At 67.0% G+C, this 230686-nt stretch carries 211 protein-coding genes, 13 tRNA genes, 1 other RNA gene and 1 pseudogene (2 of these 226 cut by a window edge); 132 read left to right on the forward strand and 94 right to left on the reverse strand.

Features of this window, described 5'->3' with window-relative positions; genetic code table 11:
- Positions 1–205, reverse strand: partial view of an aspartate-semialdehyde dehydrogenase gene (locus tag ACOQPE_RS04385; RefSeq protein WP_420610680.1) — the 5' end (the start) only. 815 nt of this gene lie to the left of the window's left edge; only the first 205 of its 1020 coding nucleotides appear in the window; the start codon lies at positions 203–205; the stop codon falls past the left edge of the window.
- A gap of 280 nt (positions 206–485) precedes the next feature.
- Here ACOQPE_RS04385 and ACOQPE_RS04390 point away from each other — a divergent pair, with 280 nt between their 5' ends.
- The 4 genes from ACOQPE_RS04390 to ACOQPE_RS04405 all read left to right on the forward strand — a co-directional run bounded on the left by ACOQPE_RS04390 (position 486) and on the right by ACOQPE_RS04405 (position 1967).
- Positions 486–797: a DUF3467 domain-containing protein gene (locus ACOQPE_RS04390; RefSeq protein ID WP_420610681.1), complete on the forward strand. Its 312-nt coding sequence runs from the start codon at positions 486–488 to the stop codon at positions 795–797.
- Entirely contained in the window at positions 794–1030 is a 237-nt protein-coding gene (locus ACOQPE_RS04395) for a hypothetical protein (protein ID WP_420610682.1), read from the forward strand. The genes ACOQPE_RS04390 and ACOQPE_RS04395 overlap by 4 nt, the downstream gene beginning before the upstream one ends.
- A gap of 77 nt (positions 1031–1107) precedes the next feature.
- Positions 1108–1314 (forward strand): hypothetical protein, encoded by a 207-nt coding sequence (locus ACOQPE_RS04400; RefSeq protein ID WP_420610683.1) that lies wholly within the window; start codon positions 1108–1110, stop codon positions 1312–1314.
- Positions 1315–1430: 116 nt separating this feature from the next.
- On the forward strand, positions 1431–1967 hold the full coding sequence (locus ACOQPE_RS04405) for a hypothetical protein (RefSeq protein WP_420610684.1): 537 nt from the start codon (positions 1431–1433) through the stop codon (positions 1965–1967).
- A 236-nt stretch (positions 1968–2203) separates the two neighbouring features.
- Here ACOQPE_RS04405 and ACOQPE_RS04410 read toward each other — a convergent pair whose 3' ends face one another.
- Both ACOQPE_RS04410 and ACOQPE_RS04415 read right to left on the reverse strand, forming a co-directional pair.
- Positions 2204–3430 (reverse strand): hypothetical protein, encoded by a 1227-nt coding sequence (locus tag ACOQPE_RS04410; RefSeq protein WP_420610685.1) that lies wholly within the window; start codon positions 3428–3430, stop codon positions 2204–2206.
- A 576-nt stretch (positions 3431–4006) separates the two neighbouring features.
- Entirely contained in the window at positions 4007–5233 is a 1227-nt protein-coding gene (locus tag ACOQPE_RS04415; RefSeq protein WP_420610686.1) for an aspartate kinase, read from the reverse strand.
- 302 nt (positions 5234–5535) lie between these two features.
- Here ACOQPE_RS04415 and ACOQPE_RS04420 point away from each other — a divergent pair, with 302 nt between their 5' ends.
- The 5 genes from ACOQPE_RS04420 (at position 5536) to ACOQPE_RS04440 (ending at position 11410) form a co-directional block, all read left to right on the forward strand.
- The gene (locus ACOQPE_RS04420) at positions 5536–6465 is read left to right on the forward strand and encodes a peptidylprolyl isomerase (RefSeq protein ID WP_420610687.1); all 930 of its coding nucleotides are present in this window, start codon (positions 5536–5538) and stop codon (positions 6463–6465) included.
- Positions 6466–6633: 168 nt separating this feature from the next.
- Positions 6634–7341: a leucyl/phenylalanyl-tRNA--protein transferase gene (gene aat, locus ACOQPE_RS04425; RefSeq protein ID WP_420610688.1), complete on the forward strand. Its 708-nt coding sequence runs from the start codon at positions 6634–6636 to the stop codon at positions 7339–7341.
- A gap of 104 nt (positions 7342–7445) precedes the next feature.
- Entirely contained in the window at positions 7446–9422 is a 1977-nt protein-coding gene (locus tag ACOQPE_RS04430; protein WP_420610689.1) for a methylmalonyl-CoA mutase family protein, read from the forward strand.
- A gap of 68 nt (positions 9423–9490) precedes the next feature.
- Entirely contained in the window at positions 9491–10036 is a 546-nt protein-coding gene (locus ACOQPE_RS04435) for a hypothetical protein (RefSeq protein WP_420610690.1), read from the forward strand.
- A 3-nt stretch (positions 10037–10039) separates the two neighbouring features.
- Positions 10040–11410: a DCC1-like thiol-disulfide oxidoreductase family protein gene (locus ACOQPE_RS04440; protein ID WP_420610691.1), complete on the forward strand. Its 1371-nt coding sequence runs from the start codon at positions 10040–10042 to the stop codon at positions 11408–11410.
- Here the strand turns inward: ACOQPE_RS04440 and ACOQPE_RS04445 are convergent, their stop codons facing one another.
- Genes ACOQPE_RS04445 through ACOQPE_RS04455 form a run of 3 tightly spaced genes read right to left on the reverse strand, consistent with a single transcriptional unit; the run spans position 11411 to position 14354 of the window.
- Positions 11411–12544 carry a CaiB/BaiF CoA transferase family protein gene (locus ACOQPE_RS04445; RefSeq protein WP_420610692.1) on the reverse strand — a complete coding sequence of 378 codons (1134 nt, stop codon included), beginning with the start codon at positions 12542–12544 and terminating at the stop codon, positions 11411–11413. It lies immediately after the preceding gene.
- Between the two features lie 32 nt (positions 12545–12576).
- Positions 12577–12783, reverse strand: a complete 207-nt coding sequence (locus ACOQPE_RS04450) for a hypothetical protein (RefSeq protein WP_420610693.1) — start codon at positions 12781–12783, stop codon at positions 12577–12579.
- Positions 12784–12797: 14 nt separating this feature from the next.
- A complete protein-coding gene (locus ACOQPE_RS04455; RefSeq protein WP_420610694.1) occupies positions 12798–14354 on the reverse strand; it encodes an acyl-CoA carboxylase subunit beta in 1557 nt (518 codons plus the stop codon).
- Positions 14355–14504: 150 nt separating this feature from the next.
- On the opposite strand from ACOQPE_RS04455, the gene ACOQPE_RS04460 reads away from it, so the two are divergent.
- On the forward strand, positions 14505–14864 hold the full coding sequence (locus tag ACOQPE_RS04460; protein WP_419916908.1) for a VOC family protein: 360 nt from the start codon (positions 14505–14507) through the stop codon (positions 14862–14864).
- Positions 14865–14897: 33 nt separating this feature from the next.
- On the opposite strand, the gene ACOQPE_RS04465 is transcribed toward ACOQPE_RS04460, so the two are convergent.
- Positions 14898–15818, reverse strand: coding sequence for a 5'-3' exonuclease (locus ACOQPE_RS04465; protein ID WP_420610695.1), 921 nt, complete (start codon positions 15816–15818; stop codon positions 14898–14900).
- A 32-nt stretch (positions 15819–15850) separates the two neighbouring features.
- The gene (locus ACOQPE_RS04470) at positions 15851–16759 is read right to left on the reverse strand and encodes an IS982 family transposase (RefSeq protein WP_420611352.1); all 909 of its coding nucleotides are present in this window, start codon (positions 16757–16759) and stop codon (positions 15851–15853) included.
- Between the two features lie 244 nt (positions 16760–17003).
- Between ACOQPE_RS04470 and ACOQPE_RS04475 the strand changes: the two genes are divergently transcribed.
- Positions 17004–18542 (forward strand): AMP-binding protein, encoded by a 1539-nt coding sequence (locus ACOQPE_RS04475; protein WP_420610696.1) that lies wholly within the window; start codon positions 17004–17006, stop codon positions 18540–18542.
- 16 nt (positions 18543–18558) lie between these two features.
- Here ACOQPE_RS04475 and ACOQPE_RS04480 read toward each other — a convergent pair whose 3' ends face one another.
- Positions 18559–20076: a trimethylamine methyltransferase family protein gene (locus ACOQPE_RS04480; protein ID WP_420610697.1), complete on the reverse strand. Its 1518-nt coding sequence runs from the start codon at positions 20074–20076 to the stop codon at positions 18559–18561.
- Positions 20077–20194: 118 nt separating this feature from the next.
- Complete coding sequence (locus tag ACOQPE_RS04485; protein ID WP_420610698.1) at positions 20195–20797, reverse strand: TetR/AcrR family transcriptional regulator; 603 nt, start codon at positions 20795–20797, stop codon at positions 20195–20197.
- Positions 20798–20914: 117 nt separating this feature from the next.
- On the opposite strand from ACOQPE_RS04485, the gene ACOQPE_RS04490 reads away from it, so the two are divergent.
- The 4 genes from ACOQPE_RS04490 to menH are packed head-to-tail and all read left to right on the forward strand — an operon-like array spanning position 20915 to position 25720.
- A complete protein-coding gene (locus ACOQPE_RS04490; protein ID WP_420610699.1) occupies positions 20915–23203 on the forward strand; it encodes an isochorismate synthase in 2289 nt (762 codons plus the stop codon).
- An 8-nt stretch (positions 23204–23211) separates the two neighbouring features.
- Complete coding sequence (gene menD, locus ACOQPE_RS04495; protein WP_420610700.1) at positions 23212–23775, forward strand: 2-succinyl-5-enolpyruvyl-6-hydroxy-3-cyclohexene-1-carboxylic-acid synthase; 564 nt, start codon at positions 23212–23214, stop codon at positions 23773–23775.
- Positions 23769–24914, forward strand: coding sequence for a hypothetical protein (locus ACOQPE_RS04500; protein WP_420610701.1), 1146 nt, complete (start codon positions 23769–23771; stop codon positions 24912–24914). Before menD ends, ACOQPE_RS04500 begins: the two co-directional genes overlap by 7 nt.
- A complete protein-coding gene (gene menH / locus ACOQPE_RS04505; protein WP_420610702.1) occupies positions 24914–25720 on the forward strand; it encodes a 2-succinyl-6-hydroxy-2,4-cyclohexadiene-1-carboxylate synthase in 807 nt (268 codons plus the stop codon). The genes ACOQPE_RS04500 and menH overlap by 1 nt, the downstream gene beginning before the upstream one ends.
- 6 nt (positions 25721–25726) lie before the next feature.
- Here menH and ACOQPE_RS04510 read toward each other — a convergent pair whose 3' ends face one another.
- A complete protein-coding gene (locus tag ACOQPE_RS04510; protein WP_420610703.1) occupies positions 25727–26134 on the reverse strand; it encodes a cytidine deaminase in 408 nt (135 codons plus the stop codon).
- A gap of 136 nt (positions 26135–26270) precedes the next feature.
- Between ACOQPE_RS04510 and menC the strand changes: the two genes are divergently transcribed.
- Positions 26271–27296 carry an o-succinylbenzoate synthase gene (menC, locus tag ACOQPE_RS04515; RefSeq protein WP_420610704.1) on the forward strand — a complete coding sequence of 342 codons (1026 nt, stop codon included), beginning with the start codon at positions 26271–26273 and terminating at the stop codon, positions 27294–27296.
- Positions 27297–27307: 11 nt separating this feature from the next.
- On the opposite strand, the gene ACOQPE_RS04520 is transcribed toward menC, so the two are convergent.
- Positions 27308–28189, reverse strand: coding sequence for an AMP-binding protein (locus ACOQPE_RS04520; protein ID WP_420611353.1), 882 nt, complete (start codon positions 28187–28189; stop codon positions 27308–27310).
- Here ACOQPE_RS04520 and ACOQPE_RS04525 point away from each other — a divergent pair.
- Positions 28139–28438, forward strand: coding sequence for a hypothetical protein (locus ACOQPE_RS04525; RefSeq protein ID WP_420611419.1), 300 nt, complete (start codon positions 28139–28141; stop codon positions 28436–28438). The two genes, ACOQPE_RS04520 and ACOQPE_RS04525, sit on opposite strands and share 51 nt — an antisense overlap.
- On the opposite strand, the gene ACOQPE_RS04530 is transcribed toward ACOQPE_RS04525, so the two are convergent.
- Complete coding sequence (locus ACOQPE_RS04530; protein WP_420610705.1) at positions 28419–28625, reverse strand: hypothetical protein; 207 nt, start codon at positions 28623–28625, stop codon at positions 28419–28421. The two genes, ACOQPE_RS04525 and ACOQPE_RS04530, sit on opposite strands and share 20 nt — an antisense overlap.
- 153 nt (positions 28626–28778) lie before the next feature.
- Between ACOQPE_RS04530 and mtnA the strand changes: the two genes are divergently transcribed.
- Both mtnA and ACOQPE_RS04540 read left to right on the forward strand, forming a co-directional pair.
- Positions 28779–29909: an S-methyl-5-thioribose-1-phosphate isomerase gene (gene mtnA / locus ACOQPE_RS04535; protein ID WP_420610706.1), complete on the forward strand. Its 1131-nt coding sequence runs from the start codon at positions 28779–28781 to the stop codon at positions 29907–29909.
- Positions 29903–31954, forward strand: a complete 2052-nt coding sequence (locus ACOQPE_RS04540) for a bifunctional aldolase/short-chain dehydrogenase (RefSeq protein WP_420610707.1) — start codon at positions 29903–29905, stop codon at positions 31952–31954. The genes mtnA and ACOQPE_RS04540 overlap by 7 nt, the downstream gene beginning before the upstream one ends.
- On the opposite strand, the gene ACOQPE_RS04545 is transcribed toward ACOQPE_RS04540, so the two are convergent.
- The 6 genes from ACOQPE_RS04545 to ccrA form a co-directional block, all read right to left on the reverse strand.
- Positions 31951–33588 carry an ABC transporter ATP-binding protein gene (locus tag ACOQPE_RS04545; RefSeq protein ID WP_420610708.1) on the reverse strand — a complete coding sequence of 546 codons (1638 nt, stop codon included), beginning with the start codon at positions 33586–33588 and terminating at the stop codon, positions 31951–31953. The genes ACOQPE_RS04540 and ACOQPE_RS04545 overlap by 4 nt on opposite strands.
- Positions 33588–34649, reverse strand: coding sequence for an ABC transporter permease (locus ACOQPE_RS04550; protein ID WP_420610709.1), 1062 nt, complete (start codon positions 34647–34649; stop codon positions 33588–33590). The genes ACOQPE_RS04545 and ACOQPE_RS04550 overlap by 1 nt, the downstream gene beginning before the upstream one ends.
- Entirely contained in the window at positions 34646–35722 is a 1077-nt protein-coding gene (locus ACOQPE_RS04555) for an ABC transporter permease (protein WP_420610710.1), read from the reverse strand. The genes ACOQPE_RS04550 and ACOQPE_RS04555 overlap by 4 nt, the downstream gene beginning before the upstream one ends.
- Before the next feature lie 140 nt (positions 35723–35862).
- Positions 35863–36870 (reverse strand): BMP family ABC transporter substrate-binding protein, encoded by a 1008-nt coding sequence (locus ACOQPE_RS04560; RefSeq protein ID WP_420610711.1) that lies wholly within the window; start codon positions 36868–36870, stop codon positions 35863–35865.
- 76 nt (positions 36871–36946) lie between these two features.
- Complete coding sequence (gene mce / locus ACOQPE_RS04565) at positions 36947–37348, reverse strand: methylmalonyl-CoA epimerase (RefSeq protein ID WP_420610712.1); 402 nt, start codon at positions 37346–37348, stop codon at positions 36947–36949.
- Positions 37345–38658 (reverse strand): crotonyl-CoA carboxylase/reductase, encoded by a 1314-nt coding sequence (ccrA, locus tag ACOQPE_RS04570; RefSeq protein WP_420611354.1) that lies wholly within the window; start codon positions 38656–38658, stop codon positions 37345–37347. Before ccrA ends, mce begins: the two co-directional genes overlap by 4 nt.
- Before the next feature lie 217 nt (positions 38659–38875).
- On the opposite strand from ccrA, the gene ACOQPE_RS04575 reads away from it, so the two are divergent.
- A complete protein-coding gene (locus tag ACOQPE_RS04575) occupies positions 38876–40072 on the forward strand; it encodes an acetyl-CoA C-acetyltransferase (RefSeq protein ID WP_420610713.1) in 1197 nt (398 codons plus the stop codon).
- A 61-nt stretch (positions 40073–40133) separates the two neighbouring features.
- Here the strand turns inward: ACOQPE_RS04575 and ACOQPE_RS04580 are convergent, their stop codons facing one another.
- The 3 genes from ACOQPE_RS04580 to dnaX form a co-directional block, all read right to left on the reverse strand.
- A complete protein-coding gene (locus ACOQPE_RS04580; RefSeq protein WP_420610714.1) occupies positions 40134–40523 on the reverse strand; it encodes a hypothetical protein in 390 nt (129 codons plus the stop codon).
- A 77-nt stretch (positions 40524–40600) separates the two neighbouring features.
- Complete coding sequence (gene recR, locus ACOQPE_RS04585; RefSeq protein ID WP_420610715.1) at positions 40601–41197, reverse strand: recombination mediator RecR; 597 nt, start codon at positions 41195–41197, stop codon at positions 40601–40603.
- Positions 41198–41291: 94 nt separating this feature from the next.
- Positions 41292–43142 (reverse strand): DNA polymerase III subunit gamma/tau, encoded by a 1851-nt coding sequence (dnaX, locus tag ACOQPE_RS04590; RefSeq protein WP_420610716.1) that lies wholly within the window; start codon positions 43140–43142, stop codon positions 41292–41294.
- A gap of 166 nt (positions 43143–43308) precedes the next feature.
- Between dnaX and ffs the strand changes: the two genes are divergently transcribed.
- The 4 genes from ffs (at position 43309) to tadA (ending at position 45075) form a co-directional block, all read left to right on the forward strand.
- Positions 43309–43407, forward strand: an RNA gene (gene ffs / locus ACOQPE_RS04595) — signal recognition particle sRNA small type.
- 59 nt (positions 43408–43466) lie between these two features.
- Positions 43467–43555 (forward strand) — tRNA-Ser (locus ACOQPE_RS04600).
- A 19-nt stretch (positions 43556–43574) separates the two neighbouring features.
- Positions 43575–44573 (forward strand): sterol desaturase family protein, encoded by a 999-nt coding sequence (locus ACOQPE_RS04605; RefSeq protein ID WP_420610717.1) that lies wholly within the window; start codon positions 43575–43577, stop codon positions 44571–44573.
- 55 nt (positions 44574–44628) lie between these two features.
- Positions 44629–45075 carry a tRNA adenosine(34) deaminase TadA gene (gene tadA / locus ACOQPE_RS04610; RefSeq protein ID WP_420610718.1) on the forward strand — a complete coding sequence of 149 codons (447 nt, stop codon included), beginning with the start codon at positions 44629–44631 and terminating at the stop codon, positions 45073–45075.
- 45 nt (positions 45076–45120) lie between these two features.
- Here the strand turns inward: tadA and ACOQPE_RS04615 are convergent.
- Positions 45121–45210, reverse strand: a tRNA-Ser gene (locus ACOQPE_RS04615).
- A gap of 107 nt (positions 45211–45317) precedes the next feature.
- Between ACOQPE_RS04615 and xseA the strand changes: the two genes are divergently transcribed.
- From xseA to ACOQPE_RS04635, 4 genes are all read left to right on the forward strand, one after another.
- Positions 45318–46793: an exodeoxyribonuclease VII large subunit gene (xseA, locus tag ACOQPE_RS04620; RefSeq protein ID WP_420610719.1), complete on the forward strand. Its 1476-nt coding sequence runs from the start codon at positions 45318–45320 to the stop codon at positions 46791–46793.
- The gene (gene xseB, locus ACOQPE_RS04625) at positions 46786–47043 is read left to right on the forward strand and encodes an exodeoxyribonuclease VII small subunit (RefSeq protein WP_420610720.1); all 258 of its coding nucleotides are present in this window, start codon (positions 46786–46788) and stop codon (positions 47041–47043) included. The genes xseA and xseB overlap by 8 nt, the downstream gene beginning before the upstream one ends.
- A 327-nt stretch (positions 47044–47370) precedes the next feature.
- Complete coding sequence (locus ACOQPE_RS04630) at positions 47371–49299, forward strand: prolyl oligopeptidase family serine peptidase (RefSeq protein ID WP_420610721.1); 1929 nt, start codon at positions 47371–47373, stop codon at positions 49297–49299.
- A 9-nt stretch (positions 49300–49308) separates the two neighbouring features.
- Positions 49309–50145, forward strand: a complete 837-nt coding sequence (locus ACOQPE_RS04635) for an SURF1 family protein (RefSeq protein ID WP_420610722.1) — start codon at positions 49309–49311, stop codon at positions 50143–50145.
- A gap of 4 nt (positions 50146–50149) precedes the next feature.
- On the opposite strand, the gene ACOQPE_RS04640 is transcribed toward ACOQPE_RS04635, so the two are convergent.
- From ACOQPE_RS04640 to ACOQPE_RS04655, 4 genes are all read right to left on the reverse strand, one after another.
- A complete protein-coding gene (locus tag ACOQPE_RS04640; RefSeq protein WP_420610723.1) occupies positions 50150–51304 on the reverse strand; it encodes a MalY/PatB family protein in 1155 nt (384 codons plus the stop codon).
- Between the two features lie 92 nt (positions 51305–51396).
- A complete protein-coding gene (locus tag ACOQPE_RS04645; protein WP_420610724.1) occupies positions 51397–52137 on the reverse strand; it encodes a sulfite exporter TauE/SafE family protein in 741 nt (246 codons plus the stop codon).
- Between the two features lie 10 nt (positions 52138–52147).
- Positions 52148–53263, reverse strand: a complete 1116-nt coding sequence (aroC, locus tag ACOQPE_RS04650) for a chorismate synthase (protein ID WP_420610725.1) — start codon at positions 53261–53263, stop codon at positions 52148–52150.
- 9 nt (positions 53264–53272) lie between these two features.
- On the reverse strand, positions 53273–54256 hold the full coding sequence (locus ACOQPE_RS04655; RefSeq protein ID WP_420610726.1) for a PAC2 family protein: 984 nt from the start codon (positions 54254–54256) through the stop codon (positions 53273–53275).
- 370 nt (positions 54257–54626) lie between these two features.
- On the opposite strand from ACOQPE_RS04655, the gene ACOQPE_RS04660 reads away from it, so the two are divergent.
- Both ACOQPE_RS04660 and ACOQPE_RS04665 read left to right on the forward strand, forming a co-directional pair.
- Positions 54627–55889: a hypothetical protein gene (locus ACOQPE_RS04660; protein WP_420610727.1), complete on the forward strand. Its 1263-nt coding sequence runs from the start codon at positions 54627–54629 to the stop codon at positions 55887–55889.
- 33 nt (positions 55890–55922) lie between these two features.
- Positions 55923–57194, forward strand: coding sequence for a hypothetical protein (locus tag ACOQPE_RS04665; RefSeq protein ID WP_420610728.1), 1272 nt, complete (start codon positions 55923–55925; stop codon positions 57192–57194).
- A 30-nt stretch (positions 57195–57224) separates the two neighbouring features.
- On the opposite strand, the gene ACOQPE_RS04670 is transcribed toward ACOQPE_RS04665, so the two are convergent.
- From ACOQPE_RS04670 to ACOQPE_RS04680, 3 genes are all read right to left on the reverse strand, one after another.
- Entirely contained in the window at positions 57225–59603 is a 2379-nt protein-coding gene (locus ACOQPE_RS04670; protein WP_420610729.1) for a beta-propeller domain-containing protein, read from the reverse strand.
- Positions 59604–59870: 267 nt separating this feature from the next.
- On the reverse strand, positions 59871–61085 hold the full coding sequence (locus ACOQPE_RS04675) for an acyl-CoA dehydrogenase family protein (RefSeq protein ID WP_420610730.1): 1215 nt from the start codon (positions 61083–61085) through the stop codon (positions 59871–59873).
- Positions 61078–64890, reverse strand: coding sequence for a hydantoinase B/oxoprolinase family protein (locus tag ACOQPE_RS04680; protein WP_420610731.1), 3813 nt, complete (start codon positions 64888–64890; stop codon positions 61078–61080). The genes ACOQPE_RS04675 and ACOQPE_RS04680 overlap by 8 nt, the downstream gene beginning before the upstream one ends.
- A 226-nt stretch (positions 64891–65116) precedes the next feature.
- Between ACOQPE_RS04680 and ACOQPE_RS04685 the strand changes: the two genes are divergently transcribed.
- From ACOQPE_RS04685 to ACOQPE_RS04695, 3 genes are all read left to right on the forward strand, one after another.
- Positions 65117–65959: a DNA-methyltransferase gene (locus tag ACOQPE_RS04685; RefSeq protein WP_420611355.1), complete on the forward strand. Its 843-nt coding sequence runs from the start codon at positions 65117–65119 to the stop codon at positions 65957–65959.
- A gap of 2 nt (positions 65960–65961) precedes the next feature.
- A complete protein-coding gene (locus ACOQPE_RS04690) occupies positions 65962–67074 on the forward strand; it encodes a hypothetical protein (protein ID WP_420610732.1) in 1113 nt (370 codons plus the stop codon).
- A gap of 227 nt (positions 67075–67301) precedes the next feature.
- Positions 67302–68054 (forward strand): ABC transporter substrate-binding protein, encoded by a 753-nt coding sequence (locus ACOQPE_RS04695; protein WP_420610733.1) that lies wholly within the window; start codon positions 67302–67304, stop codon positions 68052–68054.
- A gap of 2118 nt (positions 68055–70172) precedes the next feature.
- On the opposite strand, the gene ACOQPE_RS04700 is transcribed toward ACOQPE_RS04695, so the two are convergent.
- The 4 genes from ACOQPE_RS04700 to ACOQPE_RS04715 form a co-directional block, all read right to left on the reverse strand.
- The gene (locus tag ACOQPE_RS04700; protein WP_420609076.1) at positions 70173–71366 is read right to left on the reverse strand and encodes an ISL3 family transposase; all 1194 of its coding nucleotides are present in this window, start codon (positions 71364–71366) and stop codon (positions 70173–70175) included.
- A gap of 129 nt (positions 71367–71495) precedes the next feature.
- Positions 71496–72788, reverse strand: a complete 1293-nt coding sequence (locus tag ACOQPE_RS04705) for an ISL3 family transposase (RefSeq protein WP_420608456.1) — start codon at positions 72786–72788, stop codon at positions 71496–71498.
- Between the two features lie 482 nt (positions 72789–73270).
- On the reverse strand, positions 73271–73939 hold the full coding sequence (locus ACOQPE_RS04710; RefSeq protein ID WP_420610734.1) for a DNA methylase: 669 nt from the start codon (positions 73937–73939) through the stop codon (positions 73271–73273).
- Positions 73940–74138: 199 nt separating this feature from the next.
- Complete coding sequence (locus ACOQPE_RS04715; RefSeq protein WP_420610735.1) at positions 74139–75407, reverse strand: DNA methyltransferase; 1269 nt, start codon at positions 75405–75407, stop codon at positions 74139–74141.
- Positions 75408–75709: 302 nt separating this feature from the next.
- Here ACOQPE_RS04715 and ACOQPE_RS04720 point away from each other — a divergent pair, with 302 nt between their 5' ends.
- Entirely contained in the window at positions 75710–76618 is a 909-nt protein-coding gene (locus ACOQPE_RS04720) for an IS982 family transposase (protein ID WP_420611352.1), read from the forward strand.
- A 498-nt stretch (positions 76619–77116) separates the two neighbouring features.
- Here the strand turns inward: ACOQPE_RS04720 and hutH are convergent, their stop codons facing one another.
- The gene (hutH, locus tag ACOQPE_RS04725) at positions 77117–78646 is read right to left on the reverse strand and encodes a histidine ammonia-lyase (protein WP_420610736.1); all 1530 of its coding nucleotides are present in this window, start codon (positions 78644–78646) and stop codon (positions 77117–77119) included.
- A complete protein-coding gene (locus ACOQPE_RS04730) occupies positions 78643–79371 on the reverse strand; it encodes an IclR family transcriptional regulator (protein ID WP_420610737.1) in 729 nt (242 codons plus the stop codon). Before ACOQPE_RS04730 ends, hutH begins: the two co-directional genes overlap by 4 nt.
- A gap of 65 nt (positions 79372–79436) precedes the next feature.
- Between ACOQPE_RS04730 and hutU the strand changes: the two genes are divergently transcribed.
- From hutU to ACOQPE_RS04755, 5 genes are read left to right on the forward strand one after another with little or no spacing between them, the layout of a single operon-like run.
- On the forward strand, positions 79437–81128 hold the full coding sequence (gene hutU / locus ACOQPE_RS04735; RefSeq protein ID WP_420610738.1) for a urocanate hydratase: 1692 nt from the start codon (positions 79437–79439) through the stop codon (positions 81126–81128).
- Between the two features lie 25 nt (positions 81129–81153).
- Positions 81154–81723: a peptide deformylase gene (gene def / locus ACOQPE_RS04740; RefSeq protein WP_420610739.1), complete on the forward strand. Its 570-nt coding sequence runs from the start codon at positions 81154–81156 to the stop codon at positions 81721–81723.
- The gene (locus tag ACOQPE_RS04745; protein WP_420610740.1) at positions 81720–83087 is read left to right on the forward strand and encodes a formimidoylglutamate deiminase; all 1368 of its coding nucleotides are present in this window, start codon (positions 81720–81722) and stop codon (positions 83085–83087) included. The genes def and ACOQPE_RS04745 overlap by 4 nt, the downstream gene beginning before the upstream one ends.
- A complete protein-coding gene (gene hutI / locus ACOQPE_RS04750; protein ID WP_420610741.1) occupies positions 83084–84262 on the forward strand; it encodes an imidazolonepropionase in 1179 nt (392 codons plus the stop codon). Before ACOQPE_RS04745 ends, hutI begins: the two co-directional genes overlap by 4 nt.
- Before the next feature lie 24 nt (positions 84263–84286).
- Entirely contained in the window at positions 84287–85750 is a 1464-nt protein-coding gene (locus ACOQPE_RS04755) for an NAD(P)/FAD-dependent oxidoreductase (RefSeq protein WP_420610742.1), read from the forward strand.
- Positions 85751–85765: 15 nt separating this feature from the next.
- Here the strand turns inward: ACOQPE_RS04755 and pheA are convergent, their stop codons facing one another.
- Complete coding sequence (pheA, locus tag ACOQPE_RS04760) at positions 85766–86743, reverse strand: prephenate dehydratase (protein WP_420610743.1); 978 nt, start codon at positions 86741–86743, stop codon at positions 85766–85768.
- Between the two features lie 66 nt (positions 86744–86809).
- Here pheA and larB point away from each other — a divergent pair, with 66 nt between their 5' ends.
- The 7 genes from larB (at position 86810) to ACOQPE_RS04795 (ending at position 92566) form a co-directional block, all read left to right on the forward strand.
- Complete coding sequence (gene larB, locus ACOQPE_RS04765) at positions 86810–87631, forward strand: nickel pincer cofactor biosynthesis protein LarB (protein ID WP_420610744.1); 822 nt, start codon at positions 86810–86812, stop codon at positions 87629–87631.
- Positions 87628–88938 (forward strand): nickel pincer cofactor biosynthesis protein LarC, encoded by a 1311-nt coding sequence (gene larC, locus ACOQPE_RS04770; protein ID WP_420610745.1) that lies wholly within the window; start codon positions 87628–87630, stop codon positions 88936–88938. Before larB ends, larC begins: the two co-directional genes overlap by 4 nt.
- A 136-nt stretch (positions 88939–89074) precedes the next feature.
- Positions 89075–89148, forward strand: a tRNA-Arg gene (locus tag ACOQPE_RS04775).
- A gap of 15 nt (positions 89149–89163) precedes the next feature.
- Entirely contained in the window at positions 89164–90531 is a 1368-nt protein-coding gene (locus ACOQPE_RS04780; RefSeq protein ID WP_420610746.1) for an FAD-dependent oxidoreductase, read from the forward strand.
- A gap of 337 nt (positions 90532–90868) precedes the next feature.
- The gene (locus ACOQPE_RS04785) at positions 90869–92062 is read left to right on the forward strand and encodes an ISL3 family transposase (RefSeq protein ID WP_420609076.1); all 1194 of its coding nucleotides are present in this window, start codon (positions 90869–90871) and stop codon (positions 92060–92062) included.
- A 51-nt stretch (positions 92063–92113) separates the two neighbouring features.
- Positions 92114–92287: a hypothetical protein gene (locus ACOQPE_RS04790; protein ID WP_420611356.1), complete on the forward strand. Its 174-nt coding sequence runs from the start codon at positions 92114–92116 to the stop codon at positions 92285–92287.
- Positions 92288–92299: 12 nt separating this feature from the next.
- On the forward strand, positions 92300–92566 hold the full coding sequence (locus tag ACOQPE_RS04795; protein ID WP_420610747.1) for a type II toxin-antitoxin system RelE family toxin: 267 nt from the start codon (positions 92300–92302) through the stop codon (positions 92564–92566).
- 69 nt (positions 92567–92635) lie between these two features.
- On the opposite strand, the gene ACOQPE_RS04800 is transcribed toward ACOQPE_RS04795, so the two are convergent.
- Both ACOQPE_RS04800 and ACOQPE_RS04805 read right to left on the reverse strand, forming a co-directional pair.
- A complete protein-coding gene (locus ACOQPE_RS04800) occupies positions 92636–92854 on the reverse strand; it encodes a helix-turn-helix domain-containing protein (RefSeq protein WP_420610748.1) in 219 nt (72 codons plus the stop codon).
- Positions 92855–93118: 264 nt separating this feature from the next.
- A complete protein-coding gene (locus tag ACOQPE_RS04805; RefSeq protein ID WP_420610749.1) occupies positions 93119–94348 on the reverse strand; it encodes a hypothetical protein in 1230 nt (409 codons plus the stop codon).
- Between the two features lie 364 nt (positions 94349–94712).
- On the opposite strand from ACOQPE_RS04805, the gene ACOQPE_RS04810 reads away from it, so the two are divergent.
- The 3 genes from ACOQPE_RS04810 to ACOQPE_RS04820 all read left to right on the forward strand — a co-directional run bounded on the left by ACOQPE_RS04810 (position 94713) and on the right by ACOQPE_RS04820 (position 97030).
- Positions 94713–94943 (forward strand): hypothetical protein, encoded by a 231-nt coding sequence (locus ACOQPE_RS04810; RefSeq protein ID WP_420610750.1) that lies wholly within the window; start codon positions 94713–94715, stop codon positions 94941–94943.
- A gap of 359 nt (positions 94944–95302) precedes the next feature.
- A tRNA-OTHER gene (locus ACOQPE_RS04815) sits at positions 95303–95372 on the forward strand.
- Between the two features lie 1232 nt (positions 95373–96604).
- Positions 96605–97030, forward strand: coding sequence for an aromatic amino acid lyase (locus tag ACOQPE_RS04820; RefSeq protein WP_420610751.1), 426 nt, complete (start codon positions 96605–96607; stop codon positions 97028–97030).
- A 26-nt stretch (positions 97031–97056) separates the two neighbouring features.
- Here the strand turns inward: ACOQPE_RS04820 and ACOQPE_RS04825 are convergent, their stop codons facing one another.
- Both ACOQPE_RS04825 and ACOQPE_RS04830 read right to left on the reverse strand, forming a co-directional pair.
- On the reverse strand, positions 97057–97452 hold the full coding sequence (locus tag ACOQPE_RS04825; protein WP_420610752.1) for a RidA family protein: 396 nt from the start codon (positions 97450–97452) through the stop codon (positions 97057–97059).
- A gap of 28 nt (positions 97453–97480) precedes the next feature.
- A tRNA-Ser gene (locus ACOQPE_RS04830) sits at positions 97481–97568 on the reverse strand.
- 117 nt (positions 97569–97685) lie between these two features.
- Between ACOQPE_RS04830 and ACOQPE_RS04835 the strand changes: the two genes are divergently transcribed.
- Positions 97686–97776: transfer RNA gene (locus ACOQPE_RS04835), tRNA-Ser, on the forward strand.
- 52 nt (positions 97777–97828) lie between these two features.
- Here ACOQPE_RS04835 and ACOQPE_RS04840 read toward each other — a convergent pair.
- On the reverse strand, positions 97829–98932 hold the full coding sequence (locus tag ACOQPE_RS04840; protein WP_420610753.1) for an LLM class flavin-dependent oxidoreductase: 1104 nt from the start codon (positions 98930–98932) through the stop codon (positions 97829–97831).
- 144 nt (positions 98933–99076) lie between these two features.
- Between ACOQPE_RS04840 and ACOQPE_RS04845 the strand changes: the two genes are divergently transcribed.
- Together ACOQPE_RS04845 and ACOQPE_RS04850 are read left to right on the forward strand one after the other, a co-directional pair.
- On the forward strand, positions 99077–100750 hold the full coding sequence (locus ACOQPE_RS04845) for a chloride channel protein (protein WP_420610754.1): 1674 nt from the start codon (positions 99077–99079) through the stop codon (positions 100748–100750).
- Between the two features lie 48 nt (positions 100751–100798).
- Positions 100799–101515, forward strand: coding sequence for a nitroreductase family protein (locus ACOQPE_RS04850; RefSeq protein ID WP_420610755.1), 717 nt, complete (start codon positions 100799–100801; stop codon positions 101513–101515).
- A gap of 23 nt (positions 101516–101538) precedes the next feature.
- On the opposite strand, the gene ACOQPE_RS04855 is transcribed toward ACOQPE_RS04850, so the two are convergent.
- Entirely contained in the window at positions 101539–102396 is an 858-nt protein-coding gene (locus ACOQPE_RS04855; protein WP_420610756.1) for a sulfurtransferase, read from the reverse strand.
- Positions 102369–103127: an MBL fold metallo-hydrolase gene (locus ACOQPE_RS04860; protein WP_420610757.1), complete on the reverse strand. Its 759-nt coding sequence runs from the start codon at positions 103125–103127 to the stop codon at positions 102369–102371. The genes ACOQPE_RS04855 and ACOQPE_RS04860 overlap by 28 nt, the downstream gene beginning before the upstream one ends.
- 92 nt (positions 103128–103219) lie before the next feature.
- On the opposite strand from ACOQPE_RS04860, the gene ACOQPE_RS04865 reads away from it, so the two are divergent.
- The 5 genes from ACOQPE_RS04865 (at position 103220) to ACOQPE_RS04885 (ending at position 108911) form a co-directional block, all read left to right on the forward strand.
- Entirely contained in the window at positions 103220–104392 is a 1173-nt protein-coding gene (locus tag ACOQPE_RS04865) for an acyl-CoA dehydrogenase family protein (RefSeq protein ID WP_420610758.1), read from the forward strand.
- Between the two features lie 90 nt (positions 104393–104482).
- Positions 104483–105988, forward strand: coding sequence for a DUF4349 domain-containing protein (locus ACOQPE_RS04870; RefSeq protein WP_420610759.1), 1506 nt, complete (start codon positions 104483–104485; stop codon positions 105986–105988).
- 101 nt (positions 105989–106089) lie between these two features.
- Positions 106090–107667, forward strand: a complete 1578-nt coding sequence (locus ACOQPE_RS04875) for an AlkA N-terminal domain-containing protein (RefSeq protein ID WP_420610760.1) — start codon at positions 106090–106092, stop codon at positions 107665–107667.
- Positions 107664–108155, forward strand: coding sequence for a methylated-DNA--[protein]-cysteine S-methyltransferase (locus tag ACOQPE_RS04880; RefSeq protein ID WP_420610761.1), 492 nt, complete (start codon positions 107664–107666; stop codon positions 108153–108155). Before ACOQPE_RS04875 ends, ACOQPE_RS04880 begins: the two co-directional genes overlap by 4 nt.
- Before the next feature lie 48 nt (positions 108156–108203).
- Positions 108204–108911, forward strand: coding sequence for a DNA alkylation repair protein (locus ACOQPE_RS04885; protein WP_420610762.1), 708 nt, complete (start codon positions 108204–108206; stop codon positions 108909–108911).
- Between the two features lie 31 nt (positions 108912–108942).
- On the opposite strand, the gene ACOQPE_RS04890 is transcribed toward ACOQPE_RS04885, so the two are convergent.
- Positions 108943–109026, reverse strand: a tRNA-Leu gene (locus ACOQPE_RS04890).
- Between the two features lie 50 nt (positions 109027–109076).
- Between ACOQPE_RS04890 and ACOQPE_RS04895 the strand changes: the two genes are divergently transcribed.
- The 7 genes from ACOQPE_RS04895 to ACOQPE_RS04925 all read left to right on the forward strand — a co-directional run bounded on the left by ACOQPE_RS04895 (position 109077) and on the right by ACOQPE_RS04925 (position 116008).
- Complete coding sequence (locus ACOQPE_RS04895; protein WP_420610763.1) at positions 109077–109355, forward strand: FHA domain-containing protein; 279 nt, start codon at positions 109077–109079, stop codon at positions 109353–109355.
- Positions 109355–109822, forward strand: a complete 468-nt coding sequence (locus tag ACOQPE_RS04900) for an FHA domain-containing protein (RefSeq protein ID WP_420610764.1) — start codon at positions 109355–109357, stop codon at positions 109820–109822. Before ACOQPE_RS04895 ends, ACOQPE_RS04900 begins: the two co-directional genes overlap by 1 nt.
- 49 nt (positions 109823–109871) lie before the next feature.
- Positions 109872–110711 carry a protein phosphatase 2C domain-containing protein gene (locus tag ACOQPE_RS04905; protein ID WP_420610765.1) on the forward strand — a complete coding sequence of 280 codons (840 nt, stop codon included), beginning with the start codon at positions 109872–109874 and terminating at the stop codon, positions 110709–110711.
- A gap of 47 nt (positions 110712–110758) precedes the next feature.
- Positions 110759–112087: an FtsW/RodA/SpoVE family cell cycle protein gene (locus tag ACOQPE_RS04910; protein ID WP_420610766.1), complete on the forward strand. Its 1329-nt coding sequence runs from the start codon at positions 110759–110761 to the stop codon at positions 112085–112087.
- On the forward strand, positions 112084–113358 hold the full coding sequence (locus ACOQPE_RS04915) for a penicillin-binding transpeptidase domain-containing protein (protein ID WP_420610767.1): 1275 nt from the start codon (positions 112084–112086) through the stop codon (positions 113356–113358). Before ACOQPE_RS04910 ends, ACOQPE_RS04915 begins: the two co-directional genes overlap by 4 nt.
- A 65-nt stretch (positions 113359–113423) precedes the next feature.
- Positions 113424–115730, forward strand: coding sequence for a Stk1 family PASTA domain-containing Ser/Thr kinase (gene pknB / locus ACOQPE_RS04920; RefSeq protein WP_420610768.1), 2307 nt, complete (start codon positions 113424–113426; stop codon positions 115728–115730).
- Positions 115731–115741: 11 nt separating this feature from the next.
- A complete protein-coding gene (locus ACOQPE_RS04925; protein ID WP_420610769.1) occupies positions 115742–116008 on the forward strand; it encodes a cell division protein CrgA in 267 nt (88 codons plus the stop codon).
- 91 nt (positions 116009–116099) lie between these two features.
- Here the strand turns inward: ACOQPE_RS04925 and ACOQPE_RS04930 are convergent, their stop codons facing one another.
- On the reverse strand, positions 116100–116357 hold the full coding sequence (locus ACOQPE_RS04930; protein ID WP_419854985.1) for a hypothetical protein: 258 nt from the start codon (positions 116355–116357) through the stop codon (positions 116100–116102).
- Positions 116358–116425: 68 nt separating this feature from the next.
- Here ACOQPE_RS04930 and ACOQPE_RS04935 point away from each other — a divergent pair, with 68 nt between their 5' ends.
- Entirely contained in the window at positions 116426–116686 is a 261-nt protein-coding gene (locus ACOQPE_RS04935; RefSeq protein WP_420610770.1) for a hypothetical protein, read from the forward strand.
- Here the strand turns inward: ACOQPE_RS04935 and ACOQPE_RS04940 are convergent.
- Positions 116683–117075 carry a DUF3499 family protein gene (locus ACOQPE_RS04940; protein WP_420610771.1) on the reverse strand — a complete coding sequence of 131 codons (393 nt, stop codon included), beginning with the start codon at positions 117073–117075 and terminating at the stop codon, positions 116683–116685. The two genes, ACOQPE_RS04935 and ACOQPE_RS04940, sit on opposite strands and share 4 nt — an antisense overlap.
- Positions 117076–117254: 179 nt before the next feature.
- Between ACOQPE_RS04940 and ACOQPE_RS04945 the strand changes: the two genes are divergently transcribed.
- Positions 117255–118559 carry an acyl-CoA dehydrogenase family protein gene (locus ACOQPE_RS04945; protein ID WP_420610772.1) on the forward strand — a complete coding sequence of 435 codons (1305 nt, stop codon included), beginning with the start codon at positions 117255–117257 and terminating at the stop codon, positions 118557–118559.
- Between the two features lie 10 nt (positions 118560–118569).
- Here the strand turns inward: ACOQPE_RS04945 and ACOQPE_RS04950 are convergent, their stop codons facing one another.
- The gene (locus tag ACOQPE_RS04950) at positions 118570–120237 is read right to left on the reverse strand and encodes a class I adenylate-forming enzyme family protein (protein WP_420610773.1); all 1668 of its coding nucleotides are present in this window, start codon (positions 120235–120237) and stop codon (positions 118570–118572) included.
- Between the two features lie 173 nt (positions 120238–120410).
- On the opposite strand from ACOQPE_RS04950, the gene ACOQPE_RS04955 reads away from it, so the two are divergent.
- Both ACOQPE_RS04955 and ACOQPE_RS04960 read left to right on the forward strand, forming a co-directional pair.
- On the forward strand, positions 120411–121439 hold the full coding sequence (locus ACOQPE_RS04955; RefSeq protein ID WP_420610774.1) for a TIGR03617 family F420-dependent LLM class oxidoreductase: 1029 nt from the start codon (positions 120411–120413) through the stop codon (positions 121437–121439).
- A 39-nt stretch (positions 121440–121478) separates the two neighbouring features.
- Positions 121479–122249, forward strand: coding sequence for an SDR family NAD(P)-dependent oxidoreductase (locus tag ACOQPE_RS04960; protein WP_420610775.1), 771 nt, complete (start codon positions 121479–121481; stop codon positions 122247–122249).
- A gap of 120 nt (positions 122250–122369) precedes the next feature.
- On the opposite strand, the gene ACOQPE_RS04965 is transcribed toward ACOQPE_RS04960, so the two are convergent.
- The gene (locus ACOQPE_RS04965) at positions 122370–124814 is read right to left on the reverse strand and encodes a CaiB/BaiF CoA transferase family protein (protein ID WP_420610776.1); all 2445 of its coding nucleotides are present in this window, start codon (positions 124812–124814) and stop codon (positions 122370–122372) included.
- Positions 124815–124912: 98 nt separating this feature from the next.
- The gene (locus tag ACOQPE_RS04970; RefSeq protein ID WP_420610777.1) at positions 124913–125665 is read right to left on the reverse strand and encodes an enoyl-CoA hydratase/isomerase family protein; all 753 of its coding nucleotides are present in this window, start codon (positions 125663–125665) and stop codon (positions 124913–124915) included.
- A gap of 185 nt (positions 125666–125850) precedes the next feature.
- On the opposite strand from ACOQPE_RS04970, the gene ACOQPE_RS04975 reads away from it, so the two are divergent.
- The 5 genes from ACOQPE_RS04975 to ACOQPE_RS04995 all read left to right on the forward strand — a co-directional run bounded on the left by ACOQPE_RS04975 (position 125851) and on the right by ACOQPE_RS04995 (position 131214).
- A complete protein-coding gene (locus ACOQPE_RS04975; protein ID WP_420610778.1) occupies positions 125851–126846 on the forward strand; it encodes a homocysteine S-methyltransferase family protein in 996 nt (331 codons plus the stop codon).
- 67 nt (positions 126847–126913) lie between these two features.
- Positions 126914–127993, forward strand: a complete 1080-nt coding sequence (locus ACOQPE_RS04980; protein WP_420610779.1) for a hypothetical protein — start codon at positions 126914–126916, stop codon at positions 127991–127993.
- Positions 127990–128820 (forward strand): UGSC family (seleno)protein, encoded by an 831-nt coding sequence (locus ACOQPE_RS04985; RefSeq protein ID WP_420610780.1) that lies wholly within the window; start codon positions 127990–127992, stop codon positions 128818–128820. The genes ACOQPE_RS04980 and ACOQPE_RS04985 overlap by 4 nt, the downstream gene beginning before the upstream one ends.
- 44 nt (positions 128821–128864) lie before the next feature.
- A complete protein-coding gene (locus ACOQPE_RS04990) occupies positions 128865–129863 on the forward strand; it encodes a WD40/YVTN/BNR-like repeat-containing protein (RefSeq protein ID WP_420610781.1) in 999 nt (332 codons plus the stop codon).
- A 55-nt stretch (positions 129864–129918) separates the two neighbouring features.
- Positions 129919–131214, forward strand: coding sequence for a tetratricopeptide repeat protein (locus ACOQPE_RS04995; RefSeq protein WP_420610782.1), 1296 nt, complete (start codon positions 129919–129921; stop codon positions 131212–131214).
- A 31-nt stretch (positions 131215–131245) separates the two neighbouring features.
- Here ACOQPE_RS04995 and ACOQPE_RS05000 read toward each other — a convergent pair whose 3' ends face one another.
- Both ACOQPE_RS05000 and ACOQPE_RS05005 read right to left on the reverse strand, forming a co-directional pair.
- A complete protein-coding gene (locus ACOQPE_RS05000) occupies positions 131246–131776 on the reverse strand; it encodes a DUF1801 domain-containing protein (protein WP_420610783.1) in 531 nt (176 codons plus the stop codon).
- Positions 131776–131852 (reverse strand) — tRNA-Ala (locus ACOQPE_RS05005). Before ACOQPE_RS05005 ends, ACOQPE_RS05000 begins: the two co-directional genes overlap by 1 nt.
- 104 nt (positions 131853–131956) lie before the next feature.
- On the opposite strand from ACOQPE_RS05005, the gene ACOQPE_RS05010 reads away from it, so the two are divergent.
- The 4 genes from ACOQPE_RS05010 (at position 131957) to ACOQPE_RS05025 (ending at position 136295) form a co-directional block, all read left to right on the forward strand.
- Entirely contained in the window at positions 131957–133165 is a 1209-nt protein-coding gene (locus ACOQPE_RS05010) for an MFS transporter (protein WP_420610784.1), read from the forward strand.
- A 90-nt stretch (positions 133166–133255) separates the two neighbouring features.
- Positions 133256–134365, forward strand: a complete 1110-nt coding sequence (locus ACOQPE_RS05015; protein WP_420610785.1) for a methyltransferase domain-containing protein — start codon at positions 133256–133258, stop codon at positions 134363–134365.
- A gap of 56 nt (positions 134366–134421) precedes the next feature.
- Positions 134422–135324 carry an LLM class flavin-dependent oxidoreductase gene (locus tag ACOQPE_RS05020; protein ID WP_420610786.1) on the forward strand — a complete coding sequence of 301 codons (903 nt, stop codon included), beginning with the start codon at positions 134422–134424 and terminating at the stop codon, positions 135322–135324.
- Positions 135325–135398: 74 nt separating this feature from the next.
- Positions 135399–136295: a TIGR03564 family F420-dependent LLM class oxidoreductase gene (locus ACOQPE_RS05025; protein WP_420610787.1), complete on the forward strand. Its 897-nt coding sequence runs from the start codon at positions 135399–135401 to the stop codon at positions 136293–136295.
- Here the strand turns inward: ACOQPE_RS05025 and lgt are convergent.
- Positions 136218–137123, reverse strand: coding sequence for a prolipoprotein diacylglyceryl transferase (gene lgt, locus ACOQPE_RS05030; protein ID WP_420610788.1), 906 nt, complete (start codon positions 137121–137123; stop codon positions 136218–136220). The genes ACOQPE_RS05025 and lgt overlap by 78 nt on opposite strands.
- A 51-nt stretch (positions 137124–137174) precedes the next feature.
- On the opposite strand from lgt, the gene ACOQPE_RS05035 reads away from it, so the two are divergent.
- The gene (locus ACOQPE_RS05035) at positions 137175–137912 is read left to right on the forward strand and encodes a maleylpyruvate isomerase family mycothiol-dependent enzyme (protein WP_420610789.1); all 738 of its coding nucleotides are present in this window, start codon (positions 137175–137177) and stop codon (positions 137910–137912) included.
- A gap of 44 nt (positions 137913–137956) precedes the next feature.
- Here the strand turns inward: ACOQPE_RS05035 and ACOQPE_RS05040 are convergent, their stop codons facing one another.
- The 11 genes from ACOQPE_RS05040 to dnaA form a co-directional block, all read right to left on the reverse strand.
- Complete coding sequence (locus ACOQPE_RS05040) at positions 137957–138943, reverse strand: NAD(P)-binding domain-containing protein (protein ID WP_420610790.1); 987 nt, start codon at positions 138941–138943, stop codon at positions 137957–137959.
- A 25-nt stretch (positions 138944–138968) separates the two neighbouring features.
- Positions 138969–139106 carry a hypothetical protein gene (locus tag ACOQPE_RS05045; protein WP_420610791.1) on the reverse strand — a complete coding sequence of 46 codons (138 nt, stop codon included), beginning with the start codon at positions 139104–139106 and terminating at the stop codon, positions 138969–138971.
- Positions 139107–139186: 80 nt separating this feature from the next.
- Positions 139187–139260: transfer RNA gene (locus ACOQPE_RS05050), tRNA-Ile, on the reverse strand.
- Positions 139261–139319: 59 nt separating this feature from the next.
- On the reverse strand, positions 139320–140039 hold the full coding sequence (locus ACOQPE_RS05055; protein WP_420610792.1) for a DUF3566 domain-containing protein: 720 nt from the start codon (positions 140037–140039) through the stop codon (positions 139320–139322).
- Between the two features lie 17 nt (positions 140040–140056).
- Positions 140057–140461, reverse strand: a complete 405-nt coding sequence (locus ACOQPE_RS05060) for a pilus assembly protein TadG-related protein (RefSeq protein ID WP_420610793.1) — start codon at positions 140459–140461, stop codon at positions 140057–140059.
- A 9-nt stretch (positions 140462–140470) separates the two neighbouring features.
- Complete coding sequence (gene gyrA, locus ACOQPE_RS05065; protein ID WP_420610794.1) at positions 140471–143041, reverse strand: DNA gyrase subunit A; 2571 nt, start codon at positions 143039–143041, stop codon at positions 140471–140473.
- 34 nt (positions 143042–143075) lie between these two features.
- Positions 143076–145031, reverse strand: a complete 1956-nt coding sequence (locus ACOQPE_RS05070) for a DNA topoisomerase subunit B (protein WP_420611357.1) — start codon at positions 145029–145031, stop codon at positions 143076–143078.
- A 126-nt stretch (positions 145032–145157) separates the two neighbouring features.
- On the reverse strand, positions 145158–145496 hold the full coding sequence (locus ACOQPE_RS05075) for a DciA family protein (RefSeq protein WP_420610795.1): 339 nt from the start codon (positions 145494–145496) through the stop codon (positions 145158–145160).
- Positions 145493–146575 (reverse strand): DNA replication/repair protein RecF, encoded by a 1083-nt coding sequence (recF, locus tag ACOQPE_RS05080; protein ID WP_420610796.1) that lies wholly within the window; start codon positions 146573–146575, stop codon positions 145493–145495. The genes ACOQPE_RS05075 and recF overlap by 4 nt, the downstream gene beginning before the upstream one ends.
- On the reverse strand, positions 146572–147681 hold the full coding sequence (dnaN, locus tag ACOQPE_RS05085; protein WP_420610797.1) for a DNA polymerase III subunit beta: 1110 nt from the start codon (positions 147679–147681) through the stop codon (positions 146572–146574). Before dnaN ends, recF begins: the two co-directional genes overlap by 4 nt.
- Positions 147682–148004: 323 nt before the next feature.
- Positions 148005–149615 (reverse strand): chromosomal replication initiator protein DnaA, encoded by a 1611-nt coding sequence (gene dnaA, locus ACOQPE_RS05090; protein WP_420610798.1) that lies wholly within the window; start codon positions 149613–149615, stop codon positions 148005–148007.
- Between the two features lie 466 nt (positions 149616–150081).
- Between dnaA and rpmH the strand changes: the two genes are divergently transcribed.
- From rpmH to ACOQPE_RS05115, 5 genes are all read left to right on the forward strand, one after another.
- Positions 150082–150216, forward strand: coding sequence for a 50S ribosomal protein L34 (rpmH, locus tag ACOQPE_RS05095; RefSeq protein ID WP_323673719.1), 135 nt, complete (start codon positions 150082–150084; stop codon positions 150214–150216).
- Complete coding sequence (rnpA, locus tag ACOQPE_RS05100; protein WP_420611358.1) at positions 150216–150560, forward strand: ribonuclease P protein component; 345 nt, start codon at positions 150216–150218, stop codon at positions 150558–150560. The genes rpmH and rnpA overlap by 1 nt, the downstream gene beginning before the upstream one ends.
- Positions 150557–150787: a membrane protein insertion efficiency factor YidD gene (yidD, locus tag ACOQPE_RS05105; protein ID WP_419854957.1), complete on the forward strand. Its 231-nt coding sequence runs from the start codon at positions 150557–150559 to the stop codon at positions 150785–150787. The genes rnpA and yidD overlap by 4 nt, the downstream gene beginning before the upstream one ends.
- Positions 150787–151992: a YidC/Oxa1 family membrane protein insertase gene (locus tag ACOQPE_RS05110; protein ID WP_420610799.1), complete on the forward strand. Its 1206-nt coding sequence runs from the start codon at positions 150787–150789 to the stop codon at positions 151990–151992. Before yidD ends, ACOQPE_RS05110 begins: the two co-directional genes overlap by 1 nt.
- Positions 151993–152175: 183 nt before the next feature.
- Positions 152176–152496, forward strand: a complete 321-nt coding sequence (locus ACOQPE_RS05115; RefSeq protein WP_420611359.1) for a Jag N-terminal domain-containing protein — start codon at positions 152176–152178, stop codon at positions 152494–152496.
- An 11-nt stretch (positions 152497–152507) separates the two neighbouring features.
- Here the strand turns inward: ACOQPE_RS05115 and ACOQPE_RS05120 are convergent, their stop codons facing one another.
- Positions 152508–154550, reverse strand: coding sequence for a cytochrome P450 (locus ACOQPE_RS05120; RefSeq protein ID WP_420610800.1), 2043 nt, complete (start codon positions 154548–154550; stop codon positions 152508–152510).
- A gap of 166 nt (positions 154551–154716) precedes the next feature.
- Here ACOQPE_RS05120 and ACOQPE_RS05125 point away from each other — a divergent pair, with 166 nt between their 5' ends.
- Both ACOQPE_RS05125 and ACOQPE_RS05130 read left to right on the forward strand, forming a co-directional pair.
- Complete coding sequence (locus ACOQPE_RS05125) at positions 154717–155766, forward strand: Rieske 2Fe-2S domain-containing protein (protein ID WP_420610801.1); 1050 nt, start codon at positions 154717–154719, stop codon at positions 155764–155766.
- 174 nt (positions 155767–155940) lie between these two features.
- Positions 155941–156468 (forward strand): protein jag, encoded by a 528-nt coding sequence (locus ACOQPE_RS05130; protein WP_420610802.1) that lies wholly within the window; start codon positions 155941–155943, stop codon positions 156466–156468.
- Positions 156469–156472: 4 nt separating this feature from the next.
- Here ACOQPE_RS05130 and ACOQPE_RS05135 read toward each other — a convergent pair whose 3' ends face one another.
- Entirely contained in the window at positions 156473–157093 is a 621-nt protein-coding gene (locus ACOQPE_RS05135) for a 16S rRNA (guanine(527)-N(7))-methyltransferase RsmG (protein ID WP_420610803.1), read from the reverse strand.
- 253 nt (positions 157094–157346) lie between these two features.
- Between ACOQPE_RS05135 and ACOQPE_RS05140 the strand changes: the two are divergent.
- Together ACOQPE_RS05140 and ACOQPE_RS05145 are read left to right on the forward strand one after the other, a co-directional pair.
- A pseudogene (locus ACOQPE_RS05140) lies at positions 157347–158105 on the forward strand (ParA family protein); the annotation flags it as partial.
- Positions 158106–158224: 119 nt separating this feature from the next.
- Positions 158225–159127 carry a ParB/RepB/Spo0J family partition protein gene (locus ACOQPE_RS05145; RefSeq protein ID WP_420610804.1) on the forward strand — a complete coding sequence of 301 codons (903 nt, stop codon included), beginning with the start codon at positions 158225–158227 and terminating at the stop codon, positions 159125–159127.
- A gap of 122 nt (positions 159128–159249) precedes the next feature.
- Here ACOQPE_RS05145 and ACOQPE_RS05150 read toward each other — a convergent pair whose 3' ends face one another.
- The 10 genes from ACOQPE_RS05150 to ACOQPE_RS05195 all read right to left on the reverse strand — a co-directional run bounded on the left by ACOQPE_RS05150 (position 159250) and on the right by ACOQPE_RS05195 (position 168578).
- Positions 159250–160215 carry a peptidoglycan-binding protein gene (locus tag ACOQPE_RS05150; protein ID WP_420611360.1) on the reverse strand — a complete coding sequence of 322 codons (966 nt, stop codon included), beginning with the start codon at positions 160213–160215 and terminating at the stop codon, positions 159250–159252.
- Positions 160212–160535, reverse strand: coding sequence for a thioredoxin (gene trxA / locus ACOQPE_RS05155; protein ID WP_323671499.1), 324 nt, complete (start codon positions 160533–160535; stop codon positions 160212–160214). The genes ACOQPE_RS05150 and trxA overlap by 4 nt, the downstream gene beginning before the upstream one ends.
- 74 nt (positions 160536–160609) lie before the next feature.
- Positions 160610–161581, reverse strand: coding sequence for a thioredoxin-disulfide reductase (gene trxB / locus ACOQPE_RS05160; RefSeq protein ID WP_420610805.1), 972 nt, complete (start codon positions 161579–161581; stop codon positions 160610–160612).
- The gene (locus tag ACOQPE_RS05165; protein WP_420610806.1) at positions 161578–161907 is read right to left on the reverse strand and encodes a hypothetical protein; all 330 of its coding nucleotides are present in this window, start codon (positions 161905–161907) and stop codon (positions 161578–161580) included. Before ACOQPE_RS05165 ends, trxB begins: the two co-directional genes overlap by 4 nt.
- Before the next feature lie 159 nt (positions 161908–162066).
- On the reverse strand, positions 162067–163572 hold the full coding sequence (locus ACOQPE_RS05170) for a hypothetical protein (RefSeq protein ID WP_420610807.1): 1506 nt from the start codon (positions 163570–163572) through the stop codon (positions 162067–162069).
- The gene (locus ACOQPE_RS05175) at positions 163569–164420 is read right to left on the reverse strand and encodes a DegV family protein (protein WP_420610808.1); all 852 of its coding nucleotides are present in this window, start codon (positions 164418–164420) and stop codon (positions 163569–163571) included. The genes ACOQPE_RS05170 and ACOQPE_RS05175 overlap by 4 nt, the downstream gene beginning before the upstream one ends.
- 6 nt (positions 164421–164426) lie before the next feature.
- The gene (gene murJ, locus ACOQPE_RS05180; protein ID WP_420610809.1) at positions 164427–166205 is read right to left on the reverse strand and encodes a murein biosynthesis integral membrane protein MurJ; all 1779 of its coding nucleotides are present in this window, start codon (positions 166203–166205) and stop codon (positions 164427–164429) included.
- A gap of 23 nt (positions 166206–166228) precedes the next feature.
- Positions 166229–166711, reverse strand: a complete 483-nt coding sequence (locus ACOQPE_RS05185; RefSeq protein WP_323671493.1) for a CarD family transcriptional regulator — start codon at positions 166709–166711, stop codon at positions 166229–166231.
- Between the two features lie 96 nt (positions 166712–166807).
- Positions 166808–167203, reverse strand: a complete 396-nt coding sequence (locus ACOQPE_RS05190; RefSeq protein WP_420610810.1) for a DUF5318 family protein — start codon at positions 167201–167203, stop codon at positions 166808–166810.
- A gap of 40 nt (positions 167204–167243) precedes the next feature.
- Entirely contained in the window at positions 167244–168578 is a 1335-nt protein-coding gene (locus tag ACOQPE_RS05195; RefSeq protein WP_420610811.1) for a CCA tRNA nucleotidyltransferase, read from the reverse strand.
- Positions 168579–168657: 79 nt separating this feature from the next.
- Here ACOQPE_RS05195 and ACOQPE_RS05200 point away from each other — a divergent pair, with 79 nt between their 5' ends.
- The 9 genes from ACOQPE_RS05200 (at position 168658) to ACOQPE_RS05240 (ending at position 175768) form a co-directional block, all read left to right on the forward strand.
- Positions 168658–170319 carry a transglycosylase domain-containing protein gene (locus ACOQPE_RS05200; RefSeq protein WP_420610812.1) on the forward strand — a complete coding sequence of 554 codons (1662 nt, stop codon included), beginning with the start codon at positions 168658–168660 and terminating at the stop codon, positions 170317–170319.
- 332 nt (positions 170320–170651) lie between these two features.
- Positions 170652–170987: a 30S ribosomal protein S6 gene (gene rpsF, locus ACOQPE_RS05205; RefSeq protein ID WP_323671489.1), complete on the forward strand. Its 336-nt coding sequence runs from the start codon at positions 170652–170654 to the stop codon at positions 170985–170987.
- A gap of 11 nt (positions 170988–170998) precedes the next feature.
- Complete coding sequence (gene ssb / locus ACOQPE_RS05210; RefSeq protein WP_420610813.1) at positions 170999–171463, forward strand: single-stranded DNA-binding protein; 465 nt, start codon at positions 170999–171001, stop codon at positions 171461–171463.
- The gene (gene rpsR, locus ACOQPE_RS05215) at positions 171463–171909 is read left to right on the forward strand and encodes a 30S ribosomal protein S18 (RefSeq protein WP_420610814.1); all 447 of its coding nucleotides are present in this window, start codon (positions 171463–171465) and stop codon (positions 171907–171909) included. Before ssb ends, rpsR begins: the two co-directional genes overlap by 1 nt.
- Positions 171906–172355, forward strand: a complete 450-nt coding sequence (rplI, locus tag ACOQPE_RS05220; protein ID WP_420610815.1) for a 50S ribosomal protein L9 — start codon at positions 171906–171908, stop codon at positions 172353–172355. Before rpsR ends, rplI begins: the two co-directional genes overlap by 4 nt.
- A gap of 204 nt (positions 172356–172559) precedes the next feature.
- Positions 172560–173921: a replicative DNA helicase gene (gene dnaB, locus ACOQPE_RS05225; protein WP_420610816.1), complete on the forward strand. Its 1362-nt coding sequence runs from the start codon at positions 172560–172562 to the stop codon at positions 173919–173921.
- Positions 173922–173924: 3 nt separating this feature from the next.
- Positions 173925–174191: a hypothetical protein gene (locus ACOQPE_RS05230; RefSeq protein WP_420610817.1), complete on the forward strand. Its 267-nt coding sequence runs from the start codon at positions 173925–173927 to the stop codon at positions 174189–174191.
- Positions 174192–174299: 108 nt separating this feature from the next.
- Entirely contained in the window at positions 174300–174893 is a 594-nt protein-coding gene (locus tag ACOQPE_RS05235; RefSeq protein ID WP_420610818.1) for a type IV toxin-antitoxin system AbiEi family antitoxin domain-containing protein, read from the forward strand.
- Entirely contained in the window at positions 174890–175768 is an 879-nt protein-coding gene (locus ACOQPE_RS05240; RefSeq protein WP_420610819.1) for a nucleotidyl transferase AbiEii/AbiGii toxin family protein, read from the forward strand. The genes ACOQPE_RS05235 and ACOQPE_RS05240 overlap by 4 nt, the downstream gene beginning before the upstream one ends.
- A gap of 75 nt (positions 175769–175843) precedes the next feature.
- Here the strand turns inward: ACOQPE_RS05240 and ACOQPE_RS05245 are convergent.
- Positions 175844–175914: transfer RNA gene (locus ACOQPE_RS05245), tRNA-Gly, on the reverse strand.
- A gap of 125 nt (positions 175915–176039) precedes the next feature.
- Here ACOQPE_RS05245 and dcd point away from each other — a divergent pair.
- The 4 genes from dcd (at position 176040) to ACOQPE_RS05265 (ending at position 179259) form a co-directional block, all read left to right on the forward strand.
- Entirely contained in the window at positions 176040–176618 is a 579-nt protein-coding gene (dcd, locus tag ACOQPE_RS05250; protein WP_420610820.1) for a dCTP deaminase, read from the forward strand.
- 70 nt (positions 176619–176688) lie between these two features.
- A complete protein-coding gene (gene dcm, locus ACOQPE_RS05255) occupies positions 176689–177729 on the forward strand; it encodes a DNA (cytosine-5-)-methyltransferase (RefSeq protein WP_420610821.1) in 1041 nt (346 codons plus the stop codon).
- Positions 177730–177868: 139 nt separating this feature from the next.
- Complete coding sequence (locus ACOQPE_RS05260) at positions 177869–178519, forward strand: HNH endonuclease (RefSeq protein WP_420610822.1); 651 nt, start codon at positions 177869–177871, stop codon at positions 178517–178519.
- 14 nt (positions 178520–178533) lie between these two features.
- Entirely contained in the window at positions 178534–179259 is a 726-nt protein-coding gene (locus tag ACOQPE_RS05265; protein ID WP_420610823.1) for a S1 family peptidase, read from the forward strand.
- A 132-nt stretch (positions 179260–179391) separates the two neighbouring features.
- Here ACOQPE_RS05265 and ACOQPE_RS05270 read toward each other — a convergent pair whose 3' ends face one another.
- From ACOQPE_RS05270 to ACOQPE_RS05280, 3 genes are all read right to left on the reverse strand, one after another.
- Positions 179392–179709 carry a helix-turn-helix domain-containing protein gene (locus ACOQPE_RS05270; RefSeq protein ID WP_420610824.1) on the reverse strand — a complete coding sequence of 106 codons (318 nt, stop codon included), beginning with the start codon at positions 179707–179709 and terminating at the stop codon, positions 179392–179394.
- A gap of 130 nt (positions 179710–179839) precedes the next feature.
- Positions 179840–182017 carry a heterodisulfide reductase-related iron-sulfur binding cluster gene (locus ACOQPE_RS05275; RefSeq protein WP_420610825.1) on the reverse strand — a complete coding sequence of 726 codons (2178 nt, stop codon included), beginning with the start codon at positions 182015–182017 and terminating at the stop codon, positions 179840–179842.
- Between the two features lie 85 nt (positions 182018–182102).
- Positions 182103–182534, reverse strand: a complete 432-nt coding sequence (locus tag ACOQPE_RS05280; protein ID WP_420610826.1) for a Crp/Fnr family transcriptional regulator — start codon at positions 182532–182534, stop codon at positions 182103–182105.
- A 185-nt stretch (positions 182535–182719) separates the two neighbouring features.
- On the opposite strand from ACOQPE_RS05280, the gene ACOQPE_RS05285 reads away from it, so the two are divergent.
- On the forward strand, positions 182720–183073 hold the full coding sequence (locus ACOQPE_RS05285) for a P-II family nitrogen regulator (protein ID WP_323671478.1): 354 nt from the start codon (positions 182720–182722) through the stop codon (positions 183071–183073).
- Positions 183074–183208: 135 nt separating this feature from the next.
- Here ACOQPE_RS05285 and gpmA read toward each other — a convergent pair whose 3' ends face one another.
- Positions 183209–183931: a 2,3-diphosphoglycerate-dependent phosphoglycerate mutase gene (gene gpmA, locus ACOQPE_RS05290; protein ID WP_420610827.1), complete on the reverse strand. Its 723-nt coding sequence runs from the start codon at positions 183929–183931 to the stop codon at positions 183209–183211.
- Positions 183932–184196: 265 nt separating this feature from the next.
- Here gpmA and dnaK point away from each other — a divergent pair, with 265 nt between their 5' ends.
- The 12 genes from dnaK to purQ all read left to right on the forward strand — a co-directional run bounded on the left by dnaK (position 184197) and on the right by purQ (position 197141).
- Positions 184197–186014 (forward strand): molecular chaperone DnaK, encoded by a 1818-nt coding sequence (gene dnaK / locus ACOQPE_RS05295; protein ID WP_420610828.1) that lies wholly within the window; start codon positions 184197–184199, stop codon positions 186012–186014.
- On the forward strand, positions 186011–186637 hold the full coding sequence (locus ACOQPE_RS05300; RefSeq protein ID WP_420610829.1) for a nucleotide exchange factor GrpE: 627 nt from the start codon (positions 186011–186013) through the stop codon (positions 186635–186637). The genes dnaK and ACOQPE_RS05300 overlap by 4 nt, the downstream gene beginning before the upstream one ends.
- A 9-nt stretch (positions 186638–186646) precedes the next feature.
- A complete protein-coding gene (locus ACOQPE_RS05305) occupies positions 186647–187630 on the forward strand; it encodes a DnaJ C-terminal domain-containing protein (RefSeq protein WP_420610830.1) in 984 nt (327 codons plus the stop codon).
- Between the two features lie 30 nt (positions 187631–187660).
- Positions 187661–188092 carry a heat shock protein transcriptional repressor HspR gene (locus ACOQPE_RS05310; RefSeq protein ID WP_420610831.1) on the forward strand — a complete coding sequence of 144 codons (432 nt, stop codon included), beginning with the start codon at positions 187661–187663 and terminating at the stop codon, positions 188090–188092.
- Positions 188093–188166: 74 nt separating this feature from the next.
- Positions 188167–190374 (forward strand): ATP-dependent Clp protease ATP-binding subunit, encoded by a 2208-nt coding sequence (locus ACOQPE_RS05315; RefSeq protein WP_420610832.1) that lies wholly within the window; start codon positions 188167–188169, stop codon positions 190372–190374.
- A 160-nt stretch (positions 190375–190534) separates the two neighbouring features.
- On the forward strand, positions 190535–191815 hold the full coding sequence (locus tag ACOQPE_RS05320; RefSeq protein WP_420610833.1) for an adenylosuccinate synthase: 1281 nt from the start codon (positions 190535–190537) through the stop codon (positions 191813–191815).
- A 73-nt stretch (positions 191816–191888) separates the two neighbouring features.
- The gene (purD, locus tag ACOQPE_RS05325) at positions 191889–193160 is read left to right on the forward strand and encodes a phosphoribosylamine--glycine ligase (protein ID WP_420610834.1); all 1272 of its coding nucleotides are present in this window, start codon (positions 191889–191891) and stop codon (positions 193158–193160) included.
- Between the two features lie 118 nt (positions 193161–193278).
- Positions 193279–193725 carry a 5-(carboxyamino)imidazole ribonucleotide mutase gene (gene purE, locus ACOQPE_RS05330; protein ID WP_420610835.1) on the forward strand — a complete coding sequence of 149 codons (447 nt, stop codon included), beginning with the start codon at positions 193279–193281 and terminating at the stop codon, positions 193723–193725.
- Positions 193673–195178, forward strand: coding sequence for an adenylosuccinate lyase (purB, locus tag ACOQPE_RS05335; protein ID WP_420610836.1), 1506 nt, complete (start codon positions 193673–193675; stop codon positions 195176–195178). Before purE ends, purB begins: the two co-directional genes overlap by 53 nt.
- A 57-nt stretch (positions 195179–195235) precedes the next feature.
- Positions 195236–196141: a phosphoribosylaminoimidazolesuccinocarboxamide synthase gene (locus tag ACOQPE_RS05340; RefSeq protein WP_420610837.1), complete on the forward strand. Its 906-nt coding sequence runs from the start codon at positions 195236–195238 to the stop codon at positions 196139–196141.
- Positions 196138–196410: a phosphoribosylformylglycinamidine synthase subunit PurS gene (gene purS / locus ACOQPE_RS05345; RefSeq protein WP_420610838.1), complete on the forward strand. Its 273-nt coding sequence runs from the start codon at positions 196138–196140 to the stop codon at positions 196408–196410. Before ACOQPE_RS05340 ends, purS begins: the two co-directional genes overlap by 4 nt.
- A gap of 38 nt (positions 196411–196448) precedes the next feature.
- A complete protein-coding gene (gene purQ, locus ACOQPE_RS05350; protein ID WP_420611361.1) occupies positions 196449–197141 on the forward strand; it encodes a phosphoribosylformylglycinamidine synthase subunit PurQ in 693 nt (230 codons plus the stop codon).
- Positions 197142–197201: 60 nt separating this feature from the next.
- Here the strand turns inward: purQ and ACOQPE_RS05355 are convergent, their stop codons facing one another.
- Positions 197202–197588 carry a hypothetical protein gene (locus tag ACOQPE_RS05355; protein ID WP_420610839.1) on the reverse strand — a complete coding sequence of 129 codons (387 nt, stop codon included), beginning with the start codon at positions 197586–197588 and terminating at the stop codon, positions 197202–197204.
- Between the two features lie 74 nt (positions 197589–197662).
- On the opposite strand from ACOQPE_RS05355, the gene purL reads away from it, so the two are divergent.
- From purL to ACOQPE_RS05385, 6 genes are all read left to right on the forward strand, one after another.
- Entirely contained in the window at positions 197663–200032 is a 2370-nt protein-coding gene (gene purL, locus ACOQPE_RS05360) for a phosphoribosylformylglycinamidine synthase subunit PurL (RefSeq protein ID WP_420610840.1), read from the forward strand.
- A complete protein-coding gene (locus tag ACOQPE_RS05365; protein ID WP_420610841.1) occupies positions 200029–201732 on the forward strand; it encodes an amidophosphoribosyltransferase in 1704 nt (567 codons plus the stop codon). The genes purL and ACOQPE_RS05365 overlap by 4 nt, the downstream gene beginning before the upstream one ends.
- Positions 201729–202784 (forward strand): phosphoribosylformylglycinamidine cyclo-ligase, encoded by a 1056-nt coding sequence (gene purM, locus ACOQPE_RS05370; RefSeq protein ID WP_420610842.1) that lies wholly within the window; start codon positions 201729–201731, stop codon positions 202782–202784. Before ACOQPE_RS05365 ends, purM begins: the two co-directional genes overlap by 4 nt.
- A gap of 690 nt (positions 202785–203474) precedes the next feature.
- Entirely contained in the window at positions 203475–204047 is a 573-nt protein-coding gene (locus tag ACOQPE_RS05375; RefSeq protein ID WP_420610843.1) for a hypothetical protein, read from the forward strand.
- Between the two features lie 6 nt (positions 204048–204053).
- Positions 204054–206255, forward strand: coding sequence for a cysteine peptidase family C39 domain-containing protein (locus tag ACOQPE_RS05380; RefSeq protein WP_420610844.1), 2202 nt, complete (start codon positions 204054–204056; stop codon positions 206253–206255).
- A complete protein-coding gene (locus tag ACOQPE_RS05385; protein ID WP_420610845.1) occupies positions 206252–209242 on the forward strand; it encodes an ATP-binding cassette domain-containing protein in 2991 nt (996 codons plus the stop codon). The genes ACOQPE_RS05380 and ACOQPE_RS05385 overlap by 4 nt, the downstream gene beginning before the upstream one ends.
- Before the next feature lie 105 nt (positions 209243–209347).
- Here ACOQPE_RS05385 and ACOQPE_RS05390 read toward each other — a convergent pair whose 3' ends face one another.
- Positions 209348–209527, reverse strand: coding sequence for a hypothetical protein (locus ACOQPE_RS05390; protein ID WP_420610846.1), 180 nt, complete (start codon positions 209525–209527; stop codon positions 209348–209350).
- Positions 209528–209775: 248 nt separating this feature from the next.
- Between ACOQPE_RS05390 and ACOQPE_RS05395 the strand changes: the two genes are divergently transcribed.
- A complete protein-coding gene (locus ACOQPE_RS05395; protein ID WP_420610847.1) occupies positions 209776–211194 on the forward strand; it encodes an NAD-dependent malic enzyme in 1419 nt (472 codons plus the stop codon).
- On the opposite strand, the gene ACOQPE_RS05400 is transcribed toward ACOQPE_RS05395, so the two are convergent.
- The 6 genes from ACOQPE_RS05400 to ACOQPE_RS05425 form a co-directional block, all read right to left on the reverse strand.
- Positions 211195–211267: transfer RNA gene (locus ACOQPE_RS05400), tRNA-Phe, on the reverse strand.
- A gap of 1 nt (position 211268) precedes the next feature.
- Positions 211269–211343 (reverse strand) — tRNA-Asp (locus tag ACOQPE_RS05405).
- Between the two features lie 80 nt (positions 211344–211423).
- Complete coding sequence (locus tag ACOQPE_RS05410) at positions 211424–212692, reverse strand: winged helix-turn-helix domain-containing protein (protein ID WP_420610848.1); 1269 nt, start codon at positions 212690–212692, stop codon at positions 211424–211426.
- Positions 212693–212728: 36 nt separating this feature from the next.
- Positions 212729–212893 carry a 50S ribosomal protein L33 gene (gene rpmG, locus ACOQPE_RS05415; protein WP_323671457.1) on the reverse strand — a complete coding sequence of 55 codons (165 nt, stop codon included), beginning with the start codon at positions 212891–212893 and terminating at the stop codon, positions 212729–212731.
- Positions 212893–213129 (reverse strand): 50S ribosomal protein L28, encoded by a 237-nt coding sequence (rpmB, locus tag ACOQPE_RS05420; protein ID WP_323671456.1) that lies wholly within the window; start codon positions 213127–213129, stop codon positions 212893–212895. Before rpmB ends, rpmG begins: the two co-directional genes overlap by 1 nt.
- A gap of 70 nt (positions 213130–213199) precedes the next feature.
- The gene (locus tag ACOQPE_RS05425) at positions 213200–214285 is read right to left on the reverse strand and encodes an LLM class flavin-dependent oxidoreductase (RefSeq protein WP_420610849.1); all 1086 of its coding nucleotides are present in this window, start codon (positions 214283–214285) and stop codon (positions 213200–213202) included.
- 76 nt (positions 214286–214361) lie between these two features.
- Here ACOQPE_RS05425 and ACOQPE_RS05430 point away from each other — a divergent pair, with 76 nt between their 5' ends.
- The 3 genes from ACOQPE_RS05430 to ACOQPE_RS05440 all read left to right on the forward strand — a co-directional run bounded on the left by ACOQPE_RS05430 (position 214362) and on the right by ACOQPE_RS05440 (position 217078).
- Positions 214362–214901, forward strand: a complete 540-nt coding sequence (locus tag ACOQPE_RS05430; RefSeq protein WP_420610850.1) for an NUDIX hydrolase — start codon at positions 214362–214364, stop codon at positions 214899–214901.
- Positions 214902–214964: 63 nt separating this feature from the next.
- Entirely contained in the window at positions 214965–215681 is a 717-nt protein-coding gene (locus ACOQPE_RS05435; RefSeq protein ID WP_420610851.1) for a response regulator transcription factor, read from the forward strand.
- Positions 215678–217078, forward strand: coding sequence for an ATP-binding protein (locus ACOQPE_RS05440; protein WP_420610852.1), 1401 nt, complete (start codon positions 215678–215680; stop codon positions 217076–217078). The genes ACOQPE_RS05435 and ACOQPE_RS05440 overlap by 4 nt, the downstream gene beginning before the upstream one ends.
- A 19-nt stretch (positions 217079–217097) precedes the next feature.
- Here the strand turns inward: ACOQPE_RS05440 and ACOQPE_RS05445 are convergent.
- The 4 genes from ACOQPE_RS05445 to ACOQPE_RS05460 all read right to left on the reverse strand — a co-directional run bounded on the left by ACOQPE_RS05445 (position 217098) and on the right by ACOQPE_RS05460 (position 219040).
- Positions 217098–217170, reverse strand: a tRNA-Glu gene (locus ACOQPE_RS05445).
- A 13-nt stretch (positions 217171–217183) separates the two neighbouring features.
- Positions 217184–217672 (reverse strand): DUF2017 family protein, encoded by a 489-nt coding sequence (locus tag ACOQPE_RS05450; RefSeq protein WP_420610853.1) that lies wholly within the window; start codon positions 217670–217672, stop codon positions 217184–217186.
- Between the two features lie 59 nt (positions 217673–217731).
- The gene (gene clpS / locus ACOQPE_RS05455; protein WP_420610854.1) at positions 217732–218040 is read right to left on the reverse strand and encodes an ATP-dependent Clp protease adapter ClpS; all 309 of its coding nucleotides are present in this window, start codon (positions 218038–218040) and stop codon (positions 217732–217734) included.
- A 4-nt stretch (positions 218041–218044) separates the two neighbouring features.
- Entirely contained in the window at positions 218045–219040 is a 996-nt protein-coding gene (locus ACOQPE_RS05460; RefSeq protein WP_420610855.1) for a COX15/CtaA family protein, read from the reverse strand.
- 36 nt (positions 219041–219076) lie between these two features.
- Between ACOQPE_RS05460 and ACOQPE_RS05465 the strand changes: the two genes are divergently transcribed.
- The 9 genes from ACOQPE_RS05465 (at position 219077) to ACOQPE_RS05505 (ending at position 229716) form a co-directional block, all read left to right on the forward strand.
- Positions 219077–219976 carry a heme o synthase gene (locus ACOQPE_RS05465; RefSeq protein WP_420610856.1) on the forward strand — a complete coding sequence of 300 codons (900 nt, stop codon included), beginning with the start codon at positions 219077–219079 and terminating at the stop codon, positions 219974–219976.
- 111 nt (positions 219977–220087) lie between these two features.
- Positions 220088–221854, forward strand: a complete 1767-nt coding sequence (locus ACOQPE_RS05470) for a cbb3-type cytochrome c oxidase subunit I (RefSeq protein WP_420610857.1) — start codon at positions 220088–220090, stop codon at positions 221852–221854.
- Positions 221854–222474, forward strand: a complete 621-nt coding sequence (locus tag ACOQPE_RS05475) for a cytochrome c oxidase subunit 3 (RefSeq protein ID WP_420610858.1) — start codon at positions 221854–221856, stop codon at positions 222472–222474. Before ACOQPE_RS05470 ends, ACOQPE_RS05475 begins: the two co-directional genes overlap by 1 nt.
- A gap of 7 nt (positions 222475–222481) precedes the next feature.
- Entirely contained in the window at positions 222482–223270 is a 789-nt protein-coding gene (locus ACOQPE_RS05480; protein WP_420610859.1) for a hypothetical protein, read from the forward strand.
- Positions 223270–224460, forward strand: coding sequence for a cytochrome c oxidase subunit II (gene coxB, locus ACOQPE_RS05485; protein WP_420610860.1), 1191 nt, complete (start codon positions 223270–223272; stop codon positions 224458–224460). Before ACOQPE_RS05480 ends, coxB begins: the two co-directional genes overlap by 1 nt.
- A gap of 26 nt (positions 224461–224486) precedes the next feature.
- Positions 224487–226550: a cytochrome c oxidase subunit 4 gene (locus tag ACOQPE_RS05490; protein ID WP_420610861.1), complete on the forward strand. Its 2064-nt coding sequence runs from the start codon at positions 224487–224489 to the stop codon at positions 226548–226550.
- Positions 226543–227226 (forward strand): cytochrome c oxidase subunit 3, encoded by a 684-nt coding sequence (locus tag ACOQPE_RS05495; RefSeq protein ID WP_420610862.1) that lies wholly within the window; start codon positions 226543–226545, stop codon positions 227224–227226. Before ACOQPE_RS05490 ends, ACOQPE_RS05495 begins: the two co-directional genes overlap by 8 nt.
- Positions 227227–227237: 11 nt before the next feature.
- Entirely contained in the window at positions 227238–227615 is a 378-nt protein-coding gene (locus ACOQPE_RS05500) for a cytochrome C oxidase subunit IV family protein (RefSeq protein ID WP_420610863.1), read from the forward strand.
- Between the two features lie 133 nt (positions 227616–227748).
- Complete coding sequence (locus ACOQPE_RS05505) at positions 227749–229716, forward strand: cell wall-binding repeat-containing protein (protein ID WP_420610864.1); 1968 nt, start codon at positions 227749–227751, stop codon at positions 229714–229716.
- Here ACOQPE_RS05505 and ACOQPE_RS05510 read toward each other — a convergent pair.
- On the reverse strand, positions 229694–230686 hold the 3' portion of the coding sequence (locus ACOQPE_RS05510; RefSeq protein ID WP_420610865.1) for an ATP-binding protein. The gene runs 390 nt beyond the window's last position; 993 of the gene's 1383 nt are visible here — the last part of the coding sequence; its start codon lies beyond the right edge, outside the window; its stop codon occupies positions 229694–229696. The two genes, ACOQPE_RS05505 and ACOQPE_RS05510, sit on opposite strands and share 23 nt — an antisense overlap.

Here is a 230686-nt window from a genome sequence, read left to right on the forward strand (position 1 = left end):
AGAACAGCGCAATGTCGAGACCGCCGAAGTCGGCCCCGGCGGCATCCTCGACGGCAATCTCAGACCCGTTCCAGCCCAGCGTACGGCCAGCCGAACGGGCCGACGCGAAGAGCCGCAGCTCGTCGATCGGGAATGCTCGCTCGGCCAAAATAGCCCGCATCACACCGCCCACCTGGCCGGTGGCCCCAACGATTCCTACACGCATGGAACCGAGGCTACCGAGGCACTCTCAGCGGTCTGTTGTGAATTACTGGGGTGGGCGGGGGCAGGCGCACCCGTGCTTCAAACAAGCGCAGCGCCGCCCACTGCAGGGTGGACGGGCTGTGGCGCTGCGAACTGCGCGCGGGCACACCTGCCCCCGCCCACCCCTCCTCTTGTGTGTTCTTCCATCCAGTCCGAGTCCGATCCGCAAACTTGACGATGCAGTCGGCGCTTCGAGTGCTCCCGCGGCTGCACACCACGATGGGGCGGCCTAGTGTGCGCGCATGGCAGACCAGCCGACATCGCAGGAGCTCACCTTTCGGCTCGACGACGATGTCTCACCTGGCGGCGTATATGCGAACTTTGCAGGGGTCTGGCACACTGAACATGAGTTCACAATCGACTTTGCCGCGCTGCCGCACTCACCGACCGGCCCCAACTCCGAATCTGTTGAGGGCCTGGTCGTCGCCAGAGTGAAGATTCCGCCCTCTGTGATCTTTGCCATCGCCCGAGCCATCTCCGAGAATGTTGCGAAATTTGAGACCCAGTACGGTGCGCTGACGCCACCGCCGCCTGAACCGCAGGATCGACCATGAACACAGTCACCAGCTCCGAACAACGTCGAGACCACTTCACCTACAAGCAGCGGATGCCAGCACCCGCGGGCCGCGACGACCTCGAAGCGCTCGAAGCGCTCGCCATCCGTGATGCATGCAGTCGCGCATGGGCAGATCACCAAGAACGTGTCGCTCAAGGTCTCACCTACGGCGACCCGGTCTCTGCGGCCGAACTCCAGGAACGCATCGCCGAGCTCCGCACGACGGGGTGAACGCCCCCAGCGGGTGGCGTTGGTTCGAAATCGACGCTCCACTCAATGAATGGAGCACCGGCCGCAGCCTCGCAGAAGTGATCGCAGCACACGAGGCGCTTCTGCACATCACCGCGATGCCGTTGGAGGTACGACCTGGGCAACCGCTCCCCGAGGCCGCACCCAACAACCTCGTCCGCTACGTCGACCACGGTGACATCCGCGTCATTTTCTTGGTCACCCACCCGATCATCGCCGACGGGCTGCGTCTCATACGGATCACGCCCCGCCCCGGTACGCACTGAGCCCGGATCCACCGGTGGGGGTTGGGGTTGGTTCGTGTCCGCCGGAAAGGCCTCCTGACGTGGCGTTTTGCCGTTGAGGATTGTTCGGCGTGATGCCAGGTCGGGAGAAACTCTCCGTGAGCACGATAACGCAGGGTCTGGATCGGGTGGAGGCAGTGTTCGACGACGGGTCTTTGGTCGCGGACGCGGGTCTGTTGCTGGCGGGCACGCTGATGGATCGGCTGGGCCTGGAGGGGCTGATCGATGAGGCCGTGACGCCGCCGGGGGCGGGCCGCGGGGCGGGCGCGAAGGTGCTGCCGACGGTGTGCTCGATGCTGGTGGGCGGATCCTTCTTCTCCGATGTTGATCGGCTGCGGGCCGGCTCGACGGGGGCGGTGCTGGCGTTCGCGCCGGTGGCGCCTTCGACTTTGGGGTCGTTCATGCGGTCCTTCACGTGGGGTCATGTGCGCCAGCTCGACCGCGTTACCGCCTCAGCCACGCGACGCGCCCGCCTCACGAAACCCGTACACCACACGACGCGGATCGGCTGGCGGCTCGGGCCGCGCTCTGCCGAGCGCGGCCCGCTCGACGCTCAGAACGCGCCGCTGCTGCCAGCGGGCCAGCAGCGGCAGAACCGCCAGCCAGTAGATCGCCAGCGTTCCCGTCGCCGCTAGGAACACAGGGAGCACGGGGAGTTGAAGCGGGGTCCAGCCGATCGCTAGGCCCCCCAGCACTGCGGATGCTGCTCCTGCAGGTGCTCCGGTAGCGAGGAAGACCAGCCGTTCGCAGCGGTCGCGAGCGCGTAGCCCTTTCAGCCCTTTCACGACTAACAATCGCCAGGATGGCTTAGGCGATGTGCTCGTACGCATGGTGTCAGGGTAGTTCGCGGCGGTCATCGTCGTTTCCCGCCTCACTTGCCGCAGTAGTAGCTGTCGCCACGGTCGCACCAGGACTTGTAGATGATCCGGTAATACTCCGCGTCGGTGAGTTCCCCGGCCTCGTATCTGAGGGCTGCCTCGTGCGCTTCCTCGGCTGTGGTCTCGCCGTCGCCGTCGTAGTCGCCGTCGGGATCGTCCGGGTCCGGCGTCGGCTGCTGGCTGGAGCCGCCCGAGCCGCTGTCATCGCTCGGCGGGGTCCACCCTTCCGGGATCAGCTGCGGCAGCGGCGCTTGGGTGGACCCGTACGCCAACACGCCACATCCCGTAGCAAACGCAGCGCCGCCGGGAGTCAAGGCTCCGGCACTCCCGGCGCTGATAGCTCCGCCGGCCCCGTAACACACAGCGGCGCCGACGGCGGCCTGCGCTGCGGGGTTGAGGTTCTGCCATGCACGCAACACGGGAGTGACCTGCTGGATGTTGGCGTTGATGCGCTGCCGCTCGGACTCGCTGAGATCCTTCACGAACGCTTCCAACCCGTCGGCCACTCCCTTGGCGGCGGACGCAGCGGCGTTCTTGGTGGCTTCCGATTGCGCCTCCCAGGCCTTCGCCTCGGCATCGGTTACCTCGGCGTTGTTGTCGGCTACCCATTTCACAGCGCCGCTCAGCCAAGACCAGCCCTTCGCCAGCGCGTCCCTCACCACGCGTTGCGTGGGCCGCTGGCCCGAACCGCTGCCCGAGCCTGAGCCGCCGCCCTTTCCGTTCTTGTTCGGCTCGGTGCAGTTCGGCGGCGTGCCGGTCTGCCCGTCAGGGCACACGTCATCGGAGCCGCCCTCGCCGGAGCTGGAGTCGTCGCTGCCTCCGTCGTCGGCGTTCTTGGGGTCGGGCTTGTTGTCGTCGCTGCCCGTGTCGTCATCACCGCCGTCGCCGCTGTCGTTGTCGGTGCTGGTGCCTTCGCCTCCATCGCCGCCGTCGTTGCCGTCGTCGTCGTTGTTGGGGTCGTGGTTCTCGTTGGTGGACGGGGCCGGGTAGCAGTTCGGGTAGGTGCCGAGCATCCCCTCACCGCATGTCAGGTTTCGCTGGACCGGCGTGTGAGGGTGGTTGTAGCTCGTCTCGTTCCAGCACTGATTTCCCGCGAACGGGTCATACGCGCAGCGGCGCACGGTGACGCCGTGAGCGCCGGCGGGCGCCGCGGCTACGGCGGTGAGCGTGGACGCTGCGACGAGCAGCGCGCACAGCGCTGCGAGGGTGCGTTTGGTCATGGGTGGGTGCCTCCGGGCGTGCTGGGCGGATGTGGGCGATCCGTGTCCGCGCCGGCTGCAACGGGGAACCCATGCAACTGATGCCGTCCGTGCAGCCGGCGCGGTCACGAATCGTTCGTTTTGCGCACGCCCGAATCGGACAGCAACCGACATCTGGGGCCCGTCGACGAATGGACGCGCCCAGAGGGGCACGAGAGGCGGAAGCCCAGCAGTCATGGGGGTTTGGGGCTCTCGGCCGTGGCCGCGCCCGCTCAGCGCCCGGCAGGTGCGCGGCCGGGTTGCGGGGCCTGTCCGGGTCAGGTACTATACGAACATATATCGCGCATCAGAAACGCGTGCCCTGCCAGTGGACACCGACGCCGAACCGGCACCGCGCAGCCTCGCGCAAGCGGCCCGCCGCCTACAACGGCGTCAGCACCTCGGCCAGCTCCACGCCCGGCGCATCGGCCAGCAACTCGACAACCCGCCCAAGCAGCACCGACCGCATCACATCGCCTACCTGGCCGTTGGCCCCAACGATTCCTACTCTCGGGGAGTCAGAGCTGCCGGGCAGCCCTTGGCGTTCTTCTGTGAATTTCAGTCGAGGCCGAAGGCTGTGTGCAGGGCGACGGTGGCTCGGTCTACGTCTGCTTCGGCTACTACGCAGGAGATGCGGATTGGCGAGGTGGAGATCATCTCGATGTTGATGTGCTGGGATGCCAGCGTCTCGAACATGGTGGCGGCCACGCCGGGGTGGCTGGCCATGCCGGCGCCGACGAGCGACACCCGGGCGATGCCGACATCGGTGTTCGTCGACGAGAAGCCCACCGTGTCCACCATTCCCTCGCAGATTCCGCGTACCTCATCGGCGCTCTCCGCGGGAACCGTGAACGAGATGTCGGTGCGATCGTGGCCGCCCACGTTCTGCACGATCATGTCAACCACGACCGCAGCGTCAGCGAGCGTGCGGAACACCTTGGCGGCGATGCCGGGCTCGTCGCGGACGCCGACCAGCGTCACCTTGGCCTGCGATGTGTCCGGCACGATGCCGGTCACGATCGGCTTTTCCATTTCCCTCGCGTCCATGCCTGACTCCCCCTCGACGACCCATGTTCCCGGTTCCCACGTGAATGCCGAGCGCACGTGCAGGGGAACGCCATACGTGCGGGCAACCTCGACCGAGCGGGCGGCCGGCTTGGGGCAGCCCATCGCAGTCATCTCGAGCAGCTCATCGAACCCGATACGCGCAATCTTGCGAGCAGTGGGGCACACCCGTGGATCGGTGGTGAACACTCCCGACACATCGGTGTAGAGCTCGCAGGCGTCGGCGCCGAGGCCGTGCGCCAGGGCGACGGCCGTGGTGTCTGACCCGCCGCGTCCCAGGAACGTCACGTCGTTGTCGGTCGACACGCCCTGCGCGCCGGCGACGACAGCGACGCGACCGGCTTCGAGCGACTCGGTCACCCGCTTGGGCGTGACCGACAGGATCTTGGCGTTGCGGTGGTTCGTGTCGGTGAGAAAGCCCGCCTGGCTGCCGGTGAACGAGTCGGCCGGCACGCCCACGTCATGCAGCGCCATGCACATCAGCGCGATGGCCTTGCGCTCGCCCGCGGTGATGAGCATGTCGAGTTCGCGGCCCGACGGCTCGTCGGTGATCTGGGTGGCCAGCGCGATGAGCTCGTCGGTTTCGGAGCCCATGGCGCTGACGACGAGCACAATCTCGTCGCCGCGGGTGCGGCAGTGCTTTACGTGGTCGGCTACCTCGCGCATGCGCGCCGCGCTGGCGATTGACGTTCCGCCGAACTTCTGCACGACTAGGGGCACGTTGGGCGAGGGTATCGGGGGGGCTTGCGGGCGCTTTCTGATCAGGTGGGTTCGGGGTGGAGGATGCTTCCGGGGTGGACGGGGGCAGACGCGGCCTGTGCGTGCGTCCGGGGTGGGCGGGGGCAGGCGCACCCGTGCTTCAGACAAGCGCAGCGCCGCCCGCTGCAGGGTGGATGGGCTTTGGCGCTGCGAACTGCGCGCGGGCACACCTGCCCCCGCCCACCCCTCGTTGCTCTGTGTGTTTGCCCGGGGTGCTATCTAGGCGTCGGTAGTGTGACCGCCGGCACATCTCAGGGGCACTTATGAGCAGCGAGAAGCGACAGCGGCAGCGCGAGAACCGGATGCGGGCGGTTGCCGAAGCGGAACGCGCGAAGAAGCGTTCGAGCACTACTCGCAAGGTGTTGCGCGTGGTGATCATCGCGGCGGCCGTGCTGCTTGCGATCTTCCTTTGGAGCTACTTCAGCGGGGACGACAGTGACGATGGCGGCGATGCTGCGGTCGCTGCTGAGGCTGAGGCGACTGAGGTCACTTCGTTTGAGACTGATGAGCCGGGCGACGAAGCGGCGCCGGTTACTGAGGCTGCGGCCGAGTCTGAGGCCGACAGCGGTCCCGATGAGGCGGCTGCGCCGGACCCGACGTCGTGTCCTGCGGAGGACGGCAGCGATGGGCCGCTCAACCAGTTCGACGCCCCGCCGCCGCTTTGCATCGATCCCGACACCATGTACGCCGCGGCCTTCGACACGAACATGGGCAGCTTCACGATGCTGCTCAACCCGGCACTCGACATCGACAGCGTCAACAATTTCGTGGTGCTGGGCCGCTGGGGCGCATTCGACGGCACGCTGTTCCACCGGATCATCTCCGACTTCGTGATCCAGGGCGGCGATGTGCAGCTCGACTTCGGCCGCGGCGGGCCCGGCTACCAGTTCACCGGTGCCTTCCCGCCTGCGGACGACTGGTACCGGATCGGATCGGTGGCCATGGCCAACCGGGGCAATCCGGCCACTAACGGCTCGCAGTTCTTCGTGATCACCGGCCCCAACGGCGCCGGCTTGCCGCCGCTGTACTCGCCGCTCGGCCATGTTGTCGAGGGCATGGATGTCGTGATGGAGATCGAAGGCGTCGCTACCGGCGCAGGCGACGTGCCGGTCCAGGATGTCGTGGTCAAGAGCGTGACCGTCAGCGAAGCCAGCCAAGCTCAGATCGACGCATACACCGATGCGCGTAGCTGAGGCTGAGCCGATAGGCGAAGCCGGGGCCCGAGCGGCCCGTGAGCGCAGCGAACAAGAGCGGGAAGCAATAGGTGCGACAACGAGAAGGTTCAACTAGCCGCGCAGCCTCTAACCCGCGCGGGGCGGCGGGCCCAACGCGTCGAACCGATCAGGCGTAGGCTCGCTCCGATGCAGCGCCAGTCAGAAGACGGCCCCACGGAGCCGCCCGAGTCGGGATGGTCATTCCCTCCCGCGTCGACCGCAGACGAGAACGGTCTCGTCGGTGCGGGCGCCGACCTCGAGGCGGGCACGCTGCTCGGTGCCTACCGGGCAGGGCTGTTTCCCATGCCGCTGGGCGACACCGTCGGCTGGTGGTCGCCCGACCCGCGAGGCATCCTGCCGCTCAGCTACCTGCGGGTGAGCCGCTCGCTGCGGCGAGCCTGCCGACGGTTCGACATCCGCATCGACACCGCCTTCGAGCAGGTGCTGGAGTCGTGCGCCGATCCCGCCCGCCCGCACGGCTGGATCAGCGACGACATGCACAACGCCTACCTGCAGCTCCACGAGCTCGGGTGGGCCCACAGCGTGGAGACCTGGCTCGACGACGAGCTGGTGGGCGGCCTGTACGGCGTGGCCGTGGGCGCCTTCTTTGCCGGCGAGTCGATGTTCCACACCGAGACCGATGCCTCCAAGGTCGCCCTCGTGGCGCTGGTGGATGCGCTCAAGGTGACCGGCGGCGCGCTGCTGGACGTGCAATGGAACACACCGCACCTGGCCGGGCTCGGTGCCGTGGAGGTCGAGCGTGCGGCCTACCTGGAGCTGCTGGCCGAAGCCATCACGCGGCCGCTGCCTGAGATCTGGCTGCGCCCGATGGTCTTCCGCATGCTCGACGGCTGAGCCCGGGCCCCGGGCCCGAGCGGCCCGTGAGCCCGATCACATGAAGACTGGGAACAAGAGCGGGCAACACGGGAAGGCTCTGAGGGGCCGTAGCGTTCACGACCGTGACGGCTTCCGACTCTCCAGGACGCTCGCGGCCGTGGCTGATGCGCACGTACTCGGGGCACTCCACCGCCCAGGCCTCCAACGAGCTCTACCGGTCGATGCTGGCCAAGGGCCAAACGGGGCTGTCAGTGGCGTTCGACCTGCCGACGCAGACCGGCTACGACCCCGACCACTCGATGGCGCGCGGCGAGGTGGGCAAGGTGGGCGTGCCGGTCACCCACTTGGGCCACATGGCCCAGCTCATGGACGGCATCCCGCCCGATGCCATGAACACCTCCATGACCATCAACGCCACGGCGCCCTGGCTGCTGAGCCTCTACATCGCCAACGCACAGAACGCCGGGGTGGCGGCCGAGGCGCTGCGGGGCACCACCCAGAACGACATCGTGAAGGAGTACCTGAGCCGGGGCACGTTCATCTTCCCGCCCGAGGCCAGCCGCCGGCTCACCGTCGACGTAGTGGCGTACTGCTCGCAGCACGTGCCGCAGTGGAACCCGATCAACGTGTGCAGCTATCACCTGCAGGAAGCCGGCGCAACGCCCACCCAGGAGATCGCCTACGCGCTGGCCACCGCGATCGACGTACTCGACGCGGTGCGCGACAGCGGCAAGGTGCCCCCCGAGCGATTCGACGCTGCGGTGGGCAGCATCTCGTTCTTCGTGAACGGGGGCATCCGGTTCATCGAAGAGGTCTGCAAGGTGCGGGCCTTCACCCAGATGTGGGACCAGATCTGCGCTGAGCGCTACGGCGTGGCCGACCCCAAGCTGCGGCGCTTCCGCTACGGCGTGCAGGTGAACTCGCTCGGGCTCACCGAGGCGCAGCCCGAGAACAACGTGGCCCGGATCACGCTCGAAGCCCTGGGCGTGACGCTGTCGCAGCGGGCAAGGACCCGCTCGCTGCAGCTGCCTGCCTGGAACGAGGCGCTGGGGCTGCCGCGGCCCTGGGACCAGCAGTGGTCGCTGCGGATCCAGCAGGTGCTGGCGCACGAGACCGACCTGCTGGAGTACGGCGACATCTTCGACGGCTCGGTGGTGGTCGAGGGACGTACGGCCGAGCTGGCGGAGTCGGCGCAGGCTGAGCTGGACGAGGTGCTGGCGATGGGGGGCGCGTTCGCCGCGATCACCGAGCTGAAGCGGCGCCTGGTGGCGAGCCACACCGAGCGGGTGCGCCAGATCGAGGCCAGCGAGCTGACCGTGGTGGGGGTGAACGAGTTCACCGAGACGGCGCCGTCGCCGCTCGAGGGCGATGAGTCGATCCTGCGGGTGGATCCCGAGGTCGAAGCCGAGCTGGTTGCCGATCTCGAACGCTGGCGGAGCGCACGCGACTCGAACCGGGTCGTCGCAGCCCTGGACGACCTGCGGGTGGCCGCATCGGGCGATGTGAACATCATGGGGCCGAGCATCGAGGCCGCCCATGCCGGGGTGACGACCGGCGAGTGGGCCCAAGCGCTGCGCGAGGTGTTCGGCGAGTTCCGTGCACCGACTGGCTTGGGCGGCGGCGCTGCAGGGCGGGCGTCGAAGGGAACAGCACTGGCAACCGTGGCCCAGCGGTGCGCGGCGATGGAGGGCGGGCCGCCCAGGGTGCTGGTTGCCAAGCCGGGCCTCGACGGACATTCCAATGGCGCCGAGCAGGTGGCGGTCGCGGCGCGCGACGCCGGCATGGAAGTGGTGTACGAGGGCATCCGGCTGACCCCGAGCCACATTGCCGCAACGGCACGTGACGAGGACGTGGACGTGGTGGGCCTGTCGATCCTGTCGGGGTCGCACCTGGAGCTGGTGCCCGAGGTGCTGGCGTGCCTCAACGCTGAAGGCGTGAGCGCTCCGGTGGTGGTCGGCGGCATCATCCCGCCCGCGGACCATCAGGCGCTGCGAGACGCCGGGGTGGCTGCGGTCTACACCCCGAAGGACTTCGAGCTGGCCGCGATCATGGCCGACATCGCCGGACTGGCCGAGCAGTCACGCGCCGGCACCGGCTGAAGCACGCACCACGCTCATGTCGTGCACGCATCGCCGACGACAGCCCCTTTCGGAGACGTGAGGATCCTGTGACGGGCACCGCCGCACGCACCAAGCGCCGCCGTCTGTGGAAGCTGCTTGTACCGGGCTTCATCGTGCTGTACATCGCCATGATCCCGCTGAATTCCGTGCTCGAGTCCGAGCACGTCGAGGTCTTCCCCTTCTTCAAGTGGAAGCTCTTCACCCACATTCCCGATTGGGAATCGTTCGAGTACGGCCTCGTCATCGACGCGATCGACGGCGAGCCGCCCGCAGAGACCTATTACCTGATCCCGAGCGACGACGTCCGCGACTGGAAGGCGCTGCGACGCGTCGCGATCGCGTGTGCAAAGGACCGTGGCTGCGAAGAGGATGTCACCGACGTGCTGTACCCGATCATCGAGCGGGCACTCGGCGAGCGCAGCATCGATTTCAGCATCGTCAAGGCCGACGTCGACCTGCATGAGCTGCAGGACAACATCGACGATTTCGCCGACGGACGGTTGACCAGGACGGATTTCTTCCGACCCAGCGAAGTCATCGCCCAGTGGAATACCCGCACGGGCCGTCTCGACGCCACGCTGGACGGCGGCTGAGCCATGTCGCTGCGAATCCGGCAGGGCTTGCGACAAGTCCGCAGGGGGATGCTCAGCGTCGACACCGCCGAGCATCGAACTCCCGCCGAACTGACGCGCAGTGCGAACAACGTGGTGCTGCTGAGCCGCTTCTACTACGTGTTCCTTGCCTACCTCGTCGGCACGGGTCACTACCCGTTCGGCGATGCGTACTCCGGCGGTCCTCCGACCGCGCCGCTGTGGCCTATCAGGCTGGCGGAGCAGCTCGTGGGAACGGATTGGCTCGGCTACGAGATCGCGCTCACGGCAGCCGGTCTGCTGTTCGCCCTCGGGGCAGCGGCGGCCCCGGGCACCTTCGTCTTGCGGTTCGGTGCGTTCCTGCACCTGTTCGTGCACGTTGCGATACGGAATTCGTACGGCTCCATCAACCACGGCGTCCCTGTGCTGCTGCTGGTCGGCTTCGCGCTGCTGTTCCTGCCGGGCCGTCGGCATCGCCAGCTCCACGAGCGGAACAGCGTGCGGCGGTGCCTCACGTCCTTGTGGCTGGCGCAAAGCGTCATCTTGCTGTCGTACACCTTGTCGGGCATCTGGAAGATCTGGTACGGCCGGCTCGAGCTGTTCTCGTCAGATGCCCTGACGCGCATCCTGCTGGACCGGTTGCTCGCCGAGGCCGACGAGATTCCGCTGCTGCTGCCGTTCGTGGCGCAGCACAACTGGCTGGCGCAGTCGATGTGGTGGCTGACGCTCTACATCGAGATCTTTGCGCTGCTGGTGGTGTTCCGGCCTCATCTGCACCGGCCGATCGGCGCTGTCCTGATGCTGTTCCACATCACGAGCGATCTGCTCATGAACATCTCGTTTTCCCTCAACATCGTGATGGTGGGCTTGTTTCTGCTGCTGTCGCCGCTTGCCCCTGACCGGTTCTCGCTGTCGGGGACCGTTCGGTCGCTGCCGATCGTGGGCCTACCGTTCCGCATCATGAAGCGCCGGCAGCGGTCGCAACGGCCGCAGCAGACCGAGCGGGTCTGGCTCGTGTACGACGGCGAGTGCCCGATGTGCAACAACTACGCCCAGTACCTGCGGCTGCGGCAATCTGTCGGCGAGTTCGTGCTGGTGGACGCACGCCAGGGCGGCCCGATCGTCGACGAGGTCCGGCGGCTGCCGCACGATCTGAATGACGGGATGGTGGTGAAGATCGGCGACCGGCACTACGTCGGTCATGAAGCGCTGCACGTGCTCGCGCTGCTGTCGACGGATCATGGTGCTTTCAACAAGTTCAACCGGCTGGCGTTCAGCTCGCCGCTGATCTCGCGCTTCACGTACCCGCTGATGAAGGCCGGGCGCTGGGTGCTGTTGAAGCTGAAGGGTGTGGCGCCTATTTCGCCCGACGGCTGATCAGGGGTCGGGCCAGGGGTCGGCGGTGTCTGGGATGTCGGGGATGTCGGCCAGGGAGTCGTTGTCGGCGCCTTCTTTGCGGCCGGTCCAGCGGACGTGACCGGGTGTAGCGCTGAGGCGGGCGATCACGTTCTGCTGCATGAGCCCGTCCACTTCCACGAACACCTCGCGGGCTTTGGCGTGGGGGTCGTCTGCTAGCTGGCTCATGTCGAGGACCGGTGCCGCGGCGGCCTGAGCGTTCTCGAATGCCTCGACTGCTTCGGCGAGCGTGCGCTGCGACACCCAGTCGGCCATGGCCTCGTCGAGCTCGGCGCGGTGGGCCATGCGGCCCTCGAAGGTGGTGAATCGCGCGTCGTCGCCGATGCCGATCATCTCCATGACCCGAGCCGCCACCGAGTCGGTGGAGCTGCTGACGGCCAGCCATCCGCCGTCGGACGCCTGGTAGGTGCCGCGGGGAACGCTGTAGGGGATGCCCGATCCGAGGCGGGGCTGCAGGTAGCCCTCGGTGTGCCATGCGGTCATGAGCGGGCCCATCGCCTGCGACATCGACTCGAGCAGGTTGACGTCGACCACCTGGCCGACGCCGCTGCGCAGGGCAACCATCGCCGCGAACGCTCCGGCCAGGCCGGCGATCTCGTCGGTGAGCGCCACCGGCGGCAGCAGCGGCGCACCGTCGGCCTCGCCGTTCATCGAGGCGAAGCCGCTCATGGCCTCGGCGAGCGTGGCGAACCCGGGGCGGTCCCGGTACGGGCCGTCCTGGCCGAAGCCAGTCAGCCGCACCACCACCAGCTTGGGGTTGGCTGCGATCAGCTCGTCGGGCACCAGCCCGAGCGCTTCGAGCTTGCCGGGCCGGAAGTTCTCCACCAGCACATCAGCGACGGCCAGCAGCCGCCGCAGCACGGCCAGGTCGGCGGCGGCCTTGAGGTCGAGCGTGACGCAGCGCTTGTTGCGATTGACGAGCCGCCACCACAGGGTCTCGCCCTGTGCGTCCTTCCATCCCATATTGCGGACGGTGTCGCCGCCCGGCCGCTCCACCTTGATGACATCGGCACCGAAATCGGCCAGGTAGCGGGCGCAGTGCGGCCCGGCGAACACCGATGACAGATCCAGTACTCGTAGGCCGTCGAGCGGCATAACCGCAGCGTGGTTCGGGCCTGCTGGCACGGCTAGCGGTAGCGGACAGCGGGCCAGGACGTGGGGGCTTGCCAGGGGCGGCCGCTGAATCGCCACTTGCTGGACGGCACCGCGTGCGGGTCGGCCGGGACAGGACGGGGCCACAGCAGCTCGAGCGCCGTGACGATCGCGGCGGCCTCTTCCGCGGTCGCTGCGGGGGTGATGGCCACGTGCGAAGCGTCGATCACGGGTCCAGTCACCGGTCGCTCGCCCGTTACAGCGGCACGTTGCCGTGCTTGCGGCGAGGCAGCTCCTCGCGCTTGGCGCCGATCATGTCGAACGCGGCGATGACCTTCTGGCGGGTCTCGGCAGGGTCGATAACCGCATCCACGATGCCCCGCTCGGCTGCGATGTAGGGGTTGGCGTACTTGCGGCTGTACTCGTCGACTAGCGCCGCCTTGCGAGCCTCGGGATCGGCGGCCTGCTGCAGCTCACGCCGGTTCAGGATCTCGACCGCTCCCTGCGGGCCCATCACGGCCAGCTCGGCCGTGGGCCATGCGAAGCTGACGTCACAGCCGACCGACTTGGAGTCCATCACGACGTAGGCGCCGCCGTAGGCCTTGCGGGTGATGACCTGCACCCGGGGCACGGTGGCCTCGCAGTAGGCGTACAGCAGCTTGGCCCCGTGACGGATGATGCCGCCGTGCTCCTGGTCGACGCCGGGCAGGAAGCCGGGCACGTCCACGAAGGTCAGCAGCGGGATGTTGAAGGCGTCGCAAAAGCGCACGAACCGGGCCGCCTTCTCTGACGACTCGATGTCGAGCACACCGGCCATCACCATCGGCTGGTTGCCCACAACGCCCACCGAGCGGCCGTTGAGCCGGGCGAAGCCGCACACGATCGAGCCGGCCCAGGCGGCGTGGTACTCGAAGAACTCGCCGTCGTCGACGACCTCGCCGATCACCTGCTTCATGTCGTAGGGCACGTTGGGGCTCTGCGGCATGAGGTCGCGCAGCGTCGGGCACCAGCGATCGGACTCGTCGGCGGCTTCGACGACCGGGGGCGCGTCGAGGTTGTTCGACGGCAGGAACGACAGCAGGTAGCGCACATCGTCGAGCACAGCCTTCTCGTCGGCAGCGACGAACGTGGCCACACCCGACTTGGTGCTGTGCGAGCCGGCGCCGCCGAGCTCTTCGAGCGTGACATCCTCGCCGGTGACGGTCTTCACCACGTCGGGGCCGGTGATGAACATGTGGCTGGAGTCGCGCACCATGAAGATGAAGTCGGTCATGGCGGGCGAATAGACGGCACCGCCGGCGCACGGCCCCATGATCACGCTGATCTGCGGGATGACGCCCGAGGCCAGCACGTTGCGGCGGAAGATGCCGCCGTAGCCCGCCAGCGAGACCACACCCTCCTGGATGCGGGCGCCTGCGCCGTCGTTGAGGCCGATGATCGGCGCGCCGACCGACTCTGCGAGATCCATGACCTTGTGGGTCTTCTCGGCGAACACCTCGCCGAGGGCGCCGCCGAACACGGTGAAGTCCTGGCTGGCCACGAAGACCTTGCGGCCGTCGATGTTGCCCCAGCCGGTGATGATGCCGTCGGTGTAGGGGCGCTCGTCGAGGCCGACATCGTGCGCCCGGTGGCGGGCGAGCATGTCGAGTTCGTGGAACGTGCCCTCGTCGAAGAGGTAGTCGATGCGCTCGCGGGCGAGCATCTTGCCCTTGTCGTGCTGCCGCTGGACCGCGCGCTCGGTGCCGGCGTTCAGCGCCTCGTCGCGGCGGCGGGCCAGCTCACCCAGCCGCTCGTCCATGGTCGGCTCAGACATTCAGGAAAGCCTACGAGAGCGAGCCGTCCGGTACCGAGGCCCTGGGAATCGCCTTGGGCTCAGCCTCCCATTTCTCCCGCTCTTGTTCGCTGCGCTCACGGGCCGCTCGGGCCACGGCTTCGCCTTCGGCTCAGCCTCTAGGCTGCGGGCATGGAACTGGGGCCTGTGCATCACGTTTCGATCAACTGCGCCGATGTGGATGCAGCGGCGCCGTTCTACACCGACATCCTGGGCATGAAGCAGCTCGACCGGCCCGACTTCGGCTTCAACGGGCGGTGGCTGCAGACGCCTGGCGGCGGTGAGGTGCACCTCATCGAAGTGGCCGACTGGGTGGCCCCCAAAGGCCAGCACTGGGCCTTCAAGGTGGACGACATCGATGCCACCGTGGCCGAGCTGCGCGATGCCGGCGTGAGGGTCAAGGACCCGGTGGCGCTGCCGGGCACCACTGCCCGCCAGACGTTCTTCTTCGATCCGGCCGGCAACATGATCGAGCTGAACCAGCCCGCCTGAGGCCAGCCTCGCTTCAACTCAGGTGAGCCTCGACTAGGTGTCCGTCCGGTAGGCCGCGAGGTTCATCACCCGGTCGAGCAAGTTCTCGGCGCCGATGCGTTCGCAGAGTTCTTCGAAACCCCGATGCGGGCCGCGCCAGGCCAGCTCGTCGACGCTGTCGGACACCGGCGCATCGGTGCGCACCGTGGCGATGCGGCGGAACAGCAGGGCGAGATCACGCTCGTCGGCGAGCGTTGCGGCGAGACCGGCCGCGCCCCGGACCTTCGGCGCCCAGTCGTCGTGCGAATCCGGGATGTTCTCGATATGGCCGTAGTGCGACAGCATCACCGACGTCGACTTGGCGCCCCAGCCCTTCAGGCCCGGAAAGCCATCGGCACTGTCGCCCACCAAGCCCAGGTAGTCGGGTATCGACTCAGGGCTGACGCCGAACTTCGCTTCGACGCCAGTCACGTCAATGATCTCGTCGGCCCGGCGGTCCCATTGGACAACCTTGCCGCCGACGCACTGGCCCAGATCCTTGTCGGGCGTGCAGATCAGCACCTGCCCGACACGATCGTCGTCGGCAGCCATCGCCGCGCCTGCTGCCATGGCGTCATCGGCTTCGAACTCGATCATCGGCCACACGGCTACGCCCAGCAGCCGCAGCGCGTCCTCGGTGGGATGGAACTGCGACAGCAGGTCGGGCTCGATCCCCGAGCCGTCCTTGTACCCGGGCCACAGATCGTTGCGGAACGACTCCACGACATGGTCGGTGGCCACAGCCACGTGGGTGGCACCGCCTTCGAGCAGCATCACGATGTTGCCGAGCACCCCTCGCAACGCTCCGACCTCGCTGCCGTCGGGCGCCTTGCGGCTCGGGACGGCAAAGAAGTGGCGGAACAGCTCGTAGGTGCCGTCGATCAGGTGGACATCGACCTGACCGCCTGCGGGCGGCGCTCCCGCTGATCCCTCCATGGCCGCGACCCTAGATGATTGGTTCCAAGGGGTCAGTGGTCGTAGTGGGTGAGGGTGCGTGCTGGCAGGTGGGGGTGGTGGGTTCTGTTGTGCCAGATGGCGGCGGTGAGAGCGAGGATGCGTGCCAGGACGCGCACGGCGACGCCGGCGCGGGTGCGGCCGTTGTGGCGTTCGAGGCTGAGCTGGCCTTTGAGGGTGTCGCAGACCGATTCGATGATCTGGCGGAACGGGCGCAGGAACCGCTGGTGGGGGCGGGCGGGCTCGTTGCGGGCGGCGGGCCGGATGAGGGTGATCCCGGCGTCGTTGAGCCGGTTCTCGAAGTCTTTGCTGCGGTAGCCCTTGTCGGCGATGAGCGTCTGGCCGGGGCGGGCCAGGTCTGCGTGGTCGATCATGGCGGCGCAGGTGTCGCGTTCGTCGGCCTTGGCGCCTGCCAGGGCGAAGCTGATCGGCAGCCCCGCCGGGGTGGTGATCAGGTGCAGTCGCAGCCCCCAGAACCAGCGCGAATGCGACGCGCACCAGCCGTATTGGGCCCATCCGGCGAGCTCGGAGCGCACCGCGGTGGGTCGGCTCGTGCCGCACGGCACCGGCGTGGAGTCGGCCAGCCACACGTCGTCGTGCCAGTCCGGGCAGTCGCGGGCCAGCGCTGCTGTGACGTGGCCGATCATCTCGCCGGCGCGGCGCAGCCGCTTGTTGAAGCCCTCTCTGTTGGGCAGGTACGGGAACCACGGCCGCAGGTGCTGATGAGCGAAGCGCACGAACCCGCGCTCGGAGTCGTACCCCAATAACGCCGAGATCACCGCCAAAGTGACCAGCTCCGCGTCCGACAGCTTCGGTGCGAACCCCACACGGGGCCGCCGCGGCGCCCAGCCGGGATTGTCGGCCAACAGATCGTCAATCCTCACATACAGTGCCGTCGCGAGGGTGTCCAAGTCCGGGTTCATGCCCAGGTCCTCCAGGATCGAGGTGCAGGTACACACCCCGAGCTTGGACACCCTCACCCCACCAACAGCGGACCCCCCACCCCTTGGAACCAATCATCTAGGAGGCGGCTCAGCCTCTCAGGGCACTGCCGCGGCAGCCCGCTCTAGAGTTGGCGCGGCCGATCTGCCGGGAGACACCTCCGGTGGGGCACCGCACACCGAGGCGACCGCCGCGTATGACAACCCATGACCCTGAGGGGACGACATGAAGGTTCCGTTTACTGTTTCCGACTTCCTGTACCGGGCCGAGAACGTGTACCCGGACCGGGTGGCGCTGGCCGACGAACCCGAAGCGCCCGGCGGCGGGCTCGGGGAGATCACCTACGCCCAGTTCGGCGACCTCGTACGGGCCCAGGCAGCCAAGCTGGATCAGCTCGGCATCGGGCATGGCGAGCGGGTGGCGATGGTGTCGCAGAACGCCGGCCGGCTGATGACGTCGTTCTACGGCGTGTCGGGCTACGGCCGCATCTTCGTGCCGATCAACTTCCGGCTCAGCCACGACGAGATCAGCTACATCATCGATCACTGCGGCGCCACGATGCTGCTGGTGGATCCCTCCATGGAGGACACCTGCAAGGACATCGACGTGGAGCACTTCGTGGTGATGGGCACCGACGCCGATGACCAGATGTACGCGCCGGGCGCGGAGCCGGCCCCGTGGACGCCCGACGAGGACGTCACCGCCACCATCAACTACACCTCGGGCACCACCGCACGCCCCAAGGGCGTGCAGCAGACCCACCGGGCGCTGTGGGTGAACGCCACCACGTTCGGCTGGCACTCGGGCGTCAGCGACCGTGACGTGTACCTGCACACGCTGCCGATGTTCCACTGCAACGGCTGGGGAATGCCCTATGCCGTGACCGGCATGGGCGGCAAGCACGTGGTGCAGCGCGAAGTGCGCGGCCCCGAGATCCTGAAGCGCACCGAAGACCACGGCGTGACGCTGATGTGCGGCGCTCCTGCCGTGGTGGCGGCGGTGCTGGATGCGGCGGCCGACTGGGACGGTCCCATTCCCGGCAGCGGACGGGTTCGGATGGTGGTGGCGGGCGCGCCGCCGCCCACGCGCACGATCGCCCGCATGGAAACCGAGCTGGGCTGGGAGTTCATCCAGATCTACGGCCTCACCGAGACGGCGCCGCTGCTCACCATGAACCGCTGCCGGCCCGAATGGGACGACTTCGAGCCCGACGAGAAGGCCCGCAAGCTCAGCCGGGCCGGTGCACCGGCCATCGGCGTGAAGATCGACGTGGACAACCAGGGCGAGATCCTGGCCCGGGCGAACGTCGTGCTCGAGGGCTACTGGGAGCAGCCCGAGGCGACTGCGGAGGCCATCGTGGACGGCTGGTTCCACACCGGCGACGGTGGCTCGATGGACGACGAGCACCACGTCACGATCTCGGACCGCAAGAAGGACGTGATCATCTCCGGCGGTGAGAACGTGTCGTCCATCGAGGTGGAGGACGTGCTGTTCAGCCATCCCGCGGTGACCGAGGTGGCCGTGATCGGCGTGCCCGACGAGAAGTGGGGCGAGACCATCAAGGCCCTCGTGGTCGTCGACGCCGCAGCCGATGCCGTCACCGATCGTGATCTCATCGACTTCTGCCGGGACCGGATGGCGCACTTCAAGTGCCCCACCAGCGTCGAGTTCCGCGAGGAGCTGGCCCGCACGGCTACCGGCAAGCTGCAGAAGTTCAAGCTCCGTGCGCCCTACTGGGAGGGCATGGAGAAGCAGATCAACTAGGTCGCCACCGCTGCGGCTAGAGGGGTTCGACGCCGCCTTCTGCGCGGCGGCGCTCTACGAAGTCGGCGAGCTCGGCGCGGATGGCGTCGTCCATCGGCGGCTCTTCGTAGTCGGCGAGCAACTGCTTCCAGATGCCGTTCGCCCGCTGGGTGGCGTCGAGCGCGCCGTCTTCCTGCCACGTCTCGAAGTTGCGCCAGTCCGACAGCGTCGGCTCGTAGAAGGCGGTGTTGTAGCGCTCGAGCGTGTGAGCAGCGCCGAAGAAGTGGTTCGCCGGGCCCACCTCGGCGATGGCATCAACCGCCAAGGAGGCATCATCGATGGCGGTGGGCTGCAGCATCGCCCGGATCATCTGGATCATCTCGGCGTCGATGATGACCTTCTCATAGGAGGCGCACAGCCCGCCCTCGATCCAGCCGAGTCCGTGCAGCACGTAATTGATGCCGCCCACGATGCACGCCCACAGCGACATCTGCGACTCGTAGGTGGCCTGGGCGTCGGGAGCGTTGGAGGCGTTCGCGTTCGAGGCCCGCAGCGGCAAGCCGTAACGGCGCGCCAGCTGGCCGCTGATGATCGTGGCCTTCACGTACTCGGGCGTGCCGAATGCCGGAGCACCCGACCGCATGTCGACGTTCGAGGTGAAGCTGCCGTAGACAACCGGCACGCCGGGGTTCACGAGCTGCGCCAGCGTGATGCCGGCGAGCGCTTCGGCGTTCTGCAGGGTGAGCGCGCCGGCGATCGTGACCGGCGCCATCGCCCCCGCCAGGGTGAACGGCGTGTACACGACCGGCTGACCGTGGCGGGCCAGCTCGATGGCGCCCTCCAGCATCGGTTTGTCGTACACGAGCGGCGAGTTCGCATTGACGACCGTGTGGATGGACGGCTCGCGCAGCAGCGTCTCATGGTCGATGCCGCGGGCGATGCGGGCGATCTCGATGGCGTCGCTGACACGGGTGCGGCCCAGCGAGTAGCAGAACCCGGGCTTGGTGGACAGGGTGTACATCGCCGACACCGCGTCGAGGTGACGGGTGCGCACCTTGAGATCGATCGGCTCGACGGAGTGGCCGGTGCACGTGTCCGCGGCGTCGAGCGATTGCTGCAGGCGCAGCATGTTGCAGAAGTCGACGTAGTTGCCGCTGACCCGACCCCGATCGAGGTCGGACACGTTCGGCGGGCTGCCGACCATGCCGAAGACAACCCAGTCATCGCCGAAGACCACGCTGTTGGCCGGATCGCGGGCGTGCAGGGTGAAGGTCGATGGGGCGAGCGCCACCTGCTCGACGACCATCTCGGGATCGAACCGCACCCGCACGCCGTCGTCGGAGCTGGCGCCCGCCTCGAGCAGGATCTGCACTGCTTCGGGCAGCAGGAAGTTCATGCCGATCTCGGACAGCACGCGCAGCGACGCCTCGTGGATGCGTTCGACTTCGTCGGCGCTGATGAGCTCGACGGGCCGGAAGGTGTTGCGTGCCTGCTGCCGTGGCGCCGCTGCGGCGACTGCGGTCGCGTCCCGGCGTCTACGGCCTCGACGCGTCATCGTCGCTTTGCCGCTGAGGGGCTCTGACTCTCAAGCCTGGGCTCACTGGGCCGCACCGTACGGTCCTGTCTGGATCAGGTCAATATGAACAAGATGCACGTTGCGCAATAACTGAATGTCAGAGGCGCAACCCGGCCAAGATGGCCGCTCGCTCGTCATCGGTCGGCGGGCGCCCCACGTAGATCTCGAAGTAGTACGTGAGCGCTTCGATGCGGGCATCCATCGGCTCATTGACCTCGAGTTCGTACCAGCCCATCTGCAGGAAGTAAATCGTGCGCGCACGGTGAAGTCTCATGACCGGGTCGCTCACCTCGGCCGCGAGCATCTCCACGCACGCATTCACCCGCCGCTCGTCGGTGGCTCTCAGCTTCTGCCACAGCTCAGGATTGCTACGGCCCCAATTACGCACGGCCACCTCGAGGCGCGGGTCGAAGCGTTCCATCCCCAGCCAGCAGCGCATCAATGCGACGTACCTGTCGACGATGCTGCCCTCGAGCGTCGCGGCCCGGATGATCGAACCTGAGTTGGTCTCCTCCCACACCTCGAGCAGACGGTTGAGCAGGGCTTCGTGGTTCTCGAAGTGCCAGTAGAAGCTGCCCCGGGTGACGCCGAGCCGCTTGGCGAGCGGCAGGATCTTGACAGCACCGATGCCGTCGGAAACGAGCACCTCCAGTGCGGCCGCCACCCAGTCATCGGCGCTCAGGCGTGCCCGTTGAGCCATCGGACCACCCTATCCAGCGACCTGCCGGTCGGTAATTGGGGGAGCGAGAGCCGCTGCGGATGGACAGAGCGGGCACTCTGGGAGTTATCACTCCCATAATGCGCCTACGCTGAAGGCGTGCGAGTGGAGGAGCTGGCGTCGACGCATGAGGTGAGCGTCGACACCGTGCGCTATTACCAGAAGATCGGGCTGCTGCACCCGCCTGCACGCCAAGGGCGCATGGCGCGCTACGACGACAGTCATGCGCGGCGGCTCGGCGAGATCCGGCGCCTGTCCGCGGCGGGCTTCTCTCTGGCGCAGATCCGCCAGCTCGGCGACGGCGGCGACGACCCGATGCTGGTCGCGCTCGGCGCACGCCACGGCGACACCCTGACCTTCGAGGAGCTGGTGCGCCAGTCCGGGCTCGACGAAGAACTGGTGCGGCTCGCGACCGACACCGGCCTCGTGCGGCCGTTGCGCACCTCCGCCGACGGTGCCGATGGCGCGCCCGAGGCTGCCAGCGGTGCCGCCGGTGCCAGCGAGGCGGCGGACGGCGAGGGTGCCATAGCCGGCACGCTCTACAGCACCGGCGCACTGACGATGCTGCGCGCGGCGACGGAGCTGCTCGCCGCCGAGATGCCGCTCGACGATCTCATCGGCCTCGCGCTGCGGCACGCATCGAACATGGAAGCTGTCGCCGCGGATGCGGTCGGGCTGTTCGCCGACCGCTTCGCCGACGTGCCTACTGCACAGCGCGCCGACCTGGCTGCTCGCCTGATTCCGCTGGTCACCGATCTGGTGGCGCAGCACTTCCGCGAGTCACTCGTCGAGCACGCCACCGAGCGCATCCTGGCCGGCGACATCGACGATGAGCCGGCTCGTTCCGATGCGATGGCAACCGGTTCGCCGAACGCCCGGTCCGCAGGGGATTCGGGACGCCGCACCTCAGCGGGGTTGCGTACCCGGACTGCTGTGACGCTGGAATGCCGGGAGCTGTCCGGCGAGCTGGATCCGCTGGCAGTGTTTGCGGCATCCGACGCGCACCAGCGCGTGTACTGGGCGTGTCCCGACGGCGACTTGGAATTCTGTGCGCTCGGCAGCGCCTTCGACGCCACCGCCGAGGCCGACGCCGACCGTTTCGCCTCTGTCGCCGACACGCTGAGCCTGCTGGACGTCACCATGAGCGGTGACAGCGGTCACCCGATCGGGCCGCTGGCCGTGGGCGGCTTCTCGTTCCGTCCCGAGGCACCCGCGGCAGGTTCGGTGTGGGCGCCATTCGGCACCGGCTGCCTGACCGTGCCCGAAGTGCTCGTCGTGCGCCGGGGCGGCCAGTCGTGGCTGACCTCGGTGCCCGGTGCCCCCGTCTGGCCGGTGATGGTTGCATCACGGTCGGGAGTCGGGGGGGCATGTGCCACCTGCGGCGCGGCTGACGGCAGCGGAGTCTGCGGCCTCGCCGCTGCCGCCGGTGCGCCCGGCGCGGACTGCGCCCGGGATGACATGACCGTGCGAGGCGACGCCGGCGGCGATCTCACCGGCGCAGCCGCTCGCAGCCTGGCCGATCCTGAACTCGAAGCGGGGCCCGCGAGCGATCTGAATGCGGCAGCGCTGGCCGTGCTCGGCGAGAGCTATCGAGCCGACGACAGCTACACCGACCTGGTGCGGCGTGCTCTCGGCAGGATCGCCGAAGGCGGGCTGGACAAGGTCGTGACGGCGCGGGAGCTGCGCATCGCGTCGGGGCTCGAGCCCATCGCGGTGCTCAACCGCCTGCGGTCGCGTTACCCGTCCTGCGTCACGTTCGCGTTCGGACGCGGGGCGCAGACGTTCTTCGGCGCCACGCCCGAACAGCTGGTGCACTTCGACGGTCTGCGGCTGCAGACCGACGCGCTGGCCGGTTCAGGCGCCCGTGTCGGCGATCCAGCGCGGGACGCCGATCTCGCGGCCGAACTGCAACGCGATCCCAAGGAGCTGACCGAGCACGCGATCGTGGTCACCGATGTGCGCGACACGCTGCGTGCGTGCGGCGCGGCACTCGACGCCCCCTCGCCGACCCGCGTCATGGAACTGCGGCGCATCATGCATCTGCACACGCCGATCAGCGGGCGCGTCCCCGCGGGCACAACGGTGCTGGAGCTCGCGAGTGCACTGCACCCGACGGCAGCGGTTGCCGGTCTCCCGCGGCGCGTCGCCCGCGACTGGATCTCAGAGCACGAGGGTTTCGAGCGCGGTTGGTACGCAGCTCCGGTCGGCTGGACGACGCTGGACGGACGCGGCGAGTTCCGCGTCGCGCTGCGCTGCGCGCTGACCGGTCCCGCCGAGACCCGGCTGTTCGCCGGCGGCGGCATCGTGGAGGGCGCAGAGCCCGATGCCGAGCTGACCGAGACCAACATCAAGCTCGAAGCCCTCCTGTACGCACTCGAGGGCGACTGAGCGGCGGCATGCAGATCTCCGACGACGATGCTGCCTATTCGGCGTGCCGCTCGCTGTGCGAGGGTCTCGTGGGCGCGGGCATCACCGATGCGGTGGTATCGCCGGGCTCACGATCGATGCCGCTGGCACTCACCGTCGATGCCACCACCGGGCTGCGCACGTGGGTCCGGATCGACGAGCGATCGGCCGGGTACTTCGCGCTCGGGCTGGCCAAGGGCTCGGGAAGGCCCGTGCTGCTGGTGTGCACGTCAGGCACTGCGGCGGCCAACTACCTGCCGGCGGTGGTCGAGGCGCACTATTCCTGCGTGCCGCTGGTGGTGCTGACCGCGGACCGGCCGCCAGAGCTGCGGGGCTGGGGAGCGGGGCAGACCATCGATCAGCACGGGCTGTATGGCAGCCACGTGCGCTGGTTCTGCGAGACGCCGGTGCCCTCGGAGTTGCCGGTTGATCAGGCGGTGCGGTGGTTCGGCGTCGCCGCTGCCCGGGCGGTGGAGCAGGCGACCGGCTCGAACCCTGGTCCCGTGCACCTCAATATGCCGTTTCGGGAGCCCCTGGAGCCGCTGCCGTGCTGAGCGAGTGGGCGGCGGCGCACGAGCGAGGGGTGGTGGTGGCCGGACCCATGTGGGATGGGGACCGGTGGGCGGACGCAGTGGCGGAGTTCTGCCGGGCCTCTGGGTGGCCGCTGCTGGCCGAGCCGTGCTCGCAGCTGCGGCGTCAGCTGGACGGGGTGGTGGTGAACGACCATCACGACCTGCTGCTGCGCACGCCGTGGGCCGACGCCGAGCCGCCCGATGCGGTTCTGCGCATCGGCGGCGCGCCGACATGCAAGCCGCTGCGGCTGTGGATCGAGCGGCACCGCCCGGCGTTCGCATTCGTCGATCCGGCCAGCACCTGGACCGATGGGAGCTTCAGCGTCTCGCTGCACTTGACGATCGGGCCGGAGGCCGTGACCGATACGGCCCGCACGCTGTTGTCGCCGGAGTCCGGATGGGCGCAGCGGTGGGCCGATGCGGATGCACGTGCCGCCGCGGCAATCGACGGCCTGCTCGACGCTGAACCGTTGCTGGAAGCCGGCGTGGCTCGCCAGTTGGGGCGCAGCCTTCCGGCGGGTCACGCGCTGTATGTGTCGAACTCGATGCCGGTGCGCGACATCGATTCGTACTTGCGAGCCCGCGCCGAGCCGCTGGCAGTGCACGCCAACCGAGGTGCGAGCGGCATCGACGGCGTGATCTCCGCTGCGACCGGCGTGGCAGCGTCGGGAACCCCGACCGCGGTGCTGGTCGGCGACCTGGCATTCCGTCACGATCTCGGCGGGCTCGTGGGAGCGTTCGACACTGTGCCAGCCACCCATGGCGGGTCTGGCGGGCTGGATCTCACCGTGGTGGTCGTGGACAACGGCGGCGGCACGATCTTCTCGTTCCTGCCTGCCTACGGGGTCATCGACCCCGGAGCGTTCGACCGTCTGCTGACGACGCCACCTGAACGCAGCAGCGCGGAGCTGGCGAGCGGACTCTCCGCGGCCATGGGCTTCGAGCACCACCACATCGGCTCGTGTGACGAGCTGCATGCGCTGCTGGCCGCTCCCGGGTCGAATCGAGGCGTGCGCGTCATCACGATCGATGTCGACGCGGACGCAAACCGGGATCAGCACCGGCGCCTGGCCGACGCAGTCGCGGCGGCAGTCCGGGGCGCAGAGCCCCGCTCGCAGTAATGCCGCTGTCGGAACCGTTGCAGCTCGCCGCTGAGGTCACCGGCAGCGGCGAGCCGGTCATCGTCGTCCACGGATTCACCGGCAGTGCCGAGGCGATGGCACCGCTGGTGGAACGGCTGGACGACTGGCGGTGCATCGCCGTGGACCTGGGCGGCCACGGCCGCAGCCCTTCCCCCGCCGACCTCGCGCCCTACAGCGTCGAGGCCATGGCAGCGTCAGTGGCCGTACTCGCGACTGGCCTAGATGGCGGGCCGTGCCACGTTGTCGGTTACTCCATGGGCGGCCGCGTGGCACTTGCGCTGGCCGCCACGTACCCGGAGATCTGCAGGTCGCTGACGCTCATCAGCGCCACCGCCGGGATCGCGGATGCCTCGGAACGGGCACAGCGCCGCCGGGCCGATGAGGCACTCGCCGGTCGGATCGACGAATACGGCCTGGCCCGCTTCGTGGACGAGTGGATGGGCCTGCCGATGTGGGATCCGCTCCGGGCGAGTCTCGGCCCCGAGGCGTGGCAGGCGTCCATCGATCAGCGCCTGCGCTCCGATCCCACCGGGCTGGCGAACTCGCTGCGTGCCGCCGGAACGGGCTCGATGATGCCGCTCTGGGATCGCTTGGGCGCCCTCGACGTACCGACGCTGCTCATGTGCGGCGAGCTGGACACCAAGTTCGTCGCCATCGGCCACGAGATGAACGGCCTGCTGCCCGCCAGCGAGCTGATCGTGTTGGCCGGCGCGGGCCACGCCGCGCACCTCGAAGTGCCCGACGATTGCGCCACGGCGATCCGTCGGCACCTCGACGCGTACTGAGAGCTGTCAGTCCTGCGGAAGCGGGAACTCGAATGCGCCGGGCAACAGCTCGGCAACGGTGGTGTTCTCGTTCACCGCGCAGTCGGGACCGCCTGCTTCGAGCAGCAGTTGGCGGCAGCGACCGCACGGAGCAAGCAGTTCGCCATCTGCATCGGTGACGGTCACCGCAACCAGGCGGCCTCCCCCACCGCCGTGCAGATCGCAGACCAAGGCGCACTCGGCGCAGAGCGTCAGCCCGTACGAGGCGTTTTCGACGTTGCAGCCGGTGACGATCCGACCGTCGTCGACGAGGCCTGCCGCGCCCACATGAAAGTTCGAGTACGGCGCATACGCCGTGCGCGACGCCTCGTGCGCCCGAGCGCGCAGCTCGGCCCAATCGATGGCCGTGTTGCTTGGCGCTGCGTCGTCTGGCACTGGGGCGTGCCTCCCGGCTTAGATGGTCGATGAGCGTATGGCGTTGCCGTCGGTCGACTGAACAGTGCCATTGCGTCCACCGTGCGCGGGCACCGCACATGCTGACTTGGGGCGGCAGAGCAATAGCGTTCGGCCAGTGCAGGCGACGTTGGCCGAATTCGAGTTGCCGCTGGTCCGGCCGCTGCTGACCGCCCACGGTTCCATCACCGTGCGGCGCGGCATCGAGGTGCGGGTGGGCGACGACGCGTGCGTGGGCCGGGGCGAGGCGGCGCCCTTGCCGGGGTTCGGCGTGGAGACCTATGACGAGGCGCTTGCCGCTCTGGAGCGCTGGGCCGACGATCCCGAGGGGGAACCGCCCGCCGAGCCGTGTGCCGCTGCCGCTGTCGAGTCTGCATTGACGCAGCTTGACGCCGAGATCGAAGGGGTCACGCTGGCCACGTTGCTCGCAGGAGAGGCGCCCACCCAGCGACGCATCGCGGTGCATGCGCTCGTGTCGGATCTCGATCCTGAAGCTGCGGCGCAGCGTGCCGCACGTGCCGCTGCGGCGGGCCATCTGGCGGTGAAGCTCAAGGTGGCAGCCCGCGAGCCGAACGGCGGTGCCGACGCATCCGTTGACGGACAGGCGGCGCGCATCGCCGCGGTGCGACGGGCGCTCCCTGCGGGCGTGGCCCTGCGGCTGGATGCCAATGGGGGATGGGACCGCTCCACGGCGGTGAAGGTGCTGCGACGTGTCGGTCATCTCGACATCGAGTTCGTGGAGGAACCGACGCCACAGGCGGCGGACTGGGCGCAGATCAGCCGGACTGTCGGGCTGCCGGTTGCTGCCGATGAGCATCTGCGCGACCCGGCGTCGCTCGACCGGCTGGTCGAGGTGGGCGCCATCGAGGTGGCGGTGCTCAAGCCTGCCGTGCTGGGCGGCCCGCATGCCACCTACGACTTGGCCCGCCGGGCGGCGATGCGTGGTGTTCGCTCGGTGGTGTCGTCGTTTATCTGCGGGCCTGCGGGGTTGCGGATTGCTCGCGAGACCGCTGTTGCGGTTGATCCGCATGGAGTGCACGGCATCGGCACTGCGACTTTGTTTGCTGAGGCTTTGCCGGAGGATGTGGTGCCTGCTGGCGGTTATCTGGCCGTGCCTACTGAGGCTTCTTCTGTGGCTGGTTGAGCTTTTGGCTTTCAGACTTTCCAGCGTTGTGTCTTGCCGAGGGGCGTCTGCGGCAACTCGTTGACGAGTTCGAGATTGCGGGGGGCGCAGTAGGCGGGGAGATGTTCTTTCACCGCGTCACGCACGGCTTCGAGTGCGGGCGGTTGGGTGGGGTCGGTGGGGACTACTACTGCTGTTACTGCTTGGCCCCATTCGGGGTCTGGTCGGCCGACAATTGCCACGTCAGCGATAACCGGCATCTCCGTCAGAATCCGCTCTATTGCTACTGGCCAGACCTTTTCGGCTCCGGTGGTGATCATGTCGTCGACTCTTCCGAAGACTGAGAGCTGGCCTTCGTCTGAGAGGGCGCCGGCGTCGCCTGTGGGGAACCAGCCGTCGTTTGTTCGGGGGTCGCTGTTGTCGCGGTAGCAGCGCAGGAGCATTGGGCAGCGGAGCTGTACTTCGTCGTCGTGGATGCGCAGCTCTACTCCTTCTAGCGGCCAGCCTTCGTAGATCACGCCGCTGAAGGTCTCGGTCATGCCGTAGGTGGCGACGGTGTTGGGGGGCCGTTGGGGTGGCATGGCGGAGCCGCCGAGCAGGATTGCCCGGAACGCTGCTGCGTCCATGCGCGCAAGCGCGGTGGGCACTACTGAGGTGAGGGTTGCGCCGTGGCGGGCTGCTGCTTCGACTGCGGCTGCGTCGAAGCCGTCGTGGACTTCCAGCGGTGTGTCGGTCAGCAGTGCGCGGACTACCACTGCCAGGCCGCCGACGTGTGCGAGGGGGAGGCATGCCAGCCAGCGGTCGGTGCTGGGGTCGACGGCGAGCGCGGAGCTGGTTGCCATGGCGTTGGCCTCTATGGCTGCGTGGGTGAGGACCGCGCCTTTCGGATCTCCGGTGCTGCCGCTGGTGGCCATGACGAGCGCGTCGCCGGCCTCGATGTCCCAGCCACCTCGGCGGCGGTGGCGGCCCGTGGCGTCCACCACCACGCTGGCGCCCATGCGCTCGATGAGCGACTCCTGCGCAGCGGCCGGGAGTCGCTGATCGACGGGCAGGACTGCATCGCCGGCATCCCAAGCTCGCTGCAGCTCCGCGACGAAGCGATCACTGCCGCCGATCGCCAGCGCTACCAGTCGTGGCAGGTGTTCAGCCCAGCCGCTTGTTGATGTCGGCGACGGCGTCGATCAGCGAGTTATTGACGGCTGCCAGTTCCGCGAATCGCTGATCAACCTTTTGCTCGACCTGGTTCATGCGCGCATCCACCGTGTCGAATCGCTCATCGACGCGGTCGAACCGCTCGCCGATCTGGCCGAACATTTCGGTCAAGAAGTCTCGTGTCTCGTCTGGAGTCACCGTCGCTCTCCCTGTGCCGCGTCACGGTACCCGCTACTCCGGCAAACGATTGGTCAATTTTCGGCGAGACGCTGTACTCGACAGCGCTGCGAAGCATGCGGAGATCTTCGCGACGCCGGAAACGTCGCACGTGGGCGCGAGACTGTCGGCTGCATGGACGCTGCAGCCATTACGCCGACGCTGCGCTGGACGGGCGACAGCATCGAGATCATCGATCAGACGCGGCTGCCGGCCGAGTTGGTGCTGCTCGATGTGCGTGATGTGGCCAGTGCCGTGGATGCCATCGAGCGGCTTGCCATCCGGGGGGCGCCAGCGCTCGGTGCGTTCGGGGCGCTTGCGCTGGTTGTCGGCCTCGACGAGGCGCAACCCGACTCGCTGGACGCGGCACGCGAGTTGCTGGAGCGGTTGCGGCACGAGATCGGCGACGCCCGCCCGACCGCGGTGAACCTGCGATGGGCGGTGGATCGCACGATCGACGCTGCGCTCGCCGCCCCAGAGCTCTTCGGCGCGAGCACGAACGTCGACAGCAACAGCGGCAGTGCAGGCAGCGTTGACGAACTGCGGCGGCGGCTGCTGGAGGAAGCCTTGGCCATTGGCGCCGAAGACGCTCGGGCATGCGCCGAGATCGGTCGGCTCGGGCGAGAGGTGCTTGCGGAGGCCACGGTGATCGCCACGCACTGCAACGCAGGGCGCCTGGCAACCGCGGGCATCGGAACAGCGCTGGCCGCGTTCTATGCAAAGGCTGCTGCCGGTGAGCCGGTGCGCGTGCTGGCGGCAGAGTCGCGCCCGCTCCTGCAGGGTGCCCGTCTCACCGCATGGGAGTTGGCGGACGCGGGCATCGACGTGTCGGTCGTGCCCGACGGTGCCATGGCGTCGCTGATCGCGGGAGGCGAGGTGGACGCCGTGATCGTGGGCGCGGACCGCATCGCTGCCAACGGCGACACTGCCAACAAGGTGGGCACGCTGGCCCACGCTCTGGCCGCCGCCGATGCGGGCATCGGCTTCTACGTCGCGGCGCCGACCACAACCATCGACGCAGCCGTGCCATCGGGCGACGGGATCGTCATCGAGCAGCGGAGCCCCGATGAGGTTCATCACGCCGGCGGGCAGCGTCTGACGCCGGAAGATGCGAAAGCCGTCAATCCGGCATTCGACGTGACTCCTGCGCGTCTGATCACGGCGATCATCACCGACGCAGGCGTGCTGCGACCGCCGTATGGCGAGTCCATTGCCCAAGCGTTGGCCGAGGCTGAACCAGCCGGATCGGAGGCGGGCCGGTGCTGAATCGCTGGGATGCCAGCGAGGCGGCGCGCTGGGCCGAGTTGGGCGACCTCGGCGAGATCACCTACGGCTCGCGCCTGGTGGGGGCCGACCCGGCGCTGGTGCTGCACGGCGGCGGCAACACCTCCATCAAGGGCCACAGCACCGACGCCTGGGGCGAACCGGTCCCGACGCTGTGGGTGAAGGGCAGCGGCTGGGATCTCGCGACCATCGAACCGCCCGGCTTCGCGCCGCTGCGCATGGAGCCCGTCCGGCGTCTGGCAGAGCTGGCGGCGCTGAGCGACACCGAGATGGTGAACCAGCTGCGGATCCACCTGCTCGATGCCAGCGCCCCGAACCCGTCAGTGGAAGCGATCCTGCATGCGCTGCTGCCTCATCGCGCAGTGCTGCACAGCCACGCCGATGCCGTGCTGGCACTCACCAACACCGCCGACGGCGACGCCAGGGTGCGAGACCTGTGGGGCGACCGGGCCGTCGTGGTGCCCTACGTGATGCCCGGCTTCGATCTGGCCCGTCGCTGTGCGAACGAATGGCAGGCGCAAGCCCACGATGGCACCGAAGCGATGGTCCTGCTGAACCACGGCATCTTCACCTTCGGCGAGACCACGCGCCTGGCCTACGACTCGATGATCGACCGGATCAGCGAAGCCGAGCAGTGCCTTGCCGATGCGGGCGTCACCTCATTCGGCGAGAGCAATGCGGGTGCGACCGAGGGCCGCAGCGGGCGTCGTGTCAGCCCCGACGACGTCGAGTCGGTGGCGGACCTGCGCGCGGCAATCTCTGCCGCGGCCGGAACGCCGATGCTGCTGCGCGCCGTGCATGACGAGCGGGCTGAGGCGTTCTGCGGCCGTGATGACCTGGCTTCGGTGGCGCAGCGGGGACCGGCGACGCCCGATCACATCATCCGCACCAAGCAGTTCCCGATGGTGGGCCGTGACGTGGACGCCTTCATCGAGGACTATCGCTCCTACTTCGAGCGCAATGCGGCCCGTTACGCCAGCGGCAGCCAGCTCACGATGCTGGACCCTGCGCCGCGTGTGGTGCTCGACCCCGAACTCGGGCTGTGGACTGCGGGACGCCGAGCCGTCGACTGCGACATCGCCGCGGACATCTACCTGCACACCATCGACGTCATCAACGCAGCGGAGACCCTCGGGGGATACGTCGCGCTCGGCGAGTCCGACCTGTTCGAAGTGGAGTATTGGGAGCTGGAGCAGGCGAAGCTGGCGCGCGCCGGCGCGCCGGCTGCCCTGGCCGGACAGGTGGCGCTGGTGACCGGTGCCGCGTCGGGCATCGGCCGGGCTGCAGCCGCGGCGCTGGCGGCAGCAGGCGCGGCCGTGGTCGGCATCGATGTCGACCCCGCAATCACGTACGACGATGACAGCGGCGGCCGGCCGCCGGCACTGCACGGTTCGGCATGGCTCGGCATCGGGGCCGATGTGACCGACCCCGATGCGATGACCGCAGCGGTTGCCGGCGCGGTCGAGCGCTTCGGGGGCATCGACATCGTCGTGGCAGCGGCCGGCATCTTCGGCCCCTCGGCACCGCTGGGAGACCTGGCGACCGAGGACGGGTTGGTCACGGCCTGGCAGCAGACGTTCGACATCAACGTGAGCGGCGCAGCGAACACCCTCGCTGCGGCTCATCGGGTGCTGCGGCACTCTCCAACCGGGGGGCGGGTCGTCGTCGTCGGTTCGAAGAACGTGCCCGCGCCCGGTAGGGGCGCTGCTGCTTACTCGGCGTCGAAGGCGGCGCTGACGCAGCTCGCCCGTGTCGCGGCGCTCGAATGGGCGCCCGACGGCATCACCGTCAACGTCGTGCATCCTGACGGCGTGTTCGACACGGGGCTGTGGTCCGACGAGCTCATCGCCCAGCGTGCCGCCAGCTACGGGCTCACCTCCGAGCAGTACCGGCGGCGCAACCTGCTCGGCCGCGAACTGGCATCAGCCGATGTGGGCGCCCTGATCGGCCAGATGTGCGGCCCCGCGTTCGCCCACACCACCGGTGCTCAGATCCCCCAGGACGGCGGCAGCGATCGGGTTGTCTAGCTGCCGATTGCTGCGCCGGGGGCCGCTCCGGCCATGAGCAGGCCGATCTCCTCGCGGGTGGCGCTGCGGGGATCGACCGTGGCCACGATGCGGCCCTCGTACATCACGGCGACACGGTCGCTGAGCGCCAGCACCTCGTCGAGCTCGGCCGACACCAGCAGCACTGCCGTGCCCTCATCGCGGCGCTCGCGGATGCGGCGCCAGATGAACTCGATGGCACCGATGTCGATGCCGCGGGTGGGCTGGGCCGCGATGAGCAGGTCGATCTCGTCGGAGAACTCGCGGCCCACGATGAGCTTCTGCTTGTTGCCGCCCGACAGGCTGTCGGCCGGGGACTCCACGTCGGGCGTCCGCACGTCGAAGGTTGCCACGACATCGCGGGCGTGGGAGTCGATGCGGTCGCGCCGCAGCATGCCGCCCGCCGCGAAGGGCCGCTTGAAGTAGCGGTTGAGGACAGAGTTGTCGGCCACGGAGTAGGAGCCGATGAGGCCGTGCTTGGCCCGGTCCTCGGGGATATGCCCCACGCCGATCACCGTGACCTGGCGCGGCCGTGCACCCGACGCATCCCGGTCGCTGATCGACACGGTGCCGGCCGTGGCGTGGCGCAGGCCGGTGATGGCTTCCACCAGCTCCCGCTGGCCGTTGCCCTCCACGCCGGCGACACCGACGATCTCGCCGGCACGGACCGTGAGCGACAGCTCGTCGACGGCTCGCTGGCCGCGGTCGTCATCGGTGCAGAGGCCAGCTATGTCGAGCACCACCGGCCGCTCGCCAGCCTCGGCGATCGGGGCTTCGTCGCTGGGGGCAGCAGTCGTCGAGACTGCCGATCCGACGCCGGTGGCACCCGACTCGAACCGGTCGCCGTGCAGATCCACTGCGCGGCCCACCATCAGCTCCGCCAGTGCCGCCTCGCTGGTCTGCGCAGGCGTGGTGGTGCCCACCACCCGGCCCTCGCGCAGCACGACGATGTCGTCGGCCGCGGCCATGACCTCGCGCAGCTTGTGGGTGATGAACACGATGCCGACGCCCTGGTCGGTCAAGCCACGCAGCACGCCGAGCAGGTGGTCGGTCTCCTGCGGGGTGAGCACCGCGGTCGGCTCGTCGGCGATCAGCACCCGCGCATCGCGGTACAGCGCCTTGAGGATCTCCACCCGCTGCTGGGCCCCGACCGGCAGGTCCTCCACCGCCGCGTCAGGGTCGACTCCGAGTCCGAACCGGTCTGCCAGGTCCATCACCCGGCGGCGCGCCTGGGCCACATCGATCATGCCGAGCTTGCGCGGCTCGGCACCGAGCACGATGTTGCGCACCACGCTCATCGGCGGCACGAGCTGGAAGTGCTGGTGCACCATGCCGACGCCGCGGGCGATGGCGTCGTGCGGGCTCGACAGCTCCACGTTCTCGTCGGCAATCACGACCTGACCCGCATCGGGCCGGTGCAGGCCGAAGAGCACGTTGACGAGGGTGCTCTTGCCCGCACCGTTCTCTCCCAGCAGCGCCAGGATCCGCCCAGGCCGCAGCTCGACCGAGACATCGTCGTTGGCCACCACCGGGCCGAAGCGTTTGGTGATCCCGTGGCCGGCCAACAGCACCTCGGGTTCCGCCTGCGAAACAACAGTCTCGGTAGCGGTCGCCATCAGCGGACCTCGTAGGGCTGGCCCAGCGCGGCCGGGTCGCGCATGCGGCCGAACAGGCCTGCCGCCGCCACCACGATGATCGTGACCACGAACGGCAGCATCCCCACGAACTGCGCCGGGATGTCGAACGTGTCGTTGAGCTGGAACTGGCCTTGCAGTGCCGTGGTGAAGCCGAAGAACAGCGCCGCCGCGTAGGCGCCCAGCGGGGTGCGGCGACCGAAGATCATCACGGCCAATGCCAAGAAGCCCCGCCCGCCCGACATCGCCCGGGTGAATGTGCCCACCGACTCCAGCGCCAAGTACGCGCCGCCGAGGCCGGCCAAGCCGCCCGCCAGTGTCACATTCCAGTAGCGCAGCCGGATCACATCGATGCCCACGGTGGCCGCGGCGCCAGGGTGCTCGCCGATCGCGGTCGTGCGCATCCCCCACACCGAGCGCAGCAGCAGCACATGGAGCACTACCACCAGCACGAGCGCCAAGTACGTCAGCGGCGGGCGGTTGAACAGCGCCGTGCCCACGACGGGCAGATCGGCGAGCGGGCCGAGCTCGATCGACTGATACTTCGGCTGGCCCAGCGAGCGCCCCCGGTCGTAGAAGAACGAGGTCAGGCCCAGCGCCGCGATATTCAGGACCGTGCCGGCGATGATCTGATCGGTTCGCAGCCCGACCGACATCGCAGCCAGCATCCAGCCCATCGCGAGACCGGTGCTGACGCCCGCGACCACACCCAAGAACAGCGAGCCGGACATCGACGCCACGGTGAAGGCCGTAAACGCCGACATCAGGAACTGGCCTTCGATGCCGATGTTCACGATGCCCGAACGCTCGCCGATCATCCCGCACATGGCGCCCAGCACCAGCAGGGTGGCGGCGCGCACGGTGCCGCCGAGCACGGCGGTGGTCTGCGCCCCGTCCCAGACGTAGAAGCCCCACACCAGTGCCACCAGCACGACGGCCCCCGCCACCGACCACATGCGCTGCGGCGACCAGCCAGGCAGGCCGGCATCTCTTGACGCCAACGCCAAATCCGGTCTGGTGGCAGCACCGCCCGGGGCGGTCATCGGCCCCACCCCGCACCGAGCGTCAGGCGTCGATCCGGCGCATCTGGCCGATCACGCAGCCGCAGCAGCCACCGCACGATCAACGGTGCCGCCACGAACAGCAGGATCAGCGCCTGGATCACGTCGATGATCTCGGGCGCGACCCCCGACTCGAACTGCATCTTGGCGGCGCCCGCTTCCATCAAGCCCACCAGCAGGCCGGCAGGGATGACGGCAATGGGATTGGTGCGGGCCAGCAGCGCAATCGTGATGCCTTCGAAGCCGAGGCCCACGTTCACCCCAGCCTCGAAACGACCGTCGACGCCGAGCGACTCGATCGCCCCGCCGAGGCCGGCCAGCAGCCCCGCCACCGCCATGGTCGACGCCATGATCCAGCCCACTGAGATGCCCGCGTAGCGAGCGGCGTGACGGTTCGCGCCCACGCTGCGCACCTCGAAGCCGTAGGTGGTGCGCTCGAGGATGAACCAGCAGGCGAATGCGGCCATCACCGCCAGCACGAAGCCCGCCGGCAGCCATTCCCACGTGGGGATCTCCGCCGACGGCTCCACCAGCGGGGTCCGGGCGATGATGTTGGAGCCCGATCGGTCCTGCCAGGGGTTCGCGGCCAGCCAATCGGTGAGATTGCCGGCCACGAAATTGAGCATGATCGTGACGATCACCTCATGGGCGCCCGACGTGGCCTTCAGCACGCCCGCGATGGCGCCCCAGGCGGCGCCTGCAGCACCACCGACCAGCAGCGCCAGCGGGAGATGCACCACCAGCGGCACGCCCTCGAGCCCGAAGCCCACGCCCGCAGCGAACGCTGCGCCGACCAGCAGCTGGCCCTGCCCGCCGATGTTGAACAGGCCCGCTTTGAAAGCGAAAGCAACAGCCAACCCGCCGAAGACGAGCGGCGTCGCCTTCTGCAGGGTGCGCAGCAGCGCATCGGCGTCGCCGGCCCCGCCGAGCACCAGCGCGCCATAGGCGCTCAGCACCGAGTGGCCCTGCACGGTGATGAGCACTGCACCTAGAAGGAGCCCCAGCACCACCGATGCCAGCGGCACCGCCGCGGCGCGCAGCACCGTTCTGGTCATCACGCGGCGGCTGTCGTCGGTCGTGCCAGGACTGCCTGTCGGATCTGTCTCAGCGGGCGCCTGCGGAGCAGCGGGAACGCTCACGGTGAGGTGAGATTCCCGCGGCCCGCAGCAACCAGCTCAGCTCGTGCCTCGCTGGATCAGCCCGGCGGCCACCCGGTGTCGATCTCACCGGCCTCAAGGCCGGCCAAGACGTCGTCAAGCGTCGCCCGCATGTCGTCGGTGACGATGCTGTCGAAGTCGTGGAATGGTGCCAGACCGACCTCGCCGAGGTAGTTGCCCCCGGCAAACTCGCCGCTTTCGGCTTGAGCAACCAGGTCAGCCACCCCCGGGGTGATGAGCTTCATGGCGCTCGTGACCAGGCACGGCTGCGCCTCGGGCACCGTGTTCCATTGGTCGGTGTCGACGCCGACGCAGTAGGCGCCTTCCTGCGAGGCAATCTCGATGAGCGCCCCGTTGCCGGTGGCACCGCCGGCGCCGAAGATGATGTCGGCGCCCTGGTCGAGCGCCTGCCGTGCGGTGGCAGCACCCCAGTCGGGATCGCCGAACGCTACGTCCAGACCGCCGGGGTGGTACGTGGAGATCGTCTCCACCGCCGAGTTGGTGTAGCGGGCTCCGTGCTCCCAGCCTTCCTTGAATGCCACCACGGGCGGTACCAGATCGGTGCCGAGCACGGCGCCCACGATGTTGGTCTCGGTGAGCATGCCCGCGAGAGCGCCGGCCAGGAAGCCCGACTGGTCCTCGGGGAAGATCAGCCCCGCCAGATTGGGAAGCGCCTCGGCCTGGAACTGGTCGACGCCGATGAAGAAGATGTCGGGGTTCTCCTTCGCCGCAGCGATGGTGGCGTCGCCGAGACCGAAGCCGACGGTGATGATGACGTTCACACCGTCTTCGACGAACAGGTTGATGTTGTTCTCGTAGTCCTTGGCCTCTTCGGTCTCGATGTAATCGGCCTCGGCTCCCAGCGCGGCGGCGGCCTCCTGCGCGCCTTCCCACGCCGACTGGTTGAAGCTCTTGTCGTCGACCTTGCCGGTGTCGGTGACCAAGCCGATCTTGAATGCATCGCTGTCGTCGCTGCCCGTGCAGGCTGCAGCCAGCAGCGCAACGATCGCGAGCACTAGTGCCAGCCGCTTTGTCAGTCTCGTCATGGAGGCCCTCCCGTTCGCACCCGTGACGTGGCCGGACCTCCGCGGCCCCGCCGTTTGCAGGGGAGCCTACGCGCGCTCATTCCTCGACGAGTTCGACCAGCGTGCCGAGATTGCCTTTCGGATGGACGAACGCGACGGTGGTGCCGCGCGAGCCCGGCCGGGGTGCGGTGTCGATGGGCACGGCACCCGCGTCGATCATGGCCTCGAGCGCGGCGGCGCAGTTGTCCACCCGGTAGCCGACGTGGTGCAGGCCCTCGCCCCTGCGCTCGAGGAACTTGGCGATCGGCGAATCAGGTCTCGTCGCGGCGGTGAGCTGGATGTAGCTGTCCGCCACCTTGATCAGCGCCTCTTCCACACCGTCAGAGTCGACGACTTCCCGGTGGGCCACCTCGGCTCCGAACGCCTCGCTGTAGTACGCGACGGCGGCGTCCAGGTCGTTCACGGCAATGGCGACGTGGTCGATCTCGGTCAGGATCATCGGGCTGCCCCTTCCGCGGCTTCCAGCGAGGCTGCATGACGGGCGAACAGCGTGATGCGGTCTTCGCCGATCCGCTCGCGCTTCTCGGGATCGGTGATGCCCTGCCCCGGCTCCGAGGCCAAGCACAGCACGCCGAGCTTGCCCTCGTGCAGGTTGTGGTGGACCTGCCAGGCGGCCAAGCCCGTCTCGTCGAGCGTGAATGTCTTCGACAGGATCGGCTGGATGCGGCCCTGATCGATCAGGCGATTCATCGCCCACGCCTCGGCGTAGTTGGCGAAGTGGCTCGACACGATCCGCTTCAGCTTCATCCACAGGTGCCGGTTGTCGTATTCGATCATGTACCCGCTGGTGGCGGCGCACGTCACGACGGTGCCGCCGCGCTTGGCGGCGAACACCGATGCACCCATGGTGGACCGGCCTGGGTGCTCGAACACGATGTCGGGGTCGTCGCCGATGAGGCCGCGGACCTTCTTGCCGAAGCGTCGCCATTCACCTTCGTCCTGGGTGTGATCGTCGCTCCAGAAGCGGTAGCCCTCGGCGCTCCGGTCGATGGTGTGCTCCACGCCGAGCTGGCCGAGCAGCTCCGCCTTGTCGGGCGAGCTGACCACGCCGATGGGCACGCCGCCGCCGTTGAGCACGAGCTGGCAGGCGTAGCCGCCCAGCCCGCCTGTCGCACCCCAGACGAGCACCGAGTCGCCCTGCTTCATGCGAGCGGCGTTGTCGCCCACCAGCATCCGGTACGAGGTGGCAGCGCACAGCGCATTCACCGCCGCTTCCTCCCAGGAGAGGTGCGCCGGCTTGGGCATGAGCTGGTTGGCCTTGACGATGGTGAGATCCGCGAGGCCGCCGAAGTTGCTCTCGAAGCCCCAGATCCGCTGGTTGGAGGCCTTCATCGAGTCCTCGTGGGCGGCGGGATCCTGATCGTCGACGTAGTTGCAGTGAACGACCACCCGGTCGCCGGGACGCCAATTGCGCACTGCCGATCCGCACTGGAGCACGACGCCGGAGGCATCGGAGCCGAGCACGTGGTAGTCGAGCGCGTGGCGGGCACCCCAGGCGCTCTCACGGCCCAGCCGGTCCAGGAAGCCGAACGTGGGCAGGGGCTCGAAGATCGAGGTCCACACGGTGTTGAAGTTGATGGCGCTGGCCATCACCGCCATGTACACCTCGTCGGGCGCGAGCTCGGGCGTGGCGACCTCGCCGATGTGGGTGGCCTCGCGCGGATCCTTGTCGGCCGAGGCACGGCCTTCGAACATCGTCTGCTCGTCGCGTACTACGTAGGCAGCCCTGAAGCTCTCCGGGATCGGCATGGCCTCAAGTTCGGGACCGGACGCGCCGGCATCGATGGCATCAGCGAACTGCTTCACGGGCCCGAACGCTAACGGTGCGAGAGAGCTGCAAGTTCCACCGTCTTGCACGCCGCAGCCGGTGCTCGGGCAGCCTCGCAGGCCGTTTCGTACACTCGCCGTGCACAGATCGGTCGCCCAGCCCACGGGCTGGCGCGTCGGTGCAGGCGAGGGGGTTGCAATGGCTCGTGATGCGGGTTCTGGTTCGGTAATCGTCGGGGGCGCACGCACGCCGATCGGCAAGTTCAACGGCGGACTGGCCGGCCTGACCGGTGCACAGCTCGGCGGCATTGCGATCGAGGGTGCACTGGAGCGATCCGGCGTTGCGGCGGGCGATGTCGACTACGTGGTGATGGGACAGGTGCTGCAGGCCGGCCAAGGCCAGATCACCGCCCGGCAGGCTGCGACCCACGCCGGCATCTCCATGGAAGTGCCGGCCATCACCATCAACAAGGTCTGCCTGTCGGGTCTCAACGCGATCTACATGGCCGACCAGATGATCGCAGCGGGCGACGCGGACGTGGTCGTGGCGGGCGGCATGGAATCGATGACCAACGCGCCGTACCTGCTGCCCGATGGGCGCAACGGCATGCGCATGGGCTCGGGCACAGTGCTCGACGCGATGATCCACGACGGCCTGTGGTGCGCCTTCGACGACGGTCACATGGGCGACGGCACCGAGCGGGACGCGGCGAGTGCAGGGATCTCGCGCAGCGCGATGGATGAGTACTCGGCCCAGTCGCACGAACGCGCTGCGGCCGCGCAGAAGGACGGCCGCTTCGATGACGAGATCGTGGCCGTCAGCATCCCTCAGCGCCGCGGCGATCCGCTGACGGTGCTCGACGACGAAGGCATCCGGCCCGGGACAACCCCCGAGAGCCTGTCGGGCCTGCGGCCGGCGTTCGCATCCGACGGTGCGGTGACGGCCGGCAATGCATCGCAGATCTCCGACGGCGGCTGCGCGCTGGTGGTGATGTCGCCCGAGGCCGCCGAGCGCTACGGCGTCGAACCGCTCGCGGAGGTTGTCTCGTACGGCATGGTGGCTGGGCCCGACACCTGCCTGCTGCACCAGCCGGCGAATGCGATCCGCCGTGCGCTCGAGCGCACCGACCTCGACGTGAGCGACTTGTCGCTGTTCGAGATCAACGAGGCCTTCGCCGCGGTGGCCGTGGCGTCGACGGAGGATCTGGGCGTGTCACCGGACATCGTGAACCCCAACGGCGGTGCGGTGGCGCTCGGCCATCCCATCGGCATGTCGGGAGCTCGTCTGGCACTCACCCTCGCCAGCGAGCTGCGCCGCCGTGACGGCGGCTTAGGTGCAGCGGCGCTGTGCGGAGGCGGCGGCCAAGGCGACGCCATCGTCCTGCGAGTTGCATAGCCGCCCAATCCGGTCGATCCCTCCTCACCGACGCCTCGCAACGGCAGGGGCGCGAGCCGGCTCAGGCGGCCTCGGGTCGGGCGAGCACTTCGGTGGCAACACAGAGCGGCCAGAGGGCAGCTTGCACGGCATCGCTGATCGCGGCAGCGTCGGCGGCGGGAACCTCCAGGTAGATGCGGCTCGCTGCGAGCAGCTCGGTCAACCGGGCGAAGGGTGCCGGGTCGACCAGCATCGCCCCGACGACGGCCGCCGGTGCGGTGGCGATCGCCAGCAGCGCGCCGCACGGATCCACGAACACTGCAGCGACGCCTCGCGGCGAGGCACCGGCACTCAGGCACAGTGCCCGGGCGTGGCACGGCCCGGCCACCATCAAACGCTCGTTGGGCGACGGACGGAACACCGCAACCGGCAAGTCGTGTGATGTTCGGTTGTCGGGATCGAAGGCAGCCATGGCACTCCTTGGGAGTGCAGGCCGCCGGGGAAGTGTCAGCCGGACCGTAAGCAGGTACAGCTCATCCGTCCAGCGATTTACGGCGTGAGGGTGCGGCGGTTGCGGAGGGCTCGTTCGAGGGTGAGCTCGTCGGCGTATTCGAGGTCGCCGCCGACCGGCAGGCCGCTGGCGAGGCGGGTCACTTGCACGCCGAGCGGTTCGAGCTGGCGAGCGAGGTACATGGCAGTCGTGTCGCCCTCGATGTTCGGGTTGGTGCACACGATCAGCTCGGTGACCGACTCGCTGTCGAGGCGGGCGAGCAGCTCGCGGATGCGCAGCTGCTCGGGCCCGACGCCTTCGAGCGGGTTCAGGGCCCCACCGAGCACGTGGTAGCGGCCCCGGAAGCCCGCCTTCTCCATCGCAACCACATCCCGCGGCTCCTCCACCACGCAGATCATCCCGATGGCACGGGCCGGGTCGGCACAGGTAGGGCACGGGTCGGTCTCGCTGAGGTTCCAGCACTGGCTGCAGAAACCGACCCGGTCTTTGGCGGCGGTGATGGCTGCGGCGAGGCGATGAGCGTCTGCAGCCGGGCGCTTCAGCAGCCAGAACGTGATGCGCTGGGCGCCTTTGGGGCCGATGCCGGGCAGGCGGCTGAGTTCGTCGATCAGGTCTTCGACGGCGTCGTCGTACACGTCTGTCCCTGTTGCTGGTGGTGAGTCAAGGCGCCCGCGCGGGATAGTGCGCCCGCTGTGGCATGTGTGCCTTCCGGCTCACGCGCCAAGGCTGTCAGGTTGTGGCCTCATCGTCGCGGACCACGACCGAGCCGGGGAAGCGATCCACGATCCGCTGCACCTTCGCTTCTTGCGAGGATGCAGGCGCGACTGCCTCCTGCGAAGGCGCTGATGGGGTCGGGCTGGAAATCTCGGCCGGTTGCGCAACGTCCTCGGGCGGAGGACCAGGTGCACTGCTTGGATCCGTCACCTCGAGGCGGACTGTTTGATCGAGCAATTCCGACAGGACCGGCTCTACCTCGTTGCTGCGGCGCCGGGCCTGCGCGAGGGGCACGCCCTCGTTCAGCCGGACGGTCACCACATTGCGCTCGTGGGCGAGAACGGTTGCGTCACGGAATAGACCTGCGGCGACCGGACGCAGCTTCCCAACAATCAGGGACTCCCACATGCGTTGGAGCTCGGGAGCCGTCATCGCCGAGCCGGAGGCCGGTGCAGGCTCGGCCGTCGTGGGCGGCTGCGCGTCCGCGCCGGGCGACGTAGCGGGAGGCGAGGGCGCGGCAGCGGCCTCGATCGTCGGATCCGGCCGAGGTTCGGGAGGCACCTGCGCAGCAACGGACTCAGCCGGGGCGGGCGGCGCAGCCTGAGCGGAGAGCGCATCGGATGCACCGGGCGCAGCGTCGGCAGGGGGCGCTGGCGGGGGCGGCGGGGCTGCGGGCGGGGCATCTAATGAGGGGGGCGCGGTGGTTGCGGCCATTGCTGCCCGGGCTGCAGCGGGGCCGGCGGCGGGGGGCGCGGGAGCGCCGGCTTCACCACGGGCCGGCGCTGAGGCGGGCGGCGCAGCGTCGGTCGTGCCTGCGCCCAGTGCTTCATCGGCGAGCAGGCCTACCAGGGCGCCTTCCAGCGTCAGGCGGCGGTCGGCCGATTGGGGCATCTGCGCCAAGGCACTGCCGAGCGCCTCGAGTGCCCGCACGTTTCTGCGGCGACCCATAACATCGCTCAGCTCCCGCGCCGAGACGATGTCGGCCGGTGGCAGCTCAGCGGGCTCCACGCCGGCACCCACCAGGAACATGTCACGCAGGCGGCGTGCAGTGCGCTCGGCCAGATCACGGGCATCGACACCCGCAGCAGTGGCCTCGGCGACGGCGATGAGCGTCGCGGCCAGATCGGCGCGTGCCAACGCCTGCACCAGCGCATTCACATCAGTGCGATCGTCAGGGATGCCGCCGGCCGCCAGCACCGTGTCGAGCGCAGACAGCGCGTCGCGGACCGACCCGGCACCCCGTTCGGTCACGTAGTCGACGACGGCATCATCGACCGGCGCACCGGCGGCTTCGGCGATGGCTCGCACATGCGGTGCCATCTCGTCGGCGCCCACCAGCGACAGCTCGTACTGCTGGGTGCGGCTGCGGATGGTGGGCAGCACCTTGTTCGGATCGGTGGTGGCCAAAATGAACACCACGTGGGACGGCGGTTCCTCCAAGGTTTTGAGCAGCGCATTGGACGCCGCCGCAGAGAGCATGTGCACCTCGTCGAGCAAGTACACCTTGCGTCGCCCGGAGCTGACCAGGGCCGCCTTCTCGGTCATGTCGCGGATGTGATTCACCGAGTTGTTGGACGCCGCGTCGAGCTCGATGAGGTCCATCGAGGTGCCCGCAGCAACGGCGATGCAGCTGTCGCAGATGCCGCATGGCTCACCCTCGTCGGTGAGCGCCTCGCAGTTGAGCGCCTTGGCCAGGATGCGGGCGGTGGAGGTCTTGCCGGTGCCGCGAGGACCGCTCAGCAGGTACGCATGACCGACGCGGTCCTCGCGTACGGCGTTGCGCAAGGCCCGAACCAAGTGCGGCTGTCCGACCACCTCCGCAAACCGCTGAGGCCGGAACCTCCGGTAAAGCGACTGGTGCTGCATCTCGCGGCGATCCTAAGAGGCGGGGCAGAGATTCGCCGACCGCTTTCTGACCGCCAGTTGCTTGCCGCTCCTGTTCGCTGTCGCTCACGGGGCCGCTAGGCCCCGACGGTGACTTATTGGGCGGTGCTGCGGTTATCGTTCGGGGCGTGTCGCCGTCTGACGTGGCGGCCGGGTCCTGTGCGACGGCGACCCGTGAACCGAGTCAGGGCCGGGAGGCAGCAGCTCTCAGCGGACCTCGTTGTGTGCCGCAGATCGCCTGGCCGCCTCGCCAGACGGCGACACGCCTGCTTCGCAGGGATCGTCGTGCGATCCCTGCAACGGTACGGAGAGTTGCCAGAGTGGACGAATGGGCTCGCTTGGAAAGCGTGTGAGGCTTTCATCGGCCTCCGTGGGTTCGAATCCCACACTCTCCGCATGTCAGACTGAGCAGTGATGACCAGCTCCGGGCTGCCCACTCGGGACGCCAAGGGTTACGAGCCGGACCTGCCCATCTCGGTGTCCACGATCCTGGACTGGCCGCCGCGGCCGCTGGCGACCCTGCGGCACATCTCACTCATGATGCTCCCCCAGGGAATGCTCTGGGTGGCGATGTCGGCGGTGGTGTGGAACTTCTTCACGCCGTCCATGGAGCGCATGGCCAGCCTGCACCCCAGGTGGATCTTGGAGATCTACGTCCGCAACGTGGTGCTGTTCACGCTGGTTGCGGGGACGCTGCACGTGGCGCTGTACGTGAGGCGGGTGCAGCAGCAGCGCTACAAGTACAACCGCCAGTGGCTCAGCACCACCAACCGGGCGTTCCTGTGGAACAACCAGACCCGCGACAACATCTTCTGGTGCCTGGTCAGCGGCTGCGCCGTCTGGTCGGCCTATGAGGCGCTGACCATGTGGTTCTACGCCAACGACTGGATCCCGTCGGTGGAGTGGGGAACCTGGTGGCCGTACATCTGCGCGCTCACGGTGATTGCGTCGCTGTGGTCGGTGGTGCACTTCTATTGCATCCACCGGGTGCTGCACATGCGCTGGGTCTACGACCACGTGCACTACCTGCATCATCGCAACGTGAACACCGGACCGTGGAGCGGGCTGTCGATGCACCCGGTCGAGCACATGATGTACCTCAGCATGATCGTGCTGTGGTGGGTGGTGCCCGCCCACCCGTTCATCCTGATCCTCACCCTGCTGTCCAACGCCGTGGCCACCTCGTTCTCCCACTCGGGATTCGAGCGCTTCGAGATCGGCAAGCGCGAGGGGCCGACGATGGCCGGCGCCGACTACTTCCACCACCTGCATCATCGCTACTTCGAGTGCAACTACGGCAACCGGCCCGTGCCGCTCGACAAGCTGTTCGGCACCTTCCACGACGGCACTCCCGAGGCCCACGCCCGGATGCGTGAGCGAGCCAAACGGAGGCGCGGCATCACTGCCGCTTGAGACCGTTGCCTGACACTGCCGCTTGACATTGGGCAGCAGCGGCCACACTGCGGGTGTGACAGACGAAGCAGCCATCGAGTTGGCGTTGGAACAAGCCCGGCTGGCTGCGGCGGCCGGCGAGGTGCCGGTCGGCGCTGTGGTGATCGTCGACGGCCAGGTGCTGGCCTCACGGCACAACGAGCGCGAGACCACCAACGACCCCACTGCGCACGCCGAGGTGCTGGCCCTGCGCGATGCCGCCGCGGCGATCGGCGACTGGCGGCTGAGCGGCGCCACGCTGGCAGTGACGCTCGAGCCGTGCCCGATGTGCGCGGGGGCTGCGCTGTCAGCCCGGGTGGCGCGGGTGGTGTTCGGGGCCTACGACCCCAAGGCGGGTGCTGCGGGAACGCACTACAACCTGCTGGTGGACCCCCGCTTCAACCACAACGCCGAGGTAGTAGGTGGCGTGCTCGAAAACGAGTGCGGCGCCCTGCTCAGCGAGTTCTTCAGCGCCCACCGCTGATTCGCTCACGGCGCAGCCGCACGACGCTCGGGAGCGGCCGGTGTGTGGCGGAAGGTGTGGGATTCGAACCCACGGTGACCCGAAGGCCACAACGGTTTTCGAGACCGCCCCATTCGTCCGCTCTGGCAACCTTCCGCAGCGCACCCTATCGACGCCTGCACGGCTGACCGCTTGGCTCGCAGCCCGGCTGGCGTGGCGTAATTCGGTCGCGACGCGGACGAATTCGTGACAGCCTCAGAGCCGTGAGCAGCGCTGTCGAAGGCATCAGGGCCGCAGCCGGGGACCCGGCAGGCCAGCCCGACGGCACGTGGTCGGTCTCGGACCTGACGGCCGCAGTCGGCGACACGATCAAGCAGGCCTTCCCCAGTGAGGTCTGGGTGCGCGGCGAGATCATCGGCTACTCGGTGGCGGCGAGCGGCCACATCTACTTCAACCTCATCGAGCCGGGTTCGGGCAACGATCGCCGCGGCGCCCGCATGCGGGTGGCGCTGTTCAAGGGGCGCCAGCGCCTGGTGAACCGCGATCTCGCCACAGCCGGCGGTCTGACGCTCGACGACGGCATCGAGGTGCGGATCCGCGCCGAAGTGGAGTACTACGCCGGCAGCGGGCAGGTGCAGCTCATCATGAGCGGCGTCGACCCGCACTTCACGCTCGGCGTGCTGGCCGCCGACCGCGAGCGGATCCTCGCCGAGCTGGCCGAATCGGGTCTGCTGCGGCGCAACGCCGCTGTGCCGCTGCCGCTGGTGCCGCTGCGGGTCGGGCTCGTGACGGCCGACGGCAGCGCAGCCCACGCCGACTTCACCCATGAGCTGGCGGCAAGCGGTTACGCGTTCGAAGTGCTGTTGTGCGACGCCCGAGTGCAGGGCGTCACGGCCGAGACCGATCTGGTAGCTGCGCTGCACACGCTCGGGCAGACCGACGTCGACGTGATCGCCGTGGTGCGCGGCGGTGGCGATCGCACCGACCTGCTGGCGTTCGACCTCGCGAGCGTGGCAAAGGCCATTGCGCTGTGCCCGCTGCCAGTGTTCTGCGGGATCGGTCACGAGATCGACACCTCGGTGGCCGACCAGGTGGCACACACGGCTGCCAAAACTCCGACGGCTTGCGCCGCCGCGCTCGTCGCCCACGTCGCCGCGTTCGACGAACGCCTGGCTCGAACCCATCGCGAGGTGGACCGGCTTGCCCGCTCCCGGGCCGCTGCCGCAGCGGCACGCCTCGCCACTGCTCGGAGCGCGCTGGGACTGCAGGCCGAGCGTCGCCTTGCCCGCCCGCGCGCGTGGCTCGGCGAGGCTCGGCTACGGCTGGGCCATCACACGCAACGTCACTGCCGCGCTGCGGCCGCCACACTCGCCGGCGCCCGCCAAGCGCTGCAGCGCAGCCGTAGCCATGTGCAGCGCGGCGCGGTGTCGCTCGCTTCCCAAGGACCCCGGTTAGAACGAGCCTCGGCGCGACGCCTCGGCGCCGCGAAGGCCCGGCTGCGCTCTGCATCGGCACTGGTGTCGGCGGTTGGGCCCAAGCGAACCCTGGCCCGCGGATTCTCGATCACACGCGCGGCTGACGGCAGCATCGTGCGCCAGATGCCTGCCGCTGGCGACACGATCTCCACCGAAACCCAGCACGCCGTGTTTGCCAGCGTTGTGCGAGACGACGACGCGACCGGCGATGAGCCCAACAGGCTGGCTGACGGTCCGACAACGGGAAGGACAACTGATGGCTGAAGAAGCCGACAACAGCGCGGACCCGGGTGATGCCGAGTTCGGTGGCTACGCCGAGTCGATGGCCGAGCTCGAGGGCATCTTGGCGAGCCTCGAGAGCGACGACGTCGACATCGACACGCTGGCGTCGCAGGTCGAGCGAGCCTCCCTGCTGATTGCACACTGCGAAGGGCGCCTACGCGCCACTGAGCTGTCGCTGACCAGCATCCTCGCTCAGCATGATCCGGCGGCGACTGCGGAGGAAGACTCCTGAGCCGTGGCCGTAGGGGCGTGTGTGGACCGAGGGAGTTGGTGGGCGCTCCCCCGGTCCACTGGCGCGTCACGGGCCGGTGGAAAACCCGGAGCGCACGCTCACGCCGCCGCGGAATCTGCCCACTGTGAGTGACCGCGGCGGCTCGTCTGAACCAACGAGGAACCTATGAGTTCGCCATCGAATTGTCAAGATGATGCGGCCCGATACCCCAGTAGTTCCGGGGAGTTTCCGCATGGTGCGTGGCCGTCGCCGCTGCAGGCGGCCGACGTCGCCGCGGGTGCTGTGCGCCGGTCCGAGCCGCGCATCGCCGACGATTGGGCTTATTGGGTGGAAGAGCGGCCTCTCGACCGTGGGCGAGGCGTCGTCGTGCGGGTGCGCCTCGGCGAGCCCGGTGCAGAGCCCGCCGACGTGCCCCGCACCGCGGAGGCAGACATCCGCACTGCCGTCCACGAATACGGCGGTGGCGCCTGGCTGCCGTTTGCAGCAGCCGACGGCAGCCATTTCGTGCTGGCCAGCTGCATGAGCGATCACCGGGTGCGGCTGTTCGACGCGACGGGAGAGGCCGCGCCGCGTGCGGTGACGCCGGAGCCGGACACTCCGCGGGGGCTGCGATACGCCGACCCAGCGCTGGTGCCACCAGCCGACCACTCGCAGCACCCAGTCGGCGACGGCATCGAACCCGTCACGATCTGGGTGCGCGAGGACCACAACAGCGGCGACGGCGACAGCGAGCCGCGCAACGAGCTGATTGCGGTGCGGCTGGACGGGACGGTGGGTGTTGTGGCGACCGGCGCCGACTTCTACTCGTCGCCACGATCGTCGCCCGATGGCAGCGTGCTGGCCTACCTCAGCTGGGATCACCCCAACATGCCGTGGGATCACACGCGCCTGCATGTCGTCGACCTGGACGGCGGCATGGCGGTGCCGGGAACCGATCGGGTGCTGGTCGACGGGCCGGCGATAACCCAGCCTGCGTGGAGTCCCGATGGCGTTCTGCACATCGTGACCGACATCGACGGCTGGTGGGCTGTCCACCGCGTCGATACCGAGACGGGTGCCACCGAACCGGTGCTCAGAGACGCAGCGGCCGGCGGGGAGCACGGCCGCGAGTTCGGCGTGCCGGCATGGGTCTTCGCCGTGGACACCTACGGCTGGGACGGATCCGGCGCACTGTGGAGCGCGTGGAACTCAGGCGGTGTCAGCCACCTGGGCACCATCCGCGACGGGCGGCTGGAAGAGATCCCGAGCGGGTTCACCGACTTCGGCCGCTTGGCGGTCACAGCCAGCGGATCGGTCGTGACGGTGGCCGCCAGCTGGACTCGCCGGGCTGCGGTGGTGGAAATCTCGCCCGACGGCGAGCACCGCCAGCTCAGCGCGAGCGAGCCGCTGGTGCTGGCGCCCGAGGATGTCTCGGTCCCTCGTGCGTTCACGTTCGACAGCGATGACGGTCGCCAAGCGCACGCCTTCTTCTTCCCGCCTGCCAACTCGGCCGTGACCGCACTACCTGCCGAGCTGCCGCCGCTCATGGTGCTGAGCCATGGCGGGCCCACCGGCTCGGCCCGCAGCTCGCTCGACCTGGGCATCCAGTACTGGACCACCCGCGGCATTGCCGTGGTGGACGTGAACTACGGCGGCAGCACCGGCTACGGCACTGCATTCCGCAACCTGCTTCAGGGCCAGTGGGGCGTCGTCGACACGCAGGACTGCATCGCCGCAGCGCTGCACCTGGCGCGCGAGGGTGCTGTGGACGCCCAGCGTCTCGTCATCAAGGGCGGCTCAGCAGGCGGCTACACCACGCTGTGCGCACTGACCGGCAGCGACGTGTTCGCCGCCGGCATCTCTCGCTACGGGGTCGCCGACCTAGAGGCCCTGGCCCGCGACACCCACAAGTTCGAGGCCCGCTACCTCGACGGGCTGATCGGTCCCTGGCCCGAGCAGGCCGACCTGTACCGGGAGCGATCGCCCATCTGGCGGACCGACCAGCTGCGGACCCCGATGATCGTGCTGCAAGGCACCGAGGACCGGGTGGTGCCACAGAGCCAGTCCGAACAGGTGGTGACGGCCCTGGCAGATGCGGGCGTGCCGCACGCCTACTTGCTGTTCGAGGGCGAGGGTCACGGCTTCCGGCGCGGGCCCAACATCGTGGCGGCGCTCGAAGCCGAGCTGTCGTTCCTCGGCCAGGTCCTGGGCTTCGAGCCCGCAGGCGACATCGCTCGCGTCGAGGTGCGCGACGGCGGCCAGCAGCGGTCCCAATAGGTTCGGGCCGTGTACAGCTTCGCCCGCAAGCCGGTCTGGCTGGCCGGCCACGCGCTGGCCGGCGGCCTGCTGGTGATCTTCGTGATCGCAGGCTTCTGGCAGCTCAGCCGCCACAACGAGGTAAGCGACCGCAACGCTGCAATCACCGAGCGCCAAGACATGCAACCCCTCGAAGCCGGCCGCTTCTTCGAAGCCGTCGCCGACTCCGAGAGCCTCGACCAGCTGGAGTACCGGACCGTGATACTGCCGGTCGAGCGCTTCGACTGGGACGAGAACGTGCTGATCCGCAACCGCAGCCTCGACGGTTTGCCGGGATGCCACATCGCTCTGCCAGCGGCGGCGACTTCCGACGACAGTGCGGAACCATTGGGCGTGCTCTTGGTCGCAGGGTGGCTTCCCCAGCAGACGTGCGAACCGCAGACTGGCTCCGAAGCCCGAGTTTGGGCGACCCGCCTGACGGAACCCAGTTTGGTTGCCGGCCGCATCCGTCTGAGCCAGGAGCGCGGCTGGCTCGGACCGTCGGACCCGGACCAGGGGCAGCTGGAATCGCTGGCCCGAACGGATGTCGAGCGCATCGATGAACAGACCACACTCGACCTGATGCCCCTCTACGTCGAGGTAGTCAGTGCAACTCGCTCAGACGGGGTGCGACTCGCGCTCGGGAGAACTCTTGCCGACGGCACACCGGCACCGGTACCGCTGCGGCCGCCGGAGCTCAATGCCGGACCGCACTTGGGCTACACGGTGCAGTGGTTCAGCTTCGCCGCAGTCGCCATCGTGGGCTACACGCTCGTGCTGCGGCACCAAGCGCGCAAGGGCGAATCCGAACAGATCGCCGACGACTGACGGGCTAGCGGCCGATGGCTTTGGCCATGCGGGCAGTGGCCTCGTCGAGCATTGCAGGCGACGTGGCGAAGTTGAGCCGCACGTGCCCGGCACCTTCGGGCCCGAAGTCGAGCCCGGAGTTCAGGTACACGCGACCCCGCCCCAAGAACACCGAGGCGGGATCGTCGCCCAGGCCCAGCTCGCGGCAGTCCATCCACGCCAGGTAGGTGGCATCGGGCGGCCGGTACCCGACCTCGGGCAGCCGCTCCGCCAGCAGCTCCGCCAGCAGGTGACGGTTGCTGTCCAGGCCGGCCACCAGCTCGTCCAGCCAGTCCAACGCTTCGGTCCAGCCGGCAATGGTGGCGACCTGCCCGAGGATCCCGATGCCGCCGATCAGCCGCTTGGGAATCTTCTTGACGATCGGGCCGTAGCGCGACGACGCCGAATGCAGGAACGCCATCCGCAGCCCTGCCATGTTGAACGACTTCGTGGCAGCGGTGACGGTGACCGTTCGCTCCGAGGCCAGCTCGCTGACCGAAGCCACCGGGATGTGCCGCCGGGGCGCATACACCAGATCGCAGTGGATCTCGTCGGAGATCACCACCAGATCGTGACGCTCGGCGATGTCGATCACCGCAGCGATGTCGTCGGTGTCGAGCACCATGCCACACGGGTTGTGCGGCTGACACAGGATCACCGCAGTCACGTCGGGCGCCGACGCCACCGATTCGAAATGGTCCAGGTCGAGCCGCCAGCTGTCATCGTGGCGGATGAGCGGGTTGGGCACCACCCGGCGCCCGTGCCCCTCGACGCTGGAGAAGAACGGCGGGTAGGCGGGCGTCTGGAAGATGACGCCGTCGCCGGGCTCGGTGCAGTAGGTGATCGCCAGCTCCAAGCCTTGGATCACGTCGTGCACCCGCACGACGTCGAGCGGGTCGACTTGCCAGCCGAACGCCTCGCCCATGCGCTTGGCGAAGACACGCAGCACCGGGATCGGCTGGTCGTAGAAGTCGTAGCCCAGGCCGCCCGAGTCGATGCGCTCGCGCACGGCGTCGAGCACGACTGCGGGCAGCTCCACGTCCATGTCGGCGACCCATGCCGCCAGCACGTCGGGGCCCTCGCGGCCCCACTTGATGCCCGGGCGGTTCCGAACCCGTTCGGCGTCCAGTTCGAATATCACGGCGTGACCCTACGCGCCCAGCCGCGCTGGTTACCCGCTCTTGTTCCCAGTTCGTATTCGATACGGGCTCACGGGTCGCTCGGGCCCCGGGCTCAGTACAGGCCGACCATGCGGCCGGCGAGGCCGAGCACCGCAACGGCCAGAACGGGCCGGATCAGCCGCTCGCCGCCGCGCACCGCCCAGCGGGCACCCAGCCAGCCGCCGACAGCAAAGCCCGCGGCCACGATGACAGCGAATCCCCAGTGCACCTGGTCGTTCAGGATGAACACCGGCACCGCCACCACGGTCAACACAGCGATCACCACCACCTTGACGGCGTTGGCGTTCACCAAATCCAGCCCGGCGTGCGACAACGCCAGCACCAGCAAGAGCCCCACACCAGCTTGAAACGCCCCGCCGTAGGCCCCGATCAGGAAGAACACCACCACGGTCAGCGCCCTCGGCCAGACGATCTCGTCGCCTCGGGCCTTCGGCGGCCACAGGCTCAGGACGAGCAGCGGCACCATCAAGATGCCGAAGACCCGCTCGAAGGCCGTGTCGCTGAGCAGGCTGGAGACCGCGTAGGCGCCGATCACCGAGCCGATCAGCGCCGGCAGCAGCACGGGCACCGAGCGGCGCAAGCCCGACACACCCTCAGACCGGTAGCCGGCGACCGACGCCAGATTCTGCGTCACGACGCCGATGCGATTGGTGCCATTGGCCACCAGCCCGCCCAGATCGCCGACCACCGTGAGCAGGCTGACCGTCAGCAGCGAACCGCCGCCGGCCATGGCATTCACCACGCCCGCAACCACGCCCGCGGCCGCGACGAGCGCAATCTGTGCGATGTCCATCGGCTGACCGTCAGCCGGATGGCTGCGGCGGCGAAGGAGTATCTGCGAGCTGGGTTGTCTGCTGGCGCAGGAGATGGTCGGCCAGCACGAGGCAGACCATCGCCTCGACCATCGGCACCGCCCGGGGCAGCACGCACGGGTCGTGGCGGCCGCGGGCGGCGAGCACGGTGGCCTCGTTGGCGTTCGTGACGGTCTTCTGCTCGCTCGCAATGGTGGCGGTGGGCTTGAAGGCGACACGCAGCACGATGTCGGCGCCGTTGCTGATGCCGCCCTGGATGCCGCCGCTGCGGTTGGTCACCGTGACGGGTCGGCCGTCGGGACCAGGCTCGAACTCGTCGTTGTGCGTGCGCCCCGTCATGAGCGTTCCGGCGAAGCCGCTGCCGATCTCCATGCCCTTGGCCGCCGGCAGTGACATCACCGCGCCCGCCAGCTCGGCGTCCAGCTTGTCGAAGACCGGTTCCCCCAAGCCCGGCGGCACGCCGCGGGCCACGCAGGCCACCACCCCGCCCAGCGAGTTGCCGTCGCGGCGGGCAGCGTCGATGGCCTCGATGATGCGAGCGGCAGCGTCGGGATCGGGGCAGCGCGTCGGCCCGGTTTCCACGTCGTCGCGGGTCAGCTCCGCGGGATCGACATCGGCGTTGATGTCGCTCACCGAGCTGACCCAGCCCAGCACTTCCACCCCGGCCATCGCCAGGATCTTCCGAGCCACGGCACCCGCCGCAACCCGGCCGACGGTCTCGCGGGCCGATGCCCGGCCGCCGCCCTGCCAGTTGCGGATGCCGTACTTGGCGTCGGTGGTGTAGTCGGCGTGGCTGGGCCGGTACTTGGTGGCCATCTCGGAATAGGCGCCGGGCCGGGCGTCGGTGTTGGTCACGGTCATGCCGATCGGCGTGCCGAGCGTGAGGCCTTCGAAGACTCCCGAGTGGATCGTCACCCGGTCAGCCTCCTGGCGCTGGGTCACGATGCTGCTCTGGCCGGGCCGGCGGCGGTCGAGATCGACCTGCACATCGGCTTCGCTCAACTCGATGCGCGCGGGGCAGCCGTCGATGATCACCCCCAGCGCTCCACCATGCGATTCGCCGAACGTGGTGACTGCGAATCGTTCCCCGAACGTGCTGCCGCCCATGCCAGAACCCTACGACGGCTCGTCGGGGGGCGATTCGCGCTGCTCGGCCAGGAACTTCTGGAATTCCAGCGCTATGTCGTCGCCGCTCGGCAGGTTCTCCTCGGCGGTGCGGTCTGCTTCGGCTTCGAGCTGCCGGATATAGGCCACGATCTCGGGATCTCGCGCCACCGCCTCATCGACCCGCTGCTCCCAGGTCTGCACGCTGCTGTCCAGCTCGCGGTAGCCGGTGGTCACGCCGGTGACCGTCTCGAAATGGGCCAGCAGTGCCCGCGTGCCCTTGGGATTCGGCGGGCCCGCGACGTAATGGGGCACCCCCACGCGCAGCGACACCACAGGAAACGCGGCCCGGTCCAGCACGTCGTGCAGCGTGCCGATGATGCCGGTGGGGCCTTGGTAGGTGGGGCTGTCGAGGCCCAGGCGAGCGGCCAGCTCCCCGTTGGCGGCGCTGCCCTTCACCGAGGCGGTCCGCGAGTGCGCCACGCCCGCGACCATGGCTCCGAGCGTCACCACCATCTGGCAGCCGAGTCCACGGGCGATCTCCGCCACTCCCTCGCAGAACGTGCGCCAGCGCATCCGCGGCTCGATGCCCGACAGCAGCACGAGGTCGTGCGGCGGGGCAGCCGGCACGACGTGGCACTCGATCTCCGGCCAGCGGATACGCCGCTCGCCGCTGTCGGCGATCTCGATGTGCGGGCGGTTCTCCTGGAAGTCGAAGAACTCCTCGGGATCGATGCGGCACACCCGGCGAGCCTCGCTGCGTCGGCGCAGCCACTCCAGCGCGCCGGTGGCGCAGTCGCCGGCGTCGAACCAGCCCTCGAACGCCACCAGCAGGAGCGGGTTGTGCAGGTTCGGCGCACCGTCCCACACAACGATCGGCTGTTCTGCTGGATCTTCGGCCCCGGTCACGGCCTCACTATGGCCGATGCGCCCGAGAATCGCGCACACATTTGCTTCGACACGCCGACGCCCAGCCACGATTCTCGTGGCGCTCATCACATCGGACTCGGTACAGATGCACTCCGGCCGCCGAACTCCGCTCCCTCGTCGCATAGCAACACACAGGCCCCACATCTCGGTCTGCCGCGACTCACCCCCACCGCTGTCACAGCACTTACTGAACGTCCAGTAAGGTCGCATCAGAGGAAGGCTCGTGGCGAGCCGTCTCGCCCGAGTCCGCCGTCGGCTCGAAAGGAGGCAACACATGCAACACCACCCACACCGACAGGCCCGAGGCGATCCACGGCATCGCAGACGACGACAAGCACTCGTCTCGCTTCTCGTAACCTGCGCACTCGGTGCCTTGCTGCCGACGAGCGCTCTCGCCCAGACTTCTACCGACAACGCGCCCGCGGCACACCCAATCGTGGCCTTCTACGCATCGGATTACTCGGTCACGCTCGCCGAGGCGCAGCAACGGCTCGAACGCATCCCAGAATTGCAGGAGATCGTCGCCGTTCTCCACAGCCTCGAAGCGGACCGGCTCGCTGGATGGGACATCGATCATCACGGCCCGATGACCGCTTGGGTACGGCTCGCCGGATCAGAACCGCCCAGCAACACTGCCACCGAGCTCGCCGACGCGCATAGCGATGTGCAGATTCGTACCGGCGCCGAGGTCACATTCGCGGCACTTGCCGCAGCCCAAGACCAGTTCGGCATTGGCGAGAGCGTCGGGCCAATCGGCAATACCGGTGCAGCAGACGGTGTCCAGATCGAGGTGAGCGATCTGATCACACACACCGCCGTGAACATGAGAAGCAATGCTCTCGAAATCGGTATCGACACCAGCAGAGTCCCAGCCTCACCATCAGGTGCCCTTGACGCTCTGGAAGGTCGTGGACCGTTCGGGCCGGTTGGCAGCACCGGTGCCGCCACAGACGGATCCGACAGACTGGCCACCATCAACGCCTTACTGGCCCCGCATATCGCCGTCCCTTACAGCGTCATTGAGGCGGACCCAGTTGAGGACCAAGTCGCTTTCGAAGGCGGCCGCAGGATGAGCCACAACAGTGCTGTTTGCACATCGGGCTTCACCGCATACCACAGTGGAGACAACCGATACGGCCTCATCACGGCTGGCCACTGCAACAAGCGGACATGGACGACTCAAGGCGTGACACTTGCATTCAATAGCCGCGTATACAACGCTAGCAACGATGCGGCCTTCTACGTCATACCCGAGGGCCAAGGCCACTCGGCCACACACAAGATTCGTTGCAGCGACAATTCTGGAGTAACTCAAACCTGTTCAATTCATAGTATCGGCCCTGGCCGACTGTTCATGATGGGCCATTATGTGTGCCACATGGGCACGAATTCAGGTGTCAGCTGCGGGACGGTTGACAACGTCAGGTATCAACCTAATCCCAGCAATGGGTGTGACGGCAACGGAGTCACATGCAGCCCCGTCTTTATTCGTGCGTCAGGGCCCGATATGAGGAACTGCAGCGGTGACAGCGGCGGCCCCGTCTACAGCTATAACGCGGCCTACGGAATCCACAAGGGCGGTCGCGCAAACAACTCATGCACTAGGTCAAATTCCTACGTCTTTTTCAGCGGAATTCGGCGCGTACAGAATGTACTTGGCGTGACAGTCATCACTAGCTGGCCATCGACTGTGCCATAGCCAGAGTTCGGCAGTCAGCGATAGAATCAGCGGGTGACGACATCCGTGCGTTCAAGAGACATAGTTCTTATGAGTGTATTCTTAATTGTGTCAGCGTGTGTAAGCGATACATCCGCGACAAGTGAAGTCGATCCTGATCAGATCGAATTCCAGGCCTCCGTACAACAGTCCGCCGTGCTCAAGCCCACTACGACGACTAGTCCTCGTGACGAGATTTCCACGATGCCGACATCGACATCGTCGGCACCACCCGAAGCAGAATCGCTGTGGGTGCCGGACGCCGAGTGGGTTTTGCCTCTGCCGTGGGCAAATTTCCATGAAATGCATGAACGCCGGCCTGGTTCGGACTCGGAGCTGATGGAGACAAGCGGTACTCTGCAGATCGATGGCAAATGCCTCTATCTGGATGAATTGTCTATAGAACCGCGTCGTCCCGGAGACCCGCTGCGTTGGGTGCTGTCGCTCCCGAACGACCTTGTTCAATATGACGACAGCGACGAGGCGCTCTGGGTACACCGTCGACTCGGGCCCGTCGGGCCATTTGTGACTGGAGATGAGATAATTGTTGGCGATATATCGTGGGGCAGCCGTCGCAGCTCAGTATGCGGAGATCACCAAATCCTGCATGCCCCAGAGTCTATCGAACTATGTTCAAGCCGTCATCGCTACTCATGCTCCGTCAGCTCATATTCTTCGATTTACGGGGTGCCGCCGTCGGAAGCAGATCGTCGGCTTGATCGCATTCCGCAGATGAAAGCGGTACTCGCAGAGCTACGTGACGCCGAGCCACAGCGGACCGCGGGTTGGGGCGTCGATCGGGCGGATCCGTTCATACGAATCGGGGAATCATTTGTGGCATGGCTGTGGCTCGCCGGTGATGATCCACCAAGTCCACAGGCACAAGCACTCGCCACAGCACATCCTGACATCGAGCTACGGACCGGCGCATCAGTTACCTATGCTCAGCTCCGATCCGCTCAGCAGCAGTTCGCTGGAGGGAACGACATCTATCTTCCGCGCGACACCCTCGACGGTGCCGTCCAAGCAATCGAACTGTCAGAGACTGTCGCGTGGACATGGATCAATCACCGGTCCAACGCGCTGGAAATCGCAATTGACACTTACCGAATCCCGCACGACGTCGGGTCTGTCATGCTTACCGGCAACCCGACTTTCTATGACGACAACCGTTGGCCGCCTCGAGACGAACTCTTCGCCGCCATTGCGGACGACGTTCAGGCTCGCGTTGATGTTCCTTTCGACATCGTCTTTCGAAGGATCGACCCCGACGAACGGCATCGATAACCCGACCGTGGGCAACTCGGTGTCCGCTTATCAGCGGGTCCAGGTGAGCAGCGAGGCGCGTTCCAGCGAGTCCAACCAGACTGATTCGAGCGCCTTGTGCGATGCGAGGTACAGGCGGTCGCCGACTACGGCGCTGGCGGTCACCTGCGCCTGCCAATCGGTGTCGAACCAGCAGTAGCGCTCCCACGGGCCGAACTCTTCGGTGCCGTCGGGCCGGACGACGATCTCGCGCGACTCGCGGCACCTGCGCAGCGGCGGGTCCGCGTGGCTGAGGCGTGCGCGCTCGGTGAGCTCCGCGCCTGCCGTGCCCAGCGCCACAGCGCCGAGGAACGGAGGCTCGCTGCCGCTGTCGTCGAAGGGGTGCTGGTTCAGCGGCAGCACCGCCAGATCGCTCGGCTGCCAGTGCAGGAAGGCTAGCGCATTGAACTCCACCTGGCTGTGGCCGCCCGGGGCCGTCCACTGGGCAATGCGCTGGGGCCGATCCAGATCTGCGATGTCGAACAGCGACACCTGGGTGCCCACGGTGAAGCCCTCGTCGGTGGCCTCCTGACCGACGCCGAGCAGCAGGTCGTCACCGAGCGGATGCAGGTACGCGGAGTAGCCGGTGATCTTCAGCTCGCCGCGCACCACGGGCGCGGTCGGCTCGGACAGGTCGAGCAGGTATAGCGGATCGATCTGGCGGAACGTCACGACGGCGGCGATGTCGCCCAGATAGCGCACCGCGTAGATCCGCTCGCCCACACCGAGCCCGTCGACGCGGCCGACCTCTGCGAGGCCGTCGGCGCCGACCGCGAGCACCGTGACGAGGCTCTCGGACTCGGGGGCGAGCTGTCCGCGCCAGGTCCACGGCTGAGCGGTGGTGGTCGCGATGCGCAGGTGGCCCTCGTGCTCCGACATCGAGTACTGGTTCAGCACCGTGCCCGTCACCGACGCCGAGCCGAGGTACGTGCTCGTGGCTCGCCCGCTGGTGTCGAACATGTGGATATCGGTCTCGACGGGTGCGCCGTCGCCGGGACCTGCCGGCTCGACACCCCAGTCGTGCCAACGCGTCGTGGTCACGTAGAGATGATCGTGCGAGGCGTACACCGTGCTGCCGTCGGACATGATCGTCGTGGTGTCCATCGCTCCGGCAAGGCCTTCGGCAGCAATGTCAATGGTGGTGACGCTGAGCGTGCCCGGGCCTGCGTAGTGCGGGGGCGCCCAGACGCGGTCGCAGTCGGCGAGGCGCCCGCCCGCGACGGACGCGCCGGAGGCGTCGCTCAAGACGAAGCGCGGCAGCCAGTCATCGAGCGTGGTGCCGATGATGAGATCGCGGTTTGCCTCAGCCGACCGCTCCTGCGCACCGAGGTCGGCCGTCTCGGGGATGGCCCAAGGAATCGCACGCGGACCTGAGGTGGTGACCACCCGCACCACGCCATCGGCCAAGCGGGCGCCGATGTAGCTGCCTTCGATGTCCAGCCGTCTGGTGACGCTTGGCGTGGTGCTGCTCAAGTCGATCTCGACGATCTCGGTCGTGGGTCCCCAGCTCGGCGCCGGATCGCTGTCGGTGCCCTCGCCACCCGGTTCGACGAACGGCACAATGCTGTCCCACTGCGAGGCAAACACGAGCACACGGTCGCCGTGCAGCAGCAGATTCGAGACCCAATGGCTGTCGAGCTGGACAGAAGTGACCAGTGTCGGCTCGGGGCCCGTCACGTCCACCACATGCACCCGGTTCTCGCTCGCCACCACCATGCGCCGAGCGTCGGCCTTGAGCACGTGGGGCTCATCGATTCCCGCCTCTTGCACGTTGGACGTGCTGTAGTCGACCCCGGGCTGCAGCGAGGCCGCTCCGGCCCCCGCGGCGTCGTCGGCAGCCGCCTCAGCCTCCAGCACCTCGCCCCCGAAACCGAGATCGCCGCCCAGGCCCCACGGGCCCACAGCCGCTGCCGCGTTCGTGTGGATGTAGTCGAGCACTGCGCCGCATTCGTCGAACTGACGCAGCGCGGCGGCCTTGATGGCGTCCGCCGGCACCGCCGCGTCGGCACTTGCCGACCCGTTCTCAGCCGCGCTGTCGTCCGAGTCGGCGTCGCCTGCAGATGGACCATCTTCGCCGGGATCAGCCCCAGCCGATGACGTGCCTTCAGCAGCAACCTCGTCTCCGGTGTCATCGCCAGCCATGCCGGATTGGAACCCGGCCGACTCATCGGACCTGCCCGGCTCGCCCGGAGCGTCGTCCTCAGCGCTGGAATCTCTGTCGGAGGCAGTGGTGGCCGCGGGCTGCGTGGCGTCCGATGGCACATCGTCGGTGGCACTGTCATCGGCATCGCTCGCGCAAGCAGCTGCGAGCAGGGCCACAGCAGCCAGAACGGCGAGCAAGCGCGATGTCCTGGCGACTCTGGACTTCGTGTACTCGGGCTTCTCAGTCATCAATTCACACAACGCCATAGGTGCCAGCGGCGTTCCGCTCGCGACGTTACGTTCCGATGAAGTTCCCCACATCACATCGCGAAGCGCTCGGGCGAAGAAAATCAGAGTGACCGCGCAGCAACGCTCTCGTAGGTTCGGCACGGGACGGGACCGCCCGCGCTACCGGAGTAGCTCTGACCACCGGGCGGATCCCGTCCTCACGACACGTCGTGTGTGCCGCTCACATCGTAACGCCGAGGTACGAAGGCACCTGACAGATTTCAGCGACTAGTCGTCGTCGGCTGCCTCGTCGTACAGGCCGTTGCGGCCCAGGCGCACGAGCAGCTCTTCGGTGCTCCACGGCAGCATCGTGGCCCCGCAGCGGGCATCGCGGTAGTGCTGCTCGAGGCGACCGGGCCGCAGCAGCGACCTCCCGCCACAGGTGCGCAGTGCCAGCGATGCCATCTCGGGGGCGCTCTCCATCGTGGTCACCGTGGCCACATGCGCCCGCCGCAGCTCCTCAGGGCTGGGATCGGCCCGGAGTTCGCTGAGCACCCGGTAGGTCAGCGACTGCGCCCGGTCGTAGATGAGCTGCAGCTGCGCCCACCCGGTCTGCTTGATCGGGTGATCGCGTGACGCCTTCACCCCCGACTCGCCGCGCAGATAGGTGCGGGTGGCGTCGAGGATGGCCCGCATCAAGCCCAGATAGCTGAATGTCAAGGTCATGTAGAACTGCGGGAAGCGGGACACCATCGCGTTGAACATGCCCGGCGGCAGCACCTCATTGCGGGCCGGCACGAACACGTTGTCCATCACCAGCGTGCGGGAGTCGGTGCCGCGCATGCCGATCGGGTCCCAGTCGCCGACGATCTGCGCGCCGTCGCCATCGGCCGGCACGCCCAGCAGGCGGATGTGGGGATCGCCCTCCACCACCGCCAGCACGTTGTGTACGTGCGCGGCACCGCTGAGCGAGGCGAAGATCTTGCGGCCCGTCACGCGGTAGCCGCCCTCGGTGGGCACCGCCATGGTGCTGAAGCCCGATCGGGCACCCGGCGCCTGGCCCTCGGAGAACGGCTGGGAATGGATGACGGTGCCTTGAGTCATGCCTTCCCACAGATGCGGGCGGGTCTCGGCAAGGTGTGCGGCCATGGCCCCATCGGGATCCAGCTCACGCCCGCGCTCGCCGGCCAGCAATGCCTCGGCGATCGGGCCGGACAGCAGCGCTGTGGCCGTGTGCATGTTGAACGTCAACGCCGTGGTGGCGCAGTGCCGACCCATCTCCTCGGCCACAAGCGCGTAGCCCACGAAGTCGGCACCCAGCCCGCCGACCTCTGTGGGCACGCACAGGCCCAGGAAACCGGCATCGGCCAGGTCGGCCCAGTTCCCGTGCGGGAAGCTGGCATCGCGGTCGTAGGTGGGCGCACGCTCGGCAAATGCAGGCCCCAGCTCGGCCATCCGGGCCACGAGCTCGGCTCGCTCGGGCGTCAGCACCTGTTCATTCATCACTCGCACCATTCCTGTCGAAAGTCGAGAAGTCGCCATTGCCGCTCGGCGTGCCGTAGCCGCCGCCACCAGGCGTGTGGATCTCCATCACGTCGCCCTCGCCCACCTCCACCCGGGCACAGCCGGCCAGCTCGGTGACGGTGCCGTCGACCCGTTCGAGCAGATTGCGCCCGCGCGCACCGTCCTCGCCGCCGGCCACGCCGAACGGGGCGATCCGCCGGCAGCTCGACAGCAGGTTGGCCGTCATGGGCTCGTCGAAGCGCAGGCGCCGCACGACGCCGTCGCCCCCGTCGTTCGCGCCACGGCCGCCTGAGCCTCGGCGCACCTCGAACCGCTCTAGCAGCACCGGGTGGCGCTGCTCGAGCATCTCGGGGTCGGTGAGGCGGGTGTTGGTCATGTGCGTGTGCACTGCATCGGCGCCCGGGCGGCGAGCCGTGGCGCCCGCTCCCCCGCAGATCGTCTCGTAGTACTGGTGGGCGGCATTGCCCCAGATGAAGTTGTTCATGGTGCCCTGCGAGGCCGCGATGACGCCGAGTGCGCCGAACAGCGCATCGGTGATCTGCTGGGACGTCTCGACGTTGCCGGCGATGACCGCGGCGGGCGGGTGGGGCGACAGCATCGAGGGGTCGGGCACCACGAGTTCGATGGGCCGCAGGCAGCCGGCGTTCAGCGGGATGGCGTCGTCGACCATGCAGCGGAACACGTAGAGCACTGCCGAGCGGCACACCGCCACCGGGGCGTTGAAGTTGCCCGGATGCTGACCGCTGGTGCCGGCGAAATCGACAACCGCGCTGCGCTGGTCGGCATCCACCGAGATGCGGACGCAGATCACGCTGCCGTCGTCGAGCTCCATCCGGTAGCTGCCGTCATCGAGGGCATCGATGACCCGGCGCACCATCTCCTCGGCATTGTTGGCGACGTGGCCCATGTAGGCGTGCACGACGTCGAGGCCGTAGTACTCGACGATGCGGGCCAGCTCGACGGCGCCCCGCTCGCAGGCCGCCACCTGGGCGCGCAGGTCGGCAATGTTCTGGTCGGGGTTGCGAGCCGGCCACGGACCGCTGGCGAGCACGTCGCGAACCTTGTCCTCGAGGAAACTCCCCTCGGTCACGATCTGGAGGTTGTCGAGGACCAGCCCCTCCTCGTCGATCGTGGTCGAATCGGCCGGCGCCGAGCCGGGCACGCAGCCGCCGATGTCGGCGTGGTGGCCGCGGGAGGCCACATAGAAGATGCGCTCGCCGCCCGCGGCGTCGAACACCGGTCGCACCACGGTCACGTCCGGCAGGTGGGTGCCGCCGTTGTAGGGGTTGTTGAGCACGAAGACGTCACCGGGTGCCATGTCTGGGTTCTGCTCGATGACGGTGCGGATGGACTCGCTCATCGAGCCGAGATGCACCGGCAGGTGGGGTGCGTTGGCCACCAGCTCGCCGGAGAGATCGAAGAGCGCACAGCTGAAGTCGCGCCGCTCCTTGATGTTCACCGACACGGCGGTGTGCTCGAGCACCACGCCCATCTGCTCGGCGATGTTCATGAACAGGTTGTTGAAGATCTCGAGCTGCACCGGATCGACGCTGGTGCCGATCGCGATGCGTGAGGGTCGGGCCACCACCCGATCCAGCACGAGATCGCCTCGGTCGGTGATGGTGCCCTGCCAGCCCGGCTCGATCACCGTCGTGGCGTTCGGCTCCACGATGACCGCCGGGCCTGCCGCCACCGTGCCGGGCGCCATGACGGTGCGGTCCCAGAACGGCGTGTCGTAGCGCTCGCAGGTCGGCTGCGTGTCGCCGTCGGCTGGTGCGGTGCCAGTCGCTGCCGTGCCGGCGGTTGAGCCCATGTAGGTCGGATGGGTGGCCAGCAACGGTTCGCAGTCGCCGGCCGGCGGTGCGGCAGGTGGCGGGTCGACCGCTTGGCCGCGTGCCTCGATATGCAACGCATCGACCACCAGAGCTGTTGCCGAGTTCGTCGCTCCGGGCGGGCTGAAACCGAACCTCGTGCGGTGTGCGAGCTCGAACGCAGCAGCCACTTCGGCCGCGGTCCCAAGCGGCACCTCGAGCGTCGTGTCCGAACCTCGGTAGCGGACGGCGAGGCGGCCGGTCACCTCGATCCGATCGGGCGACACACCCGCGGCGGCTACGACTTCTATGGCACTAGGAGCAGCAGCGGCCAGCCGTCGGTGCAGATCGTCAATGAGGGCCTCATCCAGCGGGGCTTCGACTGGTTCGGCCCGCAAGTTGGTCACATCGGCAAGTCCGATGCCCAGCGCCGAGAGCACGCCTGCGTGCGGGTGGATCAGCACCGTGGTGATGCCGAGCCGATCGGCGACCCGGCAGGCGTGCTGGCCGCCGGCACCGCCGAAACAGACGAGCGTGTACGCGCTGACGTCGTGGCCCCGTTCGGTGCTGATCTTGCGGATCGCGTTGGCCATGTTCTCGGCTGCGATCTCGCCGTAGCCAAACGCCACCTCGGCGGCACTGCGTCGCGCGCCGCTCGCTTCCGCGATCCGGTCGGCCAGCTCGCCGATGCCGCGGACCGAAGCATCGGCGTCCAGCGGCTCGGTGCCGTCGGCGCCGAAGATCGCCGGGAAGTACTCGGGCCGGATGACACCCAGCACCGCGTTGGCATCGGTGAGCGCGAGCGGGCCGTCGTTTCCGTAGCAGACCGGCCCGGGGTCGGCGCCAGCCGACTCGGGGCCGACACGCAACCGGCTGCCGTCAAACGTGAGCAGCGATCCGCCCCCGGCAGCGACCGTGTGCATGTCGATGATCGGCGTGCGGACGCGGATGCCCGCCACCTCGGTCTCGTTCGCCCGCTCGAACTCGCCGGCGAAGTGGGAGACGTCGGTCGACGTGCCGCCCATGTCAAAGCCGATGAGCCGCTCGAAGCCGGCCGCTTGGGCGGTGCGGGCCATGCCCACAACGCCGCCCGCAGGGCCTGACAACAACGCATCGCGGCCGGTGAAGCGCCGGGCATCCGCCAGACCGCCATTGGACTGCATGAACTGCAGCTGCGGCCCCGCCACTCCGTCGTCGAGCGCGGCATCGGCCGTGCTGTCGCATTGTGCAGCGTCGCCGCTGCCGATCCTTGACGCGACAGCGTCGACTGTGCCGATTCTCGACGCCACGGCATCGACGTAGCTGCGCAGGATCGGGGACAGGTAGGCGTCGGCCACGGTGGTGTCGCCGCGGGGAACGATCTTGACCAGCGGGTCCACCTCGTGGCTGACCGAGACCTGCGAGAAGCCGATCTCGCGGGCCGCAGCTGCCAGAGCTGCCTCGTGGTGGGGGTGGCGGTAGCCATGCACCAGCACGATGGCCACGGCCTCCATGCCGCGCTCACACGCTGCGGCCATGCCGTCGGTGGCCGAGGCCAGATCCAGCGGGCACAGCACCGTGCCGTCCGCCGCGATGCGCTCGTCGACCTCGAGTACCTCCGAATAGAGCATCTCGGGGAGCACGATGTCGAGCTTGAACAGGTGCGGACGGGTCTGGTATCCGATGCGCAGCACGTCGCCGAAGCCCGCCGTGGTGACGAGCAGGGTCGGCACACCGCGGCGCTGCAGCAGTGCATTCGTCGCCACCGTGGTGCCCATCTTCACCGACCGGATCCGGTCCGGCGGCAACGGCTCACCGCGAGGCACCTCGAGCAGGTCGGCGATGGCGGTGGTGGCTGCGTCGTCGTAGCGGCGCGGGTCCTCGCTCAGCAGCTTGTGCGAAACAAGACCGCCGTCGGGCCGCCGAGCCACGACATCGGTGAAGGTGCCGCCACGATCCACCCAGAAGTCCCAACCACTGGACGCCCGACTCATCCCATGACCTTAGGTGTCATTCTGGCGGCTGAGATCAGAATCAGGCAGTCGCGCATGTTTCCGACAAGCACAACTGATTGGCATCCCAATAGCTGACAGGTCGCCGTCGTTGTCACCGGGGCTCGCTACTGTCGGCCACATGGCAGGTGACGACGATTCGAGCGCAGTTCCAGCTGCTCCGGGCCATCCCGATGTCGCATTAGCCCGGCTCATCGAACTAGGCGTGGTGTGGGGCGACGCTGCCGATTGGCTTTTGCGTTTACCAACTGATTCTGTCGATCTTTTCTTTACATCGCCCCCTTACGCGGACGCACGGCGGTACTCCCAGATTCATCCAGATCGGTACGTGGAGTGGTTCTCTCCGTTCGCTGAAGCCATGCTGCGGGCGACGACCGAAACCGGATCGTTTGTGCTGAACATCAAGAACCGCGTCGCTGCGAGCGGCCAACTCAGGGGGCAGCGACACCCGTACGTCTACGAGCTGGTGCTTGAGCTGCAGCGCATGGGCTGGCGTTGGCTCGAGACCTACATCTGGTCGAAGCCCAACGCGATTCCGGGTCGGTTCGGGCCGCGGACGAAGGACAGCTTCGAGTACGTGTACCACTTTGCCAAGGGCGGTCAGCCGTACTTCGATCTCGACGCCGTCCGGGTGCCGTACCGATCGAGCGAGCAAGAGATAGCGCGCCGTCGCCGCGACCGGAACGGCCGGAGGAACACCGAGGCCGGGTTCGGCCGTGACCGTCGGCTCACCTACAACAAGGGCGGAGCCGACCCCGGCAATGTCATCGAGGTCAGCCAGACGTACAACCAGCACTGGGGCCCGTCGGGCCGACATACCGCAGTGATGCCCGAGGGGCTCGCCGAGTTCTTCGTCCAAGCTGCCTGCCCTCCAGACGGTCTGGTCGTGGACCCGTTCGCAGGCTCAGGGACCACCGTGGTGGTAGCCCGCCGCCACGGACGTCGCGCCGGCGGCGTCGAACTGCACCGCAAGTACGTCGAAGTGTCCGTGGAGCGCGTGGCGAGCGATCAATGCGAGCCTGAGCCGGGTGAACTGCGGCTCGCAGTCTGAGCATGGCGCTCTCAGATTCCGAAGAACGGATACTGCGTGCAGCGGGTTCCGACCCGAGCCCGGTGGCTCGCCTGCAAGCGGTGGGCATCACGCTCGCAAAGCACGGTGAAGATGCTGACGCTTCGCGTGATCTCTTGAACCAGAGCTACCTCACGCATACCAGCCCGTCGTTTCACCTGGTTCCGAGAGGCGACTCGATGTTCGCCGAAGACGCCTTCACCAAGGCGTACGCGGCACTCGCTGCGGGCACCGACGACTTCACCCGCGTCGACGCGGCGACGCTGAAAGCGACGCTCCTTGAGTGCCCAGCGGCATTGGCGCCGCTGCGCATGATCCTCGGGCTGACGCACAACGAGTTGGCAGTCGCCGTCCGTCTTCACGACCCCGAGTCGAACGTGGCAGGCGGGTCGCTGAAGAACCTCGAACGCAGCGCTCCACAAGAACACCCGACGGCGCCGAGGCAGCGAATCGTCGGGTCCATAGCTGGCGCCGTACTGGCGATGATGAACCGTGACCTGCTCACCGTGCCACCCCGCGCAACGACGCACTTCCACTCCAAGCTCGATAAGCGCGACACGGTGAACGGATGGCCGAGCGTACGCGACCACATCGCCGGTGTGCCCTACTCGGCGCTGCTCTTCCAGCGGTACGTCGGAGGGGTGTGGCGACAGGTGCAAGACGCGTACTCCGAAGTGAAGGGAGACGCCGTACTGGAGATCCCGCTTCAAGACTTGCTCGACGCCCATGGGGTGCCATACCACCGCACGAAGCGCGGAGCCCCCGGTGCCGCCGAGACCGCCACCCGATTCGGCCTCAAGCCCGGACCGGATTTCGTCATTCCTGATGACTCACCCACGCTGGTCATCGAATCGAAGGTGGCAGAAGACGGCGGGACCGCCCGCGACAAGGCGGCACGCATCCAGACCTTGGTGACGGCGGCAAACGAACGCGGGTTGAGGGCGTGCGCACTGATCGACGGCAAGGGGTGGACAGAACGGCCGAACGCGCTCTGCGATGTCATCTTGGCGACGCAGGGTCGCACCTACACCATGGCGACGGTCGAACAGATTCTGCAGCTGCCCGAAATTCAGGCGCTCACGGGTCCGGCTTCGTGATCAGTGTCAAGTACGCGACGTTGACGGACGGGGCTTCGGCACGGGGAACCGCATCAGCAAGAGCCTTGCGGCGCTTATGGCGCTCGGTCTCGTGACTGCGACCTGTAGCGGCAACAGCCGCACGGCCGACGACGGATCCATGCCAGATGGTGACGGCGGAGACGGGCTCGCTAATGCAGCATCGGCTGAGGGCGCGGCGCACGATGCAGACGGCGCAGCCAACTCCATTGAGAACTAGCGAACCGACGACCATCGAAGAGTTCTTCGATCTGCTGGACGCCGTCCGCGACGACGGGCGCTACGTCCCCCTGGCCATGGGCGCCCATGACCGCTGGGAAGCGGCAACGCTGGGCGTTCCGAACATCGGCCCCAGCTACTGGAAGGGCGAGCCCGGGCGGCTGGCGCTCATCGACGGCACAGCCAAGCTGTCCGATCAGGCCTGTGTCGACACGCTGGCGGCGCTGCAGCGCTGGAGCGCCTATCTGCCGGCCAATGCATCTGCGGTGACCTATGCAGATGCGCAGCAGACGTTCATCTCGGGTGCCGCGGCGATCTATCCGGCTGGATCGTGGGAGATCGCCGGCTTCGCCGCTGCCGCCGATTTCGAGCTCGGCGCGTTCGGACCGCCGCCGCTCGCCGGGCAGGACACCTGCTACATCAGCGACCACGCCGACATCGGCTTGGGCATGAACCCGGCGACCGAGCATCCTGAGGCCGCGAGGACGTTCCTGGCATGGATCGCGTCAAGCGAGCTCGCCGAGATCTTCTCGAATGCGCTGCCCGGCTTCTTCACGCTTCGCGACTCCCAGTACTGCTGCGGTAGAGGACGTGAGCCCCTGACATCGGTAGGCGGCCTTGAAGTCCTATCGCTTCCATCACGATGGGTAATCCATCGGCACGTATGCGTAGGGAAGCGCCTCGCACTCGGCGTGCGGTGTCGTGATCCACTTCAAGCGATGTGCAGCGAAGGGACGAGTTGACGCCAGCATGATCTCGCCGGCAACGACATTTCCCGTGACAACGAGTTCTTCGTTGATTGGATCATGACCACGCGCGTCCAACCAGAATCCCTCGGAGTCGCGATACACACGAGTCCTTCCCGGCATGATGTACTGATGCGAAACTGAATTCGGCAATTCTACGCCGGGTTGCATTTCCGAGTCTGTGCGGCCTGATTCTGCCTGCTGCCGTCCACTCAAATCAGGCCGAAATACTTGACTTATGTATCGTCCTTCGGCCGACTCGATCAACTCATGACCAACCTCGAACAACAACAGCAGTTGTGTACCGTCTCTTGCATGCCCTACGATGCATCTCGATCCGATTTCAAGACGCACTTGTCGTGGAGCGTAAAGTGCTGAGTCTTCGTCAGATTCCGTATTCTCGACGACTACAAAGAGACTCGGCGGCCCCTTCGACACTTCTCGCAACAGAACTGTACACGCGTTGCCAATCGCAATTGCAGCGACTATAGCAAGCACTGCGATACTCAATAGTCGGGTGCTTGACCTATATCGTTGACTTCCAAGTGCCCATGACAAAATATGGACTTCACCGACTAAGCATCGAAACGTCGTATTCTGCTGTCGCTTTGCGAACCGTAATCGCTCCGTCCGCTCTGGCCCATCCTTCCAATTCGCGCTGAACTTGGACTCTGAGGGCCACAATGTCAGTCCCCGTGGGGGCACCTGACTCATGAGGAACCTCCATGCTGTGCAACCGCACAGCTTCAGCGACCGGATTCGCGCAGTAGCCGGCAAGCGCTAGGTACAGCGCGCGCAGCAGCAAGCTTCGAGGCACTGGTTTGTTCGCAAGGTTCCGCACTGTCTCCCGTGAGAACCGAGAAGGACCAAGACCAGTTTCTCGAGTGTTGAAGCACGCTAGTTCGTCGGGTCCGCAAGAGACCTGCCCGTCGGAGCCGCAATTCTCTGGATGGTGGTTGGATGGACTAATCGGCACGTTGAGGGCGATTTGCTCGCCTATGGCAAAAGTTGTATCGAGCCAGTCGGCAACGTAGAGCGCTATTGGTCCTGAAATAAGCTGAATCCTGTGCGCCGTCCACAAGATCGATGGATTCGGGAACCCTTCTTCCACTATCGACATTAGTAACGACCTTCAGAAATCAGGCTGAATCTACCGCCCCAATTTCACTCTCTAGACATCACAGTCGAACAAGTACCATTCGGTCTCGCGCAGAGGCAAACTGCGTATTTGCCCTGAGTGGAATCTCACTACTACATCATTACGAGCACGCCACATTTCCGCGTCAAGACTGTTACATACCGCTCTTGGGGCAGCTACCATGCGCTCAAAGTTACGGCTGCTAGAGACTTGATCCCATGCAGCCTGCCTGTCGGGAGACCACGGTTGTGCGATCCGAAGTGTTCCCGTCAATTGAACCCACCTGAAGTTGCCGAAGCACTCTGCCTGTACACGGCCAACGACCGCATCGTCGGGGAAAGTTGCGTACCAGATTCGAGTGCGCCGGTCGCAGGTTATATAACCTTGAGATGCTTGTAGCTGGCCATCTATCAACCCATGATTCGACAAGTATTCACGAACGAGGGTTTGGATGCCCTCATTGGACAAACCGAGATTTTGGCCTGACAGTATTGTGCGTGGTTCCTGGCCCTCAATATAGACTTCTACATAGCGGTATTCCGTCACTGTAGGTTGCATGCCGCCAGGCCTATCGGAGCCGATGGACTGTGCAGATGCCGGCGTCGGCAGCATTGTTGCCACAAGGGCAATCGCCGATAGTAAGAGGGCGGCTTGCTTGAGAGTCTGCCGACGGACTGCCGAACGCTTGTGGCCCGGTGGGCTACACTGACTATTCGGTTTCATATTTGCTACCTCTCACGTTAGGTCGTCGAATATGGCGAATACGGCATAGAACTTCGAATGATTCCGGTTGCTCTTTTGCACCCTATGCCGGGTACTAGCGCCGCGTCAAGTGCAATATTCCTGCCCATATTTTGATTCGAATTCATATTCAATTCGTAGCAGCAGACCCGTGTTTGGCGAGGCCGTCAAACGCTCTGGCTTTTGGAGCCTTCGCGTTTTTTTGGGATGGGGCTGCTGGGCTCGGTGGGGTCAGGCTATGTGGTGAGGATGCCGCGGGCTTCGAAGTTGGCGTGGTTGGTGAAGCCGTGGGCTTTGCGGCGCAGGACTTGGAGCAGGTTGTTGGTGCCTTCGATGGGGCCGTTGCTGGGCCGCCCGGCGCGGTGCCAGCCGAGGATCTGTTCGTGCCAGGCCAGGAACGTGTCGACGATGCCGCTGAACTCGGGGATCTGGCCGGTGCCGTAGATGTCGGCGAACCGGTCGAGCGCTTCGAGGGCGCCTTTGCGGTCTTTGGCGAGGTAGAGGTTGTGCAGCTCGCCGAGCGCGTCCCAGGCGGCTTTGAGCCGAGGGTGGGCGGCGAACAGGCCGTCGAGGCGTTCCCGCTCGGCGGCGTCGAGGGTGTCGGGTCTGCGCATGAGCAGGAACCGTGCCCGGAACACGTCGGGGTCGAAGCGGGGCTTGGCGCCTTCGGGGCGGCGCTGGACGTCTCGGCGCACCGCGGTCAGCCCGGCTGCGAACCATCTGATGACGTGGAACCGGTCCAGCACGTGGCGGGCGTGGCCCAGCCGGGCGTCGATGGCTGCCTTGTATGCCTTCGAGCCGTCGGACACGACGACCTTGACGCCGCGGCACCACTTGTGGCCCTGGGCGGCCAGGAACGCCGTCAGGGCTGCCTGGCTGCGGTGGGGCACCATGGCGAGCACCTCGCCGGTGTCGCCGTTGACCAGCACCGTCACGTAGCGGTGCCGACGGCGGATCGAGGTCTCATCGACCAGCAGCAGCCGGCACCTGCGCCGACGGCGATGCTCGCCGACCAGCCCCGCCCAGGCGACCACCAGCGCGTTCACCAGGCCCCAGCCCAGCCGGTGCCGGCGGGCCGCCGCGTTGACCGTCATCGCCTGGGCGTCCTGGACCACACGGCGTGCCAGCCGGGCCGTGAGACGGCCCTCGAACGCCGGGTGGTCCTCACAGAATCGACGGCCGCACGGCTCGCAGACCATGCGCCGCCGCTCCCAGATCAGCGTCACCGGCCGGCCCGACACCTCCAGGTCGCGCACCTTGTTGTCGCGGCGGTCATGGGTCCGCCCGCTCGGCGCCGAACAGTGCGGGCACTTCGGGCGCACCACCGTCGAGGCGACCCGCACCACCAGCCGCTCCGGCAGATCGGCAAGCACTCCCAGCACCCGCACCTGCGGCAGCCACAGCCGCACCGACATAACATCTCTCGCCATCGAGGCCCTCCAGGGTTCGGCGTCTCACGAACACCGATCCCAGCAGGGCCTCGACCCCTACCCAAGGACCCTCAACCCACCGTCATCCCAAAAAAACGCGAAGAGCCAAGAAATCGGGCTCTTCGTGTTTTAGCGTGGAGTCAGCGTGTCGAGCAGGGTCCAGTCGGGCTTGCCTGCATACAGCAGGACTCGTGTGCGGTAGTGGTCGAAGTTGGTGATCCCGAACGACACCCGCTTGATCAGCTTGGCGAGGTTGTTCGCTGCTTCGGTCGGCCCGTTGGTCACACGCGACCGGTGCCAGTTCGTGATCTGGGTGCGCCAGGTGGCCAGGGTGCGGCCGAGCTTGTTCAGCTCCGCCGAGAACGTGTCGTCTTGGAGGTCGCGGGCGAGCTCGTCGAGCGTCTCGGCGGCGACGCTGCGTTTTGGGATCCGGTAGACGCCGCGCAGGGTCTCCTTCGCGTGCCACGCGTCGCGCACCTCGCCGCGGGGGTCGCCGGCTGCGAGCAGGCCCCGCAGCTTGGCTCGTCCGCGGTCGGTGACTCGCTCGGACGCTTTGAGCAGCAGTCTGCGTATCCGGTAGAGGGGGTCGTGTTTGGTGCCTCGCCCGCCGGTGGTCTCGTTCTGAACCCGGCGGCGCACGTCGTCGATAGCCGAGTTGGCGAGCTTGATCACGTGGAACGGGTCAGCGACCTGGCGGGCGTGCGCCAAAGCGTCGGTGAACGTCTTGCGATAGGGACCCGACAGGTCCATCACGCCCCAGCGGATCTGCTTGCGCCATAGCGACGATCTCGCTCGGATCCATGCGGTGGCCCCGTCGGCGCTGCGACCAGCGACTATGTCGAGCAGCCTGCCGCGGCGGGTGTCCACGATCGTGGTGCCCCAGTGCTTTTCTCGGTACCGGCCGCGGCGGAACATCAAAATCTCGTCCAGGCCCAAAGCGGTTACCCCGTCGAGGCGTGCCGAGTCGGCATCGAGCAGCGCCGATCCCCACCGGTGCACTGCCCGCATCACCGTGTGCCATCCCGCACCCAGCTCGGCGGCGATCTCGCTGACCGCCCGACCGGCACCCGCGCGGCGGGTCGCGTGACGCGCTGCCCGGCTGGTCATCCGCGCCCTGGGCGGCGCGACTGCGGGGTCCTGGTCGGTGAACGTGCCTACCGCGCACGACCCGTCGGGGCAGCGCCAGCGGCGCTTGCGCCACCCCAGCCGCACCGGCCGCCCGAACGCCGGCAGATCAGCCAGCCTCACCGTGCTCGCGCTGTGCGCCCACACCGGCCCCCCGCAGCCGACACAGCACGGCCGCCCCGCCAGCTCGACCCCGATCTCGAGCGGACCGCCGTCGCGGTCCCTCACACCGGTCACCGTCACGCCGGCGCCCAAGCCGACAACCACATGCAACGCGCGAATAGCGTCAACCCTCACAGGGATCCTCCAGAACTCGGGGCTACGAACACCTCCGATTCTGGGGGATCCCTCCCAATCAGGCCGTGACCCTCACACAGCTACTCCACGCGCAAACGCGAAGCGCCAGAAATCGGCTCGCCGGACCTGCTGGTTTCGGTGATCACCTCAGCCAGACGATTCCGTGCATCGCTGAATGCGATTTCGGTCATGTACGAATTGTACAATCACAGCACCCTGCGGGGGGGGTTGCCCGTGGCTGGGTTGCTACAGGCCAGGGGCCGGTAGCTGCTTCTAGCGCGGGTACCAAGGCCTCGTCGGCGGGCAGCTGATCGGCTGCCCCGAGCTCGGGCGATAGCCGGCAGACGGGACCGGGCCCCGGGACTTCGCTGCGCAACAGGCTGAACGCGGTCGCTGTTCTTGCTGGGAGCGGCCGTCACTCATTCGTTTGCCGGGATGCGACAGCGCCCGAGCAAGGTTGACTGCACCGCCTGCACCGTTCACTATGTAAGCGATTGGAGAAACTGAATTGCAACTCTCGTTGAACCATGAACTGCAGTCACTGTATCTCCGTTTGAATACTCAACTCGAATCTCAATGCGATCAAGAGGCGCTTTGACCATTGTGCCCATCTCAAGCGTTGAGAGAAATTCCGCCGCGGCCTCGGGTATTGGAAACTCGGAGCTCGCGCCAGCAAGAGGCAGTACCACAATTCGATCAATTCTTCTCAACAATGATTCGGACAGCTCAGAAACAAATGCCTTAACTGTTGATTTGGTCGGCGTCAGCAAGGCATCGTCAACCCTGCGTCTTTCACTTAATGGGAGATTCTCCCATTCCGCCAGCTTCTGTTCAAATGCAGTGAGTGAGGTATTTTCATCGGACGATGCATCGATGCCAACCACGGCAAAGGCATCAAGGACTTCTGAGTACGGCAGGTAGAGCACGGCAAATCCGTGAGAGCGAAGCTGAGTTAAGGCGCCATCAGTAAATTCTCCCGCTACAATTGCACCCAAGAAGGGATGCGTATTGGCGTAGCGTGCTGCGACGGGCAGCACCGCTCCTTGGATCTCCTGCGCCTTGTTTCGAGAGTGTTTAGTATAGCGACGCCATGCTGCCTCGATAAAAGCGAGTGGCTCACCGACATTTATGTCAGATCCGCCTCGCTCCATCACGTAATCTAGGTCGTGACTATTGCCAAATTCATCGATCCAAACTACCTTAACGCCCCGACGCGTGCCTCGCGGGCCCTTCGAATCAAGATAGAGAACATGTTCGTCGGCTACTTGCGAGAGGACTCTCTTTACGGCACCCTCAAGAACGTTACCGATTACTTGACCCCAGGTGTGCGCAGGTGATCGAGCCAATGTTCTATCTCAGCCACAGGTGGCCCTCATGAAGGGGCACTCGATGTTTGCGATTCTTCCATTTGATATTTCGATCGCGAACTTTCTCAAAAGAGAACGTATCGAAACCAGTTGAGATGGCGAGACGTCCGAGCCAGTTTTCGACCGGCACATGTACGCCGTAAGGGGCACTATCTCCGATCACGAGACAGGCCCGGCGTCCAGGAACCAGAGATTCTCGAATTGCCTGTAGCGCTAGCGCCATGCCGTGGAAGTAGCCAACGATCATCAGGTGATAGGCCTTCCGCCCACCTCGACTCATGCGTACGTGAGCGAGCTCGGCGTAAACTTCCGTCAGTTCTTCTCTGATGCACTCGAGTTGTACGGAGGCTAGCGCCGCTTCACCATCGTATCCTGTCATGTGCTGCGTGCAACTGTGAAGAAGGACATCGCGTAGAGGATGCAAGTCAGCCCATGTTTCGACTTCGCCTAAGAACGTGAGCTCAAGCCGAGTAGCATCCGCATAATCGAAATTGTTGGCATATGGCGGTGACGTGAGAACAAGATCGCATTCGGGCAGGTCAGATGAGAGTGCTCGGACATCGTCCTCAATCACTTGTGCGGATGGTGGGTTGAGATTAAACGATTGGTACGTGGCCATGTCATTGGCCATTGTTTCGCATTGGATCTTATAGGCCTCAATGGGAGCGCTTACTTTGGATTTGGACTTGTTTGGAAGCACGTACTGCCATTGGGCAGTTCCTACGTGGGATGCAGGTCGAAGCACCGCCATGAGCGCGAGCCACAGCAGCGCGCGCACATTCGCCGAGGCATGGGACTGCTCCACTGCAGATTGAAGTGTCCGAAGTGATCCGAGGTTCCCGGCGGAATAGCACTTCTGGAGGAGAGCTGGCTCGCACTCGAAGCTTGGCGCATCGGCTAGAGATTCGCGTGCCCGGGTGATTACTTCACGAGACGAAGCTTGGAATTCTTGAATCGACGCGGGCCAGCACAATTTAGACCGCGCGATGGACGCAACAAACGGATGGCTCTCGATTCCGATTGATGTGCAGCCTGCCGTTTGAGCGGCCAGCAGTGTCGTGCCGGACCCGACGAATGGATCAAGGACTCGCCCTTCGCCACCGAGTTCGGCATGAATTATGCTCTCAGCCCATTGTGCCGAATAGCCGGCTGAATATCGAAACCAGCGATGAACTGGTAGCTTCATGTTCTTCACGAAGTTGGTCGTTGACCAGGTGCCGGGTTGTCCGTCGAGCAGTTCGAGTTGTCCCACTGTCCGCTCCGGTCTAGTACTGGTAGCCAGTGCCTTGTCGGCGCACCGTAGCAAGCACCCGTGACAGGGGCCGCCTTATTTTCGCACGCCCTCGTGGGGAGGCGTCTGGAAGCGCGAGACCGATGCTGGCCTTGCGCGAGGTCGGTTGCCGACGCGCGCAAGCCTGTATGAGCATGATGTAGTCGGCCCGCTGATGGCGGCCTAGATGATTGGTTCCAAGGGGTGGGGGGTCCGCTGTTGGTGGGGTGAGGGTGTCCAAGCTCGGGGTGTGTACCTGCACCTCGATCCTGGAGGACCTGGGCATGAACCCGGACTTGGACACCCTCGCGACGGCACTGTATGTGAGGATTGACGATCTGTTGGCCGACAATCCCGGCTGGGCGCCGCGGCGGCCCCGTGTGGGGTTCGCACCGAAGCTGTCGGACGCGGAGCTGGTCACTTTGGCGGTGATCTCGGCGTTATTGGGGTACGACTCCGAGCGCGGGTTCGTGCGCTTCGCTCATCAGCACCTGCGGCCGTGGTTCCCGTACCTGCCCAACAGAGAGGGCTTCAACAAGCGGCTGCGCCGCGCCGGCGAGATGATCGGCCACGTCACAGCAGCGCTGGCCCGCGACTGCCCGGACTGGCACGACGACGTGTGGCTGGCCGACTCCACGCCGGTGCCGTGCGGCACGAGCCGACCCACCGCGGTGCGCTCCGAGCTCGCCGGATGGGCCCAATACGGCTGGTGCGCGTCGCATTCGCGCTGGTTCTGGGGGCTGCGACTGCACCTGATCACCACCCCGGCGGGGCTGCCGATCAGCTTCGCCCTGGCAGGCGCCAAGGCCGACGAACGCGACACCTGCGCCGCCATGATCGACCACGCAGACCTGGCCCGCCCCGGCCAGACGCTCATCGCCGACAAGGGCTACCGCAGCAAAGACTTCGAGAACCGGCTCAACGACGCCGGGATCACCCTCATCCGGCCCGCCGCCCGCAACGAGCCCGCCCGCCCCCACCAGCGGTTCCTGCGCCCGTTCCGCCAGATCATCGAATCGGTCTGCGACACCCTCAAAGGCCAGCTCAGCCTCGAACGCCACAACGGCCGCACCCGCGCCGGCGTCGCCGTGCGCGTCCTGGCACGCATCCTCGCTCTCACCGCCGCCATCTGGCACAACAGAACCCACCACCCCCACCTGCCAGCACGCACCCTCACCCACTACGACCACTGACCCCTTGGAACCAATCATCTAGAGCCGAGTGCACCGGTCGTCGCGGACGCGGAGGAGCTTGTAGCGCGCAGTTGATCGCCGAGACACTCGCCTTTAGGTGCCGTTGCCGCCGGTTGCGCAGCATCTCCAACAAGTCATTCCGGCAGCTCTCCTTGTGCTTGGGCTGATTGGGCCATGGTGCGTGGTCGTCTCGCCTGATGTGCGATGTCGGCCGACTGTCGGGTGGCCAGCAGGTGTCTGTCGGCGAGGTTCTCAGCGGCCCGTGCTCCCAGACAATCGCGCAGTGACCCCCCGTCTTCGCAGGCTCTCTAGGGCCTCCACATCGGCAGCAGGGTCACACATTCAGCTTTCTGGGCGATCGCGGTGGCAGCAGGCCGCTCACACAGGAGCCCAGATAACAGCAACGTTCGAACTAGCGCAATAGAACGGGAGCCGCTGCACGTCGTGATTGGGCGCTCAGCACGCCCGGATCCTCCCTCCGCAGCAGGCTGAGCTGGTTCAGGCCAAGGGGCCGGTGGCTGCTTCCACCGCTGGCACTAGGGCCTGATCGGCAAGCAGCTGATCGGCTGCGGCGAGCTCGGGGGACAGCCAGCGGTCGGGACCGGGGCCCGGGACTTCGCTGCGCAGCAGGCTGAGCGCGGCTGCGGTGCCCGCTGCGGGCTGCAGGGGTGCGCGCAGCTCGATGCCGCGGGCGGCGGTGACCCATTCGATGGCCAGGATGCGGCGCAGGTTGGCGACGGCCCGGCGCAGCTTGCGGGCTGCGCCCCAGCCCATGGACACGTGATCTTCCTGCATCGCGGAGGTGGGCAGCGAGTCGACTGCGGCCGGTGCGGCCAGGCGGCGGTTCTCGGCACACAGGGCGGCTGCGGTGTACTGGCCGATCATCAGGCCGCTGTCCACGCCTGGGTCGTCGGCCAGGAAGGGGGGCAGCCCAGCGGAGCGCTTGGGGTCGAGCAACCGGTCGATGCGGCGCTCCGCAATAGCGCCCACCTCGGCCGCGGCGATGGCGAGGTAGTCGGCTGCCAGCGCCACCGGCGCTCCGTGGAAGTTGCCGCACGACTCCACTCGACCGTCACCCAGCACCATCGGGTTGTCGATGGCCGACGCCAGTTCCCGATCGGTCACGTCTGCGGAGAAGTCGAGGGTGTCGCGGGCTGCGCCGTGGACTTGGGGCGTGCACCTGATGGAGTAGGCGTCTTGCACGCGGTCGTCGCCGTGGCGGTGGCTGGCCACGATGGGCGAGCCGGCTAGCACGGCGCGCAGGTTGGCCGCGCTGGCCTGCTGGCCAGGATGGGGTCGCAGCTCCAGCAAGTCGGCGGCAAAGGCCCGGTCGGTGGCCAGCAGCGCCTCGACGCTGCAGGCAGCCACGATGTCGGCAACGGTGAGCAGGCTGGCCAGATCGTGGACGGCTAGGCAGAGCATCCCCAAGATTCCGTCGGTGCCGTTGGTGAGGGCGAGGCCCTCCTTCTCTGCAAGCACCAAGGGCTCGATGCCCGCCGCCGATAGGGCATCGGCCCCGCCGATCGTGCCCCCGCCGTCGGCGAGCACTTCGCCTTCCCCTATGAGCACGAGCGCAGCGTGGGCGAGCGGGGCTAAGTCGCCGCTGGCGCCCAGCGAGCCATGCTCGGGCACCACGGGCACCACGCCGGCGTTGATCAGGTGCACCAGCGACTCCGCGACCTGCGGTCGCGCTCCTGAGGCGCCGAAGGCGAGCGTGCGTGCCCGCAGGAGCATCATGGCCCGCACCACCTCGGGCTCGACCGGTGGACCCATCCCGGCGGCGTGGGAGCGGATCAGCGACTGCTGCAGTGTGACTCGACGATCAGCGGGAATGGTGGTGTTGGCCAGGGCGCCGAAGCCGGTGGAGACGCCGTAGGCCGGCTCGCCCTCGGCCAAGGTCTCGACGATGCGGCGGGCCGTGGCCATCCGGCCGAGCGCGCCAGCGCTCAGGTGAACCTGGTCTCGGTGGCGGGCAACCGCGACGACGTCGGCGACGGTGACGCCCGGGCCGTCGAGTTCCACCGTCATGCCGAAGGCTGATGCGGGGGGACCGAAGAGAACGCGGCCGATGTGGCGACAGCCGCTTCGATCACGGCGTCGGCCGCTGTCTGCAGGCGGGTGCCGGTGAGCCTGTCAGCCGGGCCCAGCACGGACAGCGCGGCGATCGCACCAGAGTTGCCATGGACAGGCGCGCAGACAGCGGTGACATCGGGCTCGATGGCGCCGGTATTGAAGATGGGCGTGGGGCGTGCACCGGGCGTCAGCGCGCCAGCGAGCAACGCCTCGCCCACGGCGGTGCCCGCGATGGGCACCGAGCGGCCCACCCACCCGACGTGGCGGATGGCCCGGCGGCCTTCGACCGTGGCGATATAGACGGCAGCGTCGCCGTCGCGCACGGCGAGGTATGCGGATTCTTCGGTGGCTTCCACCAGCCGTTCGAGTTCCGGCCCGGCAGCGGCCCGGAGCCGGGCGTAGGGACCGGATTGCAGCGACGCCAGAGCGGTACGCACGAACGCCGGACCCACCGAGTACGAGCCGGAAGCGTTTTTGACGAGATAGCCGCGGTCGGTCAGCACCCGCAGATGCCGCAGTGCTGTGCTGGCCGGCATGTCCGTGCGGGCGGCTGCCGCAGTGAGGCTGAGTTCGCCATTGGTGACCACGGTGTCGAGCAGCTCCAGCACCCGCTCTGCCGAGCGCGACCGGTGCAGCGGAGACACAGCAGCTATTTCACTACCTGAAATCTCTTGCTGCATATTGACAGCATAGGCCGAAGCTCGGTAACGTGAGGCGCACCGCACACCCGGCGCCGAGGTTGTCTATGGCCACCAGCACACAGCACTCCGCCAGCGCCCCTGCAGGCGGGGTGAGGGCTCCCACCGGCACTGCTCTGACCTGCCGGAGCTGGCCCCAAGAGGCCGCCTTCCGGATGCTGCAGAACAATCTGGATCCCGACGTGGCCGAGCGCCCCGACGATCTCGTCGTGTACGGGGGCACCGGCCGGGCGGCGCGCTCATGGCCGGCATTTCACGCCATGATCAGGGCGCTGACCGACCTCGCCGACGACGAGACCATGCTGGTGCAGTCGGGCAAGCCGGTCGGCGTGCTGCGCACCCACGAATGGGCGCCCCGGGTGCTCATCGCCAACTCCAACCTCGTGCCCGATTGGGGCACCTGGGACGAGTTCCGCCGGTTGGAGCATCTCGGCCTGACCATGTTCGGCCAGATGACTGCCGGGTCGTGGATCTACATCGGCACCCAGGGGATCCTCCAGGGCACCTACGAGTGCTTCGGGGCAATCGCCCGCAAGCGCTTCGGGGGGTCGCTGGCTGGGACGCTCACCGTCACCGCCGGGCTCGGCGGCATGGGCGGCGCCCAGCCCCTTGCAATCACCATGAACGAAGGCGTCGCCCTGTGCATCGAGGTCGATCCCGAACGGGCCGCTCGCCGGGTGGAGACCCGCTACCTCGACGTGGTCGCCGACGACTACGCCGACGCGCTTCGACGCTGCGAGGAGGCAGTGCAGGCCCGCCGCCCGCTGTCGGTGGGATTGGTCGGCAACGCGGCCGACCTGATACCGCGCCTGCTGGCGGACGGCGTCGCTGCCGACATCGTCACCGACCAGACCTCCGCCCACGACCCGCTCACCTATGTGCCCAACGACCTGTCTCCCGAGGCGTCCGAGGAGATGCGGCGCAACCAGCCCGACGAGCTCATTCGCCGCGCCCGGTCGGCCATGGCCACCCACGTGGAGGCGATGGTGGGTTTCCTCGACGCCGGCTCCGAGGTGTTCGACTACGGCAACAGCCTGCGGGCCGAGGCCCAGCTCGGCGGCTACGAGCGGGCCTTCGACTATCCGGGCTTCCTTCCCGCCTACATCCGGCCCCTGTTCTGCGAGGGCAAGGGGCCCTTCCGCTGGGTTGCGCTGTCGGGCGACCCGGCCGATATCGCCGCCACCGACCGGGCCGTGCTCGAGGAGTTCCCCGACGATGAGCCGCTCAAGCGATGGATCAAGCTCGCCGGCGAGCGGGTCGCGTTCCAGGGCCTGCCGGCTCGGATCTGCTGGCTTGGCTACGGGGAGCGTCACCGGCTGGGCCTGCGGTTCAACGAGCTGGTGGCTTCAGGAGAGATCAAGGCACCGATCGTCATCGGGCGCGACCATCTCGACTCGGGCTCGGTGGCCTCGCCCTACCGCGAGACCGAGGACATGGCAGACGGCAGCGACGCCATTGCCGACTGGCCGCTGCTCAACGCGATGGTCAACACCTCGTCCGGAGCGTCATGGGTGAGCATCCACCATGGCGGCGGCGTGGGCATCGGCCGGTCGATCCATGCCGGACAGGTGAGCGTGGCCGACGGGACTGACCTGGCCGCGCAGAAGCTGGAGCGGGTGCTGCTCAACGACCCGGGCACGGGCGTGATGCGCCACGCCGATGCCGGCTACGACCGGGCGTGGGAAGTGGCCGCCGCGCGCGGCGTGCGCATACCCGCCGACAGGCCCGCCGCGCCATGAAGCCCAGGCAACTCAGGCACGCGAGATGACCGTCCGGGAGATCCTCTCCATCGGCCATCCGGCGCTGCGGGCGCGGGCCGCAGCAGTGCCGCGGTGCAAGATCGACAGCGAGCGAACGCAGCGCATCATCGACGACCTCATTGACACGATGCGCCACGCCAACGGGGCGGGCCTGGCCGCCAACCAGATCGGCGAGACGGACCGCATCGTCGTCATCGAGGTGAACGACAACCCCCGCTACCCCTACAAGCCGCCGATCCCCTTGACCGTGGCCATCAACCCCGAGCTGGAAGTGCTCGACGACGAGACCGTGGTGATCAACGAGGGCTGCCTGTCGGTGCCATTGCGCGGCGACGTGGTCCGCTCGGTCAACCTGGGCGTCCGCTACCTGGACCGTGACGGCACCGAGCACTGCACCACCGCACGTGGCCTGACAGCGGGCACTTGGCAGCACGAGTGCGACCACCTCGACGGCGTCCTCATCACTGACCGGGCTGATCCGTCCACGCTGAGCACCTGGGACGAGTTCCAGCGCCACCACCGCGACGCGTTCATCGAGCGCATCACCCGCTTCAACCAGCAAGTTGGAACATGACGGCGCATTACTGGTGCGAACTGGCCTGGCTCGGCGGTTCCCGCGCCTCCGAGGGCGTGGTGATCGCGGTCGACGGCGATCGCATCTCCGCGGTGTGCGCAGGTGTGCCGGTCCGGCCCGAGGGCGCCGTGCCGCTGGCGGGACTGACCTTGCCGGCGCTGGCCAACGCACACAGCCACGCCTTCCACCGGGCCCTGCGGGGCCGCACGCACGCTGGGCGGAGCAGCTTCTGGACGTGGCGTGACCTGATGTACCGGGTGGCGGGCCGGCTCGACCCTGACTCCTACCGCAGGCTGGCCCGGGCGGTGTTCGCCGAGATGGCGCTGGCCGGAATCGGGGCGGTCGGGGAATTCCACTATGTCCATCACCGCCCCGGCGGGGATTCCTACGAAGACCCCAATGCCATGGGTGCAGCGATGGTGGGTGCGGCCGCCGACGCCGGCATCCGCCTGACCTTGCTCGACACGCTGTACCTGCACGGCGGGCTCGACCCGACGCTGGACGGCGGCTACGGGCCGCTGGCACCTCCCCAAGCTCGCTTCGGCGATGGCAACGCCGACCGGTGGATCGACCGGGTAGAGCGCCTGGCCTCGACGGCATCCGGTCCGACGGTGCGCATCGGCGCCGCGGTGCACTCCGTCAGGGCGGTCGATCCACCATCGATCAAGGCGGCGACGGACTGGTCACGCGAGCGCGGCACCCCGCTGCACTTCCACGCTTCCGAGCAGCCTGCGGAGAATGAGCAGTGCATCGCCGTTCACGGCATGTCCCCCATCGAGGTGATCGCTCAAGCCGGAGGGCTCGGTCCGGGCACGACCGTGGTGCACGCCACACATGCCAACGGGCGTGACCAGACCATGATCGGTGAGGCCGGCGCGTTCTGCTGCCTGTGCCCGTCCACCGAGCGGGACCTTGCCGACGGCACCGGGCCCAGCGTCGGCCTGTCCCGCCAGGGCGCCGGACTGTGCCTCGGCTCGGATTCCCACGCCACCGTCGATCTCTTCGAAGAAGCTCGCACAGTCGAGCTCGACCAGCGGGCGGCTTCTGGTGTCCGCGGTGTGTTCAGCACCGAGGCGCTGGCGGAGATGGCGACCTCAGGCGGCTGCCGTTCGCTCGGTTGGCCCGAGGCAGGTCGGCTGGAGGCCGGCGCGCTCGCCGACTTCGCAACGGTGAGCCTCGACTCGGTGCGAACGGCCGGAGCTGACGCCGATTCCGCGCTGGCTGCGACGATCTTCGGCGCCTCCAGTGCCGATGTGCATCACCTCGTGGTGGGCGGCAGGACCGTCGTGCGCGACGGCCGCCACACGACGATCGATGTCGCGGCCGAGCTGGCCGCGGCCATCACGGAGGTCACCGCGCCATGACCCTGGTGATCGACAACATCGCTGAGCTGGTGACCAACGATCCCGAGCTGGGGGACGGCCCGCTGGGCGTGCTCACCGATGCTTCGGTGGTCATCGACGGCGACATGGTGGTGGCGGTGGGCCCGTCGGGCGCCGTTGCCGACGAGCGACTCGACGCAGGCGGCCGGTGCGTGCTGCCCGGATTCGTCGACTCCCACACTCACTTGGTGTTCGCAGGCGACCGCTCAGAGGAATTCACCCGCCGAATGGCCGGCGAGCCCTACGACGGCGGCGGTATCCGGGTCACCACCGAGGCCACCCGCGGCGCCGGCCGAGACGCTCTGGCGGATTCGCTCGACCGGCGGTTGGCCGAGACGCACCGGGCGGGCACGACCACGGTGGAGATCAAGACCGGTTACGGCTTGTCGCTCGACTCCGAGATCGAGCTTGCCTTGCTGGCCGCAGAGGTCACCCCCGAAGCCACATTCCTGGGAGCTCACCTGCTGCCCAGCGAATACGCGGGACGGACCGACGACTACATCGACCTGGTGTGCGGGCCGATGCTGGACGCAGTCCGCGACCACGTCCGCTGGATCGACGTGTTCTGCGAGACCGGCGCGTTCAACATCGACCAGTCCCGCAGAGTGCTCGAGGCGGGTCGGGCCGCCGGGCTGGGCCTGCGTGTGCACGGCAACCAGCTCGGCCACGGACCAGGCGCGCAGCTCGCCGTCGAGATGGACGCCGCGTCGGTGGACCACTGCACCTATCTCTCTGATGACGACATCGAGGCTTTGGCGGCCAGCGACACGGTGGCCACGTTCCTGCCGGCCACCGACTTCTCCACCCGCCAGCCCTACCCGGATGCCCGGCGGGCCATCGATGCCGGCGTCAAGGTGGCGATGGCCTCCAACTGCAACCCGGGCTCGAGCTACACCACGTCCATCTCGTTCTGCATCGCCATGGCGGTGCGCGACATGGGCATGACGATCGACGAAGCCGTCGCCGCAGTGACGGTCGGCGGAGCAGTCGCGCTGGGCCGGACTGACGTTGGGCGGCTCACCAACGGCAGTCCGGCTCACGTGACCATCCTGGATGCACCCAGCCGCCACCATCTCGCCTACCGGCCCGGTGTCCCCTTGATCTGGCGGACCCTGGGAGTCGACTACCGGCTCCCGCCCGCCGACGACCAGACGTGATCCCTAAATGAAAGAAGGACAGCCATGACCAACTCCATCCCCAATCCGACAGAACACAACCAGTGGTACCCGTTCGCCAACCGGCCCCTGCCGCCAGAGGTGGACGGCCAGGCGGTCAACCCGGCCGCCATTCCGGTGTTCGACGCTGTGTCGCTGCCGCCTCACGCTCGTTTCGTGGTGGTGGGTGCGGGCGTGCACGGGCTGTCGAGCGCCTACCACCTGGCCATGTACCTCGAGCGCACCGGCAAGGGCTCGGGCAGCGACGTGGTGCTGATCGACAAGCAGGGTCCGGGGGCGGGCGCCACCGGGTTGGCCTGCGGCTGTGTCCGCAACATGTACATGACCGGGCCGCTGCACGCCATCCTGCGGGCCAGCGTGGAGGTGTGGGAGTCCGACCCGGTGAACCTCGGCTTCCAGCAGGTCGGTTACGTGTCAGTGGGCGAGGCCAACCAGACCGACGACTACCTGAAGCTGCAGGCGTCCCAGGCTGCGAGCGGCTACCCGTCCGACGTCTACACCGGTGCAGAGGCCCGTGCCTTCCTCACCAACCTGTGGCCCGATTTCAAGACCGACAACTGCGACGTGGTGCTGCACGAGCACCGCTCCGGTTACGCCGGCACGCACCTGGCCGTGTGGGGTCTCGACCAGAAGTGCCGCCAGTGGGGCGTGCAACGGGTGTACGGCGCCACCGTGACCGGCTACCAGTTCGACAACTCGGGCTCGGTCACTGCGGTCGAGACCACCCAGGGGTCGATCACCTGCGAGCAGGTCGTGGTGGGTGCAGGGGCGTGGACGCCTACGCACTGGGAATGGCTCGGCGGCCCCAGCCAGCTCGACGTGCTGTACCCCGACGGGCATGTCGAAGAGCAGATGGACATGTGGACCTACTGGCGGCTGCTTGAGGGCGAGGTGCTGTTGCCGCCAGGCGTCGATTTCCGCACTGCCCAGCACCGAGATTCACCGGTGCTGCATGTGGAGCTCATGAACACGCCGGTGTACTCACCCGACGGCCGGTTCCTGAAGGACCACTTCTACTCCTATACGCGGTACGCGGCGGAGCGGGTGGGCGCCCCGGGCCTGCAGGGCGGGACGATCCCGATCAAGATCGGGCCGCGGGCGGCAGTGGAGCCCTACGGCCACCTGAACGACGAGTATCAGGCCGAGGAGTGGTTCGCCGACTACTACCGCGCCACGCTGGGCATGCTGTTCAAGCGGCTGGAAGACCTGCGGCCGTACTTCAAGGAACGCCGCAACGGCGGCATCGGCGCCTTCACCCCCGACAACGTGCCGGTGTTCGACTACGTGGCCGACAACGCCTGGGTGATTGCCGACTCCAACCACGGGTTCAAGATGATCGGCGTGGGCAAGCTCACCGCCGAGATGATGGTGCACGGCGACAAGCCCGACGAGCTCAAGCCGTTCACGCTGGACCGCTACCGCATCGGCGGCACCTTCGGCGACCGCAACTCCAACTGCCCCTGGGTCTAGCCTTCCCGGGGCTGATCAGCGGATGAGGCGGCGGAGCGACTTCATCCAGTCGTCTGACGAGGTCCAGGCTTCCTCGCTGACGCGCTCGCGGCCTGACGAGTTGCCGTTCGCGGCAGGGAACGAGCCCAGGAACTTGACGTCGCGCTGCTTCATCTTGAGCGCGCGCAAGCAATCGGCAACCACTTCGTCGGAGATGTGACCCTCGAAGTCGAGCAGAAAGCAGTATTCGCCGAGACCGCGCCGGGTCGGTCGCGACTCCAGCCGTGACAGGTCGAGACGGCGGGCCTCGAACTCCATGAGTATTCCCAGCAGGCTGCCGGGCTCATTCTGCTGCTGGAACACCACGATGCTTGTCTTGTCGTTGCCGGTGGCCGGCGGCACCTGGCCCTTGGCGAGCAGCAGGAAGCGGGTCTGGTTGTCGCGGTGGTCCTCAATGCCGGGCGCGACGGTCTCAAGCCCGTAGAGCTCGGCTGCGGTCGGGCTGGCAATCGCCGCGACGCCGGCAAGCTGTTCCTCGCCGATGCGCCGGGCCGCCAGCGCAGTCGAGGTGGCCGCCTCGATCTCGACATCGGGCAGCTGGGTGTGCAGGAACGCACGGCATTGGGCGATGGCCACAGGGAACGACAGCACCGTGTGGATTGCTGAGAGGTCGTCGGCTGTGGCCGTGCCGGGCAGTGCCATGAGGTCGAGCTGCACGTTCACGACCACTTCCCGCTGGATGAGGAAGTCGAAGTCGAACGCCAGCGCGTCCTGGGTGACATTGACGGCACCTTCGATGGCGTTCTCGACGGGCACGAAGCCGTAATCGACTGCCCCGTCGTCGAGCGCAGAGAGCACCTCGGGCACTGAGATGAGCGGCACAGGCGTGCACTGCGACAGGTCCGGCTGGGTCGCCAGCGCAGCCTCGGTAAAGGTGCCGTGCGGGCCCATGTACCCGATGCGCGTCGACGGCGAGAGGGCAGAGGCGCCCTGGGGTGCAGCGGCAGCAGCCATCGGGGCAGGATACGCAGCGGGCCGTGGGCACCCGACCCCGGGCCGCGGCGGGTAGAACGGCAGGCGATGGACGCTGAACAGCTCGCCGGATTGCTGGCAGAGGTTCGTGACGGGACGGTGAGCGCCGACGAAGCGCTGGCGCGCTTGCGGCGGCTGCCGTACGCCGACATTGCCGGGGCGCGCATCGATCATCACCGGACGTTGCGCACCGGCCATCCCGAGGCGGTCTATGGGCCCGGCAAGTCGCCCGACCAATGCGCCCGCATCGTGGCTGAGATGCTGAGCGGCGGGTCCGGCCCGGTGCTGCTGACCCGAGCGAGCGCCGATCAGGTTGCAGCAGCCCTTGCCGCGTGCCCCGATGGTGTGGCGCACCGCCCGGCCGACCGGCAACCCGACCCGCCGGATGGCGCTGCTCAGCCTTCGACCGATCTGGCGACGGTGGTGTGGCGCGCTGCGCCTGCCCGTCAAGAGCACATGGTCGTGGCCTCCGCGGGAACGTCGGACGGACCGGTGGCGAGCGAGGCGGCAGCGGTGCTCGGCGCCTTCGGCGTCGATGCCGAGATGGTGACCGACATCGGCCTCGCGGGTCTGCATCGCTTCCTCGCCGAGATCGACACGCTGACATCCGCTGAGGTCGTCATCGTGGTGGCAGGTATGGAAGGAGCGCTGGCCACGGCCGTCGCGGGGGTGACTGCTGCACCGGTCATCGCCGTGCCGACCAGCGCGGGCTATGGCGCAGCGCTCGACGGTGTGACGGCGCTGCTGGCCATGCATGCGTCGTGCGCAGCCGGGATCACCGTGGTGGGTATCGACAACGGCTTCGGTGCCGCGATGGCCGCTATGCGCATCGTGGATCTGGCGGCGGGCCGCGACGGCGGAGCCGAATGATGCACGACATCGCGGCTGCCGACACGTCGCCGGTGACGCCACACGCGCCGACGGCCACATCGTCATCCGCGAGCGGCGAACGAAGTGCTCCCGACGGCACGGTGGCGTGGTTCGATCCGGTGTCGGGGATCGCAGGCGACATGGCGCTCGGGGCGCTGCTGGATGCCGGTGCAGACCTCGATTTCGTCATCGAACGGCTGCAGACGCTGGGTGTTGACGGCTGGCAGCTCAGTGCTGAGCGGGTCCGACGGAACGAATTGGCCGCGACGCGGGCCGTCGTGGACGCCCCCGAAGGACATCACCATCGGCGCTGGCGCCACATCCGGGAGTTGCTGGAGCGCGCATCCTTGGAGGACCGGATTCGGGGCCGCGCGCTCGCAGCGTTCGAGGCGCTCGCTGTTGCCGAGGGCCAGGTGCACGGAGTGCCGCCCGACGAAGTCCATTTCCACGAGGTCGGGGCGCTGGATGCGATCGTCGACATCGTCGGCGTGTGCGCGGCGCTCGAATCGCTGGGCGTCGACGAGGTTGCCTGCGGACCGGTTGCCGTGGGCAAGGGCACGATCCACGCCGCGCATGGCGTGCTGCCGAACCCGCCGCCCGCAGTCGGGTACTTGCTGGCGGGACACCCAGTGGTGGGCGTCGATATCGACATGGAGCTGACGACCCCGACGGGGGCTGCCATCGTGGCCGCCCTGGCATCGACGTTCGGGCCAGTGCCGCCCATGACGGTGACTGGCGTCGGCTTCGGTGCGGGCACCCGCGAGCTGCCTGGTCGCCCCAACGTCACCGGTGTGTTGATCGGTACTCGGGCAACCGAATTGAGCCGTACTGATGCAGGACTGGCCGCGACTATGGCGGCCATCGGAGGCGCCGAATTCACCGCCGAGCTGGTGGAACTGGCCACGAATCTCGACGATGTCTCCGGTGAGCTGCTGGGCCACGCAATCGAGGAACTGCTGGCAGCCGGCGCGCTGGATGCGTGGGCGGTCCCGATCGTGATGAAGCACAGCCGTCCGGCGCACACGCTGATGGCGCTGTGCAGTGCCGACGAAGTGACAGCGATGGGCGACCGGATGGCGCGTCTCACCGGCACGCTGGGTTTGCGTGCCCGCACCGTCGTACGCACGGCCCTCGAACGCCACACATCGACGGTCGACGTTGACGGCCAGGCCATCCGGGTCAAGCACGGCCCCCACCGCAACAAGCCCGAATGGTCCGACGTGGTCGCCGCAGCCAACGCTCTCGCCCGCACTCCCGCCGAGATCGCTCGCGAAGCGATCACCAGAGCACAGCACAACCGCAACTAAGGGTTCGAGCCAGAGGGCACAGATGCCGAAGCGGGCGCACCCCCGCGCGCGGCCCCAAATCCTCGGCGCTCGCAGAAAACAGCCTCGTACACTGTGCGGGCGCCGACGGGCCCTCCGGCCCGGCCAGTGGCAACCAGCGCTTGTAGCTCAATTGGACAGAGCATCTGACTACGGATCAGAAGGTTCGGGGTTCGAATCCCTGCAAGCGCGCGAACCGGGAGCACGATGACGCAGCGCAGGATCGCAATCATCGGCGGAGGCATGTCCGGGCTGGGCGCCGCGTGGGCGCTGGCTCACCATCCGGACCGGTTCGACATCCGGCTGTTCGAGGCCAACGATCGCCTCGGCGGCAACGCTGTCACTGTCGACATGCCGCAGGACGACGGCACGTCGCTTCCCTTCGACATCTCGGTCACTGCGTTGATCCCGTCGGTCTACGACCACGTCCTGCTGCTCTTGGAGCGCTTCGGCATCGAGCTGTTCCCGACCAAGTTCAACTACAGCGTGAAGTACCAGGGCGGCAGGTACGCCCACGACTTCGACTCCGACATCAGGGACCGGCTGCAGCCCGAGATCGAGCGGTTCCAGCGCCTGCTGAGTCGCCTGCACTCATTCGGTCGACTCACCCGGGCGCGGTCGAAGTTCCTCAATGCGCTGAACCCGTTCAACTACATCAGCATGCGGACGGTCCTGAACGTCGGCAGGTTCTCCGCCGACTTCAGGTACAAGATCCTCAAGCCGATGTTCGTCAACTTCCTCATGGCGACGAACGTGTTCGACATGCCCGCCGCGCTGTTCGCCAGGTACCTCGAGTTCTTCGACATCGAGACGGCAACGCCCATGCAGACCTGGGACCAGGGCACGCGGCGCATCTATGAACACCTGTCGGCCGACTTCGACGACAAGATCTACCTGAGCCGACCTGTCCGCAAGGTGTACCGGGGGGCATCGGAGGTGGTCGTCGAGGATGCCGAGGGGGTGCGCGAGACCTTCGACGAGGTGATCTTCGCCTCGAATGCCAACCAGACACTGATGATGCTCGACAAGCCCACGGCGCTCGAGCGCTACGTGCTCGCATCAGTGCGCTACGAGAGCGAGCTGCACAACCACACGCTGGTGCACTCCGACCCGTCGGTCCTGCCCGACGACGAGGTGGAATGCCTGCGCACACGCACCAATCACGTAGAGCAGTACGGCGCCCGGCCCGACAACTACGAGCTCACCTACATCATGCACAACCAGCAGCCATGGATTTTCGACTCCGACAAGCCCTGCCTGGTGACCTACAACTCGAACACCCCGATCGACGAGGACAAGATCGTGAAGCGCTGGTGGTTCCAGCACGTCGTGCATGACGTGCGCCAGGTGACGCTGCTCGTGCCGCTGTTTCGCTTCATCCAGGGCAAGCGCCGCAGCTGGCACTGCGGGGCGCACACGCTGGTCAACAGTCAGGAGACCTGCTTCGTGACCGGGCTCGCCGCAGCCACCCAGATCGGTGCGGACTATCCGTTCGACGACGAAAACGCCCGCGAAGTCTTCAACTACTACGGCGGCATCATGTACGGTGCCCGCTTCCGCAAGATCACGTCCTGACCGGGGTGGCAGGCCTGCTCGTCTGCCATCAGCGGCGCTCGTGCGTCTGCTCGCTGTCGCCCGCGAGATGTTCGCTGACTACGGCAATGATGCACCTCCGGCGCTGCGGACATGTCCGCCGCGGAGCGGCTGCTCTGGTAGCGAAGCCCTTGAATCACATAACGACGCCACTGAATGAGTTGAATCCAACGGATAGCGCTACCAAGTCGCCGAGGCACACCTCAAAAGCCGGCTCTTCGCGTTTTTTTGGGATGACGGTGGGTTGAGGGTCCTTGGGTAGGGGTCGAGGCCCTGCTGGGATCGGTGTTCGTGAGACGCCGAACCCTGGAGGGCCTCGATGGCGAGAGATGTTATGTCGGTGCGGCTGTGGCTGCCGCAGGTGCGGGTGCTGGGAGTGCTTGCCGATCTGCCGGAGCGGCTGGTGGTGCGGGTCGCCTCGACGGTGGTGCGCCCGAAGTGCCCGCACTGTTCGGCGCCGAGCGGGCGGACCCATGACCGCCGCGACAACAAGGTGCGCGACCTGGAGGTGTCGGGCCGGCCGGTGACGCTGATCTGGGAGCGGCGGCGCATGGTCTGCGAGCCGTGCGGCCGTCGATTCTGTGAGGACCACCCGGCGTTCGAGGGCCGTCTCACGGCCCGGCTGGCACGCCGTGTGGTCCAGGACGCCCAGGCGATGACGGTCAACGCGGCGGCCCGCCGGCACCGGCTGGGCTGGGGCCTGGTGAACGCGCTGGTGGTCGCCTGGGCGGGGCTGGTCGGCGAGCATCGCCGTCGGCGCAGGTGCCGGCTGCTGCTGGTCGATGAGACCTCGATCCGCCGTCGGCACCGCTACGTGACGGTGCTGGTCAACGGCGACACCGGCGAGGTGCTCGCCATGGTGCCCCACCGCAGCCAGGCAGCCCTGACGGCGTTCCTGGCCGCCCAGGGCCACAAGTGGTGCCGCGGCGTCAAGGTCGTCGTGTCCGACGGCTCGAAGGCATACAAGGCAGCCATCGACGCCCGGCTGGGCCACGCCCGCCACGTGCTGGACCGGTTCCACGTCATCAGATGGTTCGCAGCCGGGCTGACCGCGGTGCGCCGAGACGTCCAGCGCCGCCCCGAAGGCGCCAAGCCCCGCTTCGACCCCGACGTGTTCCGGGCACGGTTCCTGCTCATGCGCAGACCCGACACCCTCGACGCCGCCGAGCGGGAACGCCTCGACGGCCTGTTCGCCGCCCACCCTCGGCTCAAAGCCGCCTGGGACGCGCTCGGCGAGCTGCACAACCTCTACCTCGCCAAAGACCGCAAAGGCGCCCTCGAAGCGCTCGACCGGTTCGCCGACATCTACGGCACCGGCCAGATCCCCGAGTTCAGCGGCATCGTCGACACGTTCCTGGCCTGGCACGAACAGATCCTCGGCTGGCACCGCGCCGGGCGGCCCAGCAACGGCCCCATCGAAGGCACCAACAACCTGCTCCAAGTCCTGCGCCGCAAAGCCCACGGCTTCACCAACCACGCCAACTTCGAAGCCCGCGGCATCCTCACCACATAGCCTGACCCCACCGAGCCCAGCAGCCCCATCCCAAAAAAACGCGAAGGCTCGATTTCTTTGACCCGGCGCGGCCGTCGCGTCGCAGTGATTCTCGGCGCTGACGCGTTCGATGAGCTCGTCGACCGCGCCGATGAGGCCGAGGACCGTCGCGAGCTCGACGCTGCCCGAACCGAAGATGACTACGTGCCTTGGAAGGAAGTCAAGGCTGCGCTCGGGCTCGAGTGAGCCGGCACTTCAGTGAGCCAGTACAGGGTCGAGATCTCCCGCCGAGCGGTCAAGGCGATCGCCGGGCTCGAATGCGCCGACCTGCTCCGGGTTCGGGCAGCGATCGATTTGCTTGCTGGCGAGCCGCGTCCGCCCGGCTGCGTCAAGCTCGCCGGCGAAGCGTCCGCGTACCGGGTACGAGTAGGCAACTACCGGATCGTGTACGAGGTCATCGATGACCGGCTCGTGATCCAAGTCGTCCGGGTAGGCCACCGCCGCGACATCTGCCGAAGCCCCTGAACCTGCCGCTGCCGGGGAGTTGCTCACCGATGAGCGGCCGCGAAAATCGTTCGGTCCTACTGGAGGCGATCAGTACGCTGAACCTAATGGCGATGGTCGTTCAACTGCCCGATCACGTCGCCGCCCCTCGGCACCCAGCTCGTCGAACCGGTTCTTCCACCTGTAGAACACCGTGCGGCTGATCCCGCAGTAGCGGCACGTCGCCGCGACGTTTCCTGAGACCTCCTCGGCGTGGCGGAGCACCGCCAGGCGATGCCGGATCTTGCGCCGCTGTTCTCGATCATCCATCAGATGTTCCTCTCACGAGAAACCCCGACTGTCAACAACCTCCGTCAGTTTCAGACCTAGTCGGCCCGGCATCCGGCGCGGCGCACACCTCGAACCCGTTCATCCGCTCCCCAACTGACTCGCCAGGGTCGCCGCTGTGGACTCTCGAACTGTCGGCCGGACCGGCATCGATGGGCAGCTTCTCGCACCTGCACCTGACGAGGGCGTGGAGTCGTCATGAGGCATTCGGCTCGGGACCGAAACGGGACGCTGCCGGAAGGCTCGTCAGTCACCTGCTGGAACATCGAATACGAGCACGGTGAGGGTCAGGTCGCGCTCGGGGTCGTCTTTGTGGGTGAGGGTGTACCGGAATCCGGTTTCGGAGTCGTAGTTGAGCGTCGCCTTGTGGTTCGGGTGCTGCTCGACGACTTCCGGAATCCGGTCGAGCACGGTCGACATCTGTACGTTGCGGTTAAACACCAACAGTGCTGTCTTGGTGTCCCGCCAGGTCGTGTAGCTGAGCAACTGGTCGAGAGCTTTGGCGAGATGGGTGGGACCGTTCCAGAACTTGCATTCGGCGATGAAGATGTTCTTGCCTTCGACGCGGATCAGGATGTCGGTCTTGCCGTTGGCGTTGAAGGTCTCGGCTGTTGCCTGACCTTCGTACTGTGCGTTCAGTTGCACCAGGAAGTGCTGTCGGAGGTCTTCTTCCTGCATCTCCCGAAATGCGCTGGGGCTGCGCTCCATCACCGTGACCATGTTCGACATGACTCCCAGGATGTGCTCATACTCCGCCGCGTCGAGTACGGGTTCGAGAGCACCCCGACCCGGCGTCATTGGCGGCAACTTGGGAGCGATCTTGCGGCGCACCTCCGGGGCGGAATATGTGCTCGGAGCATCGGCGCGCCGCTTGACTGGGAAGCCCAAGCTCAGTGCGGTCTCCTGAGCGCGCATGAGTGAGCCGCGGCGAGCCTCGATAGCGCCTTTTGCGATTTGGCGAACTCGCGAGTTGAACTGTTTGACTTGTTCCTCGACCCAGCCCAGATTACGCCTCAGTTTCGACAAGTCACTTTCGATTTGTGATTGCAGCGCCGATGTGTCACTCGGCAGTGCGTCATATTCGAAGACAAGCCGATCGTTCCGAATCCGCGCACGCGGTGGACTGAAGTCGTATCTCGAAGGCTGCCACCTGAACAGGTCTGCGTCGCCGTCAAACGGAACGTGGATTTCGTACCTCGTGCCATGGGCTTGTTGAGGTCCACCAAATCTAGAAGATCCATAATCGAACCTCCTGCTGACATCAACGATTGTATCGCCATGATCCGTGTAGGTGCCTTCCTCGTTTAACTTCGGCATGTCAACCTCGTACTTCTCACAGAAGTAGTCCAGCAGATCATCGAGCGACGTGGTCAGGATGCGATCTTCGCTCAAGCCTAAGATCTCCTTCTTGAGGTCATTCTCGTGATTCGTCAATGCACCCGCAAGATCTCGCTTCGAAAACAGAAGCTCTGTCATTAGCGCCCCGCTGCCTGCATGTCCGATGCCCTCCAGACGGATAAGCCCAGCACAGCATAGCGACCGACGCTTGTAGAGCCAATTCGTCCGCACAGATTCAACGTATACCTAGCTGTCTCGTCAATGACGGGCGACAGGCGTCGCAGAGCTCAGCTTCTCTATGTTGACGGCGTATTGCGAGTCGTCATATCGAATCACACGACCGTGTGGCGCAACATGACCACGTGTGCAGTCTTCAATCGCACGGTTTAAATTGTGACACGCTACGAGCTTTCGTGACCGCGCTATGGACATTAGCGGCTAATCGCTGCTTGGTTTCCCCACGTACGCGGGGGAGCAGGGCTCAGAGGAAGGAAACTTGATTATGAACCTATTCGAGGAATTGATAGAGTCGCACGGCGACACGCCGGAATCGCTAGAGGAAGAGCATCCGACGTATTCGCAATGGAAGGGAGAGGTTCCGCGACCTAACGACATGAACGATTTCATCCTGTCGCTGAAGGACTTTGCCGTACAAACCGCGAACGCAGACGGAGCTAGCGGCGAAGCAGCTGACCCGCAACTCCAGGAATTACAGGATCAGATTGAGGTATAACTCGGAAATAGCTAACCCGCAAGTTCACGTCACAGAATCGAACGCCGAGAACTCACATAGGCGTTACTGCTGCCTGGACACTCGTTGTCATGCCTAAGACATTCACCACGCAAGTAGCGGTGATCCGATCATTGGTGACCGAGTACTCGGACCGTCAAATGAATGCCCACGCAAGTGGAAGGAACTGGCAGGCAAGACAACGAGTGTTGTTTATTGTTGTAGAGCTCCAGCGCCAAGATAAGCCTCGAAGACGAAATGTTAAACATCGTTAACAATAGTTTAATGGCATTCGAATGCCGACTTAAGCTGTGACTAATGTACCCCCTCTAGGGTGATGTTTGCGGTTGCGCAATCCGGCAGTCCGGTAGCTCAACGGACAGAGCCGGTGGAACGATCGCCGAGATGTGGGTTCGAATCCCACCCGAGACACCGGATGTGCACCTGCAATGCACTAGAGCGACTCGCTTCCGAAATGCACTTATGAACTCAATCCGTGTGACGGGCTGGCGTCATCCAACCCTTGTCTGTATGTTGTACCAAAACTGATATTTGATAAAACATTTGAGCTCCGGTTTTGTGGCGTCATATCTGTCATAAACAGTGAAGTAGGCCTTCTTACCTGCAATAGCACATGTGACACACCCCTCATTTGGTGCGTCACAAGTCTGTCTCAGCAACAGAGGAACTGACGCCCCGATGGTATCAAGTTGTCGGAATGACGCCCAAAACGCCCAGTTAGTGTCCACCGCGTAACGCGTGCCAGAAACTGAATAAGGCGTCAGACTCGCAGTCGGCTTTCAATTTCCTCAACGACTGCAGATACCGAAGCCCTCGCTTTCGTCTCCGTCATGCCATTCTGAATCAGCCATTAGCGAGCATCGGCTCGCACCTGCTGTCGGCTCCAGGGCATCGACTCGTAGGGGCAGCGTTCACCGGCTTCATGGTCGTCGGGGCACGTGTTGGCCTCGCACCGGTGTCCGTCATGCATCTGCAGCTCTTCGTCGTGGCAGCGATATCGCCCGGTCGCAATGGCACTGTCCGCGGAGGCAGTGATGAACCGAGACGTCTCGTCCCCATCCGCGGTCGCTCCCGCCGCTCGGTTGCTGCGCGAGAACAGGCGACGCTGCCGCTGCCGCCTCCACCGCGAAGCCGAGTCAGCGACCGGCGTCGACCACCCTGAACATCTTGCGTTTCTGATCATCCAGAGAACGCCGATGGCGTGCCCATTGTTCTCTGCCGTCGGGGTGCACGACCAGCCCGTCCCACATTCCGCGGTTCCGTGGAATGAGAACGCACCTGCATCCGTGTTTCGTTCGCGTCAGAGTTCCGCTCGGATGCTCTTTCCATGTGTGGTCCATCCAGTTCGCCAGCCGCTTCGAGCAGTTCCGGTGCAATCGCTCACGTCGCGACGATGCCGTGGGTGACCCTTCCATCTTGCCAGCGCACACGCAGCCAGCCCCGAGGCTGAGTCCTTCCGGATGTTCCATGATGTGCACAAATCTGATTTCCTTCACCTCGCACATCTGGCATATCTCGTCCAAACCGTCCAACTCCTCGATACCGACGCACTCCCACCCGTGCTTGGGGAAATCCGGTAGTCCCCACTTGCCTGGAGCAGTCATCTCGACGTCTCCTACGAATCTCTTGGCTTCGTCAGCCCGGTGTTGGGCTGCTCCCGCAGCAGTTCTGCGCGTCCGGCCTCGGAACCTCTGCGGCCGTGGCTGCGGGCGAATGCGCTCGATGAACCACAGCCGCGCGATCGTCGCGCGCGCGTCCCCGCTTCGCGCGGATGGTTAGCACACGAGCATCTGCGGACCGCGGGCGCGGCCCGCAAGCTGCGCCGAGCGATCGCCAACCTGCGCCGCATCCTGGCCATCGAATGGGTCACCGCCGCCCGCGGTATCGAGCTGCGTTCACCCCTGCAGCCCGCCGCCGGCACCGCGGCAGCGCTCAACCTGCTACGCAGCGAGGTGCCAGGCCCCGGTCCCGACCGCTGGCTGTCACCCGAGCTCGCCGCAGCCGATCAGCTGCTCGCCGACGAGGCCCTCGTGCCCGCAGTCGAAACCACCGTCGGCCCCCTGGCCTGAACCAACTCAGCCAATGGCCTGGTATCTCAATCGGCGGCGATGGCCTCGATCTCAATCATGAGTCCGGGGAAGGCGAGCTGGGTGACCCCAAGCAGCGTCATCGGAGGAGTTGCGCCCAGCGGGCCGAACCGTTCGCCGAACGCGCCGAAGTGCTTCAGCGCCTCGTCCATGTCGGTGACATAGACGGTGAGTCGCGTGATGCTGGACAGATCCATGTCGGCAGCGTTCACGACGGCTTCAAGATTGTCGAGCGCCAGCGTCATCTGGGCGCGCATGTCCCCGGCGTGCTGCGGTTTGCCTTCAGCATCCACCGATGTCTGACCAGCACAGACCAGTTGCCTGCTCGCTCCCTCGATGATCTCGGCTTGGTTGAAACCGAAGTTCAGTGACCAAGGCCACGGGTTGACTGGCGTCCTCTTCATTGCATCGTTTCCTTTGGCCTGAACGATTTGGCGGAGGGAGGGGGATTCGAACCCCCGGAGGCTTGCGCCTCAACGGTTTTCAAGACCGTCGCAATCGTCCACTCTGCCACCCCTCCACCGGCCAACCTAGCGGCGCGCTTCTGCCTCGCTGCCGGGAACTGGGATCGCTGAAACCCGCTGGTTGGGGTTATCTTGAGTCGGCGCGGCTGCCGCCCGAGGGCTCTGCCGCACATGGAGAGGTGGCCGAGTCAGGTTGAAGGCGCTTCCCTGCTAAGGAAGTAACTGCCGCAAGGTGGTTCGTGGGTTCGAATCCCACCCTCTCCGCACCCGTGAGACCGCCGTCAGCAACGCTGCGGTGAGGCCGCGTCGGCGTGGGCTAGCCGCCCTGCACCACGGGGAGGACTTCGGTCTCCAGCAGCCTGCGCGCAACAGCTCCCTCGGGCGACGCATACACGTTCTCGTTGAACTGGCCCGACAGCAGGACCTTGTCGATGCCCATCGACTCCAGCTCGTTGAGCTTGGCGATGCAACTGTCCGGCGTGCCGACCACGCCGAACCGGTCCATGAAGTCGGCCGGGAGCGACGCGGCCTGCGGCGACTCGTTGCGCGAATGCCCGCCGAAGTCGTAGACCTCGTGCAGCGTGTGCAGCGTCTTCGCCGTCTCTTCGCTGGTCGGTCCGACCGGTGTGCCGCCCTGCATCACCTGGAAGCGAGCGAAGACCGACATCGGACCCCTGATCAGGTCGCGTGCGGTGTCGGGGTCGGCGTGGCACGCCATGTTCAGGTATGCGCCGAACTTCACGCCGTCGGGATCGAGGCCGGCGTTGCGCCGGGCCGCCTTGGCGACATCGATGCCCCACGCGAGGCGCTCGGGGTCGGCGCCGACGGCGAACATCACCCGGTCGGCATGAACCGCTGCGATGCCGATCACCTTCGGGCCGGTGGCGGCCACCTCGACGGGAACTTTGCGGCCGTCGCCGCCCAGGGAGTCCTCGCTGAGCGTGCCCCATGCCATGCGGCTGACGCCCGGACCCTCCGCAAGCTCCAATGCATCTGCCGGAGCTGCGTATTCGAGCGGGATGTCGATCTCATCGAAGGGCACATCGCCGCCGCTGAGATATGCCTGCAGCTGCGTCAGGTGACGCTCGAAGTGCCCCAAGCGACCGGGAGCGCAGCCCAGGTGCACCAGACACGAGTCGCCACGGCCGATGCCGAACTCGAAGCGCCCGCCCGAGACCTGGTCGATGCTCAGGCACGCGGCTGCATTCACCGCCGGGAGGCGGGTCACCGAATTCCCCACGGCAAGCCCGAGTTTGAGCCGCTCCGTCGCGGTGGCAGCCAGCGCCAGGGCGACAAAGCATTCGCCGCTGAGGTTCTGTGTGTCGACGACCGCCAGCCCGTCCCAGCCCCCGTCTTCGGCCGCCTTGGCCACATCCCTGATCTGCAGCGGCGCCGGGAATGCGTGAAGCCAGAGTTCCATTGTCGTCACCGATCTTTGTCGTCAACCGTCGCAGGGACGCTAGTGAACGGTGCTTCGAAGTGCCGAAGCTCGATGAACTGCCCGCACTGCACGTCTCGCCGCGTACGGTTGGCCGAGCATTTCGGGACGAGGAAGTAGGCCTGCATGAGAAACCGGCTGCTTCGCTTCGCGACATATGTCGCCGTGGGCGTCGTCACCGGCTTCATCGTCGCCGCAGTCGCCGTGCTCACCGAGAAGGTGCTGCTCGAGCGGGTGCTGCACCTGCCGCCCTGGCAGCGGGTGATCGCGCCCGCGCTCGGGCTGTGGGGCGCCGTCATCATGCTGCGCTGGGCCGATGCCGGCCGCCGGCTCTCGCCGTCCACCTCGGAGGAGTACATCCGGTCCTTCCACGACCGCAACCATCCGATGCGGTTCAGGGACCTGCCCGCCCGGCTGGTTGCCGGCATCGTGACCGTGGGCTCCGGCGGCGCGGTCGGCCTCGAGGGTCCGTCCATTTACGCCGGCGCCACGGCCGGCAATGCGATGCAGCGGGTGGTCCGGCGGCTGTTCCGCGGCCGGGAGGGCTACGCGCTGCTCGTGGCCGGTGCCGCCGCAGGAGTCAGCGCCATCTTCCAGGCGCCCGCCACCGGTGTGCTGTTCGCGCTCGAAGCCCCCTACAAAAGCGACCTGGGCCGCAGGGCGCTGCTGCCCGCCCTGCTCTCCAGCGCTGCCAGCTACGTCGTATACGTGCTGGTCACCGGTTTCGACGACCGTCCCTTCGAGATCGGCACCGAGATGGTGAGCGTCCAGTTCGGCCGCCAGGAGCTGCTGGGCGCCGCGGTTGTCGGTGCCCTCTGCGGCCTCGCGGCGTCAGCGTTCTGCCGTGTGCTGGCCATGGCCAAGCGGATTCACGCTTCCGACCGGCCGTGGTGGATGATCGCGCTGACTGCCGGGGGAATCCTCGCGGGCCTCGCTGCGCTGAGCGAGGTGCTGTTCGACGCACCCCTGTCGCTGGGCCCGACCGCTGAGGGACAGCTCACCGACTGGGCGCTGAACCCCGAGGCATCGCTGTGGCTGCTCGGCGCCCTGCTGGTCATCAGGATCCTGGCGACCTCCACGGTGCTGGCGGGCGGCGGTGTAGGCGGTGTGTTCATCCCGCTCGCGGTATTCGGTCTGATCGTGGGTCGCCTGGTGGGCGGTTGGATCGAACTGGGGCCCGAGTCGCTGGCGTTCTTTCCCTTCATCGGCGTGGCGGCTTTCCTGGCGGCCGGCTACCGCACCCCCCTGGCAGCGGTGATGTTCGTAGCCGAGTCCACCGGGGCCCCGCTGTTCGTCGTGCCCGCCCTGGTGGCGGTGGCCGTGTCGCAGGTGCTCATCGGCAATGCCTCGGTCTCGCAGTTCCAGCGCGACAGCCGCACGGGCCATCTCGAGCGGCGCTTGGAGATGCCGGTCAACTCCGCCATGTCCACCGAGGTGCCGACCGTGAATGCCGATGCCCCGCTGGCCGATTTCGTGTGGGGAGTGGCACTGCCGCGCAAGCAGCTCGAAGCCATCGTGACCGGGCCCGAACGGGAATTCCTCGGCGTGATACGGCTGAGCGATACCCGTGACGTGGATCGCAACGACTGGATGTCGGTGACGTGCGGCGAGGTGATGACAACCGACATCGAGCCGGCGCGCCCGTCGTGGACGCTGCGCGAGGTCACCGAGGCAATGGCAGACGCCGACATCGAGCTGTACCCCGTGATCGACAGCGGCGGGCGTATCGCGGGCGTCGTCACCGAGAATGCCATCGTCAAGCTGGTGGACTTCCTCAACGAGACACAGGGCGACCGCTGAGCTCGCTCGGACTGAGCTCGCCAAGACACAGCACAAGCGAGGCCGATGATGAGTGAGTTTGAGCCGCAGCCGTTGGGGCTGCTCGAGGGTCTTGCGACAACCCGGGCAATCCGCCGCTACCTGCCCGAGCCGATCCCCGACGAGGATCTGGCATCGATCCTGTGGCATGCCAGCCGGGCGCCCAGCGGCTCCAACCGGCAGATGTTCCGCTTCGTGGTGCTGCGCGACGGTCCGGCGGCGCAGCAGGCGAAGGCCCTGCTCGGCCAGTGCTTCCGTGACGGCTGGAATGCGAAGCGCTCGGGCGACGGCTACACGCGGGGCTCTGGCGCTGCCGACGACTCGCCGAAGGCCCGAATGGCTCGCACCATGCAGCACTTCGTCGACCACTTCGAGGAGACGCCGGTGGTGATCCTGGCGTGCTTGGTGCGCTACCGGAAGCCCACGTTCACCGAGGGCGCATCGGTGTACCCGGCGGTGCAGAACCTGTTGCTGGCGGCACGGGCGCTCGGCTATGGCGGCGTCATCACCGGCTGGCATCGCGACGTCGAGGACGAGCTGCGCGAGCTTCTCGGCATCCCAGAGGGCGTGGCGATCCACGCCACCATCCCGCTCGGGCGGCCCGCAGGGCGCCACGGGCCGGTGCGGCGACGGCCGCTGCGGGAACTGGTGTATGAGGATCGCTGGGATCAGGATGCGGCCTGGGCTATTGACCCGCCCGACACGCGCTTCACCTCTGCAGGCCCGCCGCCCGGCTCACCTACCTAGACGCGCCCGCTGTGCCTGTCCGCTCAGGCGGTCTCGGCGGGGCGGTCGGTGTGGCTCCATTGTGACCATGAGCCGACGTACACCTGCGGGCGGCCGAGGCCGGCGCGCTCCATGGCCAGGGCGTCCATGCAGGCGCTGACGCCTGAGCCGCAGTACACGACGGCGTTGTTCGCGCCGTCTGCTTCCTCCACGCCTTCGTCCGCGTAGCGGGCGCGCAGCGTCGCGGCGTCGGCGAAGCGGCCTTCGGGGCCGAGGTTGTCGGTCATCGGCACGTTGACCGCGCCTGGGATGTGGCCGGGGCGTGGATCGACCGGCTCGGTCTCGCCGCGGTAACGGTCGCCGCCGCGGGCGTCGATGAGCACGATTTCGGGGCTGGCACCGGCATCGGCCGCCGCGTCGATGTCGACGAACGCCCCTGCTGGCCAAGCTCGCACCGGGCACTCGCAGGCGGCCCGCTTGCTCGGCGCCGTCTCGGTGGCACCCGTCCACGAGCCCAGGCCGCCGTCGAGCAGTGCCGCATCGTGGCCGAGCACTCGCAGCATCCACACCATCCGGCCTGCGGCAGTGCCGTTCAGGTCGTCGTACGCCACTACCGGGTCGTCGGGGCCGATACCCAGGACCCCCAAGGATGCGGCAAAGCTCTGCGCGGTCGGCAACGGATGGCGGCCATGCGCGGGCGCGCCGTGCGCGGACAGATGCGCGTCGAGGTCCACCCAGATGGCCCCGGCGACGTGGCCTTCGAGGTAGGCGTCATAGCCGGACCAGCCGTCGAGATACCAGCGCACGTCGCACAGCACGACGTCGTCGCGGCCAGACAGCTCTGCGGCGCTCACCACGGGCGGCAGCGGAGCCATCAACCCTGCCCGAACATCATCAGCCACTGCGCCTCGCTGCGCGGCTTGAAGACGTAGTTCATCTGGCGTGTCTGGCCCATGGTGGCACTGGGTTCGAACGAGTACCGGTGGCCGGGAAACAGCACGGCCGAGTCGGGCACCTTGGCAAGCGTGTCGTGGAGCGAGCGGTACATCGCAGCCGGATCGCTGCCGGGCAGGTCCATCCGCCCGCAGCCGTCGAGGAACAGCGTGTCGCCGGCGACCAGCGCTCCGCCCACCAGGAAGCACTGGCTGCCAGGGGTGTGCCCGGGGGTGTGCAGCAGTTCGATGTCGATCGCACCCACCGACACCACATCGCCGGGAGCGTGAAGCTCCATGTCGCTCATCGAGATGCCGGTGGTTTTCTGCACCAGTTCGGCCTCGGGCGCCTGCAGGTGGATCTTCGTGCCCTGACGTTCGAGCAGCTGGGCGACGCCCTCGATGCTGTAGCCCATCATGTTCCCGCCGATGTGATCGGCGTGGAAGTGCGTGGCCAGAACGCCGGTGAGCTGCATCTCGTCTTCGGCGAGGATGTCGAGCAGATCGTCGACGGCATACGCCGGGTCCACCACGACCGCCTCGCGGGTCTCCCGGTCGCCGATGAGGTAGGCGAAGTTCACCATCTGGCGGGCGATCGGGTCGCTGGTGGCGAAGTCCTGGCCCGACAGCAGCTGGCGAAAATACAACCGGCTCTCGCCGGGCTGGCGTGCCTGCGGATCGTCGGCAGTGTCGTCACCCATGGCAGCGCACAGTACTCACCAGCTGCGCAGAACGGCACGCCCGCAACGCAGGTGGGTTGGCCCCTCGGGCGCCAGCGCGGCAGTATGCGCCCATGAGCCAAACGCCTGCATCGCTGTCGGACTTCTACGAGATGGACGAAATCCTGTCCGACGAGGAAACGATGATCCGCGACACGGTCGCCACGTTCGTGGCCAAAGAGTGGGACCCGATCGTGGGCGACCACTTCGAGGCAGGCACGTTCCCGATGGAGCTGATCCCGACCATCGCCGACATGGGCCTGCTCGGCATGCACCTCGACGGCTACGGATGCGCGGGCGCTTCAGCCATGGCGTACGGCGTGGCCTGCCGCGAACTCGAAGCCGGCGACAGCGGGCTGCGCAGCTTCGTGTCGGTGCAGGGGTCGCTGTGCATGTTCCCGATCTGGCGCTACGGCTCCACCGAACAGAAGGAGCACTGGCTGCCGCGCATGGCGGCCGGCGAGATCCTCGGCTGCTTCGGGCTGACCGAGCCCGACCACGGCTCCGACCCAGCCTCGATGACCACCCGGGCGGTGCGGCGGGGCGACTCGTGGATCCTCAACGGCGCCAAGCGGTGGATCACCAACGCCGGACTGGCCGATCTGGCCATCGTGTGGGCCAACACCGACGACGGATTCCGGGGCTTCTTGGTGCCGACCGACTCGCCCGGCTTCGAGGCACGCAAGATCCAGAACAAGCTCTCGCTGCGGGCCTCGGTGACCGGCGAGTTCTACATGGACGACGTGGAGGTGCCCGAGTCGATGCGGCTGCCCGACGCGCTCAGCATTGGTGCGCCGCTGAGCTGCCTGTCCGAGGCCCGCTTCGGCATCGCCTTCGGCGCCGTCGGGGTGGCTCGCTGCTGCTACGAGCAGGCGCTCAGCTACCAGCTCGAACGCCCCCAGTTCGGCAAGCCGCTGGCCAGCTTCCAGATCAGCCAGATCAAGTTCGCCGACATGCTTACCGACATCACCAACGCCAACCTGCAGGCCATGCGACTGGGCCAGCTCAAGGAACAGCACCGGTTGCGACCGCATCACATCTCGATGGCCAAGCGGCACAACTGCCGCGTTGCCATCGACACGGCCCGCACCGCCCGGGCGATGATGGGCGCCAACGGCGTCTCCACGGAGTACGCGCCGATGCGCCATGCGGCGAACATGGAATCGGTCATGACCTACGAGGGCACCGAGGAGATCCACGGGCTGATCCTGGGTCAGCAGATCACCAACATCCCGGCCTTCCGCTGACAGCGCGTATGGCCGCATGACAGCGGCGCGCGTCATGGTCTCGCGACCGACACGCAACCGCAATGGCCCTGCGGGAACGACCACGGGACCATGAGCGTCACTCAGGTAGCGCTGCTCGACGAGCGGCCAACCCAGGGAGGGGACGCCATGGGGGTTCCAAGCAAACGCACGCTCAGCAGATCGTCAGGCAGACGGGCACGATGGCTGGCCGTCGCTGCGGCGCTCCTGCTGCTGACTTCCGCCTGCGTCGGCGGCGGCGACGACGATTCCGGCGACGCAGACAGCGAGTCCTTCGCCATGGCTACTGAGGCCGCGTCGCATGAAGATGCCATGTTCGACGAGGAAATGGCCGATGAAGAGATGGCCGAAGTCCAGATGACCCAGGAAGAAGGACTGGAGACGGGCCGGCGGGCCGCGGGCGGTGACGCCGCGGAGGAAGACATGTCGGATGACTCGGGCACGAGTGCCCTGGCGGCGGGCGTGCCGGCTGTGCCGGCCGACTTGGGCCGCGACATCATCTACACGGCGTGGATCGCAGTGGAGACCGCCGACGTGGCAACCGCCGCAGCACAGGCCAATTCGATTATCGAAGGACTCGGCGGATTCACGTTCTCCCAGGACACCCGCACCCAGGACCGCGCCCGCACCACGCTGACTTTCAAAGTGCGGCCGGAGCAGTTCTCGACCGCGCTGGAGCGGTTGTCCAACGTGGGCGAACTGGTCGAGCAGTCGGTGAACGCCGAAGACGTGACCGACACCGTCGTCGACCTGAACAGCCGCATCTCGACCGCCGAGATCAGCGTGAACCGGTTGCGCGACTTCCTGTCGCAGGCGACCGACGTGGAGGGTGTCGCCGAGCTGGAACGCGAGCTGGCCAACCGCGAGACCAATCTGGAACGGCTCCGTGGGCAGCTGCGCTCGCTGCGCGATCGCGTGGACCTGGCCACGATCACACTGTCGATCACGGAGTCCGTCGAGGCGGTCCCGCGCACCTCGGTGATCTTGCGAGCCTGGATGGCAGCCGGCGACGAGGACCCGTGCCTCGGGTTCACCGATCTGGCCGCGCCACCGGACGGTGATGTGGGCTTCTGCTTCGAGCTGGAGAACGAAGGCGAGACCGTGCTCACCGAGGTGATGCTGAGCTCGAATGAGCTGCGGTTCAACACCGACGATCTGATCGTGCCGGACGGCACGGATCTCGAGCGGATCGAACCCGGCGAGCGAGCAGTGGCCACGTTGGCCCTGCCGGTCACGGACGGGCGCATCGCTGGGCGGGTGGCGACCCGCGGGCTGGAGATCAACGTACGGCTGAGCGCGGTGCCGGTCACCGAGAGCGGCACCGAACTGGCCCGACTGGCCCGTAGTCAGGGTCTGTATCTGTTCGTTGAGGAAGAGGACACGCCGCCGAGCTTCGGCGATGCGCTGAGCGGCGGCTGGAACGCGCTGGTTGCAGTCGGCAACGGCGTGCTGCTCATCATCGGTGCACTGCTGCCGTTCCTGCCGGTGATCCTGATCGCGCTGGCAGTGGCGTGGTGGTGGCTGCGCCGCCGCCGGGCCCGGCAGGCCGTGGCGGCACTCGACGCCGACGAGGCCTGATCTTCTTCTGACTCCTCGGCAATCGCTGGCGGCATCGGACATATTCGGACCTCGATTGGTGATGTCCGTTTGTGTCCGATGCCGCCTGCCAAACTCGCCTCATGCAGGTATCGGCCGTTCGCACGACGGGCATCTACTGCCGGGCGGATTGCTCGGCGCAACCGCTGCCGCACAACGTGACGCACTACTCCAACCCGGTGGCCGCCGAGGTCAACGGCTTTCGTCCCTGCCTGCGCTGCCACCCGGAGCGTCGCGCCGGGTCCCTCGCCGATCTGGACGTGCCGGCGCCGGTCGAGGCGGCTTTGCTGCGGATCAATGACGGCTATCTGGATGACCACGACGAAGAGGCGCTCGCGGCGCACGTGGGCTACAGCGCTCGCCAACTGCGGCGGCTGTTCGAGCATCATGTCGGCGCGACGCCCACCACCATCGCCCGGTCACGCCGTGCGCATTTCGCCCGCTGCCTGATCGACGACACCGACCTGACGTTCGGCGAGATCGCCCGGGCTGCGGGCTTCGGCGGGCCGCGCCAGATGCACCGGGCCATGACGTCGGTGTTCTGCTTCACGCCCACCGAGCTGCGCTCGAAGCGGCGGCGGGGCGAGCGGCCTCATCTCGACGGTGGCCTCGTGCTCACGGTGCCGTACCTGGCGCCATTCGATTTTGAGGCATTCATCTCACACCAGGCCGCTCGCGCCATCCCCGGCGTCGAGGCTGTCAGCGCTGATGCTGGCGGGAGCTCCAGCTACATGCGCAGCTTCAGCGCCTGCGGCCACCCCGGCATCGCCGAGCTAGCTATGCCACCCGACGCCGCCGCCATGGCGGCTATGCCACCTGACGCCGCCTCCATGGCGGCTATGCCACCTGACGCCGCCACTGTGCCTGCTGAGGACGGTGACAACCACAACCAGCTGCAGCTGCGGCTGCACCTGCCGACGTACGACTCGATCATCGATGCAGTCAGCCGCTGCCGGGCGATGCTCGGCACCGACGACGACCCGTCGATAGCCGAAGCTGCGCTGGTCGATGACCCGCTCATCGGTCCCCTGGTGCGGCAGGCGCCCGGGCTGCGGGTGCCGCGATCATGGGATCGGTTCGAAACCGCCGTCCGCATCGTCGTCGGGCAGCAGATCTCGCTCGCAGCGGCATCGACGATGTGCGGCCGGATCGCGCAGCGCTTCGGCACGCCCTTCGACGCCCCATCGGAGTGTTGCGTCGACCAGCAGGTGCCCCTGACCCACCTGTTCCCGGGCGCGGCGCACCTGGCCGATGCCGGACCGTCCGGACTCGCCGGGCTGGGCTTCACCCGACGCCGTGTCGACACGATCGTGGGCCTGTCGGAGGCGGTTGCGAGCGGCGAACTCGACTTGAGTGCCGCGGACCCACTCGATGACACCGTGGCTCGGCTCTGCGAACTGCCCGGCATCGGCCCGTGGACCGCGCACCTCATGGCGATGCGCGTCTTCGGCGCAGACGATGCATTCCCCGCCTCAGACCTCGGTCTGCGCCGGGCCGCCGAGCGCCTTGTGGGTCACCCCGTCACTGCTGGTGAGCTGGAGACACTCGCCGAGCCGTGGCGCCCCTACCGTTCGTGGGCTGCACAGCACCTGTGGCACGCCGCCGGCAAGTCCAGCCCAACGTCGGGTGACAAACCCAGCACAACCGGGAGCAACTCATGAGCACCGATCCTCACTGGCACACCACCATCGACAGTCCCATCGGGCCGTTGGGCCTCGTGGCGACCGACGAGGGACTGCGTGCCGTGTCGTGGCGCGGTGACGAGACGTCCGTCAAGCTGCCCGACGACATGGTCGAAGACCCCGACCATCCGATCCTGCGCCAAGCAGCGCTTCAGCTCAGCGAGTACTTCGACGGCGACCGCACCAGCTTCGACGTGCCGCTCGACCTGCGCGGCACCCCGTTCCAAGAGGCAGCCTGGCGGGCACTCGGCGACATCCCCTACGGCAGCACCCGCAGCTACGGCGAGCAGGCCGCGCTCGTCGGCAGGCCCAAGGCTGTGCGAGCCATCGGCCAGGCCAACGGCCGAAACCCGGTGCCGATCGTGCTCCCCTGCCACCGGGTCATCGGCGCCGACGGCTCGCTCACCGGATTCGGCGGCGGACTCGATCTCAAGACCCAGCTGCTCCAGCACGAAGGCGCGCTGTAGCCGCCGCATGCACGGTCGCACAGGGGCCGAAGGCGGGCAGCTCTGATCATGACGAACACCCAGCTCGTCACCGACATCCGCCGCGCGCTCGCCGACCACGCCGACCCCGACAAGGCCGAGGGCATGCGCGCTTACATGAAATCGGAGATGCCCTATCGCGGCGTGCAGAAACCGGCCCGCCGCAAGCTGCTCAGCGCACTCCTGCGCACTCACCCCTTCGACGACAAAACGATCTGGCAGAACACGATCTTCGAGCTCTGGCGCAACGCCGAGTTCCGGGAGGAGCGCTACATCGCGCTCGACATCGCGGGCGCGCCCAAGTGCCGGCCCTTCCGCACGCTCGACACGCTGCCGATGTTCGAAGAGTTCGTCGTGACCGGCGCCTGGTGGGACTACGTCGACGACGTTGCTACGCACCGCTTGCGCGAGCTCCTCGAGATCTACCCCAGCGCCATGTCCGGCCACATGCGCTCATGGAGCGGCGACAGCGACATGTGGAAGCGCAGGTCGTCGATCATCTGCCAGATCAACAGAAAAGACGAGACCGATCTCGACCTGCTCTTCGATTGCATCGAGCCCAACCTGTCCCACGCAGATTTCTTCGTCCGCAAGGGCATCGGGTGGGCGTTGCGCTCGCTGGCGTGGACCGATCTGCCGACCGTCGAGAACTATGTGGCCCGCAACCGCGACCGCATGAGCGCACTCTCTGTTCGCGAAGCCCTCAAGAACGCCGACAAGATCCGGCGCACTTCGTGATCCACCGCCGGCGCTGCCCCTGCCGGTGCAGTGCGCGAGGAGGGACTTGAACCCTCACACCCTTGCGGGCACAGGCACCTGAAGCCTGCGCGTCTGCCAATTCCGCCACTCGCGCGTGGGGCGAACAGACTAGCCCGCGAACCCCCGCTCCTACACTGGCCCATCGTGGGTGGCGCCAGCCTGGTCGGCAGCGACGGACAGTGCCACGAACTGGGCTCTTCGACAGTCATCGGGCGGCGTGACGACTGCGACATCGTGCTCAACGGGCCGAAGGTTTCACGGCGGCACGCGCAGATCAGCTCCAGCGCGGACGGACTGTTGCTGGTGGACCTCGCCAGCGTGAACGGCACGCTGCTGAACGGGATCGAGATCACCAGCGAACGCTTGGCACATGGCGATGTCGTCACCATCGGCACCCACGAGCTGCGGCTGGAGCTGGACTGATGTCCGAGCAGTTAGTGCGGCTGCTCGCGCTGTGCGTGCTCGTGTTGCTGTACCTGTTCTTCTTCCGCGTGATGCGCGCCGTGTGGGCCGGTGTCGCCGCACCTCGCAATCACCTCGGCTGGAGGTCGTTGCGCACGCTGCGAGGCAACGGAGCCGCCAACGGCAACAGTGCTCCGCAGCCAATTGCGCTCGTCGTCCGCTCGCCGCTGAGCGCCCAGGGAGAGCGACACCTGCTAGCTGATGCGCTGACCATCGGGCGCGGTCCCGAGTGCGACGTGATCATCGACGACAGCTACTCGTCACAGGCTCATGCCCGTCTCTACCGCGACGGCAGCCAGCACCTGCTGGAGGATCTGGGCTCGACGAACGGCACATACCTGAATCGCCAGAAGGTCGACAACGCAACGGCCGTACGTGTCGGCGATTTCGTGCAGGTCGGCTCCACCGTGTTCGAGGTGGGCACATGACGGGCGCGCACGGTGCCGCTGCACCGCGTAGCCGCGAGACTGGACCGTCATGACCGCGCCCGCCCGCCAGATGCGCATTCGCTGGGGCGGAGCGTCGGACCGGGGCCTGCGCCGCGCCGAGAACCAGGACGCCATGTACGCGGACATCGGCCTGTTCGTGGTGGCCGACGGCATGGGCGGCCACCTCGGCGGCAGCGTGGCCTCGAGTCTCGCGGTGAAGACCGTCGCCGCGAACTCCCCCTCGACGCCGGCTGAGCTGCTGGCGGCGGTTCGCCATGCCAACCAGGTGGTGCATCACCGGTCCACCGCCCATGCGGACCTGTCAGGCATGGGCACCACGCTGTGTGCCATCGCCGTGGTGCAGCAAGACGACAGCCGAGTGTGGTGCCTGGTCAACGTCGGCGATTCCCGCGTCTACCGCTATCAAGGAGGCGAGCTGACCCAGCTCACGATCGACCACAACTTCGTGGCCGAGATGATCCGGGCCGGCGACCTCACCGTCGAGCAGGCCGCCGACCATCCCCGGCGCAACACGCTGACTCGGGCTATCGGCGTTGAGCCGGACGTCGTGGTCGACGACTGGATCCTCAAGCTCACCGGCAACGATCGCTTCCTGCTCTGCACCGACGGCGTCACCAACGAATTGGACGAGTCCGACATCTCCGAGCTGCTCGACATCGATGAGCATCCTTCAGACGTGGCACGCGCCCTCGTCCGGCAGGCCAATGACCGCGGGGGCCGCGACAACTCCACAGCTCTGGTGGTCGACGTTGACATCGAAGGGGTCGCACACGAGCCGACCTCGACGCAAGCCGACGGTCCGCAGCCCGACGGCAGCACCCAGCGAACGCCGAGACGGCGCGGCTGGCGGCGTTCCCGCTCACGCTGAGGCCTCCGCTGCGGGTCCGACGCCGTACCGAGACAGCGCTCGCCGCAATGGCCGGCGTGGTGGTCTGCACGACGTTTGCTGTCGCCGCGCTCGGTGTGGACCAGAACTCGTTCTGGGGCGGCGCAGGCAGGACTGACGGCACCGAGTCGCTGTGGGGTACTGCCGGTTGGCTGGCAGCCGTCGTGGCCGGCGGTGCTGCTGCTCGCGTCGCCATCAAACGATGGGCACCGAACAGCAACGAGATCCTCTTCGGGATCATCGGGTTGCTCATGGGCGTCGGCTGGGTCTTCGTCGCGCGGGTCGATGCCTCGTTGGCATCCGAGCAAGCAGTCGCCGTGCTGCTGGGATTTGCCGCCATCGCCGGAACCCTGGTCGCCGCCCGGCAGCTCGACTGGCTCTTGAGTCGACCTGGCGTGTGCGGCCTCGTCGCTGCCGCCCTGCTTGCCGCGGGGAGCTTCTCCAGTGGGCCCGATCTTTCAGCCGGCGCGTACGAGCCGCCGCGACAGTGGCTGAATCTCGGGTCGCTGCTGAGCGTCCAGCCCTACGACCTCGCCAAGATCGTCGTGGCCATCGCTGCCTGCGGACTCACGGCGACCGCCCCGCGCTGGCTCGGACCGCGCTTCATTCCACATCGCCATGCCGCGGGTGCAAGCGCCGCGGCGGTCGGCGCGTGGGCGCTGCTCATCATCGGCGCCGACCTCGCCTCGTCGGTGATCGTGTTCGCGGCGGCTTGGCTGCCGCTATGGCTCGACGGAGACGATCTCGTCGGCAGTGACGTGCCGACCGTTCCCCGGTCAACGCGTGCGAGGGCACTCAGCGGGGTCATCATCACCTACGCCGTCGGCGTCGCGGTGCTCGCCACCGTGTACGACCGGCTGTCCGCACAAGTGCATTACTGGCTGAACCCCTGGACCGAAGCCGACGGCGCGACTGTGGTCGATGCGGCCTTCGCGATTAGCGCCGGCGGCATCAGCGGGGTGGGCCCCGGACTCGGCGCGCCGCAGCACCTGCACGAACCGCACAGCGATTTCATCTTTGCCGTCATTGTCGAAGAGCTCGGCATCCTGGGCGGCGCAGCGCTGCTCGTCGCGTTCACGCTGCTGGTCGGCGTCGGCGCGGGCATCGCCCAGCGGGCGCTGGGAACCCATCGACTGCTGGCAGCCGCCGCAACATCAGTCATCGGGCTGCAGGCACTGCTCACCATTGCCGGTGTGCTGCGGTTGCTGCCTCACACCGTGGGAGCCCTGCCGTTCGTGGCCTACGGGCAGTTGGCGATGGTCGGCAACGGCATCGCCGCCGGGCTGTTGCTCGCCATCTCCAACTCCAGCGATGCCTCCCGAGCTGAGTCTCAGCAACTGTCGCAGGGCGCTCCGTGAGGGGGCGCATCATCCGGTTGACCGTCGCGCTTGCCGGCGGCTTCGCGCTCCTGCTGGTGCAGCTCACCAATCTGGGCTTTGTCTCCGCCGAAGGTCTCCGCAATCACGAACTCAACACGCGTACGGCGGCGGCGGCCGTCGGCAACCCACGCGGTGCGATCGTCAGCGCTGACGGCGAGGTCCTCGCGCTCCCCATCGGTCACGACGACACCGGTCAGCGGCTGCTCCGTGCGTACCCGCACGGCCCGCTGTATGCGCACACCGTGGGCTACCTCGGGCCCACGGCCGGAGCCAGCGGCATCGAGCGCAGCTACGACAGCGAGCTGTCGGGCACAGCGACTGGCATCGCGGTGCAGGAGCTGGCCGACCTGTTCGCCGACAGCGGTCGAGTGGGAGATGTTGTCCTGACCCTGAACCACGGCGTGCAGCTCACCGCGCGTGCCGCGCTGGGCGATCGTGATGGTGCAGTCGTCGTTATCGACCCGGCGACTGGTGCTCTCATCGCGATGTGGTCGCGCCCCAGTTTCGATCCCGAAGCACTGGTGTCACCGGCGCCCGGTGCCGTTCAAACCGGTGCTCGGCTTCCGCTGGCACGCGCCTACCAGCACCACTACGCACTGACCGCCGACGAATCGCTCAGCACGGCGGGTGCCGAGCTTCTGGAGGGTGCGCGCCGGAAACCGAGTTCGACCGGCATCGATCTGCCCGGCGAGCCGGGCGGGGCTGAACCGGACGACAGCGGCAGCGGCGACGATGCACCAGTGCGGTTGACGCCGCTGCAGTTGGCGGCGGCGGCCGCTTCGATCGCCAACGACGGGATACGGATGCGTCCCCACGTCGTGCACCGCGTCGACAGCCGCTCGACCGGAGGCGAACCGTCAGCTCCCGACGCGTCGGTCGAGAGCGCTCCACGCGACGCCGGACGCGTCTTCGAGACTGCCGGCGCGGCCGGACTGCTGGCTCGCATGACCGCAGCGGCGCAGCAGGCCGCGATCAGCCTCGCTCCCGCTGAGGGTGCCGCGCTTCCCGCAGCAATCGCGGCCGGCTGGCTGGCCGATCCGTCCGACACCAGCACCCGAACCGGGCGCTGGGCCGTGCTGCTGGCCCCGGCCGATGCGCCCACTGTCGCCGTGGCGGTGCTGATCGAACCCGACGCCACCCTTGACATCGGCAATGGACGAGGCGGCGGTACCTTGGCAACGATGATCGCTGCGACCGCAGCGGAAACCGCCCTTGCGCTGCGGGCAGTCCCCGGTTCCGACCTCCCGTAGCCCGAACACTTCGCAGTCACCCCGCCGGTCCGACGGCCCGATCTGGCAGCAATTGCCCCTCGCTCATGGCAGACACCGACAACCCAATCTTCGGCGGTCGCTACGAGCTGTTCAGCCGCATCGCGCGGGGCGGAATGTCCGAGGTGTTCCTGGGTCGCGACCGCCTGCTCGACCGGCCCGTCGCCGTCAAGGTCCTGTTCCCCGAGTTCGCGACCGATTCGTCATTCGTCGAGCGGTTCAGGCGTGAGGCTCAAGCCGCGGCGAACCTGAGCCAGCCGAACGTGGTCGGCGTGTACGACTGGGGCAACCACGAAGGCACCTACTACATCGTGATGGAGTACGTCGAGGGCCGAAGCCTCGCGGAGGTGATCCGGAGCGACGGCCCGCTGCATCCCGACCGGGCTGCAGATATCGCCATCGACATTGCCGCTGCGCTCGCGTTCGCTCACAGCAATGGCGTGGTGCACCGCGACATCAAGCCGGGCAACGTCATGATCACCCAGTCCGGCCAGGTCAAGGTGGCCGACTTCGGCATCGCACGAGCGCTCGGCGGCGAGACCGACGACCTGACACGCACCGGATCTGTGATGGGCACAGCTACGTACCTGTCGCCCGAACAAGCTCAGGGGCTGGAAGCGGATCCTCGCAGCGATGTGTACTCGCTGTCCGTCGTGCTCTACGAGGTATTGACCGCGGGGCCGCCGTTCACCGGGGACAGTCCCGTCGCCATCGCCTACAAGCACGTTCAGGAAGCACCGGTGCCGCCGTCGCGCTACAACGCCGACGTTCCCCACGAACTCGAGGCCATCTGCCTGCGCGGGCTCGCCAAGGACCCGGCCGCTCGCTACGGCTCGGCTGCAGAGCTGCGCAACGATCTGCTGCGGTTCCGGGCGGGGCAGCCGACCCATGCCGCAGCAACCGATGTCACCGCGTATTTCCCGGCAGTGACAGCCGCCGCTGCCGAGGTCGCAGCGCACGTGCCCGCAGCCGAGCAAGCCGCGGCGCCTTCGCAGTCAGCGCCGCCCGCGTACCAACAGCCTCCGCCGGCACCGCCCTACGGCGGCCATGGGGGCGGCGCAGGCGACTACGGCGGGCCGCAGTACCCGCCGCAGTACCCGCAAGGTCCGCCGCCTGGCGCCGTCGAGCCTCCGGACCGCACGCCGATGTGGATCACGCTGCTGGTCATCTTGCTGCTGGTGATTGCAGGGCTGGTGTTCCTGCTGGTCAACGACCGAGGTGAACCGGGCGTGGTGACCGAGCCCGAGAGCACCTCCGATGTGCGGCTGCGGGTGCCCAGCGTGGTGGGCCTGCATTTCACCGAAGCCGAACGCGAGCTCGCCGATGTCGGCTTCGAGCACGTCAGCATCGAATTCTCCGAACGCGACGACGTCGACGAGAACGTCGTGTTCCAGCAGAATCCCCGTGCCGGGCTGCTGCTCGCAGAACCGAACGATCCCGACAATCCGATCACCCTGTTCGCGGCCGCGCCGCGCACCCTGATCCTGCTGCCCAACGTGGTCGGGCGGACCTACGAAGAGGCAGAGGCGATGCTCGTCGCCGCAGGCTTCAGCGTGGAACGCATCGACGTACGCAACGACAACTTGGCGATCGGATTGGTGACCGAGCAGAGCATCCCGAGCACCGAGCAGCGTCCGGCAGGCACGATCGTGACGCTGACGGTCTCCGCCGGCCGTGGCGAAGTCGAGGTGCCGCGCTTGGCCGGTCAGACGATCGACGACGCCAGGGTCACGCTGGCACGCCTCGGACTCGTCGACCGGGTGGAGCGCGAGTTCTCCACCGAATTCAGCGTGGGAACGGTGATCCGCAGCAGTCCCGACGCCGCCGAGCCGGTGGAGCGGGGCAGCGTCATCACGCTGGTCGTGTCTGACGGTCCAGAAGAGCTGGTGGTGCCGTCACTAGAAGACTTCGGCACCACGCTCGCCGACCGCATCGAAGCCCAGCTGCTGGCGCTCGGTTTCACCGTGAAGCGCACAGCGCGTGAGGTCTCCAATCTCGACGTCAACACGAACGTCGTCCGCTACATCAGCCCCGAGCCCGGAACGGTGCTCATCGCCGGATCCGAAGTGGTCCTCCACATGTACAAACCGCCGGAGGTGCTGGCCATCCCGAGCCTGCAGGCATTGGAGACATTCGATCCCGACGGCGTCGAAGCGGCGTTGACGGAGCTGGGCTTCACGGTGGAGCGGCGCACGCAATCGGTAGCCGAGGGCGATCCCGCCGACGGGCAGGTCATCTCCCTTGATCCGTCGCCAGGCACCGACATCAGGATCAACTACGACACCGTCACCATCGTCATCGGCGAAGCCACCCCAGCAGAAGCCAACGGCGAAGAAGCCAATAGCAACGGTTAGGTTGACCCGTCATGGCCCGGCCCCGCAAGACCAGCCGCATCACGCCCAAGGGCACGCGACCGCAGAATGCGCCAGCCCAGCAGCACAGCACCGGCGGCGATGCGCCCCAGAGCGCCTCGTGGTTCGGCTGGCTGATCGTGGCGCTGCTCGGAGTCGGCACGGCGGTGATCGTGGCGAACTACATGAGCTGGCTGCCGGGCAGTCCGGCGAGCGCATGGATTGCGGTCGGCTTGGGCATCGTGTTGGTGGGCATCCTGCTGGCCACGCGCTGGCGGTAATGACACAGATGTAACTTTCCCCAGGTTGTGGACAACCTGTGGGAACCGGCGGCTCGCGGCGGAGGCGGCAGGACCCTCACTGGCAGCGCTGTTACTCGTCGGCGTTGGCTATGAGATCCATGTCTTCGCTGCAGCAGCGCGGCGGCTCCGGGTGTTGTACCGGGGCGCGTGTCATGCGCATCTCGGTGCCGCAGAGGCTGCACCGGTAGGTGAGTCGCACCCGTCGCAGCTCCCCGGGCGGGGGCGGCGGGGGAATCGGCCGCGAGAACGTGGCCATCATTCGCAGGCCGAGCCGGTACACGATGTAGATGAACACCAGCGAGAGCGGCACGGCCAGCCACAGGCTCACGTTCTCACGCTAGTGGCGCGCGCCTTTCTTGCCGTAGGAGCCTGACCGCTTGTAACATTGTTTGTCTCGTGCGGCCTTCTGGAACTGAGCCGGGGGATTTTGTCGAATACGACATGGACCTCTACGAAGCGCAGCGGCGCAGCGCCATGCGGGCCGCGCTGGAGGCCAGCCGGGCAGAGCTCTCTGCAGAACTCGGCGTTGAGCTCCAGGTCGCCAGCGAAGGCAACGAGCTGGTGCTGGTGGACGCCGAGGGTGTTCGCTACCGGGCGAGCTTGAACCCCCGCGGGCGTCTGGTGCTGACCGCCGCCCGGAAAGCAAGCCTGCTCTAGCCCGAGGGTGCTGCTCGGAAGGCTCGTTCGAGCAGCGACGGCGGTGCCGGTTCGCGGTCGGGCTCTGGCTGCGGCATCTCGGCCGGCTCGGGTCGGGACCGGGGCTTGAAGAGCGGTTCGGCGCTCTCGGCGGCCCCGGCGCTCGGTTCAGAGGAGGCCACGACTGGTTCCGGCTCGGGAGCCCGCTGATCGTCCAGCTCCCACCCGACCGGAACCTTGATCCGGTCTGCATGGGTGCGACACAGCGGCATGATCATGTCCCGCTGGCGGGAGGTGCCGGCGATGGTGGCGGCGTCGAGGTCGTAGAGCCACGCCCTCGTTCCGGGCACGTCGTAGCCCAGCCCTGCGGTGGCCATCTCGGTGCACATCCCTCGAACACACTGCAACATGGCATTCGAAGGTACCGGCGCGCCCCGGCCCGCTAGGGGATAGGCAGCTCGCCGCTCGGGCCCAGGCTCAGCCTCCCAGAACCGATCTCGGTAGGGTTCACTGCGCCAGCGGCAGACCTGCGGCTGGCGAGCACACGAGGGGAGCAGCTGTGGTTGGCGGAGCATTGAAGTCCGCGAGCATGGACGATTTCGATCTGCGGATGTCCACCGAGGTCGAGCCGCTGTACGAAGCGGTCAAGGCGTTCATCCGCGACGAGGTCGACCCCATCACCGAGGAATTCCACCGGATGGGCGAGAACCGCGAAGATCGCTGGAGCTGGGCGCCCGGTCAGCTCGAGCTGCTGGAGAGTGCCAAGACGAAGGCACGCGAGCAGGGGCTGTGGAACTTCTTCCTGCCCGACGCCGACACCGGCGAGGGCCTGAGCAACCTGGACTACGCCTACATCGCCAATGAGCTGGGCAAGAACCGGCTGGCCTCGGAATGCCTGAACTGCTCAGCACCCGACACCGGCAACATGGAAGTCATCGAGCGTGTCGGCACCCCGGAACAGAAGAAACAGTGGCTCGAACCGCTGCTCGAAGGCAAGATCCGTTCCGCCTACGCCATGACCGAGCCTGCAGTGATGAGCTCGGACGCAAAGCAGGTGCAGACCAATGCCGTGCTCGACGGCGACGAGTGGCTGATCAACGGCGAGAAGTTCTACATCTCAGGTGCCGGCGACCCGCGCTGCAAGATCATGATCACCATGGTCCGCACCAACCCCGACGCGGACACCTACAAGCAGCAGTCGCAGATCCTCGTGCCGATCGACACGCCCGGCGTGGAGATCCTGGGGCCGATGCACGTCTTCGGCGCCGACGACGCGCCGCACGGGCACATGCACATCCTGTTCAACGACGTGCGCGTCCCCAGGGAGAACATCCTGCTCGGCGAGGGCCGGGGCTTCGAGATCAGCCAGCTCCGGCTGGGACCGGGCCGCATCCACCACTGCATGCGCTCGATCGGCTCGGCCGAGAAGGCCATCGAGATGATGGTCGACCGGGGCGTGAACCGCGAGGGCTTCGGAAAGAAGCTGATCAACCTCGGCAAGAACATGGAGATCGTGTCGCGCTCACGCATCGAGGTGGAGGCGATGCGGCTGATGGTGCTGCGGGCCGCGAAGGCCATGGACACGCTGGGCAACGCGGAGGCCCGGGTGTGGGTGAGCGCCGTCAAGGCGATGGTGCCCGAGAAGTGCTGCGACATCATCAACGAGGCCATCCAGATGCACGGCGCAGCCGGCGTCTCGCAGTGGTTCCCGCTGGCGGACATGTGGCATGCGCAGCGCACGCTGCGGCTGGCCGATGGGCCCGATGAGGTGCATCACCATGTGGTGGCTCGGGCTGAGGTTCGCACTCGTGAGTCGGAGCGGGCCATGGGGTTCGCTGCTGATCACACGCTGGACGGGCCTCGCCAGCCAGCCATGGCGTTCTCTGGCCCGTAACTACACCCGCTCAAGCATGAGTGGGGTCGCCGAGGTCTTGTAGGGCCCAGTCGCGGAGTTCTACTTTGCGGATCTTGCCTGAGGGGGTGGCTGGCATCTCCTTGACGAAGATCACATGGCGGGGGATCTTGAAGCTGGCTATGCGGCCTCGGCAGCGCTCGATGAGCGCCTCTTCGGTGACGTCTGATGGCGCTGTGGCGGTGAGCTGCACGAAGGCGACGGGGACCTCTACGAGGCGGGGGTCGGGGTAGCCGACTACTGCTATCTGCTCGACGCCGTCGACTTCGAGCAGGTAGCCCTCCACCTCGGCCGGTGAGACGTTCTCGCCGCCGACCTTGAGCATGTCCTTGTGACGGCCGATGAAGACGGCGTGGCCGTCGGGGCGCATCCTGGCGATGTCGCCGGTGTCGAGCCAGCCGTCATCGCCGAGCACTTCGGCTGTGGCCTCAGGGCGGCGCCAGTACTCCTCCATGACCGTGTAGCCGCGGACGAACAGAGCGCCTGGGGTGTCGGGCGGGCATTCGGCGCCGGTTTCCAAGTCGCGAATCTGGTACTCGATGCCGTCCATCGGGTAGCCGGAGGCCTCGGTGCGCTGCTCGACTGAGTGGGTGGGGTGGCTGCAGCTCACGAACGCCCACGACTCGCTCATGCCCCAGCCTGAAATGGTCGGGCAGAACACTTCTTGAGCCCGGCGAGCGATTGGCGTGGACGATTCCATGCCGGCCGCGAGGGTTCCCATGCGCAGGCTGGACACGTCTCGGGGGTGCTCGTCCTGGGCTCGCAGCAGGTCGCCCCAGTGCGAGTCGAATCCGTGAAGGACCGTGCCGCCGATGTCCTCCACCGCAGCCAGGACCGCCGCTGGGTCGAAGACGTCGAACAGCACTTGGCAGCCGCCGGTGAGGACCGCCTGGATCGACACCTCGCCGTAGCCGAACAGGTGGAACAGCGGCAGGTAGCTCATGTGGATGTCATTGGCGGTGTGACCGAGCAGCATCGAGCGCTCACGGCTGTTGCGCAGCGGGCGGTGGGTATGCACCACACCCTTGGGATGACCGGTGGTGCCCGACGTGTACGCCAGCATCATGCGGTCGTCGACGGTCACGCTGGCGGCGCGAGCGGCCAGTTCCTCATCGGAGACGCTCTCCCCCGCGGTGAGCAGATCGTCCCAGCTCATCGCATCGGCCAAGGCGTCGTCGCGCGCGGCGCCAGTGAGCACCAACTGTTCCAAATGGCCTGCGCCAGCAATCTCGGCGTAGGCCTCGCAGAGCATCTGGCGGAAGTCGATCGGCCCCGACTGGTCGATGGAGATCATGAACCGGCTCTCCGACTGCGCCGCCGTGTACGCGACGTCGTCGGTGCGGTACCGGGTGTTGAGCGGCACGATGCAGCCGCCCACCTTGGGGATGGCGTACTGCAGCCACAGCCACTCGGGCAGGTTGGTCATCCATACCGCAACGTGATCGCCAATCTGGGCGCCCAGCGCCATCAGCCCCTTGGCCACGCGGTCGACTTCAGCCGCGAAGTCGGCGTAGCTCCACTGACGGTCGCCGAAGATCACCGCAGGACGGTTTCCCCACTTGCTTGCCGCCCGGTCGACGGCGTCGCCGAGCAGCAGCCAGTCGTAGGTCGCTCCTTCAGAGGAAACGCGGACTGCATTGCCTTCTCGTTGCTCCGACATCACTTCCCGCTCTTGTTCCAGTCTCGAATGGATACGGGCTCACGGGCCGCTCGGGCCACGGCTTCGCCATCCGGCTCAGCCTCCGCGCCATCGTCGCAGCGTAGAACGGCAGCCCGACGGTCCGCGGGGCTACGTTGAGCGGGTTCGTGCCCCCGCCTGAAGGAGACCCCGAGGTGGAATTCGATCTCATGACCGGCTCGTCCACCTGGAGCGATGCGGCCGATCTGGCCCGCAAGGTGGAGGGCGCCGGTTTCTCCGGGATGCTCTACACCGAGACCGGCCAAGTGCCGTGGATGCAGCTCGCCGCGGCCGCCATGGCGGCCCCCAGCCTGACCTTCACCACTGGCATCGCCGTGGCCTTCCCCCGCAGCCCGATGGTGTCGGCCCAGATCGCCTGGGAACTGGCCGGCGAGACCAACGGCCGGTTCCGGCTGGGGCTCGGCAGCCAAGTGAAGGGTCACGTCGTGCGGCGCTACGGAGCCGAGTTCGATCGGCCGGCGGCGCGCATGCGCGACTACGTGGGAGCGGTGCAGGCGTGCCTGCGGGCGTTCCGGCGGGAAGAGAAGCTCAGCTATGAAGGCGAGTTCTTCAACCTGAGCTTGCTGCCAGCCCAGTGGGCGCCTCGCAGCCACGACTACGGCGACGTGAAGGTCGACATCTCATCGGTCGGGCCGATCATGAACGGCGTAGCCGGCGAGGTTGCCGACGGCGTGCACGTCCACCCGATGCACACCATGCATTACATCCGCGAGCGACTCCTGCCCGAAGTGGCCCACGGTGCCGAGCGGACTGGTCGCGACGTCGATGAGATCGACCTCATCGTGCCGGTGTTCGCCGCACCAGGCGACTCCCCCGAGGAACTGGCACCGCTCGTCCGCCGAGCCAAGACGCAGATCGCCTTCTACGGCACCACGCCGAACTACTCGTTCCAGTTCACCGACCTGGGGTACGAAGGGGTGACTGCTGCGCTGCGCGAGCGCATGGCGGCGGGCGACATCGCCGGCATGGCCGACTGCATCACCGACGACATGCTGGAGCACTTCGCGCTGGTCGCCCCGTGGGACGAGATGGCCGACCGGTTGAAGGACCGCTACACCGGCACCGCAAGCCGGGTGGTCATGTACCTGGCGGAGGAACAGATCCGCAAGGACCCCGACATGGTGCACAAGTGGGGCGACGTGGCGCAGGCCACCCGCTCCTAGTACGCATCACGGCCCGAGTACTTGACGACAGGAGACAGCGTGAGCGATCCAGACAGCACAGCCAGGGTGGCGCTGGTGACCGGCGGCGGCAGGGGCATCGGGCGCGAGATCTGCCTCGGGCTTGCTCGGGCTGGCCAGAAGCTGGCCGTGGCCGACCTGCGGGTGCCTGAGGCCACTGAGACGGCGGCCATGATCAACGCGGAGGGCGGTACAGCCATCGCCGTCGAAATGGACGTGTCTGACGCTGATGCGGTTGCGGGAGGCCTGCTGACGATCGTGGACGAACTCGGACCGGTCGAAGTGCTGGTCAACTGCGCCGGCTGGGATGTGTTGACACCCTTCGTGGCGACCGATGAGGACTTCTGGGACCGGGTCATCGAAATCAACTACAAGGGTCCGCTGCGCACGACGCACGGATGCCTGCCTGCCATGATCGAAGCGGGCTTCGGGCGGATTGTGAACATCGGCTCCGATGCCGGTCGGGTGGGCTCGTCGGGCGAAGCCGTCTATGCCGGTGCCAAGGGCGGTGTGATCGCCTTCACCAAGACCATTGCTCGCGAGGTGGCGCGCCGCGGCATCACTGCGAACGTGGTGTGCCCGGGGCCCACCGATACCCCGCTGCTGGAAGAGATCGCCGCGGCCACCGACACGAGCGACAAGATCATCGGGGCGATGGCTCGGGCCGTGCCGATGAAGCGCATCGGTCAACCGCATGAGGTTGCTGCTGCCGTCGTGTTCCTGTGCAGCGAAGAGGCTGGGTACATCACCGGGCAGACGCTGTCGGTTAGCGGCGGCCTCACCATGGCTTAGGCGCGCGCCCGCTGTGGCGGCGGCAGTGCCCTCAGCGACCAGCGATCCAGCAGGTCGCAACGTCGCAGAGTTCCCTGCCGCCGCCACAGCTCGTGCGTTCGGTTCTGCCCCGTCGTGGTCTCAGTCGGGTGGGGTTGTGGCGATGGTGTTGGAGTCGTAGAGCGCTGCGATCTCGGTTGGGGTGTAGCCGAGTTCAGACAAGATCTTGTCGTTGTGCTGGCCGAGCTTGGGAGGTGGGCTGACGGCAGCCTGAGTGGTGTCGAAGCGGAACGGCAGTCCCGGGAATAGCTGAGGTTGCTCTCCGGGGCGGGCGTGATCGACCATGAGGTCGCGGGCTGCGCTGTGGTCGTCGTTGACTATGTCCGCGATGGTCATGACTGCTGAGGCCGAGATGCCTGCTGCTTGGAGTTCGGCGGCGGCTTCGTGTTTGTCTCGGGTTGCTGTCCAACACTCGATCATGGTGTCGATGGCGTCGTGGTTGGCGTGGCGTGCTGTGGCGGTCGTCCATTGGGGGTTGCAGGCTGGGTCATCGAGTACCCGGGCCAGTGCCTTCCATGCTGCGTCGTCTTCGACTGTCAGGGCGAGCCAGGCGTCGTTGCCGCGGCATCGGTAGACGCCGGAGGGCGCGGCGTCTGGTGTGCGGGCGCCGCGGCGGGGTGGGGGCGAGGCGCCGGCCGGACGCAGTGAGGCTTCGGCGAATTGGTCGCCAGCGACGTTGATCGCTGTCTCGAGCTGTGACAGGTCGACGGCAACGGGTTCGCCGGTGTGCCAGTGCTGCCACAGGGCAGCTAGGGCGACGACCGTGCCGTGCAGGCCGCCGACGACATCGGGGAATGCGATGCCCTGCTTGTAGGGGCCCGAGTCTGGGTAGCCGGTGGTGGACGCCAGGCCCGAGGCGGCATCGAGCACCGGACCCCAGCTGATGCGCTCGGCGTCGGGGCCGGTGGCACCGAAGCCGGACATATCGAGCGTCACGATGGCGGGATTCATCTCGCGGAGCTCGGCCGGCGTGATGCCAGCGGAGCGAACGCCGCGAGGGCTGTAGTTGTTCACCACCATGTCTGCTGTCTCGACGAGCCTGCGCAACACATCTCGGCCGCCGGGAGCCTTCAGGTCCAGGCAGAAGCCGCGCTTCGACCGGTTCATCTTGTTCCAATGGCCGAGGCGGTTGAACCAGTCGTCGCCGGGGTCGTTGTCGAGGAAGATGCCGTTGCGCGACAGGGGGCCAGGAAGCTGTCCCCATTCCCAGCCGCCACGTTCAGCCAGGATCATCTCGGCAGGCGGCATGGCCAGTCCCCGTGCGGTGGGATGCTCGATCTTGATGACGTCAGCGCCGAGATCGCCGAGCATGCGGCAGACCAGCGGGCCCGCCCAGGCGATCGTGAACTCAACCACCCGCACACCCGCAAGCGGCTTGGCACCAGCGGGCCAGCTCCGTTCATCCGGCACTGTGACATCGAGGCCAGCGCCGAGCGCGGGCGCTCCGCGGAACTGCGGCGTTGCACCTTCGATGTGCGCCGGAGGTCCCGGCAGCCGTGTTGTTGGCCGGACGCCGTCGGTCGGGGCATCGACGACGTCGAGGTGTTTCCAGTAGCCCCGTGCGGCGAGCTGCTCGCTTGCCAGCATGTCGTCGAGGCTGGCTACCGGGCCAGAGGGAACCTGGTTGTCCTGCAAGACGGCGACGGCATCGGCGACGGTTTTCGTGGCGGCCCAGGCGGAGATGATCTCGTCCAGCTCGTCGGCGTGGTCGAATCGCACCGCGGGGACATAGAAGTCATCCCGGGCCAGCAGCTCCACCTGGTCCATTGCGATGCAGAAGCCTTCCCACTGGTGGATCGAAACCGCAGCGATGCAGATCCAGCCGTCGACGCACTCATAGAGCGCCAGCGGATGGTGCTGCTCGCCGAAGCGGTTCCCCCACCGTCGCTTGGTGACGCCGTTGTGGGTGTACAGGCTGAAGCTCCACTGGTGGGCATTGGCCAGCGCTTCCAGCGCTGACACCTCCACCAGATCGCCGCGGCCAGTTGTGACGGCGTTGACGAGTGCCGCCTGGATGCCGATCGCCGCCGTCGCACCGACCAGGTGCGTCAGCCACGGACCGCCGCCCGGCAGCGGGTGCCGGTCGGGCTCGCCATTGAGGCTCATGTGCCCGCCCAGCGCCCAGTGCTCGAGCGGACCGGCGCGCCATGCCGACTTCGGTCCGGTGAACCCGTACGGCGTGATGGCTGCTGCCACCAGTTGGGGATCCGCCTCGCGGGCCGCCGCGATCTCCGCTTGCGCAGAGACCAAATCGCCGTGCACGTCCAGCACGACCACGTCGAAGTCGCCAGCCAACTCAGCCAGCGACGTCCCGGGATCGACGACGACGCTCGCCGTGTTGGCACGCAGGTACTCCCACGCTGCCGATACCGGCCCTGCGGCGGTGTCGATCACACGCGATCGCCGCAGATGCGATCCCTCCGGCGGCTCGCCCACCACCACGTGGGCACCGGTCATCGCGAGCAGCCGAGCGCAGTACGCGCCCGCGCGCCCGTCGCTCAGATCCAGTACCCGAACGCCTCGCACATCACCCCTGGATCGCCGTCAACCCCAGCGGGCCCGGATCGTACTGATCCTGCTGGCGGGCCGCCGCTGGGATCGTCCGCGACGATTCGGTTGTCGCGCTAGGCGCCGTAGTCGGGATCGCGGCGTTCGGCGAAGGCCCGCAGGCCCTCTTTCGCGTCGGGGGAGGCGAAGGCTGCCCGGGTGTATTCCTGGTAGAGCCGCAGGCCGTCGGCCAGCGACATCTCCCTGCCGCGCAGGGCCATCTCCTTGGTCATGCGAATGGCGGCGGGACCGTTGGCGGCGATCTGGTCGGCGATGCCACGGGCAGTCGCCTGCAGGTCTTCCGGCGCTGTCATCTCGCTGACCAGCCCGATGCGCAGCGCCTCGGCAGCGTCGACGAACGAGCCGGTCAGCAGCAGCCGCATCGCGTCCGACGAGCCGATCAGCCCCGGCAGCCTGAGCGCGCCGTAGCCGTGCAGGATGGCCCAGCGCACTTCGGGGCAGCCGAACTGGGCAGTGTCGTCGCAGACCCGGATGTCACAGAACAGCGCCAGCTCCAGCCCGCCCGCCAGGCAGTAGCCCTGGATCGCGGCGATCGTGGGCTTGGCGGTCTCCATACCGATGTCGAACCGGTCAGGCCGCCACGGCATCCAAGCAGTTCGGTCTGCGAACTCGCCGAGGTCGTGGCCCGAGGTGAACGCCCTGCCGGTTCCGGTCACGATCGTGCAGCGCACAGCAGGGTCAGCGTCGGACGCGAGCAGTGCCTCGCCGATGCCGTGGTACATCTCGTCGGTCATCGCATTGAGCTTGTCGGGCCGGTTCAACGTGATCGTCGCCACGTGCCCGTCGACCTCGTAGGTCACCTCATCCATAGCCAACCCCTCTCAGCCTCTGGGCGAGATGCTTGCACGGCAGGCAAGCGAGTGCCGACGGATGCCGTCGCACGTGCGAGAAAATCGGTCGTGTGGCGCGTGCAGGCAGCGGTACGTTGCCGTTGTAGGCATCACTCCTCGACCCGTTCCCCTCATGTGCATCAACTCAGGACACGCAGCGCCCGATGACCGTCACACTGAATGACCTGGTGAAGTCCAAGGGCTACCTGGTGGCCGACGGTGCAATGGGCACGCAACTGTTTGCCGCCGGGCTGTCGGCGGGATGGTCGCCAGAGGAGTGGAATCTCAGCCACCCCGACGAGATACGGGCCGTCCACCGCGGCTACCTGCGGGCGGGTGCCGACCTGATCGTGACCAACAGCTTCGGCGGCAACTGCTTCCGCCAGTCGCTGCACGGCTTCGAACGCCAAGTGCGCGAGCTCAACATTGCCGCTGCGCAGATCGGCCAGGTCGAAGCCGACGCCGAGACGCAACGGTCGGGGCGGCCGGTGCTGGTGGCCGGCTCGATGGGTCCGACGGGCGAACTGCTGGCGCCGCTCGGCGACATGAGCATCGAAGCGTGCGAAGCCGCATTCGCCGAACAGGCTGCTGCGCTCGATGCAGGCGGGGTCGATCTGCTGTGGATCGAGACGATGAGCGCACTCGACGAAGTCGAAGCTGCCGTCCGCGCAGCGCGCCGGGTGTGCGACCTGCCCGTCGCGGTCACCATGAGCTTCGACACCACCGGCTGCACGATGATGGGCGTCAGCGGCAACGAGCTGGCCGATCGTCTGGGGCCGCTGGAGCTCGCTGCCATCGGCGCCAACTGCGGCAACAACGTGCCCGACACCGAGGCAGCGGTGCTCGCCATTGCCGAAGTCGCTCCGGGCACCCCGGTCATCTCCAAGCCGAACGCGGGCGTACCGGTGTGGCACGGCCATTCGCTCGTCTATGACGGCACGCCAGATCTGCTGGCGGCTCACTCGCACCGGGTTCACGCCGCCGGCGTGAGCGTGATCGGCAGTTGCTGCGGCAGCACCCCCGAGCACACCGCGAAGATCGTGGCCGTGCTGGCAGGCGAGGAACCCACGCCCGATGTCACCGCAGCGCCCAACCCTCGCGAGACGCTCGACGAGCGGCTCGTCCGCAGGCGTCCTCGCCGTCGACGGCACCGCCATTGACCGCGACCGGATTCCGGCGGAGCGGTTTGATGGCCTCGGGTGCGCGCAACCGAAACAACGGCAGGCAATGACATCGAACGGGGACATCGAGCTGACCGACCCGTGGCAGGCCATCGAAGCCTGCTTCGAAGCCGGCTGGACCGACGGGCTGCCGGTGGTGCCCCCGACTGAACCGCTGGTGGACGCCATGCTTGCCGGCGGCGTCTGGGACGCAGACGATGTTCTGCTGCGCGAGCCCGCACGAGGCCTCGAGGTCAGCGCCCGCAAGGCGGCTGCCAACGCCGTCATGGCCGGATGCCTGCCGGAGTATTTCCCGGTGGTGGGCGCGACCCTCGCCGCCATCGGCGACCCGACCTTCGAGCTGCACGCCGTGTCGGCCAGCACCGGCGGCGCCGCCATCCTCCTCGCAGTCAATGGCCCGATCCGTGACGAGATCGGTGTCCACTGCAAGGAGAACCTGTTCGGCCCAGGCTTCCGGGCCAACGCCACGATCGGACGTGCGGTGCGGCTGGTGCTGCGGAACTGCCTCGCCGCCATCCCCGGCAAGCTCGACAAGAGCACCCAGGGCTGGGCTGGCAAGTACGCGATGTGCTTCGGGGAAGACGAGGACACCAGCCCGTGGGAGCCGTACCACGTGTCGCTCGGCTACTCGCCCGGCCAGAGCACAGTGACCGTCATGGCTGCCGAGTCGGGACACAACGTGCTGAACCATGCATCGCCAGATCCCGAGGGACTGCTGGGCACGTTTGCCGACACGATGTCGGCGCTCGGCTCGCTCAGCTCGGGCCGGTCGCTGGTGGTGTTCTCTCCCGAGCACGCCTGCAAGCTCGGGGCCGCTGGCTGGAGCCGGACACAGGTGCAGGAGTACCTGTTCGCTCACGCCACTCGCACGTACGCCGAGGTGAAACGCGGGGGCAAGGTCGAGGCAGCCGGGAACGTCACCGGCTTCCACCCGACGCAATGGATGGAGACCGACCCGCAGGTGCGGCCCGGCGACGAAGACATCTCCGTTCCCCGCGGGACATGTCCCGACGACATCGCGCTCATGGTCGGCGGCGGCGATGCCGGCGGCCACTCGTCGTTCTTTCCCACCTGGAGCCGGGATCGCAGCGTCCCGCTCATCACCCAGGAGATACTCACGCCATGACCGTCACCCTGGTGGATCCGACGCTGCCCGCCAGCGGTGTGGGCGCAGCGCTCGCACCGCGGCCCGAATCGCTGGCTGGTGCCGTCATCGGATTGGTGAGCAACGGCAAGACACACGCCCCTGCGATTCTCCAACGGGTTGCTCAGAACCTCATCGAGACCCACGGAGCGCGCGACGCCGTGCTGATGCTCAAGCCCACCGCCAACTTGCCTGCAGCCCCCGAAGAGGTCGAGGCGCTGGCCGCCGACGTGACGGCGATCATCGCCGCCATTGGCGATTGAGGAAGCTGCTCGTCGAGCAGTGTGCTCGATGCCGTGCACTCCGAAGAGCTGGGTGTGCCCGCCGCAGCGATCCTGACCGAGCCGTTTGCTGCCACCGGCGAGGCCATCGCTGAACTGCAGGGCTTCACCGACTACCCATTCGCCACCGTGCCGCACCCCATCGGCAGCCTGACCTCAGCCGAGGCGATGGCCGTCGCCGATGCAGTGACCCCAACGGTGCTGGCACTGCTCACCACCGCTGATGCTCAGGATGGCAGTGCCGACGAGTCGAGCGCACCGGCGACTGGTATCACTCCAGCCGATGTCGTAGAGGAACTGGCCGTTGTCCTGCGAGCTGACCGCGCCGACCTCACTGCGTCGATCACCGGACGCCACATCACACTCAGCCTCCACATTCCCGACGAAGCCTGCGCTGAGTGCATCCTGCCCGCGTCGATGCTCGTGCCCATGTTCCAGCACCGCTTCGACACCGAACTCGGACCCGGCTGGGCTATCTCCCTCAACGACCCCCGCGCGCCCGAACACAGCAGCCCCGCGAACAACTGAAGGGCCCGAACCCGCCATTTCCGCGTGCGATCTAGGGTGAGCCCATGAACGGTCAGCTGCTTGCGGGAACCACCAAGGGCGTCTTCGCCATCGACGACGCGGGGTCCAGACAGACGCTCGAAGCACGCCACGTCCGCGACCTCGTCAACCTCGACGGCCGCCTGTTCGCCGGGTCGGCCGCCGGCCTGTTCACCAGCGAGGACGGCGGCATCACCTGGGCCGGGCCACAGCTCGCCGGGCGCGAGGTGTGGCAGATCCGGGCCGCCAGCGACGGCCGGCTGTACGCCAGCACCGAGCCCGCGGCCCTGTTTCGCAGTGACGACGACGGCGCAACGTGGGACGAGATCACGGCATTCGCTGCGCTCCCCGAAGCGGAGCGCTGGTGCGTGCCGGTCGAGCCTCCCCTGCCGGGGCGGGCACGTGCGCTCGTCATCGACGAGGACGATCCCGACCGCATCTGGGTCGGTGTCGAGGTCGGCGGTGTGGCCCGCACCACCGACGGCGGCGAGAGCTGGACGGTCGACCTGCCCGGCGACAACCCAGACATCCACATGATGTTCGCCCACCCCGCCGAGCCGGGGGTGCTGTTCATCAGCACCGGATACGGCCGCTTTGACGGCGTCGCCGAAGAGCTCGAAGGCAACGCCGGCGTGTTCCGCTCCGACGATTACGGCGAGTCATGGCAGTACGCATGGAAGGGCGTCGTGCCGCGCTACTCGCGTCCCCTGTGTATCGATCGCCGCGACCCCTACAGCGTCACCGTCGCCAGCGCGCCCACGGCCTTCTCCCACTACAAGGACGACGGCGGGGCTCATGCGGACCTCTACAGGTCTGATGACCACGGTCAGTCGTGGCGGTCGCTCTGCGACGACGCCCACTCGCCGTCGCCGGTCAACTTCCATGGCCTGATCGCCGATCCTGACAACGTGGGCGGGGTGCTGGTCGGCACCGACACCGGCGAGGTATGGCAAGTGTCCGACGATGCCCAGTGGACCGAGCTGGGGTCCGGCCTCCCGCTCGTCTGGTCGCTGGCGGTGATCTGACGCGACCCGGGAGGCCACCGACAGCCCGACGGCGGCGAAGCTGGAGACGGAGCGCATGCAGGACCGCTACGGCCTCGAAGTGAGCACCTCATCCGCCGCGGCCCGTGACGCCTATGTCCAGGGCATCGACCGCATGCTGTCGGCCGAGGCTGGGGTCGAAGAATGCCTGTCGACGGCGATCGCGGCCGACCCAGGGTTTGCCCTCCCTCACGCCGCCTTGGCCCGCCAGCACCAGCTCTACGTGCGGCCCGACGAAGCACGGGCCTCAGCGGAGGCCGCCGTCGAGCTGAGCCGGGGCGCGACCATCAGGGAACAGCGGCACATCGAGATTGTGCGGCTGCTCATTACCGGCCAGGTGCCCCAAGCGCTCAACCTCATCCGCCAACACGTCATCGACTTCCCTCGCGACGCGTTCGCCCTGGCGCCCGCCTGCGGCGTGTTCGGCGCCATCGGCTTCAGAGGCCGTATCGGCCGCGAAGCCGAACTGCTCGCCTTCCTCGAGCCGCTCGCCACCCACTACGGCGACGACTGGTGGTTTGCCACCGTGCATGCCTTCGCCCTCATCGAGACCGGACGGTGGGACCGGGGCCGGCAGCTCGCCGAGCATGCGCTCGAACAGCGGCCAACCACCCCCCACGGTGCCCACACGCTGGTACATGCGCTCTTCGAAGCCGGCGCAGATGACGAAGCGGTCGACTTCCTCGATCGGTGGCTCCCCGAATCTGACCCGGCGAGCGTGCTGCACTGCCACATCTGGTGGCACTACGCGCTGGTGCTCATGGCAGTCAGCCGCCACGACGATGCATGGCAGGCCTTCCGACACAACTGCCTGCCTGGCACCACGACTAGCCCACCGATCACCGTGTTCTCTGACTCGTCATCGTTCATGTGGCGATCGGAGTTGGCAGGGCAACCTCGCGATCGCGCCGTCTGGCAGCAGGTTCGAGAGTTCTACGAGGAGCGGTTCCCACAGCCCATCGTGTTCGTCGATGCCCATGCCGGGCTCACCTACGCCGTCCTCGGCGAGACCGAAGAGCTCCAGGCGTGCATCACCCAGCTGCAGGAGCTTGGCGAGGCAGGCCGCCTGCCGGCAGGCACCACCGGAGCAACGCTGGCTCGGGCCTACAGCGCGTTCGTCGATGAGAAGTGGTCGACGGTCATCGATGTCCTCGAGCCGCTGATCCCCCAGGTCGTCCGCATCGGCGGCAGCCGGGCCCAGCGTGACCTGATGACCAATACGTTGCTCGCGGCCTATGTCAAAGCCGGTCGTACCGACGAGGCACGAGCGTTCTGTGCCCAGGTCGTCGACCGCCGACCCACTCGCCCGGTGGCTGGCTTCGAATTGTGCTGATCGCGGTTGTGAGATCGCAGCCCGCCGTCAATCAGAACCCATGCCAGCCGTCGAGTGCTGCCGACTGTTCAATCCACGCTGACATCTGCGCGGTGTCGAATTGATCCTCAGGGATGTCCACCCAGCGCGAATCAGGATCTTTGCCCGAGCCAGGCGGCTCGGGAACGAGCAGCGCGCCATTCAGGAACGTCACCTTGACGTAGCGGGTGAATGCATGGCAGCTCGCGAACCACCCGCGCCCCTCGATGCCGTAGAAGGGTGAGTTCCAGCGCACGGCCTTGCGCACGTCGGGCACGACGTGCTCGACCAGATCATCCAGCTGGCGAGCGATGGTGCCCTTCCAGCCCGGCATCGCCGCGATGTAGGCCTGCACGGGAGCGTCGCCATCGCCTTTGGGAATCTGCGGGTTGCCGCCTGCGAGCAACTTCGGTGACTGCGCATCGGACATCGAGCGTGCGCTGTCTGGCGCACCTTCTCGTCGTGCTGCCATTTCTTCCCGCTCTTGTTCGCTGCGCTCACGGGCCGCTCGGGCCACGGCTTCGCCCTGCAGGCTCAGCCTCATGGTGGAGCTGACGGGACTCGAACCCGTGACCCCCTGCTTGCAAAGCAGGTGCTCTTGCCATCTGAGCTACAGCCCCAAGAAGCGAGGGCCACCGAGGGTACCGGCCAGCGGTCCCCGCGATTCCGGGCGAGGTCAGCGGAACCCGCGGGGCAGGCCGGCGCAGGGCAGGCTTGGAGACTGGTGGCCAGCACATCGAGTCTGAGATTCCCGGGCGAACCGGAGGACGCGTCGGCCCCGTGGTCGATTGCGGCTGCGGCGTTTGCTGCCAACTTCGTGACGTTCGGGATCCTCTTCTCGTTCGGAGTCTTCCTGACGCCCATCGCGGACGACCTCGACACCACGACCGGACCGGTGGCCGCCCTGTTCTCGACGGCCGTCTGCACCTACTACGCCGGCGGCGCCATCGGAGGTCGCATAGGGGACCGCTACGGAGCCCGCCTGCTGGTCGGAGTCGCAGCGGTGGCGATGTCGGCGGGCCTTCTGCTGACCGCCTGGTCGAATGCGCTGTGGCAGACCTACGCCGCCTTCGGGGTCTTGGTCGGGCTCGCCACGGGTTTCTGCTACCCGTCGATGATCGGCCTGATCGGTCGCAGCTTCAGCGAGCGACGGCGGCCAGCGGCGATGGGCTTCCTGCTGGCCGGCGTGGGAGCCGGGACGCTGGTCATGCCGCTGGCGAGCCATGCGTTGATCTCGAGGCTGGGCTGGCGCCAGACCTACGCCGTGCTGGCGGCTGTGGCTCTCCTCGCCATCGGCTGGGCAGCGACGCGCGGCGACCGGGTGAGCTTGCCGACGGCCGGCCTCGTTCGTGTCACCCGGCTGGTGCGCTCGCGCCGATTCCTGCTGTTCTTCGCGGCAGTCGTGGCAATCGGGCCGGGCTTCTACGCGCCGGTCGCGTTCTACAACGACTACGCGGTCGACCGCGGTGTCGCGCCGGCATTGGCCGCCGCACTGATCGGCATCTCGGGCGCGACGAGCGTCGCCGCCCGCCTGGCCTGCGGCGCACTGGGTCACCGCGCCGATCCGATGTGGCTGTGCCGGGCGGCCTTCGCAGCCATGACCGCAGCGCTGGCGATCTGGTGGATCTCAGACGGGAACCCCGCCATGCTGATCGCCAGTGCCGTTGCTCACGGCGTCGGCTGGGCGGTATGGGTGACCGCCACACCCTCCGTGCTGGCTGGCTGGTACGGAGTTGCGAACCTGGGCGGCGTGATCGGCATCCACTACACGGGCCTCGGAGTCGGCGCGCTCGCCGGTCCGGCGGTTTGCGGCTTCATCATCGACGCCTCCGGGTTCGGACCCGCAATCGGGCTCGTCACCGTCACCAGCTTGGCGGCACTCGGTCTGTTGATGCTGCCGATGCGGGAAGCGGCCGTCACAGGATCGCCATAGGGCGTACATGGATCGGGCCCGGGGCTCAGCCTCTTAGAACATGCGCGGACTGTTCCACCAGCTAGTCGCGTCGCCTATTGCTTCCCGCTCTTGTTCGCTGCGCTCACGGGCCGCTCGGGCCACGGCTTCGCCCTGCGGGCTCAGCCTCTTAGGCTCCCCCGGGTGAGCAGCATCTGGCAGGTCGCACGCGGACTGAAGATGTCGTACCGCGGCTCGGACCTTCGACACCGGGTGGAGCAGCTGAACGGGCGGCTCGACGAGACGTATGCGTCGAGCGACGGCCCGACTTCCGACCACGCCGAGACGGCAACGGAGTACTACGACATCTGCAGCCACCTCATGATCTACGGCTGGGGTGAATCGCTCCACTTCGCACCGCTGTCTCCGCAGGAGAGCCTGGAAGACTCGAAGCTCCGGCATCAGCGGCTGATGATCGACAAGCTGGATTTGCGCGAGGGCATGTCGGTCATCGACGTCGGGTGCGGGATCGGCGCGCCGATGCGGACCGTGGTCCGTGAAGCAGGAGTCACGGTCACCGGCATCAACAGCAGCGAAGTCCAGCTGGCCAGGGCGAGAGAGTTGACCGCCCAAGCAGGCCTCAGCGACATGATCGATTACGTGGAAACCAGCTTCATGGACATGGGCACCATCGAAGACGGCAGCTACGACCGGGCCTACGCGATCGAGTCGACCTGCCACGCACCGGACAAGGTGGGCGCCTTCACCGAGATCGCGCGCGTGCTGAAGCCAGGCGCACTGCTGTGGGGCCAGGAAATGTGCCTGACCGACACGTTCGACGCCGACAACACGAATCACCAAGAGATCAAGCGAGAACTCATGCGCGGGATCGCGCTCAAGAAGATCGCGACGTTCGCCGAAGTCAACCAAGCACTGGAGTCGGCAGGATTCGAGGTGATCGAAGGCATTGACCGCGGAACTGCCGAATACGGATCGACGACGCCGTGGTATCAGCCGATGGAGGCGCGCAGCGGTACAGCCCGTAACACCCCGCGCGGGACACCACTGAGTCGACGACTCGCGATCGGGGCCGCACGCTTCGTTGAGACGTTGAGGATCCTGCCCCGAGGCACCGCTGAGGTCGCCAAGCTGCTCGATCGCACCGCCAACGCGTACGTCGCCGGCGGCAAGACGGGAATCTTCACGCCGCTGTACTGCTTCGTGGCCCGCAAGCGGCCCTGAGAGCCTCGCGGCTCAGCCCACGGCGGCATTCGGGCACGTCTGCTAGGAAACCCCGCATGAACATGCCTGCCATCTCGCTGGCGGCCGTGCGCGGTCGCCGTGAACGCACCCTGGAAATCGCCGCTGAGATAGAACAGCGCGGCTTCAGCGGCATCTACTGCCCCTCGATGGGCGATCCGGTGGCGCTGTGCCAGGCGATTGCCCATGTCACCAACGAGATCCACTTCGGCACCTCGGTGCAGCCGATCTACTTCCGCAACCCGGTCGATATGGCCTCGACTGCGGCATTCATCCACGAGGTCTCGGGCGGGCGATTCTGGCTGGGCATCGGCGTGACGCACGGGCCGGTGCATGAGCGCCTCGGCATTACGCCCGGCAAGCCGCTCGCCGACATCCGCGAGTACATCGCCGCCATGGAGGCCGCTTCGGCACAGCACGGCGAACTGCCGCCGATCGTGCTGGCCACGCTGCGCCAGCGCATGGCCGAGCTGTCGGCCGAGATCAGCTCAGGGGCGGTGTGGGCCAATGCGAGCTGCAACGACTTCCAGAGTTCCGTGGCGCACCTCGGCGAGGCCGCAAGCCGTGACGACTTCTTCGTGGGGAACATGATCCCGACGGTCATCGATGACGACCGCGCCGCCGGAGCAGCGCGGAACCGCAAGACGCTGGCCGGCTACGTGTCGCTGCCGAATTACCGGAACTACTGGAAGCAAGCCGGCTGGGTCGACGAGATGGACGCGGCTGAGACGGCGATCGCCGCGGGCGACTCCGAGGCGTTGAACCGGGCCATGACCGATGACTGGCTGTCGAACGCGACGCTGTACGGGTCGGCCAGCCAAGTCCGCGACGGCGTCGAGGCATGGTTCGACGCTGGCTGCAAGACACCGATCCTGGTGCCGTCCAGCACGAGCGGCGGCCAGCTCAAGGCGCTCGAGGAGCTCTTCGACACATTCGCCTGAATTCGGCGCCTGAGGCCATAGCGGAGAAGCCGCAGCTCGGAAACACCGATGGGCGCGCCGTTACGCTGCCGGGCATGCATATCGAGCTGTTCGGATTCGACACCACACCTGAGCGCTTCGAGGCCAGCATCCGCGAGGCCTCCGAGCAGGGCTTTCGGCGCTACTGGACGCCTCAGATCTTCGGCCACGACGCGCTGACCACCATCGCCGTCGCCGGCCGCGAGGTGCCCGGCATCCGGCTCGGCACCGCCGTGGTGCCCACCTACCCGCGGCACCCGATGATGCTGGCCCAGCAGGCGCTCACGACCCAAGCCGTGATCGGCGGCCGGCTGGACTTGGGCATCGGTCCGTCGCACAAGCCGGTGGTCGAAGGCATGTGGGGGTACTCGTTCGACCGGCCGATCGCGCACATGCGTGACTACCTGACGATCTTGACGAAGCTGATGACAGATCGGCGCGTCTCCCACGGCGGCGATGCCGTCGTCGGACGTGGCGAGATCACTCCCCCGGCTGCCGATGCGCCGCCGGTGTTCGTCGCTGCGCTGGGCAGCCAGATGCTGCGTCTGACTGCACGCATGGCCGACGGCACGTTCACCTGGATGACCGGACCGGCGACGCTGCGGGATCACACCGCGCCCACCATCAACGAGGCGGCCGCCGAGGCCGGGCGGCCGGCGCCACAGGTAGTGGCCGGCTTCCCGGTGTGCGTGACCGATGACGCGGGCACCGCCCGCGAGCGAGCCGCCAAGGACCTGGTGGTGTACGGCACGCTGCCCAGCTACCGGGCGATGCTCGACCGGGAGGGCCTCAGCGGCCCCGAGGACATCGCCGTCATCGGCAGCGCCGCCGAGGTGAGCGACCGGATCAATGCGCTGGCCGATTGCGGCGTGACGTCATTCGCCGGATCGGCCTTCGGCACCCTCGACGAGCAAGCCGCCACCCGCGAGACCCTGATCAGCTTGCTGAGCTGAATCGGGGCCGCGGCGCAGGCCCACCAGCACGGCAATCAGCGCTGCGAGGCCGACCACGATGCTGGTCCACACATTGATCCGCACGCCCCACAGCTCGTTGGCAGTGTCGATGCGCAGCAGCTCGATCCACAGCCGCCCAGCGGTGTAGCCGAGTACGTACACCGCGAACAGGTAGCCGGCGCTCAGGTGCGGCAGCACCTTGGGGACCACCCACACGAGCGTCGCGGCCAGGCACAGATTCCATAGCGCTTCGTAGGCGAACGTGGGATGAAACGTCTCTTCGAGGCCGTAGCCGGCCACACGATGCGCCTGGTCGATCTCGAGCCCCCACGGCAGGTCCGTGGGCTGACCGTACAGCTCCTGGTTGAACCAGTTCCCCAGCCGGCCGATGGCCTGGGCCACCGCGAGCGCGGGCGCCAGCGCATCGAGCATCGCTCCGGTGCTGTGCCCGCCACGGCGCAGCATCCACACCGCCACCAGCACGCCGACCGAGATGCCGCCCCAGATGCCGAGGCCGCCCTGCCAGATCCTCAGCGCGTCGCCGAGGCTGTCCTGGTACCGGTCGAAGTCGGTGATGACGTGGTACAGCCGGGCACCGATCAGGCCAGCGGGGACCGCCCAGATGGCGATCGTCCCGACCAAGTCGTTGGCGCTAGCCCGATACGCATCGTCCCGGTCTGCGATGGCCCGGCGCCAGCGGCGGGAGGTGATCCACAGCGCAACCAGCACCGACACCGCGATGGCAACGCCATAGGCTCGAATATCGAGCGGGCCGAGCGAGATGTAGCTCCGCGACGGGCTGGGAATCGACGCCAGGAGCCCGCTCACGTCATGGCTGCGGCCATTGGCTCGACCGGCAAGAGCAGGAGATCACAGGCCATGAATGCCACAGGGTACGCAGAGTTGCGGGCTGCAGAAGGCGCGCGACTCAACGAAATCGCCGCAGATGCTGAACGCTCGCCGGACATGTGGGCCAGACGCGTCCCCAGCTGCGGAGACTGGACCCTCGAAGCACTGATCGAGCACTGCGCCACGGTGTGGACGTTCGTGCACAGCAGCATCACCGCGGGAGCGCGCGTCGACCCGGCCAGCTTCACCAAGCCTGCCGGTTCGGTGTCGCAGTGGCACGCAGAGGCATTCGGTGCACTCACCGATCTCATGACTGAGCGCCCACCGGACGCCGAAGCCTGGACGTGGGACCCCGAGAACCAGTCGATGAGCTTCTGGTGGCGACGCATGGCCCACGAATCCACGATGCACCGGTGGGATGCCGAAGCCGCCCTCGGCATCACGCCTGCTCCGATAGCACCCGAACTCGCGGTCGACGGCGTCGACGAACTCTTCGATGTCTATGTGCGCCTGCGGCTACCGGACGGGTTCGCCGGAAACGGCGAGACCCTGCACCTGCACGCCACCGACGCTGACGGAGAATGGGTCATCACCCGCACACCCGACGGGATGCAGGTGGAGCGTGCGCATGCGAAGTGCGACGTAGCTGCACGAGGCCCGGCGCAAGACCTCCTGCTGTTCGCGTGGGGTCGCATCGGCCCCGAACGGCTCGAAACGTTCGGCCGCACCGAGCTGCTGGATGAGTGGCAGCGGGACGTGCGCTTCTGACCGTGTGCCCGCAGCGGAGGCGGCAAGCGCCTCCGCTCCCAGCGTCACAGGCGCGCCCCCTCGTAGGCGGCGGCGCGGACGCCTCGCTCGGCCAGCTCGGCCAGCCACGGCAACGGGTCGTCGAGCATCCCCAGCCCCCACGCGCCGGTGGGCAATTCGTCGGCCAGCGCCCAGCCGGCAGCGGTCGCTGCCACCGCGGCAGCAGCCGCACTCGGATGGTCGATCACGCCCAGCACGTCAGTGCGGTGGCGGCCGTCTCGCACGCCGCGCAGCTCCACCCGCACCCCGCCCGGCCCGCCTTCGGGATGGGGCGGCCGCAGCATCGGCAGCATGGCCGTGAGGCGATCGCGCCGCGTGCCCGCCACCCGAGCGGTCACCCGTTCGACATCACTGAACGCCGGCACCAGCAACAGCGCATCCGCCAGCGCCGCCCGGTAGCAGTCGTGGGCGCCGAGCGGGTCGGGGAACCACACGAGCTCCCGACCCGATCCGCCGCGCCGGCGGCGCCATTGACCGTCGCGCCAATCCACCGAGGTGCCGGTTCTGGCACGGTGCAGCTGCCGCTGGCATGCCGGACCGCCGGTGCCGACCCGGGCGATGTGCACCTCGGTGACCACGTCGAATCGGGCGGCGCCGTGGCGCGCCAGCAGGCAGCTGTATCCCGGCGAGAAGCCCGCACCGACCACGACGGACCGCTTGGCATTCATGGCTCGCTTGTTCATCTCGAGCAACTGCTCGACGTCGGCCACAGCACCCGACAGCGACACCACGTGCGAATGGCGCTCGAGGGCCTTGCCGGCCAGCGCAGCGTGGCCGCCGCTCGGCAGGCTGAGCACCACCACATCCGCTTCGGGCAAGGCACCGGGTTCCAGCACCTCCACGTCCACATCGAGCAACTGTGCAGCGAGGCCGCGCAGGCGAGCAGTGTGGCGCGATCCCAGCACGAGACGATCGACGTCGGGCCGTGAGGCCAGCTGCCGGGCGATTCGCTGCCCCACCGCGCCCGCACCGATGACCGCGACTGTGCTCATCCGATCGAGCTCATGTATTCAGCAATCACCGCAGGTCTGGTCCGGCCAGCTCACGCCAGCTGCCTTCACGGCGAGGGATGTCCTGCGACGAGCGCAGCCGCAGAACGACCGTGACCAATCCACCCACGACGACGGCGAGCAACGCACGGCGAAGAAAGCTCACTGAGCTTCCCGCTCTTGTTCGCTCCGCTCACGGGCCGCTCGGGCCACGGGCTCGGCCGCTGGAAGCATGCAGTGTGCGTGTGGGGCTAGATGGAATCGAACCAACGACCTCACCCTTATCAGGGGTGCGCTCTAACCGACTGAGCTATAGCCCCGCGGAGCCGCACACACTACAGCCAAGTGGCCAACTAGTGCGCCCGCTGGTTTCAGCCTCTCAGCGGGCGGGCGGGCGGCGCTCGTCTTCGAGCACCGTGACCCGGATGCCGCCGGTGAGATCGCTGATCAGGTTGAACATGATCGCCATCACCACGTTGAAGGCCACGCCGACCGTGGCGACGATGAGCCCGATGATCCGGGCACGCCCGAAGATCACCATGCCGTCGATGGTCCAGCTTTCATAGGAGCCGACTTCGGTGATGAACGACTCCACCTTGTCGACGAGACCTGAGCGCTGAGCCGCATTCCACAGCAGCACACCCGCTGCCAGCACCGCGACATACAAGCAGGCGTACAGCAGCACCGACACTTTGAACACCGACCAGGGATCGATGTGACGCAGGATCCGATGCGTTCGCCGGACCCGGGCTCGACGCTGGCCCAGCCATGCCCAGCGCACCGCCGGGGATTCTTGGGGGTGCGTCGAGGTAGAGGGGGGTGGGGCCATCGCCGGCTGGCTGGCTGCAGCAGGAGGTGGTGGTGGCAGCGTCTGGCCCGGCGGCAGATGGGCCGGCGCGCTCTGGCCCTGCGACGGGGGGATCTGAGGCGGCATGGATGCAGCGGGCGCCGGATTCTGTGCGGCCGGCGTGCGGCCACGGCGACGACGGGTGCTGCTCGCTGGGGTAATGCCCAGCGCCTCGGCGAAGAGTTCGTCGGTGGGAGTCGGCCCGCCCGGCTCCGGCGACGGCGGCTCCCCACCCGATGTCGCATCGGCCACGCTTCGCAGTGTAGGAGTCAGCCCGCAGGACCCCCGGTCGCCGAATCCACCGGCGGCAACGGTGCCGCGGCGGCAGCCGACGCTCGCTGGCCATCGAGTTCCACGATCACCTCCACTTGGACCGTGTCATCGCCGACGCGAACTTCGAATGATGCCAATTCCCCGCCAGCGTCGAGGGCTATGGCCGACGCGGTCGCGTCATCGGGAAGCACGCCGTCCGCGATCGCGATGTGGTCCGAAGCTACGAGCGTCGCCAGCGCTGCAGCGTCCGCGGCGGCTTGGGCTCGTGAGCTTGCCAGCGCCGCCTGACCCCAGCGGGCCACCAAACCCAGCGCTACGAGCAACGCCAGCGCCAGCAGCGCCACTGGCAGTGCCGCCTGCCCGCTCTGGATCTGAGTCGTACGCGACGCACACGTCGGCATCAGCCGACGCTACGACGCCGGATCTGCCTCATCCGAAGGATTTTCGAGCGACTCGCCATCGGCTTCGCTGGCAATGGGGAGATCTGAGAGCTCGACCGGCGCGATCGCCACGACCTGCTCGCCGTCGTCGAGCGACATCGCACGCACACCGGACGCGGCACGTCCCTGGCTGGAGATATCCGACACCCGTGTTCGGATCAGCACGCCGCTGGAGGACACCAGCAGTAGCTCATCGTCATCGTCGACAAGGCGGGCGCCTACCACGTGTGCATCCGGCTCGGCCAGTCTCACGGCCTTCACTCCGAGGCCACCGCGGCCCTTACGAGTGAATTCCGCTGCCCCGGTGCGCTTGGCTGCTCCGGCGCTGGTCACCACCAAGAGGTCGCGGGCATCGTCGGGGTCCAGAACATCGGCTGATGCCACCACATCGCCCTCGCGTAAACGCATGGCGCGAACGCCGGCCGCGTTGCGGCCCATCGACCGCACGTCATCTTCGCCGAACCGTACGGCTTGGCCCGCCCGCGACACCACCAGCACGTCGTCATCACCGGATGTCTCGAGCACGCGCACGAGTTCGTCACCTTCGCGCAGGCTCAGCGCAATCAAGCCGTTGGCGCGGATGTTCTCGTACGCGCTCAATGGTGTCTTCTTCGCCTGACCGCGACGGGTCACGAACATCAAGTACCGATCCGACGGGAATTCCCGCGCTTCCACTACGGCCTCGACTCGTTCGTCTGCCGTGAGCTGCAGCAGGTTCACCAGCGCCGTGCCCCGCGCGGTGCGGTTGGTCAGCGGCACCTCGTACGCCTTCAACCGATGTACCCGGCCGCGGTTGGTGAAACACAGCAGCCAGGCATGCGCGGTGGTCAGCAGCACCCGCACCACCACGTCGTCGTCCTTGAGCCGTGCGCTCTGCACACCGCGACCGCCCCGCCCCTGCGTGCGGAACACGTCGGGCGAGGTTGCCTTCACGTAGCCCTCACGCGTCAGCGTTACCACCAATGGCTCGTCCTCGATGAGATCTTCCGCGTCCATCTCGCCGGGGTCGGTGACGATCTCCGTGCGCCTCGGCGTCTGATGCCCGTCACGCAGTGCGCTCAGCTCATCGATGATGACCTGCCGCAGTCGGCCATCGTCACCCAAGATGGCCTCTAGCTCGGCAATCACCTGCGTCAGCTCAGTCAGTTCGTCGCTCAGCCGTGTGCGCCCCAGCCGGGTCAGGCGGCTGAGCTGCATGTCCAGAATGTGGTTCGCCTGCTCAGCGCTGAACGACATCGGCTCATCGCAGAGCCCCGCGAGTGCTGCAGCCCGATCATCGCTGGCGCGGATCAGGGCGATGATCTCGTCGATCAGATCCAGCGCACGCAGCAGGCCCTCCACGATGTGCGCTCTCGCTCTGGCTTCGTCCAGCCGGTGCTGGCTGCGGCGGGTGACCACCTCGATCTGATGGTCGACATACGCCACCAGGGCATCCCTGAGATTCAGCGTGCGCGGCACCCCGTCGACCAGCGCCACCATGTTCACTGCAAAGCTGGACTGCAGCGGCGTGTGCTTCCACAGATTGTTCAGCACCACGTTCGCCGGGGCAGACGGTCGCAACTCGATGACGAAGCGCGTCTTGCCCTTCGCAGACTCGTTGCGCAGCTCGGTGATGCCCTCGATGACCTTGCGATTCACCGCGTCGGCAATCTTGCGCTCGATGTTCTCGACCGAGGTCTGGTACGGGATCTCGGTGACCACAATGCTCGACCGCTTGCCGTTCTCGACGATCTCGGCTCGGGCCCGCAGCTTCACCGAGCCGCGTCCGGTGGCCATGGCTTCACGGGCGCCGGCGCGGCCCAGCATTCGCCCGCCGGTCGGGAAGTCGGGTCCGTGCACGAACTCCATCAAGTCCTCAACGGAGGCCTCGGGATTCCCGATCAGGTGGATCGTGGCGTCAATGATCTCTCCGAGGTTGTGCGTGGGGATATTGGTGGCCATGCCCACCGCGATGCCCTGGCTGCCATTGACCAGCAGGTTCGGGAACCGCGACGGCATCACCAGCGGCTCGGTGCGGGAGCCGTCGAAGTTGGCAGCGAAATCCACTGTCTGTTCATCGATGCCCTCGGCCATCGTCATGGCCAAGTCGGTCAGGCGACATTCGGTGTAGCGGTACGCAGCCGGTGGGTCCGACGGCGAACCGAAGTTCCCGTGCGGGTCGATCAGCGTGTTCGCCAGGCTGAACGACTGGCCCATGCGCACGAGCGCGTCGTAGATCGAGCCGTCGCCGTGTGGGTGATAGTTGGCGATGACATCGCCGACCACGGTGGCGCATTTCTTGTGGGGGCGGTCTGGGCGCAGGCCAGTGTCGAACATCGACCACAGGATCCGGCGATGCACCGGCTTCAATCCGTCACGCGCATCGGGCAGCGCCCGCGAGGTGATGACCGACATGGCGTAGTCCAGAAACGACTGCTCCATCTCGGTTTGGATCTCGACGTCCACGACGCCAATGGCATCGCCTGCAGGCGAGCCGGCACTGCCAATAACACTGCGTTCGTCGGGCGTGCCTGCGCCGGTACCGGGTTCGTCGTCGCTCATGGCAATACCAGCCGGATCCGTCTGCCCGCCACGATCAGACGTCGAGGAAGCGGACGTCGCTGGCGTTGTTCTGGATGAAGCCCCGGCGGGCGTCTACGTCGTCGCCCATGAGGATGCTGAAGATCAGATCCGCCGTGGCGGCCTCTTCGAGCGTGACGCGCAACAGTGTCCGGCTGGCTGGGTCCATAGTGGTGTCCCACAGCTCCTGGGCATCCATCTCGCCGAGGCCCTTGAGGCGCTGGAACTCATTGCGATGGTTGGGCCGCGCCGCCAAGAACGCATCCTTGGCCCGGTCGTCCTTGAGATACACGGTCTCGGTGCCGACCTTGGTGGAGTACAGCGGTGGCTGAGCGATGTAGACGCAACCGTGCGACAGCAGCTTGCGCATGCGGTGAAAGAAGAACGTCAGCAGCAGCGTGCGGATGTGGCTGCCGTCGACATCGGCATCGCACAGCAGGATCACCTTGCGATAGCGCACCCTGGCGATGTCGAAGCCGCCCTCGCCGGTGGCACCGTCGACACCGGCACCGATGGCCGAGATCAGCGCACTGATCTCGTTGTTGTCGAAGATGCGCTCGGGCCGGCTGCGCTGGACGTTCAGGATCTTGCCCCGGATCGGCAGGATCGCCATCGTGGCCGGGTCGCGGGCCTCCTTGGCCGATCCGCCCGCCGAGTCGCCCTCCACGATGTACAGCTCGGCCTCTTCGGGGTCGCCCGAGGAGCAGTCGGTGAGCTTGCCGGGGAGACCCGCGCCTTGCAGTGCAGATTTGCGGACGGTGTTGCGGGCCTTCTGCGCGGCGATACGTGCCCTGCGGGCGTCGACGGCCTTGCCGACGACCAGCTTGGCCTCGCTGGGGTGTTCTTCGAGCCACTCGCCAAGTCCGCTGTAGGCGGCTTTCTGCACCAGGCTGCGCATGGCGGTATTGCCCAGCTTGGCCTTGGTCTGGCCTTCGAATTGCGGTGCTTCCATGCGTACGCTCACCACAGCGGTGAGGCCCTCACGGATGTCGTCGCCCTGCAGGTTGCCGTCGTCGGGCCGCAGCATCTTGCGGTCTTTGGCGTAGGCGTTCACGGCCGAGGTCAGGGCGGAGCGGAACCCCTCCGCGTGCATGCCGCCCTCAATGGTGTTGATGCCGTTGGCGAAGCTGTGGATGCCATCGGTGTTGAAGCCACTGTTCCACTGGAAGGCGATCTCCACCTCGTCGCCGCGCTCGGCAGCAGACAGGTAGCCGACGTCGTCGAACAGCGCCTCTGAGGTCTCGTTGAGATGCCGTACGAAGTCGCGTATGCCGCCCGGGTAGCAGTACTCGTGGCGGACCGGATCGGGTCGCCGTTCGTCGGTGAAACCGATGCACAGGCCGGCGTTGAGAAACGCCATCATCTGCAGCCGCTCAGTCAGGGTCTGGGCCCGGAATTCGACATGATCGAACACCGTCGGATCGGGTTTGAACGTAATGGTGGTGCCGGTGCTGCCGTCAGGCGTCGGGCCAGTGTCGGTCAGCTCGCCGACCGGCTCACCGCCATCGCGGAACTGCAGCTTCCAGCGGCGGCCATCCCGGTCGATGACAGCCTCTAGTTCCGACGACAGCGCGTTCACCACGGACACACCGACGCCATGCAGCCCGCCGGACACCTTGTATCCGGTGCCGCCGAACTTGCCGCCTGCATGCAGAACGGTCAGGACAACTTCGGCCGCCGACTTGTCGGGATACTGCGGATGAGCCCCGACGGGGATGCCGCGACCGTTGTCGGTGACGCTGCACGTTCCGTCTGCTCGCAAGGTGATTTCGATCGAGCTGCAGTGCCCTGCCATGGCCTCGTCGACGGCGTTGTCGACGACCTCGTAGACCAAATGGTGCAAGCCGCCGGGGCCGGTCGAGCCGATGAACATTCCGGGACGTTCACGAACCGGCTCGAGACCCTCGAGCACCGTGATCGCATCGGCGTTGTAGTCGCCGGCAACGGTGCTGTCAGTGCCGACGGCACCCACCAGGCCGTCGCCGGTGCCCGCCGACGCGGGTGCCAGAGTCGTGTCGGTCACAGTGCAACCAGTCTACTGGACGGCGACTGATTTTCGGCGTAGGAGCAGCCGTTTCGGTACCGGTAAAACCGCAGGTCAGAGAGGTTTTTTGTGCCCAGCGCCAGGATGCACGCGGAGGTGTAGCTCAGAGATCGTGGCGGCCCTCGATTCGGCGTTCAGCGCGGCCAGAATCCGGCTGGAGTGATAGCGCAATTCGGTCGCCCAGGCGGGATCGTCCACGACGACAGTGAGCCGGCCTGCGTCGAGCCGTTCGGGTTGCGAGTGCGCCGCTATGGCCTCGCCGACGGCCTCAGCCCAGCGCTCGTTGAGGTCGATCGCGCGGCCTCGTGAACCGAAGCCGGCAGTGACTGCTTTGAGCGAGTCGCCGATCGACCGCGGCTCGCGGCCACCTGTTGCGCGACGGCGTCTGCTCATCTTGAGACTACCTCGCCGTCGTCAATGTGGATTTGGCTGCGGGCTTCGATTCCGGGTGGCACGTGACCGGTGGCCGAGGTGACCACGGTCTGCGCGGCGGGCAAGCAACCGATGAGACGTTGGGCCCGACCTTCGTCGAGCTCAGAGAAGACATCGTCCAGCAGCACAATCGGTTCGGTCCCGCTGATCTGCGCTGTGTACCGATGCTGGGCCAACCGCAGCGCCAAAGCGATGCTGCGCTGTTCCCCTTGTGACGCGTGAGTGCGTGCCGGCAAACCGTCCAAGCAGATCGTCATGTCGTCGCGGTGCGGACCAACCGTGGTGGTACCGCGTCGCAGGTCGACCGAGCGTGCCTGCGCCAGCGCGGTAGCGAGGCTGCTGTCGCGCCACTCGGCCGCATAGGACAATCTCAGGTTCGCGGCGCCTCCGGCGAGCTGGCAGTACGCGTCCTGAGCCGGAGACACCAACGCTGTGCACAGGGCATCGCGCCGTTGTGCGATGGCCTCGCCCACGTCCGCGAGCTGTGCATCCCAGACATCGAGCGTTGTGAAGGCCTCGTCGTCGGGGCGGTGTCCGGCTTGCTTCAGAAGGTTGTTGCGCTGTCGCAGCACTCGCTCGAAATCGAGCCGCATTGTCCGGTACTCACGGTCAGTGCCGGTCAGCACATTGTCGAGCAGCTCGCGGCGCACCGACGGTCCGCCCGCCGCGATCGACAGGTCAGCAGGGCAGAACACCACCGCGCTGACCACCTCAGCGAGGTCGCGCAGTGACCGGATCCGCTGCCCGTTCACCTGCGCCCGAGACTTGCCGGCCACCGCGATCTCGATCTCCACCAGGTGCGTGCGGCGCGCTCGCCGGACCTCGGCACGCACGAAGGCCCGATCGCAGCCGGCGCGCACCAGTGTCTCCGCACTCGCCCCGCGGAACGAACCCGAGCCATCCAGCAACGCGACGGCTTCCAGCAGGTTGGTCTTGCCGTGTCCATTGGGCCCGACTACGAGCGTCCGCTCTGCGTCGAGCGACAGTTTCGTGGACCGGTGATTCCGGAAGTTCTCGATGCTCAGCCAGACAATGATCACGACACCCGAACGGGCATCAGCAGATACAGGAATTCTCCCTGTCCGGGCGTCCGCAGCACAGCGGGCTTCAGTGCATCGAGACGCACCAGCTCGACAGTGTCACCGCCGGCCGCGTCGAGTCCCTCGATGAGATAATCGGGATTGAAGGCGACCGTGGTCGGCTCACCCTCGTAGCTTGCATCGACTTCCTCGCTCGCGCTGCCGACGTCCTGGCTGATGACCGTCAATTCGATGCTGTCGGGACGCAATTCCATTCGCAGCGGTGCATTGGTATCGCGGGCCAGCAGACGGAGCCGGCGTGCACCGTCAAGCAGCGCGGCACGGTCGACCTCCAGCCGGTTGTCATGAGAGTCAGGAATCAACGGCTCATAGCTGGGGAAGTCGCCCGCGATGAGGCGGCACGTCACCTGAGCCGACTGAGCATCGTCGCTGACTTCGAAGGCAACCTCCCGCTCTCCGAGCCGCATGGTCACGTCTTTGCTGGCATCCAGGATCCGACCAAGCTCCTCCAGGGCCCGAGACGGAACGAGCACTTGCTGCCCCGGCTCGAGCACCTGCGCCTCGGGCAGGTCCCGCAGGGCAAGTCGGTACGAGTCGGTGGCCACCAGCCGCAAGCCGTCGCCCCGGGCCGCCATGAGCACTCCGGTCAGGATCGGCCGGGCATCGTCAGAACTTGCCGCGCGGACCACTTGGCGAAACGCCTGCGCCAAGTCGCCGGCCGGCACGGTGACGTCGTCTCCTGTCGGCTGCAGCAGGGTGGGGAAATCGGCGGTCGGCAGGGTCCGGACGGAGAACTGCGCTCGTGCGCTGGTGATCTGCACCTCGTCATCGTCAACCTGAACGTCCACTTCGCCTGGCGGCAATGCCCGGGCGATGTCGGTCAGCAGCCGGGCTGGCACCACGGTCTCGCCCTCCGTCTCCACTGGCGTACGCAGCTGTGTGCGCACGGTGAGATCAAGATCGGTGCCCGTGACCGTGAGTCCCTCGCTGTCAGCTCGCAAGTGCAATCCGGTCAGCACGAACAAACCGCCCCCGCGCGCATTGACCCCCCGGCTCGCCAAGGTCAGCTGGTCGACCAGTGCATCTCGTTCAATGCGCAGTTTCACGGGCGGTTCTCCTTGGCCGTACAAGACCGATGAGACGGATCATCCTCAATGAGAAGGTTGAGACTTATTCGGTAGTGGTTGTAGGGGCTGTGAATTGTGGATGACTGACCGTTGTCGCAGATCAGCGCAACGCGGCCTGTCAACAGTCTTGCCTGCGCGTCCACAGCTTCACCCTCCCTTTTTTGCATAGCCAGCATGATCGTGGAAAAGCGCGACTTTTCCCGAGGTTTGTCGAGAACTTTTCCACTCATTGTCCACAGCGTGTGGAGACACCCTAGATCCAGTCCCCACCCGCGCAGCGGACAGCACGCGGCGGACCAGCGTCAGGCAGCCCGGACGCGCGCAATCAGCTGGGCAACCTGGTCGTACACCTTGCGTTCGGCAGGCAGCAGGCTGTTGATCTTCTTGACAGCGTGCATAACGGTCGTGTGGTCGCGCCCGCCGAAGACGCTGGCGATCGCTGGGTAGCTCAGGTCAGTGAGCTCCCGCATGACATACATGCTGATCTGGCGGGCGTTGACCAAGCCTTGTTGACGCCGCTGGCTGGTGAGCTCGCTCACGTCATAGCCGAACATGTCCGCAGTCATGTTCAGGATCCGGTCGGTGGTGATGGGCGTCTCCTGCGGTTCACGGACATCGCTCAGTATTTGCTGTGCCATCTCCAGCGTGACGGAACTGCGGGTGAGGCTGGCGTACGCGGTGACGCGCACCAGTGCGCCCTCGAGTTCGCGGATGTTGTTGGTGATGAGGTGCGCGATGTGCTCCAGCACTTCGTCGGGCACATGGCCGTGCTCGGTCTTCTTCCGCAGGATGGCCACTCGGGTTTCGAGGTCAGGCGGCTGGATGTCGGTGATCAGGCCCCATTCGAACCGGCTGCGCAGCCGATCCGACAGAGTGGAGATGCTGCGAGGCGGGCGGTCGGAGGAGATCACGATCTGGCGACCTGCGACATGCAGCGAGTTGAACGTGTGGAACAGCTCTTCCTGCAGGCCTTCCTTGCCCTCCATGAATTGGATGTCATCGAGCAGCAGCACGTCGAGCTCGCGGTAGCGCCTCTTGAACGCGGGCGTCGTGTTCGTCCGGATGGCTTCGATGAACTCTGAGAGGAAGGTCTCCGTGGAGACGTACCGGACACGATGCTCGGGCAGGGTGGCGCCGAGGAAGTTCACGATGGCCTGCAGCAGATGGGTCTTGCCGAGACCGGTGCCGCCGTGAATGAACAGGGGGTTGTAGGCAATGCCGGGAGTCTCGGCAACCGCAAGTGCCGCCGCTTGTGCAAACCGGTTGCTGCTGCCGGTGACAAAGCTCTCGAAGGTGTAGCGGGGATTGGTGATGTCGACGCCCGGCACTCTGCGCGGCGTTGCACTGGCATCGGGCGTCGGTGTCGCTGTGACGGCGTTATCGGCAGGGGCCGCTGAGTTGGCGGAACCGGTCGCGGGATGCCAGGCCTCGTCATCGCCTGGGCTCGCAGCGTCACCGTCAGCCGTCGCATCCACGTCGTGCGGATCTGCATCTGCGCCGTTGGCGCCGTCCAGATCGCCAAGCTCGGGGCGGGTCTCGATCTCGTAGGTCTGAGGGCGAACAGGCAGTTGCTCGAAGGCGGCGTGGAGCATCGGGATGTATCGCCGCTGGATGCGATCGCGGATCATGTTGCTCGGCGCGATCAATACGGCGAGTTCGCCGTCGATATGCAGCGCCTGCAGGTGACGGAAGTAGCCCAGCCAGAGCGCGTCGGACACGGTGGCCCGCAGGATGTCGCGGCACTGCGACCACAGCTCGTCGGTGTTCGCGCGGGCGCCCTCGGGCAGTGCAGACGCCGTGTCCGGAGTCGCCTGGGCAGATGCCGACGGCGGTGATGGGGAGCCTGGCGATTGGGAGATGTGGTGATGATCCTCAGGTTCGTGTGCTGTGGCACCTGCCTGCGGAGAACTCACCACGACAACCTCGTTCGCCTCTGTCCGTTGTGCACCCGCGGAACCTGTTGTTCGCCTGCGAGCCACCAAGCGGCACCCGGTGGTCGGAACCTATGGCCGCGCTGTCACTGCTGCAAGCGCGTCTTTGCACGCCTGCGCGGTGCTCGAGTTGACGGGAACGCAACAGTTCAGCGACAGACCCATAACGCCCGCAAAACAAGCGGATGACAGGGAAATTTGCTGTCCTGGCGACGAGCGTCGTGATCGACATCAGGCGCCTGCGACACGGCTCTGTGCGCAGGCGCCGCGCGTCTTCGCGCGCGCCGTCCGCGTCACGGTTTCGCCTGCGAGCTCGCCTCTGCGCGCATCGGAAGGGATCGGCACCCGTAGGCTGTCCATGCTCTCGGGCCGACACCCGGGCACGCTCCGGCCGCCGCACCGCATTTCGCGGACCTGCCCGCGGCCTGAACCTCCAGGAGGCTGCAGCGTGAAGCGCACGTACCAACCCCACAACCGCAGACGGGCCCGCCGCCACGGCTTCCGCCATCGCATGTCCACCCGTGCGGGCCGGGCGATTGTGAACGCTCGCCGACGCAAGGGCCGGCAACGGCTGAGCGCCTGATCGATTCGTGCCGCAGCAGGGCCGACTTCGCAGCACTGCGCCGCGGTCGTCGATTCGACAGCGAGCTGCTGTGGATGACGTTCGCGGCCGACCGAGGTCTGAGCGGGCCGCGCGTGGCATTCGCGCTCAGCCGCCACCGCGGAACGGCAGTGCAGCGCAACCGAGTTCGACGTCGTTTGAGAGCGGTCTTTTGCGAGCTCGCAATCGACCTGGCACCTGGCCGCTATCTCGTCGGTGTGCGAGCGGCAGCGTCGGCGGTGACCTACCAGCGGGCTCGAGCCGAGCTGATGCGATTGCTGCTGGCCGCGGAAGCCCTGAGCGACCGGGGGAACCAGCGGCTATGACCTCGGGTCCGCTCGCTCGGGCGCTGATCGCCGCCGTGAAGCTCTATCGAGCACTCCCCCGCTCACGGCTGCCGTCGTGCCGCTTCGATCCGACGTGCTCGCAGTATGCGCTGGACGCCCTGCGCACCTGGGGAGCAGCACGCGGCGGCTGGCTGGCCCTCCGCCGCATCTGCCGCTGCCATCCCTGGGGCGGCTGGGGCTACGACCCGGTACCGGAGACGCGCTGATGTTCGACTGGGCTGACCCGATATTCGACGGCATCGCCGCCGTATTGGCGTGGTTCTACTCGTTGGTGCCTGACTACACCTTCGCGATCTGCATGCTGACCCTGGCGATCATGCTGCTGTTCACCCCGCTCACCCTGCGGGGCGCACGGTCGATGACCAAGATGCAGGCACTGCAGCCGGAGATGACGGCGCTGCGCAAGCGGCACGGCAGCGACCGCCAGAAACTCAACGAAGAAATGATGAGGCTGTACCAGTCGCACGGGGTGAGCCCCCTGGGCGGGTGCTTGCCGAACTTGGTGCAGATTCCGATCTTCATCGTGCTCTACCGGGTCATCTGGAACCTGCGCATACCCGACGACAACCATCTGATCGACAACCCGTTTCCCCGAAACCTGAGCCCTGACTCGCAGATGTACAAGGACATCGTCGATGCGGAGGGCGAGATGCGGTCCTTGGGCATGGACCTGTCGAAGGTGGCGAAGGACGTGGTTCAGGCCGACTTCGTCGACGGGCTGCCGTACTTGGGGCTCATAGCTATCACCTTCCTGCTGGCCTGGCTGCAGCAGCGCCAGATGGCGCGGCGGCGCGGCAATGCGGCAATGCCGAACCGCCAGATGGAAATCATGATGAAGTACCTGCCGTTCATGCTGCCGGTCTTCAGCTTCTTCGTGCCGGCGGCGCTGGTGCCCTACTTCATCGTGTCGAGCATCTACCGCATGCTCCAGCAAGCGTTCATTCACGCCACGATGAAGCCCCCGCAGTCACTGACCGCCGCGGAGTCCGACGCCAAGGTCATCGAAGCCGAAGAGGTCCCCGAACCAGAGCCGCCGCGCCAGGTGCCGAATCAGCGCTCACGCAAGGCGCTTGATGCTGAGGCGGAGCGCCGTGCGGAGCGTGAGCGTCGCCGTGCAGAGCGACGCGAGAGCTCACAGAACTCGTCGGGCGAACGCGCACCGGAGCCTGCGCCGCCGGAACCTTCTGAGTCTCCTACGATCCGCCGGACTCGCTCATCGGAAGAACGAGTTGTCGATGCGCGCAAGCGAGCACGTCGCAGCACCGGCTCCTCGAATCGGAATCAGGATCGGCCGCAGCCCCGCGAGCGCGGCAGGCGGCGTGGGCGTGCCGAACCGGAGCCGGAGTCGAAGCCCATCCAGAGTCGTCGTACCTCAGGAGACGGCAGGACCCGCAATCGCCGCAAGCGATGAACACACCGGCAACCGCTCCCCACAGGATGCGAGCTTTGGTGGACCTTGTCGTTGGGTCACCTGTTGTTTCCCGCTCTTGTTCCCAGTTCACATTCAATACGGGCTCACGGGCCGCTCGGGCCACGGCTTCGCCTGCCGGCTCAGCCTCTCGGAGTTAGGCACTGCGTCGTGGAGTGGATCTTGGTGACCGGGCATACCGTTGCAGAGGCTCGTAATCGCGGCCTCGATGCGCTCTCGGTCGCCGCCGAGGATGCAGACATCGAGATCGTGGCTGAGCCGGGCCGCTCTCACTGGGGGCTTCGACGCCAACCCGCTCGCGTTCGCATGCGAGTGCGGCCGACTGGGCCGCCGCCGCGAGTGGGCGACCAGCGCCGAGACCGCCGCAGATCCCGCCGGCGCTCCGGCGGCGGCAATCGCGGCGCGAACCGGCGGCAGAATTCCGGACAAGGTCAGCACAGCGGCGCCAGATCTTCGCGCCGTCGTTCCCGTTCAGGTCGTCGATGACCCAGAACCGCTCAACTCGTCAACGGGTGCCGCTGCTCCACGACTTTGAGTTTGAACCGCTTGTTCGGCGACATTGATGGAAACGGGCTGATCTTCAGCTTGTAGTTCGACGGCGCAATCTCGAAAGTGAAATAGTGCGCGAGCATCAACAGGCTCAGCAGCATCTGCAACTCCACCATGTGAGAGCCAAGACAGCTATGCGTGCCGAGGCCGAACGGCGCGTATCCAGGTGTACGGTGCTCGCCGCGTGAAGGCAGGTAGCGATCGATGTCGAATGTGAACGGATCCGGAAAAATCTCGTTCATGTAATGCGGTGCCGTAGTGGCAATGAACACCTTGGAGCCCACCGGCAATTCGTAGTCTTCAACGACGCATGCGTTCATTACTGTGCGGATGGACATCGGCACCGTGGGCCACAGCCGCAAGCACTCCATGATGAAACGTCGAGTGACATCGATCGCGGGAGAACTCAAATCATCTGCCGACGGATCTCCGTTCCTGAACAAGGCGTCAGCCTCTGCTCGGATCTGCTCGTACAAATGCGGTTGAGACACCATCGCATGCAAGATGAAGCTGAGCTCGTCTCCCGCGTACATTCCCGCAAGTACTGGTGCCGAGAAGGTAAAGCTCAGATTTGACTCGGGTACGAAAATCGGATCGCTGGTGTGCAGGCTGAGTACGTCGTCGGCAAGGTCGCGAGGGCAACCAGCCCTCTGCGCGGCCGTGTGAGATTCCAGCACGCGTTCGTACAGAACGTCGACAACCTTCTTCTTGCGCTTCATGCGGGGCGTATTGAGCATGAAGTTCGGCAAGACGTTGACGACTTGGGTCATGAGCACTCGGGACTTATACGCAATGAGGTCATCGATGACATCATCTGCCTCGATGCTCGCGAGAAACGGCGTGACCTGAGCGCCGGAGAAGCCGCGACACATCGATACGGCTCCAAATGTGTCCCCGACATTCCACTTGCTGATATACGTTCGAGCATGTTGATATACCGTTTCGAGCTGCTGTTCGAACCGCGCGCGGCCGTAGCCAGCACGCAGCGATTTGCGCATGCGGAAATGATCTGCACCATCCAGCGCAGGCAGCAGCCCGGAGGCGTGATACGCAGTTTCGAGACCTCGGAGGTAATCGCTCGACCTAAGGTGCATGCGACCGTGACGGTGAACCCAGCGATTGACGCGGGGGCCGGATAGGAACGTGATCTCCTGCCCGGAGAACAAGGGGCTGAGCCTGAAGACTGGACCGAATTCTTCGGTCAATTGTGCATAGACAGCCGGGATATTCCCGCGAAGGAAATGACGATTGAGCAGCAGTTTGTTGAGCGGCAGCTTGGGCACCGACTTCGTCAGTGCAGAGCTTCTGAGCAGCGACGCCACCAGGTTGTGCGCGACGGCATCCGCGATGGCCCTGCCGATCAGGTCCATCTGGCAGATGAGCTGGACCCGCTCCTCCGCTTCGTCGTCGAGCTCGAAGATGAAGCGCAGCACATCGCAGGTGTGGGCGAGACCGATGATGATGACGTCTCTCGGGCTCGGAATCTCGCCCAGCAAGATCGATCTGCCAATGCGCGTCTTGATGAACTGGGCAGCCGTGTCGTCGTCATCGCCGGCAAAGAAATCGCTGTGCCGGGCCGCTGCCGTCAAGCTCCAGAATTCGCCGTCGTGATGCTCGAGGATCCCGAGTCTGACCAGTTGTTCCAGTGCCAAGTCGAGCATCATCTCGGCGCGAGGCGCGAGGCGCTCCACCCAGTACTGGGCGCTGCGCTGATCGGGCTCGCTCGCGATCTGCTGGAGGGCGAGGTCCAGGATCGGCTTGCCCGTCGGCGTCTTGTCCAGCAGGATCAGCGACTCCATGTCGGTGTCAATGCGCGCCTGCAGCGAGAGCTCGGCCAGCGCCGCACCGGCCATGGCGCAATTCAAATGCCAGCCGGGAACCTGGTGGAAGTACCCGCTCTCTTCGCTGAGCAGCACCAAGATGAGTTCCTCGGTCAGGTCGAGCGGCTGCGCAGCAGTGACCTTCGTCGAGGCTGTCGATGCAATAGTCAAGTGACACTCCTGATCACGCGGGGCACGGTGGTCGGCCCGGCGTTCGGGAAGATCGTCTCAAGTGTACGGATAGTTACTGGTACGGAGTACAGCACCGGCACTTCCCGGAGGTGCCGATCATCCGGTCTAGCCTGCCGGCATCGCTTTGGATGGAGAGCGCGGCTCGATGGCCAGACCCCAGCAGGCAGCAAACGTTAGTTCGCTTCCGCCATTTCCAGAAGGCTGGTTTTTCATCGCGACGCGCGACGCAGTCCAGAAGGCGGGATTGATTCAACGTACCTGGATGGGCGAAGAGATCGTCATCTGGTCTGATCCGGCCGGTCAGATCTGCATCGCGAAATCGGTATGCCCTCATCTGGGCTCCGATCTGGGACCTGAGGCCGGGGCGAGGGTGGTCGGCGGGAGACTTGTCTGTCCCTTTCACGGGTTCGAGTTCGAGATCACTGGGCAGTGCGTGGCCACGCCATCTGGAGCGCCCGCCCGCTCCGCGAAGCTGGACCTCTTCGAAGCCCGTGAGATCGAAGGCCTCATCTTCGGTTGGTGGGGCCTCGGCGGTCGAGCCTCGCAGTGGCAGCTGCCCGATGTTCCTCAATCCGTTGACGACTGGACTGACTTGCAGATCCGGACGATTCGCTTCGATGGCCATCCGCAGGAAACCAGCGAGAATTCGGTGGACATCGCGCACCTGAGCTACATCCACGGCTACCACAACGTCACCCACGAAACGCCGGTGTTGATCGACGGACCACGACTCGAGAGCCGGTTCGGCTTCTCGACAACCCGGAAGATTGCCAAGCTCGCCAAGCTGACCATGGACGTGTCGGCTATCGCCCACGTAGTCGGGCTGGGCTACTCGTTTGTCGAATTCCAGGAGCACTCGATTGGCATCGATGCCCGGCTGTGGGTGTTGGCAACGCCTGTCGACGGCACGCTCATTGACTTGTCCATCGTCTCGCGGATGCGCACACTGCACAAACCCGAGCGACCGATCGCCGGCCTGCGCTTCTTGCCGACACGGATGCGGGCACCCATCGTGAACAAGTTCATTGCGGATCTGCAGATCCGGGATGTTCAACAGGACGTCGTCATCTGGAGTCGCAAGCACTATGTGCCACGCCCCCGGCTCGTTCGCACCGACGGCGAAATTGGGAAGTACCGGGAGTACTGCGCACAGTTCTACCCCGGCGAGCGTCAGTGCGAGCCGTCCCGCCTCTGAACTCCTCGATCGGTCGCCATGAGCGTTGCGAGTCTCATGGGTTCCGCGGCGGCGGACCCGTAGGCTGAGCACCGCCCACGTGGTGCGAGCAATCCACGAGCAGCGCCCGTGGACTGATGCCGCCCGGCGAGCAGCGGGCCCCAACGCATGCGTGCCCGATCAGAGGTGATGAAGATGACAGATGAGACGACGACAGCCGAACAGCAAGTCATGGTCAAGGAGTTTCTGGATGGCTTGGTACATGCGTTCGGTATCGAGGCACAGGCGGTGCCAGTCGCAGCAGACGACGACAGCTTCGAGATCAACCTCGAGGGTGAGAACGAGGCGCTGGGGTTACTGATCGGGCCGCGCGGCCGCCATGTCGTTGCACTCCAGGAGGTCGCGAAGACCATGCTGCAGCGCAGGCTGCCAGGTGTGCGCCGCGCGCGAGTACGGGTTGATGTGGGCGGCTACCGGCAGCGCCGCCGCGAGGCGCTGGAGGCGTACGTACGCGAGCTCGCGGGCGCGGTGTTGGAACGCGGAACGGAACGTGGACTCGAGCCGATGAATGCAGCTGACCGCAAGGTCGTGCATGACACCGTCAACGAGATCGCCGGTGTCGACACGATCTCGGTGGGCGACGAGCCCCGCCGGCGGGTCGTGCTGGTGCCGTCCAGCTCGAGCGACGTGCCCAGCCCGAGCGACGAGGCGCAGTCCGCCTGATCGATCAGAAGAGCGGTCGCTTCCGGATCTGTTTCCAGGTTCGGGGGTACGCCGGGTCGGCCGCTGCCAGGCATTCCAGCTCGGCAAACGTCGGTGCGCCTGCGATTCTCTGCACGAAGCGCATCCCGAGCCGAGCGAGAGCCTCGGTCGGCCAGCGCGCCTCACCACATCCGGGCGGCTCGCTGACCACCAGTCTGCCGCCGGCGCGCAACAAGCCGGCACTGCACTCCGCGACCGCGGCTGGAGGACCGAACGCCCGGCTGACGACGCCGTCATAGACATGGCGATGTTGGGGGAGGTGAGCGAGCTCGGCGGCATCGCCGAGCGCGATCGTGACACGATCAGCGAGCTTGAGGTCCTGAACAGCAATTTCGAGGAAATCTGCCCGTCGCTGGGACCGATCCAGCAGCACGAAGTCGATATTGGGTTGCTCCAGCGCCATCACAAGTCCGGGCACTCCCCCACCGCTCCCGAGATCGCACCAGCGCTGACCGGACATCGGTCGAGCCGCCGCGTGATGAGCTCGTGCGTGCTCCACGTGGGCCAGGAGGTCACCCGGGCCCAGAAAGCCCTGTTGTTGACCGTACCTGAGCACGGCAACGAGGCGTTCTTCTGCCGCCGCCATGATGCGTGGAACCGTACCCGACGAACGATGCACATCAGCAGGCCGCGCCGGTCGGGCCCTGGCGCCCCGCTCTTGTTCCCCGTCCTCATTGGATACGGGCTCACGGGCCGCTCGGGCCCTGGCGCCCCGCTCTTGTTCGCTGTCGCTCACGGGCCGCTCGGGCCCTGGCATGTTTCACGTGAAACACTGCGGCCCCGCAGCGGGTCGACGACTGGCCTACGCTGACCCTCAGGCGTCAATGAACGGAGACTGCATGGGTCGGATCATTGCGGTGACGAACCAGAAAGGCGGCGTCGGCAAGACGACGACAGCCGTCAATCTGTGTGCGGCACTCGCCGATCTGGGCCAGAAGACGCTGCTTGTCGACATGGATCCGCAAGGCAATGCCGCTACTGGCGCCGGCATCGACCCGCGTGTGGTGGACACTTCCATGTACCAGGTACTGCTCGGCACAGCAGAAATCGTCGACTGCATCCAACCGACCGGCATCGAGCACTTCGATGTGGCGCCGGCACGGCTAGAAATGTCTGGCGCGGAGATAGAACTCGTGTCGGCCTTCAGTCGCGAGTTGAAACTCCGGCACGCTCTCGCCCCGGTCGCTGACGGCTACGACTACATCTTCATCGACTGCCCGCCGTCGCTTGGACTGTTGACCGTCAACGCGTTGAGTGCGGCAGTCGAGATCCTGGTGCCAGTCCAGTGCGAGTACTACGCGCTCGAGGGGCTGGGCCAACTGCTCCACAACGTCGAGATGGTGCGCCAGGGTCTCAATCCCGCCCTCGTTATCAGTGCCATCGTCATGGTGATGTACGACGCCAGGACACGGCTTGCGGCGGAGGTGGTCTCTGATGTTCGGCGGCACTTCGGTGATCGGGTGTGCCGGGTGGTGATCCCGCGGACGGTGCGCTTGTCTGAAGCCCCGAGCGTGGGGCAGCCGGTGACGGTGTACGCGCCCAACAGCCGTGGCGCCGTGGCCTACCGAGAACTCGCCCGGGAGATTCATGAGCGCGGCGGCCAGGCGGAGGCAGCCGGTGCCCGCACGGCTCATGATCCCGGTTCGAATGAGGGCCGGGAACATGAGCAGGCAGATCCGAGCGGCGTCTGGTCGATCAGTCGCGAGGGAGCCCCCACATGAATGCCCAACGAGGGCTCGGGCGGGGGCTCGGCGCACTCATCCCGACCGGCCAATCGGCCTACCGCGAGGTGCCCGTCTCGGCCGTCGAAGTCAATCCGCTCCAACCCCGACAGCATTTCGACACTGCGGCACTGGACACCCTGGCCGATTCAATTCGCCAGATCGGGGTCTTGCAGCCGATCGTCGTGCGCGAGACGGGCATTGTCGGCCGTTTTGAGATCATCGCGGGCGAGCGGCGCTGGCGGGCGGCGCGCAGCATCGGCTTGGACACGATTCCGGTCGTCGTGCGCGCCGCGGACGACGAGACCAGCCTGACCCACGCGCTGATCGAGAACGTTCACCGGGCAGATCTCAATCCCTTGGAAGAGGCGGCTGCGTACCGGCAGCTCATCGATGACTTTGGCGTCACCCACGATGAGCTCGGACGTCGCATGGGTCGCAGCCGTGCGACGGTCACCAACTCACTCAGGCTCTTGTCGTTGCCGGTCAGTGTGCAGCGTTACCTGCTGGATGGAGAGCTCTCCGCCGGGCACGCCCGTGCGCTGCTCGGATGCGACGACCCTGTCGAACTCGAGCTGCTCGCCGAGCGCGCGGTCGATGAAGGCTGGTCAGTGCGCACGGTGGAGGAGGAAGTCCGATCTCTCGGCGCACCGTCTGAACGCGAGTCGGCGCCGGGTCAGCCAATCGACGAACCCGCTGCGCCGACCCCTGCTGTCGAGGACCGTCCGGCAGCAGTGTTGGAGGTCGAGTCGGCCTTGGCCGCCGCCCTCACCACTGCCGTCGAGGTGCAACTCGGCCGCCAGGGGGGTCAGATTGTCATCAGATTCGCCGATATGGAAGATCTCGGCCGGCTCTACGAGGCGCTGACCGCCAACTTTCAAGCGACCCTCGAAGGTTGAGTGGTGTATGCCGACCGACTCAAGCTACCGATGACGGAGGCGTTGGCGCCGAGATTCGTAGCCTCAATCTGAACTTGTTGTCCACTAGTTGTGGACAACGTGGGGAGAAACTTGCGTCGAGGTCAGGCTGCAGGCTGATCAGCGAGCAGATCGCGGGTCGACTGGGCCACGACGTCGGCCACTTCCCGGTTTTGTTCAAGCAGAGCGTCGATGCGCTCGAACCTGCACAGCACGGCGGGCATGGCGCTCTCACGCAGCATGGGGAGCCCCATGCCGTTCGTTTCAACGGAGCCGAACATTGGTTCCAGTCCGTCCGCGATGTCGGTGGCGAGCTTCTGGCCGGCGCGGCTCACGAAGTGACGACCCTGGAAGTAGCTGACCGAGGGCGCGGCTGGCTTGACCTCGAAACCGATGTAGACGGCTGCACCGAATCGGTTGACCTGCGCGGCTTGCGTTGACCAGTCAGGATGGTGAACGGTCAGCACCTCGGCGCCGTCGCGCCCGATCTCGCGCCGCACCGACGCGGTGACGGGCTCGAGACCGCCGGCTTCACCCACGGCGATGCGCCGTCCGATCAACTGGCCGCCGGCGGATTCCAAGCGTTGCCGCTCGGTGATGTGGGCGACGACCGATGCGTCGCCGAGCGGTCGCACGAGCTGCTGCAGTGTCTGCAAGGTTCGGCCGCCGCAGACGCCGTCACCGCCCAAGCTCATATTCGTCTGGAAATCGGCGAGCGCGGCTGCGGTCAGCGGACCCCAGATCCCATCGATGCGTCCGACCGAGAACCCCAGCGTGCTGAGCATCCGTTGCACCTCGGCGACGTCATCGCCCCGCAGGTGCGGAGTGCGCAGGTACAGGAAGCGATCTCCCAGCCGCTGGCCCGCCTCGATCAGCAGTCCCCATGTCTCGGGGCCGCAGATGCCGTCGACATCGATCGAGCGCTGCGCCTGGAATGCCTTGACGGACTCGGCAGTTGCCGAGTCGAAGATGCCGGTGATCGGGCCGTGCCAGTGACCAGTCGCGGTCAGCCGATGCTGGAGGTCTCGAACGTGCGGACCTGCCGCGCCGACGCCGAACGGTCGGATCAGAGGAACTCGCCGATCTCAGCCAGCAGGGCACTCTTCGGCTTGGCGCCGACGAGACGCTTAGCCGGTTCGCCGTCTCGGAACATGATGAGCGTCGGAATGCTCATCACCTGGTAGCGCATGGCCAAGTCGGGACTCTCGTCGACGTTGACCTTGGCGATGCGGATGTTGTCGTGCTCCGAGGCAATCTCCTCGAGAATGGGGGCGATCATCTTGCACGGTCCGCACCATTCGGCCCAGAAATCCACCAGCACAGGGCTGTCAGCACTGCCGACCGTCTCGTCGAACGTGCTGTCATCCAAGGTGGAAATGCCTTCGGCCATCGCTGGCTCCTCGTCTCGTGGTTGCCGCGAGGCTACCGCTGCGGTCTCGTCTGACGGCGGTTGACGTCTGAGTCTCAGTGACCTTGGGCTTCAAGCCAGCGCTCGGCGTCGATGGCAGCTTGGCAGCCCGAGCCGGCGGCTGTCACTGCTTGGCGGTAGTAGTCGTCTTGCACGTCGCCGCAGGCGAAGACGCCCTCGATGTTCGTGCGAGCGCTGCCAGCCTCGGTCACGAGATAGCCGTTGGGCTTGCGGTCGAGCCAATCCGCGAACAGCTCGGTGTTCGGTCGATGCCCGATCGCGATGAACAGGCCTGAGATGTCGAGCGGCGAACGCTGCTTCGTCTGTGTGTCCTCGAGCATGACGCCCTCGAGGCGCTCGTCACCGAGGATCTCCACCACCTGCCGGTTCCACAAGAACTCGATCCGCTCGTTGGCGAAGGCTCGATCCTGCATGATCTTCGAAGCGCGCAACTCGTCGCGTCGATGCACGACGTACACCTTTGCTGCAAAACGCGTCAGGAAGGTGGCCTCTTCGAGTGCGCTGTCGCCGCCGCCCACCACCGCGATCTCCTGACCCCGGAAGAAGAAGCCGTCACAGGTGGCACAGGTGGACACACCGTGACCGATGAGGCGCTCCTCATTGGGCAGCTCGAGCAACAAGCTCTGCGCTCCGGTGGACACGATCACCGTGCGGCTGCGATAACACGTGTCGCCAACCCAGACTGAGAACGGCTGTTCGCCTAAATCGACTTTGGTGGCTTTGGCAGTGAGGAATTCGGCACCGAAGCGTTCTGCTTGAGCCCGGAAGCCGGCCATCAAGTCAGGACCCAGGACACCGTCTGGAAATCCGGGATAGTTCTCGACATCGGTGGTCAGCATGAGCTGCCCGCCCGGCTGGTCGCTGGTGGAGGACGGCTCGCCCTCGATCACGAGCGGCTGCAAGCTTGCTCGAGCGGTGTAGATGGCTGCGGTAAGACCGGCCGGGCCGCTCCCGACGATGATCACGTCGCGCGGCGCGGCGTCAGGAGATCCGGCGCCGCTGCTCATGCTTCCCTCGCCGTACGCGGTCGCCGCTTGGACCACGCCCATGCTCCGGCACCGCCGAATATGCCGCCGGCGATCAGGTGCGCAGACCACACGTCGCCCGGCACCGCGATATCGAGTGCCCTGATCGCCGCAATGGCCACCAGCACCACGACACCCACCGCCGCGGTGACGATGACCAGGCCGTACACCAGCCCTCGCGTAGCCGTGATCAGCGGTCCGCTCGTCCGGGCGCGAACTGCATCGACGGCATCGGTAAACCGAGCGACGGCTGCGTCGATGCTGTCGTCGGGCGTCTCGCCGGAGCCCTTCGAGCGCTTCGAGATCATCGGCGGAAGCCTAGAGGCTGAGCCAGAGGCGAAGCCGTGGCCCGAGCGGCCCGTGAGCGCCGGCGAACAAGAGCGGGAGGCACAGGGCGAAGCCGTGGCCCGAGCGGCCCGTGAGCGCCGGCGAACAAGAGCGGAGAGAAAGAAGTTTTGCGGTCGCCGCTAGGGGGTTACGGCGTCGGTGCTGGGGGGTGCTTCGGTGGCATTGCTCGTGGTGGCGACCTCGATCCGGGACACGGTGACCCGATGCCCGCCGTTGGGCAACTCGTCACCGAGATCGGTGATCCACACGAGCAGGGCAGCGGCCTCGGCAGATGGCACCTCGAGCGTTGTCGAACCCGTGATGTCCTGCGCTGTTGCGACCGGGCTTCCCCAATCGATCAGCGTGCGATTGCGCTCGCTCGATGCGTACAGCTCGAAGGACCACCCGACGGTGGGAGAGTCGATCAGCAGGCGCTCGACCGAGTGTGGCTCGTCGCCGTACAGCACGACGATCAGCCCGACGCCGTCCTTGAGCCCGCCGAAGTCGCGGGTGTTGTAGCGCGCGGTGCTCCAGCCGGTGCCCGGATCGCCGTCGTTGATGAAGATGAGGCGCTCGGGATGCTCGATCCGGTCGTCGCCGGCCGGATCGAAGTCGGTGATGGACTCCAGCAGGATCGGTACGCGGCGAACTTGGGTCGTCGTCGGTGCCGGCGCGGCGGTCGGCACAGTCTGCGGCGCGACGGTCACAGCGGTCGCGACGACGGTTGCCGACGGCACGACGGTGACGACCGGCTGCGTACCTGCGTCCGGGGCCGCGGTCACGGGGGGCGGCGATGCTTCCGGGGCCGGTTCGGATGGCTGCCCGATGACCACGGCGACCCCGACAAGCGTGGCCGCTGCGGCTACCAGAATGCCGACGGGCGCCAACCAGTGCCGTTCTGCCTGCCATACCGATCTGCGATCGGCGCCGGTGCCGTCGGCCGCCGGCAGTTCGTCGACGACCGAACGCAGTGCGAGCAGCATCGATGGGACATCGGGCCATGGGTCCGAAGCGCTGATGGCCCGTGCGAGCACCGGCGCCACGACATCGGGCACGACAGGGTCAAGTTCCCAGGTGCCATCGGGTCGCCGCTGAGGTGCTGCTCCGACAATGAGTCGGTGCGCGAGCACAGCGATCGAAGCCAGATCAGTACGCCGTGTCGCGGGAATGGTGACGGCGTCGTCGGTGGGCGGGCCGTTGAGAATGACCCAGCCCACCTCGGCGCGCCACCCGATGTACTCAGCATCGACGCCACCGTGGGCGAAGCCCGCGCTGTGCAGAACGGCCAGCGCCTCAGTTACCGCGATGACGACGCGGATCGCCTCGGTTGCAGCCAGACGCCTGGTGTCTCCATTGGGTGCCGCGAGTTCCTCAGTGAGCATCCTGGTGGGCAGTTGCTCGGTGACGATCGCAAAGTGATCCGCTTCGTCGTAGGTATCGAGGATGTGCAGCAGGCCATGGTGCTCGACACGCGCCAGTGCCTTGGCCTGCAGGCGCAGGCGGTGACCGATCTCGCTGTCGGCGGTTGCCCGGCGGATCGTGACCGGTCGATTGAGCGTGCGATCCAATCCGGACCACGTCTCGACTGCGCCCGGCTGCAGCAGTTCGTGCCGCTCGTACCGTTCGTTCGAGCCGGTGTCGGTCACTCCTTCGTGATGAAGACCACGCCGATGGTGCCGACACCCGCGTGTGCTCCGACGACGGGACCGATCAGCATCACCCTGGGCTCAGTGTCAGTGAGCGGCGCGATCCGCGCCACAAAATCGTCGACATCGTCACAGTCCGCATGCATCACCGCGATCACCGAGATGTTCGGGCCCTCTGTTGCCACCAGGTCGACCAGGTGCGCGAGTGCGCGAGTGCGTGTTCGCTGCTTGCCCGCCGGCTCGACGCGGCCGTCGGTGACGGTGATCAGGGGCTTGATCGACAGCACCGAGCCCAGCAGCGATTGCGCAGCGCCGATGCGGCCGCCCTTGCGCAAATTCTCCAACGTGTCCAGAGCGGCGTGAACGCGGACTCGCTGCGCTGAGGCCCGTACGGCATCGGCGATCTGCGATCCGTCGGCGCCGGTGGCGGCAAGTTCCGCGGCAGCGATGACCAGCAGCCCGAGGCCGGCACTGACCGTTCGGCTGTCCACCACATGGCAGGTGAGCCCGCTCGGGGGCTCCGATGCCGCCTGTTGAGCGGCTTCGATCGTCGCCGAGAGGTCCCCGCTCAGCGTGACCACGACGACTTCGCTCGCGCCGGCGTCAGCGGCGCGCTGGTATGCCTGCGCGAAGGCACCGGGGGAGGGCGCGGCGGTGGACGGCAGCTCCTCGCTGGTCCGGCAGCGCATCCAGAAGTCGGCCGTGCTGAGCTCGACGCGATCGGTGAATGACTGCATGCCGAACCGGATCTCCAACGGGACCACCGTGATGCCAAGGCCTGCAGCGACCTCTTCGCTGAGGTCGCAGGAACTGTCGGTGATGATGTGCACTGGGGCTTGCGCTGTCATTGCGGCTCAGTTTCTTTCGCTGTCGTCGGTGGGGGATTCGTCGGGTTCGGGGCGGGTGTCAGTGTGCGTGGCGTCGTGCGAGCGTTGCGCGCGCTTCGGGGCCACGCGGGACAGTTGCGAAGTTAGTGCTCGGGCCGCAGGCAACCGGAGCGCCAGTCCGCAGCCAAGGTGAAGCCCTGCCATGGTCACGCCGGCAACCGCGACTCGCAGTACGGAAGGCACTGGTGCCAGCACGAGCGTGACCCCCAGACCGACAACGAATGTCACAGCCGCTGGCACCAGGTGACGCGCAATCGCGCCGCCGAACAGCCGCCCCGCCGGCCAGTCGGCCGCCGTCGGCATGCCAGCCCGCGCGGGACGGCGTTGCATGACCGCTCGACGCAGCAAGCCCAGTTCGACCCAGGCGCCCAACGCCGCACCGAGCGCCAGACCTACCGCGCCCAGCCGGGCGGGCAGTGCAGGATCTGAGCGGATCCCCGAATCCAGCAGCGACCACGTGGATTCCAGCGAGAACAGGTCGATGTCGCCGAATCCGGTGAGGGCGCCCTCGAGCACGAGCACCCGGTCCAGCGGCAGCATCAGTGCCGCGCCGACTGCCAGCGAGACAGCCAGCCGGATCGCTGCGATAGTGGCCGCCGTGCGCGTGTCGCGCGCGGCGAACAGGACGTTCTGGCACAGCCTCGATGCCACGAGCGGCACCAGTCCGAGCGAGTAGGCACCGAGCACGAGGGCGATCAGGGTGATGTCGTCCTCCGCGATTGCCGTTCGCAGCCCGGCGAGATTGAACACCGAGTCGGTGAGCGGTCCGCCGGCTGCGAAGTAGATCGCCACCACCCCAGAGACGCCGAAGGCAGTCGCGCACAGGCGTGCAGACGTGCGCTCGGCAATCGTGGCGGGTTCCCGGATCCGACTCAGCTCGGTCAGCTCGGCGGCGGCGATGCTGGTGCCGATCAGGCTCAGGGGCAGCAGGTACAGCGTCTGCGCAGCGGCCATCGCTGCTGCGGCTCCCACGCTGAGCAGTGAGGCCAGCGCGAGATCCAGGAAGGCCGAGATCTGCAGTACCCCGCGACCGGCCACCGCAGGCCCGAACCGCTTGATGACCCCGGCGGCGTGCGGCTCCCTCCAACCGAAGTTCAGGGAGATCCGCGGGTCGGCCCGCCAGACACCCCGCAACTGCACGAGCACCTGGGCCGCTGCGCCTGCAGTCACGCCCCAGGCCAATGCGGTCGCGCGGTCGGCGCCCGCCACCCCCCATGCGAGCACGCCGACCAACACGGCGATCTGGGTCGCGTTCCACACCACCGGCGCCACATAGGAAAGGAAGAAGCGACGGTGGCTGTTGAGCACCCCCAAGCACCATGCACTGAGCACCGCTAGTGCCGTGCCGCACACCGTGATGCGCACGAGCGTGACCGTGAGCTCGAACCGCTCGCCCACAAATCCCCAGGCGATGAGCCGCACCAAGGGCCGTGCGGCAAAGATGCTGATCAGCGCGGCAGTCGCGGTGACCGCGACCAGGAACGTGGCGATGGCGCCGGCCAATCGACCCGCGGCGCGCTCATCGCGCTCGGTCAGCGAGCTGTAGGCGGGAACGAATGCTCCCGACAGGGCACCCTCGCCGAGCAGGTTCTGGAGGAAATTCGGGATGCGCATCGCTGCCGCGAACGCATCGCCGATGGTGCCGATCCCGAGAACGTTGGTGACGAGCGCTGTGCGAGCGAGACCTGACAGGCGTGAGACGCCGATGCCGGCTGCTGCCGCCGCGGCGCCCTGCTGTCGGCGCATGGTGGCGCCCGATCGCTGCCCGCTCAGCCGGCGAGCCGCAATTCCACTTGCTGACGGGCCTCGTCCTCGGTGACGTCCATGCTGATGGACAGTTCCGACACGAGAATCTGGCGGGACTTCTCCAGCATGGACTTCTCGCCGGCCGAGAGACCCTTGGCGTTCTCGCGCAGTGCGAGGTTCCGGACTACTTCGGCGACTTGGTAGATATCGCCGGACTTCAGCTTCTCCTGGTGATTCTTGAAGCGCCGGCTCCAGTTGGCCGGCTCGCGGACGTCCTTCTTTGCGAGCAGCTCGAAGAGATCCTCGACGTCATCGGTGTCGATCGGTGGCCGCATGCCGACCTCGTCGACCATGTCGGCGGGCACCTTCACCGTCAGGTCGCCGTGCGCGGTCTTGAGCACGAGGTACTCGCGGGCCTCGCCGAATTCGTTTCGCTGCTCCCGGGCCATGATCTCCGCCGCACCGTGGTGGGGGTAGATCACGCGGTCGCCAAGCTCAAACTTCATCGTCACCTACTGAATTCGCCGGTCAGGACTCATCGGAGGATGCCAGAAACTCTCACTGCTGCCACCGGGCCGCCGCAGCCGCAGCCGCGCGCCAGATCAGCCGGCGCCGAGCGGGTACTTCCGGATGAGGTGATTCCAGCCGCACTCCGGGCACACCTCGAGCTCGTAGGCCATGAAGTTGCCGTTGCGCTGGGCGACACGCTGGAGTTCTGCGTCCGAGAGCACGCACTTGCCCCCGCTACCCATGCGCGGGCCGAAGACGTAGCCGACAATCCGCAAGTCGCCGTCGGGGCACAGCGGGCAGCGACGGCCGAGCGGCGGGGCAGCGTTGCGAGCGGCTCGCAGCAGGTCGGGGTGGGCATCGCATGCCTCGGCACGCGACACCAGGCCCGCTTCCACATCTGCGAGCAGGCGTCGCCGCCTGAGCCGGTAGTCAACCGATCCGGGAACAGCCGGGGCGGGCTCGGGTGCGATGCGAGGCTGGAGCGCCACGCGGCTCACGCTAGTGCGCGGGCTCAAATGTCCCCGGCCCCTAGTGCTCCCGGCCCTGGTTCCGGGCTGTGAGCAGTCGGCAGGCCTCGTCGGCGTCCAGTGGGCCGCGTTCGATCTGCTGGATGCGCAGCCATTCCAGAGCTTCGCCGACTGCCGGACCTGAGATTCCGAGCACTTCCATGACGCGCCGACCGTCGATCGGCAGATGTCGGAGACTGGCACCTTCGTCTGCTCGAACCTCGGCCAGCAATGAGGCGAATGGCTCGTGGACGGCCCGACCCCACGCAGCCAGGCTGGCGGCGGCAGCGTCCAGCTCCGGCTCGTGATCAGCGATCAGTTGCCGTGCGGTCATTCGCCAAGCTGCGTCGTCGCCCAATGCGGTTGCGGTCGCGGCTGCGACCTCGAGTGCTCGGGCTGCGCGGAGGATCGCTGCAGCTTTCCTGCGGGTCGCGTTGTCGCAGCGCAGCGCAGACAGGCATCGGGTCGCGGCTGCTTCGTCGCACACGGGTCCCAGCAGGATGGCCCAGCGCAGGGCGACCAGATCGCTGAGATCAGCAACGTCGTCCAGCGCGGCAGCCGGCACCGCGGCATCGGCATGCCGCCATGGCGGCAGAAGATCTCCCAGCAGACCCGTGTCATACAAGAAGCGGACACCGGCAGAGGGCTGAGGCAGTTCGAGCAGCTTCGTGAGCTCAGCCTGGATGCGTTCGCGCGACACGATGGCCAGCCGCGGGCGCGAGCTGCGCACTGCCGCGACGAGTTCGGACGTAGCGATGAGCGAGAGCTGCGCACAGAACCGGGCCGCTCGCAGCATTCGCAGCGGGTCGTCGGCGAACAAGCCCTCTGGCGGCGATGGCGTGCGCAGTACTCCGGCCGCTAGATCCGTCAAGCCGTCGAACGGGTCGAGCAGCGCCCAGCCCGGGAGTTCGATCGCCATGGCGTTGACGGTGAAGTCGCGCCGGCTCAGATCCGTGGCGACATCGTCGGAGAAGCGCACGTGCGGCTTGCGTGAGCCGCTGTCGTAGGACTCGGCCCGATGGGTGGTGATCTCTACGGTCGTGCTGCCGCGCCGAGCGCCGATGGTGCCGAAGCGCTTCCCTTGGTCCCAGACGGTGTCTGCCCAGCCCGCTGCGAGCTCCGCAATCCGATCCGGGATGGCGTCCGTCGTGATGTCGATGTCGCCGGTCAGGCCGTGACCGAGCAGCGCATCGCGGACAAGCCCTCCGACGAGGAAGAACCGGTATCCCGCGTCGGCGAACGCTGCCGCCAGCGGTTCGATTCGCTCCAGGAGCTCTCGCCGGTCATCGTCGCTCAGCACGTGTGTGCCCGGCTCGAGCCCACGGGCCGAAGTCGATCCCGCCGGGTTCGATGTCACTGCGTCGAGGGTACAAATCGGTTGCAACCGCCGAGTCCCGCTCCCAAGCAGTCAGCGAATTCGCGGTACTCTGCGCCGGATGCCCGCTCGCCAGCGCTGGGCTCGATGGCTCCTGTGGCTTGTGCTGGCGTTGGCGATTGCAGCAGGCACCGGAAGCCGGCTGCTGGACAATCTCCCTTCGCCACCGCAGCACGCGACGGTGGCGCCGAGCGTGCTCTATGACCGCTACGGGACACCGATTGCCGAGATCGGCCCCAGCGTCCCGCACGCATCGCTGGGCCTCGAGGACATGGCACCTGCGCTCGTCGATGCCCTGGTTGCGGTGCTGGACCCGAGCTTCCTGGAGCGTGACGGCGTCGATGCCGGGACATACGCCGCTGCGCTGCGGCGACTCTGGGGGGAACCGGATCTGGCGCGCGACGGGATCATGCGCAGGTATCTCGAGACCGTCCACGATCCTCACGACGACGCTGCGAGCGAGGCCCGCCTGCTGCTGGCAGAGCTGAGGCTGGGTCGCCAGCTCAGCCGGCCGGAGATTCTCGAGCGCTTCGCCAACATCGTGTACCTGGGTCGTGGTGCCTACGGAGTCCATGCCGCGGCCAACGCTTGGTACGGCGTCCCCGCCTCGGACCTCACCGTGACCCAGGCGGCCTACATCGCGTCGCTCGTCGACGCTCCCTGGGGCGTCGATGCAGTGTCGGGTCCTGCCGAGGACCGGTACCGGTCGGCCCGGCAAGATCGCGACCGGGTGCTGGTGACCATGTACGAACACGGCATGCTCACCTCCGACGAATTGGCAACGGGGCGATCCCAGCCGGTCCCTGCCGGCGTCCGTCCAGCGGCCGCTCTCGGCGTGGGCGCGGCCGGACCGGGCGCCCCTGACCATGGCACCCCAGACCACGGCGCCCTCGACGCTGCGGCGGGTGGGTTCGTCCGGATGCTCATCGCTGAGGCTGGCCTGACGGCGGCAGTAGGGCAGGCGTATGTCCAGCTCGTCGAGCGGTACGGCATTCATCGAGTGGTGACCGGCGGGCTGCACGTCACGACGAGCGTCGACGTGCCCGCCCAGCGCGCCGCGGTACAAGCCGTTCGTGCCCAGCTCGACAGCACAGCCAGCTCTGCCGCCGGCGCCGAAGTCGCGGTGCTGGACCGCAGCGGCGATGTGCGGGTGCTCGTGAGCGCCGCCAGCGCCCCGACGGCAGGCAATGTGGACATCGAAGCCGGGTTGCGACCGCGGCCGCTCGGCGATCTGCTCGGCCCGGCGGCAGACGCCCTGGGGGCGTGGATCGGCGATGACGTCGACGACGGGATCTCCGCCGTCACCGTCCCGCTCGCCGGCGACGTGTCGCAGGTTGCGGCGGCGTTCAGCGTTATTGCCACCGGCGGGGAAAGGCGCACCTCGCGGATCGTGCTCGAAACGAGCGACATCCCGCCGAGTCGGTCGCTGCCCGACCGCGACACGGATCGATGGCTGATGGAACGCACCCTGGTTCCCGCAGCGACGTCGATCACCGAGCTGCGTGCCGGCATGGACTCGCTCACGCTGCCGTCCGGTGTACCGGCGCTCGGCCGAGCCGCGGTTTCGACAGGCACGGGCGACGCATGGTTCGCTGGATGGACCACGCACTACAGCGCCGCGGTGCGGATCACTTCGAGGCTCCCCACAGCCGGGATCGAACTTGCACCGGCGACCGGTGAGCTGTTCGCGGCGGTGCTGGATCCCTTGCAGCATCCGCCCTAAAGGCTGAGCCCCGTGGCCCGAGCGGCCCGTGAGCCCGAATCCAATCGAAACTGGGAACAAGAGCGGGAAATGATGGCAGTACGACGAGAAGGTGCGCCAATCCGCGCACGCTCTCAGAGCCGGCGCGCCAGTAATTCAGGGTGTGATCGGCGAGTGCCGCGCCTAGCGTTGCGAGCGCACCACGGGCATTTGCGTGCTCGTCCAGCCACAGGCGTCAGCGACGCTTGCAGCGAGCCTGCTCATTGGGGCCGGGTTCGCAGGGTGGGTGCAAGAACATATCCCTGCCCCGCAAGGGGCCCCGCCCCGGCGGGTCCACAGGAGGTCGCCCCCAATTGCGCGCGTACGAGCTGATGGTCATCTGCGATGGTGACCTGGAGAACGCTGAAGCCCGCAAGGCCATGGATGAAGTCCAAGGCCGCATTTCAGAGATCGGCGAGGTGGCCTCGTTCGATTTCTGGGGTTTGCGTGATTTTGCGTACGAGATCAACCACAAGACACGCGGTTACTACTCGGTGATCGAGCTGCGGGCTGAGCCCGGAGCGATGGACCCAGTTGAGCGGTACCTGCGGATAGCGGACGACGTCGTCCGCCACAAGCTCATCCGACTCCCCGACGACGAAGCGCAGCGGCGCGGATTGCTCGACGAGGGGTCGACCAACAGCCACTAAGCGGAGGCGTCATGGCTGACAACACCATCACCGTGGTGGGCAATCTCACCCGCGATCCTGAACTTCGATTCACCCAGACCGGCCGCGCCCGGGCAGTGCTCGGCGTAGCCGTGAACCGGCGGTGGATGAACCGCCAGACGAACGATTGGGAGGAGCAAGTCAGCTTCTTCAACGTCGTCTGCTGGGCCGAACTTGCCGAGAACGTCAGCGAATCGCTGGCCAAGGGCAACCGCGTGGTCGTCACCGGGCGGCTCGAGCAGCGCAGCTGGGAGACACCAGACGGCGACCAGCGCAGCGTTGTAGAGATCGTTGCCGACGAGATTGCGCCATCGCTGCGCTGGGCGACTGCCGAGATCACCCGGATCCCGCGAGGCCCGGCCGGCGACGGGGGCGGACCCCGCGAGCGCCGCGGCGGCGGCACCTGGGAGTCCGGCGACAGCGCACCACAGCAGTCACCTGAGGAGGAACCGTTCTAATGCCACCACGCAAGCGAACCGGTCGGGCCCGCGCGAAAGATCTGCGGAGCCGCCCGCGTCGGCGCAAGGTCAGCCCGCTCACCACAGCTGGGGTGTCCTACGTCGACTACAAGGACGTCGAACTGCTCAGGTCGTTCGTCTCTGAGCGAGCCAAGATCCGGGCTCAGCGCGTCTCAGGGAACAATCGCCAGCAGCAGCGCGAGGTGGCGCGAGCGATCAAGACAGCCCGGGAGATGGCCTTGATCGAGTACGCGCGCCGGCCGATGACGCAGCGGCGCGGTGACAAGCGACGCGGCCAGCGGCCGGGCGACGACCGCCGCCCGCCTGCTGACCGAGCAGATGGCCCGCCGGGCGACGAGCGGGAACACCACGATGACGTGGTCGACGAGCATCGCGACGAGGTCGTTTCACCAGCACCTGCTGCGGTGGCAGGGGAGCAGGCATGAAGGTCGTGCTGCGCAGCGATGTCGACGGGGTCGGCACTGCCGGATCGGTGATCGACGTGGCCGACGGGTTCGCCCGGAACCACCTGATACCGCGTGGGCTCGCCTTGCGAGCGACCGACGGCACCGTCAGCCAGGCGGCGGCCATGGCCCGAGCGCGGTCCGCGCGTGATCTGCGCGAGCGCGACACAGCCGAGCGTGTCGCCAAGGAACTGGTCGCGGACGGTGTAACCATTGCTGCCCGGGCTGGCTCGGGGATGCATCTCTACGGATCGGTCACGACCGCGGAGATCGCGGCGGCGATGACGGCCCGGACGGGCGCCGAGGTCGACCGCCGCAAGCTGACGATGGAGGCGCCGATCCGGACCATCGGCACGCACGAGGTCTCGGCAGAGCTGCACCCTGACGTGTCGTTCACCTTCAACGTCGAGGTCGTCGCGCTGAGTTAGTCAGGCGCCGCGCGGGTGCCGCCACTGCGGCATCGCCGATATTCGTGTCACACCCCCCTGGTGCGATGGCGCCATGGCCGTACCTCGCAGTGGTGCTTGTGGAAAAACGGCGGCTTGTACACACGTGGCCAGGCTGATTTCCACCGGAAATCCCAGTGATGTGCCCAAGCGTTCCAGAGGGTCCGCACGGCAGGATCGCGGGCGATGAGTCTCGCCGAGTTGCCGACCGAACTCGCGCGCCGAGGCGGCGGTCGGGTGCCGCCGCAGAACATCGACGCCGAGGAATCGGTGCTCGGGGCGATGCTGCTCTCGAATGATGCCATCGGCGCCGCTGTTGAGCGTCTCGCCGTCGATCACTTCTATGTGCCCGCAAACGGCCTCGTGTTCGAGGCGATCGAGTCGCTCTACGTCTCCTCCGAGCCCGTCGACTGCTTGACCGTCGCCGATCAGCTCGAGCGCAGCGGCAACCTCGCCGCGGCCGGGGGCGCCGATCGCCTGCTGGCGCTCGAAGCCGCCACGCCGACGCTCACCCACGTCGACCGTTATGCGCGCATCGTGGAAGACACCGCGCTGCTGCGCCGCTTGATCGCCGTCTCGTCGGAGATCTCAGAGCTTGCGCATAGCCGCCCCGACGACACGGCTGCGGCCATCGATCAGGCAGAGTCGTTGGTGTTCAGCGTGGCCGAGCGCCGAATTGTCGACTCCACCCAGTCCCTGCACGACTTGCTCGACGAGAGCCTGGACCGGCTGGAGGAGCTATACGAGCGGGGCGATGCGTTCTCCGGCTTGGCGACCGGCTTCTCCTCGCTCGACCGCATCCTGGCGGGGATCCAGCCGTCGTCGCTGGTCGTCGTGGGTGCCCGGCCCGCAATGGGCAAGACGTCGCTGGCGCTGACGATGGCCTCCAGCGTGGCCTTGGAATTGCAGCAGCCGGTGCTGCTCTTCTCGCTGGAGATGAACCATGCCGAGCTGACGGGCCGGCTGCTGGCCTCCGACGCACGGGTCGATGCCACGCGGGTGCGAACGGGGCAGCTGCGCGCCGACGAGTGGAATCACATCACGCGCAGCGTGGGTCGCTTGGGTGACGCGCCGATGTGGATCGACGACAACCCGAACGTGACCGTCACCGAGATTCGTGCCAAGGCCCGGCGGCTGCGCAGCCGGCTGGGTGGTCTGGGGCTGATCGTGGTCGACTACCTGCAGCTCATGAGCGGGCGAGCGAACGCCGAGAACCGCCAGGTGGAGATCGCTGAGATCTCACGCGGCCTCAAGATCCTGGCCCGCGAGCTCGAGACGCCGATTGTGGCGCTGTCGCAGTTGAGCCGGAATCTGGAGTCGCGTAGCGACAAGCGGCCCATGCTGTCGGACCTGCGTGAATCGGGCTCGATCGAGCAGGACGCGGACATCGTCATGTTCATCTACCGCGACGAGATCTACAACGAGGACACTGCTGATCGAGGCATGGCGGAGATCATCGTCGCGAAGCACCGCAACGGGCCCACCGGCACCGCGCGACTGGCGTTCATGCCGCAGTACACGCTGTTCGCCGACATGGCGCACGAGTAACCGATGGCCGAGGACTGCTTCTTGAGTGCTGCCCACATGCTGGCCGCCGACGGCGGCGGCACGATGTTCCTCGGCGACGATCTCATCCCATACCTCGTGCTGGCAGTGGGCGGCGCGCTGCTGGTGGGCAACGTGGCGGCCATGGTGCGCCCGCGGCGTGACGGCGGTGGGGGAGAGCCGGTGCGCGCGCCGGCACGGCGGGCGGTGCCGCTCGCACTCGTAGGACTGGTCGCAGCTATCTGGGCGCTCGCGACGCTGCTGGTGGGGTGAGTTGAGCGGGTGAGTGGAGCTGCACGCGGCTTGATGTGTTCCCGTGAAACTAAAGATTATGTTGAGGTTTGATTCCGTAGAACTACAGTTTCGATATAGGATCGATGGATGCCTGGAAACCGCCAAGCTCTTCGCCAGACGCTATATCGCCTAGCCGCCGGCCAGGCCGGGTACTTCACCGCAGCCCAAGCACTGGATATTGGTTACTCCTATCAGGCGCAGAAGCACCACGTTGACCACGGCAACTGGGCCCGGATTGACCGGGGGATCTTCCGGATTCCCGAGTGGCCTGCTGGAGTGAACGACGAGCTTGTCCGATGGGTGCTGTGGTCTAAGCACCGTGCAGTCGTATCGCACGACTCCGCGGCAGCAGCGTACGGATTCGGTGTCGCTAACCCGGCCAAGGTTCATCTCAGCGTGCCACCGGGGTTCCGCATGGATGATCCGGCTGTGGTCCTCCACTATCGAGCTCTTGCGGAGACTGACGTGACGGTGCTCGACGGCGCTGCGATTGCCACCGCTCTGCGGACGGCGCTCGATGTGGTCGAGTCGCATTTCGACGAAGAGTTTGCGGAGGGCGTCATTGCCGATGCGATTGCGAGCGGGGCGATCACTGCGGGACAACTTGAACGCCGATTTCACGAGCTCGACGAAGAGAACCAACAGCGGGGTAAGCGACTCTTGGCGAGGGTGAGGTCATGAGGTATGCCGACGCTGAGGCGTTTCGAGCGGCCTTGGAGACTCGACTCCGGCAGGCGTCGAACGATGCACAGGACCTTTCCCGCCGCCGACGGATCGTCGCATTCGATCGCCTCCTAGCGCGGTTGGCAGTGGCCGATCACTGTGCTTGGATCCTCAAGGGTGGCGCCGCGCTCGAATTCCGTATGCCCGAGCAGGCGCGCTCGACTCGAGACATAGATCTCGCGCTGGCAAGCGATCGCGATCCGGCTGACCGCCTGCTCGAGGATCTCGTGGGAGACCCCTTTGGCGACTACTTCTCGTTCCGTGTCACGCGTCGCAGGGAGCTGTCTGATCTTCCCGACCGCGGTCTCGTGGTGCGTTTGTCTGTCGACGCGCTGCTTGGCCGCCGAGTGTTCGAGAGCATTGTCGTCGATGTCGTCGCAGGCGAGGGGATGCCGGCCATAGCGGAACGGGTTGAACTCGGTCGTGCGCTTGGCTTTGCCGGCTTGCCGGTTGTGGAGATGGCTGTCATCGATCTCCGCACGCATTGGGCCGAGAAGCTGAGTGCGTACCTGAGGCGCTATGACGACCGACCCAATACGCGAGTCAAGGATCTCGTCGACTTGGTGCTGCTCGTGGAGCACGGGTTTGAACCGGATGACCGCTTGCGACAAGCGGTCGAGGCGACCTTCGCCCGGCGCCGCCAACACCTGCCGCGATCGAACCTGCCTTCGATGGCAGATGCTTGGGCCGTGCCCTATGCCGAGATGGCGTCTGATCTTGGCCTAACGACTGTGGCAGCGAGCGATGCCCACGATCTGATCGAGAGCTTCTGGTGTCGCGCCCAAACTGGTGGCCAATCGACTGCAGGCGACCATCAGCCGCCCACGACCTGATACGCGGAGTTCCGTCCACCCTGTGAAGCCAAGGCCCAGCTGGTCGCAGTGCAGCAGGTCTTGGAAGCCATGCGGAGCGGGTGAGGGGAATCGAACCCCCGTTATCAGCTTGGGAAGCTGAAGTTCTGCCATTGAACTACACCCGCTGGCGAAGGCCCGAGCCTATTCAGTGCTATTGCGACCGGGGGCGTCCAATCCGATGCTCGGCCACTAGGGTCGCCCGGCGACGGATGCGGCGCACGCCGACTGCCAACGACGGAGGGGGAGTGGGGTGATCCTGTCGGACTGGAGCATCCGTGAAGCGCTCGAGAAGGGCCGCATCATCATCGAACCGTTGGGCGATGCCGCCGTGCAGCCCTCATCGGTGGATTTGCGGCTCGACGCCACCTTTCGGGTGTTCCGCAATCACACCCGTCAGGTCATCGACGTCGTCGAGGATCAGACCGACCTGACCGAGGAGGTGGAGGTCGCGGCCGGCGATGCGTTCATCCTGCACCCAGGCGAGTTCGCACTAGGCGCCACGCTCGAACGCGTCGCGATGCCTGATGACCTCGTCGGACGCATCGAGGGCAAGTCGTCGCTGGGGCGTCTCGGGCTGCTCATCCACACGACGGCCGGGTTCGTGGATCCCGGCTGGGACGGCTACCTGACCCTCGAACTGTCCAACGTGGCCAACCTGCCGATCACGCTGTACCCCAGCATGAAGATCTGCCAGATCAGCTTCATGGAGATGACCACGCCGGCCGAGCATCCCTACGGCACCGAACTGCTCGGCTCCAAGTACCGAGGCCAGCGCGGCCCCACCCCCAGCCGCTACCACGAGAACTACCGCTCCCCCCGCATGCTGTGACCATCGCTCGCGCAAAGTGTCGCACCGTTCGGTTACCCTGGAACAAACGCGCGCATCCAAGGGAGAAGCCATGACCGTCGCCACCGCAGCCGCTACGTCGTCTGATTTCGGTTTCGTCGATCTGTTCGCCGGGATCGGCGGCATGCGCAAAGGCTTTGAGTCTGCTGGCGGGGAGTGCGTGTTCACCTGCGAGTGGGACAAGTACAGCCAGCAGACCTACCGCGCCAACTTCGGCGACGAGGACATCGCTGGCGACATCCGCGAGGTTCCCGCGTCCGACGTTCCGGATCACGATGTGCTGCTCGCCGGCTTCCCGTGCCAGCCGTTCTCCATTGCTGGAGTGTCTAAGAAGAACGCTCTCGATCACCCCCACGGTTTTGCCTGCGAAGCCCAAGGCACGCTGTTTTTCGAGGTCGCTCGAATCTTGGAGCACTGTCGTCCCAGGATGTTTCTGCTGGAGAACGTACGCAACCTCGTGAGCCACGACAGCGGCCGCACTTTCCGAACGATCTGCAGAGTGCTGCGTGAGGAACTGGGCTACGAAGTCAGCCATCGCGTCGTCAACGCCCGCGCGTGGGTGCCGCAGAACCGAGAACGCATCTTCATATTGGGAGTGCGCGACGGCACGCCCTTGGATCTCGACGACCTGCCAATCCCCGACGTCGGGAACGGTCCGCTCCTCGACACGGTGTTGCATCCAGAGGACGGCAGCGAGGTACCCGAGCCTCACTACACCCTCGGCGACGACGGCCAAGTCTCGGATCGATACACGCTGTCTGACCATCTCTGGACCTACCTGCAGGACTACGCCACCAAGCACCGCGAGCGGGGCAACGGCTTCGGCTACGGCTTGGTTGACGGATCGCGGACGGCGCGCACGCTGTCGGCCCGCTACTACAAGGATGGCTCTGAGATCCTCGTTGACCAAGTAGGCGAGAATCCGCGTCGCCTGACTCCCCGCGAGTGCGCCCGTCTCATGGGCTTCGACGCCCTCGACGCTGAACCGTTTCAGATCCCCGTCTCTGACACACAGGCCTACCGCCAGTTCGGCAACGCCGTCGTGGTCCCGGTCGTCGAGCACCTAGCTGACTACGTCGCCAACGCATTCTGAGCTCGGCAAGCTGCCCGAAAATGCCGCCCATGATGGCGTGGCCGTTCTGTAGTTTCTGTTTGCGATGGCTGCCGAAAGTCTCACGAAGAAGCTCTCACGGACTGACGTCGGCGTGAGCAGCACTCATCAGAGTGGGATCTTGATTCCGGTTCGAGACGGCGCACGGGTCTTTCCCGCGCCACTCGGCCGCGGTGACGACGACGGATGGTTCAAGTGTCTCGACCCGGACGGTCACGAATGGGACTTCCGGTTCAAGCACCGAGCAAAGCGAAGCGAGTCGCGAGTCACCTATACGACGCCGTTCGTCGGGAAGTACGGCCTTCAGGCCGGGGACTCGATCACGATCACCGCGCCCGAAGACGAGAGCTCGCACTATCGCATTTCCTTTGACCGCGACGATTCGCCAGAGGTGGTGCTCGGCGAAGAGGAGCTTGAGTTCGCTCCCGAAGGTACAGTGCGTCGTGTCTGGGCCAACTCGTACGAGCGTGACCCACGGAACAAAGCACTGGCCAAGAAGCTCCATGGCACTGCCTGCTTCGGCTGCGATCTAGAGATGTCGGCTACCTACGGGGAGATTGCGGCGGGTTTCATCCACATCCATCACGTCATCCCGCTCAGCGAACTGGACGCCCCACGAGCGCCCGACCCGCGCGATCTTGTCCCACTGTGCCCAAACTGTCATGCAGTAGTGCATCTGCGCAAACGGCCGCTGACCATCGCGGAGCTACGGGAGCGGATCCGATTGGCCACACGTCCGACAGGCCCTGCGACGAGTCAGACGAACCCATAAACGGAACAGGCCCAATGGAGGGCCACGTGAATATCGCCCCGTACTTCTACAAAATTTACAGAGTCGACGGCAAGGGCGCTCCGGCCCGTTACTTGGGAATGTCGATACCGGTAGCTCCACGCGGTGGACTGCTGACAGCGAGGCATGTCGTGGATGTGGAACTCGCCAGCGACGAGCGAATCGCTGTCGCCGATCACGGGATGCAGCACTTGTGTCCGGTCGACGCGGTCCGATTCTCAACTGATTGCACGCTCGATCTTGCGTACATCAGTTCGAACTCGATGCGAGGCCAGCGCGAGTACCTTCCCATTCTGTCGCCGCCCGAAATCCGGATGGGCCTCGATGTCTACACCTTCGGGCACTATCTCCCAGAAGGCAGCAGGACGGAGACACGGCATGGTTACTTCAAGGGCAACGTCGTAAACGTCTCGGACGCGATGCCGACCGGTCATGTGGGGCTGACGCTCTCCTACCCAATTCTTGAGGGGCTCTCGGGATCAGCGATCCTCACTTACCACAATGGCGTCAAGATCGTGGGCTTGGCAATCGGTAATGCGGCCTCGCGAGTCCTCGCCCAAGAGCACGTTGAGTACGTGCATGCAGGCGACGAGATACATGTAAGGGAATCAGTTCATCGGATCATTGAGTTGGGTCAAGCTCACAATGCTCCGTCGATAATCCGTTTTGCAGATGAGCTATCGCTTCCGATTCTGGTGACTTCGGAACGAGCAAATGTGTGATCCGCTGACATCCCGATGGTCATGTCGGCGGACGGCTCCCGCTCGGCCAAGACTTCATGGCCTAGCTCGCGGAGGTCACTGAAGCCCACTTGAGCCGGTACCGCGACGCGTTCGAGCGAAACCGGACGGTCCTCAGCTAGCTCGGCTCTCTTCGAGCGGCGCCGCCGTCATTTCGAGGTTGAGCGCTCCTGCGAGGGCGACGAGGGTTGACAGCGTCGGGTTTGGGCTCTCGGCGGAGAAGAGGCGTCTGATCACCTCCGGACGCAAGTCCGCCCTGCGAGCGAGTTCGGCCTTGCTGAGCTGCAAGCTGCGTCGGCGCTGGTCGAGCGCTCGGATTATTCCGTCGATCTGGTCAATGCGCTGACGCGCGGCGTCGTAGGCGCGTTCGTAATCTGGATCTGCCCTGCGGTCTCGCAGATACCGCTCTGCACCGGTGCGCGCCCTTGCCATGAGACCCACTCTAGCGTGACATAAATGTTACGCCAAACCGATCGAGCGTCGTTCGGTGGCCGCTCCGCGACATATCGTCGCTGGGCCTTTCGCGCCTTTTCGCGGCGAGTTGCCCACGCGAAGGCGAGGATCAGTCGTCGGCGGCTTCGAGGGCGTCGATGAGGTGGATGGAGATGTCGGCCACCTTGACCTCGTCGTCCTCGACACCGTGGCCCTTTACGCCGTCGTCGATCATGATGAAGCAGAACGGGCACGCCGTGGCGATGCGGTCGGCGCCGGTGTCGAGCAGCTCGCGTGAGCGCTCGTCGTTGACCTTGGTGCCGATGGTCTCCTCCATCCACATGCGCGCACCGCCGGCCCCGCAGCACATGCCCTTGGTGCCGTTGCGGGGGGCCTCCACGATCTCCACGCCGCCGAGGCTGCCGATGACGTTGCGCGGCGCCAGGTACACGTCGTTGTGGCGGCCCAGGTAGCACGAGTCGTGGTACACGACCCGCTCATCCAGCCGCGCCTCGGAGAGATCCAAACGCCCGTCGGCCACGAGTTGTTCGAGGAACTGGGCATGGTGGATGACCTCCCAGTTCCCGCCGTACTGCGGATACTCGTTGCGCAGCGTGTTGAAGCAATGCGGGCACTGGGTGATGATCTTGCGGACGCCCATGCCGTTGAGCGCCGTGATGTTCTCCGCTGCGAGCATCTGGAACAGGTACTCGTTGCCCGAGCGCCGAGCGCTGTCGCCGGTGCAGTTCTCGCCCGGGCCCAGGATGGCGAAGTCGACCCCAGCGCGCTGCAGCAGCTTGGCGGTGGCCACCGACACCCGGCGATTCTTGTCATCGAACGATCCGGCACAGCCCACCCAGTAGAGGTACTCGTGATCGAACGGGTCATCCGCGTCGACCACCTCCACATCGAGACCGTCGGCCCAGTCGGCCCGTTCGCCGTTGTTGAGGTTCCAGGGGTTGGCGTTGTTCTCCATGCCCCGGAACGCACCGCCCAGCTCGGCGGGGAACTCGCTCTCCATCAGCGTCAGGTAGCGACGCATGTCGAGGATCTTGTCGAGGATCTCGATGTTGACCGGGCAGTTCTCGTCGCACGCCTTGCACGTCGTGCACGCCCAGAGTTCTTCGTGGGTGATCCGCTCGAAGACCGAGTCCGCCGCCACAGTGATCTCGGCATCAGTGCCGATCGGCGGCGTCACCCCGCCGTGCTCACCGGTCGCGGCCATGATCTCGCCGGTCTTCAGCACGATCTCGCGGGGATCGAGCGGCTTGCCCGTGGCATGGGCCGGGCACACCGCAGTGCAGCGGCCGCACATCGTGCAGGCGTCGGTGTCGAGCAGCTGCTTCCAGGTGAACTCGTTCACCATCGATACGCCGATGGTCTCGATGTCTTCGGCTTCCATCAGGTCGGGCACCATCCGCATGGCGCCTTTGGGGCGCTCGCGGTCGCGCAGGTACATGTTGAGCGGCGAGGTGAACATGTGCCGCAGCATGGTGATGGGCAGCATTACCAGGAAGGCCATGAAGCAGCCCACGTGGGCGATCCACCACACCTGGTGCCAGCCGCGGATGTTGGCGAGGCCGTCGAATGCAGCCGACAGCGGGTAGCCGATGAACGACCACTGCTCGTATGCCGGCCGACCGTCGATCACGATGCGCATGGCCTCGGCCACGAACCCGGTGGCGCCCAGCGCGGCAAGCACGATCAGGATCACCATGTGCTCGGGCCGCGATTTGATCCTGATGCGGTACGGGCGAGCGGCATACCGGCGCACAATGGCCCAGATCGCTCCGGCCAGGAAGATCGCTCCCGCCAAGTCGCCGACGAAGCTGAAGCCTTGGTAGGTGGGACCGACGAGGAACTTTGCGGCCGTCGGCAGCTGGTGGTTGATCTCGAGCGTGGTGGTGACGGCCAGCAGCACCAGGAAGCCGTAATAGAGCAATGCGTGCATCACGCCAGCGGCCGGATCGCGCAGCAGCGTCTGCATGAGCACGCCGCCGCGGTAGTCGTGCAGCCGCCGGCTGGCGTTGGACGCAGTGGTGGAGCGTCGATCAGGCGCGCCCCGCTGCCAGTTGCGGGTGCGCTGGGCGAAGTTCCATGCTCCGTAGACGATCAGCACGCACGTCAAGGCGTAGAACGCGAACTTGACCCCGCCCGGCACATTGCCGAACACCTCGCGATGCGCGGCGTCGGTGTCTTCGTGGAAGCCGAAGGCGGCCGCGGCAATGCCCGACGCAGCGGTGATCGCTGCGAATGCGATACCGATGCCCAGCACGAGCTGGTGCGGTCGCAGAGGCGGCTTGCTCACGCTGGCGAAGTTAGCTGACGGCCCTGCGACAGCCGGGAGCCTCGAACGCCAACGGCGCCCGCGGGCTCACGATGCCGCGAGCGGTTCAGCCGTAGAGCTTGCGGTTGGCCTTGCGCAGGCGAGCTGCCAGCTCTGACAGCAGCTTGTGCGCCACCGACGGGGTGCTGTCGATGATGCCCTTCAGCTCCCGCCGCGACAGCATGATCGTCTCCATGTCGGTAGCGGCAACCACCGACGCGGTGCGCGGGCCATCGTCGAACAGCGACATCTCGCCGATGGACTCGCCCGGGCCGATCTCGGCGACTTTGCGCCCGTTGCGCCGCACGACTGCGGTGCCGTGCACGATCACGAAGGCGTAGCCGGCCGTTGGACCGCCGCTGCCTTCCTCCACGATGTTGTCGCCGGCCGTGAAATCGATTTGCTCGGCCCTGCGTGCGATGTGCTGGAGTTCCTTCTTGCTGCAGTCGGAGAACAGATCAACTTCACGAAGACTCTCCGCACGATTCGCTACCGACATATCCCGCTCCTTGCCGCCGTGGGCTGTTGCGCCGGGGCTGGCTGGCCCACAAGCGCCGGACCGTAGCACGCGCCCGGCCCCCAAGACGCGCCAGAGACTAGCGCCCGCCGCCCGCCAGACGGGCAAGTTGCGTGCAATCGGCCCTGCGGCGTGCGACGCTACAGAGGCTGAGTCGGGAGGGCGCAATGGTTGAGGCCTCGGTTGCGATGGTGACAGCGGTCATCAAGCCGCACCGGCTCGAGATGGTGCTCGAGGCGCTGCGGGATCTCGACATCACCGGGCTCACCGCATCGGAGGTACGGGGATTCGGCCGTCAGGGCGGCCACACCGAGACGTACCGGGGCACCGAGTACCACGTGGACTTCATTCCCAAGGTTCGCATCGAGGTGCTGGTGGCGACCGAGCTGGCGGAGCGGGTGGTGGATGCCATAGTCGAATCCACGCGTACTGAGCGGATTGGCGATGGCAAAGTGTGGGTCACTGCCGTCAACAGCGTTGTGCGTATTCGCACTGGTGAGCGCGGCATCGACGCTCTCTAGCCGGAGGGCGCGCTGAATCGTGTGCCCGCGGCGAGGGCGGCAGTGCCCTCAGCGACCAGCGATCCGGCTGGTCGCAACGTCGCCGAGTTCACCGCCGCCCTCGCCGCTATTCGCCTGGTGCGCTTTAGGCGATACTCAGCGGAGGTAGCGGGTCTCTACTGGGCACTGCGTTGTTACTTGCAGGTCGGCGTCGAGTTCGTAGACGAGGGGTATGCCGGTGGGGATGTTGAGCTGGGCGATCTCGCTGTCGCCGATGCCGTCGAGATGCTTCACGAGCGCCCGCAGGCTGTTGCCGTGCGCGGCGACCAACACGGTCGCGCCGGCTCGCAGATCGCCGACGATGCCGTCATGCCAGTAGGGCAGCATGCGCTGCACGACGTCGGCTAGGCACTCGCCGCGCGGCACCTCGCCGGCGGCCAAGCCTGCGTAGCGCGGGTCGCTGGCGACGTCGAATTCGTGGTCTGGGGGCATCGACGGGGGAGGCACGTCATAGCTGCGCCGCCAGAGATGGACTTGTTCGGCGCCGTGCCGTTCGGCCATCTCCGCCTTGTTCAGACCGGTGAGCGCGCCGTAGTGCCGTTCGTTGAGACGCCAGTGCCGCCGTACCGGCAGCCAGCTCCGGCCCATCGCGTCGAGTGTCGCGTTGGCGGTCTGGATGGCACGCCGAAGGAGCGATGTGTGCACGACGTCGGGTGCGATGCCTGCAGCGAGGAGGGTGGCGCCGGCGGCGTGGGCTTCCGCCTGCCCGTCGTCAGTCAGCCCGACGTCCCACCAGCCGGTGAAGCGGTTCTCGAGATTCCAGGCGCTCTGGCCGTGGCGCAGGAGCACGAGTGTGTGCGTGTCGCCTGGCGATGGCATGGGCTTGCACGGTAGCCCGCCACGGTCGTGGTCAGTTGTGGGCCCGCAGCGAAGGCGGCAGGACCCTCAGCGACCAGCGATCCGGTTGGCCGCAACGTCGCAGAGTCTCCTGCCGCCTCGGCTGCTATGACGCTTGTGCGGCAGTACCGGTAGCATGACTCAGAGAAGTTGCTAATAAGACACTCAACTTATATGCTTATCTCCACTACCAATCTGCATTCTTGGCCGGTTTGGGCCGGGATACCACACAAGGAAAGGCACAGCAATGCCCAAGGCTGTCGGAATTGACCTCGGAACCACGAACTCGGTGGTGGCTGCGATGGAGGGCGGCGAGCCCGCCGTCATTGCCAACGCCGAAGGCGACCGCACGACCCCGTCGGTCGTGGCGTTTGCCCGCAACGGTGAGGTGCTGACCGGCGAGGTCGCCAAGCGGCAGGCGGTCACAAACCCCGACCGCACCATTGCCTCGGTCAAGCGGCACATGGGCACCACCTGGGGCAAGTCCATCGATGACAAGAACTACACGCCGCAGGAGATCTCGGCCCGGGTGCTGCAGAAGCTGAAGCTCGACGCCGAGCAGTACCTCGGCGACACGGTGACCGAAGCGGTCATCACCGTGCCGGCGTACTTCGACGACGCGCAGCGGACCGCCACGACCGAGGCGGGAAAGATCGCCGGCCTCGACGTACTGCGCATCATCAACGAGCCCACGGCCGCCGCGCTGGCGTACGGCCTCGACAAGGAAACCGAGGACCAGACGATCCTGGTGTTCGACCTCGGCGGCGGCACGTTCGACGTGTCTGTGCTCGAGATCGGCGACGGCGTCTTCGAGGTGAAGTCCACAGCTGGCGACACACACCTCGGCGGCGACGACTGGGATGCCGCGGTGGTCGCGTGGCTGGTGGCGTCGTTCAAGGGCGACCATGGGGTCGACCTGAGCAGCGACGCAATGGCTTGCCAGCGTTTGCGGGAGGCGGCCGAGCAGGCCAAGAAGGACCTGTCGTCCAAGCAAACCACCCAGATCAACCTGCCGTTCATCACGGCAACCGACAGCGGCCCCCTCCACCTCGACTACGAGCTGAGCCGGTCCAAGTTCGAGGAGCTGACGTTCGACCTGCTGAAGCGCTGCCGGTCGCCGTTCGAGCAGGCCATCAATGATGCGGGCCTCGCGAAGTCCGACATCGATCACGTGATCCTGGTGGGCGGCTCCACGCGCATGCCCGCCGTGCAGAAGCTGGTGACCGAGCTCACCGGCCGTGAACCCCACAAGGGCGTGAATCCCGACGAGGTGGTCTCGGTGGGCGCGGCCATCCAGGCCGGGGTGCTCAAGGGCGACGTCACCGACGTGCTGCTGCTGGATGTCACACCGCTCAGCTTGGGCATCGAGACCAAGGGCGGCGTGATGACGCGCCTCATCGATCGCAACACCACGATCCCGACGCGCCGGTCGGAGATGTTCACCACCGCCGAAGACGGCCAGCCCTCTGTGGAGATCCACGTGCTGCAGGGCGAGCGGGAGATGGCGGCCGGCAACAAGACGCTGGGCAAGTTCCAGCTGGTCGGCCTGCCGCCGGCGCCGCGAGGCGTCCCGCAGATCGAGGTGGCATTCGACATCGATGCCAACGGCATCGTCCACGTGTCCGCGAAGGACAGCGCGACCGGCAAGGAGCAGTCGATCACCATCACCGGGCAGTCGGCCATGTCGCCCGAGGAGATCGAGAGGATGGTCTCCGATGCCGAGGCGCATGCCGCGGAGGACGCCCGCCGGCGGGAGGAGGCCGAGATTCGCAACAACGCGGACACGCTCGTGTACCAGACCCGCAAGCTGCTCGATGAGCAAGGCGACAGCGTCTCCGCCGACGACAAGGAGCCTGTGGAATCCGCCTTGGCGGCTGCCAGCGAGGCACTCGAGAGCGACGATCTCGACGCCATCCGCTCGGCCACCGAGACGCTCGCTGCGGCCAGCAGCGCGTTCAGCCAGAAGCTGTACGAGTCTGCGGCCGCGAACACCGCGACTGATGCTGATGGCGCCGGTTCTGACGACGATGTCGTCGACGCGGAGATCGTGGACGAGGAGAAGTGAGCGAGACCGAGACCGAGCTCGATGCAGCGGCTGCGGAAGCAGTCGGCGAGAGCCCAGCGGATCTGGACGGTCCAGGGTCTGAGCTGGCTGATCTGCTGGCCCAGCTCGACGCCGTGACCGCCGAGCGCGACGACTACCTCGACCAGCTGCAGCGCCAACGGGCGGAGTTCCAGAACTACCGGAAGCGAGTCGAAGCGGAGCGGCGTCAGCAGGTGTCTGCCGGCGTCAGCCGCTTGGTCGAGTCGCTGCTGCCGGTGCTCGACGGGTGCGACGCCGCCGCTGCCCAGGGACACAGCGAAGTGACCGCCGTGGGCCAGTCGCTCATGGTGGCGTTGGGCAAAGCGGGGCTCGAACGCATCGACGCCGTCGGGGAGCCGTTCGACCCCACCCAGCACGAGGCGGTGACGATCGAGCAAGCGCCCGCCACTCCGGCGCCGGACGAAGACGCTGACGCCTCCGATGCTGATGATGCAGACTCTGCGGCCGCCGCGGAGCCAGACGATGCCGATGCGCTGGCCCATGCCGACGGCGCCCGTCAAGTGGTGACAGCGGAGCTGCGCAGCGGCTTCCGCTTCGGCGGCCGGGTGCTGCGCGCCGCCATGGTCAAGGTGCGCACGGGGTAGGGGGCCACGATGGACCCACGACGCGAGTGGTTCGAGAACGACTACTACGCGGCCTTGGGTGTCTCGCCCGATGCGTCGGACAAGGACATCACCAAGGCGTACCGGAAGCTCGCGCGCAAGCACCATCCGGATTCGAGCGCCGGCGACGAGGAACGCTTCAAGGAGATCTCTGCGGCGTACGACGTCATCGGCGACTCCGAAAAGCGCGCGGCGTATGACGAGGCGCGCCGTCTGGGGCCCGCCGGTTTCGGCCCCCAGATGGGGGGGTTTGCGTCGGGGCCGGGCGGCTTCAGCATCCGCATCGAGGATCTGGGCGACCTGGGCGGCATCTTCGGCAACCTCTTCGGCGACGGCCGCGGGCGGGCCGGCCGCGGCGGGCCCATGCCGATGCGCGGTCACGATCTCGAGACCCGGCTCGGCATCTCGTTTCGCGACGCCGTGGAAGGTGCGGTGACCGAGGTCAGCGTTCCGGACCCGTCCGGAGGCGGCATGCGCATCGTGAAGGTGCGCATTCCCGCCGGAGTTGACGACGGCGGGCGGATCAGGCTTGCGGGCAAGGGCTCGCCCGGCTCGGGCGGAGGACCCAACGGCGACCTGTTCGTGCTGGTGGACGTGGCACCCGATGCCGACTTCGTCCGTGACGGTCGCAACCTCACCGTCAGCGTCCCGATCACCTTTCCCGAGGCCGTCTTCGGGGCCGATGTCAGGGTGCTGGATTTCGACGGGAACTCGGTGACGCTGCGTATCCCGCCAGGCACCCCGTCGGGCAAGACCTTCCGGGTGCGCGATCGAGGCGTCACCACCCGCCGCGGCACCGGCGATCTGCTGGTGAGCGTCGACATCGTGGTGCCGACGAAGCTGTCGTCTGCCGAGCAGGAGGCCATCGAGGCGCTGCGCGACGTCACCGACTTCGAGGCAGGGACAGGCCGGCGACAGCGCGAGGCCGAGCCGGAACCGGCGACGTTCGCCGACACCGCAGGAGCGAAGCAGTAGCGACCAGGGGACGAACCGAGGAACACCGTCATGACCGAACAACCCAGGCGAACGCCATCTGCGTCCGAGCGCAACCGGGCGCTGTATGTCATCTCGGTGGCGGCCGAGCTCGCTGGCGTGCATGCCCAAACACTGCGGATCTATGAGCGCAAGGGATTGCTGGCCCCCGCACGCACCTCCGGCGGCAGCCGTCGCTACAGCGACCGCGACATCGCCATGCTCAACCGCATCAGCCAGCTCACCAGCGAGGGCCTCAACCTGGCAGGCGTCAAGCGCGTGATGGAGCTCGAGGAGCGCGTGGCGGCGCTGGAGCGCAAGCTGGCCGACGTGCAGGCCGAGGCAGCCACGCTGGTGGCCGAGACGCACCGGCAGTACCGGCGTGACCTGGTGCCGCTTCCGCAGACCGATCTCATCAGGCGTCCGGGCTCGGCGCCCGGCTCGGGGCCGCTTCCGCAAGGCTGAGCCAGTCGGCTGCCTATTGTTCAGTCAAGAAATCTAAGTCTTCTATTGTCAAGTTTTCTGCTAAACTTGACATCATGAACGACGACGCAGATCCTCACAACCGTCCGCTGCCGTCGAGCCCGCTGATGCACCAGTGCTCCGAGGCACTCGAGCGATTCGGCCGCGATCTCACGGCCGAGGCTCGCGATGACAAGCTCGATCCTGTTATCGGCCGCGATGACGAGATCCGCCGGATCATCCAGGTGCTGTCAAGGCGTACCAAGAACAACCCGGTCCTGATCGGCGAACCAGGCGTGGGCAAGACGGCGATCGTCGAAGGCCTAGCCCGCCGCATCGCCGAGGGCGACGTTCCCGACGGTCTGCGCGACAAGCGTGTCGTCGCGCTCGACCTGGCTGCGATGGTGGCAGGGGCCAAGTACCGGGGCGAATTCGAGGAACGGCTCGAAGCCGTGCTGAGCGAGATCACCGAGTCCGATGGCGAGATCATCACGTTCCTCGACGAGGTGCACACGCTGGTGGGCGCCGGCGCGGGCGGTGACAGTTCGCTCGACGCAGCCAACATGCTCAAGCCGATGCTGGCGCGCGGGCAGCTGCGACTTGTGGGCGCGACGACGCTCGACGAGTACCGCCAGCACATCGAAGACGACGCAGCGCTCGAACGGCGCTTCGCCCCCGTCTATGTCGGCGAACCATCGGTCACCGATGCGGTGGCCATCGTGCGCGGGCTGAAAGAGCGCTACGAGGTCCACCACGGCGTGCGCATCACCGACGCAGCACTGGTGGCCGCGGTCACCCTGTCGGATCGATACCTGCGAGAGCGATTCCTGCCCGACAAGGCCATCGATCTCATGGACGAGGCTGCCAGCCGCCTGCGGATCGAGATCGACTCGGTGCCCCTCGAGATCGACGTATGCGAACGGCGCATCCGCCAGCTCGAGATCGAGGAACTGGCGCTGAGCGGCGAGGAATCGTCGAATGAGTCGAGCAGCAGTTCATCGGGAAGCCAGGGGCACGAGAACCAGCGGCGCGACGCAATCGCGGAGGAACTCGCATCTGAGCGCGAGCGTGTTGGGGGGCTCAAGGCGCACTGGCAGGCGGAGAAGGCGGCGATCAACCGGATCCGGGCGCTGAAGTCCGAAGCCGAGGCACTGGCTGCCCAAGTGGAGCGCGAAACCGATCTTGGGCAGGCCGCGAAGATCCGCTTCGGTGAACTGCCAGAGGTGCACCGGCATCTCGATGAAGCAGCCGGGGAGCTGGCACGACTGCAGGCAGGCAAGCGGATCCTGCGGGAAGAGGTGGACGCGAACGACATCGCCGAGGTGGTGTCGCGCTGGACGGGCATCGCCACGAGCCGGCTGCTCGAAGGAGAGGTGCACAAGCTGGTGCACTTGGAAGAGACGCTGGCTCGCCGAGTCGTCGGCCAGCAACGTGCGGTCGCAGCGGTCGCCAATGCCATCCGGCGCAGCCGCGCCGGGCTGAGCGAGCCGGATCGGCCCATCGGGAGTTTCCTGTTCCTGGGTCCGACCGGTGTCGGCAAGACCGAGCTGGCCCGTGCGTTGGCCGAAGCGTTGTTCGACGACGAACGCGCCATGGTTCGGATCGACATGTCGGAGTATCTGGAACGGCACTCGGTCAGCCGCCTGATCGGCGCACCCCCCGGGTACATCGGCCATGACGACGGCGGCCAGCTGACCGAGGCAGTCCGCCGCCGGCCGTACTCGGTCGTCCTGCTCGATGAGATCGAGAAAGCACACGCCGACGTGTTCAACGTGCTGCTGCAGGTGCTCGACGACGGTCGGCTGACGGACGGTCAAGGTCGTACCGTCGACTTCTCCAACGTCGTGCTCATCATGACGTCGAACCTGGCAGTGGACCCAGCGGAGTTCTTCGCACCGGAGTTCATCAACCGCGTCGACGAGATACTGCAGTTCGACGCCCTCAGCCGCAGCGATGTGGCTGCTATCGCCGAGCGGCAGCTGGAGATCCTGCGCAGCCGCCTCGCCGATCGCGAGATCACGCTGGAGGTCACGACGGCAGCTGCCGAGTTGCTCGCCAACCGCGGGTACGACCCCGCCTACGGCGCCCGGCCGCTCCGGCGCTTGATCCAGCGCGAGCTGACCGATCCGCTGGCCTCTGGTCTGCTCGACGGCACGTTCGCCGATGGCGACGCGGTGACGGTGGACAACGTCGACGGCTCGTTCAGTCTCAACACGACGTTGCCGCCGGCGCGCACCGCACCTGACGAGCACGACGGCGCGCAACCTTGGCCGAAAGCCTCCTGACCGATCAGCGCAGTCTGGCCGCCCGGGGCCGTATCTCAGCCTCTTGAACGCCCCGCAAGTCGGCCAATTCCACCGGAAATCCGGCGGCCCCGGAGGGGTCACTCCCTAGACTGATTTGGTGACGACGACAGCGTCCTGCCGGCTGGCGATGGGCTGAATCATGCCGGGCTCGATCGTCGTAGGAACGCAATGGGGCGACGAGGGCAAGGGCCGCATCGTCGACATCGTCGCCAAGGAATGCCAGCACGTCGTTCGCTACCAGGGCGGCCACAATGCCGGGCACACGCTCGTGGTCGACAACGAGACGTTCAAGCTGCAGCTCATCCCGAGTGGCGTCCTCTACGACCACGTCACGCCCATCATCGGCAACGGCGTCGTGGTGAACCCGTGGGTGCTGCTCAGCGAGATCGACATGCTGACCGAGCGGGGCGTCGACTGCGGGCGCCTCATGCTCAGCCCGGCGGCACACCTGGTGCTGCCCTACCACCAGCTCGTCGACGAACTGGTGGAGGAGCGGCACGGGCAAGCCGGGCTGGGCACCACCAAGCGAGGAATCGGGCCCGCCTATGCCGACAAGGCAGCGCGGGTGGGCCTGCGCATCGAAGACTTGCTGGAACCAGCGGTGCTGCGCGAGCGGCTGCACAACGTCCTCGGTGACCGCAACGACTACCTGCGCCGGGTGTTCGACCATCCGGGCATCGATCCCGACGCGCTGGCCGCTCAACTGCTCGACGAGGTGGCGCCGCGCCTCACGCCGCTGTTGGCCGACACCATCGGCTGGCTCCACGAAGCGCTGCACGCGGGCGAGCGGGTGCTATTCGAAGGCGCCCAAGCCACGTTCCTCGACCTCGACCACGGCACCTACCCGTTCGTCACGTCGTCGAACCCGGTGGCAGGGTTCGCGCTGGTCGGCTCGGGTATCGGCCCCGGCGCGATCGATCAGGTCATCGGCATCGCCAAGGCGTACACCACCCGGGTGGGTTCTGGACCCTTCGTCACCGAGCTGGACGGCGAGACGGCCGAGCATCTGCGAGATCGCGGCGCAGAATACGGCACCAACACCAACCGGCCGCGCCGCTGCGGCTGGTTCGACGCCGTCATGGGCCGTCAGGCCGTGCGGCTGAACGCCTGCACCGAGATCGCGCTCACCAAGCTCGACGTGCTCGACGAGCTCGACACGATCAAGGTCTGCGTCGCCTACGAGGTGGACGGCCACCGCTACGACTACCTGCCGCACCTGCGCTCCCTGCACGATCGAGCTGTCCCCGTGTACGCCACGCTGCCGGGCTGGAAGACACCGCTCGACAAGGTCACCCAGCGGTGGCAGCTGCCCCGCCAAGCGGTCGATTACATCGTGTTCCTCGAACGCCAGCTCGGCCTGCCGATCCGGTATGTCTGCGTCGGCCCCGGCCGTGAGCAGTACATCCGCTTCGCAGCGTGAGCTGCGAAGTTTGGACCCAGCGCAGCGTGAGACACCTTCCGTTCGCACCCCCTGCCCATGAGGTTGACGGCCGATGAAGGTCTGTGTGGTCGGCCAAGGCGGTCGTGAGCACGCGTTCGCGAGCGCTCTCGCCCGCAACGCCGATGTCGTTGTCACGCCGGGCAATCCCGGCATTTCGGGCAGCGTCGCAACACCGCCCACCGAGATCGATGCCGACCTCTTCGTGATCGGCCCGGAAGGGCCGCTGGCAGACGGCCTCGCTGATCGCCTGCGAGCAGACGGCCGGCTCGTGTTCGGACCGGGCGCGGACGGCGCCGCGCTGGAGAGCTCCAAGGCGTGGATGAAAGAAGTCGTCAGCGCCGCCGGCGTGCCCACGGCGGCCTATGCGGCATTCGACAGCGACCCCGCAGGCCGCCGTGCAGCGCACGCCTACCTGGAGACGCTGCCGCCGCCGTACGTTGTCAAGACCAGCGGCCTCGCTGCGGGCAAAGGCGTGCTGGTCACCGACGAGCTGGCCGAAGCCCACGCCGACGTCGACGCCAAGCTGGACGGCACTGCATTCGGGGATGCCGGTCGCCGCATCGTGATCGAAGAGGGAATGGGTGGCCCCGAGGTGTCGCTGTTCGCGCTGTGCGACGGCCGCCGCGCGGTGCTGCTGCCCACGGCCGTGCGCGATCACAAGCGCATCGGCGACGGCGACACGGGTCCCAACACCGGCGGCATGGGCTGCGTCTCGCCGCTGGCCGATGTCGACCGGGCCGCCTGCGACGAACTGGCCGCGATGGCATTCGAGCCGACGCTGGCTGAGTTGATCCGGCGGGGCGTCGACTATCGCGGCGTGCTCTACGCGGGCTTCATGCTGACGCCCGACGGACCCCGGCTGCTGGAGTTCAACGTCCGCTTCGGCGATCCCGAGGCACAGGTCACGCTGCCGCGCATCGAGAACGATCTGGCGCAGCTCTTGGCGGAAGCGGCAGCGGGAGAGCTGACTGACGAGGTCGTCGTCTCCGACGATGCCATGGTGTGCGTCGTCTGCGCCGCCGAGGGATACCCCGCAGCGCCGCGCACGGGTGATCTCATTGCGGGCCTTGAGCGGGCGCGCGAAGTTCCGGGCGTCACCGTGTTCTGCGCAGGCGTCGGCGCTGGCGACGGGCGGACGGTTCCGTCCGAGTCGCTGGTGACCGGGGGCGGCCGGGTGCTGAATGTGTGCGGCCGCGGGCCCGATGTGGCGGTGGCACGCGACCGCGCATACGAAGCCGTGCGGCAGCTCAGCTGGCCGGGCATGACCTACCGCACCGACATCGCCGCCGCCGAGGCTGCGGCAGCGGCCTCCCTCAGCCGATGAGGGCGTCAATGGGTGTCGTCGGGTGCCTCGGACATCGCCCCATCACCCGCTCCGGGCGGCGAGACTCGGACGGTACGTCGATGGGCAACACGCCGATGCATGTCAGGAGAGCAAATCGATGAAGGTCGCCATCTTGATGGGCTCACCGAACGATGCGTCGAAGATGGCACCAGCCGCCGAGATGCTCGACAGGTTCGATGTCGAACACGTGACTGAGGTGATGAGCGCTCACCGCACACCTGCAGCCGTGGCGTCGTTCGCGACCGGAGCACGCGACGCCGGCTTTGCCGCGGTCATCTGCGGGGCCGGCATGGCAGCGCACTTGGCCGGTGTGGTGGCTGCGCACACCACCCTGCCGGTGATCGGCGTGCCGCTCAGCGGCGGCCTCGCCGACGGCCTCGATGCGCTGCTGTCGACGGTGCAGATGCCAAAGGGCATCCCGGTCGCCACCGTCGCGGTGAACGGCTCGGCGAATGCGGCTGTGCTCGTGGTGGAGATGCTGGCGGTGACCGATGCCGAGCTCGCTGCCCGCCTGGACGAGTTCCGCGCCGCTGGTGCCCGGTGAGGCTGGGTCCGGTGAGGTCGGTGTGAGCCCCGAGGTCATTCCCAACGTTCTGGCGACTCGCTACGCCTCGGCGGAGATGGTCGAGCTCTGGTCGCCCGGCCACAAGGTCATCCTCGAGCGTCGCTTGTGGATCGCGGTGCTCGAGGCGCAGCGAGATGCGGGTGTCGACGTGCCTGACGGCGCGCTGGAGGCGTACCGAGACGTGGTCACCCAGGTCGACCTCGACTCGATCACCGAGCGGGAACGGATCACGCGCCACGACGTGAAGGCGCGCATCGAGGAGTTCTGCGCGCTCGCCGGCTACGAGCAGATCCATCGCGCCATGACCTCACGCGATGTCACCGAGAACGTCGAGCAGTGCCAGATCACCGCAGCGCTGGGTTTGGTCGGGCAACGCATGGCGGCCTTCATCGTGCGCATCGCCGCGTTGGCGACCTCGCACCGCAACCTCGTGATGACCGCACGCACGCACAATGTGCCCGCGCAGGCCACCACCTTGGGCAAGCGCTGGGCCACGATCGGCACCGAGGCGCTCGTGTCGCTCGAGCGCACCGAGGAGCTCTTGGCCCGCTACCCGCTTCGCGGCATCCGCGGACCGGTGGGCACGCAGCAGGACATGCTGGAACTGTTGGGCGGCGACAGGGCAGCTGTGGATCGCCTGGAGCGACGCCTCGCCGCCGAGCTGGGCTTCACCCGGGTGCTCGGTTCCGCTGGGCAGATCTATCCCCGCTCGCTCGACCTCGACGTCGTGGCAGCGCTGGTCGGTGCCGCGGCACCGCTCGGCAACCTGGCGCTGGGCGTACGGCTCGGCGCCGGTCACGAACTGGTCACCGAAGGCTTCGCTGCCGGCCAGGTCGGTTCGTCTGCCATGCCGCACAAGATGAACACCCGCTCGTGCGAGCGAATCACCGGCCTCGTGACCATCCTGCGCGGGCACCTGACGATGGCTTCGCAGCTCGCCGGCAACCAATGGGATGAAGGTGATGTGAGCTGTTCGGTAGTGCGCCGCGTCGTGCTCCCCGATGCCTTCTTCGCACTCGACGGAGCGCTGCAGACTGCCTTCAGCGTTCTGGACGGCTTCGCCGTCTTCCCGGCTCGGGTCGAAGCCGAACTGGCCGCATACCTGCCGTTTCTCGCAACCACCCGTCTGCTCGCCGCCGCCGTGGCAGCAGGCGCCGGCCGCGAGGAAGCGCACGAGCGCATCGGCGCGCATGCGACCGCTGCAGTGCTGGCGCTGCGCGAGGGCACCGTCGACCGCAACGATCTCGCGGCTCGCATCGTGGCCGATCCTGAGCTGCAGCTCAGCGACGACGATGTCGCGGCAGCGCTTGCAGATCCGGCGTCGTTCAGCGGCCGCGCTGCGGACCAGGTCGACGAGTTCGTGGCTGCCGCGGCCAAGGTTGCGGAGCGGTACGGCGCAGCCGTCGACTACGAGCCGGGCGAGGTGCTGTGAGCCGAGCGGCGGGTGACGCCGAACGATGACCGGCGAGACGATGACAAGAGAGGCAACGTGAGCGAGCTTGAGCTAGTCCACCGCGGGAAGGTACGCGAGATGTACCGCGTCGACGACAGGCACCTGTTGATGGTGGCCAGCGACCGCATCTCGGCCTTCGACGTCGTGTTCAACGAACCGGTGCCCGACAAGGGCCGAGTGCTGACGGCCATGACGGCGTGGTGGTCGACCTGGCTCGGCGACATCGCCCCGACCCATGTGGTCTCCGCCGACCCTGCCGACTTCCCGGCTGCGGCGCGACGACCCGAATGGGCCGGCCGAGCGCTCCTCGTTCGGCGGGCGGAGATGCTGCCCATCGAGTGCATCGTGCGCGGGTACATCACCGGCTCGGCATGGAAGGAATACCGCGAGCGCGGCACCATGCACGACGAGCCGCTGCCGGCCGGTCTGCTCGAATCACAGCAGCTCCCCGAACCAGTCTTCACGCCGTCCACCAAGGCAACCGATGGACACGACGTGAACATCTCGTTCGCTGCTGCCGCGGAACTGGTGGGCTCCGAGGCGGCTGCGGCCGCCCGCCGAGTGTGCGTCGATGCCTACAGCACGGCGGCCGCACATGCGTCCGAGCGGGGGATCATCATCGCCGACACCAAGTTCGAGCTGGGCTATGTGGACGGCACCCTGGTGGTCGCCGACGAGTGGCTCACACCCGACTCGTCTCGTTTCTGGCCCAAGGATCACTGGCAGCCCGGCGCATCGCCGCCGTCGCTCGACAAGCAGCCGGTGCGCGACGCCACCGAAGCCACCGGATGGAACAAGGAACCACCCCCGCCGCCGCTCACTGGCGATGTGGTTGCCGCCACCCGCGCTCGCTACATCGAGGCGTACGAGACACTGACCGGTGAGTCATTCGACGACTGGTTGGCGCACTCCGGCGTGCCGGCGGGAGCTCCCGCTTCATGAATCGCTGGGATGTGCTGGTGGAAGTCTCGCCACGAGCCGAGATTGCCGATCCGGCCGGCACCACGATCGAGCGAGCCCTCGCAGCGCTCGGGTTTGCGGGCGTGAGCGGCGTCAGGGTCGGCAAGGCCATCCGCATGGAGGTCACCGCAGCAGATGTGTCCGAAGCCCGGTCGGTGACTGAGCAGATGTGCGACCGCCTGCTGGCGAACCCGGTGATCGAGGACGCTCGCATCGAGCTGCGTGCCGCGGCGCAGGATCACAGCCCATGAGTACGACCATGAATGTGCCGATGAGTGTGCCGATGAGTGTGACGGTCGGCGTCGTCCAGTTCCCCGGCACGAACTGCGATCTCGACACGCTCGACGCTTTGGCCGAGCTCGGGGCGCGGACAGCGCTGCTGCGCAGTGACGAAACCTCGCTGGGCGGTGTGGATGCCGTCGTCATTCCGGGCGGATTCGCGCACGGCGACTACCTGCGTACCGGCGCAATCGCCCGCTTCTCGCCGATCATGGATGCGGTGGAGTCATTCGCGAGTGCCGGAGGTCCCGTGGTCGGCATTTGCAACGGATTTCAAGTATTGACCGAGGCAGGTCTGCTGCCGGGAGCATTGCGGCCCAATGCTGGGCTTTCGTTCCTGTGCCAGCCGCAGCAGTTGATGATGGCATCGGTGAATCATGTCTTGGGACATGGCCTGTCGCCATCGGATCAACTGAGCATTCCCATCAATCACTTTGAAGGGAACTATGTGTGTGATGGCGCGACACTGCAACGTTTGCGTGCGAACGGTCAAGTGGTGATGCGCTATATCGGCAATCCGAATGGTTCAGTGGACGACATCGCTGGCGTTTGCAACGAAGCGGGCAATGTGGTGGGCCTGATGCCCCATCCGGAGCGGGCCACGTCTGAGCTATTGGGTTCTACTGACGGACGCAAGTTGCTCGAAGCATTGCTCTGTGCGGCAGCGAGCACACGTCAAACCGTCGGTCACCACGCGGCATGAAGACGCGCAGGCCTGCGGTGGCTCGGGCTTCGTTGGCCGAGAGCCAGGAGATCTGAGGTGTCAGCCGCCCCGTGTGATGCCGGCACGAGCCAGCATGTCGGCTGGAACGCCGAATTCTCGCCAGGTGGCGTACTGAATTCCCTTGCGCTGTCCGTAGTTGGCAGCGTGGGTGACAAAGCCATCTTCGACAGAGGCCATATCGGGCTCGACCTGCAGTTCTTCGATCGCGGCTTCGATATCGCGACGTTCCTGCATCAGGAGCAAGCGCTTGATCGGCTTCGCCTCACCGATCTCGGCGTCGATAGCGTCCCGCTTGGACTTCAGAGACTCAGCACTCGGCCGGCGACCCGGCTTCGGGCGATTGGTCTCAAGAGCCTCGAGATAGTCGCGCACCGCCGTGGCCTCGATGCGGCCCGCGGCGATGGCGGCTTTGTGTTCGTCGGACATAGTGCGTTCGCTCATGGTGTGTGTATAGCACGACGCGTTCCCATATCCAATGAACTCGGGTCGAAGTGATTGCCGTGCCTTCTGACGTACTCGCTTCCGACTCCACCAGCATTCATGCGGCACTCGGCCTGACTGATGCCGAATACGAGCGCATTTGCGAGCTCTTGGAACGTCAACCGAACCATCTCGAACTCGCGATGTATGCGGTGATGTGGTCCGAGCATTGCTCGTACAAATCGTCGCGCCGCCATCTCGCCCGATTGCCGACCGAAGCCCCGTGGGTGCTCGTAGGACCAGGTGAGAATGCCGGTGTTGTCGACGTCGGCGGCGGCATTGCCGTTGCCGTGCGCATCGAGAGCCACAACCATCCCTCGGCTATCGAGCCATATCAGGGTGCGGCGACCGGAGTCGGCGGCATCCTGCGAGACATCTTCACCATGGGCGCGCGACCCATTGCCCTCGCGGACCCTCTGCGCGTGGGGCCGTTGGACGAGCCGCGCAGCAACTGGATTGCCGAGGGCATCGTCAGCGGTATCTCGGGGTATGGCAACAGCGTGGGCGTTCCCACTGTTGCCGGCGAATTCGTGTCGTGCGAGACGTATCGAGACAACCCGCTGGTGAATGTGGCGGCCCTCGGGATCATGCCGACTGAACGCCTGGTGCTCGGCCGAGCGACCGAGGTGGGCAGCGCAGCCGTGCTCATGGGCGCGAGCACCGGCCGCGACGGCATCGGCGGCGTGAGCGTGCTGGCCTCAGCAGGATTCGACGAGGCCGTCGACGATTCGACGAAGCGCCCGAGCGTTCAGGTCGGCGATCCCTTCGAGGAAAAGCGTCTCATCGAGGCATGCCTAGAGCTGCTGGAGGCAGGGCTCGTCAGCGGCATCCAGGACCTCGGCGGCGCGGGCTTGACGTGCGCGGCGAGCGAAACGGCGTCGCGTGGCGGCACCGGCATGGAGGTGGATGTCAGCGTCGTGCCGCTGCGCCAGCACGGCATGGAGCCGTTCGAGATCATGACGTCGGAGTCTCAGGAGCGCATGCTGGCGATTGTCTCGCCGGCCAACGTCGATCGGGTGCTCGAGATCTGTTCCCGTTGGGAGGTGAGCGCGACGGTCGTCGGGCGCGTGACCGGCGACGGCATGCTGCGCGTGCGCGACGGGGTGGACGGCGCGTTGCTGGCCGAAGTTCCTGCGAGCACGCTGCACGACGATGCACCGTCGTACGACCGGCCGATGCGGCCGCCGGCGGATCTGGCCCTCCGGCGCAGCGTCGACCCGGCGGCCGATCCCGCCGCGGGCAGCTCCAGCGACTGTGCTGCCGATCTGCTGGCGATGCTCGCCGACCCGAGCTGGGTGTACCGCCAGTACGACCACCAACTGTTCTTGAACACGGTTGTCGGCCCGGGCCGCGACGCCACGCTGCTGCGATTGCGAGATCCCCGCGACGGCACTCCTACCGGTCGCGGCCTCGCCGTGTCGGTGGACGGCAATCACCGCTGGTGCGATGCCGATCCTCGCGGTGGCACCGCCATGGTGGTGGTCGAGGCGGCGCTGAACCTCGCCTGTGTAGGCGCCGGCCCCCTCGCACTCGTCAACTGCCTCAACTTCGGCAATCCGACCCATCCCGAAGTCATGTGGCAGCTTTCCGAGGCCATCGACGGCATGGCTGAAGCCTGTGACGCACTCGGCGTGCCCGTCGTCGGCGGCAATGTCAGCCTCTACAACGAGACGAACGGAACCAATATCAGCCCGACACCGGTGGTGTGCCTGCTCGGCGTGCATCCCGACCTCGTGCGCCGGCCGATCACTGACGAGCTGCCGCCGGGCACAGCGCTCATGCTGCTGGCCCCGCCCGGCCCGGCCGCGCACGACGGCGATGCAGCTCTCGATGTGGCCGCCGAGCAAACGGCGAGGGTGGCTGACGGACCGGCTCGCCAGGTGGCGCTGGGCGGCAGCCGCTGGGCTTGGGAACGTCGTGGCTGCCGTGATGGAGCGCTGCCCGAGCTCGATCTGGCAGGCAGCGTCGCAACCGCCCGATTCGTGGCTGCAGCCGTGCGGGATGGCCTCGTGCAGTGCGCGCACGATGTCTCCGACGGCGGCATCGCCGTGGCCATCGCGGAGATGTGCTGTCACGGCGGTGCGGGCGTGCATGCGAGAGTGCCATCGCTGGGAAGCCCGGCGCCGGCGGCACGAGCGCTCTTCGCCGAGCCGCCGGGCCGCGTCCTGGTAGCTGTCGAGCCGGGCAACGTCGAGCGCCTGGCGAGCGCAGCCGCGGCAGCGGCCGTTGCCTGCCGCCCGCTGGGGTCGTTCGGCGGGTCGAGAGTGCAGATCGGCCGTATCGCCGAACCCAGTCTCGACATCGACCTCGCGCTCGACGACACACGTGCCCGGTGGAGCGGTGCGTTGCCCGAGGTGTTCTCGCAACCCGTCGAAGGGGCGGCGGCATGAGCGTCACGCCGGAGAGGGGAGCGCACCTCGACGGGGCGAGCGTGCCGGAGGCGGGCGTGGATCTGGTCAAGCCGCGCGAAGCCTGCGGCGTTGTTGGCGTGTATCAGCCGGGCGGCCCCGTCGCTCACCTGAGCTACCTGGGGCTGTATGCCCTGCAGCACCGCGGTCAGGAATCAGCCGGCATTGCAGTGTCGGACGGCACCCACATCACGGTCGTGAAAGACATGGGCTTGGTGGCCAGCGCATTCGACGACCGTGTGCTCGCAGGGCTCGAAGGTGATCTGGCCATCGGGCACACCAGGTACTCCACCACGGGATCGAGCTCTTGGCGTGCGGCGCAGCCGTTCTACCGGGGGCTCGACGGCACCGAGTTCGCGCTCGGGCACAACGGCAACCTCACCAACACGGCCGAGCTCGCGGCGGCCTCAGGCATGCTCGATGGCACCGTCACCAGCGACAGCGACTTGGTCGCCGAACTGGTTGCCCAGCGCATCACCGCTACACCGCAGATCACCCGTACCCGACCGCGCGAAGCGGTCACCGAGGCGCTGCTCGAGGTTCTGCCCAGCCTGCGCGGTGGTTTCACGTTTGTGGTCGCCGATCGCGACCGCCTGATCGGCGTTCGCGATCCGCACGGCATCTGGCCGCTGTGCCTGGGTCGACTCGATGCCGACGAGCACGCGGCCGAGGGGCCCAAGCGCAGCCGACCCAGCACCGGCCTGTCCGGCATCGATCAGCCCGGCGGCCATCAGCCCAGTGTCGGTCAGCCCGGCGTCAGCCAGCCGAGCGGCGGCTGGGTGCTGGCGTCGGAGAACCCTGCGCTGGAGGTGGTGGGCGCGACGTTCGAGCGCGAGATCCAGCCGGGCGAGATGATCATCGTCGACGCAGCCGGATGCCGCTCACTGTGGCCGTTCGCGGCCCGGCCGGCAACCGGTCACGGGGCGCCGCCCCATCTGTGCATCTTCGAGTTCGTGTATTTCTCGCGCCCCGACACCGCCTTGGCTGGCCAGAACGTGCATGCGGCCCGCCAACGCATGGGCGCCCACTTGGCAACCAACGCGCCGGTCGATGCCGACCTGGTGATGCCTGTTCCCGAGTCGGGCATTCCTGCTGCGCAGGGCTACGCACGTGCCAGCGGCATCGCCTACGGCGACGGTCTGGTCAAGAACCGCTACATCGGTCGCACGTTCATCGCTCCAAACCAACACGTCCGTTCTCTGGGTGTGCGGACCAAGCTGAATCCGATCAGCCCCAACATCGACGGTCGCAGGCTCGTGGTGGTCGACGATTCGATTGTGCGTGGCACCACCACCCGGTCGATCGTGGAGATGCTGCGCAGCGCCGGCGCTGTCGAGGTGCACCTGCGCATCTCTTCACCCCCGTACCGCTGGCCGTGCTTCTACGGCATGGACACGGGCACCCCCGACGAGCTGCTGGCTGCGAATCGAGACTTGGCCGAAATCGAGGCGTACTTGGGAGTCGATTCGTTGGCCTACTTGAGCCTCGATCAGCTTGTCGAAGCCACCGGCGTGCCTGGCGGCGGCTTCTGTCACGCATGCCTGACCGGTGAGTATCCGGTGGAGATCGGAGCGGGAGCACGGGCTGAAGTCTTCGGCAGCCTCGCCGACGAGCCGAGCCGCTCGCTGATCGCGACGGGCAGCGTGCAGCCTGCCGCTGTCGCCGAGCCCGTGGCAGGGTGACTCCCGAACCGTTGACCTACGAAGCGGCGGGAGTGAGCATCGACGCGGGCGACGAAGCAGTGCGGCGTCTGGCGCCCCACGCCCGCAGCACGTACCGGCCCGAGGTGCTGAGCGACATCGGAGCGTTCGGGGCCGTCACGGCCCTGCCCGAGGGCTTCATCGACGCAGTGCTGGTGAGCGCGAATGACGGTGCGGGCACGAAGCCCCTCATTGCAGCGGCGCTCGGCCGGTGGGACACGATCGGGATCGACGTGGTGGCCATGTGCGTCGACGACATCGTCACGCTCGGCGCACAGCCGCTGCTGTTCCACGATCAGATCACTGCAGGACGCCTCGACCCCGACGTCGTCGAATCGATCGTGACGGGTTTGGCAGCCGGCTGCCGCAGTGCCGGCTGCGCATTGGTCGGAGGCGAGCTGGCCGAGCACCCCGATGCGCTCGCTCCCGGCGACTATGACATCGCCGGTTTTGCCGTGGGGGTGGCCGAACGCGCACGGTTGCGAGGCCCCATCACCACCGGCGACGCAACCCTCGTAGGACTGGGGTCAGGCGGGCTTCGGTGCAACGGCTACAGCCTGGCCCGCCGTGTCCTGCTCGGTGAGACGCCCGATCCGGCCGTGCTCGGCTCGCCGGCCTGGCCGGGTGCCGACCACTCGTTGGGTGACGAGATGCTGCGACCGTCGGTCATCTACGCCCCTGCGGTGCTCGCGCTCTTCGACGAATGCGGTGCCGCGGGTGCAGCGCACATCACGGGCGGGGGACTGGTTGCCAATGTGGCCCGCATGCTCGGCCCCAGCGTCGATGCCGTGCTGCGGCGCGGCTCCTGGCCGATGCCCAGGATTTTCGACCGCATCGCGGATGCTGGCCCAATCGCGCCCGAAGAGATGGAACGCGTCTTCAACCTCGGCATCGGCATGGTGGTTGCGGTGCCCCCGTCGGAGCTCGATGCGGCGCTGGGGATTGCGCAAGGCGCCGGCCACGAGGCTTGGGTGATCGGTGAGACCCGCCCGGGCGCGGGCAATGCCCACCTCATCGACCCTGATCCTCGCTGAAGCACCGCTCTGTTCGAATGAGCAGCCGGACGTATCCAGTGTTGTGGCTGCTGCGATGGCTGTGACATACTGGGCGTTCCGAGTCAGCCTCAGGAGGTTTCTGAATGTCTGATGCAAGGGTCGAAAAGGCCTCCCCCCCCCCCCGTTGAAGCGGATGTCGACGAGCGCGAGCTGACTTCCGAAGAGCTCCAAGACGTGAGCGGCGGTGGCAACAAGACGACTGCGTATAACAACGCACACTCGCCCTACTATCACATCTAGAAGTCTTACCCCCGGGCGTGTCGGCGTCGGCCCTGGTTTCTGCAGACATGCCGCGCTGCTTGGGCGAGTTTCGCGTTGTGGCTGCTGCTCTGACATACTGGGCGTTCCGAGTCGGCCCCTGGAGGTTTCTGAATGTCTGATGCAAGGGTCGAAAAGGCCTCCCCCCCCCCCGTTGAAGCGGATGTCGACGAGCGCGAGCTCACCTCTGAGGAGCTGCAGCATGTGAGCGGCGGCAAAGGGTCTGGGTCGAGCGGCTCGTCATCCCCCTACGGCACTCACACGACCCATAACAACTACTCAGGCTCCAATAAGTAGGGCGACGTTCCATCTGGCGTTGGCCCCTCGAATGAACACGGTCAGCTAGCGCGGGAAGCGTCCGCGCCACAGCAGGGGTTCGCCGATACGCGTGCGTCCTAGTGTGTGAGCCCGATGGCACGACGCAGACAGCTTTTTCGCGAGGAAGCCCTCGCTCGCCGAGGGCGAGCGGAGCCTGTCGACGGGCTGCTGCGCATCACAGCACCGCACGAGTGGCTGTTCCTGGCGCTGCTGGCCGCGGCGCTGCTCGGCGTGCTGGCTTGGACGGTCTTCGGGACGATTGAGCGGGGCCACTCAGCCGACTGCCTGCTCGTGGGGCGTGACAACGTCGGTGAAGCGTTAGGCGCAGACGTTGCTGTGCCTGCGAACTCGCAACTGGCAGTTCTCGCGCTCCTCAACCCTCGTCAAGCGCGTGATGTCACGGCCGGCATGGGGGCGCGTGTAACACCGGTTGGCACCGATGGCGCCTTGGACGCAGTCGTTCGGGAAGTCATGCTCGGCGACTCGCAAAGAAGCGAATTTCTGCTCGACACCGCGCTGTGGGACCCTGCCGCCACACACCGTGTCTGGCTGGAACTGACCGATGACGTCTCCACAGCGGCGCTGTCGGGCAGCACCTGTCGTGTGCGCATCGTGACTGAGCACCGGTCGCCTATTCGCTTCATCGCCACGGCCGGCCTCCGGTAGGCGCCAGTGCCGACGCTGCTGCGACGACGCAGCATTCGCACGCCGCTGATTCCCCAGCTCGAGGCGGCCGAATGCGGAGCAGCGTCGCTGGCAGCCGTCATGGCCCATTTCGGCCGCTGGGTTCCCTTGGAGGAATTGCGAGACGACTGCGGCGTCGGCCGTGACGGCGCCAGTGCCGCAGGGATCGTGCGCGCCGGCAACAAGCACGGCATGGAGGTCCGCGGCTGGCGCAAGGAGGTCGACTCGCTCGCTGAGACAGACCTGCCGGCCATCCTGTACTGGGAGTTCAACCACTTCTTGGTGCTCGAAGGCATCGTCGGCGACCGGTACCACCTGAACGATCCGGCCAACGGCCGTCGCCGCGTGAGCCGTTCGACTGTGGAGCGCGCATACGCGGGCGTGGTGCTCACCGCGTCGCCGACGGCGTCGTTTCGGCCCGTCGGGGAGCGCCCCAGTGCGTGGCGTGCACTGTGGCCGTGGCTTGCCGGCACACGCGGCGCGCTCGCATACGTGGCGCTGGCCGGGCTGCTGCTGGCAATCCCGGCCCTCGCGCTGCCCGTGCTGCTCGGCGTCTTCGTCGACAGCGTCTTGGGCGGCGAGGCGCCCCGCTGGGGCGGCTTCGTGGTTGCTGCCATGGCGTTGGCGGGCGCTGCGGTCTACCTGCTGACCTGGCTGCAGCAGCGCATGCTGCGCCGGATCGCCATCGGCGTGGCCGTGGTGCGTTCCCAGCGACTGCTGCAGCATCTGCTGCGCCTGCCCAAGCAGTACTTCGCTCACCGCTTCGCGGGCGATCTCACCACCCGAGTCGGATTGGTGGACGAGATCGCCGACGGCGCCGGTAGGCATCTCGTGGGTCTCGCGGTGGAACTGGCGACCAGTGTCGCGTTATGGGCCCTGCTTGTGGCCTACGACCCGCTCATTGCCGCGAGTGTGCTGGCTGTGGCGCTGGTCAACGTCGCCATCGCGCGCTTGGTGAGCCTGCGCCGCGCGGATCACCAGCGGCTGCTGCGGCGCGAGCAGGCCCTGCTGTTCGGCATCGAGACCACCGGGCTGCGCCAGGCCGACATGCTGCGCGCCACCGCGGCCGAGAACGACTTCTTCGTCCGCTGGAGCGGCCACCAAGCGCGTGAGCTCTCGGCTCGTCAGCGGGTGGTCGAGCTGGCGTATGTGAACGCGGCGTTGCCGGGGCTGTTCCTCGCGTGCGGCACGCTGGCGGTGCTGGGGCTCGGCGGCTGGCGGGTCATCGAAGGGGATCTCAGCATCGGCGAGCTGATCGCCGTGTACGTCTTGGCCGGCAGCTTCCTCGCTCCCATCGGGCGTTTCGTGCTGTACGCGGACACGTTCGAGCTGCTCGGCGCCGATGTGCAGCGGGTGCGCGACATCTCCGCCGCCGAGCCGGACCCCGCGGTTGCCGGCGACGCGGCAGGCGGTGCCGGCGACGGGTCGCAGCCCGGCCGCGTGATGACGCTGAATGGCCGCCTGCGGCTGGCGGGCCGGGTGGAGGTGAGCGAGCTTCGCTTCGGCTACCGGGGTCGGACTGAACCGCTGATCGACGGGCTCAGCCTCGCGATCGAGCCCGGCCAGCGCGTCGCGGTGGTAGGGCCGACCGGCTCGGGGAAGTCGACGCTGCTGCGCTTGGTCAGCGGCGAGTTCGAGCCGTGGTCGGGTGAGGTCCTCTTCGACGGTGTGTCGGCGCGTGAGATCCCGCGCCCGGTCTTCGTCGGATCGGTGGCCACGGTCGATCAGCAGATAGCGCTGTTCGACGGCAGCGTGCGCGACAACATCACCATGTGGAATGCTGCCGCTTCGGAGGCTGACATGGTGGCCGCAGCGCGCGACGCCATGATCCACGACGACATCATGCGTCGACGCGGCGGTTACGAGGCTCATGTTCGGGAGGGGGGCGCCAACTTCAGCGGCGGCCAGCGCCAGCGCCTCGAGATAGCGCGTGCTCTTGTCGCTCGCCCCTCTGTGCTGCTGCTCGACGAGGCCACCAGCACGCTCGACGCCGAGACCGAACGGCGCATCGACGACGCGCTGCGCCGTCGCGGCTGCTCGTGCCTCATTGTCGCGCACCGCCTCAGCACGATCCGCGACTGCGACCAGATCATCGTCATGGACGGCGGCCGGGAGGTGCAGCGGGGCAGCCACGACGTTCTGCTTGCCGACGCCGACGGCCTCTATAGCCAGCTGGTGCGTTCGCAATGAGCACGCTGCGGGCGGCATCGGCAACGTGGGGCGATGACGGAGGCCCGCACGATGCTCCGCCTGCGGTGGCCGCGCTGGCGCAGATGAGCCGCACGTCGCTCATCGCGCGAGTCGCGCTGGGCGAGAGCGAGGACGTGACGAGTGCGGCCAACATGCCCATCCCGCTCGCCGACCCGTCGCAGGTCTGCCTCGTGGTTCGCGGCGCAGTCGACGTGTTCCTGTTCGAGGTCGAAGACGGACAGGCTGCCTCGAGCGCGAGGCACTTGGCACGCGTGGAGGCCGGTCAGCTGGTGTTCGGGTTCGCGACGAGCGACGTGTCGTTGACGGCCGTGGGCAAGGGCCTGCCCGGCACGCGTCTGGCGATGCTGCAGCGCTCAGATCTGGCCGATCCCGCACTGGCCGACGAGCTCGCAGCTCAGGCCGACGCTTGGATCGCCTCGGTCTCGCGCGCCATTGCTGAACCGATCGAACCGCGCCCGCGCCCCGATGCCGTCGTCGACCCCGCTGCCTCAGAGAGCCTGCCCGCCTCAGCCGTCGGCACGATCGTGTCAGCGCGGCCTGGCACCGTTGCGTGGGCTGCGTCTGATGCAGTCGATGTCGCCTATCTGGGCACCGAAACGCTGCCGCAGTCCGCCGCCGCTGTGCCGTTGACCTCCGACACCTGGCTCACCGCGCCCCCGCACGGCACGCTGCGCATCTCCACGTCTGCGGACCTCGCAGCAGACGGACGGCTCCTCGAAGCGCTCGACGACTTCCACCGGCTCGCGCTGAGCGCGGAACAGCTCAACCGGATGCTGGCGCGCGCCGATGCGGTCAATGAGCAGACCGCACGCGAGGCGCTGCGCCGCCGTGACGCCGAGTCGGCTGCGGTCGGCCTCAGCCGGATTCATGAACGCCACCCCACGCAGGACGCGCACGGCGCCTCGATGCTGATGTCGGCGCTGGCGCTGATCGGCAAGCGCCAAGGCATCGACTTCAGGGCGCCGGTCCGTCATGGCGACTCGGGCGACGCTGAGCCCAGCTTGGCCGATGTCGTGCGTGCATCGGGCGTGCGGGCGCGCGAGGTGCGGCTCAGCTCCGAGGACCGCTGGTGGCTCGGCGACAGCGGCGCGATGCTGGGCCGCCGCGCAGCAGATGGCCAGCCGGTCGCGCTGCTGCCGCATTGGACCGGCCGCTATCGCGTGGTCGATCCTGTCGACGGAACCTCACGTCGCCTCAGCGCCGAGCGCGCCGCCGAACTCGCGGAGACGGCTTGGCTGTGCTACCCGACGTTTCCGCCTGAGAAGCCGGCGAGCGCACGCGACCTTGCCCGCGTCGCCCGTCAAGGGCTCGCGGGAGATCTGGTGCGCTTCGTTGCGGTCGGGCTTGTCGCGGCTGTGCTGATGCAGGCGCCGGCGGTGGCAGTCGGTGTTCTCACCGACTGGGTGCTCGTGAGCGCGGCCGGCGACATGCTGGTTCAGGTGATGATCGCTCTCGCCGGCTTCGCCGCGGTGGGCGTGGTACTGCAGATTCTGCTCGGGACCTCGCTGATGCGCATCGAAGGGCGCGCTGCGGCACGCGTCAGCGCCGCAGCCTGGGATCGTGTGCTGTCGCTTCCGCCGAATTTTCTTCGGAGGTTCACTACCGGCGATCTCGCCTCGCGCATGGCGAGCTTCCAATGGATGCGCGATCAAGTGTCGGGTGTGGTGGCGAACTCGCTGCTGGCGGTGGCGTTCCTGGCGCCCACGCTTGCGATCCCCTTCGCCTACGACCTGACGCTCGCGCTGGTCAGCCTCGCGCTGGGTGCGCTGAGCGTGGCCGTCGGCGCGCTGGTCGGGCTGTGGCAGTTCGGCCCGCAGCGGCGCAGGTTCGCAGCTGAGCGTCGCGCCACCAGCGAGCTGCTGCAGTCGATCAGCGGGATCAGCAAGCTGCGCAGTGCCGGCGCCGAGCCGTCCGCCTTCGCCCGATGGGCGGGCCACTATCGCGATCAGCAGCTTGCGACCATTGCGGTTGCACGCCTCAACGAGCACCTGATGTCGCTGGGCGCGGCGACGCCTGCGCTGATCGGTGCGGCCCTGTGCGGGGTCGCCGTGTGGCGCGGGGAGGATCAGCTGCAGGTCAGCGATTTCCTCGTCGTCTACGCAGTCGCCATGACCTTTTACGCAGCCGCGGCCAACTTGGCCCGTTCGTTCGAGGCGGTGGCAGCGGCAGTGCCCGCGTATGAGCAGGTCCGCCCGGTGCTGCGGGAACGCCCGGAGCCGTCCGGCATCGGCCGCGTCGGATTCGAGATCGGGGGTGAGGTCAGCTTCGACCACGTCAGCTTTCGCTACGACCCTGACACCGAGATCATCACCGACGTGTCGATCAGCGCCCGCCCGGGCGAGTTCATCGCGATCGTGGGCGACTCCGGTGCCGGCAAGAGCACGCTGATGCGGCTGGGGCTCGGTCTGGAAGACCCGACCTCAGGCAGCGTGTACTACGACGGCCGCGACATCGCGTTCCTCGATCGTCATGTGCTGCGGCGGCAACTCGGCGTGGTCACCCAAGACGCCGCTCTGCAACCGGGCAGCCTCCTCGACAACATCATCGGGATGGGCGACGACTTGACTGTCGATGACGCGTGGCACGCGGCGCGTCGCGCCGACATCGCCGACGAGATTGCCGGCATGCCGATGCAGATGCACACCGTTGTCACCGAAGGCTCGACATTCTCAGGCGGGCAGGCCCAGCGAGTCCGTATAGCTGCGGCGCTGGCACGAAACCCACGCGTGGTGTGGCTCGACGAGGCCACGAGCTGGCTCGACTCGCGCAGCCAAGCACAGGTGATGGCCGGCATCGAGCGCCTTGCCGCCACCCGCATCGTGATCGCGCACCGGCTGTCCACGATCCGCCAAGCCGACCGGATCTATGTGATGCAGGCGGGGCGCGTCGTGCAGGTCGGTAGCTTCGACGAGCTGTACGGCGCCGACGGGGTGTTCCGGCAGCTCGTGGAGCGCCAGCTCGCCTAGCCGCGGGCGCTGCAACCCTTCGGATCAGGTCGATCTGCCATTCGGCCGATGTTGTCCTGTCGGTCTCCGGCATGAGCTGCCGACGCCGACGCCGGGTGAGTGGGTTTAAATTTGCCCTGCGGCGATTGCGGCCTTGGCCGAGCCCGACGCGGCGGCCCCGGCCCCGGGGTTGACTTGTTGGCTGCCGGTTGCGCCTTGGACCTGTTCCAGCTCGGCTTCGGTCAACTCGTCGCCCTCAGTCGCAATGATCGCCTCTGGGTCATGCTGCTCATCGATATCAGACATTGGCTGCTCTTTCTTCGTCGGGCAGCCCATTCGTCGGGCAGCCCATTCGTCGGGCAGCCCATTCGTCGGGCAGCCCATTCGTCGGGCAGCCCATTCACACTCGACGAATGCTAGCAGTCGCTCGGATTTGGGCTTGAGCGACACTGCGGCAACGAGATCGCTTCGGCGCGGCCGCCGACTCCTGCTGCATCATCGAGATCGAAGGTCAGGCCAATACCCTGCCGGTGCCCGAACACGCAGGAGCACTGATGACGGCCACTGCAGGGTCTCGACCCACCGCCGCTTATTCCGCCACGCTCGAAGTCGAGCTCGCCCACCGGCCGGGCACGCTCGGCCGGCTGTGCACCGCGATCGGCGACGTGGGCGGCAACATCCAGAGCCTCGACGGCTTCACGATCACGCAAGGCTCGCTGCGCCAGCACATCGTGGTGGATGCGTCGAGCGAGGAGCATGTCGCTCGTATCTGCGCGGCGGTCGACGGCCTCGAGGGCATCAAGGTCATCTCAGCGCTCGACCGCACCTTCGAACTGCATGACGGCGGCAAGCTCTCCACCGTCAGCCGCATCCCGCTGCGCAATGCCGATGACCTCTCCATGGCCTATACGCCTGGTGTGGCTCGTGTCTGCCGGGCGATCGCCGATGAGCCCGAGCGGGTCCATGACCTGACGATCAAGGGCAACACGGTTGCGATCGTCAGCGACGGCACGGCGGTGCTGGGTCTCGGTGACATCGGCCCGGCGGCCGCGATGCCGGTCATGGAGGGCAAGGCGCTGCTCTTCAAGGAATTCGCCGGTGTGGATGCGTTCCCGATCTGCCTCGACGTCAATGAACCTGACGAGATCGTGGAGACGGTCATCCGGCTGGCGCCGACCTTCGGAGGCATCAACCTGGAGGACATCGCAGCGCCCGGGGCGTTCGAGGTCGAAGAGGCGCTGCGCGCCGCGCTCGACATCCCCGTGTTCCACGACGACCAGCACGGCACCGCAGTGGTCGCCTTGGCGGCGCTCGAGAACTCGGCGCGGATCGTGGGCAAAGAGCTGGCGAACTTGCGCTGCGTCATCCTGGGGGCGGGCGCGGCCGGCGTTGCAACCGCCAAGATCCTGCTCGGCGCTGGCATCGGCGATGTGATCGCCTGCGACCGCAAGGGCACCATTCACCCGGGTCGTTCCGAGCTGAACCACGCCAAGGAATGGCTGGCGGCCAACACCAACGCCGAGCACGTGGCCGGCTCGGTGTCCGATGCCATGGCCGGCGCCGACGTGTTTCTCGGCCTCAGCGGGCCCGGCCTCATCACCCGCGACGACGTGGAGACGATGGCGGAGCGACCGATCGTGTTCGCTATGGCCAACCCCGACCCCGAGATCCTGCCCGACGCCATCGGCGACATCGCCGCCGTGGTGGCGACCGGCCGCAGCGACTACCCCAACCAGATCAACAACGTGCTGGCATTCCCCGGGATCTTCCGGGGTGCCTTCGACGTAGGTGCTACCGACATCACCGAGAACATGAAGATCGCCGCCGCCGAGGCGATCGCGGCGGGCGTCTCCAGCGACGACCTCAGCCCCGACCTGGTCATCCCCACAGCCTTCGACCGCTCAGTAGTCCCAGCAGTGGCCTCCGCCGTAGCAACCGCAGCCCACAAAGACCAAGTCACCCGCTCTTCCTAGTGGTCGGGACCGGCGTCGATCCGGTGACCTCACGCTTTTCAGGCGCGCGCTCTGCCAACTGAGCTACCCGACCGCGGTCCCGACGGGATTTGAACCCGCGACCTCTGGCTTGACAGGCCAGCGTGAACTCCAGACTTCACCACGGGACCAGTTGTATTGCTGTGTGCTTGCGCCGACGTCGAGACCGGGATCTCTGCCGATGCAAGCGCAGCAACGATAGCCACCTCGATCAGCAATCAGCGCCAGCGACCGCAGCGCGCAGTCGGTCGGCCAGATCGCCGCGAGACAGCACCGTTACTCCCTCGCCGCCGCACCACGCCGACAGCGCATGCAACTCGGTTGCGAGTGCCTCCAGAGCGTCTGCTGAGGCCGCGGCGCCGCTGGGCCACGACCCCGGCTCAGCCCACGAAGCCGGTACTTCCAACATGTCGCGCTCCCGGTCGAAGCGCACATCGAGGCGCGCCACCAGCGCATCGTCGTGGAGGAACGGCAGTACGAAATAGCCGTACTGACGTTTGGCCTTGGGCGTGTAGATCTCGATGCGGTAGTGGAAGCCGAAGAGCCGCTCGGCGCGCGGACGGTGCCATACCAGGGGGTCGAACGGGCTGAGCAGCACCGATCGAGATCGTCGCCGGACGGCGCGCTGACCGGCGGGGACATACCCAGGCCGATCCCAGCCCTCCACTGCCACCTCCCGGAGCTGGCCGTCTTCGACCAGTTCGGCGATGCGAGCGGGCGCGATGCGCTTCGGCAGGCGGTGGTAGTCGATGAGATCGTCGGCGGTGGCCACGCCGAGGCATCGAGCGGCGTCTGTCAGCAGAGCCCGGTGTGCGTCGGGTTCGTCCACAAGAGCCTCAACCATCTCGCTCGGCAGCACCCGTTCGATTACGTCGTACCGGCGCACGAAGCCGGTGCGGTCGGCCACGCCGACCCGACCCGCCCAGAACAGCCACGCCAGCGCCAGCTTTCCGTTGCTGCGTGTTCCCCAAGGCCCGCGTACGCCGGGTCCCCAGCCCATCGCGGCATCCACCTCGGCAGTTGATGCAGGACCGTTGGCATCCAGCCAGGCAAGCGCCGCTCGAATCTTGGGCTGGTTGGCCTCTCCGAAGCGGGCGTACCCGCTCCACATGTCGCCGGCAGCTCCTCGGCGCATCCGCCAGCCGAACAGCGGCCAGTCGGCCACGCGCACGAACGACGCCTCATGGCCCCAGTACTCGGTCAACACCCGCTCGTCTGCCCGGCGGGCGTACGCCGACCGCTCGAGCAGTGCCAGCACGGCGTCGTGCGTGCCGCCCATCCGGGCTCGCAGCACCAGCAGGTGCGAGCGAGCCAGCACGTTGACGGCGTCGATCTGCAGCAGGCCCATGCTGTCCATGGCCCGTCGCAGATGCCGGACGTCCAGCCGTCCGCCCGGCAGCGGCGCGGCCAGCCCCTGGGCGCCGATGGCAAGCCGTCGCGCCGCCCGCAGGCTCAGACGAGCAGACCGCGCCGCGGTCATGCGGTGCTCATGCAGCGCCCTCGACGGCGCCGCCGCTCAGCGTTCTTCTTTGAAGATGACGTGCCGGCGCAGCACCGGGTCGTACTTGCGCAGCTCGATCCGATCGCGGGTGTTGGTCTTGTTCTTGCGCGTCGTGTACGTGTAGCCGCTGCCCTCGGTGGACTTCAGCTTGATGACGGGACGCTTGTCGCTCTTGGGCATCAGACTTTCTCCCCACGACGGCGCAGATCGGCCACCACCGACTCGATGCCGCGCTTGTTGATGGTCTTGATGCCCTTGGCGCTGACGGTCAGCGTGACCCAGCGCCCCTCGTTGGGCACCCAGAACCGCTTCCGCTGGATGTTCGGCTTGAACCAGCGCTTCGTCCGCCGATGCGAGTGCGAAACGTTGAAGCCCGAGTGCGGCCGACGGCCGGTGACTTGGCAGATGTTGCTCATAGGTGCCGGCTCCGCAGGATGGGCTCAACAGCAGCGCACAAGGCTAGCGAGCGGTTTCGTACTGACCCACTCAGCCGGCCGCCAACCGGGGAATGATCTCGTTGCCGACGCGTTCGAGCACCTCGTAGCGGGGATCGAAGTTGGGCAGGATCATGATCTGGTCGAGCCCCCGCTCGCCCAGGTCCACCAGCCGTTCGGTGACCTGGTCGGCAGTGCCCACGATGCAGGTGGCATCGATGAGCTCGTCGGTGAGAAACCGGGCCTCTTCGGGCAGCACCCAGCAGTTGTGGCCGGCGTGGATGCGCTGGTGGATGCGATCGGGGTCGGTGTCGTCGAGCATCGCGCAGTACTCGTCCCAGACCGCTTCCAGGCGGGCTCCGGGTGACCGGCCGAACTGCCGGTACTGGTCGTAGGAGTAGTGCAGCGACGCCATCGCGAAGGCACCCGCCTCGTGGTGGACCCGCTCACGCTGGCTGGCGAGGGTCTCCCCGTCGTCGAGGATGACGATCGTGGTGAGCGAGCACATCAGGTACTGGCTGCGATCAATGCTGCGGCCGTCAGCCGCCGCACCCTCTTCGATGTACTCCCAGACGCGCGCCGTCGCCGAGCCGTCCGGTGGCACCGAGAGCACGGCGCCATCGCCGTAGCGACCTGCCAGTCCCAGCGACCGCGGCCCGAAACCCGACACGTACAGCGGGATCTCGTCGTCGAAGTTGACGAACCCGTTGTACGGCATGATGTGGCGGATCGGCTGCGCGCTGCCGCCGAAATGGTGGACGGCTTCCTCGCCGCGCAGCAGCGGTCGCAGCGCCGCCAGGTACTGGTCGAACTCGGCGATGCGCTGAGGTTTGTGTCCCATGATCCGCATCGCCGTGTTGCCGGTGCCGATGCCGAGGAACGTGCGCCCGGGCGCGAGCGCATTGATCGTGGCGATCGACGCGGCGGTCACCGGAGCGGGCCGCGTGCCCGAGACCGATACGCCGGTGCCGAGACCGATGGTGCTGGTGCGCTCAGCGGCGAGCGCCAGGGTGGCGTAGCAGTCCGACCACAGCATGTGGCTGTCCGCGAACCAGGCATGCGTGTAGCCGAGTTCTTCGGCTCGCTCGACGTAGTCGAGATCGCCAATGTGCGACGCGATGCAGATTCCCAAGTCCATGTCTGTCCCCCGTTGTCGACCCGGCCGACCCCGGACATGTACATCCCGGCCAGCGCGGACACGCTAGACACGAACCGTGGCATCCGATGGGGCGAAGCCGTCAAAGAAGGGCCGCAAGCAGGCGGCGCAGGCTCCTGCCGCGCAGGTCACGGTGAAGGCACGCCGGCGCCACATCGAGCGGGGCCGCTATTCCAATGCGCCCGTGGACCGGGCGGCCGGCGGCGTCGTGTGCCACGACGGTGCCGTGCTGGTGGTGCACCGGCCGCGGTACGACGACTGGTCGTTGCCGAAGGGCCACCTCAACCGAGGCGAGTCCTGGGAAGAGGCGGCATTGCGGGAGGTCCGCGAGGAGACGGGCGTACGGTGCGCGATCACGTCTGCGCCTTACCCGGTCAGCTACCTGATTGCCAGCGGGGTGCCCAAGCTGGTGCTCTTCTACGCGATGGCACCCACGAAGGTCCCCAAGCGGCTCGCGGGCGACCCGAGCGAGGTCGACGACGTGGCCTGGTGGGACATCGCCGACGCCGTGCGGGCGCTGAGCTACGAAACCGAACGCGAAGCCTGCGCCGCGCTCACCATCTCCCACCTGCGCCGCCGAAGCTCCGCCGCCGGCTAGCAGCCGAGTCGGCGGTCTCGGCCTTTCATGGGTTTCTCATGATCCGCGTTCCAGAATGAGGCCATGGGTGCTGATCGGCCGCGCGGTGCCAGCCCCGCGGTAGCCGTGGTCGACGACGATCAGCGCATTCGAGCGGCATTGCGACGCGCCCTGCAGCTCGAGGGCTATGACGTGCTCGAAGGCAGCGATGGCCTCGAGGGCGAGGCGCTAGCCGGGCGAGCAGACGTGATGGTGCTGGACGCCACCATGCCGAATCTGGGCGGCTTCGAGCTGTGCCGTCGCCTGCGCGCCGCCGGGAGCCGTCTGCCGATCCTGCTGCTGACGGCGAGGGGCGCCACCGCGGACCGGGTGGAAGGCCTCGATGCCGGTGCCGACGACTACTTGGCCAAGCCGTTTGCGCTCGACGAACTGCTGGCTCGGCTGCGGGCGCTGCTGCGCCGGAGTGCCGAAGGCTCGCAGGCGGATGAAGGCGAGCGACTCGAATGCGCTGGCATCGTGCTCGATACCGCCAGCTACGAGGTGAGCTGCGCCGGCGAGCCCGTCACGCTGACTCACACCGAACACCGGCTGCTGGAGCTGTTCCTGCGCAACCCCGGCCGCGTATTGCACCGCGACGAGATCTACGACACGGTGTGGGGCTACGACGCGTCGCTGGCCTCGAACTCCTTGGAGGTCTACGTCGGCTACCTGCGGCGCAAACTCGCAGCGGCAGCGGGTTCCGACGGTCACAGGCCGATCCAGACCGTGCGCGGCGTGGGCTACGTGCTCCGACCCACATGAGCTTCCGTACCCGGCTCGGACTGCTGGTGGCAGCCTCGGTTGCCGTCGCAGTGCTGGCTGTCTCGGGGGTAGCGCTCTGGATTGCCCGAGCCGAGGCCCGGTCGGCACTCGATCGCAAGCTGGACGACCGCGTCGCCGTGTTGGTCGCGAGCGGCGGACGCTTGCCCGAACGCCGCAGCGTGCAGTTCTTCGGACGATTCGTGCCCCGGGACGTGCTCGCCCAGATCGTGGCCCCGAACGGTGCAGTGGTGTACGCGTCTGACGAGGTGCTGCCGGTGACGCCCGCAGACGTTGCCGTGGCCAATGGCCGAGCTCGTCGGCATCGAACCGATGTGTCAGTGGACGGTGTGCGCCTGCGAGTGTTGACCGTACCGGTGGCACCTGCGGGAGCGCTGATGGTCGCCAGCCCGCTCGACGAGGTCGACGCGAACGTGGCCGGCCTGCGCAACGCGTTGGCCGTTGTGGCCGCCATCGGCGTCGCAGGAGCCGGATTGCTGGGATTCCTGGTGGCGGGTCGCGCCATCCGACCGGTCCGACGGCTCACCGACGCGGCACGGAAGGTCGCGCAGACCCAGGATCTGGACCAGCCCATCGAACTTGAGCGCGACGACGAGCTGGGCGAGTTGGCGCGCAGCTTCAACGCGATGCTGGAGGCGTTGGCGCTGTCGCGCGCCCAGCAGCATCGACTGGTCACCGACGCAGGCCACGAGCTGCGGACACCGCTCACCAGTATCCGCACCAACATCGAATTGCTGGCGCGAGCCGAACAGGCTGCGGCCCAGCCAGCGGCTGCGACGGCTTCCGACGCGCCCGTCGGCGATGCAGTCGTTGCACTTGACAGCGATGAGCGCCGCCAGATGCTTGACGATGTCCAGTTCGAGCTCGACCAGCTCACCGAACTGGTGAACGAGCTCGTCGAGCTGGCGACCGACCAGCGATCCCAGGGCGAGCCAGAGCGCGTTGATCTGGCCGAGCTGGCCGCGTCGGTGGTGGGCCGACACCGCCGCCGGACCGGGACGGAATTCGTGACCGCGTTCGAGCCGTGCGAGACGGTCGTGAATGCAGCGCTGGTCGAGCGGGCGATCGGCAATCTCGTCGACAACGCGGTGAAGTGGTCGCCACCGGGCGAACCCATCGAGATCAGCGTTGCAGCGGCCGACCGGGAGGCTCATGTCCGGGTGCGCGACCGCGGGCCCGGAATTCCCGCAGCCCTGCGTGAGACCGTCTTCGAGCGCTTCTACCGGGCCCCCGAAGCACGCTCCCAGCCCGGTTCCGGCCTCGGACTGTCCATCGTCGATTACGTAGCTCGCAGCCACAACGGCTCAGCGTCGGTCATCGACACCGACGGCCCGGGCACAACCATCGAACTCCGCCTGCCCCTGGCCGAACTCGACTGAGGCGGCCGCCAGAGTCCAGCACCCCCAACGGGATTCGAACCCGTGCCGCCGGCGTGAAAGGCCGGTGTCCTAGGCCGCTAGACGATGGGGGCAGGGCGTCTCAGGCTACGCGGTGGTGGCGTCGATGAGTTCTGCGAGCAGCCCGCCGAGGTAGTGGTAGCGCAGCCGTGGCCGCTGTGCGGGATCGTGGGGATCGATCTCGGCAGGATCGTCCTCCTCGGAGATGTCGAGTTGGGTGCCGACCACGAGGCGCAGCTCGTTCAGGCCCTGCATCCAAGCGGTGATCTGCTCGTCGTCGAGGTGGTCGGCGGCGAGCGTGCTGTCGAGCAGATCGAGGTGCTCGAGGCGTTCGGCCAGCAGATCGTCGCGCATCAGCCGCTGATACTCGGCATCACGGTCGGGATCGCTGAGGTAGGCGGGCGGGAACAAGCGGCGCAACGAGGGGTCCAGCCCGTCGCCGCCGTCGCGCGCGGGCGTGTGGTCGAGCAGGTTGGATCGCAGCTCGCCCACCATCTCGGCCAGCAACCGCCGCTCCCAGTCGGCGAGGTGCACGCTCACCAGCGAGCCGCGAGCACCGAACCGTGTGCCGCTCACGGGAGCTCCGCCGTCAGACTGCCGCCGCCCAGTCGTCGATGCAGCGCGGCGAGCACAGCTCAGCTGTCCTTCTGCATGGTGGCCCAGAGGCCGTATTCGTGGAGTCTGAAGACGTCGAGCTCGGCCTTCTCACGCGAACCCCACGCGACTGCGGCACGGCCCTTGTTGTGCACGTCCAGCATCAGCTCGGTGGCCTTGGCCTCGCTGTAGCCGAACAGCTTCTGGAACACGTACACGACGTAGCTCATCAGATTGATCGGGTCGTTCCAGACCAGCACCACCCACGGCACGTCAGTGCTGTGCTCGTCTTCGCTGGTCGGATCGCGGACAACTTCGGGGTCGGCAACGGCTGGAGCGGTCGGGCTCACGGGTTCATTCTGCGAAGCCGCGGCCCGCGATGCCAACCGATTCGGCAACGCCAGTCTCCGCTGAGGCGTGCCGTCGCGTCTCTGCTGCAAGCACCAAGCGGGTCATCGTGATCGTGAGCAGCGTCGCGCCGACGACATGCAGTGCCACGAGCAGTACGGGCAGCTCATTGAAGTACTGCACGTACCCGATCGCCGCTTGCACGGCCATCGCGCCGATCACGATCCGAACGCGCCGGCCAAGCTCGGTCGCTGTCTCGCCCCCCGTTGTCGCGGCCAGTCGTCGCACCCGCAAGGCGAGCAGCAAGGTGGCCGCAGCCAGGACTGCCACGGTGATGCCGTGAATGCGGGCCACCGACGGCAGGGCGTACTGCAGGCGCTCGACATGCTCGTCACCGCCGTGGGGCCCGGTGCCGGTCACCACCGTCCCAGTCCACAGGGCCCCGGCCGTGAGCGCTGCAGCCAGCCATGCGAGCGTCCGGACCTGGGTCGGCAGCCGGACCGTGCCGATGCTGCCAGGCGGCTGCCCGCCAGATGCTCGATGCTGCAAGACCACCGCAGCCGACACCAGCACCTGCGACGCCAGGAAGTGCGACATCACGATCGGCGGGGACAGGTGAGTCAGCACGGTCACAGCACCGAGAACGATCTGGAAGACCACGCCGGCCACCAGGCCCAGCGACCACCACACCAAGTCGCTCCGGCGTGGTCGCCGCCACCACGACGCCGCGACCGCCACAACGACAGCCGCCGACACCAGGCCGGTCACGATGCGGTTGCCGAATTCCACCCAGCCGTGAAAATCGGCCGCGGGCACGAACTCGCCGGGTTCGCAGGTCGGCCAGTCGCTGCATCCCAGGCCGCTGCCGGTGAGCCGCACGAGCGATCCGGTGACGACGATCGCTACGAGCGACCACAGGGCCCAGCGCGCGATCACGGCGAAGCGCTCGGGGGTGACGTACCGCCTGCGCCCTTGCGGCGGCGACGGGTCCGGCAAATTCACGCTGAAACGTTAGGGGCGACTCGTAGCCTCACAGCAATGCTGGCGGCGCTGCGCCCAACACTGCGTGGATCAACATTGCGGGGATACGTCGCGCTCACCAAGCCGCGCATCATCGAGCTGCTGCTGGTGACGACGGTGCCGCCGATGTTCGTGGCTGAACGTGGCGTGCCCTCGCTCGCGCTGATGCTGTTCACCGTGGTCGGCGGCACGCTGTCGGCGGCCGGCGCCAACACCTTTAACATGTACATCGATCGCGACATCGACGCGACGATGGCTCGCACGGCCCACCGCCCACTGGTGGTCGGCACGGTGACACCGCGCGCTGCGTTGATCTACGGCGTGGTGCTCGAAGCGGCAGCGTTCGGGATTCTGTGGTGGGGCGCCAATCTGCTCGCAGCCCTGCTCGCGCTGGCTGCGTGCCTGTTCTACGTGTTCGTGTACACGCTGTGGCTGAAGCGGTCGTCGGCCCAGAACATCGTCATCGGCGGTGCGGCGGGTGCCGCGCCGGTGCTCGTCGGCTGGGCGGCCGTGACCGGCACGCTGTCGCTCGAGGCCTGGATCGCGTTCGCGATCGTCTTCTTCTGGACTCCGCCGCATTTCTGGGCGCTGGCCATCCGCTATGCCGACGACTACGACACCGCCGAGGTGCCGATGCTGCCGTCGGTGGCCAGTGAGCGCTCGGTGCTGATCCAGATGACGCTGCACACCCTCGCGGTGATCGCGCTGTCGCTGTGGTTTGCCGTGGTCGCCGGTGCCGGAGGCCTGTACTGGGCAGTCGCATTGGCCGGCGGCGCTGCCTTCGGATGGCAACTCGTGACGCTGTGGCGTGCGCTGACGCCCCAGACCGCGATGCGTGTGTTCCACACCTCGATCGCGTACTTGGGGCTGCTGTTCGCGGCGATGGCTGTCGACGTGGTCGTTCGGCTCAGCTGGTGATGAAGCCGTACTGCGAACAATCTGGTTGAGGGGGCCGCGGGTCGCTAGAGTGCCCCGTTGGCGTCGCCCCAAAGCGGCGCTGCCAGCCGAGTCCGGGAATCACTTCGCCGCATGACCGACGCCACTACCGAAGCGACGCATTCGGGGGGATCTGCCGGGGCCGTCCCGGCAGAAGACCCGACGGCGTTCGGCTGGCTCAACACCGCCGACCACAAGCGCATCGGCCGGCTGTTCATCGCCTGCTCCTTGCTGTTCGCCCTGGCCGGCGCGGTCGCAGATCTGCTCGTGCGCTTCGACCTGGCCTCGTCGAGCGACCACACCGTCCTGAACGCCGACTCGTTTGTGCAGGTCTTCACATTCACCCGCGACGCCCTGGTGTTCGGCATGCTCATCCCGCTGTTCCTGGGCATCGCCATCTATGTGGTCCCGCTGCAGGTAGGAGCGCCGAACGTCGCCTTCGGGCGGGCGGCGGCCCTGTCGTTCTGGGGCTGGCTGGTGTCGGCAGGTGTGCTCGTCGGGGCGTACGTCGCCAACGGCGGTCCCGGCGGCGGTTTCTCGGATGGGGTGGATCTGCACCTGCTGGCGCTTGCAGGGCTCGTGATCTCGCTGCTCACCGGAGCGATCTGTGTTGCCGTCACCACGCTCACCATGCGTGCGCCGGGCATGTACATGGACCGCACCCCGCCGTTCGCCTGGTCGGCGCTCGTCACGGCGTCGATGCTCGTGGTGAGCCTCGGCGTGGTGCTCGGCCAGATCGTCATTCTCTATATCGAACATCGCTACGGCCCCCGTTTTCTCGGCGGCAACTACGGCATCTGGTCGCGCATCGATTGGATGTACCGCACGCCGCAGCTGTTCATCTATGTCGTGCCGGTGCTCGGCGTGGTCGCTGAGATCATGCTGGCCGCCGCCCGCCGCTGGGTCTTCGAGCCGCTGGCGCTCTACTTCACGATGGGACTTGTCGGGCTCTTCGGCTTCGGTGCGTGGGCCAATTTCGGCATCACCAACGAGGGCACCGACATCGTCGACGGCCTCGAGGGCATCGTGCTGGTCGGCCTGTATGCGGGCGCCCTCGCAGGAGTCTCGGGCCTGCTGGCGCTGCTCGGCTTCACGCTGTGGCAGAGCCGCAACCGGCCGCGGCCTCGCAGCGGCGCAGTGTCACTGACGCGGCCCAATACGGCGGTAGTCGCTGCGTTCGGCGCAGGAACGCTCATCGCCGTGGCCGCACTGGTGGGCCTGATCGGCGCCGGCGTGGACTGGCTGCAGATCGCAGGACGCGGCACCGATGGGAACGCCCCGCTGCGATTCACCACCTGGGTCACCGGCCAGCAGAGCCTGCTCATCTACGGCGCCGGGCTGCTCGGCGCACTGGCTGCGCTGCACTGGTGGGCACCCAAGATCTGGGGCCGGCGGCTGTCAGAGCTTGCAGGGTTCGCCAGCCTGCTGGCGATCGGCGGCGGTGCCCTGGTGGCGTGGCTGGGTCCGACGCTGTCAGGCGTCTTCACCGAGCAGCCGCAATTCGTCTATGGCGCGCCGCTGCTCACTACTCGCTATGCGAGTCAGGTCGACGATTCGGGCGCTGAAGGCCTGTCGGCGCTCGGTGCCGTCGGTGTCGTCATCGTGCTGGTCGGCGTGGCGCTGGTGGTGCTGAACCTGCTCGTGAGCGTGGCCATGCGCAAGGGTGCCGAGACCGAGGCCGACCCGTGGGACGGGCTGACGCCCGAGTGGCTGCTGCCCTCACCGCCCCCGCTCGGCCCTGCTGCGGCCTTGCCGGAGCTCACCTCGGGAACCCCCTTGCTCGATGCTGAACTCAACGGCAACGGGCTCAACGGGACGGGGGCCGCGGCCGAACGCGACGCAGAAGAGGTGCCGGCCTGATGTCGGACACGACGGGCACCGTCGAAACCTCGCAGCCGGGGCGCTACAGCGTTCCCGGCCCGCCGCCGCGCCCCCGCAGCCAGCTCGTCGGCACCGGGTTCGCCATCGCGGCCGGAGCCATGGCGGTCGCCGGGGCACTGGGCCACTACATGGCGCGCCGGCATGCCTCGGGCATCGACCCCGGCCACGACTGGCTCGCCGGCCAATCGGTGCCGAACCCGCAGCTCGTCTACGCGCTCATCACCCTGCTGGTCTCGGTCGTCACGGCGCACTGGGCGGTGTGGGCCAGCGGCCGCGGTGAACGCGGCCACACCTGGGTGGGCATGGCGCTCACCCTGGTGATGGGGCTCGCCTTCTTCAACATGGTGATGTTCAGCCTGAACCGCATGGAGCTCGAGATCGGCTCGGGCGAATGGGCGACCTTGGCATACGCGGTCACCGGGCTCTCACTGGCCATCTTGATTGTCGGGATGTTCTACCTGGGCTTGATGACGCTTCGATCGCTGGGCGGCAGCGTGGGCCGCGACCGTTCGACGCCGCTCGGTGCAGCGGTTTTCTTCTGGGATTTCGCCGTGCTTGCGTGGGCCGCCACCTGGTACGTCGTGTACGTGGTGAAGTAGGGGATCGATGGTCGGCATCGCCAGCAGGTACTTCGCCGGGCGCATCGCGCTGGCTGCCGCGGCCGCAGTCGTGGTCGGCGTGCTCACGGGCATGGACGGCACCGGTCATGTGGTGATGTACGCCACGATCGTGCTGGGTGTGGCCGCCGGGGCCTTCGCCCTGCTGTTCGCCCTGGCGCTGACGGTGGGCGACGGCGACTCGCTCGACCGGGAGCACTCGCACGAGCACCGACCGACTCCGGCGTACTGGCCGATCATGGCAGCGGTTGGCATGGGCGTGCTCATGGTGGGGCTGGTGACCGACTCCCTGCTCACGATCGCGGGCGTGGCCTTGCTGCTGATCTCCGCGATCGAGTGGACCATGAGCGCCTGGGCGGAGCACCTGTCCACCGATGCGGCATCGAATGCGGTCGAACGCGCACGATTGCTGCGACCGTTCGAGATCTCGCTCTACGGCGCGCTGGGCATCGCCATACCGGTGGTGCTCGCGTCCCGCATCTTCCTGACGGTCAGCAAGACGGCGGCGAGCTATGCAGCCATCGTGATTGCGGCGGTGATCTTGGCGTTCGCCTTCTTGGTGTATGCGAAACCGCAGCTGCGCCGCGCCGTCACGGCCTCGATGCTGGTACTGGGTGGCGTTGCGCTCATCGTTGCAGGCATCACCTCAGCCGTGATCGGCGAGCGTGAGTTCCATCATGTCGGCGGCCACGCCGAAGCTGGCGATCACAGTGAATCCGACGATCACGGTGCCGACGGATCGGGCGAGATGAGCGAGTCCGACGGAGGGCACGAGTGATGGGCACTCGTTTTGCTCGACGCTGGCGGTTGCTCATACCGGCGTTGCTCGGTTTGCTGCTGGCAGGCTGTGCCACTGGTCGCCTCGATGCCACTGATCCGATCGGGCAGGAAGCCCGCGACATCGACTTCCTCATGCGCCTGTCGGGCTGGATGGCGGTCGGCGTCGGCATCTTCGTGGCTGCCGCAGTCTTCGCGATCATCGTGAAGTTCCGGGCTAAGCCCACCGACGACCCCGATGACCTGCCGCCGCAGATCCACGGCAATCGCAAGGCCGAGCTGACGTGGACGATCATCCCGACGGCGCTGCTGGTGTTCCTCACGATCTTCACGCTGCCGACGGTGTTCGCGCTCGCCGACGAAGGCACCGGGCGCACGATCAAGGTCGAGGGCCAGCAGTGGTGGTGGCAGTTCACCTACGAGCTCGACGAAGACGAGATCAAGAAATACAACCTTGACCAAGACAGCCGCTACGAGATCGTCACGGCCAACGACCTGGTCATCCGAACCGGCGAAGAAGTCAACCTCGAGATTCACTCCAACGACGTCATCCACTCGTTCTGGATCCCCCAGCTGAACGGCAAGAAAGACGCCGTGCCCGGCCGGGTTCACCACTGGCGGATCAGCTCCGACGAGCCGGGCATCTTCTACGGCGAGTGCGTGGAGTTCTGCGGGCTGAGCCACGCCAACATGCAGATGCGCACGATCGTGCTCACTCCCGAGGACTTCGATCGCTGGATGCGAGAACAGCTCGCCGGGCAGCTAGCGGCGCAAGTGGCACCTGCTGAGGAATCGCCCGAAGCAGCCGGTGCGGCACTGTTCGAGACCCACTGCATCAGCTGCCATGTCGTCGACGGTGCCTACGAGAGCGCGGCGGGGGGCAATGCGAACCTGCTCGCGGGCATCGCGCCGAATCTCACCAACCTGATGAGCCGCACGGCCTTTGCCGGAGCGCTGTACGAGACCTACCAGACCGGGCCCGACGGGGCATACCTGCGCAATCCCGACGGAAGTCTCAAGCTCAACGTTGCCGAGCTGCGTGAGTGGGTGCGCAACGCGCCCGACATGAAGCCGGCTCGTGCCGACAACCAGCAGGGCATGCTGGACTTCTCCGAGGTGCTGACCGATCAAGACCTCGACAATCTGATGGCCTACCTGAAGACCCTCGGCAGCCCGCCGGTGCTGCCCTGATGAGCAGGGCCTAGGAGAACGACCTGATGGCAATCATCACCGATCAGCCGGAAAGTGAAGCACCGGGCACCGAGCTCGAGGTGGCTGACGGCACCTCCGATCACGACGACTCACCGCGCACCGGCGTCTTCGCTCGTCCCACGCACGCGACCGGCTGGCGCGAGTGGCTCTTCACGGTGGACCACAAGAAGATTGGGATCATGTACGGCGCCCTCGCGCTGTTCTGGTTCCTGATCGGCGGCCTCGAGATCGGACTGGTGCGCCTGCAGCTGTGGGCGCCCGACGGCGAGGTGATCAGCGCCGACTTCTACAACCAGCTGTTCACCATGCACGGCGTCACCATGGTCTTCCTGGTGATCATGCCGCTGGCGAACGCGTTCGCGAACTATCTCGTACCGCTGCAGATCGGCGCCAGGGACGTGGCCTTCCCGCGCATGAACGCGCTGGGCCTCTGGATCTTCTTCTTTGGCGGCATCTTCCTGAATCTCAGCTGGTTCCTGGGCGGTGGCGCCGACGGCGGCTGGTTCGCCTATGCGCCCAACACCGGCATGTCCTTCAGCCCCGGCCACGGCATGGACTTCTACGCCCTAGGCCTGCAGATCGCCGGCATTGCTTCGCTGCTTGGTGCCATCAACCTGCTGGTGACCATCATCAACATGCGCTGCCCGGGCATGAGCCTGCTGCGCATGCCGGTGTTCACCTGGATGATCCTGGTGGTGCAGTTCCTGCTGGTCTTCGCCCTGCCGGTCATCACGGTGGCGCTGATCCTGTTGACATTCGATCGAACCTTCGACGCCAACTTCTTCAATGTCGACGCGGGCGCCGACCCGCTGCTCTGGCAGCACCTGTTCTGGATATTCGGCCATCCGGAGGTCTACATCCTGATCCTGCCGGCATTCGGCGTGGTGTCCGAGACGCTGCCGGTGTTCAGCCGCAAGCCGCTGTTCGGCTACCCGATCGTGGTGCTGTCGGGCGCGGCCATCGGCTTCATGGGATGGGGCGTGTGGGCGCACCACATGTTCACCTCGGGCATGGGGCCGGTTTCGGTGGCGGCGTTCTCGGCGACCACCATGTTCATTGCGGTACCGACGGGTGTGAAGATCTTGAACTGGATCGCGACCATGTGGGCCGGCAAGGTCCGCTTCACCGTGCCGATGATGTTCTCGGTGTCGCTCGTGGCCATGTTCACGATCGGCGGTTTGTCCGGCGTCATGCATGCGATCGCGCCCGCCGACACCCAGCAGACCGACACGTACTTCATCGTGGCGCACTTCCACTACGTGCTCGTGGGCGGCGCCCTCATGGGCATGTTCGCCGGCATGTACTACTGGTGGCCCAAGGCGTTCGGCTACCACCTCAACGACCGGCTCGGCCGCTGGCACTTCTGGCTCATGCTCCTGGGCTTCAACGTCACGTTCGGGCCGATGCACATCGTGGGCTTGCAGGGCATGGCCCGGCGGCACAGCGTCTATGGCGAATTCGACGGTTTCGAGTTCTGGAACAAGATCGCCACGATCGGCTACTTCTTCATGCTCATCGCCATGGTGATCCTGGCCGTCAACATCTTCCGCACGTGGGGGCGCTACCGCCGGGGTCTGGAGCCGGGGGCCGGAGCCGACCCGTGGGACGGCCGCACGCTCGAATGGGCCATTCCGTCGCCGGTGCCCGAGCACAACTTCGACTACGTGCCCGTGGTGAGCGATGTCGACGACTTCTGGCACAAGAAATACCAGCCCGACGAGACCGGCAAGCTGCGACGGATTGCCTACGGCAACGACATCGCCCAGCTCGGCGATCAGCACCCGCACCTTCCGTCGCCCTCGTACTGGCCGATCGTGCTGGCGGCGGGCATGCCGCTCATCGGGTTCGGGCTGATCTACAACCTGTGGATCGCCGGCATCGGGCTGTTGCTGCTGGTCGGTTCCATGTTCGGCTGGACCCTTGAGCCGGCCACCGATCCCGACGCGGGCCACGGCCACGACGGGCATGGCGACCACGACGATGACCACGGCGGCGAACCCGACGGCCACGACGACCACAACGGCGTGCTGGCAGCCAGCACAGCAAACGGGGAGGCCGCCGGTGACTGACACCCCCACGACCGCCGGCACGGCATCCGCCGTCGAACCGGCCGAAGGCGACGGGCCGCAGATCGCCTACCCGCGCACGGAGTGGGACGAATACGAGATCGTCCCGCCCACCACGAGCCTGTCCAACGAGAAGCTGACGATGTGGACCTTCCTGGGTTCGGATTGCCTGCTCTTCGGGGCGCTGATCTCGACATACCTGCTTCTGCGCAACCGCCAACCGCTGTCGGGCGAGGGGTCGTTGAAAGCGGCCGACCTGTTCGACATCCCGTTCACCTCGGTGAGCTCGTTCGTGCTGTTGATGAGCTCGCTCACCATGGTGCTCGCGGTGTCGGCGATCGCCAGAGGCGAGATGGAGCGCTGCAAGCTGTGGCTGCTGACGACTGCAGCGCAGGGTGCCGTGTTCATCGCCGGTCAGGTGTACGAGTTCACGAGCTTCTACCGGGAAGGCCTCGGCTTCACCGTCAGCATCTCGTCGTCGGCCTTCTACACGTTGACCGGCTTCCACGGCGTCCACGTGTCGCTGGGCATCATCATGCTGGTCACGCTGTGGGCCATGGTGAATCGGGGCATCATCGGTCCTGAGCGGGCGGAGACCGTCGAGATCATCGGCCTGTACTGGCACTTCGTCGACATCGTCTGGATCGTGATCTTCGCGGTCGTCTACCTGATCCCGTAGGAAGTGCAGCGATGAGCACCGCCACCGAAGCCGCATCCGAAGAGATCCACGATGCCGACGAGGCTCACGACGACCATGACCACGGCCTGAGCGACTTCGGCTACATCAAGGTCGCCCTGCTGCTCGCTGTGCTCACGGCGGCCGAGGTGCTGATCTACTTCGCGCCCCCGGGTGCGCTCGAGGTCCCGTTGCTGCTCATCCTGATGGTCGTCAAGTTCGAGATCGTCGTGGCCTACTTCATGCACCTGCGCTTCGATAACAAGCTGTTCACGTGGATGTTCGTCGGAGGGCTGGTGCTCGCCATCGCGGTCTACGCGGCGATGGGCACTTCCATGCTGTTCTGGACCGACCCATCCGGCTGCGACCTCAGTCCCAACCTCAACTGCTGAGCTTCGCTGCGCGTGGCTGGGTCGCGCCGGCTGCCGCTCTCTACGGCACAAGAGGAGGAGCGCAGTTAGCGTTTCCCGAATGAGGCGTATGAGCCGGACGAATGCAGTGCGCGCCGTCTGCTCGGCTCTGTTGGTGAGCGTGACCGCTCTCGTGGTCGTGCCTGGTGCGGCCGCCCAGTCCGGTGAGTCTGAGCTTGCCGTCGTAGAGCTCATTCGCTACGGCGGTGCGGACCGCTACGCGACATCGCTGCTCGTGGCGGAAGCTTTGGCTGCGGACGCGGGCGACTCGCTCGACTGGGCAGTGATGGTGTCGGGACGGAGTTGGCACGAGGCCGTCGCGGCAGCATCGGTGGCTGGGAGCCTCGAAGCACCTGTGCTGATGACTCCTCCCGATCAGGTGCGCGACGACGCTCTGGAGTTTCTGGATCGTGTCGGTGTGTCAAAGGTGCTGCTCGTCAGCACCGACTCCGAGTGGACTCGTTCGATTGATGCGGCAGTGGACGAGCAGCTGCGAGACGCAGGATTGACCGTTGAACGCATCGGCGGCAGTGATCAGTTTCTCACCAGCGTCTCGGTGGCGGAGCGTCTCGGCGACGTCGGCACGCTGGGCGACCGCGGCTCCACGGCGATCATCGCGAGCGGCGAGGTCTTCGCAGATGCGCTGGTGGCCGGCCCGCTCGCCGCGCGCGGCGCCCACCCGGTGCTCCTCACGCCACAGGACAGATTGCACAGCGCAGTCGCCGGCTATCTGCAGGACGCCGGAATTTCGAGCGTCGTCTTGATGGGCGGCACCGCAGCGCTCTCGGGGGCCGTCGAGACGTCGATCAGCGAGATGGGCATTGCAGTGAACCGCACGGCGGGCGCGACTCGCTTCGAGACGGCGATTCTGACCGGCGAGTTCGCCGCACAGCACAGCAGCGACGGGTGCTTCAGCAGCGGCCGCGTCGGGTTGGCGCGCGCTCGGGTCCCGTTCGACTCCTTCAGCGCTGCGCCGCTGATGGCCCGTCAGTGCGCCCCGCTGGTACTCACTGATCCAAAGAAAATCCCAGAGAGCACAGCGGCATATCTCGACGGCGTTCGCGGTTCCGTTGACAGTGGCGTTGTCAGCGTGACCGTGTTCGGCGGGGACGCAGCCGTCTCACAGGCTGCCATTGACGCATACGTGATGCGAGACGGCGCACCAGAACCCGAAGCAAGCGAAACTGCGACCCAACGCTGCGGCGGCAGTTCCGCGGATCGACCGCAGCAAGTCGTGGGCGGGAGAACCAGTATCGCCAGAGAACCGGATTGGTCGCCTGATTGCAAGCAGATCGCGTTTTCGTCCGGAGGTTCTGTGGTTGTGGCGGACCGAGATGGCTCGAATGCTCGGGTCGTCTTCGGTGAGCCTGGGAGCTCCGCTGTCGAACCGACGTGGTCACCTGATGGCTCGAAGATCGCATTTGTCTTGTGGACGGACGAACGCTCGCAGGGCCGCCGTTTCGATCGGAGGCACATCTTCACCGTGGGAGCTGACGGCACTGGCGCAAAGCAATTGACGACTGGCGCCGTCGAGGACAGCATGCCGACGTGGTCGCCGGATGGGCGCAAGCTGGTCTTCAGCCGGCAGACATGGTCCGAAGAGTCCGCTGAGGGCAGGCGAGGCATCGAGTGGTTCATCGCGACGGTGGATGCCAATGGCAGGAACCTTCGGGAAATCACCCGAGGTCCATTCAGCGAGACCCACCCATCGTGGTCGCCCGACGGTTCCCGGATTGCCTTGGAGTGGAACGGGCAGTTGGCGGTCATGGATCCCGATGGGACTGACATCGAGCCACTGCCGATCGATCATGAACTCAATAGCTGGAGCAAGCTGTCGTGGTCGCCCGACGGTGACCAGTTGGCATTCAGCATCTTCGAAGAACGAGGCGGCCGCTCGGTGGTCGGCGAATCGAACATCGCCGTCTTCGATTTTGGTACCAAGCAGGTCACCGAGATCACTGACTTGAAGGGTGATGAGATCAACCCTGACTGGTCACCGGACGGACAGCTGATTCTGTTCAACACCTTCGAGATGGGCTATCGATACAGCCGAATCTTCGTCACCGGTGCCGACGGTGCGTGATGTGTTCGACCGGCTGATTCGGCGCAGCAGTACGTTCGTCATCAGGCTGACAGGCGGGTAACGCCCGCTGCTCACTGGGAGAGTGCGAAGACCAGAGCGTGCTGATCGGTGCTGCCCACAGGCGGTCCCCGAACGGCATGATGCCCGGGCCGGTATGAAGAACAAGGCCTGCGAGGAATCGGCTGCCTTCCTCGTCGCGCAGCCAGGCGAGGTGTCGGGCGTCATGGCGGGACGGGGCGGCGGCGGACTTGATTTCGATGCCGATGATGTACCCGGAATCGAGTTCGATCACGACATCGACTTCGTGTCGACCGTTGTGCTGCCGCAGGTGATGCAGCGTGCAGCGATGCTCGCTGACGGTGGCCTGTGCTCGAAGCTGAGCGACGACGAACGTCTCGAGAAGGCGGCCCAACAGGTCGGCATCGCGCATCGCCCCAGCCTCGGTGGTGCCCGTCGCCGCGGCGAACAGCGAAGGATCCACGAGGAACCGCTTCGGGCGCTTGACGAGCCGTTTCGTGCGATTCGATGACCACGCCGGCAGTTCGCTGACCACATAGATGCGCTCGAGCAGGTCGAGATACGCATGCGCGCTGCGCCGGTCGATTCCGGCAGCCGTATAGAGAAGCGAGTCGTCCACGATGCGAGCGCATTGATGGGCGTATGCCGCGAAGTAGCGTCCCAGCCGGCTGCGGTCGACACCGTTGCCAGCGAGCGCGGCGTCACGGCCGACGATCTCCGCGGCGTAGGTATCCAGCCATCGTCGGCGGGCACGTTCGGGAGTGCCGAGGGCCGCTTGTGGGAACCCGCCTCGCACGGCCATCCGCACGTAGTCTCGGATGTCGATGGCGGAGCCCGTGACGCGTGAGCCGCCGATCGCATCGACGGCCCAGCGGGTTGGCGCGGCCAGCGTGGGGTCGCCCTCGACGACGCGGTCGACGAGCATGGGTGCTGTCGCGGCTGACAGTTCGCC

Source organism: Candidatus Poriferisodalis sp. (assembly GCF_965219595.1).
Classification (GTDB): domain Bacteria; phylum Actinomycetota; class Acidimicrobiia; order Acidimicrobiales; family Poriferisodalaceae; genus Poriferisodalis.

Coding starts and splice junctions, on each gene's coding strand:
- ACOQPE_RS05280 (WP_420610826.1), bottom strand. CDS start 182,534: ATGTCGGTAGCGAATCGTGCGGAGAGTCTTCGTGAAGTTGATCTGTTC.
- ACOQPE_RS05240 (WP_420610819.1), top strand. CDS start 174,890: ATGAGGTATGCCGACGCTGAGGCGTTTCGAGCGGCCTTGGAGACTCGA.
- rpmG (WP_323671457.1), bottom strand. CDS start 212,893: ATGCCCAAGAGCGACAAGCGTCCCGTCATCAAGCTGAAGTCCACCGAG.
- ACOQPE_RS04655 (WP_420610726.1), bottom strand. CDS start 54,256: ATGAGCGCCACGAGAATCGTGGCTGGGCGTCGGCGTGTCGAAGCAAAT.
- ACOQPE_RS04700 (WP_420609076.1), bottom strand. CDS start 71,366: ATGGCGAGAGATGTTATGTCGGTGCGGCTGTGGCTGCCGCAGGTGCGG.
- ACOQPE_RS04395 (WP_420610682.1), top strand. CDS start 794: ATGAACACAGTCACCAGCTCCGAACAACGTCGAGACCACTTCACCTAC.
- ACOQPE_RS04605 (WP_420610717.1), top strand. CDS start 43,575: ATGACCAGCTCCGGGCTGCCCACTCGGGACGCCAAGGGTTACGAGCCG.
- ACOQPE_RS04945 (WP_420610772.1), top strand. CDS start 117,255: ATGGACGATTTCGATCTGCGGATGTCCACCGAGGTCGAGCCGCTGTAC.
- purS (WP_420610838.1), top strand. CDS start 196,138: ATGAATCGCTGGGATGTGCTGGTGGAAGTCTCGCCACGAGCCGAGATT.
- coxB (WP_420610860.1), top strand. CDS start 223,270: ATGGGCACTCGTTTTGCTCGACGCTGGCGGTTGCTCATACCGGCGTTG.
- ACOQPE_RS05235 (WP_420610818.1), top strand. CDS start 174,300: ATGCCTGGAAACCGCCAAGCTCTTCGCCAGACGCTATATCGCCTAGCC.
- ACOQPE_RS05230 (WP_420610817.1), top strand. CDS start 173,925: ATGGCCGAGGACTGCTTCTTGAGTGCTGCCCACATGCTGGCCGCCGAC.
- ACOQPE_RS04905 (WP_420610765.1), top strand. CDS start 109,872: ATGACCGCGCCCGCCCGCCAGATGCGCATTCGCTGGGGCGGAGCGTCG.
- ACOQPE_RS04575 (WP_420610713.1), top strand. CDS start 38,876: ATGGCTCGTGATGCGGGTTCTGGTTCGGTAATCGTCGGGGGCGCACGC.
- ccrA (WP_420611354.1), bottom strand. CDS start 38,658: ATGCCGATCCCGGAGAGCTTCAGGGCTGCCTACGTAGTACGCGACGAG.
- ACOQPE_RS05125 (WP_420610801.1), top strand. CDS start 154,717: ATGGCCAGACCCCAGCAGGCAGCAAACGTTAGTTCGCTTCCGCCATTT.
- purE (WP_420610835.1), top strand. CDS start 193,279: ATGAAGGTCGCCATCTTGATGGGCTCACCGAACGATGCGTCGAAGATG.
- ACOQPE_RS04745 (WP_420610740.1), top strand. CDS start 81,720: ATGACGGCGCATTACTGGTGCGAACTGGCCTGGCTCGGCGGTTCCCGC.
- ACOQPE_RS04520 (WP_420611353.1), bottom strand. CDS start 28,189: ATGGCCACCAGCGGCAGCACCGGAGATCCGAAAGGCGCGGTCCTCACC.
- ACOQPE_RS05175 (WP_420610808.1), bottom strand. CDS start 164,420: ATGACAGCGCAAGCCCCAGTGCACATCATCACCGACAGTTCCTGCGAC.
- ACOQPE_RS05365 (WP_420610841.1), top strand. CDS start 200,029: ATGAGCGTCACGCCGGAGAGGGGAGCGCACCTCGACGGGGCGAGCGTG.
- ACOQPE_RS05375 (WP_420610843.1), top strand. CDS start 203,475: ATGGCACGACGCAGACAGCTTTTTCGCGAGGAAGCCCTCGCTCGCCGA.
- aroC (WP_420610725.1), bottom strand. CDS start 53,263: ATGGGCGGCAGCACGTTCGGGGAACGATTCGCAGTCACCACGTTCGGC.
- ACOQPE_RS05500 (WP_420610863.1), top strand. CDS start 227,238: ATGAGCACCGCCACCGAAGCCGCATCCGAAGAGATCCACGATGCCGAC.
- ACOQPE_RS04870 (WP_420610759.1), top strand. CDS start 104,483: ATGAGCGTCACTCAGGTAGCGCTGCTCGACGAGCGGCCAACCCAGGGA.
- ACOQPE_RS04710 (WP_420610734.1), bottom strand. CDS start 73,939: ATGGAGCGAGGCGGATCTGACATAAATGTCGGTGAGCCACTCGCTTTT.
- gpmA (WP_420610827.1), bottom strand. CDS start 183,931: ATGCCATCGCCAGGCGACACGCACACACTCGTGCTCCTGCGCCACGGC.
- dnaX (WP_420610716.1), bottom strand. CDS start 43,142: ATGCAGCACCAGTCGCTTTACCGGAGGTTCCGGCCTCAGCGGTTTGCG.
- pheA (WP_420610743.1), bottom strand. CDS start 86,743: ATGGCTGCTGCCGCTGCACCCCAGGGCGCCTCTGCCCTCTCGCCGTCG.
- ACOQPE_RS04990 (WP_420610781.1), top strand. CDS start 128,865: ATGAACGGTCAGCTGCTTGCGGGAACCACCAAGGGCGTCTTCGCCATC.
- ACOQPE_RS04470 (WP_420611352.1), bottom strand. CDS start 16,759: ATGAACCCGGACTTGGACACCCTCGCGACGGCACTGTATGTGAGGATT.
- ACOQPE_RS04440 (WP_420610691.1), top strand. CDS start 10,040: ATGTCGCTGCGAATCCGGCAGGGCTTGCGACAAGTCCGCAGGGGGATG.
- ACOQPE_RS04780 (WP_420610746.1), top strand. CDS start 89,164: ATGACGCAGCGCAGGATCGCAATCATCGGCGGAGGCATGTCCGGGCTG.
- ACOQPE_RS04825 (WP_420610752.1), bottom strand. CDS start 97,452: ATGAAGAGGACGCCAGTCAACCCGTGGCCTTGGTCACTGAACTTCGGT.
- def (WP_420610739.1), top strand. CDS start 81,154: ATGACCGTCCGGGAGATCCTCTCCATCGGCCATCCGGCGCTGCGGGCG.
- ACOQPE_RS04875 (WP_420610760.1), top strand. CDS start 106,090: ATGCAGGTATCGGCCGTTCGCACGACGGGCATCTACTGCCGGGCGGAT.
- ACOQPE_RS04925 (WP_420610769.1), top strand. CDS start 115,742: ATGGCCCGGCCCCGCAAGACCAGCCGCATCACGCCCAAGGGCACGCGA.
- ACOQPE_RS05165 (WP_420610806.1), bottom strand. CDS start 161,907: ATGATCTCGAAGCGCTCGAAGGGCTCCGGCGAGACGCCCGACGACAGC.
- ACOQPE_RS04970 (WP_420610777.1), bottom strand. CDS start 125,665: ATGGATGAGGTGACCTACGAGGTCGACGGGCACGTGGCGACGATCACG.
- ACOQPE_RS04910 (WP_420610766.1), top strand. CDS start 110,759: ATGGCCGGCGTGGTGGTCTGCACGACGTTTGCTGTCGCCGCGCTCGGT.
- ACOQPE_RS05465 (WP_420610856.1), top strand. CDS start 219,077: ATGCTGGCGGCGCTGCGCCCAACACTGCGTGGATCAACATTGCGGGGA.
- ACOQPE_RS05410 (WP_420610848.1), bottom strand. CDS start 212,692: ATGACCGCGGCGCGGTCTGCTCGTCTGAGCCTGCGGGCGGCGCGACGG.
- rplI (WP_420610815.1), top strand. CDS start 171,906: ATGAAGGTCGTGCTGCGCAGCGATGTCGACGGGGTCGGCACTGCCGGA.
- ACOQPE_RS04950 (WP_420610773.1), bottom strand. CDS start 120,237: ATGTCGGAGCAACGAGAAGGCAATGCAGTCCGCGTTTCCTCTGAAGGA.
- ACOQPE_RS04975 (WP_420610778.1), top strand. CDS start 125,851: ATGACCGTCACACTGAATGACCTGGTGAAGTCCAAGGGCTACCTGGTG.
- ACOQPE_RS04860 (WP_420610757.1), bottom strand. CDS start 103,127: ATGGGTGACGACACTGCCGACGATCCGCAGGCACGCCAGCCCGGCGAG.
- ACOQPE_RS05035 (WP_420610789.1), top strand. CDS start 137,175: ATGAATGCCACAGGGTACGCAGAGTTGCGGGCTGCAGAAGGCGCGCGA.
- ACOQPE_RS04680 (WP_420610731.1), bottom strand. CDS start 64,890: ATGAGTCGGGCGTCCAGTGGTTGGGACTTCTGGGTGGATCGTGGCGGC.
- ACOQPE_RS05390 (WP_420610846.1), bottom strand. CDS start 209,527: ATGTCTGATATCGATGAGCAGCATGACCCAGAGGCGATCATTGCGACT.
- ACOQPE_RS04410 (WP_420610685.1), bottom strand. CDS start 3,430: ATGACCAAACGCACCCTCGCAGCGCTGTGCGCGCTGCTCGTCGCAGCG.
- ACOQPE_RS04645 (WP_420610724.1), bottom strand. CDS start 52,137: ATGGACATCGCACAGATTGCGCTCGTCGCGGCCGCGGGCGTGGTTGCG.
- ACOQPE_RS05200 (WP_420610812.1), top strand. CDS start 168,658: ATGCCCGCTCGCCAGCGCTGGGCTCGATGGCTCCTGTGGCTTGTGCTG.
- ACOQPE_RS05130 (WP_420610802.1), top strand. CDS start 155,941: ATGACAGATGAGACGACGACAGCCGAACAGCAAGTCATGGTCAAGGAG.
- ACOQPE_RS04465 (WP_420610695.1), bottom strand. CDS start 15,818: ATGGAGGGATCAGCGGGAGCGCCGCCCGCAGGCGGTCAGGTCGATGTC.
- menH (WP_420610702.1), top strand. CDS start 24,914: ATGCCGCTGTCGGAACCGTTGCAGCTCGCCGCTGAGGTCACCGGCAGC.
- ACOQPE_RS05000 (WP_420610783.1), bottom strand. CDS start 131,776: ATGAGGCTGAGCCTGCAGGGCGAAGCCGTGGCCCGAGCGGCCCGTGAG.
- gyrA (WP_420610794.1), bottom strand. CDS start 143,041: ATGAGCGACGACGAACCCGGTACCGGCGCAGGCACGCCCGACGAACGC.
- ACOQPE_RS04805 (WP_420610749.1), bottom strand. CDS start 94,348: ATGACAGAGCTTCTGTTTTCGAAGCGAGATCTTGCGGGTGCATTGACG.
- ACOQPE_RS05305 (WP_420610830.1), top strand. CDS start 186,647: ATGGACCCACGACGCGAGTGGTTCGAGAACGACTACTACGCGGCCTTG.
- xseB (WP_420610720.1), top strand. CDS start 46,786: ATGGCTGAAGAAGCCGACAACAGCGCGGACCCGGGTGATGCCGAGTTC.
- ACOQPE_RS05075 (WP_420610795.1), bottom strand. CDS start 145,496: ATGAGCAGACGCCGTCGCGCAACAGGTGGCCGCGAGCCGCGGTCGATC.
- ACOQPE_RS04420 (WP_420610687.1), top strand. CDS start 5,536: ATGAGCAGCGAGAAGCGACAGCGGCAGCGCGAGAACCGGATGCGGGCG.
- ACOQPE_RS05490 (WP_420610861.1), top strand. CDS start 224,487: ATGGCAATCATCACCGATCAGCCGGAAAGTGAAGCACCGGGCACCGAG.
- ACOQPE_RS04675 (WP_420610730.1), bottom strand. CDS start 61,085: ATGAATGAACAGGTGCTGACGCCCGAGCGAGCCGAGCTCGTGGCCCGG.
- ACOQPE_RS05435 (WP_420610851.1), top strand. CDS start 214,965: ATGGGTGCTGATCGGCCGCGCGGTGCCAGCCCCGCGGTAGCCGTGGTC.
- yidD (WP_419854957.1), top strand. CDS start 150,557: ATGACCTCGGGTCCGCTCGCTCGGGCGCTGATCGCCGCCGTGAAGCTC.
- ACOQPE_RS05285 (WP_323671478.1), top strand. CDS start 182,720: ATGGTTGAGGCCTCGGTTGCGATGGTGACAGCGGTCATCAAGCCGCAC.
- ACOQPE_RS05110 (WP_420610799.1), top strand. CDS start 150,787: ATGTTCGACTGGGCTGACCCGATATTCGACGGCATCGCCGCCGTATTG.
- aat (WP_420610688.1), top strand. CDS start 6,634: ATGCAGCGCCAGTCAGAAGACGGCCCCACGGAGCCGCCCGAGTCGGGA.
- ACOQPE_RS05475 (WP_420610858.1), top strand. CDS start 221,854: ATGTCGGACACGACGGGCACCGTCGAAACCTCGCAGCCGGGGCGCTAC.
- menD (WP_420610700.1), top strand. CDS start 23,212: ATGCAGATCTCCGACGACGATGCTGCCTATTCGGCGTGCCGCTCGCTG.
- trxB (WP_420610805.1), bottom strand. CDS start 161,581: ATGAGCAGCGGCGCCGGATCTCCTGACGCCGCGCCGCGCGACGTGATC.
- ACOQPE_RS04485 (WP_420610698.1), bottom strand. CDS start 20,797: ATGGCTCAACGGGCACGCCTGAGCGCCGATGACTGGGTGGCGGCCGCA.
- ACOQPE_RS05310 (WP_420610831.1), top strand. CDS start 187,661: ATGACCGAACAACCCAGGCGAACGCCATCTGCGTCCGAGCGCAACCGG.
- ACOQPE_RS05315 (WP_420610832.1), top strand. CDS start 188,167: ATGAACGACGACGCAGATCCTCACAACCGTCCGCTGCCGTCGAGCCCG.
- ACOQPE_RS04810 (WP_420610750.1), top strand. CDS start 94,713: ATGAACCTATTCGAGGAATTGATAGAGTCGCACGGCGACACGCCGGAA.
- hutH (WP_420610736.1), bottom strand. CDS start 78,646: ATGACGGTGGAACTCGACGGCCCGGGCGTCACCGTCGCCGACGTCGTC.
- ACOQPE_RS05425 (WP_420610849.1), bottom strand. CDS start 214,285: ATGGACTTGGGAATCTGCATCGCGTCGCACATTGGCGATCTCGACTAC.
- ACOQPE_RS04560 (WP_420610711.1), bottom strand. CDS start 36,870: ATGACGAGACTGACAAAGCGGCTGGCACTAGTGCTCGCGATCGTTGCG.
- ACOQPE_RS04555 (WP_420610710.1), bottom strand. CDS start 35,722: ATGACCAGAACGGTGCTGCGCGCCGCGGCGGTGCCGCTGGCATCGGTG.
- ACOQPE_RS05480 (WP_420610859.1), top strand. CDS start 222,482: ATGGTCGGCATCGCCAGCAGGTACTTCGCCGGGCGCATCGCGCTGGCT.
- murJ (WP_420610809.1), bottom strand. CDS start 166,205: ATGCGCCGACAGCAGGGCGCCGCGGCGGCAGCAGCCGGCATCGGCGTC.
- rpsR (WP_420610814.1), top strand. CDS start 171,463: ATGCCACCACGCAAGCGAACCGGTCGGGCCCGCGCGAAAGATCTGCGG.
- dnaB (WP_420610816.1), top strand. CDS start 172,560: ATGAGTCTCGCCGAGTTGCCGACCGAACTCGCGCGCCGAGGCGGCGGT.
- purD (WP_420610834.1), top strand. CDS start 191,889: ATGAAGGTCTGTGTGGTCGGCCAAGGCGGTCGTGAGCACGCGTTCGCG.
- ACOQPE_RS04455 (WP_420610694.1), bottom strand. CDS start 14,354: ATGTCTGAGCCGACCATGGACGAGCGGCTGGGTGAGCTGGCCCGCCGC.
- ACOQPE_RS04995 (WP_420610782.1), top strand. CDS start 129,919: ATGCAGGACCGCTACGGCCTCGAAGTGAGCACCTCATCCGCCGCGGCC.
- purB (WP_420610836.1), top strand. CDS start 193,673: ATGCCGAGCTCGCTGCCCGCCTGGACGAGTTCCGCGCCGCTGGTGCCC.
- larC (WP_420610745.1), top strand. CDS start 87,628: ATGATGCACGACATCGCGGCTGCCGACACGTCGCCGGTGACGCCACAC.
- ssb (WP_420610813.1), top strand. CDS start 170,999: ATGGCTGACAACACCATCACCGTGGTGGGCAATCTCACCCGCGATCCT.
- ACOQPE_RS05270 (WP_420610824.1), bottom strand. CDS start 179,709: ATGGCAAGGGCGCGCACCGGTGCAGAGCGGTATCTGCGAGACCGCAGG.
- ACOQPE_RS05355 (WP_420610839.1), bottom strand. CDS start 197,588: ATGTCCGACGAACACAAAGCCGCCATCGCCGCGGGCCGCATCGAGGCC.
- ACOQPE_RS04885 (WP_420610762.1), top strand. CDS start 108,204: ATGACGAACACCCAGCTCGTCACCGACATCCGCCGCGCGCTCGCCGAC.
- ACOQPE_RS04785 (WP_420609076.1), top strand. CDS start 90,869: ATGGCGAGAGATGTTATGTCGGTGCGGCTGTGGCTGCCGCAGGTGCGG.
- ACOQPE_RS04730 (WP_420610737.1), bottom strand. CDS start 79,371: ATGCAGCAAGAGATTTCAGGTAGTGAAATAGCTGCTGTGTCTCCGCTG.
- ACOQPE_RS05025 (WP_420610787.1), top strand. CDS start 135,399: ATGCATATCGAGCTGTTCGGATTCGACACCACACCTGAGCGCTTCGAG.
- ACOQPE_RS05145 (WP_420610804.1), top strand. CDS start 158,225: ATGAATGCCCAACGAGGGCTCGGGCGGGGGCTCGGCGCACTCATCCCG.
- mtnA (WP_420610706.1), top strand. CDS start 28,779: ATGGACGCTGCAGCCATTACGCCGACGCTGCGCTGGACGGGCGACAGC.
- ACOQPE_RS04720 (WP_420611352.1), top strand. CDS start 75,710: ATGAACCCGGACTTGGACACCCTCGCGACGGCACTGTATGTGAGGATT.
- ACOQPE_RS04690 (WP_420610732.1), top strand. CDS start 65,962: ATGGCGCTCTCAGATTCCGAAGAACGGATACTGCGTGCAGCGGGTTCC.
- ACOQPE_RS04460 (WP_419916908.1), top strand. CDS start 14,505: ATGGAACTGGGGCCTGTGCATCACGTTTCGATCAACTGCGCCGATGTG.
- ACOQPE_RS04800 (WP_420610748.1), bottom strand. CDS start 92,854: ATGGATGATCGAGAACAGCGGCGCAAGATCCGGCATCGCCTGGCGGTG.
- dcm (WP_420610821.1), top strand. CDS start 176,689: ATGACCGTCGCCACCGCAGCCGCTACGTCGTCTGATTTCGGTTTCGTC.
- ACOQPE_RS05060 (WP_420610793.1), bottom strand. CDS start 140,461: ATGCCGACGTGTGCGTCGCGTACGACTCAGATCCAGAGCGGGCAGGCG.
- ACOQPE_RS04755 (WP_420610742.1), top strand. CDS start 84,287: ATGACCAACTCCATCCCCAATCCGACAGAACACAACCAGTGGTACCCG.
- ACOQPE_RS05440 (WP_420610852.1), top strand. CDS start 215,678: ATGAGCTTCCGTACCCGGCTCGGACTGCTGGTGGCAGCCTCGGTTGCC.
- ACOQPE_RS05395 (WP_420610847.1), top strand. CDS start 209,776: ATGACGGCCACTGCAGGGTCTCGACCCACCGCCGCTTATTCCGCCACG.
- ACOQPE_RS04445 (WP_420610692.1), bottom strand. CDS start 12,544: ATGCCGCTCGACGGCCTACGAGTACTGGATCTGTCATCGGTGTTCGCC.
- ACOQPE_RS04850 (WP_420610755.1), top strand. CDS start 100,799: ATGAGTGAGTTTGAGCCGCAGCCGTTGGGGCTGCTCGAGGGTCTTGCG.
- rpmB (WP_323671456.1), bottom strand. CDS start 213,129: ATGAGCAACATCTGCCAAGTCACCGGCCGTCGGCCGCACTCGGGCTTC.
- ACOQPE_RS04580 (WP_420610714.1), bottom strand. CDS start 40,523: ATGGCTGCCTTCGATCCCGACAACCGAACATCACACGACTTGCCGGTT.
- ACOQPE_RS04550 (WP_420610709.1), bottom strand. CDS start 34,649: ATGACCGCCCCGGGCGGTGCTGCCACCAGACCGGATTTGGCGTTGGCG.
- ACOQPE_RS04880 (WP_420610761.1), top strand. CDS start 107,664: ATGAGCACCGATCCTCACTGGCACACCACCATCGACAGTCCCATCGGG.
- dnaK (WP_420610828.1), top strand. CDS start 184,197: ATGCCCAAGGCTGTCGGAATTGACCTCGGAACCACGAACTCGGTGGTG.
- larB (WP_420610744.1), top strand. CDS start 86,810: ATGGACGCTGAACAGCTCGCCGGATTGCTGGCAGAGGTTCGTGACGGG.
- ACOQPE_RS04845 (WP_420610754.1), top strand. CDS start 99,077: ATGAGAAACCGGCTGCTTCGCTTCGCGACATATGTCGCCGTGGGCGTC.
- ACOQPE_RS04980 (WP_420610779.1), top strand. CDS start 126,914: ATGACATCGAACGGGGACATCGAGCTGACCGACCCGTGGCAGGCCATC.
- ACOQPE_RS04480 (WP_420610697.1), bottom strand. CDS start 20,076: ATGACGCGTCGAGGCCGTAGACGCCGGGACGCGACCGCAGTCGCCGCA.
- ACOQPE_RS05185 (WP_323671493.1), bottom strand. CDS start 166,711: ATGAAGTTTGAGCTTGGCGACCGCGTGATCTACCCCCACCACGGTGCG.
- hutI (WP_420610741.1), top strand. CDS start 83,084: ATGACCCTGGTGATCGACAACATCGCTGAGCTGGTGACCAACGATCCC.
- ACOQPE_RS05320 (WP_420610833.1), top strand. CDS start 190,535: ATGCCGGGCTCGATCGTCGTAGGAACGCAATGGGGCGACGAGGGCAAG.
- trxA (WP_323671499.1), bottom strand. CDS start 160,535: ATGGCCGAAGGCATTTCCACCTTGGATGACAGCACGTTCGACGAGACG.
- hutU (WP_420610738.1), top strand. CDS start 79,437: ATGGCCACCAGCACACAGCACTCCGCCAGCGCCCCTGCAGGCGGGGTG.
- ACOQPE_RS04670 (WP_420610729.1), bottom strand. CDS start 59,603: ATGACTGAGAAGCCCGAGTACACGAAGTCCAGAGTCGCCAGGACATCG.
- ACOQPE_RS04840 (WP_420610753.1), bottom strand. CDS start 98,932: ATGGAACTCTGGCTTCACGCATTCCCGGCGCCGCTGCAGATCAGGGAT.
- ACOQPE_RS04900 (WP_420610764.1), top strand. CDS start 109,355: ATGTCCGAGCAGTTAGTGCGGCTGCTCGCGCTGTGCGTGCTCGTGTTG.
- ACOQPE_RS05265 (WP_420610823.1), top strand. CDS start 178,534: ATGGAGGGCCACGTGAATATCGCCCCGTACTTCTACAAAATTTACAGA.
- ACOQPE_RS05135 (WP_420610803.1), bottom strand. CDS start 157,093: ATGGCGGCGGCAGAAGAACGCCTCGTTGCCGTGCTCAGGTACGGTCAA.
- ACOQPE_RS05020 (WP_420610786.1), top strand. CDS start 134,422: ATGAACATGCCTGCCATCTCGCTGGCGGCCGTGCGCGGTCGCCGTGAA.
- ACOQPE_RS04475 (WP_420610696.1), top strand. CDS start 17,004: ATGAAGGTTCCGTTTACTGTTTCCGACTTCCTGTACCGGGCCGAGAAC.
- ACOQPE_RS05470 (WP_420610857.1), top strand. CDS start 220,088: ATGACCGACGCCACTACCGAAGCGACGCATTCGGGGGGATCTGCCGGG.
- ACOQPE_RS04865 (WP_420610758.1), top strand. CDS start 103,220: ATGAGCCAAACGCCTGCATCGCTGTCGGACTTCTACGAGATGGACGAA.
- mce (WP_420610712.1), bottom strand. CDS start 37,348: ATGATCCTGACCGAGATCGACCACGTCGCCATTGCCGTGAACGACCTG.
- pknB (WP_420610768.1), top strand. CDS start 113,424: ATGGCAGACACCGACAACCCAATCTTCGGCGGTCGCTACGAGCTGTTC.
- ACOQPE_RS04940 (WP_420610771.1), bottom strand. CDS start 117,075: ATGTTGCAGTGTGTTCGAGGGATGTGCACCGAGATGGCCACCGCAGGG.
- ACOQPE_RS04390 (WP_420610681.1), top strand. CDS start 486: ATGGCAGACCAGCCGACATCGCAGGAGCTCACCTTTCGGCTCGACGAC.
- ACOQPE_RS05040 (WP_420610790.1), bottom strand. CDS start 138,943: ATGAGCACAGTCGCGGTCATCGGTGCGGGCGCGGTGGGGCAGCGAATC.
- ACOQPE_RS05385 (WP_420610845.1), top strand. CDS start 206,252: ATGAGCACGCTGCGGGCGGCATCGGCAACGTGGGGCGATGACGGAGGC.
- ACOQPE_RS04545 (WP_420610708.1), bottom strand. CDS start 33,588: ATGGCGACCGCTACCGAGACTGTTGTTTCGCAGGCGGAACCCGAGGTG.